This window comes from Pseudomonas sp. HS-18 (genome assembly GCF_020401845.1).
GTDB lineage: Bacteria > Pseudomonadota > Gammaproteobacteria > Pseudomonadales > Pseudomonadaceae > Pseudomonas > Pseudomonas nitroreducens.
In genome coordinates this window covers 4806754-5028654 of sequence record NZ_CP084413.1, presented here as the reverse complement: position 1 = coordinate 5028654, position 221901 = coordinate 4806754, and the positions used below count along the sequence as shown (strand labels likewise).

Genomic DNA, 221901 nt, shown 5'->3' with positions numbered 1-221901 from the left:
TGAGCAAAGAGATTCCGGCGTTCGCCCCCGGCGACACCGTAATCGTCCAGGTTAAAGTGAAGGAAGGCGACCGTCAGCGTCTGCAGGCCTTCGAAGGCGTCGTGATCGGCAAGCGTAACCGCGGCCTGAACAGCGCTTTCACCGTTCGCAAGATCTCCAACGGCGTAGGCGTCGAGCGTACCTTCCAGACCTACAGCCCGCTGGTTGACAGCATCTCCGTCAAGCGTCGCGGCGACGTGCGCAAGGCCAAGCTGTACTACCTCCGCGAACTGTCCGGCAAGGCAGCACGCATCAAGGAAAAACTGGCCTAATTCGCCGGTTGTTCCCGAAAAAAGCAGCCCACGGGCTGCTTTTTTCTTGCCTGTAGTTTTTCGCCGCTCAATCCGGCGTCCCATTTGCCCCCGGCAGCGTAGTAGAAGTACAAGACCCCGCAGCACCGGCAGCCACCCTCATTGCATCAGGTAGCAGTGGCATGAGCCCCAGAGAGCAAGAAATCCTCCGTCGTACCGAGTTGTCCGAAACCCGCGTGACCAAGGCGGTTTTCCCGCCCACCACCAGCCACCACAACACCCTGTTCGGCGGTACCGCGCTGGCCTGGATGGATGAGGTCTCGTTCATCGCCGCGACTCGCTTCTGCCGCTTGCCGCTGGTGACCGTGTCTACCGATCGCATCGACTTCAAGCACCCGATCGCCGCCGGCTCCATCGTCGAATTGATCGGCCGGGTGGTGAAGGTCGGCAACACCAGCCTCAAGGTCGAGGTGGAGGTCTTCGTCGAGAGCATGTCCGCCGATGGCCGCGAGAAGGCTATCCACGGGCTGTTCAGCTTCGTCGCCATCGACGATGAGAAGCGCCCGGTGCCGGTCCTGCCCGGCTTCGAGGCCTGAAATGAAAGAAGGCGCCCACGGGCGCCTTCTTTCATTTCAGGCCGCCTTCAGTGGCGCAGGCTGATCTTCAGCGAGGCCTGGGACAGGTCGATGTTCTGCAGGCTCAGGCTGCCCATGCTCTGGGTCTTCGGTGCACCGGCGACGCGGATGTTGTCGAAGCGCACCTCGCCGATGGAGCTGGGCAGGCGCACGTTGATCGAGCCATCGGGATTCAGGCTGGAGGAGGCATGCAGCGTGTCGTACTGGACGTCGTGCAGAGAGGTTTCGGCGTCGAGGCTGTCCACGACGGGCATTACCAGGCGCGACAGTTGCTTGATGGCGCCGACACCATCGCCGCTCTCGGCGCTGACCAGCAGGCTCTGCAGGGTGTCATCGAAACCTTGGGCGCTGACATCGCTCATCTCGCGGTCGCTCAGTGGCTTCAAGCCCTTGGGCGCCTCATGGCGGGTGATGCTCGTCGGTGCCTGGCGCTGCACATCGGCGCTGGCCAGCTGGAACGGGCTGAGCAGCGCGGCGACCAGCGTCGCCGCCAGGCGCAGGTTGTTCTGCTTCTTCAGCGCACGGCCGAGCTGGCGTTCGCTGATCCATCCCTGCTGGATCAGGGTTTCGCCCAGGCGCAGGCCGTTGGTGAGCTGGAGCTGGATGGCCTTGTCCAGCTGTTGGGAGGTAATCAGGCCCTTGCTGACAAGGATCTGGCCGAGACGAGAGTTCTGTTGACTGGGCATGGCGTGGGCTTCGTGGGGCGCAATGATGGCGTGGTGCAATCATTGTCTGTCAGACATATTCTGTCACCAACCGTAAGATAGGGTGACGTAGCCAGTCGTCAGGTTCTTGCGACTTGGGCCGTTTCATTCCTACTCGACGCCCCTTCAGCTACTTCCTCGATCAGCGAAATCACCGTCCATCCCGTGCCGGGCGTCAGCGGCCGCTCGGGGCTGGCAATGTGCAGGCGGCCATTCGGGTCCTTGGCGAACAGCAGAAGCGCACGGTCTTCGTGCAGCGCCTGATAGTCCTCCCAGCCAAAGTTCTCGCTCAGTAGCGTCGAGCGGATTTCCGCGCCGCGAGCGATAAGGCCTGCCATCTGTGGATAAGTGATCGTCGATTGCCCCAGCGGCCGGCCGCGATGGCGGTCGCTGACCCGATGCTTCTCGCTGCGCCTGCTGTCCTGGCTGCTGGGCAGGATGAAGCGCTGGCGCGGGTTGAACTCGTGGCGAAAGCTCATGCACATCAGCGCATTGAGTTCGGCATTGGGCGACAAGGCCAGCAGGTGCCCCAGGCCGATCAGGTCCAGGTGCGCCTCGGCGTGCTGCGAAGCCGGGTTGCCGAAGTAGGTGGGCAGGTTGTCCATGCGCGCGGCGCGGGTGTTCTCCCAGCTCGAGTCGGTGAGCAGTACCTCCACGCCGGCATTCTGCAGGCCGGTGCCGATGGCGCGGGCCACCGGGTTGGCGCCGATGATGAGGAAGCCGGTGGGCACCGGCTCGGCAACTTTCAGCAGGCGGGCCAGCGGTCGTGCGGTGGCGCTTTGCAGGATCACCGTGCCGATGATCACCAGGAAGGTCAGCGGCACCAGCACGCCGGCCTGGGCATGGCCGGCTTCCTGCAGGCGGATGGCGAAGATCGCCGAGACCGCCGCGGCGACGATTCCCCTGGGCGCGATCCAACTCAGCAGCGCCCGTTCCCGCCAGTTCAGCGTTGACCCGGCCGTGGCGATCAGCACGTTCAGCGGCCGTGCGACGAACTGGATCAGCACCAGCACCAACAGCGCGATCGGCCCCAGGCCGAGCAGGGCCGGCAAGTCCAGCCGCGCGGCAAGCAGCACGAACAGGCCGGAAATCAGCAGGACGCTGAGGTTCTCCTTGAAGTGCAGGATGTGCCGCACGTCGACGCCCTGCATGTTGGCCATGCGCAGGCCCATCACGGTGACGGCGAGCAATCCTGACTCGGACATCACGGTGTTGGACAGCACGAACACGCCAAGGACGACCGACAGCGATGCCAGGTTGTGCAGGTAGTCCGGCAGCCAGTGGCGACGCAGCGCGACGCCCAGCGCCTGGCCGCCGAGCAGGCCGAAGAGGATGCCGCAACCGATCACGCTGATGAAGGTCAGCAGGCTGTCGGTCCACCCGGAGCCTGCGTCGCTCGCGGCGATGAAGGTGTACACCACCACGGCGAGGATGGCGCCGATGGGGTCGATGACGATGCCCTCCCAGCGCAGGATGTTGGCGATGGTGGCGTTGGGGCGGACTACGCGCAGCATCGGCACGATCACGGTGGGGCCGGTCACCAGGGTGAGCGTGCCGAACAGCAGCGCCATCTCCCAGGTGAAGTCCAGCAGGTAGTGGGTGGCCAGGGCGATCACGCCCCAGGTGACCAGCGCTCCAATGGTCACCATGCGGCGTACCACTGTGCCGATTTCCTTCCACTCGTCCAGGTGCAGGGTCAGGCTGCCCTCGAACAGCACCAGGGCTACCGCGAGGGAGACGACGGGGAACAACAGCGGGCCGAACAACGCTTCGGGCGACAGCACGTGCAGGATCGGGCCAACCAGGATGCCGCTCAACAGCAGGAAGAGAATCGCCGGCAGACGCAGGCGCCAGGCCAGCCATTGGCTGAGGAGGGCAGCGATGCCGATACCGGCGAAGGCGTAATAGGTGCTGTGTTCGTCCATGGACCGTCCGAGGTTGTGCAGCAGTGGTGAGGGGGATGGTGTCTATGAAAGACTACCGGCGCCGCTTTTTCCTTTGTACTGGCGTGAAATGACTCCGATTGCTCATCCCCTGATCGACCGCTTCCTCGATGCCCTCTGGCTGGAGAAGGGGCTCTCCGACAACACCCGCAGTGCGTATGGGAGCGATCTCGCCCTGTTCAACGGCTGGCTGGACCAGCGCGGCGTGGTGCTGGAGGCGGCTGGTCGCGACGTGATCCTCGACCATCTGGCCTGGCGCCTGGGCGAGGGCTACAAGGCCCGCTCCACGGCGCGATTCCTTTCCGGGCTGCGAGGCTTTTACCGTTATTGCCTGCGCGAAGGCCTGATCGCCGAGGATCCGACGCTGCTGGTGGACCTGCCGCAACTGGGCAAGCCGCTGCCCAAATCGCTGTCGGAGGCGGATGTGGAGGCATTGCTGGCCGCGCCGGAGACCGATGATCCGCTCGGGCTGCGCGATCGCACCATGCTCGAAGTGCTGTATGCCTGCGGCCTGCGGGTCAGCGAGCTGGTCGGCCTGACCCTGGAGCAGGTGAACCTGCGCCAGGGGGTGGTGCGGGTGCTCGGCAAGGGCAGCAAGGAGCGCCTGGTGCCGCTGGGTGAGGAGGCGATCCGCTGGATCGAGCGCTATGTCCGCGAGGCCCGCGGTGATCTGCTGGCCGGACGGCCCAGCGACGTGCTGTTCCCCAGCCTGCGTGGCGAGCAGATGACCCGGCAGACCTTCTGGCACCGCATCAAGCTGCACGCGAGGGTGGCTGGCATCGGCAAGAGCCTGTCGCCGCACACCTTGCGCCACGCCTTTGCCACCCATCTGCTCAATCACGGCGCCGACCTGCGCGTGGTACAGATGCTGCTGGGGCATAGCGATCTGTCGACCACGCAGATCTACACGCACATTGCCCGAGCACGTCTGCAGGACCTGCACGCCCAGCATCACCCCCGTGGGTGAGCGGGGCTCTGGCAACGCATGCGTTGCCCCGCGAACGACCGGCCATGGATGGCCGGGCCGGGATCGAACTTGGGCAGGTTGCCGCGACAGGGATGTCTACACCTTTTTCGATCTTTGCGAATCAGGCGTGTGAGACACCGCTACGCCGAAGCTTCCCGCTACAGCCTTTGGCTCGGTCTTGCCGGCCCGGTGTGATAGTCTTCGCCGACTGACATCAGGAGTTTTCCATGCGTTTGTCTCGACTTCTGGCTGGTATGGCTATCGGCCTCGCCAGCACCCTCGCCCTGGCCGCCGAACCGGACCAGGCGATCCGCACCACCCTGCAATCGCTGCAGCCTGACCTGCCCATCGAGAATATCTCCAAGGGTCCCCTGGATGGCATCTACCAGGTGCAGCTCAAGGGCGGCCGTATTCTTTACGCCAGCGCCGACGGCCAGTTCGTCGTCCAGGGCAATATCTACCAGGTGAAGGACGGCAAGCCGACCAACCTGACCGAGAAGGCCGAGAGCGCCGGCGTGGCCAAGACCATCAACGCCATCGCCGCCAAGGACATGGTCGTGTTCCCGGCCAAGGGCGAGACCAAGGCGCACATCACCGTCTTCACCGACACCACCTGCCCGTACTGCCAGAAGCTGCACGCCGAAGTGCCGGAACTGCAGAAGCGCGGCATCGAGGTGCGCTACCTGGCCTTCCCGCGCCAGGGGCCGAACTCGCCAGGCGATGCGCAGCTGCAGGCCGTGTGGTGTTCGAAGGACCGCCAGTCGGCCATGAGCGACATGTTCCACGAGAAGGAAGTGAAGGCCGCCAAGTGCGAGAACCCGGTGGATGCGCAGTTCGCCCTGGGTCAGATGGTCGGTGTGCAGGGCACCCCGGCGATCATCCTTGCTGATGGCACCATGCTGCCGGGCTACCAGCCGGCCGGCCAGATCGCCAAGCTGGCGCTGGAAGCCAAGTAAGCCGCGGCTTGCGCTCTGATTGACTAATGCGGAACCGCTTCGTAATGTTCGGTTCCTTTTGACTAGGGAACAGGCGCCTCGCCTGTTCTGACTTGGTGCCTGCTGCCGTGCCCGCCTCGTTGCGGGCATCGGCGTCTCAGGCACCCCGATGCTGTAATCATGGGGAGTTTCAGCGTGAAACCGGTGAAAGTGGGAATCTGTGGGTTGGGGACCGTCGGTGGCGGTACCTTCAATGTACTCAAACGCAACGCCGAGGAGATTGCCCGCCGTGCCGGGCGTGGTATCGAGGTTGCGCAGATTGCCGCCCGTCGCCCCAATCCGAAGTGTGAAACCGGCAGTACCCCCATTACTGCCGATATCTTCGACGTGGCAAACAACCCGGAAATCGACGTCGTCATCGAGCTGATCGGTGGCTATACCCTGGCCCACGAGCTGGTGCTCAAGGCCATCGAGAACGGCAAGCACGTGGTCACCGCCAACAAGGCGCTGATCGCCGTGCACGGCAACGAGATCTTTGCCAAGGCCCGCGAGAAGGGCGTCATCGTCGCCTTCGAAGCCGCCGTGGCCGGTGGTATTCCGGTGATCAAGGCGATCCGCGAGGGCCTGGCCGCCAACCGCATCAACTGGCTGGCCGGCATCATCAACGGCACCGGCAACTTCATCCTCACCGAGATGCGCGAGAAAGGCCGTGCCTTCGCCGACGTGCTGAAGGAAGCCCAGGCGCTGGGTTATGCCGAAGCCGATCCGACCTTCGACGTCGAAGGCATCGACGCCGCGCACAAGCTGACCATCCTGGCGTCCATCGCCTTCGGCATCCCGCTGCAGTTCGACAAGGCCTACACCGAAGGCATCACCCAACTGACCACCGCCGATGTGAACTACGCCGAGGCGCTGGGCTACCGCATCAAGCACCTGGGCGTCGCCCGCCGTACCGACAAGGGTATCGAGCTGCGCGTGCACCCGACCCTGATCCCGGCCGACCGCCTGATCGCCAATGTGAATGGCGTGATGAACGCGGTCATGGTCAACGGCGATGCCGCCGGTTCCACGCTGTTCTACGGCGCCGGCGCCGGCATGGAGCCCACCGCTTCCTCGGTGGTCGCCGACCTGGTGGACGTGGTTCGCGCCATGACCGCCGACCCGGAGAACCGCGTGCCGCACCTGGCCTTCCAGCCGGACTCGCTCTCCGACCACCCGATCCTGCCGATCGACGCCTGCGAAAGCGCCTACTACCTGCGCATCCAGGCCAAGGACCATCCGGGCGTACTGGCCCAGGTGGCAACCATCCTCTCCGAGCGCGGCATCAACATCGAATCGATCATGCAGATGGAAGTCGAAGAGCATGACGGTCTGGTGCCGATGATCCTGGTTACCCACCGCGTGCTCGAGTCCCGCATCATCGAAGCCATCGCCGCGCTGGAAGCGCTGGATGACGTCGTCGGCAATGTCGTACGCATCCGCGTCGAACAACTGAACTGAATCGACTGCGGCGGCGCCTGCGCGCCGCCGCCAACCCGAAGGTTTCACACCATGCGTTACATCAGTACCCGCGGCCAGGCGCCTGCGCTGAACTTCGAAGACGTGCTGCTGGCTGGCCTGGCCAGCGACGGCGGCCTCTATGTGCCGGAAAACCTGCCGCGCTTCACCGTCGAGGAGATTGCCTCCTGGGCCGGCCTGCCTTACCACGAGCTGGCCTTCCGGGTGATGCGCCCGTTCGTTGCCGGCAGCATTTCCGATGCCGACTTCAAGAAGATCCTCGAGGAGACCTACGGCGTGTTCGCCCACAACGCCGTGGCGCCGCTGCGCCAGCTCAACGGCAACGAGTGGGTGCTGGAGCTGTTCCACGGCCCGACCCTGGCCTTCAAGGACTTCGCCCTGCAACTGCTCGGCCGCCTGCTCGACCACGTGCTGACCAAGCGCGGCGAGCGTGTGGTGATCATGGGCGCCACCTCCGGCGACACCGGCTCGGCCGCCATCGAGGGCTGCAAGGCCTGCGAGAACGTCGATATCTTCATCATGCACCCGCACAACCGTGTGTCCGAGGTGCAGCGCCGGCAGATGACCACCATCCTCGGCGAGAACATCCACAACATCGCCATCGAAGGCAACTTCGACGACTGCCAGGAAATGGTCAAGGCCAGCTTCGCCGACCAGGGTTTCCTGAAAGGCACCCGCCTGGTGGCAGTGAACTCGATCAACTGGGCGCGGATCATGGCCCAGATCGTCTACTACTTCCATGCCGCCCTGCAGCTCGGCGCACCGGCCCGCTCCGTGGCCTTCTCGGTGCCCACCGGCAACTTCGGCGACATCTTCGCCGGCTACCTGGCGCGCAACATGGGCCTGCCGGTCAGCCAGCTGATCGTCGCGACCAACCGCAACGACATCCTGCACCGCTTCATGTCCGGCAACCGCTACGACAAGGACACCCTGCACGCGTCGCTGTCGCCGTCCATGGACATCATGGTCTCGTCCAACTTCGAGCGCCTGCTGTTCGACCTGCACGGCCGCAATGGCAAGGCTGTTGCCGAGCTGATGGACAACTTCAAGGCCACCGGCAAGCTGGCCGTCGAGGATGACCGCTGGACCGAAGCCCGCCGCCTGTTCGATTCGCTGGCGGTGAGCGACGAGGAGACCTGCGAGACCATCGCCCAGGTCTACGCCGAGTCCGGCGAACTGCTGGACCCGCACACCGCCATCGGCGTGCGCGCCGCTCGCGAGTGCCGTCGTAGCCTGGCGGTGCCCATGGTCACCCTGGGCACCGCGCATCCGGTCAAGTTCCCGGAAGCGGTGGAGAAGGCCGGCATCGAGGCCGTCCCGGCGCTGCCGTCGCACCTGACCGACCTGTTCCAGCGCGAAGAGCGTTGCACCGTTCTGCCGAACGAGCTGGCCAAGGTTCAGGCCTTCGTCAGCGCCCACGGCAACCGCGGCAAGCCGCTCTAAAACGCGGCTCGCTGTTTGTTCGGAAAAGCCCGCCAATCGGCGGGTTTTTTCATGCCCGCAGGAACGGGCTGTGAAACATGCCGTCATGACCAACGGTACTGAAACTCGCGAACTTTATCGCCGAACGTGCGGTCTTCTTCCTGTGTTTTTTCATTTCGCAACAAGGAGATACGACATGGACCGGCTAAGCGCCCTGCTGACCGAGACCTTCGCTCCCTACGCTCCCTCCCTGGGCCCGGCACGCCCCGACGGCGGCCGAATTCTGACCCTCACCAACGACGAAGGAGACGTGGTACTACGGCGAGTCATCGAGGGCCAGCATCTGGCCGACCATGACCAGAGTGCGGATGCGGTGCAGACCATCCGCCGCGACCTGCTGATCTCCGAAGGTCGCATGGAGGATGATGTCGTTTCCCAGTTGCGCCGGCGCGCTCAGGTGTTGAGCTACGGCACCTGATCCACCCCGATGTGAGAGCGCCGCCCACCGGGCGGCGTTCTCGTTTGTGCGTCGGAAATGAGAAACGGCCCCGAAGGGCCGTTTCTCAACGCAACGGGAAAGGTCAGCCGCCGAGGTACGCGTCGCGCACCTTGGGGTTCACCAGCAGGTTGGCGCCGGTGTCCTGCATGACGATGCGACCGTTTTCCAGCACGTAGCCGCGGTCGGCGAGCTTGAGCGCCTGGTTGGCGTTCTGCTCGACGAGGAAGACGGTCACGCCTTCCTGGCGCAGCTGTTCGACGATGTCGAAGATCTGCTGGATGATGATCGGCGCCAGGCCCAGGGACGGCTCGTCGAGCAGCAGCAGCTTGGGCTTGCTCATCAGCGCACGGCCGATGGCGAGCATCTGCTGTTCGCCGCCGGACATGGTGCCGCCGCGCTGGTTGAAGCGTTCCTTCAGGCGTGGGAACAGGGCCAGGACCTTGTCCATCTGCTCCTGGTAGTCACCCTTGCTGGTGAAGAAACCGCCCATGGCGAGGTTCTCTTCCACGGTCAGGCGGGCGAACACGCGGCGGCCTTCGGGCACGACGGCGATGCTCTTGCGCATGATCACGGAGGATTCCTTGCCGACCAGCTCCTCGCCCATGTAGGTGATGCTGCCGGAGGAGGCGCGCGGCGAGCCGCACAGGGTCATCAGCAGGGTCGACTTGCCGGCGCCGTTGGCGCCGATCAGGGTGACGATCTCGCCCTGCTGGACTTCCATGCTGACGTCGTGCAGCGCCTGGATCTTGCCGTAGAAGGTGGAAACCTTGTCGAACTTCAGCATGACTCAGGACTCCCCCAGATAGGCTTTGATCACATCCGGGTTGCCGCGGATTTCCTCCGGGGTGCCGTCCGCCAGGGGAGTGCCCTGGTTGATCACGTAGATATGGTCGGAAATGCTCATCACCAGCTTCATGTCGTGCTCGATGAGCAGGACGGTGACGCCGTGCTCGGAGCGCAACATGGCGATCAGCGCCTTGAGGTCCTCGGTTTCCCGCGGGTTCAGGCCGGCCGCCGGCTCGTCCAGCATCAACAGCTGCGGGCGGGTCATCATGCAGCGGGCGATCTCCAGGCGGCGCTGTTGGCCGTAGGCGAGGGTGCCCGCCGGGCGGTTGGCGATGTCCTTGAGGTTGACGATGTCCAGCCAGTGCGAGGCGTAGTCCAGGGCCTCGGCTTCCGCGCGACGGAAGGCCGGGGTCTTGAGCAGGCCGGCGAGGAAGTTGGTGTTGATGTGCCGGTGTTGCGCCACCAGCAGGTTCTCCACCGCGGTCATTTCCTTGAACAGGCGTACGTTCTGGAAGGTCCGCACCACGCCCTTGTGGGCGATCTTGTGGCCCGGCAGGCCCTGGATGGGCTCGCCGCGCAGCAGGATCTCGCCACCGGTGGGGGCGTAGAAGCCGGTCAGGCAGTTGAATACGGTGGTCTTGCCGGCGCCGTTGGGGCCGATCATCGAGATCACCTGTTTTTCCTGGACCTTCAGGGCCACGTTGTTGACGGCCAGCAGCCCGCCGAAGCGCATGGTGAGGCCGGATACTTCAAGAATCGGTCGGCTCATTTGCGCAACTCCAGGTGCGGGCGCTGCATGGGCAGAAGCCCCTGCGGACGCCAGATCATCATCAGCACCATGAGGGCGCCGAACATCAGCATGCGGTACTCGCTGAACTCACGCATCAGTTCGGGCAGCAGGATCATCACCACGGCGGCCAGGATGACGCCGAGCTGGGAACCCATGCCACCCAGCACCACGATGGCGAGGATGATGGCCGATTCGATGAAGGTGAACGACTCCGGGGTGACCAGGCCCTGGCGCGCGGCGAAGAAGCTGCCGGCAAAACCGGCGAAGCAGGCGCCGAGGGTGAAGGCGGAGAGCTTGATCAGCGTCGGGTTGAGGCCCAGCGCACGGCAGGCGATCTCGTCTTCGCGCAGGGCTTCCCAGGCGCGGCCCAGGGGCATGCGCAGCAGGCGGTTGATCACGAACAGCACCAGCAGCACCAGCAGCAGCGCGACCAGGTAGAGGAACACGACCTTGTAGTTCGAGTTGTAGGCAATGCCGAAGAACTCGTGGAAGGTCTGCATGCCCTCGGGGGCGCGGCGCTCGAAGGTCAGGCCGAACAGGGTCGGCTTGTCGATGTTGCTGATGCCGTTGGGGCCGCCGGTCAGCTCGGTCATGTTGCGCAGCAGGATGCGGATGATCTCGCCGAAGCCCAGGGTCACGATCGCCAGGTAGTCACCGCGCAACCTCAACACCGGGAAGCCGAGGATGAAGCCGAAGAACGCCGCCATCAGCCCGGCGATCGGCAGGCATACCCAGAAGCCCAGGCCGTAGTAGTGCGACAGCAGCGCGTAGCTGTAGGCGCCCACTGCGTAGAAGCCGACGTAGCCGAGGTCGAGCAGGCCAGCCAGGCCCACCACGATGTTCAGGCCCAGGCCCAGCAGCACGTAGATCAGGATCAGGGTGGCGATGTCCACCGCGCCGCGCGAGCCGAAGAACGGCCAGGCGAGGGCGACGACGATCAGGCCCATGATGATCTTGCGTTGCACGGAGGCGTGGGTCAGGCGTTCGGCCAGACGGGTATGCGGATGCGACAGGGCTTGCTTGACGCTGCCGCCGAAGGCGAAGCGGTCACGCACCAGCTGCCAGACGAACATCAGCACGGCACAGGCGGCGATGGTCCACAGGCGGGTGGGGCTGACGTTTTCCAGCTGCAGGCCGATACCGATCACGCTGAGCTTCAGGCCCAGCACCGGGTAGGCCACGGCCATCACCAGCAGGGCGCTGAAGAAGGCGGTCTTGAGTTTCCGAGTCATACCTTTTCCACCTCCGGGCGACCGAGCAGGCCAGTGGGGCGGAAGAGCAGCACGAGCACCAGCAGGGTGAAGGCCACCACGTCCTTGTACTGGTCACCGAACACGTCGGCGCCAAAGGCTTCGGCCACGCCCAGCACCAGGCCGCCGAGCATGGCGCCCGGGATGCTGCCGATGCCGCCCAGCACCGCGGCGGTGAATGCCTTGATGCCGGCGAGGAAGCCGATGTGCGGGTTGATCACGCCGTATTGCAGGCCCAGCAGCACCGCGGCAACGGCGGCCAGGGTGGCGCCGATGACGAAGGTCAGGGCGATGATGTTGTTGGTGTTGATGCCCAGCAGGTTGGCCATCTTCAGGTCCTCGGCGCAGGCGCGGCAGGCGCGGCCCAGGCGGGAGCGGGAGATGAACATGGACAGGCCGTACATGGTCAGCAGGGTGACGATGAAGATCAGCACCTGCATGTACGAAATGGTCACGCCGGTCATTTCGTCGGCGCCGATCACGAAGTTGCCTGGCAGCAGGTTGGGGATTGCCTTGTCCTTGGAATCCTGGGCCAGCAGAACCTCGTTCTGCAGGAAGATCGACATGCCGATCGCGGAGATCAGCGGAATCAGCCGGTTGCTTCCGCGCAGGGGCCGATAGGCGATCCGCTCGATGCTGTAGCCGTAGGCGCTGGTGACGATGATCGCCGCGGCGAAGGTGCAGATGATGACGACAGGAAGACTCACGATTCCCATCATCGCCAGCCCCGTGATCACGATGAAGGCCACGTACGAGCCAATCATGTACACCTCGCCATGGGCGAAGTTGATCATGCCGATGATGCCGTAGACCATGGTGTAGCCGATGGCGATCAGGGCATAGGTGCTGCCGACGGTGAGACCGTTGATCAGCTGTTGCAGGTAGTGATAGAGCTCAGGCATTACCTAACTCCTCGGGCGTCGCGTGAAGCGGCGCTTGTGGCGCGACGGACCCCCGGAATACTCGGATAAACAAAGCCCACTGCGTGGGCAGTGGGCTTTGTGTGGCGGCGGGTGGCTTACTTGGCTTCGGTCTTGGTGCCGTCCTTGTGCCACTGGTAGACCACGAAGTTGAAGTTCTTCAGGTCGCCCTTCTCGTCGAAGGCCAGGTCACCGGTCGGGGTCGCGAAGGTGTTGGCGCGCAGAGCGGCGGCTACCTTGTCGGTGTCCTCGCTGCCGGCTTTCTTGATGCCTTCGGCGATGACCTGCACCGCGGCGTAGGCCGGGAACACGAACGGACCGCTCGGGTCTTCGTTCTTGGCCTTGAAGGCGTCAACCAGGGCCTGGTTCTTCGGATCCTGGTCGAAGGACTTCGGCAGGGTCACGTACAGGCCTTCGGAAGCCGGGCCGGCGATGGCGGAGATTTCCTTGTTACCCACGCCTTCCGGGCCCATGAAGCCGACTTTCAGGCCTTTCTCGGCAGCCTGGCGCAGGATCAGGCCCAGCTCCGGGTGGTAGCCGCCGTAGTAGACGAAGTCCACTTTGGCTTGCTTGAGCTTGGCGATCATCGCGGAGAAGTCCTTGTCGCCGGCGTTGATGCCTTCGAACAGGGCGACCTTGATGCCGGCGCCTTCCAGGGTCTTCTTCACGGCAGTGGCGATGCCTTCGCCGTACTGCTGCTTGTCGTGGATCACGGCCACGGTCTTGGGCTTGATGTGCTCGGCGATGAACTTGCCGGCGGTCGGGCCCTGCAGGCTGTCCAGACCGATGGTGCGGAAGATCAGCTTGTAGCCGCGGGAAGTGATGTCCGGGCTGGTGGAGGCGGCGGTGATCATCAGCACGCCTTCGTCTTCGTAGATGTCCGAAGCCGGTTGAGTGGAGCTGGAGCACAGGTGGCCAACGACGAACTTGACGCCATCGTTGACGATCTTGTTGGCAACGGCCACGGCTTGTTTCGGGTCGCAAGCGTCGTCGTAGACCACGCCTTCGAGTTGCTTGCCGTCGACGCCGCCGGCCTTGTTGATCTGCTCAATGGCCATTTTCGCGCCAATGAACTGCATCTCCCCATACTGGGCGACTGCGCCGGTCACCGGGCCGGCCAGAGCGATCTTGATGGTGTCGGCGGCCATGGAGAAGCTGGCAACGCCGGCCAGGGCCATGGCGGTGAACAGCTGGGAAAGACGCTGAGTACCCTTTTTCATAGTGCTCCACTCTTCTTGTGTTTTCGTTTTTGTAGTCCTGGTGGCCGAAGGGCTACCGGACCGGGATTGCCCCGGACAGGCCCACCGGCAACTGTACCGGTACAGTGTAGAGTGCCGCCGGACCGCTTGAAAAGCGGGGGGCGGACAGCCGATTGTGGGCATGTCGCAAGATTGAAACAAACGTACAGAAAAACGGCGCCTTCCGACTCATCCCCCTGGGTTTTTCGTCACCATGGAAAACGCCGTCCGAACCTTGCCTGGCGCGGTCCCGGCGCTATCATGGCGCCGTTCGTTTACCAGGTGAGATCCATGACAGAAGAAGCTAGCACCCTCTATGCCAAGTTGCTTGGCGAAACCGCGAAGATTTCCTGGCAGGAGCTCGCGCCCTTCTTTGCCCGCGGCAGCCTGCTCAAGGTCGTGGGTTCTGCCGATCTGGTGGAGGTCGCGATGGGCGTGGCCGAGGACGACAGGGCGAAGGTAGCGGCCTGGCTGGCCAGTGGTGAGCTGAGCAAGGTCGACGAAAAGCTCGCGCAGGATTTTCTCGACCGCGACCCGGAGCTCTGGGCGGTAGTGATCGCCCCCTGGGTGCTGGTACAGGAAAGAGTTCGAAAAGAGTCCGTGCACTGACACTGGGCGATTTCCAATTCGCCAAGGCCGGCTAGACTGTCGGGATTCCATCGAAGGAGATTCGCCATGTTCGAACCGGGCCATCTGCACCTACAGTCCCTGCCGGGGCTGGGGCAGCAGGAGATCGACGCTCACATCAACTATGAAGTCCGCAAGGATGTGGAAAAAGGCACCATCGTTCACTTCGTCATGAAGGGCGAAATCGACGGCAATGCCTTCACCGAAGAATGGGACATGCCCAAGGAACAGGCCTTCAATTTCGCCAGCGATGCCACCCGCATCGCGCAGAAGCATGGCCTGCACCCGCGATTCGGCTCGATGGTGCGCAATCACAAGGAATACGACGCGATGTTCGAGGACATCCGTCAGAAGCTCGGCACCCAGCCCGGCGACCCGATCGACCTGGACAAGGTGATCCACGGCGACTCGTAACCGACGTACGCAATAAAAAGCCTGGCCTGTGTGCCGGGCTTTTTATTGCGTGCGGTCCAGCCCCGCCAGGCGCCGGCGGTTCACCTGTAGGAGCGAGCTTGCTCGCGAACGGATTCACCGGTGACTCCGTCGTGAGGCGGTTCGCGAGCAAGAACTGGGGGGCCCACTCGCTTCCACCAGCGCTAGTGGCTCACCCAGCGCTGCCGCGCCCAGGCGCTGAGCGAATCCACACACAGCACCAGCAACAGCATGGCGAGGATCACGGTCGCCGCCTGGGCCTGCTGGAACAGGCTGAGGCTGAAATACAGCATCTGCCCCAGCCCACCCGCGCCGACGAAGCCGAGCACGCTGGCCATGCGGATGTTGTTCTCCCAGCGGTAGAGCACGTACGCCACCAGTTGCGGCCAGACGGCCGGCAGGGTGCCGTAGGCGAATGCGGCGATGCGTCCGCCACCGGCCAGGCGCACGGCTTCTGCCGGGGCGCTCGGGGTATTCTCCAGCGCCTCGGCGAACAGCCGGCCGAGCACGCCGCCGGTGTGCAGGGCCAGGGCGAGCGTGCCGGCGTTCGGGCCCAGGCCGGCGGCCAGCACCATCAGTGCACCCCAGACCAGCTCCGGCACTGCGCGCAGGGCGTTGAGCAGCAGCCGCGAGAGGCTCTGCGCAATACGCCCGAAGCGCCCGGCCGCTGGCAGCGCCAGCAGCATGCCCAGCAGCGCTGCGAGCAGGGTGCCGATGGCCGACATGGCCAGGGTCTCCAGGGCGCCGCGCCCGACTGCCGCGAGGTGCGTTGCGCTCAGGTCCGGCGAGAGGAAATCGCGCCCGTAATCGAGCATCTGGCCCAGGCCGCGCGCGTCGAACAGGCCGCCGCTGTCCATCTCCAGGTAGGCGAAGGACGCGCCGACGGCGAGCAGGATCAGCAGCAGCCAGCCCAGGCTGCGCAGCAGGCCGGTCATTCGAGCCTCCCGCGCAGGAAGCGGCTGAGTAGGTCGGCGGCCAGCACCAGCACCAGGAAGGTCAGCAGGATGCTGGCCACCTCGCCGCCGGCGAACATGCGCAGCGACAGGTCGATCTGCTGGCCGAGGCCGCCGGCGCCGACGAAGCCCATCACCACCGAGGCGCGGATCGCGCACTCCCAGCGATAGACGGTGTAGGAAATCAGTTCCGCCGCCGCCGAGGGCAGCACGCCGTAGGCGAAGGCCTGCAACCGCGAGCCGCCGCCCAGCAGCACAGCGCGCGTCGGTCGCGGGTCCACCGATTCGAAGATTTCCGCGTAGACCTTGCCGAGCATGCCGCCGTAGGTGATGGCGATGGCCAGCACGCCGGCGGTGGGACCCAGGCCCACGGCGCGGACGAACAGCAGCGCCCAGACAATTTCCGGCACGCTGCGCAGCACGATCAGCAGGCCGCGCACCGGCCAGCGCAGCGCTCGCGCCCACCAGGCCGGCAGCCCGCCGCGGGGCAGGGCGGAGATCGACAGCGCGCGGGTTGCCAGCAAGGCGGCGGGGAAGGCGATCAGCCAGGCCAGCGCCATGCCGGCGGTGGCGATGGCCAGGGTTTCCAGGGTGGCGCGGCCGAGCAGGGCGAGGAACTCGTCGTCATGGGCCGGCGGCCAGAAGCCGGCTAGGAAGTTCGCCATGGTCCGCGCGTTGTCGCCACTGAACAGGCCGGCGATATCCAGTTCGGACAGGCGTAATCCAGGCCACAGCAGGGCCAGGGCGAGCAGGGTGAGCAGCAGGCGCGGCAACGCCGCCGGATCGCGGAGCGAGTTCTTCGGCAGAGCAGGGTTCAGCATCGCGGGATCTGCACCACCACGGGCCTGCCTTCCGGCGAGGAAGCGCCCTGCTGGCCGAGCTGCTCGTTGGCGTACAGCGCGCGCAGGTCGTCGGGGCTGACGCTCTGTGCCGCCTTGTCGAAGGCGATACGGCCATCACGCACGCCGACGATACGCGGGAAGTGCTCCAGCGCCAGGTCCACGGCATGCAAGCTGGCGAGCAGCGTTACGCCGCGGTTCTGCGCTTCCCGAGTCAACACGCCGAGGGTGTGCCCGGCGAGCACCGGGTCCATGGCCGAGACGGGTTCGTCCGCCAGCAGCACTTCGGCCTGCTGGTACAGCGCGCGAGCGATGCCGACGCGTTGCAGTTGGCCACCGGAAAGCTGATCGCAGCGCTCGAAGAGTTTGTCGCCCAGGTCCAGGCGTTGCAGCTCGCTGTGGGCGCCGGTGCTGTCGAGGGGGTAGAGCAGGCTGGCCAGGCTTTTCCACAGCGGCCATTGGCCGAGGCGGCCGGCGAGAACGGCGGTGACCACCCGCTGGCGCGGTGGCAGCGGTGGAGCCTGATGCACCAGGGCGATACGCGAGCGCAGGCGCTGGCGCGCGGGGCCGCTCAGCGCCCAGGGCTGGGTGCCTAGCAGGTCGAAATTGCCGGAAGCGGGTTTCAGGGCGGTGGCCAGGATGCGCAGCAGGGTGGTCTTGCCGGCGCCCGAAGGGCCGATGATCGCCACCCGTTCGCCGGCATCGACGCTCAGGTCGATACCGGCGAGCGAGCGCTGGCCATTGGCGTGGGTGTGCTCCACGCCGGTCAGTTTCAGGGTCACTTCAGCAGGCCGGCGGCGCGCGCCGATTCCTCGATGCCCTTGTAGTTCTCAGGCTGGGTCTCGATGAAGCGGCTGGCCGCCTGCAGGTCGAGGATTTCCTTGTCGCGCGGCTTGCCCGGGTCGAGAGCGAGGAAGGCTTTCTTGATCTTCTCGGCCAGGGCCGGATCGAGGTTGCCGCGCACGGTCCAGTTGTAGTCGTAGTAGGTCGGCGTAGTGGCGAAGACCTTCACCTTGTTGGTGTCGACCTTGCCGCTGTCCACCAGCTTCTGCCAGACCGAAGCGTTGAGCACGCCAGCATCGACCTTGCCGGCCTGGACCCAGGCCACGGTGGCGTCGTGGGCGCCGGAATAGGCGACGCGGGAGAAGAACTGCTCGGGCACCACGCCGTCCTTCTGCATGAAGTAGCGCGGCATCAGGCTGCCGGAGGTGGACGAGACCGAGCCGAAGGCGAAGGTCTTGCCCTTGAGGTCCTGGATCGATTTCACGTTCGGGTCGGCAGTGATGAATTTGCTGGTGAACTGCTGGTCCTGCTCGCGCTGCACCAGCGGGATGGCGTTGCCGGTCTTCAAGCGCGCCTGGACGAAGGTGAAGCCGCCCAGCCAGGCCATGTCCAGGCGATCCGAGGCCAGGGCCTCGACCACGCCGGCGTAGTCGGACACCGGGATGAACTTCACCGGCATGCCCAGTTGCTCTTCAAGGTAGGCGCCCAGCGGCTTGAACTTGCGCAGCAGTTCGGTCGGGGCTTCGTCGGGGATGGCGGAGACCTTGAGTTCCTTCGGTGTATCGGCGTGGGCGAAGACGGCGGACAGGGACAGGGCGAAACCGGCGGCGAGCGCCAGGGTGCGTTTGAGCATGGGGAGAGTTCTCCGGGTCAATGGCGGAAAAAACTCCGGCAGTATAGTGGCGGCGCGTCTGTTTGGCTGCCCTGCGGTTTCGTCGCGGCGCCTTCGGCCGGCAGTAACCGGCGCCTGTTAGAATGCCGATCCCCGTACTTTCCCACCTCTGTACTGGAGATTGTCCATGTCGTCCGCCATTCCCTCCCTTGCCTTTGCCGGCCTCGGCCTGATGGGCGTGCCCATGTCCCGCCGCCTGCTTGCCGCCGGCTTCCCGCTGACGGTGTGGAATCGCTCCGCCGGCAAGCGCGAACTGCTCGCCGCCGAAGGTGCGCAGGCCGTGGCGATGCCTGCGCAGTTGTGTGCCGATGCCGAGGTGGTGATGCTCTGCCTGGCCGATACTGCCGCCGTGCGCGAAGTGGTGTTCGGTGCCGGCGGCATCATCGAGGGCGCTCGCGCAGGCCAGGTGCTGGTGGACTTCTCCAGCCTGGAACCGGCGGCCACCCGCGAGATGGCCGCCGAGCTGGAAGCGCGCACCGGCATGCGCTGGGTCGACGCGCCGGTCTCCGGCGGTACGCCGGGCGCCGAAGCGGGTACGTTGGCAATCATGGCGGGCGGGCGCGTCGAGGACATCGAGCGCGTGCGGCCGATCCTGGCCCATCTCGGCCAGCGCCTGACGCGCATGGGCGACGTCGGCGCGGGGCAGGTGACCAAGGTGTGCAACCAGATGATCGTCGCCTGCAATGCGCTGGTGATCGCCGAAGTGGTGGCGCTGGCGGAGAAATCCGGCGTCGATGCCAGCCTGATCGCGCCCGCCCTGGCCGGCGGTTTCGCCGATTCCAAACCCTTGCAGATCCTGGCTCCGCAGATGGCGCAGAGCCAGTTTGAGCCGGTGAAGTGGCACGTGCGCACGCTGCTCAAGGACCTGGACACTGCCGTGAAGCTTTCCCGCGAGGAAGGCTCGGCCACGCCGATGAGCGGCCTCGCCGCGCAACTGATGCGCCTGCACGGTAGCCAGGGCAATCTTGAACGCGACCCGGCTACCCTGGTCGAGCAATACCGTCTTTCGAAGGAATTCCCCGTATGAAACTCTGCGCCAACCTGTCCCTGCTGTTTACCGAAGTCCCGCTGCTGCAGCGTATCGACGCCGCCGCCAAGGCCGGTTTCGAGGGCGTGGAGATCCAGTTCCCGTACGACGTCCCCGCGCAGGACCTGAAAGCTGCACTGGATGAAGCCGGCCTGCCGCTGATCCTCATCAACCTGCCGGCCGGCGACCTGATGCAGGGCGGCCCGGGCATTGCGGCTGTGCCGGAGCGCGCGGCGGAGTTCGAGGCGGCGCTGGCCAAGGCGCTGGACTACGCGCGCATCGTCAAGCCGCAGCACGTCAACGTGCTGGCCGGCCGGCTGGTCGAGGGGCAGGAGCGCGAGGTTGCTCTGCAGACCCTGGCCGAGCGCCTGCGCAGCACCTGCGATGCCTTCGCCGGCACGGGCACCGACGTGCTAATGGAAGCCATCAACTGCCATGACATGAAGGATTTCCTGCTCAATACCCCGGAGCACCTGCAGGACATGCTCGAGCGCGTGGCGCGGGAAAACCTGCGTGCGCAGCTGGACCTCTACCACATGGCGCGCATGGGCCTGGAGCTGGTGGATTGCATCTACGCGCTGATGGGCCAGATCGGCCACGTGCAGTTCGCCGACTACCCCGAGCGCGGCGAGCCGGGCTCGGGCGAGATGGAATTCGAAGTGCCGCTGCAGGTGCTCGATGACGTCGGCTACGACGGCTGGCTGGGCGCGGAGTACCGCCCCACCGGCACCACCGCCGACTCCCTGCGCTGGCTGCCGCGCTGGCGTGCGGGGAAGTTCGATTTCTGAGGGAACCCCGCAGTCAGGCCTGATTGCGCAGCAAGGCCGTGTCGCTGTCTTCGCGGTAGGCCTCGAGGAATTCCACCAGTGCGGAGAGGGGCAACGGGCGGCTGAACAGGTAACCCTGGGCCAGCTCGCAATGGTTATCGCGCAGGAACGTCAGTTGCTGCGCGTGCTCTACGCCCTCGGCGATCACCTTCAGGTGCAGCTTCTGCGCCATGGCGATGATCGCCTGGGCGATCTCGCTGTCGCGGCGCGACTGCGGCACGTCGCGGATGAAGGAGCGGTCCACCTTCAGCGCATCCAGCGGCAGCTGGCGCAGATAGGACAGCGATGAGTAACCGGTGCCGAAATCGTCGATCGACAGGCTCACACCCAGCTCGCGCAGGCGGTTGAGCAAGGGAACGGCCTGGCTGATATTGGACATCACGGCGTTCTCGGTGACCTCCATCTCCAGGTAGCGCGCGGCAAGGCCGGTTTCTTCGAGCGTCTGCTGGACTTCATCGACCAGCCCTTCGCGGCCGAGGTTGCTGGCGCAGCAGTTCACCGCTACCCGCAGGTCCGTGTAGCCCAGGTCGTGCAGGCGTCGCAGGTCCTCGCAGGCGCGGCGCAGTACCCAGGCGTCGAGCGCACCGATCAGGCCATTGGCGGTCGCCAGGCCGATAAAGCGGTCCGGCGCCAGCAGGCCGTGGGTAGGATGCTTCCAGCGCACCAGCGCTTCGAGCTGTTCCACTTCGCCATGATCGATACGCAGGATCGGCTGGTAGTAGAGCACCAGCTCGTCGTCCCACAACGCCTTGCGCAGTTCCTCCTCCAGCTGCAGCTCCTGGGTTGCCTTGGTCTTCAGGTGCGGGCTGAAGAAATGCGTGGCGTTACGGCCGTTGCCCTTGGACTGATAGAGCGCCAGGTCCGCGTGCTTGAGCAGTTCTTCGGGTTGATCGCCGTCGTTGGGGAACAGGCTGATGCCCACGCTCATGGTCATCACCAGGTTGCGCCCGGCCGTGCTGATCGGCTCCTTCATGCGCTGCATCAGGCGTTGCGCGAGGATGCGCGCCTCGTGGTCCTCACCCAGGTCGGCGAGGATGCAGAACTCGTCGCCGCCAAAGCGCGCCAGCAGGTCGGTGCTGCGCAGCGCACTGCGCAGGCGCTCGGAAACGATGCACAGCAGCTCGTCCCCGGCGGCATGGCCAAGGGAATCGTTGACCCGCTTGAAGTGGTCGACGTCCAGCAGGATGACCGCCATGCCCTGGCCCTTCTGCCGATTGCGCTGCAGGCGGGCGGTGAATTCCTCGTTGAGCGCGTTGCGGTTATGCAGGCCGGTGAGGCCGTCGAAGCGGGCCAATTGCTGCAGCGAGGCATTGGCGTGGTCCAGTTGGCTGAGCAGGGCGTTGACCCGGCTCAACTCGCTTTCCTTGCTTTCCAGGCTGTCTTCGATCCAGGCCGCCCAGAGCCCGGCGAGCACCACGGCGAGGGCCAACAGGCCAACCATCAGGCCGAGCTGGATGGCGTTGTTGCGCCCAAGGTCCGCCACCGGCGCTACCCAGGAGGGCAGGGTCAGGGTCAGGGCGGCCATGCCGGTGAAGTGCATACTGGCGATGGCGCCACCCAGCAGCAGGCTGGCGAAAACCTGGTAGATCCACTGGCGGCCCGCCGGCTGACGATTGAGTACCGGCGCCAGTACCAGGGCGACGAAGGCCACCAGCACGGCCATCAGCACCGACAGGGTAACCAGCAGCGGGTCGTAATGCTGCATCGGCGGCGACTCGATGGCGGCCATGCCGGTGTAGTGCATCCCGGCGATGCTGGCGCCGATGCAACAGGCGGCCAGCAGGTACTGCAGGGGGCTAAGGCCCGCGTGGGCGAGCAGGCGCATGGCGACCACGCAGATGGCGATGGCGATGAGCAGGGAGATCAGTGTCAGGCCGCCGGAGAAGTGCAGCGGAACCGACGAGCGGAAGGCCAGCATGGCGACGAAGTGCATCGACCAGATGCCGCTGCCCAGGCAGATGCCGCCGACCCACTGCCAACGGTGCGCATGTTGCGGTGCGCGGACCATCCGTGCGGCGATGCTCAGCGCGACGAAGCTGGCGACGCAGGCGATGAGGATGGCCAGCAGAACCAGGCCGGAATTGTGAGAGCACTCCAACAGCACAGCATCGGGTAAGGCGTCCTTCTGCCAGTCCATGGGCGGGATGCTCCAGATGTCGGGGGAGGTGGTTGGCGAATTGATATCACTTTGATGTGAGTCTAGGAAGCTGTCCGCGGCCCGCAAGGTCTTGCGGCCATTTCCGACAAACTGGTTAATACGAAACGACGTACGGTAGTGCCAGATTCTGCTTTGATATTCTCCAGACTCTGAAGGAAGTGCGGTGTTTCGAAATTGACACTTTTTTGACTAATTGCCCGCTAGAGTTGCGCCGCCGGCCGGCAGCATCGGCCATCCCATTTCCTATCCGACTATCGATGTAAGGAGTGCGCTCGATGTCCGAGGGCAAGCGCCGCCTCTTCCCCCAGGTCAGCTCTGCAAGGCTGGTCCTGCTGTTCTCGCTGGCACTGGTGCTGTTCTACAACTTCGCCACCTGGCGGGCCCTGAACAGCCTGGTGCCCATGGAGGGCCTCTGGGGCGTGGCGTTCTTCGCCTCGTTCGCCTTGTTCCTCTGGGCCGCCTTCACGTTGTTGCTGACCCTGGTGTCCTTCCGTCCTTTGCTCAAGCCGGCGTTGACCCTGGTGGCGCTGGTTTCGGCGGCGGCGGCGTACTTCATGAACTCCTACGGTGTCGTGATCGATACCGTGATGGTGCAGAACGTCATCGAGACCAACCCCGGCGAGGCCGCCGCGCTGTTCAGCGCGCGCATGGTCGGCTACCTGCTTCTGCTGGGCGTGCTGCCGGCGGTGATCATCTGGTTGACGCCCGTCCGCTACAGCCCGTTCTTCCGCGGGCTGCTGAACAAGGTGCTGGTCATCCTCGGTTGCCTGGTGGTGGTCGCCGTCTGCGTCGGTTCGTTCTATTCCACCTACGCGCCGGTGTTCCGCCAGGAAGAGAAGCTGACCCACTTCATCAACCCGACCAACTACATCTATGCGGTGAGCAAGTTCACCAAGCAGCGCCTGGGCATCAAGGAACATCTGGTGGTGCAGCCCATCGGCGAGGACGCGGTAATGCCGCGCAAGGTGAATGCCGACGGCAAGAAGTCGCTGATGATCTTCGTGGTCGGCGAAACCGCCCGTGCGGACCATTTCTCCCTCAATGGCTACGCGCGCGAGACCAACCCGGAGCTTGCGAAGCTCGATATCCTCAACTTCACCAACGTCAGTTCCTGCGGCACGTCGACGGCGGTTTCCGTGCCCTGCATGTTCTCGAAGTTCCCCCGCGAGGACTACAGCGACAAGAAGGGCAAGACCAACCAGGGGCTGCTCGACATCCTCCAGCGGGTCGGCGTGTCGGTGCTCTGGTTGGACAACAACAGCGATTGCAAGGGCACCTGCCTGCGCGTGCCCAGCCGCGATATCTCGAAGGATCAGCCGGGCCCGTTCTGCGACGGCAATCGTTGCCTTGACGAAGCCATGCTGCAGGACCTGCAGGCTTACATCGATGGCCTGAAGGATAACGCGATCATCGTCCTGCACGCCGATGGCAGCCATGGTCCGGAGTATTACGATCGTTATCCGAAGACCATGGAGCGCTTCACCCCGGTTTGCCATACCAACCAATTGGGCAGCTGCAGCAAGGAAGAGCTGGTGAACGTCTACGACAACACCATCCTCTACACCGATTACTTCCTCTCCAAGGTCGTGGAGCTGCTCAAGCACAACGAGGGACGCTTCGATACGTCGATGCTTTACGTCTCCGACCACGGTGAGTCGCTGGGCGAGAACGGCGTATATCTGCACGCCGCGCCCTATGCCATCGCGCCGAAAGCACAGACCCACGTGCCGATGGTGATGTGGTTCGGCAACGGAGCGCTGGGTGGCATGGGTGTCGATCGCGGCTGCCTGGAGAAGAAAGCCGGCGGCGACGAGCTGAGCCATGACAACCTGTTCCATTCGGTGCTCGGGCTTTACGGTGTGCAGACCAGCCTGTACCAGCCGGACCTGGACATCTTCCACTCCTGCAAACGTGCCATGACCGCTTCGCAATGACTGAAGGGCCGACCTGAACGACGGCCATGAAAAAGGCCCTGCGGCTTCTGCCGCAGGGCCTTTTGTTTTCCGGGAGCTGTTACTTCTCGCGAACCAGCAAAACCGGACGGTTGCTGACGCGCAGCAGGCCTTCGGCCACGCTGCCCAGCATCAGGCGACGTACGCCACGGCGGCCGTGGGTGCCCATCACGATGACATCGGCCTTGGAGGCTTCGGCCTCGATCTCGATGCGCTCGGCAATTTCCTCGCTGGCGCGCTCCTGGCAGACCCGCTCGAAGCTGGTTTTCACCGGGAACTCGGCGATCTTCTCCTTCGCCTTGCCGAGGATGTCATCGGCAGCCTTCAGCGCGGCTTCGCGCAGCGGCTCCGGGTTGTAGTACACGGCGTAGTCGGGCAAATGGCGCAGCGGGCTGTCGACGATGGTGATGACGCGCAGCTCGCCGCCGCTCAGCTGAGCCAGCTTGGCCGCCTCGACCAGGGCTCGGTCGGAAACCGGGCTGCCGTCCACCGCTACCAGAATGCGCTCGTACATGATGTGTTCCCTCAATGAGTGGCTTGGTAGGGAAACTCTATCCCCCCATGGGCGAGAATCCCTTGCGCAGCGTCAATGGTAGTCGGTGTGCCTGAATATGCCGGGAATAGAGCGGGTTGTTTCGCTGATCGTGGGGCTCGCCATTGCGTAGGAACGGTGCCCATGAAAAAGCCGCCACCGGGTGCCCGGTGGCGGCTTCTTCATTTCGGCGTTGCCGAGATCAGCCGGCGACCAGCACGCGGATCGCCTCCAGGCGCAGCGAGGCCTTGTCCAGCATCGCCAGGCTGTCGTCACGCTGCTTGCGCAGGGCATCCAGCTCGCTGTCACGCACGCTGGGGTTGACGGCCTTGAGCGCGGTCAGGCGCGCCAGCTCTTCGTCCAGGGTCGCTTTCAACTGCTGGCGAGCCAGCTCCACGCGCTCGGCATGGCGCGGGGTGATCTTGGTCTCGGCCACGGAGAATTGCTTCGCCAGCACGTCGCGCTGGGCCTGCACGAACTTGTTGGCGCTGGCGCGCGGCACGCTTTCCAGCTGATCGTTCAGGGTGTCGAAGGACACGCGCGAGGACAGGTCGTTGCCGTTGGCGTCCATCAGGCAGCGCAGCGCCACTGGGGGCAGGAAGCGGCCGAGCTGCAGCTTGCGCGGTGCCACGGCCTCGCTGACGAACAGCAGTTCCAGCAGCACGGTGCCGGGCTTGAGTGCCTTGTTCTTGATCAGCGCCACCGAGGTATTGCCCAGCGAGCCGGACAGCACCAGGTCCATGCCACCCTGCACCATGGGGTGTTCCCAGGTGAGGAACTGCATGTCTTCGCGAGCCAGGGCCTGGCCGCGGTCGTAGGTGACGGTCACGCCTTCGTCGTCGCCCAGCGGGAAGCTGGCGTCGAGCATCTTCTCGCTGGGGCGCAGGATCAGGGCGTTCTCGGAATGGTCCTCGCTGTCGATGCCATAGGTGTCGAACAGGCGCTCCATGTAGATCGGCAGGGCGAACTGGTCATCCTGTTCCTCGATCTCCGCCACCAGCGCCTCGCCTTCGCCGGCGCCGCCGGAGTTGAGCTCCAGCAGGCGGTCGCGGCCGTTGTGCATCTCGGCTTCCAGCGCCTCGCGGGCAGCGGTGCCTTCGGCCAGCAGGGCCTCGAAGGCGTCGTCGTCGCCGCCGTCCAGCAGTTCCACCAGGCGCGGGCCGAAGCGGTGCTGCAGGGCGTTGCCGGTGGGGCAGGTGTTGAGGAAGGCGTTCAGCGCCTGGTGGTACCACTGGAACAGGCGTTCCTGCGGGCTGTTTTCCAGGTGCGGGACGTGGATCTGGATGGTGTGCTTCTGGCCGATCCGGTCCAGGCGGCCGATGCGCTGTTCCAGCTGGTCCGGGTGGGCCGGCAGGTCGAACAGCACGAGGTGATGGGCGAACTGGAAGTTGCGGCCTTCGCTGCCGATTTCCGAGCAGACCAGCACCTGGGCGCCGAACTCTTCATCGGCGAAGTAGGCGGCGGCGCGGTCGCGTTCGAGGATGCTCATGCCTTCGTGGAACACGGTGGCCGGGATGCCGGACTTCAGGCGCAGGGCGTCGCCCAGGTCCATGGCGGTCTCGGCATGGGCGCAGATCACCAGCACCTTGTACTGCTTGAGCATCTTCAGGGTGTCGATCAGCCACTCGACGCGCGGATCGAAGCGCCACCAGCGGTTGTTCTCGTCGCCGTCGTCGGCCTGGGCCTGGAAGCTGACTTCCGGGTAGAGGTCCGGGTGCTCGCCCAGCGGCAGCTCCATGTACTCGATCGGGTTGGCCAGTACGTAAGGATGCAGTTGGCGTTCCGGGAAGCCCTGCACGGCGGCGCGGGTATTACGGAACAGCACGCGGCCGGTGCCGTGGCGGTCGAGCAGCTCGCGTACCAGGCGGGCGCGGGCCTCTTCATTGCCGGCCTCGACGCTGGCCAGCAGCTCGTCGCCCTCGCTGCCGAGGAAGCCGTGGATGGCCTGGCGCGCGGTAGGGGAGAGGGTGCCCTGGTCGACAAGCTCCTGTACCGCTTCGGCAACCGGGCGGTACTGACTGCTTTCGGTGCGGAAGGCTTCCAGGTCGTGGAAGCGGTCCGGATCGAGCAGGCGCAGACGGGCGAAGTGGCTATCCAGGCCGAGCTGTTCCGGGGTCGCGGTGAGCAGCAGCACGCCAGGGATGACCTGGGAGAGTTGCTCGACCAACTGGTATTCCGGGCTGGCCTGTTCCGGGTGCCACACGAGGTGGTGGGCCTCGTCGACCACCAGCAGGTCCCATTCGGCAGCGAACAGCGCGTCCTGGGCCTTCTCGTCCTCGCGCAGCCATTCCAGCGCCACCAGGGCCAACTGGGTGTCCTCGAAGGGATTGCTGGCATCGCTCTCGACGAAGCGCTCGCGGTCGAACAGCGCGACTTCCAGGTTGAAGCGCCGGCGCATTTCCACCAGCCACTGGTGCTGCAGGTTTTCCGGTACCAGGATCAGTACGCGGCTGGCGCGGCCGGAGAGCAGCTGGCGGTGGATCACCAGGCCCGCTTCGATGGTCTTGCCCAGGCCCACTTCGTCGGCCAGCAGGACGCGCGGCGCCATGCGGTCGGCGACTTCGCGGGCGATGTGCAGCTGGTGCGCGATGGGTTGCGCGCGGGCGCCGCCCAGGCCCCACAGCGAGGACTGCAGCAGGCGGGTGCGGTGTTCCAGGGTGTGGTAGCGCAGGCCGAACCAGGACATCGGGTCGATCTGCCCGGCGAACAGGCGGTCGCTGGCCAGGCGGAACTGGATGAAGTTCGACAGCTGGGTTTCCGGGACGGTGTGCGGCTCGTTCTGCGCGGTGATGCCGTGGTAGATCAGCAGGCCGTCGATCTCGTCCACTTCGCGGACGGTCATCTTCCAGCCTTCGAAGTGGGTGATCTGATCGCCCGGGGCGAAGCGCACGCGGGTCAGCGGCGCATTGCGCTCGGCGTACTGGCGGGTATCACCGGTGGCCGGATAGAGCACCGTGAGCATGCGGCCATCCAGCGCCAGGATGGTCCCCAGGCCGAGTTCCGCTTCACTGTCACTGATCCAGCGTTGACCGGGTTGATACTGCGCCATGGACACCTCCCAAAAAAAGCCGGCTATGGTACCGGAACGCGCAGCGTTCAGCGATGGCCGTCGGCGCCTCCGGTCGTCCGAAATGTCGCTACGGCCGCCGGCAGGTGCCGGATTTCACGGCAGATTCATCGCGAATCGAACAAAGTGTAGCGAGGCGGGCTCAAGTCTCTAGCGCTGCCGCCGATAGCCTGACAAGAGGACTTCCCACCGAGCTTCGGCGCAGGAGCATCCCGATGCTGCCACTTGTACCGACCCATTTTGCCCCCGTCACTGCCCAGCAGGACCTGCCCAGGCCGCGACCGGATGTCGCCCCGGTGACGCCACCTGCGCCCAGCGCGGGCAACGCTGGTGTGGAGCTGGAGCGCCGTCCGGACGAACAGGCGCTCAAGGACGAGTACCAGCGCCGACGCAAGCGTCGCGAGCAGACCGACGGCACGCCCGAGGGCGAGGCGCTGGAGGAGCTGGAAGAAGTCGAGGAACTGGGTGAAGGCGTGCAGGCCGCGCCGCGCAAGGGACTGTGGATCGATGTCGAGGTCTGACTTCCCGGGGTAGTAGACTCTGTCCATCGCTGAATGCCCGAGCCTTGCATGCTGTTCGACGACGCCCCCATCCTGCTGCCCGATGCAGAACTGCGCCTGATTCCCGACTGGTGCCCGCCGCCGCGTGCCGCCCGTTGGCTGGCGCAGTTGCTGGCCGAGACGCCCTGGGAGCAACCGCTCGTCCGTCTGCACGGCCGCGACTACCCGGTGCCGCGCCTGGTCAATTGGTACGGCGATCCCGAGGCCTTCTATACCTATTCCGGCCTGACCCACGCGCCGCTGCCCTGGACGCCGCTACTGGCGGAGATTCGTGCCGCGGTGGAGGCGGCGGCCGGGCAGCGCTTCAATGGCGTGCTGCTCAACTACTACCGCGACGGCCAGGATTCCATGGGCTGGCACAGCGATGACGAGCCGGAGCTCGGACGCAATCCGGTGGTGGCCTCGCTGAACCTGGGCGGGACCCGGCGCTTCGATTTGCGGCGCAAGGGGCGAAACACAATCGAACATTCCATGGAGCTTTCCGGCGGTTCGCTGCTGGTCATGTCCGGCGCGACACAGCATTATTGGCAGCATCAGGTCGCCAAGACGCGCCGTCCGGTCGCGCCGCGCCTGAACCTGACTTTCCGCCTGGTGCATGCCCTGCCATGAGCAACGACGACAAGCTGATCGACTTCACCGCCGAGCGCGACAAGCGCATCCACGACGTGCACGAAAAGCGCCTGCAGGATGTGCGCAAGGCCTTCGAGCAGGCACTGCCGCTGGGCAAGTCGCGCAAGAAGGGCAAGAGCAAGCCGAAGAAGCGCTGAGCTTCTTCGCCTCCAATCCCCCGCTTCACCCGCAAACCCCCGCCCTGCGCGGCTTCCCGCCGCACCCCGTCCCCTCCGAAACTTGACCTGCGTCAGTGCTCCGGGCCTCCCCGGAAAGCGCCTTGTCGTCCATTGATCCAGGTCAATTTGCACCGCCAGGCCGCCGGTAATCTGCACACATCCCCAGACGATGTAGGCAACAGGAGGCCAGCATCATGTTCATCGACGAAGTGGTTCTCGCAGGCATCCTTACCGTCGGACTGATGGTTGTTTTCTTCGGCGGGGTTGGAATTTTCATCTGGAAGGACAGCCACAAGAAGAGCTGATCCTTACAGATTCACAGAGCACGCAAGGCACTTCGGGCGACTTAGGTCGCCCGTTTTTTTGCCCTGACGAAAGTGGGGATGACATATTGTTAGCTTGCTAATAATATGATCAGCAACGATTCCATCATCCTCTTTGCCGGCTATCTTTAAGCGATAGACCCGGACCCTTTCGAGAGACCGCGTGCGACCTACGCTGCAGGCATTCCTCGCGCCGGATACGCTGGCGCTGAAATTCGCAATCAAGACCCTCCTGGCCGGTGGTCTGGCGCTCTGGTGCGCCTTCCGCTTTGACCTTGAGCAGCCGCAGTGGGCGCTGATGACCGTGTTCATCGTTTCCCAGCCGCTGTCGGGCATGGTGGTGGCCAAAGGGCTTTTCCGCCTGATCGGTACCGTGGTCGGTACTGTCATGTCGGTGGTGATGATCGCGCTATTCGCCCAGACGCCCTGGCTGTTCCTGCTGGCCATCTCGCTCTGGCTAGGGCTCTGCACGGCTGCGTCGACGAGCCTGCGCAACCACGTTTCCTACGCCTTCGTGCTATCGGGCTACACCGTGGCGATCATCGGCCTGCCGGCGATCAACCATCCGCTGGACGTGTTCGACCAGGCCGTGGCGCGCAGCACGGAAATCTGCCTGGGGATCCTCTGCGCCTCGGCCATCAGCGCCATCCTCTGGCCCCGTCGCGTCGAGGCCAACCTGGACAAGCAGGCCCAGTCCACCTGGCTTACCGGCATGCAGGCCGCGCGCAGCGAGATCGATGCCGACGCTCGGCAGATCAAGGGACTGCTGCAGGCGCTGGGCAAGATTGTCGAAGTCGACGTGCAGCGCGACCATGCCTGGTTCGAGGGCTATCGCGGACGCATGCGCTCACGCGCGCTGCGGATTCTTTCCCGTGACTTGCTTAGCCTGCTGCGCACCGCGCGCGGTGTAGCGCGCCAGCGCAGCGTGCTGGATGCGGAAGACCGTGCCCGCCTGCAGCCCTGGTTCGAGGAGCTGCGTGCCGCGCTGGAAAATCCCCAGGTCGATGTGATGCATGGGTTGCAGGAGCGCCTGCAGAAGGCCGGCACCGACGACAGCTATTCCAACGACCTGCGCTACTGCCTGACCCGTTGTGCCTTGTTGCTGCGCAAGGCGGTGGATTCGGAACGGACCATGCGTGCGGTAGCCGACGGTCGGGTGGACGATGTTGCCACCGGTACCCTGTCCTGGCACCGCGATGGGCTGATGGCGCTGTTCTACGGCCTGCGCAGTGCGCTGGCGTTACTCGGCATGTCGGCCTTCTGGATGGCCACGGCCTGGCCGGCGGCCACCGGCGGCATGCTGCTGGCGGCGGTGATCTGCAGCCTGTTCGCAAACCGCGACAATGCCGTCACCATCGGCCTGGGTTTCCTGCGAGGCATTCTCTACGCGATCCCGGCGGCTGCCATCGTAAGTCAATGGCTGCTGCCGCAGTGGAACGGCTTCCCGCTGCTTTGCCTGGCACTGGGCGTGCCGCTGTTCTTCGCCTTGCTGGGCATGGCCACGCCAGCGCTGGCGGGCACGGCGACGTCCTTTTCGATCCACTTCATCACGCTCGTAGCGCCCAGCAACGTGATGAAGTACGACCTGGCCAACCTGCTTAATTCGGCCCAGGGCATCGTCATCGGCGTGGGCTTTGCGGTGCTGGTGTTCCGCTTGCTGACCTTGCCGGCGGACTGGCTCAACCGCCGGTTGATCCAGGCCACCTGCGAAGATCTCGGACGCCTGACTCGGCGGCCGCTGGCCGAAGCCGAGAACTGGTTTGGCGGGCGCATGGCCGACCGCCTGATCCGTCTGGCGCGGCACTACACTCTGTTGCCCAAGGAAGAGCAGCGGCGTTGGCAGGACGGCCTGTTCGCCCTTGACCTGGGCAATGAGCTGATCCACATGCGAGCCTGCCTCAACGGCGCCCAGGGGCAGTTGCGCAAGCGTCGTGATCAGTTCCTCGGTGCACTGGGCAGCGTGCTGGAAAAGGGCCCTGGCGCGGGCCGCGAGCCGCGCCTGGAAAGCCTGTGCCCGCCGCTGGAGGAAGCCCTCGCGCATGATCTGCAGGGTGACGACGAATCCAACCGCCTGGCCCGTGCTGCGCTGGCGCAATTACGCCATACCTGGCGCCAGTGGTGCCGCCTGGAGGACGCCAATGGGACTGCATGAGTTCGGCTGGGGTGGCGTGTTTCTGAGTCCGCTGTTCATCTACGCGGTGCTGGCCCTGGGCCTGACCGTGGTTTTGCGCCTGCTGCTGCAGGCCACCCCCTTCGGACGCTGGATCTGGCACGAGGCGCTGTTCGACTGCGCGTTGTTCGTGCTGATTCTCTGCGCCATTACCTGGGCGCTCAGCGCTGTGCCCTGAGAGGAGAAGTTTGTATGCGCGGAACCTTTCGCGTAGCGGTCACCGTCATCCTGGTCATTGCCGCTGTCATGGCCGGCACCTGGCTATGGCGCTACTACATGCTGTCGCCCTGGACCCGCGATGCGCGCGTGCGCGCCGATGTGGTGGTGATCGCCCCGGACGTATCCGGCTGGGTCACCGACCTCGCCGTGCAGGACAATCAGCAGGTCAAGGCCGGTGACCTGATCATGCGCATCGACCACGAGCGCTATGCCGCCAACCTGGAGCAGGCCAAGGCCGTCGCCGAGACGCGCCAGCAGCAATATCGACTGCGCCTGAGCGAAGCCTCGCGGCGCAACAAGCTGGGCATCGCCGCCATCAGTGCCGAGGACAAGGAGACCGCGCAGATCAACGCCGCCATTGCCAAGAGCGAGTTCGACGAGGCCCAGGCCCAGGTGCGGCTGGCGCAGCTCAACCTGACCCGCAGCGAAATGCGCGCCCCGCGCGACGGCCAGGTCACCAACCTGCGCCTGGCCCAGGGCAACTATGCCCAGGCTGGCCAACCGGTGATGGCGCTGGTGGACCAGAAGTCCTTCTACGTCACCGCCTACTTCGAAGAAACCAAGCTGCCCGGCATCCGTGTCGGCCAGCCGGCGCAGGTGGTGTTGATGAGTGGCGACATCGCCATCGACGGCACGGTGGAAAGCATCAGCAGCGGCATCACCGACCGCAACGCGATCCCCGACAGCCAGTTGCTGGCCAACGTCGAGCCGACTTTCAACTGGGTGCGCCTGGCCCAGCGCATCCCGGTGCGCATCCGCCTGGGCACGGTACCCGAAGGCGTACACCTGAGCGCCGGGATGACCGCCAGCGTCACCGTGAAGGAGCGCTGAGCCCCAGCGCATGCGGTTCGCGCCCGAGCCAGCAGGAAAGTGCCGCGCACAGCACCGACGCGCCTACCAGGCTGACGCCGACCCAGGGCGTCCAGACGATGCCGGCCAGGCTGATCACCGCGCCGCCCAGCGCCGCGCCGAGGGCAACGCCCAGGTGCATGGCCGAGGTGTTCAGCGCCACGCCGGCGCTGCCGCTGGCGGGGTCGCTGGCGAGCAGGTAGCTCTGCACCGCTGGCGAAATCATCCAGCTGATGGTGCTCCAGACCATCAGCGCGCCGAGCAGCAGCCACGGATGTCCGAGGCTCAGCGGGATCGTCGTCATCGCCAGGGCGAACAGCACCGGCACCACGATCAGCGCGCGGCGCTGGCCGAGCCGGTCGCTCAGCCAGCCACCCAGATAACCGCCGCCGATGGCCGCCAGGCCGATCAGTAACAGGGTCAGCGCAATGCTCTGGCTGTCAGTGATCCCGGCGACCTGCTGGAACCAGGGCGTGATGTAGGCGAACAGGGTGAAGTGACCGCCCAACAGAAGAATCGACACCAGTTGTGCGAGATTCAGCGCCGGACTGCGCAACTGGCGCCTGTACGCTGCGCCATTGGCCGGGCTCTCCAGCGTGCGGCGGGGCAGGGCGAGCAGCAGCAGGGCGGCCAGTGGCAGCGAGTAAAGGGCGATGGCGGCGAAGATCCAGCGCCAGCCGAACCAGTCGTTGACCAGTACGCCGGCTGGTACGCCGAACACCAGCGAGCCGCTGATGCCCATGAAGATCAGGCCAATGGCGCGCCCGCGCTGGCCCGGCGGCGCCAGCTCCACCGCCAGCAGGCTGGCCTGCATGATCAGCAACCCACAGCACGCGGCCATGCCGATGCGCATCAGCAGCAGCGAGGCGTAGTCGGGACTCAGCGCGGCGCCAGCATTGAACGCGGCAAACACCAGCAGGGTGATGAACAGCAGCCGCCGGCAATCGGCGCCACGGGTCAGCCAGCCGAGCAACGGCGCGGCGATGGCGAAACTCAGGGAAAACAGGCTGGTGAGCTGGCCGGCGAGGCTGAGCGAGACATTCAGGTCGTCGGCGAGAGAGGGCAGGATGCCGGTGAGGATGGCCTCGGCGAGGCCCGCGGCGAAGGTGCAAAGGGACAGCAATAGCAGTCGAAGGTCCATGGCGGCTCCGATTCCCGGTGAGGGGTTTCGGGCACGAAGCCTTCGGTTATCCCGGATGGATGTGAGGTGACGGGGGCAGGGTAGTCGAGGGGAAAACTGTATACAAGTTTCCGGGGCCGGATGGCCGGCCCCGGAATTTGCATCAGCCGATGGTGATCGGCGGCAGGGCGGGCAGTTCGATGTCGAGTTTCTCGGTCGGCGCCATCACTTCGGCCTCGCCTTTCACCACGGCCTTGCCGTCCTGGTTGAGCACCACGGTGCCGATGCGCACGCGGTTCTTCGGCAGCTTTTCCAGCACTTCCAGTTCCACCGTCAGTTCGTCACCGAGCTTCACCGGGCGGGTGAAAGTCAGGTTCTGGCCGAGGTAAATGGTGCCCGGGCCAGGCAGGGTGGTGGCGATTGCCGCGCTGATCAGCGCGCCGGTGAGCATGCCGTGGGCGATGCGCTCCTTGAACTGGGTGGTGGCGGCGTAGTCGGCGTCCAGGTGCACCGGGTTGCGGTCGCCGGAGACCTCGGCGAACAGCTGGATGTCGCGCTCGCCGACGCTGCGCTTGAAGTTGGCCTTCTGGCCGACTTCGAGTTCTTCATAGGGGACGTTCTGCACGGAAGTCATAGGGGCTCCTCGGATTTCTCGACCTGCGGGACCGGGCACTGCGCGCCCAGCCAGTCGATCAGGTTGTGGATGACCTCGTCGCGGTTGCTCTCGTTGAACAACTCGTGGCGAGCGTCGGGATAAATCTTCAGTTGGACGTCACGAACCCCGGCGCGGGTCATCGCCTGGGCGAGATCGCGCAGGCGCTTGCCCTGGCTGACCGGGTCGCGTTCGCCGCCGATCACCAGCACGGGCAGGTCGTGGCGGATGCGCGAGAGATGCTCCACCGGCGTTATATCCGCCAGGCCGCCGAGCAGGTCCACCCAGAGCTGGTTGCTGCAGCGGAAGCCGCAGAGCGGGTCGGCGACATACTTGTCGACTTCGACGGGGTCGCGGCTGAGCCAGTCGAAGGCTGTTCGGTTTGGCTTGAAGGCCTTGTTGAACGAGCCGAAGGACAGCAAGTCGATCAGCGCGCTTTGCCCCAGCGGGCCCTGGCGCCAGCGTTCGAAGCGGGCGATGGCGCGAGCGCTTTTGTACAGCGCGACCGGCTGGTAATTGGAGCCGGACAGCACCGCCGCATTCACGCTGGCGCTGTGTTGCAGCAGGTAGGCGCTGCCAATGTAGCTGCCCATGCTATGGCCGAGCAGGATGATCGGCAGGTCAGGGTGTTCCTCGCGCACATGCTGGTTGAGCGTGTGCAGGTCGCCGATCACCTTGCCCCAGCCGCCGCGGTCGGCGTAATGGCCCAGCTCGCCGTTCTCGGCGGTGCGGCCGTGGCCGCGCTGGTCGATGGCATAGAGGTGATAGCCGGCGGCGTTCAGCGCCAGGGCCAGGCGCTCGTAGCGGCCGGCATGCTCGGCCATGCCATGGGACAGCATCAGGGCCCCGCGGGACGGGCTTTCCGGCGCCCAGTGGCGGGTGTAGAGCGGTGTCTCGTCGCTGGCGGCGAGCCAGTAGGCGGCGTAGGGCATGGGGTCCATCCTGCTTCTTGTTCGTCGATTCTTATTGGAATGGGGCCATGGAGCGGGCCAGACGGGGCGATTCTGCCACGCCGGGACATCTTCTGTATGGATTGCCGATAGCTCCCGGCCATTGTCGTGCAAGTCCCGTCCCAGGCGGCCGCCGGCTCTATCCCGCGCCGTGCCGGGATGGTGGAGCAAGATTCACGCAGTCTATGACGCCGCCTGGAGTCTTTGCGATGACCAAAGGAACTGCTAGCTTCCGTCGAATGACCGCAATGACGGTTCTGTTTCGCTCAGGTACGAGGACAAGAATAAATGCAACCTGATTTCTGGAACGACAAACGCCCGGCCGGCGTGCCCAGCGACATTGACCTGACCGCCTACAAGTCGGTGGTGGAAGTCTTCGAACGCTCCTGCAAGAAGTTCGCCGACCGCCCGGCCTTCAGCAACATGGGCGTGACCCTGACCTACGCCGAGCTGGATCGCCTGTCCGCCGCCTTCGGCGCGTACCTGCAGAAGCACACCGACCTCAAGCCCGGCGACCGTATCGCCGTGCAGATGCCGAACATCCTGCAATACCCCATCGCCGTGTTCGGCGCCCTGCGCGCCGGCCTCATCGTGGTCAACACCAACCCGCTCTACACCGCCCGCGAGATGCGGCACCAGTTCAAGGATTCCGGCGCCCGTGCGCTGGTCTACGTGAACCTGTTCGGCAAGCTGGTGCAGGAAGTGCTGCCCGACACGGGCATCGAATACCTGATCGAAGCGCAGATGGGCGACCTGCAGCCGGCGCTCAAGGGCCTGCTGGTCAACACCGTGGTCAAGCACGTGAAGAAGATGGTGCCGGAGTACAACCTGCCCCAGGCCGTTTCCTTCAAGGCAGCGCTGCGTCAGGGCCGCGGCCATGGGCTGCAGCCGGTCAAGGTCGGTCTGGAAGACATCGCGGTGCTGCAGTACACCGGCGGCACCACCGGCGTGGCCAAGGGCGCCATGCTCACCCACGGCAACCTGGTGGCGAACATGCAGCAGGTGCATGCCTGTCTGCAGCAACACGGGCCGGACGGCAAGCCGCTGATGCAGGTCGGCAACGAGGTGATGATCGCGCCGCTGCCGCTGTATCACATCTATGCCTTCACCGCGAACTGCATGTGCATGATGGTCAATGGCAACCACAACGTGCTGATCACCAATCCGCGCGATATCCCCGGGTTCATCAAGGAACTGAAGAAGTGGCGCTTCTCCGCGCTGCTGGGTCTGAACACCCTGTTCGTCGCCCTGATGGACCGCCCCGAATTCAAGGAGCTGGACTTCTCCAACCTGAAGGTCACCAACTCCGGCGGCACCGCACTGGTCACCGCCACCGCCGAGCGCTGGAAAGCCATGACGGGCTGCACCGTGGTTGAAGGCTATGGCCTCACCGAGACCTCCCCGGTGGTCAGCACCAACCCCTACGGCGACCAGGCGCGCCTCGGCACAGTCGGCATCCCGGTGCCGGGCACCGCGCTGAAGGTGATCGACGACGACGGCAACGACGTCGGCCTGGGCGAGCGTGGTGAGCTGTGCGTGAAGGGCCCGCAGGTAATGAAGGGTTACTGGCAGCGCGAAGAAGCCACCGCCGAGGTGCTGGACGCCGAAGGCTGGCTGCGCACCGGCGACATCGCGGTGATCGACCCGGACGGCTTCACCCGCATCGTCGACCGCAAGAAGGACCTGATCATCGTCTCCGGCTTCAACGTCTATCCCAACGAGATCGAGGACGTGGTCATGGCCCACCCGAAAGTCGCCAACTGCGCGGCCGTGGGCGTGCCGGACGAGAAATCCGGCGAGGCGGTGAAGCTGTTCGTCGTGGCCCGTGAGGGGGGTGTGACCGTCGAAGAACTCAAGGCCTACTGCAAGGAAAACTTCACCGGCTACAAGGTGCCCAAGCACATCGTGCTCAAGGACGCTCTGCCGATGACGCCGGTGGGCAAGATCCTGCGCCGCGAGCTGCGCGAAACCGCCTGAGGCGAGCGTGAATGAAAAGGGGGGGCTGATCCTGAATCAGCCCCCCCTTTTTTATGGCGTATTGTCGACGCGAGTGGGTCAACCACCACAGCCGCCGCTGCCGCACTGGCAGCAGCCGTCTTTCTTGCGCAGGATCTCGTAGAGATCGTCCTTGAGCTGCAGCTTCTGCTTCTTCAGTGTCTCTATGGTGTCATGGCTGGCGGGAGTGATCCCCGCCTCCATGTTCTTGATCTGCTGGTCGAGGTCGTTGTGGCTGTGGAAGAGCTTGGCGAAATGCGGGTCTTCGGTTTTCAGACGGGTAATCTTTTCGCGGAATTCGGGAAACATGAGGGTTCTCCAGGAGAGTGCATAAGCACTGTGCGGGAACCTTAATGGTCCGGTGTTGAGGTAGATCATTGAAGGCAGCGTACCCGGGCGCGCCGCCTGAGACGCTGTTCACAGCCGCCGCCGGCGGCGAATCGCTTCAACCGCGTGAGCCATGCGAAACCGGCCTATCCGAAACTGCGATTTCCACCTTCCGAGCGGGACCTGCCCTGAACACCGGACCCCGTTCTTTTTTCCGGTTTCATTTCCCTGAAATCCACTTTGTCAGACAATCCAACAAGGCTGCGAGCCTTCTGGGACGGGCTTTTCCGACGAATGGGAGATTGGTGACCGGAAAGCCTGTCTTCGGTCATTTTTCTTACGGACAAGGCTGTGTTTGGTGCTGGTCGCTGTTTCCCAAAGCTGATAATCTCGGCCCGCTTTTCGCTCCCCGAGCCGGGGGAAAGCGACATAAACACAACAAAGAACCGCGAACGCGGTAAAGATGAGCTGTTGCTTAGGAGTGGGCTTCCATGACCGACAATTTCTGGAAGGACAAATACCCAGTGGGGATCGCTGCCGAGATCAACGCTGACCAGTACCCGAACATCCTCGCGGTACTCAAAGAATCCTGCCAACGTTTTGCAGACAAGCCTGCCTTCAGCAACCTGGGCAAGACCCTGACCTACGGCGAGATGTACAAGCTCTCCGGGGACTTCGCCGCCTACCTGCAGCAACACACCGACCTCAAGCCCGGCGACCGCATCGCCGTGCAACTGCCCAACGTGCTCCAGTATCCGATCGTGGTCTTCGGCGCCATGCGCGCGGGCCTTATCGTGGTCAACACCAACCCGCTGTATACCGCGCGGGAAATGGAGCACCAGTTCAACGACTCGGGCGCCAAGGCGCTGGTGTGCCTGGCGAACATGGCTCACCTGGCCGAGGAAGTGCTGCCCAAGACCGGCATCCGCAACGTCATCGTCACCGAAGTGGGTGACATGCTGCCGCCGCTCAAGCGCTTCATCGTCAACTTCGTGGTCCGCAACATCAAGAAGATGGTGCCGGCCTACAGCATCCCCAACGCGCAGAAGCTCATCGACGTCCTGGCCAAGGGCCGCGGCAAGGCGGTGGCGGAAGTCTCGCCCAAGGGCGACGATGTAGCGGTGCTGCAGTACACCGGCGGCACCACCGGCGTGGCCAAGGGCGCGATGCTGACCCATCGCAACCTGGTCGCCAACATGCTGCAGTGCAAGGCACTGATGGGCGCCAACCTCAATGAAGGTTGCGAGATCCTCATCACCCCGCTGCCGCTGTATCACATCTACGCCTTCACCTTCCATTGCATGGCGATGATGCTCACCGGCAACCACAACATTCTGGTGACCAACCCGCGCGACCTGGCCAGCATGGTCAAGGAGCTGTCGCAGTGGAAGTTCACCGGCTTCGTCGGCCTGAACACCCTGTTCGTCGGCCTGTGCAACAACGAAGGTTTCCGCAAGCTGGACTTCTCCGCACTGAAGCTGACCCTCTCCGGCGGCATGGCCCTGCAGCAGGCTGCTGCCGAGCGCTGGAAGGACGTCACCGGCTGCGCCATCTGCGAAGGCTACGGCATGACCGAGACCAGCCCGGTGGTGTCGGTGAACCCGTTCCAGAACATCCAGATCGGCACCATCGGCATCCCGGTTCCGTCGACCCTCTGCAAGGTCATCAGCGATGACGGCCAGGACCTGCCACTGGGCGAGCGTGGCGAGCTGTGCGTCAAGGGCCCGCAGGTGATGAAGGGCTACTGGCAGCGCCAGGAAGCCACCGACGAGATCCTCGACAAGGATGGCTGGCTGCGTACCGGCGACATCGCGATCATCCAGGAAGACGGCTACATGCGTATCGTCGACCGCAAGAAGGACATGATCCTGGTGTCGGGCTTCAACGTGTACCCCAACGAGCTGGAAGACGTGCTCGCCACCCTGCCGGGCGTGCTGCAGTGCGCCGCGATCGGTATCCCGGACGAGAAGTCCGGCGAGGCGATCAAGGTCTTCGTGGTGTCCAAGCCGGGCGTCACCCTGACCAAGGAGCAAGTCATGCAGCACATGCACGACAACCTCACCGGTTACAAGCGTCCCAAGTCCGTGGAATTCCGCGACAGCCTGCCGACCACCAACGTTGGCAAGATCCTGCGCCGCGAATTGCGCGACGAAGAGCTCAAGAAAATCAGAGCCTGAGCCGATAGATAAGAAACCCGCCGCAAGGCGGGTTTTTTGATGGGGCAAGGAAGCCATGTCCCCTATCTGCCTGAGGTGAACGCCTTGAACACTGCCCTTCGTTTGCGCGCCAAGGTCCTGCTCCTGGCCATCGTGCCGATCCTCCTCCTCACCCTGCTGCTGTGCGCGATTTCCACCGTTGCCTTGAAGCAACTGGCGACCCAGCAGGAAGCGCAGATCCGCGAGAACCTTACCCAGGACCGCGAAGCCCAGCTGAAGAACTTCGTCGACGTGGCACTGGCCGCCGTCGGGCCTGTCTACCAGGCCGCTGCTCAGGGCGATGCCGCGGCGCGCGAACAGGGCATCGCCATCCTCAAGCGCCTCGAATACGGCAAGGGGGGCTACTTCTGGGGCTACGACACCCGCTCCATCCGCGTCTTCCAGGGCACCAGCGACGAACGCCTGGGCGAAGACTTCAGCGGCTATCGCGATCCCAACGGCGTCTACGCCATCCGCGAACTGGTGGCGGCGGGGCAGAGCGGCCAGCACTACGTGCGCTACAGCTTCACCCTGCCGGGCGGCAATGCCATCGTGCCGAAGATCGGCTACGCGCATTACCTGCCCAAGTGGAACCTGGTGTTCGGTACCTCCCTCAACCTCGACGACGTCGAGCGCGAAGTGAAGGAGGCCGGTGCCGCTTTCGATGCCAAGATCGACAACCTGCTGCTGCTCATGGGTGGCGGGGCGCTGGCGCTGCTGGTGGTGATCGGCCTGCTCGCCGGGCTGTTCAGCCGCGCCATCGTGCAGCCTATCGTGCAGGTCCGCGATAACCTCGACGACATGGCTGCCGGTGACGGCAACCTGACCCATCGCCTGAACCTGGGCCGCCATGACGAGCTGGGTGAACTGGCCGGCTCGTTCAACCGTTTCGTCGAGAAGATTCACGTACTGGTGCAGCAGGTCGCCGGCACCACGAACCAGCTGTCGGGTCTGGTGGGCGATGTGGCCCAGCAGGCGCAGCGCTCCGAACGCGCGATGGACGGGCAGCGCCACGAGACTGACCAGGTCGCCACCGCCATCAACGAAATGACCGCTGCTGCGCAGGAAGTGGCGCGCAGCGCACAACAGGCCGCCGACGCAGCGCAACAGACCGACCGCGAAGGCCAGGCCGCCAAGCGCGAAGTGGACCTGTGCGTCTCGCAGATCAACGACCTGGTGGGCGAGGTGCGCAGCAGCAGCGACTCCCTCGACACCCTGCGGCAGGACGTGCAGGGCATCGTCGGTGTGCTGGAAGTGATCCGTTCCATCGCCGAGCAGACCAACCTGCTGGCGCTCAACGCTGCCATCGAAGCGGCCCGCGCCGGTGAGGCCGGGCGTGGTTTCGCCGTGGTCGCCGACGAAGTCCGTGCCCTGGCCAGCCGCACCCAGCAGAGCACCGGGGAAATCCAGCAGATGATCGACCGCCTGCGCGGCACCACGGAAGGCTCGGTCAGTGCCATGCAGCGCGCCAGCGACATGGCCGAGCGCACCCGTGGCCAGGCCAACCAGGCCGGCCAGTCGCTGGACGCCATCGCCCAGCTGATCGGCACCATCAACTCGATGAACGCGCAGATCGCCAGCGCCGCCGAGGAGCAGACCGCGGTGGCCGAGGAGATCAACCGCAGCGTGCACCAGATCGCCGGCGGCGTGGAGAGCGTGGCGGACGACGCAGCCAAGGGCGCGCGCACGGCAACCGAGCTGAACGGCCTGGGCGAGCGCCTGCGCCAGCTCGTGGGGCAGTTCCGCATCTGAGCGGAGCCGCGCGCTGGCGGCATTGCATTGCTAGGGAATCGCAAGCGCCCATGGATGGGAGCTTGCGCTCCGATTCGGGTACGCCAGGCCAGTGGCGCATTCAACGGCGGTCCGAACAACCGGCTCCTTAGCCGATGGCACGTCTGCCCCCCAGATCGTTCACCGGCTCCTCCGCGCTGGAGACAGTCAACATTCCCCGCGGTACTTTCGGAAATCACCGATACCTCCATGGCAGCGCTGCTCGTAGCCTCGGCCGACGTTCCCACTGTCACGGAGTTCTAGCGCCATGCACCTCATCTGGACAATCTGTATCGGCTTCGTTGCGGGGCTTGTTGCGCGGTGGCTGGCACCCGGGAACAACTCCCTGGGCTTCTTCATCACCGCTGCCCTGGGTATTGCTGGCGCGCTGCTGGCGACCTTCGCGGGCCAGGCCTTGCACTTCTACCAACCCGACGAGTCCACGGGCTTCATTGGCGCGGTGATCGGCGCCATAGCCCTGCTCGTCCTCTACCACCTGCTGTTTGCCAAAAAGAGCTGAGGAAATTCGCCATGAGTCTGATGGATTCGTTGTTGCAGCAAGTGGTCGGTGCCGTCGGTGGCAATCTGGACGAGCACCTTGAAAATGCGCCCGCCGGCGCACTGGGGCAGAGCCTCACCGCCATGTTCCATTCCGATCAGACGCCGCCTTTCGCCAACACGGTGAGCCAGTTGTTCGGCCAGTCCAGCGATGTGCAGCGTGCGGGCATGCTGAATCAATTGCTGGCTGCCGCTGGCCCGGCACTGCTCGCCCAGATGATGAGCGGTGGCCTGGGCAAGGTGCTGCAGCCGGGCGCGACGCAGCTGACGCCGGAACAGGCCGGGCAGTTGAGCGCGTCGGAGGTGGAGGTGATGGCTGCCCAGGCGGAAAAGGCCAACCCCGGCGTAGTCGAAAGCATCGGCCACTTCTATGCCCAGCATCCCACGCTGATCAAGACCCTCGGCGGCGCGGCACTGGCCATCGCCCTGGCCAAACTGCGCGAGCACCAGCAGGCCTGACTCCCGGCGGGGCGCGACGCCCCGCCAATACGGGCCGCAACGCATTCGGCGTGGCGGCCCTTGCCGGTCCTCTGCGACAATCCACGGATTGTCTCCATGACAGCCCATTTTCCGGGACCGGCCTCGCTCGTTTGCGCTGCGCCGCTTCCCGCGCATACGCCAGCGAAGCCGATGACCCCAGAAACCACTCCGACTCCCGAACAGCTCCTGCAGCGCATGGACCATGCGCTGATCCGCGACCGCCATCGCCTGCGCCGGCAGCTCCACGAACTGCGCAAGCACCCGGACGACGCCAAGCTCGCCCAGTGGGCCGAGCGTTTCCAGGCCTCCTGCGCCAGGGTCGAGGCGCGCCGTGCGAGCATTCCGAAGATTCGCTACGACGACAGCCTGCCCATCGCCGCCAAGCGCGACGAGATCAAGGCCGCGCTGGAAAAGAGCCAGGTGGTAGTGATCGCCGGCGAAACCGGTTCGGGCAAGACCACCCAGCTGCCGAAGATCTGCCTGGAGCTGGGCCGTGGCACCCATGGCCTGATCGGCCACACCCAGCCGCGCCGCCTGGCCGCGCGCAGTGTGGCGACCCGCGTCGCCGAGGAAATCGGCACGCCACTGGGCTCGCTGGTCGGCTACCAGGTGCGTTTCGAGGACCAGAGCGACGACAGCACGCTGATCAAGCTGATGACCGACGGCATTCTGCTGGCCGAGACCCAGCACGACCGCTACCTGGAACGCTACGACACGATCATCGTCGATGAAGCCCACGAACGCAGCCTGAACATCGACTTCCTGCTCGGCTTCCTGAAGACGCTGCTGCCGCGCCGTCCCGACCTGAAGCTGATCATCACCTCGGCGACCATCGACCTCGAACGCTTCTCCAAGCATTTCGGCGATGCACCCATCGTCGAGGTCTCGGGCCGCACTTACCCGGTGGACACTTGGTATCGACCGCTCGCCGCGGAAGTGGACGAGGACGGCGAGGCGCTGTTCGACGACCTGTCCGTGGACCAGGGCATCCTCCGCGCGCTGGACGAAATTGCCGCCCATGAGCGCGAAATCGGCAAGCGCCCCGGCGACGTGCTGGTGTTCCTCCCCGGCGAGCGCGAGATTCGCGACGCCGCCGACATGCTGCGCAAGGCCAACCTGCGCCACACCGAAGTGTTGCCGCTGTATGCGCGCCTGACGCCGGCCGAGCAGCAAAAGATTTTCGCGCCCATGCCGGGGCGCAAGATCGTGCTCGCCACCAACGTCGCCGAGACCTCGCTGACCGTGCCGGGCATCCGCTACGTGATCGACAGCGGCACGGCGCGCATCAGCCGCTACAGCTACCGCGCCAAGGTCCAGCGCCTGCCCATCGAAGCCGTCTCGCAAGCCAGCGCCAACCAGCGCAAGGGCCGTTGCGGCCGGGTCGAGCCGGGCATCTGCGTGCGCCTGTACAGCGAGGAAGACTTCAACGGTCGCCCGGCCTTCACCGATCCGGAAATCCTGCGCACCAACCTGGCGGCGGTGATCCTGCAGATGCTCCATCTGCGTCTGGGCGACATCGAGGCCTTCCCCTTCATCGAGCCGCCGGATGGCAAGGCGATCAACGACGGCTTCACCCTGCTGCAGGAGCTCTCGGCAGTGAACCGCGAGGGCCAGCTCACACCGCTGGGCCGCCAGCTCGCGCGCCTGCCCATCGACCCGCGCCTGGGCCGCATGCTGCTGGAGGCCGCACAACTGGGCAGCCTGCCGGAAGTCCTCACCGTGGCCAGCGCGCTGTCGGTGCAGGACCCGCGCGAGCGGCCGATGGATCGCCAGCAGGCCGCCGACCAGGCCCACGCACAGTGGAAGGACCCGGACTCGGACTTCGCCGCCCTGATCAACCTCTGGCGCGGCTTCGAGGAGCAGCGCCAGGCGCTGGGCTCCAACCCGCTGCGCAACTGGTGCCGGAAGAACTTCCTGAACTACCTGCGCCTGCGCGAGTGGCGCGATGCGCACCGCCAGCTGACGTTGATCTGCCGCGAATTGCAGCTGCCTTTCGGCTCGAAGTCGGACGGCGCCCAGCGCAAGAACGAACCCGTCCGCGAGCAGGCCAAGTCGCACGACAACCGTGGCCGCCAGCCGGTCGCCAAGGCGGATGAGCCGAAGGCCCGCGACATCGACTACGCCGCCGTGCACAAGGCGATCCTCTCCGGCCTGCTCAGCCAGATCGGCCAGAAGGCGGAGGAGGGCGACTACCTCGGCGCGCGCCAGCGGCGCTTCTGGATTCATCCCTCCAGCGTCATCGGCCGCAAGAAGCCGCAGTGGATCATGGCCGCCGAGCTGGTGGAGACCACCAAGCTGTTCGCCCGCATGGTCGCCAAGATCGAGCCGGACTGGCTGGAACCGCTGGCCGGGCACCTGGTGAAGAAGAACTACCTGGAACCGCACTGGGAGAAACGCCGCGGCCAGGTAGTGGCCTACGAGCAGGTCACCCTGTATGGCCTGATCATCATCGGCCGCCGCGCCGTGCACTACGGCCCGATCGATGCGCCGGTGTCCCGCGAGATGTTCATCCGCGAGGCGCTGGTGCGCGGCGAGATCAACAGCCGCGCCAAGTGCCTGTCGGCCAACCGCCAGTTGCTGGAGAAGCTCGACGAGCTGGAAGCCAAGGCGCGCCGGCGCGACATCCTCGCCGACGAGGAAACCCTGTTCGCCTACTACGACGAACGATTGCCGGCGGATATCTACCAGTCTGCCAGCTTCGAGAAATGGTACGAGCGCGAGCACAAGGCAAAACCGGACCTGCTGATCATGCGCGAGGAAGATGTCCTCGCCCGCGATGCCAGTGAAGTCACTGCCGGTCTTTACCCGGATCGCCTGCAACTGGGTGAGTTGCAGTTGCCGCTCACCTACCATTTCGAACCGGGCCACGTGCGGGACGGCGTGACCCTGCGCGTGCCGGCGCCACTGTTGCCGCAACTGCCTGCCGAACGCCTCGAATGGCTGGTTCCGGGCCTGCTGGAAGCCAAGTGCATCGAGCTGGTGCGCTGCCTGCCCAAGGCCATCCGCAAGAACTTCGTGCCGGTGCCGGACTTCGTCCGGGCGGCGCTGGGCAAGATGGTCTTCGCCGAGGGCGCGCTGTCCGAATCCCTCGGCCGCGAGCTGCAGCGCATGACCGGCAGCCGTGTGCCGGAAGAGGCCTGGGCGGAAGCCGAGACCCAGGTGGAAAGCCACCTGCGGATGAACATCGAAGTGGTCGACGCCCGTGGCAAGTTCCTTGGCGAAGGTCGTGATCTGGCGGAACTCACCGCGCGCTTCGCCGAGGCCAGCCAGGCCGCGTTGGCGATCCCGCAGGCCGACAAGCCGCAGAAACCGGTGGAAGCCAAGGGCTTCGCCGGGGTCGCGGAAAAGGTCCAGCAGAAGGTCGCCGGGCTGTCGATGACGGTCTATCCGGCGCTGGTGGAGGAGGCCGGCGTGGTCAAGGAAAACCGCTTCCCGACCCAGGCCGAGGCCGACTACCAGCACCGCCGCGCCCTGCAACGCCTGCTCCTGCAACAGCTCGCCGAGCCGGCCAAGTTCCTGCGCAGCAAGCTGCCGGGGCAGACCGACATGGGTCTGCTCTATCGCGAGCTGGGCCGGGTCGAGTCGCTGGTGGAAGACATCCTGCTGGCCAGCCTGGACAGCGCCATTCTCGACGGTGAAGCCAACCTGCCGCGCGATGGCGCCGGGCTCGCGTCACTGGCCGAGAAGAAGCGCGGCGCCTGGACCGAGCACGCCGAGCGTATCGCCCGCCTGACCCTGGAAATCCTCAAGCTCTGGCATGGCTTGCAGAAGCGCTTCAAGGGCAAGGTCGACCTGGCCATGACGGTGCCGCTCAACGATGTGAAGGGGCAACTGGCCAGGCTGGTCTACCCCGGCTTCGTGCGTGACACGCCGCTGGAATGGCTGAAGGAAATCCCGCGCTATCTGAAGGCTGTGGAACAGCGTCTGGACAAGGTCGCCGGTCAGGTCCAGCGCGACCGCGTGTGGAGCGGTGAGATGGCCGGCTACTGGGAACAGTACTCGGCGCGCCTGGCCAAGCACGCCCAGGAAGGCAAGCGCGACCCGGAGCTGGTGCTCTATCGCTGGATGCTGGAGGAATACCGCGTTTCGCTGTTCGCCCAGCAACTGGGGACGAAGATTCCGGTGTCGGACAAGCGCTTGTCGAAGCAGTGGAGCCAGATCGAGGCCTGAAGATCAGGCCTCATTGGTGAACTCGGCAGCCGTGCCAGATGAACCTAGGGGGCTCATTGTGCAGGGGGCGGGTTGAGGATTTGTTCCACGACGCCTTGAGTGACATCGAGCAGTTGGTTGGACTGGTTGTAAGCGATGTCCGACCGGCCATCGATGACCAGAGCCAACCCGTGGGCCCGGGCGTAGGCTTCAGTGGCGGCCTGGATAGTGCTCTGAATTGTCTTGCGGACCATGTTGTCGTGCCGGGAGCGCTGCTGCTCGATCTTGCTGAAACTCTCGATCTTCGCCTTGAGGTCGGCAATCAGCTGGTCGTCGTCGATTTTTTGTATGCAGGCACCGCCCCTTGCCAAGCCGTGTACGTTGATTTGCATAATGTTCGTTGACGACACACCCTGGGTAGTCTTCTGCTCGGCTTGTGGGGCATCGCTTTTATCCTGGGCCATGCATCGTTGTATGGCGGCGGTTCGCAGACTGGACGCCTGCTGGTTCAGACGACGGTTTTCCTGCTGTAGGGCCCGGTAATTCTCGTCATTGATTTCCTGTGGATAGGGGTGCTTTTCCTTGATCGAGTCGGAGACGGCAGACTGGATCGTCGCTGTCTCGATGACTGCCCAGGTGGGAGCCGGACGGGATGGAGGGGTGCGTTCGCATCCCGTGAGGAGAATCAGTAGCAGCACGCACGCTTGAGTCCGCATGGAGGAATCCTTTCCGGTGACGGCGTAAGGCAAGGTTGGCAGTAGCTTGAAGTCTTTGCATGCGAATCATGCGGGCTATTCGCCATTGGCTGAAGTGGCGATCCTGCCAAAGCCTGGTATTCAGTCGCGCCTGGGAATGCTCAGCCCGCGCTGCACCGCAGGCCGCGCCAGGAAGCGCTCCAGCACGCGCTTCACGTTCTGGAAGTTCTCGAAACCGACCAGCTCACCCGCCTCGTAGAAACCGACCAGGTTGCGGATCCACGGGAAGGTGGCGATGTCGGCGATGGTGTAGCGCTCCCCCATGATCCAGTCGCGGCCTTCCAGGCGCTGGTCGAGCACGGCCAGCAGGCGCCTGGCTTCGTCGACGTAGCGCTGCAGCGGGCGCTTGTCCTCATAGTCCTTGCCGGCGAATTTGTTGAAGAAGCCGATCTGGCCGATCATCGGGCCGATCCCGCCCATCTGGAACATCAGCCACTGCAGCGTCTCGTAGCGACCGCTGGCGCCGGGGGCGATCAGCGAGTCGGTCTTGTCGGCGAGGTAGACCAGGATCGCGCCGGACTCGAACAGCGCCAGCGGCTGGCCGTCCGGCCCGTTGGGGTCGAGGATCGCCGGAATCTTGTTGTTCGGGTTCAGCGAAAGGAATTCCGGGCTCATCTGGTCGTTGCGCTCGAAGCTGACCAGGTGCGGCTCGTAGGGCAGGCCGAGCTCTTCCAGCATGATCGACACCTTCACGCCATTGGGCGTGGGCAGCGAGTACAGCTGCAGGCGGTCAGGGTGTTCGGCGGGCCATTTGCGGGTGATGGGGAACGCGGAAAGGTCTGACATGCATACTCCGGTCAGGTCACTGGGAAAGCAGCGGAAGGCCTCAGGATAGACCTCCGGAAGCGGCCGGTCATGACCCGCACGCGACAAAAAGGTAAGGTGCGGCCCCATAGTCAACGGAGAAGGAACCCACCATGAGCCTGCACGGCACCTACGATCCGCAGAACATCTTCGCCCAGATCATTCGCGGCGAGGCCCCCTGCTACAAGCTGTACGAGGACGACGACGTGCTTGCCTTCCTCGATCTGTTCCCGCAGTCCTGCGGCCATGCGCTGGTGATTCCGAAGAATTCGCCGGCGCGCAACATCCTCGAAGTCGACCCCGACGCCTTGGCCAAGGTGATGCGGGTGGTGCAGCGCCTGACCGGCGTGATCGTCGAAGAGCTCAATCCCGATGGCGTGCAGGTCGCCCAGTTCAACGGCGCGCCCGCCGGGCAGACGGTGTTCCACATCCACGTGCACATCGTCCCGCGCTATGCCGGCGAGAGCCTGGGCATCCACGCGGCGAACAAGGCCGAGGCGGCTGAACTGGAGAAGCTGCAGGCGCGCCTCGTTGCCCGTCTGAACGGCTGAGGCGCGCCAGGCGGTTATTCGACGGCGGGCTTGATGTCGAAACCGGTGCGGTTGTCGCTGACGATGCGGAAGGCGTTGTTGCCGCCCGGCTCGAGCGGCACCAGCAGTTCGCGGCGCAGCATGGCCTTGCTGCACAGGCCTTCGCCGTCCTTGTCGCCGATGATGCCGACCACGTGCTTGCCCGCCGGCACGTGGAAGCTGGCCGACTCGCCCTTGCCGATGCGCGCGGCTATTTCGTGGTCGATGGTGATGGCGACGTAGCAGCCGCCACCGAGATAGCCGACGTCGCGGGTGACGTCGACCTTGACGCTGTCCTTGCCGGATTGCTGGTAGGCCAGCAGGCGGTCGGTGGGGACGGGATGGACCTCGTCGTTCTGGTACGAGGCACAACCGGAAAGCGCGAGCACGGACAGGACGGCAAGAATCGAACGCATAGATTTCCTCCATGGACAATGCAGCCTAGGCTAGCCCATCCGGCGGGTTTCCGTCGGCTTGGCAACGCGCTGTAGGAATTTGGAGTAGTCTTCAGCAAACGTGAGCCGGGCTGGAGCGCTCGGCCGCCGCCATCGAGGCCGACCCGCCGGGCGGTTGAGCCAAGGAGCAGGGCGATGCACCGCAACAGCGATCCCGACCATCTGTTCGAGTCCAGCGCCGGACCGACCGGCCTGGAGGAGGCAGACCATCGTCTGCTGATGCGGTTGATCTTTACCTGTACCGGCGCGACGCTGGGATTGTTCTCGATTCTCCAGTGCTTCGCCGGCAACTACTGGCTGGCCGGCGCCGAACTGGCCACCTGCGGCCTGCTGCTGTGGGCCACGCAGCGGCTCAAGCGGGTAACGCGCCTGGTGCCCTGGATCATCGCCTACCTGCTGCCGACCTTCTGCTTCATCCTCTACATCATCGTCATGCCCAACGCTTCGGCATCGGCCTTCGTCTGGGTCTACCTGATGCCCGTGATGGCTTACCTGCTGCTGGGCAAGTGGCGCGGCTTCCTGCTTGCCGTGCCGTTCATGCTGATCGCCACGGTCATGTACCTGCACGCCAATCACCTGCGCCTGGATGCCCCGGGATTGATCGACATCGGCAATGGCATCTTCTGTGGCGTCCTGGTGATCGCCTTCATGCACGTGTACGAGGAGCGGCGTGCGGCCGCTTACAAGCAGCTGCGGAACCTGGCGCTGACCGACGCGCTGACTGGCGTGGCCAGCCGCGAGAGTTTTCAGCGCACGTTGCGCCGTTGCATCCAGGAGGCGGCGCGCTACGAGACGCGGCTTGTGCTGGTGGTGCTGGACGTCGACCATTTCAAGAACATCAACGACCAGTGGGGCCACGATGCCGGCGACAAGGCGCTGCAGCACCTGTGCAATCGCCTGCGCCACCGCCTGCGCGCCACCGACCTGATCGGCCGGCTGGGCGGCGAGGAATTCGGCCTGTTGCTGCCCTTCACCGACCGCTTCGACGCCAAGCCGCTGGTGGAGTCCCTGCGCCGGGATATCGACGAGGCGCCGCTGATGTACCACGGCCAGCGTATCCCGATCTCCGCCACCTTCGGCCTCGCCGAATGGCCGGGCGATGGGCTGGATGCGGACGAACTGTACCGCTGCACCGACCGTCGCCTGTATCGCGGCAAGGCCGAGGGGCGCAACCGCCTGGTCTACAGCGATCCGGTCTGAGTGCGCCTGGCGGCCAGCGGCTTTGCCAGGCGCGCATAGGCCGTGCGCACCTGGCGCGCCATCTTCCGTTCAACCCATTCGTAGCTCAGCCAGGACAGCAACAGGATGGCTGGCACGCTGATGCCCAGCGTCTGGTAGGGCGTCAGGCCCAGCCGTTCATGCAGCCAGTACGCGGCCAGCCAGAGCACGATCACGTGCAGCAGGTAGACCGAATAGGACCAGTCACCCAGCGCATGCAGCACCCGGTTGCGCTCGAACAGTGGTTCCAGCGCCACGCAGGCGGCGAGCAGCGCGGCGGCGGGCAGGCCCCAGGTGAGCAGGCGCCAGGGATGGTCGGCAGGGAACAGGACGATGGTCGTCACTGCAATGGCGGCTGTCGCCAGCGCCAGCGGTCGCGGCCAGTTCAGCCAGCCGCGCCGGTAAAGCGCCGCGAGGCCCAGGCCGAGGAGGAACTCGAAGATGATCGGGTTGCGGTAGAAGTTGCTGACCCACGGTTCGCGCGCCAGTACCTGCGCCACCAGCAGCACCAGTGCGGTCACCAGCCAGGGCCGCCAGCGTTCGGCAACCAGGAAGGAGAGGGCGAACAGGCCGTAGAAGAGCATCTCGAAGTTCAGCGTCCAGCCCACCGGTAGCACCGGGTACTTGCCGAAGCCGCCGGGGTTCTCGCTGGGGATGAACAGCATGGACAGCAGCAGTGACTTGCCGCCGACGCCGTAGACCGGCATCACGTCGGCGAAGGCGTAGATGATCAACGCGGTGATCGCCGTGTATAGCCAGTAGGCCGGGGCGACGCGGGCCAGGCGCTGGACCAGGAAGGTCAGCGGCGACATCGGTCGGCCGGCGCTGGAAAGGTGGATCACGAAGCCGCTGAGGACGAAGAAGATGTCGACGCCGACCTGGCCACGGGTGGAGAGCAATCTGCCGCCGAGGCTGTCGGCGCGGAAATCGAAGAACACCTGCATGAAGTGATGGAATACCACCAGCCAGGCGGCCAGTGCCCGCAGAGCCTGAAGCGAAACCAGCATGGGTGGGCGAGCCCTCCGTCTGTGGGAAAAGAAAAGGGGCGCGACAGTGCGCGCCCCCTTTCCTCGACAGTGCGGATTCGCCGATCGTTCACCGTGCCTGCTGGACGGTGCCCGCCGGCAGCGCCGGGCCGCGATCCAGGCGCAGGCAGATCAGCGCTGTGGCGATGGCTGCCACTGGCAGCAGGGCGCCGACCCAGGGCAGTGCGGCGAGGCCGGGGCCGTGGTCGATGGTCATGCCGCCGAGCCAGGCACCCAGCGCGTTGCCGAGGTTGAACGCGGCGATGTTGAAACTGGCCGCCACGCTCTGGCCGGCGCCATGGGCTTTCTCCAGCACCCACATCTGCAGCGGTGGCACGGTGGCGAAGCCGGCGGCGCCGAGCAGAGCAATGAAGACGACCACGGCGATCTGGTTCTGCAGCGCAAAACTCATCAACCCCATGACCACTGCCAGTGCCACCAGGCTGCCAAGCAGGGCGGGCACCAGCCTGCGGTCGGCCAGCTTGCCGCCGAGCAGGTTGCCCAGCACCAAGCCGCCGCCGAACACCAGCAGCACCGGCGACACGGCGCTCTCGGAGAAACCGGCAAGGCGGGTCAGCAGCGGCGACACGTAGCTGAACACGGTGAACACGCCGCCGAAACCGAGCACGGTGGTCAGCAGACCAAGCAGCACGGCCGGGCGCTTCAGCACGCGGAAATCGTCGCGCAGGTTGCCGGCCGCCGGCGGGGCGCCGTTGCGCGGCAGGTAGATCGCCAGAATCGCCAGGGCCAGCACACCGATGCCGGTCACCACCCAGAAGGCCGCACGCCAGCCATAGAGTTGGCCGAGCCAGGTGCCCAGCGGGACGCCGAGGATGGTGGCGACGGTCAGGCCGGTGAACATCAGGGCGATGGCCGAGGCGCGGCGCTCGGCCGGCACCAGGCTGGTGGCGACCACCGAGCCGACGCCGAAGAAGGTGCCGTGGGCGAAGGAGGTCAGCACCCGCGCGGCCATCAGCGTGGCGTAGTCCGGTGCCAGGGCACAGGCCAGGTTGCCGAGGGTGAAGATCACCATCAGCCCCAGCAGCGTGCGGCGCTGCGGCCAGCGCGCGGTGAGGGCGGTGAGCAGCGGCGCGCCGAGCACCACGCCCAGGGCGTAGCCGGAGATCAGCAGGCCGGCAGCGGAGATCGACACGCCGAAGTCCTGGCCGACCTCCAGCAGCAATCCCATGATCACGAATTCGGTAACGCCGATGCCAAAGGCACCGGCGGTCAAGGCATACAAGGCAATGGGCACGATGGCTCTCCCTGGCTGATTTGCATAAACAGTGAAGAATGGGCGCCACCTTATCCCCGCGCGTATTGCTGATATAGACTGCCTTTGAGCAAATCACCTGTGAATTGAATTCAACATGGCGCGCCCTGACGTCAACCGCTTCGGCGAAATGGAAGTCTTCATCCGCGTGGTGGAAACCGGCGGTTTCACCGCCGCCGCGCAGCAGTGCGGGATGACACCCTCGGCGGTGAGCAAGCTGGTGGCGCGCCTGGAGGATCGCCTCGGCGCGCGGCTGTTCAACCGTTCCACCCGACGCCAGCAGCTCACGGCTGAGGGCGCGGCCTTCTACGAGCGCAGCCTGCGCATCCTCGCCGACCTGGACGAAGCTGAGCGCGAAGCCTCGGCCAGCGCCGAGCCCCAGGGCCGGGTACGCATCAGTTGCAACCTGCCGGTGGGGCGGCAGTTCCTCATTCCGGCGCTGCCGTTATTCTTCGAGCGCTACCCCGGCGTCAGCCTCGACCTGCAACTGACCGATGAAGTGGTGGACCTGCTGGAAGTGCGTGCAGACGTCGCCGTGCGCAGCGGCCCGCTGCGGGATTCGCGGCTGGTGGCGCGTTCATTGGGGGAGTCCGGGCACAAGATTGTCGCCGCACCCGAGTACCTGGCTCGGCACGGTACGCCACAGCATCCGCGTGAGCTGGACGAATACAACTGCCTGGGCTTCAGCTACCGGCGCGTCGAGCCGGACTGGCCATTTCTCGGCAAGCCGGCGGATGCCCCTGAGCCCTGCGGCAACCTGCTAGCCAGCGACGGTGACAGCGTGCGTCACCTGGCGCTGGCCGGGTTGGGGCTGGCGCGGCTGGCGGAGTTTCAGGTGCGCGGAGATATTGCTGCCGGCCGGCTGGTAGAGGTGCTGGCGGACTTCAATCCTGGTGATCGCAAGCCCATGCATGCGCTCTACCTGGGCAAGCCGGGGCACCTGCCCGCACGGGTACGCGCGGTGCTCGACTTCCTCGCCGAGCACGTGCGCATCGACTGACTCAGGCGGCTTCGAGCAGCGCCAGGGTGTCGGTTGCACCCATCATTCTTGCCGCGGCCAGCGGAGTCAGGCCGCTGGCGTCGCGAGCATCGCGGTTCGCGCCATGTTCCAGCAGGCAGCGGACAATCTCCGGACGGTTGAACATCGCGGCCATCATCAGCGCGGTCTTGCCGTCGGGCGAGGCGCCTTCCACCTGGGCGCCGTGGCCGAGCAGCAGGCGGACCATCTCCAGATCGCCCTTGAAAGCGGCGCCGGCCAGCGGTGTCTGGCCTGCATTGTTGCGCAGGTCCGGGTCGGCGCCGTGCTCCAGTAGCACGGCCGCGGTGTCGTGGTGGCCATAGTAGCTGGCCAGCATCAGCAGGCTGTCGCCCTTGTGGTTGCGCAGGTTGGCCGGCAGGCCCTGGCTCAGCAGGCTGGCCAGGCGCTCGGTGTCGCCCTGGCGGGCGAGGTCGATCACCTGGTTGGCGAATTCCAGGGTCTGTTCGTCCATTTCCGGGCGATTCGCAGCATTCATCCTGAAGTCTCCTTGGCAATGTCGGGAATGATTCGCAGGATAAGGATTCGCGCGCTCTGGCGCGCTAACGCCGTGCCTATGGTGCCGGTGGAAAAAATCAATCCCTTGCTTCAAGGCAGGCACGGCGTGATTTGCGTCTGTAATCTTGCGCAAATGCCGTCCTCGCACGGCGGCTTTTCGGCGAATTTTGCAGCATAATCAGCGACCAGCGGTTGCACCTTAGGTGAAACCGCAAACCGCCGGGCGGGCAAAGGTGCCGCCCCGGCAAGGGAGTGGCACACTGCCCGGTTGCAGGGATTGCCATCCCAGAGGCTTCGCGCAGGGCGCGCAAGCCCATGAATATTCGGTGCCGGCCAATGCGCGGGCACCTTGCTGCCTAACCCAGCTGCCCGGCCCGGCGGCTTTGAGAATTGAAGAGGATTGACCGTGCATAAAGTCGTGATCAGCGGAACCGGCCTGTATACCCCGCCGTTCAGCATCTCCAACGATGAACTGGTGGAATCCTTCAACAGCTACGTCCGCAGCTACAACGACCAGCACGCCGACGCCATTGCCAAGGGCGAAGTGGAGGCCCTCTCCGAGTCCAGCTCGGCGTTCATCGAGAAGGCTTCCGGCATCAAGAGCCGCTTCGTGGTGAACAAGGAAGGTATCCTCGACCCTCAGCGCATGGCGCCACGTATTCCGGAGCGTTCCAACGAAGACTGGGGCATCCTCTGCGAGATGGCGACCGCCGCCGCGAAGCAGGCCCTACAGCGCGCCGGCCGTACTCCCGAAGACATCGACGGGGTGATCGTCGCCTGCTCCAACCTGCAGCGCGCCTACCCGGCCGTGGCCATCGAAGTGCAGGCTGCCCTGGGCATCCAGGGCTTCGGCTACGACATGAACGTCGCCTGCTCCTCGGCCACCTTCGGTATCCAGGCCGCGGTGAACAGCGTGCAGTTGGGCCAGGCCCGGGCGATCCTGATGGTCAACCCGGAGATCTGTACCGGCCACCTGAATTTCCGCGACCGCGACAGCCACTTCATTTTCGGTGACGCCGCTACCGCCGTGATCATCGAGCGCGCCGACCAGGCGACTTCCAAGCACCAGTTCGACGTAGTCAGCACCAAGCTGCTGACCCAGTTCTCCAACAACATCCGCAACAACTTCGGCTTCCTCAACCGCGCGGCGGAAGAGGGCATCGGCACTCGCGACAAGCTGTTCGTGCAGGAAGGCCGCAAGGTGTTCAAGGACGTCTGTCCGATGGTGGCCGAGCTGATCGGCGAGCACCTGGCGCAGAACGATATCCCGGTCAGCGACGTGAAGCGCTTCTGGCTGCACCAGGCCAACCTGAACATGAACCTGCTGATCACCCGCAAGCTGATCGGCCGCGACGCCGAGCCGCACGAGGCGCCGGTGATCCTCGACACCTACGCCAACACCAGCTCGGCTGGCTCGGTGATCGCCCTGCACAAGTACCAGGACGACCTGCCCGCCGGCTCCATCGGCGTGCTGAGCTCCTTCGGCGCCGGTTACTCGATCGGCAGCGTGATCCTGCGCAAGCGCTGATCGTGCCCGCCGACGACAACGAGCTGTTGTCGCGCCTGCTGGCCGGTGACCAGCAGGCCTTTCGCACCCTGGTAGCCACCTACCAGGGTGCGATGCGCGCCGTCGCCATTGCGATCGTCGGCAGCGCCCATGCCGACGAGGTGGTGCAGGACGCCTGGCTGGCCGCCGTGCGCAACCTCGATGGATTCCAGGGCCGCTCCAGCCTCAAGACCTGGCTGCTGACCATCACTGCCAACACCGCCAAATCCCGCCTGCGCAAGGTTCGTCGCGACGTTTCGCTGGACGAGCTGCCTGCGCCCCACGGCAGCATCGACGATTCCCGCTTCGCCGCCGACGGCCACTGGAGCCCGGCGCCGCTGGCGTGGCACGAGGACTCGCCCGAGGCCCTGCTGGCCGAGGACGAGCTGCGCCAATGCCTGGAAAAGACCCTGCTCAGCCTCTCCGAATTGCAGCGCAGCGTGTTGCTGCTGCGTGAGCGCCAGGGCCTGGAATTGGAGGAAATCTGTAATCTGCTGGAGGTTTCGCTCTCCAATGCCAGGGTACTGCTGCACCGTGCGCGGCTGAAGGTGTTCGCCACCGTGGAGCACTTCGAGGAGACCGGGGAATGCTGACCTGCAAGGAACTGGTGGCGCGCTCCAGCGACCTGCTGGACGAACGGTTGGGCTGGCGCGAGAAGATCGCGTTGCGCCGGCACCTGCTGCTGTGCCGCCACTGCCGGCGCTACCTGCGGCAGATGCGCCTGACCCAGGCGACCCTGCGCCTGCTGCCAGAACCGCCTCGCCCGGACTCGGAGCGCCTGGCTGACCATCTCGCCGAGCTTCGCCGGGACAGCGCACGGCGCTAAGAGCTTTCTGTAGGAGCGAGCTTGCTCACGAACTGGCGTTCCCAGCAGCGCCGTAGGATGGCATTTGCCGGAGACGTCCGGGTGATGCCGATGCCTGCGGTCGCGCGCATGGCGCGCTCCGGCAGGCGACTCCTCAGTTCAGGCTTTGCGCCCGCCACGCATCCAATCCCCCCGACAGCGCCCAGGTACGCGGATGCCCAAAAGCCTGCAGTCGCTCCGCCAGCATCGCTGCGGAAAGCTCGTGGGGGCAGGCGCAGTAGATCACCACGTCCTTGTCCTCCAGGCTGTCGCGCAACTCGTCCAGCTTTCCGTCCAGGCTGAAGGCGATGGAGCCGGGAATCGCCTCGTCATCGAATTGCGCGCGCACATCGAGGATCAGCGGCGGCTCGCCGGCGTCCAGGCGTGCGCGCAGCTCATCGACGCTGATGCGCGGAATCCGCGCGGTGCGCTTGAGCAGGCTGAAGCGCTGCCAGAGCTTCCAGGCGATGAACAGCGCGAAGGCGCCCAGCAGCACCGCTACACCAAGGCTGGCGTACTCGGTGAGCCAACCCAGGACACGGTCCACGGCATCGCTGAAGATGCTCCCGAGCATCAGCGCCGAGCCCGACCAGAGCGCGGCGCCGGCACAGTCGTACGCAAGGAAGCGTGGCAGCGGCGTGCGGGTCATGCCGGCCATGGTGGTGGTCAGCGCGCTGGCACCGGGGAGGAATCGCGAGATCAGCAGCGCCCGCGGACCGATGCGCAGGTACAGGCTCTGGCTCTGGCGGATGCAACTGTCAGGTGACAGCGAAACCTTGCACACGCTGCGCAGCATGAAGCCGCCATAGCGTCGCCCGGCGCTGAACCAGATCAAATCGGCAATCAGGCAGGCGCACACGGCCACGGCCAGCGCCTGCCCCAATGGAACGCCGCTTCCCTGCAGGGCAAGCGCTCCGGCGACGATCAACGCCGGATAGGCGGGAATCGGCAGACCGAGTTGTTCCAGCAGGACGTTGAAGAACAGCAGCGTCAGGCCGTGCTGCTGGATCAAGGGTTGCAGTTCATGCATGGGTAAGCCTGAAGGCGCTGTCGTTCAGAAGTGAGGTCGGAGCATACCGCCAAAGAGGCCGAAAGAAACGGCTGAAAGCCTAGTCGGGCGCGGTCCTGAGCCTTTATGCAATAAGGAAATCAAAAGTTCCTTTGTAATAAAAGTTTTATCTACGAGCAACCGATCTGAAATAACCCCTCGCCAAGATTCCCAGCAACACAAACGGGGGCCGCCAGAACGGCCTGTGCGAGTCCTTGGGGGGCGCGCAGCAGCCAGGCACTCGGCGTGTTCAACGCAAATACCATTAAGGGGAATCTTCGATGATCCGTAAGCACTTCGCCGGTTACGCCGCCACTGCCCTGGCACTGGCCGTTTCCGCCCAGGCTTTCGCAGGCACAGTCACCACCGATGGCGCCGATATCGTTATCAAGACCAAGGGCGGTCTTGAAGTCGGTACCACCGACAAGGAGTTCAGCTTCAAGCTCGGTGGCCGTCTGCAAGCGGATTACAGCCGCTTCGATGGGTTCTACACCAAGAACGGCAACAACGGTGACGGCGCCTATTTCCGCCGCGCCTACCTGGAACTGGGCGGCACTGTCTACAAAGACTGGAAATACCAGATCAACTACGACATGTCCCACAACTCCGGTAACGCTGACAACGGCTACTTCGACGAGGCTTCCTTCAGCTACACCGGCTTCGCTCCGGTAACCCTGAAGTTCGGCCGTTTCGACCCGGACTTCGGTCTGGAGAAAGCCACCAGCTCCAAGTGGGTGACCGCCACCGAGCGTACCAGCGCCTACGAACTGGCTGACTGGATCAACACCCACCAAGATGGCATGGGGGCCCAGGTTGGCGGCGTCGTCGCCAACATGGCCTACCTGGACGCCGGCGTATATGCCAAGGACGCCGACGACACCGACGGCGACAGCGTCAAGCAGTTCAACTTCCGCGGCGTGTTCGCTCCGCTGAACACCGACGGCAACGTCCTGCATGTCGGCCTGGATTACGCCTACCGTGACCTGAACGACACCGCCTTCGATTCCCGCATCCGTCCGCGTCTGGGCATGCGTGGTATCGCCACCAACGGCGGTAACGACGCTGGCGACAATGGCAACCGCGCGACCTTCGGCGGCGCCACCCTGAGCCCGGCCGGTTCCTACAAGGACGACTCCACCTGGGGCGCAGAATTCGCCTACGCCTTCGGCCCGTTCTCCGCTCAGGCCGAATACCTGAAGCGCAAGCTGAAGGCTGATGCCGATGCCTTCCAGGACATCAAGGCTGACGGCTACTACGGCCAACTGGCCTACACCATCACCGGCGAATCCCGCGTTTACAAGCTCGATGGCGCCAAGTTCGACACCATCAAGCCGGCCAACAAGGAAATCGGTGCCTGGGAAGTCTTCTACCGCTACGACCACATCAAGGTCGATGACCCGAACGTGGTCGTGGCTACCGCCACCCGCGACGTGGGCGACACCAAGGCCAGCACCAACACCATCGGTGTGAACTGGTACGCCAACGAAGCCGTGAAGGTCTCCCTGGACTACGTTCACGTCAGTACCGATGGCATCCGCAACGCCAACGGTGACGACGACGGCAACGGTGTCGTGACCCGCCTGCAGTACGTGTTCTAAGAACTACAGCAATACCGTTTGACTCCTTTGTGTGAACCCCCGCCCCGGCGGGGGTTTTTTATGCGAGCCGGGAAATTGCTTCTTTATGAACGCCGAACATCCCGATTGCGCGGGAGCGATTTGCCCTCGATCGGCTCGCTTCACGTCGAGAATGAAATCATCCCGGGCGGAGTCCACTACAGCACCCTTGCCGGATCAGCGGAGCAAGGGGCCCGCCGGGCGCCGGCGGAATTCGAACTCGAGCAGCTCATCGAACGGATTGCCCATTTCCAGTCGTGTCCAGCCCAGCTTGATGAGGAAGGCCAGCGCCCCCAGGTTGTCCGGCCTCACGCTGGCGCGCCACAAGGGGCTGCTCTGCAGTTCCGCTCGGCTCATCACCAGCGCCATCACCGCGCGCCCAACACCTGAACCACGCAACTCCGGGCGCACGGCGAGATCGGTGACGAAATAGTACGGGTGGTCGGGGTTGGGCAGGCAAATCCCCACAACCGCCACCAGCAGATCGCCGCGCAGGATGCTGTACAGGACTCTGTCCGGAGCGTTCAGCAGCTGTTCCAGCCATTCACGGTCCATCGGGCCAAGCTGCGCAAAGAGCACGGGGTCGGCGAACCAGCTTTCGTACGGCGGGAAGTCTTCCGCCTGGAAAGGGCGAATCTGCATGCGGGCGCTCTCCGGTGCAGCTTTGGGATATTTCACACTCGCATCTGCTGGGCGATTGCGTCAATCGACCCTGAGCGCTCGCGTCATTGAGGCCGCGCGCGGCCAGCACCTACCCTGCGGGCACTCAACCCACCGGGAGTCGACCATGCTGCGCAATCACTTCGAGACCGAACACAACCTGTTCCGCGATGCGTTCCGATCCTTCCTCAACAAGGAAGTGGTGCCTCACCAGGAGGAATGGGAGGAAGCCGGCGTGGTGGACCGCAGTGTCTGGCGTAAGGCGGGGGAGATGGGCTTTCTGCTGCCCTGGGCGGAAGAGGAATACGGTGGATCCGCTCTGAAGGATTTTCGCTACGAACAGATCATGTGTGAGGAATTGGCTGCCATCAACGAGCCTGGTTTCATGATCCCGCTGCATTCGGCGCTGTGCGGCCCCTACATCGCCGAGTACGGCAATGCCGAGCAGAAGGCCCGCTGGTTACCGGGGATCATTCGTGGCGAAAGCATCCTGGCGGTGGCGATGACTGAGCCGTCGGCCGGCTCGGACCTGGCTGGCATGCGCACCACGGCGGTGGACAAGGGGGACCATTTCGTCCTCAACGGCTCCAAGGTGTTCATCTCCAACGGCCTGCTGGCGGACCTGGTGATAGTCGCGGCGAAGACTGATCCTTCGAACAAGCACGCCATGGGGCTGTTCGTGGTTGAACGTGGCATGGAAGGCTTCGAGCGCGGGCGCAATCTGAAGAAACTGGGCATGAAGAGCCAGGACACCGCCGAGCTGTTCTTCAACAACGTGAAAGTGCCGAAGGAAAATCTGCTGGGCGACGCCAAGGGCGGTTTCTTCTACTTGATGAACATGCTGGCCCAGGAACGCCTGACCAACGCCTGTGGCGCGGTGGCCGGCGCCGAGGCCGCGCTGAACGCGACCGTCGACTACGTGAAGGAGCGCAAGGCGTTCGATCGCCCGATCGCGCACTTCCAGAACACCCGCTTCAAGCTCGCCGAGATGCGTACGCAGATCGACGTGGCGCAGGTCTTCACCGATCGTTGCGTAATGGACCACAACCAGAAGAAGCTCACTCCCGAAGTGGCCGCCGAGGCCAAGCTGTTCACCACCGAACTGCTCTGCAAGGTGGTGGATGAGGGCGTGCAACTGCACGGTGGCTGGGGTTACATGTGGGAGTATCCGATCTGCAAGATGTACGCGAACGCGCGCATCCAGCGCATTTTCGCCGGTACTTCGGAGATCATGAAAGAGATCATCAGCCGCGGCATGAAGCTCTGAGGCGCGGCGCCCACGCATCGATTGAGCGAAACAGGAGTGCCCATGAACGGCCCGCTCGCCTCCCTGAAGATCCTCGATTTCTCCACCCTGCTGCCGGGGCCGTTCGCCTCGCTGCTGCTGGCCGACATGGGCGCCCAGGTGTTGCGCGTGGAGTCGCCCACGCGCATGGACCTGGTGCGCGTGCTGCCGCCGCACGTGGACGGCACCTCCGCCAGCCACGCCTACCTCAACCGCAACAAACGCTGCATTGCTCTGGATCTCAAGCAGGCCGAGGCGGTGGAGGTGGTGAAGCAACTGGTGCAGGAATACGACATCGTGCTGGAGCAGTTCCGCCCCGGCGTGATGGACAAGCTCGGCGTCGGTTACGAGGCGCTCAAGGCGATCAACCCGAAGCTGATCTACGTATCGATCACCGGTTACGGCCAGACCGGGCCGCTGCGCGACCGCGCCGGGCATGACATCAACTACCTGGCCCTGGCCGGTGTGGCCAGCTACACCGGCCGCCGCGAGAGCGGCCCGCTGCCGCTGGGCGTGCAACTGGCGGACATCGCCGGTGGTTCGCTGCATGGCGTGATGGGCCTGTTGGCGGCAGTCATCCATCGGCAACAGACGGGCGAGGGGCAGCAGGTTGACGTGAGCATGACCGACTGCGCCTTCAGCCTGCACGGCATGGCGGGTGCCGGCTATCTTGCGGCGGGAGTGGAGCCGGAGATGGAAGGCCTCGCGCTCAACGGTGGCAGCTTCTACGACTACTACCGCACCCGCGATGGCCGCTGGTTCTCGGTGGGCAGCCTGGAGCCGCAGTTCATGCAACAGTTCTGCACCGCCATCGGCCGCCCGGAACTGGCCGCGCGCGGGCTGTCGCCCAAACCGGAAGAGCAGCAGTCGCTCAAGCGCGAAATCGCCATCGAGTTCGAGAAGCAGGACTTCACTCACTGGCTGGAGCGCTTTGCCGCGCTGGACGCCTGTGTCGAGCCGATGTTGTCCCTGGCCGAGGCGGTGGAACATCCGCAGTTGCGTGAACGGGGTGTGGTCACGCAGGTGCCCAACGGCAAGGGCGGGGCGCAACGGCAGGCGGCCTGCCCGATCCGTTTCTCCGCCGGCCTGCCCGAGCCACGCCATATCGGCGCTGCGTTGGGAGCGCACACGGTGCAGGTGATGGCAGAACTGGGTTACACCGACGAACAGGTTGCTGCGCTGAAGGCGGCCAAGGTCATCGCCTGAGCAGCATCACTCGCGGCGGGTTTCGCCGGTGAATACCAGGGTGGCGCGGCACCGCCGGCAATAGTAGCGGCGGCCCTGGGCGACCAGGTTGTGACGCTGGGAGGAGAAGGGGAATTCGTTTCCCTCTCCACAGTGACAGCGATACAGGTAGCGGGTGGAGCGGCGACGCTTGATTTCATAGGTGTGGCAGCGGTCCGGCGGCAAGCCGTAGATGCCGCGCATGATCAGTTGCCACTCCTCGCCGTGGGGGCGAATGCGCGGACCGAACATCTGGTGGGCGATCAGGTGCGCCACTTCATGGGCCACGGTTTGCTGCAGGAAGTGTTCGTGGTTTTCACGGTACAACTGCGGGTTGAAACGTAGCAGGTTTTCATCCAGGTGGGCGACGCCGGCCTTCTGGCCGCGTAGCCGGAAGCTCACTTCCGGGCGGGGAAAGCGCCGCTGGAAGAAGGCTTCGGCCTGCTGGTAGCAGGCTTCGACGCGAGCGTTGAGCTGTTCAGGCATACAGTGGTTCTCCGACGGGGCAAGATTATGCCGCAGTCGGCGCGCCGGTGGAGGATTTCTCGTGGCCGCTCGTCCGGGGTGCAGCTTCAGGCAAGCCGGACGAGTTTCAGGCAAGTGCCGCTCTCTGCAGGAGCGAGTTTGCTCGCGAACCCGTTCAGCGACGGCTCGCTCCTGCGAGGAGCCCAAAAGAAACCGGGCCACAAGGGCCCGGTTTCTTCCGCAGAGCGTGAGATCAGGTGTATTCCGGGCCGACGCCGCTGCCCCAGAGGATGACCGACAGGGCCATCATCGCCACCAGCACCACCAGTCCTACCGCCAGCACGGAGCTGGAGAACAGGAAACCTTCATCCTTGGGAATGTTCATGAAGGTCGGGATGCCGACGTAGAGCAGGTAGACGGTGTAGCAGATCGCGGCCGTGCCGATGATCATGCCCAGCCACAGGTGTGGATAGAGAGCCGCCAGGCCGCCGATGAACAGCGGAGTCGCGGTGTACGCAGCAAAGACGATGCATTGGGTCAGCGATGGCGACGCGTCGTACGTACGAGCCATCCAGTGGATGAAGGCGCCCATCACGGCGACGCCGGCGAGCATGGCGATGTAAGTCATGATGGTCAGCTGGATCGCGCTGGCGGCCGTCAGCTTGACCGGTCCCGCATTACCCAATACCCAGCCAACCTGCGTGGTGCCGATGTAGGCGGAAATGACCGGGATGGCAGCGAGGATCAGGACGTGGGTCAGGTACATGTGGCTGATGGATTCTTCCTCGCCGCGGATGTCCTGCCATTCCTGATCGGGATGGGTGAAGAGCCCCCACACATGATGGATCATGTCAGCATTCTCCTCTTCTTATAGAAGGCCGCCCCCCAGCGAGGCGCCGAGTACGCGTAGCCAGCGTCATCCGGTGCCCAGCCGACCTATGCGACCTTAAGTCGCAGTATAGGAATGGCTGCAAGCCACGTCGTCCGTGGGTTTAGAGCAAATGGAAGTTTCACGGGCGGCTGTAATAGCGCTCCAGTATTTCCATCGCCTTGTTGATCGACTGCAATCGAGTGGTGCTGCCGCCTCTGTCGGGATGGTGCAGGCTCACCAGTTGGCGGTATCGCAGCTTGATCAGCGCGTAATCCACCGGGCCGTCCTCCAGCTCGAAGAGTGCCAATGCCGCGGCTTTTTCCTCGTTGCCCTGCATACGTGTCCAGAAGCTTTCCAGCAACTTCTCCACATCGTGCTCGGTGGTTTCCTTCAGGTGCTTCTCATCCAGGTAGTAGGCGCGTAGTGCGTCCCGCTCGGCGAGGGCCTGTGCGCCATTCATAAAAGGAGAGAGACGAATCTGCAGCGGCCCGATCTCCAGGTGCGCGGCGCCCTCCGCCCAGAGCTGGTCGCGCAGGCGATACAACGCGTTGGACACCAGAAAGTGGGTGCGGAACAGCACCAGCTTGTCGGTCAGCGGCAGGTTGGGCACGTGAGTGGAGTGCCGAGCCTTCAATTGCTGGATCAGCTGGAATTCGGAGATTCCTTCATGCGCTTCCCGTAGCAACTGCAGAAGCTGGTCAGTCAGTTCGAGGGAAGGATCGAGATCGCGCGTCATGCTGTCAGATTAGCAGCAGCCCGATAGAGGGGCTGGGGTACGCGTCGCTTTGCGCGTAAAATGACCGGCTTTTCGTCTTGCCTTCGGATTCCAGAGCACCATGGCCAGTACCCTTTCGGTCAACCAGAACAAACTGCAGAAACGCCTGCGCCGCCAGGTTGGCGAAGCGGTCACCGACTTCAACATGATCGAGGACGGCGACAAGGTGATGGTCTGCCTGTCCGGCGGCAAGGACAGCTACACCCTGCTGGACATCCTGCTGTACCTGCAAAAGGTCGCCCCGATTCAGTTCGAGATCGTTGCGGTGAACATGGACCAGAAGCAGCCCGGCTTCCCCGAACACGTGCTGCCGGCCTACCTGGAATCCATCGGCGTGCAGTACCACATCATCGAGAAGGACACCTACTCGGTGGTGAAGGAGAAAATCCCGGAGGGCAAGACCACCTGCTCGCTGTGCTCGCGCCTGCGCCGTGGCACTCTTTATACCTATGCTGACGAAATCGGCGCGACCAAGATGGCGCTGGGACACCACCGCGACGACATCCTGGAAACCTTCTTCCTTAATATGTTCTACGGCGGCACCCTCAAGGCGATGCCGCCCAAGCTGCTCTCCGACGACGGCCGCAACGTGGTGATCCGCCCGTTGGCGTACTGCAACGAGAAGGACATCGAAGCCTACTCGGTGCTCAAGGAGTTCCCGATCATTCCGTGCAACCTGTGTGGTTCGCAGGAGAACCTGCAGCGCCAGGTGGTCAAGGAGATGCTGCTGGATTGGGAGCGCAAGTCGCCGGGCCGCACCGAGATCATGTTCCGTGCCTTGCAGAACGTGGTGCCGTCGCAACTGGCGGACCGCAACCTGTTCGACTTCAACAGCCTGCGCATCGACGAGACTGCGACGCCGCGCTTCCTAGACGTGATGAACCTGTAAAACTCGCAAGGACGCCTGATGCGCGATTACCAGTGGCTGTATGAGTACTGTCTGAACCGCTTCGGCTCGGTCGAGGCGCTGGATGCCCGGCTTCCGCAGGCCAAGTCAGCGGACGAGCTGGCGGCGGTGACTGATGATCGCTACCTGTCGCTGATTAGCCTGCGTATCTTTCGCGCCGGCCTCAAGCACAGCCTGGTGGATGCCAAGTGGCCGGCCTTCGAGGAGGTCTTCTTCGGCTTCGACCCGGAGAAGGTCGTGCTGATGGGCGGCGAGCGCTTGGAAAACCTGATGCAGGACGCCCGGCTGATTCGTCACCTGGGCAAGCTCAAGAGCGTGCCGCGCAATGCCCAGTTCGTCCTGGACATTGCTCGCGAATACGGCAGCTTCGGCAAACTCCTGGCCAGTTGGCCGTCCAGCGACATCGTCGGTCTCTGGAAGCTGCTGGCCAAGCGTGGTAGTCAGTTGGGCGGCATGTCCGCGCCGCGTTTCCTGCGCATGGCCGGCAAGGACACGTTCGTCCTCAGCGACGATGTGGTTGCAGCGCTCAAGGCTCAGGAGATAGTCGACAAGGCGCCCACCAGCCAGAAGGATCTGGCGTTGGTGCAGGCTGCCTTTAATCAATGGCAGGAACAAAGCGGCCGTCCGCTGTGCCAGATTTCCATGATGCTGGCTTTCACGGTCAACCACTGATACGCGGTCCTGCCGCGTAGGAGGGCGCATGGACTCGGCGATCGAACGCACTGGCGCAGCGCTTGCTCGTGCAGAACGTATCCTGGTAGTTACCGGTGCCGGGCTCTCCGCCGACTCCGGGATGCCCACCTATCGCGGCCTGGGTGGTCTGTACAACGGCCGGACGGCGGAAGGCGTACCGATCGAAGCAGCGATCTCCGGGCCGACGCTGCAGAAGGATCCGGCGCTGTGCTGGAAGTATCTGGCGGAACTCGGCAAGGCCTGCCTGGGCGCGCAGCCCAACGTTGGCCATGAAGCCATCGCGGAGCTGCAGAGGCTCAAGCCGGAGTGCTGGGTGCTCACCCAGAACATCGATGGGTTCCACCGCCGCGCCGGCTCGCCGCCTGAACGGCTGATCGAGATCCATGGCGAACTGGCGCCGCTGTACTGCCAGTCGTGCGGCTTGGAAAGCGCCGAGCTGGCTGGACGCCTGGATGGACCGCTGCCACCGAAATGCGCGCGCTGTGCAGGCGTACTGCGCCCGCCGGTAGTGCTGTTCGAGGAGATGCTGCCAGAGGAGGCCATCGATACTCTCTACGCGCAACTGCGCAAGGGATTCGATGCCGTTCTGCTGGTCGGGACCACCGCGAGCTTCCCGTACATCATTGAGCCCGTGCTGCGAACTCGGGATGCTGGAGGCTTCACCGCCGAGGTGAACCCGGGGCTGACCGACCTGAGTTCGGTGGTCGAAGAAAGAATGGTGGGTCGAGCCTTAGACATTATGCCGCGCCTGCTGAGTCACATTCCGCGATAAAAAACTTGCATTGGTCCCATTGAGCGGGCAAATTAGCCCGCTAATAAATGGAGCTAATGAGACACGGTCGTGCCCATGCTTAAACGCTTAGCACCCCTCGTGCCCATGAGTTTCGTTCTGCTGCTGGCAGCTTGCGCCAGCCATTCGCCGGAATCGCAGCCGAACCAGGTCGCTTCAGCACCTGCCACTCGAGCAGCGCTCCAGGTAAATCAGCACAACATAGTGCTGATGAATGAGTCGCAGGACGAGGGGGCCAAAAACGATAACGGCAGTTCGACTGCCCATGTATCCGACATTCTGGACCGCGCTTTTTCGCTGATCGGTACGCCGTACCGCTTTGGTGGGAAGTCGGAGCGGACCGGCTTCGATTGCAGCGGCTTCGTGGGCTATCTGTTCCGCGAAGAGGCGGGCATCAGCCTGCCGCGTTCCACGCGTGAGATGATCAACATGGATGTCCCGCTGGTCTCGAAAGAAGACCTGCAGCCGGGCGACCTGATCTTCTTCAACAACCGTGGTCGCGGTCGGGTCAGCCATGCCGGCATCTATATCGGTGACGGACAATTCATCCACTCTGCCAGCCGCCGTGGCGGTGGTGTGCGCGTGGACAGCCTGGACGAGAGCTACTGGCGCCTGAGCTACATGGAAGCCAAGCGCGTGCTTGAACCGGGTTACGAGCCGAAGACGGTGACGCGCTAAACTTAAAGTTTTACTTTAAGTATTGCGCTCAAGTCACTGTTGGTACAAAGTGATGGCACTCCTTGACGGGATGCCATCACATGCTCGTTCCTCAGCGCACCATTCTCCTCGCTATTCTTGCCTCGCTGGCTGCCTGCGCCAGTCGCACTCCGCCTGCGCCGCCTCCCGTAGTGCGCGCTAACGCTGCTCCCGTCTACAACACCCAGGCTGCCGACGATGTTCTGATCCGTGCCATTGGCCTGGTCGGCACTCCGTATCGCTGGGGCGGTAATACGCCGGATAGCGGATTCGATTGCAGCGGCCTGATCGGCTACGTCTATCGCGATGCCACCGGCCTGATGCTGCCGCGTTCCACTCGCGAGATGATTTCCATGCGCGCGCCGACCGTTGGCCGCGAATCCTTGCAGAGTGGCGACCTGGTGTTCTTCGCTACCAGCGGTGGACGTGGCGTCAGTCATGCGGGTATCTATGTCGGGGAAGGGCGCTTCGTTCACGCGCCCAGAACGGGCGGGACCGTGCGCCTGGACAGCCTTGACAGTGCCTATTGGCAGAAAGCCTTCCTGGAAGCCAAGCGCGTCCTCGCCGTGCAGAGTCTCGCCCTCCATCCCTGATACTCAGGAGGGCCCATGACCACCCGCACGCTGAACCTCGACGACTCGCTTTATCAGTACCTGCTCGACGTTTCCCTGCGCGATTCGCCAGTGAAGGCGCGATTGCGCGCCGAGACGGCCAGGTTACCGATGTCGCGCTGGCAGGTCGCTCCGGAGCAGGGGCAGTTCCTCGCGCTGCTGGTCGGGCTGACCGGCGCGAAACGAATCCTCGAGATCGGCACCTTCACTGGCTATAGCGCCCTGTGCATGGCCGAGGCGCTGCCCGAAGGCGGCCATATCCTCTGCTGCGACCTGCCGGGTGAGTACAACGACATTGCGCGCAGCTACTGGCACGACGCTGGCGTCGACTCGCGCATCGAGCTGCGGCTCGGACCTGCACTGGCCACCCTGGAAGCCCTGGTTGCAGGCGATCAGCTCGGCGCTTTCGACCTGGTCTTCATCGACGCCGACAAGGCGAATTACCTCACCTACCTGGAGCACGCGCTGGTTCTGCTGCGTGTGGGCGGGCTGGTGGTCTTCGACAACGTACTGTGGAGTGGACGAGTGTTGGAGGCCAACCCGGAGAGTGCGGATACCCGCGCGATCCAGCAACTCAACCTGGCCTTGAAGTTGGATGAGCGAGTGGACTATTCGCTGGTGCCGATTGGCGATGGCATGAGCCTTTGTCGCAAGCGTTGAAAAACCTTGGGCCAAAAAAAGGCACGCCGTGAGGCGTGCCTTTTTTCGTTACTGCGGCCTGGGTCAGGCAACATCCACCAGAATCACTTCGCTGTCTTCGAGTGCGGTGACCTTCACCACGGCCTCATCGGCGATTGCGGCGCCGTCACGGGCCAGTAGCTCGATACCGTTGACCTCGACCTTGCCCACTGCCGGAACCAGGTAGCCCCGGCGATTGCCGCCAAGCTCGTACTCGGCAGTCTGGCCTGCCTTCAGGGTGGCGGCGACCAGGCGGCCTTCGGCGCGGATGCGCAGGGCGTCGGCGTCGTTTTCATAGCCGCTGGCCAGGGTTACGAAGCGCCCGGCGCGATCGCCCTTCGGGAAGGGCTTGGCGCCCCAGGACGGTGTGCCGCCGCGTACCGAAGGGATGATCCAGATCTGGAAGATCTTGGTGACATCCTTCTCCAGGTTGTACTCGGAGTGCACGATGCCCGAGCCCGCGCTCATCACCTGTACGTCACCCGCTTCGGTGCGGCCCTTGTTGCCCAGGCTGTCCTGGTGGGTGATCGCGCCCTGGCGGACGTAGGTGATGATTTCCATCTCGCGGTGCGGGTGCGGTGGGAAGCCGGTGCCCGCGGCGATTTCGTCATCGTTCCAGACGCGGAGGTTGCCCCAGTCCATCCGCTCGGCGTCGTAGTACTCGGCGAAGGAGAAGTGGTGCTTGGCGTTGAGCCAGCCGTGGTTGGCGCCGCCGAGTTGCTGGAAGGGTCTGCGTTCGATCATGACTTAGTCCTCGTGGGGCGCGGCTGGCCGGTGGGCCAGTCCGCGCGGTTCATGGGACTATCTTCTCTCGCAGATGATCGATAAAAAAGCGCAAATATCGGCAGATATAAATCGATTAATTCGATTCTATTCGGCGGCGCGCTTGTCGCCCTGATCGAGGAATTTGCTGAGGAACTGGCGGGTGCGCTCTTCCTTCGGGTGGGCGAACAGCGCTTTGGCATCGCCCTGTTCGACGATCACGCCTTTGTCGATGAAGATCGCCCGGTTGGCGACGTCGCGGGCGAAGCTCATCTCATGGGTGACGATGACCATGGTGCGCTTTTCCTGGGCCAGGCCGCGGATGGTCGCCAGGACCTCTCCGACCAGCTCCGGGTCCAGTGCCGAAGTCGGTTCGTCGAAGAGGATCACGTCCGGCTGCATGGCCAGGGCGCGGGCGATGGCGACGCGCTGCTGCTGCCCGCCGGAGAGGCGCTTGGGATAGGAATCTTCCTTGCCGGCCAGCCCGACTTTCGCCAGTAACTGGCGAGCGCGCTCAATGGCCTGGGCGCGCGGCTCCTTCTTCACGATGATCGGGCCTTCCACCACGTTTTCCAGCGCGGTGCGGTGGGGGAACAGATTGAAGTTCTGGAAGACGAAGCCCACGTGCTGTCGCAGCTTGCGGATCAGCCCCTGCTGGCCGCTGAGCGGCCGCGAGGCGTCAATGAGGATGTCGCCGACCTGGATGGTCCCGCCGTTGGGCACCTCCAGCAGGTTCAGGCAGCGCAGCAGGGTGGTCTTGCCCGAGCCGCTGGGGCCGATGATCGCGACCACTTCGCCGGGCTGGACGGTCAGGTCGATGCCCTTGAGCACCTCCTGGCCGCGGAACTGCTTGGTCAGCTGGCGGACTTCGATCATGCGTCTTGCTCCCGGTCGTGGCGGTTGACCCGGTCTTCCAGGCGGTTCTGCAGGTGTGACAGGATGCTGGCGAGGATCCAGTAGATCAGTGCGGCGGCGAGGTACATGGTGAAGACTTCGAAGGTGCGCGCGGTGATCAACTGGGCCTGGCGGAACAGTTCAGGGACCTGGATGGTGGCGGCCAGGGCGGTGTCCTTGACCAGCGAGATGAAGCTGTTGCCCAGCGGCGGCAGGGCGGTGCGCGCGGCCTGCGGCAGGATCACCCGGCGCAGGGTCTCGGCGCGGGTCATGCCGATGCTGGCGGCGGCCTCCCATTGGCCCTTGTCGATGGAGCCGATGGCGGCGCGGAGGATTTCGCAGACATAGGCGGCCATGTTCAGCGAGAAGCCGATCAGCGCCGCCGGCAGAGGGTCGAGTTCGATGCCGGCCTGGGGCAGGCCGTAATAGATCATGAACAGCTGGACCAGCAATGGCGTGCCGCGGAAGAACGACACGTAGATGCGTGCCAGCCAGCGCACGGCAGTGAATCCGTACAGGCGCATCAGCGCCAGTACGAATCCGAGCAGCAGTCCGAAGAACATGCCGCCTACGCTGAGGACTACTGTGAAGATCGCGCCCTTGAGCAGGAAGGGCGCGGAATCCAGCGCAAGCTGCAGGCTTTCCTCGATCATTGGGTGACGTCAGCCTGGAACCATTTCTCCGAGAGTTTCTTTAGCGTGCCGTCGGCGCGGAATTTCTCGATGGCCTTGTTCAGCGCCGCGAGCAATTCGGGGTTGCCCTTGCGCAGGGCGATGCCGGCTTCCTGACGAGCGAAGGGTGCGCCGGTCAGGGCCATGGCGCCCTTGGTCTTGTTGACCATGTCGAAGGCGGCCAGACGGTCCACCAGGATCACGTCGATGCGGCCGCTGCGCAGGTCCTGGAATTTGGTCGGGTCGTCTTCGTAAGTGCGGACGTCGGCTTGCGGCACGTGCTCGCGCAGCCATTGCTCGTAGTTGGTGCCCAGTCCCACGCCGACTTTCACGCCGGCGAGTTTCTCCGGCGAGTCGTATTTGCCTTCGTCACCCTTGCGCACCAGCGCCTGGATGCCGGAAACGGTATAGGCCTCGGAGAAGTCGTACTTCTTCTTGCGCTCTTCGGAGATGGTCACCTGGTTGATCACCAGGTCCAGGCGCTTGGACTCCAGCGCGGCGAGGATGCCATCCCATTTGGTCGGCTGCAGCTTGGCGGTGACGCCCAGCTCCTTGGCGATCAGTTCGGAGAAGTCCACTTCGAAGCCGGCGAGCTTGCCGTTTTCGTCCTGGAAGCTGAAGGGCGGGTAGGTGCCTTCCAGGCCCACGCGCACCTGGCCTTTTTCCTTGATCTGGGCGAGCAGGTCGTCGGCGGCCTGGGCCTGGCCAAAGAGGCCGGCGCCGAGGGTGAGGGTCAGGCTGGCAAGCAGGAAATGACGTCGCAGTGCGGAGAAGGTCATGGTGGTCCCCGTTTTTGGTGTTTTAAGCAGGTTAGTCAACGCGTGGCGACTATATGGGCAGAATCGTTATGCAATAAAATAATAAAAAATTACATGCCTAGTTCTGGATGGTATGTAGGTCAGGTCGACGAATGATAGGCGAACAAGGCCGGCGACCCGCCGGTGTGCAGGAACAGGATAGGTCCGGGTTTTACGAAGCGATCCTGGCGGATGCCGTCGAGCAATCCCGCCATGGCCTTACCGGTGTAGACAGGGTCCAGCAGCAGGCCTTCCTGGCTTGCCAGCAGGCGGATCGCATCGAGCGTCCCGGCATTGGCTTCGCCGTAGCGCGGGCCAAAGTACTGGTCCCACAAATGCACGGTCGGCACCGCCTGCGCTTCGTGGCCGAGCAGTTGCAGCGTGCGCTCAACCAGTCCTTCCACCTTTGGCCTTTGTGCCGCATCGGTGCGCGAAACGGTCACGCCGATCACGTCCAGCTGCGGCAGCACATCGGCCAGTGCGATCGCAAGGCCGGCATGGGTACCGGCGCTTCCCGAGGCGAGTACCACGGCGGAGAACTCCTGGCCGCTGGCCCGAACCTGCTCGGCCAGCTCCAGCCCGGCGCGTACGTAGCCCAGGGCCCCCAGCGCGTTGGAGCCGCCAATGGGTACGATGTAAGGCTTGCGACCCTCGCTGAGCAGGCGTTCACCGGTTTGTGCCAGCCGCTCGTCCGCGCTATCGAGGTTGGGCACGAGTTCGATGTCGGTGCCGAACAGGTCCAGCAGCAGGCGGTTGCCGTTGCTCAGGTAATTGCGATCCTCGGTGCCGATGGGGTTTTCCAGCAACGCCACGCAGCGCAGGCCGAGCTTCGCCGCGGCGGCGGCGGTCTGGCGCACATGGTTGGACTGGATCGCGCCAGCGGTGACCAGCGTATCGGCGCCGACCTTAAGCGCATCGGCGGCGAGGAATTCGAGCTTGCGCACCTTGTTGCCGCCCAGGGCGAAGGGTGTGGTGTCGTCGCGTTTCACATACAGATCGCGGCCCAGGGAAGTGGACAGCCGTTCCAGCTTGTCCAGCGGCGTCGGGCCGCCGGCCAGGTCGAGGCGGGGAAAGCGGGCGAGGGCTTCGCGAAGGGCGCTCATGAAGGATTCTCGGTATGGCAGCGGATTCGTCACGATAGAGCGCGGCAAGTCCTCTCGCAATGTGCCGAGCGGCCGCTTGACGCCGGGCTGCACGGGAATGTCGCGTGACGATCCGCCATCTCGCCATGGGAATCTCCGGAGGCTGTGAATCAATGTGCGGACAGCGGCTCGGCGAACCGCTACGCTCCACGCTCAGATCCGGAGTCTTCAACCGGGCGATAACGAAAACAGGAAAACCAGGGCGGGAAATCCGATGACTTCAGCAGTACCTTCATGCGCTTCGTTGCAACGCTGGACACTCCGGTTGCTCGGCGCACTGGCCCTGATGCTGGGGCTGAGCAGCCCGGCACTGGCCGACCGGGTGATTCCCTCGGGGATGATGGTGGGCTTCGTCGACAGTGCGGTGTATCCGGTGATCACCTTGAAGCGACCGAAACCGAGTCTGCTGCGCCGGGTCATGACGCTGGGGCTGTACAAGAGGACCGTCAGCTATCCATTGTCCGTTTCGGTGCGTATCCGTGATGAGAACAACCGATTCATGGTTTACGGCCTGTTACCCAACATCACCGGAAAATTCGTCGGCATCAAGGTCGGCCTGGACAGTCGCATCAGCCAGATATGGGTGCTCACCGAGCGGGAAGCGACAGAGTATGTAAACCGTCCGGGAACTCTCTTCCCGCCGAGCTGACGGACAATTCGCCAGACCACGCCTTGCCGCTCGCGAGATTCCTCCGAGCGGACTGCAGCCGGGAAGCCTGTGCTTCGGCTATCATGTGCGCCGGTCAAACTCTTTCTATCCGGTTACCCCATGACGTCCTCCCAGCAGCCGCCGCGCGACGAAAACGCGGACAACACCCAGGAACAACCTTCGCTCTCCCTGGCAGAATTGGCCAAGGCTGCGCTTGCTGCGCAGAAGCAGGCCGCTTCCGCCTACCAGCACCGCAAGGCGCACGACAAGGCTGAGTATCGCCCGCCGCACCCGCGCGGCTCGCGTCGCTCGATGGGCAAACGCTGAGGCAGCCTCTCGTCAGAAATACCTTCAGCCAGCACTCTTGCGGGGGCGCTGGCTGAACTGCGGCAACCGGCGTCGGTCGTATCCGCAGCGGCCCTGCCATGCTGGCTGGCCATTTCCCGCTTTCGCGAACCCGTCACGGATTGACACTCGCGCGGTCCTGCAACCTGGTTGAAGGAGCGCCTCGCGTCCAAGGAGAATCCATGAAAGTCCTCGTTCCTATCCTTTCCCTGCTGGCGCTCGCCGGCTGCATCACCATGACCGGCAACTACGAAGTCAGCGCCCATGACGAGTCCGGCAAGGCCTTGAGCAACGGCAAGTTCCTCGCCCATGGCAGCGGCATCTACACCGTGCGCAACTCACTGTGCTCGGTCTATCCGAAGGCCATCGTCACCATCAAGGACGTGGAGACGGACCAGGAGCTGGAGGGCGAAAGCCCTTACCACTGTCGCTGAGTCCTCTCATGGGGCTGGCGGTGTGAACTTCTGCTGCTGTCCCTGCTGCAACGTCCACTCCACGACCTGCGCGGAAAGCTGATCGGCGGCCTTGCCGAAGGCGCTGACCACTTCGGGCACCTGCTTGCCGTCCACCGGCTGGCTGACCTCGAAGCTGCGCGAGGCGACGATGCGCTGGCCGAGGGCACGTACCAGGCGGGCGTCGTAGCGGATGTGGATCACTGGCTTGCCGTTCTGGTACTCGCTCTGGAAGGCGCGCAGTTCGCCGGTCAGGTCGAGGTCGGCCTGCAGGCTGGCTTCGTCGCTGCTCAGGGCGCGGATGCTGCCGTTGGCGGTGAAGGCGTCGAGCAGGCGATCACGCAGCAGGCCCGGCGCGCGGTTGCTCCAGCGTGCGCCCTGGTAGCTGCTCAACTGGTTGCCCTGCGGGACCACGGCGATGCGGTTGCTGTCCAGCACCAGGCTGGCGGTAGGCGCGCTGACCCGCAGCGACCAGTTTACCGCCGTGTTGCCGCGCACGGGTTGCTGGGTGGCCGGCAGCAGGTAGAAGTCCTGGCTTTCCGCTTCCGGGAGGATCGAGCAGGCGCCCAACAGGCTGACCAGGGCGGCGGCGAGCAGGCGGGGAAGGGCGGTCATGGCTGGAACTCCTTGTTGCGTTCGCGGCCGAGCAGGTAGCCGGTGGGATTCTCCTGCAGGCGGCGGGTGACGCCGCGCAGGTCTTCCAGGGTGGAGCGCAGTTCGCGGATCGCCGGGCCGATTTCGCCCAGGCCGTTGAGGCCGCCGTTCACCGAGTCGTAGTTGCTGTTCAGCAGTTGCTCCACCCGTTCGCTGCTGGTGCGCAGGGAGGCGAGGGTTTTCTGGGTGTCGTCGAGAATCGTCTGGCCCTTGCCGCCCAGGGTCTGGTTCGCGCGGTCGAGCAGCTGGCTGGCATTGGCCAGGGTAATGCGCGCCTGCTCGCTGGCGGTGGCCAGTTCCTTGAAGGTCCGCCGGATGTCGTCGCGCTGTTCGGCGACCACGCCGGTCGCCTGGTCGATGTGGTCCAGGGTGCGGCTGATGCGGTCGACGTTCTCCTGGGAGAACATGCGGTTCACGTTGTTGATCAGGTTGTTGATGTTGGTGGCGATGTCCTCGCCGTTGGCGAGCAGCTTGGCGAAAGGCGACGGGATGGTCTTGATCACCGGGACTCCGCCATCCTTGGCTTCCAGCGGCGGGCTGTCCTGGCCGGCGCTGGAGAGCTGGATGATGGCCTGGCCGGTGACGCCGGTGAGGGCCAGCTTGGCGCGCGTATCCTCGCGGATCGGCGTGCTGTCGTAGACGCGGATGCGCGCGCGGACCTTGCGCGGGTCGTTCGGGTCCAGGCGCAGGGAGACCACGTCGCCGACGCGGATGCCGCTGTACTGCACGGTGCCGCCTTCGGACAGGCCGGTCACCGCCTCGCTGAAGATCACGTCGTAGATCTTGTAGCGCTGGTCGTTGCTCGATTGCGCCAGCCAGAGCGCGAAGAGCAGCGCGCCGATCGACACGACCAGGGTGAACAGGCCGATCAGTACGTGATGGGCACGGGTTTCCATTCAGCTTTCCTCCCGCAGGTGTTCGGTGGCCTGCAGCGCGGCACGGCCGCGTGGGCCGTGGAAATAATCCTGTACCCAGGCGTCGTCGGTCTGGGCGACCTGCTCCAGCGGCCCGACCACCAGCACCCGCTTCTGCGAGAGCACGGCGACGCGGTCGCAGATGGTGTAGAGGGTGTCCAGGTCGTGGGTGACCAGGAACACGGTGAGACCGAAGGCGTCGCGCAGGGTCAGGATGAGTTGGTCGAAGGCCGCCGCGCCGATAGGGTCGAGGCCGGCGGTGGGCTCGTCGAGGAACAGGATGTCCGGGTCCAGCGCCAGGGCGCGGGCCAGCGCGGCGCGCTTGACCATCCCGCCGGACAGTTCGGCGGGATACTTGGCCCCCGCGTCCGGCGGCAGGCCGGCGAGGGAAATCTTCACCTTGGCCATGAACTCGGCGTCGCTGCGCGACAGGCCGGCGTGCTCGATCAGTGGCAGGCAGATGTTCTCGCTCACGGTCAGCGAGGAGAACAGCGCGCCATTCTGGAACAGCACGCCAAAGCGCCGTTCGAGCTTCGAGCGCTCCAGCGGCGGCAGCGCCGGCAGGTTCTGCCCGAACACGTGGACGCTGCCTTCGCTGGGCTGGCGCAGGCCGATGATGCTGCGCAGCAGCACCGACTTGCCGGTGCCCGAGCCGCCGACTACGCCAAGGATTTCGCCCTTCATCACATCGAGGTCGAGATGCTCGTGCACGGCGTGGGTGCCGAAGCGGTTGGCCAGGTCGCGGACGACGATGATCGGTTCGCTCACCAGCCCATCTCCATGAAGAACAGCGCAAACATCGCATCCAGCAGGATCACCACGAAGATCGACTGGACCACGCTGGAAGTCGTGTGCTCGCCCACCGACTGTGCGCTGCCGCTGACGCGGAAGCCTTCCAGGCAGCCGATCACGGCGATGATGAAGGCGAACACCGGGGCTTTGACGATGCCGACCAGGAAGTGCTGCACGGCAATGTCGTTCTGCAGCATGTAGAGGAACATGCGCGGCGAGATGTCCAGGCTCAGGGCGCAGACCACGCCGCCGCCGAAGATGCCGGAGAGCATCGCCAGGAAGGTCAGCATCGGCAGGGTCAGCAGCAGCGCCAGCACGCGCGGCAGCACCAGCAGCTCCACGGGGTCGAGGCCCAGGGCCTGGATGGCGTCGATCTCCTGGTTGGCCTTCATCGAGCCGATCTGCGCGGTGAAGGCGCTGGCGGTACGGCCGGCCAGCAGGATTGCGGTGAGCAGCACGCCGAATTCACGCAGGAAGGAGAAGCCCACCAGGTCGACCGTGTAGATCGCCGCGCCGAATTTCTGCAGCACCGTGGCGCCGAGGAAGGCCACCACCGCGCCGACCATGAAGGTGAGCAGGGCGACGATGGGCACGGCGTCCAGGCCGGTTTCCTCCATGTGCGCGGCCAGCGAGGTCAACCGCCAGCGACGCGGCCGGAACAGGTTGCGCACCAGGGTTTGCAGGGTCAGGCCGATGAAGCCCAGCACGCCGATCAGGTGGTCCTTGAACGTCAGGGTGGCGACGCCGATGCGCTCCAGTACGTCGGCCAGTGCGTTGCCCGGTGCCGGGCCTTTCTCGTCCAGCCGGCACTGGGTGATCGCGCTGCCCACCGTGCGCAGCAGCGCCTGGCGTTCGGCGGGGAGGTTGCGGGCGATCTGGTCGAGCTGGCTCATGCGCGCGCCGCCGATGATCTCGGCGAGCAGCGCGGCGCCGGCGGTATCCAGCGCGCCAAGGCCGGCGAAATCCAGCTCCGCGGGGGACTCGGCGCTGCGCTGGGCGGCGACCTGGGCTTGCAGCGAGGCGAAGTGCGCGAGTGTCCAGTCGCCGCTGATGTGCATCAGGGACGGGGTCGCGGAGGTGTCGAGCTGAAGCTGGCCGGGTTGGGCAGTCGTCGTCATGATTCGCATTCTAGCGAAGTTGAGCGGCCTGACCACTTGACTTGTGTGACCCTTTATAGAGCCTCGGCGGTTCTGTGGGCGGCCCCCGGCGACAGTCTGTTCAATTGACGCCCCAGCCCGCCAGCCACTAAGCTGCGCGCCTGCTACAGGTGCCCGAGGCGCAAGTCGAGGGTGAAACAGGGAAGCCGGTGAATTCGATGCGCAATCGAGCATTCCGGCGCTGCCCCCGCAACGGTAAGCGAGCTTCGAACCGCATCCGCCACTGTGCCACTGGCATGGGAAGGCGCGGTTCTTTCGGAAACGCCAGGCGCTTCCACTCGCAAGCCCGGAGACCGGCCTGCTGCATCGCATGGCATCGCGGGAGGCGCTGTCGACGCAGGCCATGTGCGCCGCGCGTTGCCGTCCTCCGCCTGCCCCGACTGGTCAGTGCCGCGCGGGTGAGAGCGGCGGAGAATCCTTCAGGTGAATTCCCTGTTTCCCAAGCCGACGGCTTTCGCGCCGAGCGGCTTATGCCGCATGGCGCCTACGCACGCCGGCGGTTCGTTCCTGCCCATCCCATTCTCCGCTCGCTGCCGCCCGGCCGGCGAGCTGGCGCCTGCGCGCTCCCTTTCTAGAGGCAAACCCCATGACTGAATCCCCTGAAAAGGACGAACGCCACCGTTCGCGCATGCAGCGCAAGAAATCGGTGATCGACGAGAAGATCGCCCAGGCCCAGGGCGAACGCGGAGTGTTCCTGGTCAACAGCGGCAACGGCAAGGGCAAGAGCAGCTCGGCCTTTGGCATGGTCGCACGTGCGCTGGGCCACGGCATGAAGGTCGGGGTGGTGCAGTTCATCAAGGGGGCTGCGACCACCGGCGAGGAGGCGTTCTTCCGCCGCTTCCCCGAGGAAGTCAGCTTCCATGTCATGGGCGAAGGCTTTACCTGGGAAACCCAGGACCGCCAGCGCGATATCGCCAAGGCACAGGCGGCCTGGGATGTGGCACGGCAACTGCTGGCCGATCCGCAGATAGGCCTGGTGGTGCTGGACGAGGTGAACATCGCCCTCAAGCACGGCTATCTGGAGCTGGACACCGTGCTCGCCGACATTGCCGCCCGCCCGTCGATGCAGCATGTGGTCGCCACCGGCCGAGGCGTGCAACCGGCCATGGTCGAGGCCGCCGATACCGTGACCGAGATGGGCCTGGTGAAACATGCCTTCAAGGCTGGCATCAAGGCGCAGAAAGGGGTGGAGTTCTGATGCCCTTCGTTGTGGCGGAGTGCTCCTGATGCTCGATGCGCGCCAATGCCCCGCCCTGCTGATCGCTGCCCCCGCCTCCGGGCAGGGCAAGACCACCGTGACCGCCGCCCTGGCGCGCCTGCACACGCGCCTCGGGCGCAAGGTGCGGGTGTTCAAGTGCGGCCCGGACTTCCTCGATCCGATGATCCTCGCCCGCGCCAGCGGCGCACCGGTTTATCAGCTGGACCTGTGGATGGTCGGCGAGGGCGATAGCCGCCGGTTGCTCTGGGAGGCAGCCGGTGAGGCCGACCTGATCCTCATCGAAGGCGTGATGGGCCTGTTCGACGGCTCGCCCTCGGCCGCCGATCTGGCGCGGCGCTTCAACGTGCCGGTGATGGCGGTGATCAATGGCCAGTCCATGGCCCAGACCTTCGGCGCGATGGCCGTCGGCATGGCCACCTACCAGCGCGACCTGCCGTTCTCCGGCGTGCTCGCCAACCGCATCGGCAGCCAGCGCCACCGTGACCTGGTGCGTGACAGCCTGCCGGAATGGATTCGCTGGTATGGCGCGCTGCCGCGCGACACCGAGGTCGAGTTGCCCAGCCGCCACCTCGGCCTGGTGCAGGCCGGCGAACTGGCGGACCTCGACGCGCGCCTGGACGCCGCCGCCGATGCCCTGGCCGCCAGCGCCAGCACCGAGTTGCCGGCGCCGGTGAGCTTCGCCGCGCCCGAACTGCGCAGCGAGTCTTCCCGCCTCGACGGCGTGCGCATTGGTGTGGCGCGGGACAACGCCTTCGCCTTCCTCTATCAGGCCAACCTCGATCTGTTGCGCGAGCTGGGCGCCGAACTGGTGTTCTTCTCGCCGCTGCGTGACGCATCGCTGCCGGAGGTGGACAGCCTCTACCTGCCCGGCGGCTACCCGGAGCTGCACCTGCAAGCGCTGGCCGACAATCGCGCCATGGCCCAGGCGATTCACGCCCACCACGAGAGGGGCAAGCCGATCCTCGCCGAGTGCGGCGGCATGCTCTATCTGCTCGATGCCCTGACCGACGTGGCCGGCGAACGCGCGGAGCTGCTGGCCCTGCTGCCGGGTGAGGCGCGCATGCAGAAGCGTCTCGCCGCGCTGGCATTGCAGGCCGTGACGCTGCCAGAGGGCACTCTGCGCGGGCACACCTTCCACCATTCGTTGCTCGACAGTGCTGAAGTACCGCTGGCCCGTGGCGTCTGCCCGAACGACAAGCCGGTGGCCGAGGCCGTGTTCCGGCGTGGCCGGCTCACGGCGTCCTACATCCACTTCTACCTGCCATCCGATCCGGATGCCGCAGCCGCACTCTTCAGACCATGACCGATCACGCCTACAGCCCCGAGGAACGCGCCGCGCTCTACCGCGCCATCGCCGAGCGCCGCGACATGCGTCATTTCAACGGTGGCGAGGTGGCGCCCGAATTGCTCGCGCGCCTGCTGGAAGCCGCACACCAGGCGCCGAGCGTCGGCATGATGCAGCCTTGGCGCTTCATCCGCGTGACGTCCAGGGACGTGCGCCAGTCGATCCACCAATTGGTGGAAGAGGAGCGCATTCGTACCGCCGAAGCGCTGGGCGAGCGCTCCGACGAATTCATGAAGCTGAAGGTCGAGGGCGTGCTCGACTGCGCCGAGGTGCTGGTGGCTGCGCTGATGGAGGGCCGCGAGGCGCATGTCTTCGGCCGTCGCACGCTGCCGAACATGGATCTGGCCTCGCTGTCCTGTGCCATCCAGAATCTCTGGCTGGCTTCGCGCGCGGAAGGGCTGGGCATGGGCTGGGTGTCGCTGTTCGATCCTGCCGCGCTCGGCGACCTGCTTGGCCTTCCGGACGGTGCCGAGGCGGTTGCGGTGATCTGCCTGGGGCCGGTCAGCGCGTTCTATTCCGCACCGATGCTGGTCCTGGAAGGCTGGCGCCAGCCGCGCTCGCTGGACGAGCTGGTGTTCGAAAACCGCTGGGGGGAGAAGGCATGAGCCTGGCCTTGCTGAGCGTCCTCGGCGTGGCGCTGGACGCCCTGCTGGGCGAGCCGAAACGCTGGCATCCGCTGGTGGCGTTCGGGCGGTTGGCGGATCGGCTGGAGCGAAGGTTCAATCGCTCCCGCGCCGATGCCGGAAGCGACACCCCTGGCCTCGGCTGGCGCAGCCATGGCGTCACCGCATGGATCATCGCGGTCATTCCGCTGACCCTCATCGCGCTGTTGCTAAGCCTGCTGCCTTACGTCGGCTGGATCGTCCAGGTGCTGGCGCTGTACGCCGCCCTGGGGCTGCGCAGCCTGGGCGAGCACGCCGATCCGGTGGTGCTGGCGCTGCGTAGTGGCGACCTCAACGAGGCGCGCCTGCGCGTGGGTTACGTGGTCAGCCGCGAAACTGCCGAGCTGGACGAAACCGCGGTGGCCCGCGCGGCCACCGAGTCGGTGCTGGAGAATGGCAGCGACGCGGTCTTCGCGGCGCTGTTCTGGTTCGCCGTGGCGGGTGCTCCGGGCGTGGTGCTCTACCGCCTGAGCAACACCCTCGATGCCATGTGGGGCTACCGCAATGCGCGCTTCGAACGGTTCGGCTGGGCCGCGGCGAAGATCGACGATGGGCTCAACTACATTCCCGCCCGGCTGGTGGCGCTGACCTACGCGCTGCTGGGCCACACCCGGCTGGCCCTGCGCTGCTGGCGCACACAGGCGCCAAAATGGGACAGCCCCAACGCCGGCCCGGTGATGGCCGCCGGCGCGGGGGCTCTGGGCGTTTCGCTCGGCGGCTCCGCCCGCTACCACGGCGAGCTCCACGAACGCCCGCAGCTGGGCGAAGGCCCGGCGCCGACTGCCGTGGATATCTGGCGCGCGCTTGCCCTGGTGCGTCAGGGAGTGTTGTTGTGGTTGCTGATCATCCTGATTCTGGGAGTGCTCTGATGCTCGAACATGGCGGCCGGTTGCGCAAAGCGGCGCAGCAGTACGGAATTCCGCTCTCCGAGTGGCTGGACCTGTCCACTGGCATTTCGCCCTGGCCCTGGGCGTTGCCCAGCGTGCCAGCGGCGGCCTGGATGCGCCTGCCCGAGGACAGCGACGGCCTTGAAGCCGCCGCGCGGCGCTACTACGGTGCCGAGAAGCTGCTGCCGTTACCCGGCAGCCAGGCGGCGATCCAGCTGCTGCCGCGCTTGCGCCGACCGGGCAAGGTCGGCGTGGTTTCGCCCTGTTACGCCGAGCACGCCGAATCCTGGCGTGCCGCCGGGCACATCCTGCGAGAGGTCAGCGACCAGGAAGTCCCCCATCACCTGGAGCGTTTCGACGTGCTGGTGGTGGTCAACCCGAACAACCCCACGGGCAAGCGCATAGAGGCCGGTGTGCTGCTGGAATGGCACGCGCGCCTGCAGGAACGTGGCGGCTGGCTGGTGGTGGACGAAGCCTTCATGGACTGCACTCCCGAGCACAGCCTGGCGCCCAGTTGCGCCAGCCGTCCGGGGCTGATCGTGCTGCGCTCCTTCGGCAAGTTCTTCGGCCTGGCCGGTGCGCGGCTGGGCTTCGCCTTCGCCGAACCGCGCCTGCTGGAAAGCCTGGCGAAGCTGCTCGGCCCCTGGGCGGTCAACGGTCCCACGCGCTGGGTTGCCCAGGCGGTGCTGGGGGAGTTCCAGGAACAGATCCAGCGGCGCCGTGACCTCAACGAGGCGAGCCGGCGCCTGGCCGGCCTGCTGGGCGAACACGGCTTCGCGCCCCAGGGCGGCACGTCGCTGTTCCAGTGGGTGGTGTCCATGCGTGCTCACGCGCTGCGCGACCATCTGGCGCGCCAGGGGATTCTCGTGCGCCTGTTCGAGACGCCCGGCAGCCTGCGCTTCGGTCTGCCGCCGGACGAGAAGGGCTGGGAGCGCCTGGAGCATGGCCTGCGCACCTTCAACCAGATGGAGAGCCTGCGGTGACGTTGCCCAGCGCACACAGCGCGACCTTGATGGTGCAGGGCACCACTTCGGATGCCGGCAAAAGCACGTTGGTGACGGCGCTGTGCCGCTGGCTGCGCCGCCAGGGCGTGGCGGTGGTGCCGTTCAAGCCGCAGAACATGGCGCTCAACAGTGCGGTGACTGCCGATGGCGGCGAAATCGGACGCGCCCAGGCGGTGCAGGCGCAGGCCTGCCACCTGGCGCCGCACACCGACATGAACCCGGTGCTGCTCAAGCCCAACAGCGACACCGGTGCCCAGGTGATCATCCATGGCCGCGCGGTCACCAGCATGAACGCGGTGGCCTACCACGACTACAAGCGCGTGGCGATGCAGGCGGTGCTCGAGTCCCACCAGCGCCTGAGCGCGCAGTACCCGGTGGTGATGGTCGAAGGTGCGGGCTCGCCGGCGGAGATCAACCTGCGCGCCAACGACATCGCCAACATGGGCTTCGCCGAGGCAGTGGACTGCCCGGTGATCCTGATCGCCGATATCGATCGTGGCGGCGTGTTCGCCCACCTCGTGGGCACCCTGGAGCTGCTCTCCGAGAGCGAGCGGGCGCGGGTAAAGGGCTTCGTCATCAACCGTTTCCGCGGCGATATCGCGTTGTTGCAGAACGGCCTCGATTGGCTGGAGGAGCGCACCGGCGTGCCGGTGCTGGGCGTGTTGCCGTACCTGATGGACTTCCACCTGGAAGCCGAGGATGCCATCGACACCCGCCAGGCCGCCAAGACCGGCGAGCGACTGCGGGTCGTCGTGCCGGTTTTGCCGCGCATCAGCAACCACACCGATTTCGATCCGCTGCGCCTGCACCCGCAGGTGGAGCTGACCTTCGTCGGCCCTGGCCAGCCGATCCCACCGGCGGACCTGATCATCCTGCCCGGCTCCAAGAGCGTGCGTCCTGATCTCGCTTTCCTGCGCGCGCAGGGCTGGGAAGCGGCGATCCAGCGCCACCTGCGCTACGGCGGCAAGGTGCTGGGTATCTGCGGTGGCCTGCAGATGCTCGGCCGTACTCTGGCCGATCCGCATGGGCTGGAAGGTGCGGCGGGGGAGAGCGAGGGGCTCGGCCTGCTGGACCTGCTCACCGTGCTGGAGCCGCAGAAGCAGTTGCGCAACGTCAGTGGCCGGCTGGCGCTGGAAGATGCTGCGGTGAGTGGTTACGAGATTCACGCTGGCGTCACCCGAGGCCCGGCGCTGGCCAATCCCGCCGTGCGCCTGAGCGATGGCCGTGCCGATGGCGCGTTGAGCGACGATGGCCAGGTGATGGGCACTTATCTGCACGGGCTGTTCGAGTCCTCCGCGTCCAGCGCCGCACTGTTGCGCTGGGCGGGGCTGCACGAGGTGCAGCAGATCGATTACCACGCCCTGCGCGAGCGCGACATCGAGCGTCTGGCCGACCAGGTCGAGGCGCATCTGGATACCGAGAAACTGAGGCGGCTGTGTGGGCTCTGAAACTGTCTTTCGTAGGAGCGGGAACCCATGCTTGAACTGATTCTCGGCGGCGCCCGCTCGGGCAAGAGCCGCCTGGCCGAGCGCCTGGCGCAGGACAGCGGCCTGCCGGTCACCTACGTCGCCACGGCCCAGGCCGGCGACGGCGAGATGTCCACGCGCATTCTCCAGCACCGCGAGCGCCGCCCGGAACACTGGGGCCTGGTGGAAGAACCGCTGGCCCTGGCCGACGCACTGGAGCGCCTGGCCGCCCCCGGCCACTGCGTGCTGGTGGATTGCCTGACCCTGTGGGTCACCAACCTGCTGATCCATGAAGACGGCTGGCGCCTGCGTGGCGAGATCGACGCGCTGCTGGAAACGCTGCCGCACCTGCCGGGGCGCATCCTTCTGGTCAGCAACGAAACCGGGCTGGGCGTGGTGCCGATGGGCGAGCTCAGCCGCCGATATGTCGACGAGGCCGGCTGGTTGCACCAGTCCCTGGCCGAGGTCAGCGAGCGCGTGGTGTTCACCGTCGCCGGCCTGCCCATGGTGTTGAAGGGGGAAGCGTTATGAGTCTGCAATGGTGGCTGCAAGGCACCCAACCGATCGATCGCGTGGCGCAGGACAAAGCCGCCGCGCGTCAGGACCAACTGACCAAGCCGCGTGGCGCACTGGGCCGGCTGGAAGAGGAAACCATCCGCCTGGCCGGCCTGCAGGGCCGCGAGCGGCCGGGCCTGGAGCATGTCTGGATCGCCCTGTTCGCCGGTGACCACGGGGTGGTGGCCGAGGGCGTATCGGCCTATCCGCAGGCAGTGACGGTCGAGATGCTGCGCAACTTCGTGCGCGGCGGCGCGGCGATCAGCGTGCTGGCGCGCGACCTCGATGCGCGCCTGGAGGTCATCGACCTCGGCACGGCAACGCCGCTGGAGCCGCTGCCGGGTGTGCTGCACGTGATGGTCGGCGCCGGTACGGCGAACTTCACCAAGGAGCCGGCGATGACCGCCGCGCAATGCCTGATCGCCCTGGAAGCCGGCCGCGAGTCCGTGCGCCGCGCGCAACAGGCCGGCGCCGAGCTGTTCATCGGCGGCGAGATGGGTATCGGCAACACCAGTGCCGCCGCTGCGCTGGCCTGCGCGCTGCTCGACGAACCGGCCCGCGCGCTGGTCGGCCCCGGCACGGGGCTGGACTCGCAGGGTGTCGCCCGCAAGGTCGAGGTGATCGACCGCGCGCTGGCGCTGCACCGCGCCCACTGCGACGAACCGTTCGAAGCGCTGTGCCGCCTGGGCGGCTTCGAGATTGCTGCACTGGTCGGCGCCTACCTGGCATGTGCGCAGAAGGGTATTGCCGTGCTGGTGGACGGCTTCATCTGCAGCACTGCCGCGCTGTGCGCGATTCATCTGAATCCGGCCTGCCGCGACTGGCTGCTGTTCGCCCATGCCGGTGCCGAACCGGGGCACAATCGTGTGCTGGCCGCGCTCGACGCGCAGCCGCTGCTGGACCTTGGCCTGCGCCTGGGCGAGGGCAGTGGCGCGGCGCTGGCAGTGCCGCTGCTGCGCCAGGCCTGCCGGCTGCACAGCGAGATGGCGACCTTCGCCGAAGCGGCGGTATCGGATCGCCCGGCATGACGCTGCGGCTGGAATTGCTGCGCCACGGCGAGACCGAGCGCGGCGGTGGCTTTCGCGGACGGCTGGACGACGCGTTGACCGAGAGCGGTTGGGCGCAGATGCGCGCGGCGGTGGGCGACGAATGTCGCTGGGCGGCGCTGGTCAGCTCGCCGTTGCAGCGTTGCGCGGCCTTCGCTCGGGAGCTGGCGGCGCGCCACGGCCTGCCGCTGGGCTTTGAGCCAGGCTTGCAGGAGCTGGATTTCGGCCAGTGGGAAGGCATTTCGCCAGCTAAGCTGATGGAGACGGATGCGCAGGCGCTCGGACGCTTCTGGGACGATCCCTACGCTTTCCCTCCACCGGGCGGCGAGGCCATGGGCGACTTCGAATCCCGCGTCTTTGCGGCGCTGGAGCGGCTCTACCAGGCCCATGCCGGATCTTCCGTACTGGTCGTCACCCATGGCGGTGTGATGCGCCTGTTCGGCGCCCTGGCCAGCGGCCTGCCGGCGAAGCGTCTGCTGGAAGTGGTGGTGGCCCACGGCGAATGTATGGTGCTGGACGTGACCCGCGAGGGTGATGGCTGGCGTATCCAAAAGGCGCAACCATAAGTCGACCTCTGATGAACAACCTGCACCCGGAACGCGACCAGGAAGCCCCCGAGCCGCCTGCTGAAACGAGTGGCGAAGACGCGCGCGCCGCCCAGCTCAGTGACTGGTGCCTGCCGCTGGTGGCGTTGCAGTTCCTGACTCGCCTGCCGGTGCGCCTGGGGCACATGCCGACGCCGCAGCAGTTCGGCCGCGCCACGCTGTATTACCCGCTGGTGGGCCTGCTGATCGGTTCGGTGCTGTTCGCCATGGGAGAGTTGCTCAGCGGTGTGCACCTGCTGTTGCAGGCGGCACTCATCCTTCTGGTGTGGGTGGCCTTCACCGGCGCGCTGCACCTCGATGGCCTGGCCGACACGGCGGATGCCTGGATCGGCGGGCTGGGCGACCGCGAACGCACGCTCGCAATCATGAAGGACCCGCGCTGCGGCCCGGCCGCGGTGGTCGCCCTGGTGCTGTTGCTGCTGCTGAAGTTCGCGGCGATCACCGCCATTCTCGGCAACCACCAGCACTGGGGTTTGCTGCTGGCGCCCTGGCTGGGTCGCTGCGCGTTGCCGCTGCTGTTCTACACCACCGATTACGCGCGCAAGGGCGGCCTGGGCCAGGCGCTGGCCGATCACCTGCCGCGCGGTGCGATGCCGTGGATGCTGGCGGCCAACGCCGCACTGATGGTGCTGGTGGGCTTGACCGGCATGCTGGCGCTGGCGGTCGCGCTGGTGATGTTCGTTTGGCTGCGCAGCCGCTTCATCGCCCGCCTGGGCGGCACCACCGGGGATACCGCCGGGGCGATGCTGGAGATGATCGAGTGCGCGGTGCTGGTGGCGTTGGCGCTCTAGAGTCCAACGGATAGGCGCGTGGGCTGTTTGTGTAGGAGCGAGCTTGCTCGCGAACTGCAGGGCACCGCTGCTCCCGGGAAGCTTGTTCGCGAGCAAGCTCGCTCCTACAAAATGCCTTCACTCCCGCTCTCCCATGGGAGAGCGGGATAGCTGTGCCTAGCATCAATCGAACGCGAAATGCTCCGTCTTCAACCCCATGATCGACCGTACCGGCTTGGCCATCGCCGCCGCGTGCCCCTTGGCGCGGGGTAGCAGGCGGGCGAAGTAGAAGTCGCTGGTGGCGATCTTCGCCTTGTAGAAGTCGCTCGACTCGCTGCCGCCCTGGCGCAGGCGCTTGCGTGCGGCGGCTTCCTGCAGCGCCCAGGAATACGCCAGCGCGGCGTAGCCGGAGAACATCAGATAGTCGTGGCTGGCGGTGCTCACCAGGTCGCGCTGCTTGCGGGCGGTGAGGGCGATACGCAGCGTGAGGATGTTCCACTGCGCGCAGAGCTTGAGCAGCGTGAGCGCGCGGCCACGCATGGCCGGTTCCTGCTTGAGCAGGTCGACGGCGAATTTCGCCACTTGCCGGGTGAAGTCGCGTACGGCCTTGCCCTGGGTCATCAGCAGCACCTTGCGGCCGAGCAGGTCCAGCGCCTGGATGCCGGTGGTGCCCTCGTAGAGCGTGGCGATCCGCGCATCGCGGACGATCTGCTCCATGCCGTGTTCCCTGATGTAGCCGTGGCCGCCGAACACCTGCATGCCGAGGTTGGCGCTCTCCAGGCCCAGTTCAGTCAGGCAGCCCTTGAGGATCGGGGTGAGGAAGCCGAGCTTGTCGTCCCAGCGGTCGTACTCGGCGTTATCGTTGGTCAGCAGGCCCTGGATCATCTTGTCGGCGTACTGGGTGGCCAGGTAGATCAGCGCGCGGCCGCCCTCGGCCACGGCCTTCTGGGTCAGCAGCATGCGGCGCACATCGCCGTGGTGCATCAGCGTGTCGGCGATCTCCCCCGGCTCCTTGGTGCCGGAAAGGGCACGCATGGAGCGACGCTCGCGGGCATAGGCCAGCGCGCCCTGGTAGGCCAGCTCGGCGGTGGCCACGCCCTGGATCGCGGTGCCGATGCGCGCGCTGTTCATGAAGGTGAACATGCATTCCAGGCCCTTGTTCGGCTCGCCGATCAGGTAGCCGGTGGCGCCGTCGAAGTTCATCACGCAGGTGGCCGAGGCCTTGATACCCATCTTCTTCTCCAGCGCACCGCAGCTCACGCCGTTGCGCGGGCCGAGGGAGCCGCCTTCGCCTGGAAGGAACTTGGGCACGATGAACAGCGAGATGCCGCGCGTGCCTTTCGGTGCATCCGGCAGGCGGGCGAGGACGATGTGCACGATGTTCTCGGTGAGATCGTGCTCGCCCGAGGAGATGAAGATCTTGGTGCCGGTGATGGCGTAGCTGCCGTCGGCGTTGGATTCCGCGCGGGTCTTCACCTGGCCCAGGTCGGTGCCGCACTGCGGCTCGGTGAGGCACATGGTGCCGCCCCAGCGGCCTTCGGTGAGCGGGGTGAGGTAGGTGTGTTTCTGCTCCTCGGTGCCGTGCTGCATCACGGTGTTCATCGCGCCCAGCGACAGGCCCGGGTACATGGAGAACGGCCAGTTGGCGGTGCCCAGCATTTCCTGCTTGAGCGCGCCCAGGCTCATCGGCAGGCCCTGGCCGCCATATTCCACCGGGTGCGACAGGCCCTGCCAGCCGCCGGCCACGTAGGCGTCGTAGGCTTCCTTGAACCCCTTGGGCGTGCGTACTTCGCCGTTCTCCAGGTGGCAGCCTTCCTCGTCGCCGCTGTGGTAGAGCGGGGCGATCACCTCTTCGCAGAGCCTGGCGCATTCGCCGAGGATGGCATCGACCATGTCCGGCGTGGCTTCACCGCCATTCACCAGGTTCTGGTAGTGGCCGGGGAAGTCGAAGACTTCGTTGAGCAGGAAGCGGGTGTCGCGCAGCGGGGCTTTGTAGACGGGCATCGGGGACCTCGGACCGTGATGCGCCCCGCCGAAAGCGCGGGGCTGGATGGCCGCAGTTATACGGCTGGCGCGATGCGGTGCCCTTGGCTGCGCCAACGCCGGGCGCTGGCAGATGGGACAATCGGTCGCATCGGCCATTGCGCTTGAGCGATTGCGGGTATATACACGTATCCCATGCTGACCACCCAATGTCTCTGTACCAAACTGCGCCGCTCGGCCCGTGCCGTGACCCGCGTCTACGACGATGCCTTGAAAGGCGTCGGGCTGACGACTGCGCAGTTTTCCCTGTTGCGGCATCTGTCGCGGCTGGAGCAGCCGAGCATCTCCGACCTGGCCGAGGCCATGGGGCTGGACCGCAGCACCCTGGGGCGCAACCTCAAGCCGCTGGAAGCCGACGGCTTGGTGAGGCTGGAGGAAGGTGAGGACCTGCGCAACCGCATCGTCGCGCTGACTCCCGCAGGGTTGGAACGCATTGTCCGCGGCGGCGAAGCCTGGGACGCGGCGCAGCAGGATGTAGCGGTTCACCTGGGCGATGACAAGCGTCGGCAACTGGAAGCCCTGCTGGATGAACTGGCCGCGCTGGAGAGCTAGCGCAGGCCAGCGTGCACTGGATACGAACGATTAGAAGCGGGTATATACCCGTGTAGGAGCAAGTGATGTCGAAGCTGTCGCGTACGGGGTTCTGGATACTGCTATCCGGCGCCCTGATCCTCGCCCTGTCCCTGGGCACCCGCCACGGCTTCGGCCTGTTCCTGGCGCCGATGAGCGCCGAATTCGGCTGGGGGCGCGAGACCTTCGCCTTCGCCATCGCCCTGCAGAACCTGATCTGGGGCATCGCCCAGCCGTTCACCGGGGCCATTGCCGACCGCTTCGGCGCGATGCGCACGGTGGTGGTGGGCGGCATCCTCTATGCCATCGGCCTAGTGCTGATGGGCTATTCCGATTCGGCCTTCAGCCTGTCGATGAGCGCCGGCCTGTTGATCGGCATCGGCCTGTCGGGTACCTCGTTCTCGGTGATTCTCGGTGCGGTCGGCCGCGCGGTGCCGCTGGAGCAGCGCAGCATGGCGATGGGCATCTCGGCGGCGGCGGGCTCGTTCGGCCAGTTCGCCATGCTGCCCGGCACGCTCGGGCTGATCAGCTGGCTCGGCTGGTCTGCCGCGCTGCTCGCCCTCGGCCTGATGGTGGCGCTGATCGTGCCGCTGGCCGCGCTGATGAAGGACAAGCCGCTGCTGATGCAGGGTCACGAGCAAACCCTGGCCGAGGCGCTGCGCGAGGCGGCGGGGCATTCCGGCTTCTGGCTGCTGTCTCTGGGCTTCTTCGTTTGCGGCTTCCAGGTAGTGTTCATCGGCGTACATCTGCCGGCATACCTGGTGGACCGTCACCTGCCGGCCACCGTCGGTACCACGGTGCTGGCGCTGGTGGGGTTGTTCAACGTGTTCGGCACCTATATCGCCGGCTGGCTCGGCGGGCGAATGAGCAAGCCCAAGCTGCTCACCGGCCTGTACCTGCTGCGCGGCGTGGTGATCATCGCCTTCCTCTGGGCGCCGTTGACGGTCTGGACTGCCTACCTGTTCGGCATTGCCATGGGCCTGCTGTGGCTGTCCACGGTGCCGCTCACCAACGGCACGGTGGCCACGCTGTTCGGCGTACGCAATCTGTCGATGCTCGGCGGCATCACCTTCCTGTTCCACCAGATCGGCGCCTTCCTCGGCGGTTGGCTGGGCGGCTACGTGTATGACCACACCGGCAACTACGACCTGGTCTGGCAGATTTCCATCCTCCTCAGCCTGCTGGCCGGCCTGCTCAACTGGCCGGTGCGCGAGCGTCCTGTCGAACGCGCCGCGCTGGGGACGGCGTGAAGCGCCCAGTGGTGATCGCGCTGGTGCTGGGCCTCGGCCTGGCGCTGGCGGGCCTGGCGTGGTGGGGCTGGCAACGTGGTGGCCTCGCGCTGATGCAGTTGGGCATGGGCAGTTGCTGATGCCCGTCGTGCGGGGTAGCGTGACGGGATAATTCGAGGATCACTGCCATGCGTCTTTCCCTGCTCGCTCTCTCTCTTCTCTTGCCGCTGGCGGCCCAGGCCGCCGATTGCCCGGCGCTGCTCAAGACCCAGGGCGAACTGCCCAAACTGCGTTCCAAGGATGTGCTCGACCTGTGCAAGCTGTACGCCGGCAAGCCGCTGGTGATTGTAAATACCGCCAGCCACTGCGGCTTCACCCCGCAATTCAAGGGGCTCGAAGCCGTCTACCAGAAGTACAAGGGCCAGGGCCTGGAAGTACTCGGCGTGCCCTCCGACGATTTCAAGCAGGAAGACGCGGACGCCGCCGAGACCGCGAAGATCTGCTACGGCAACTACGGTGTGACCTTCAACATGACCTCGGTGCAGCACGTCAGCGGCGACGAGGCGATCCCGCTGTTCAAGGACCTCGCCCAGCAGGCCGACCAGGTGCCGCGCTGGAATTTCTTCAAGTACGTAGTGGACCGCCAGGGCAAGGTGGTGGCGGAGTTTTCCAGCCTGACCAAGCCGGATGACCCCGAGCTGCAGGCCGCCATCGAGAAGGCCATCGCCAGCCAGCTGTGAGGACAGCCCTCATGTAGGAGCGAGCTCGCTCGCGAACCGCTTGGCACAGGCGCTGCCGGCTGACTTGTTCGCGAGCAGGCTCGCTCCTGCAGGTGAATGTTGGCTCCGTGCCCGAATGCAGAAATTTCCTGTTACAGACCGGCTGGGTCAGTGAGACAATCCGTGCCCGGCGCCACCACCGGTGGCCGCCGATGTCATGGATTCGATTCAGGAGATTCACCCCTATGGATGGCAAAGCCCTCTTCCTCGTTGCCTTGCTCGCCCAGGCCGTCGCTGCCCCGGCGTTCGCTGCACCCGCTACGTCCAACCAGAGCGAAGCCCCCGCGGCTGCCGCTGCGCCTGCCGCCGAGTCGGACGAGGAGATGTCGCCCGAGACCTTCGTCGCCAGCCTGCATTTCCAGAAGGGCAAGGTGGTGGTGGGCGACAACCTCGCCACCTTCGACCTGCCGGATAATTTCGTCTTCCTCGACAGCAAGGATGCCGAGCGCGTGCTGGAAGCCTGGGGTAACCCGCCCAGCTCCGAGCCGCCGCTGGGCATGCTGATGCCGGCCGGCGTCTCGCCTTTCGAAGCCGCCTCCTGGGCAGTGACTGTGCAATACGAGGAGAGCGGCTACGTGTCCGACGAGGACGCGGCGAAGATCGATTACGCCGAGATGCTCAAGGACATGCAGGACGACCTCAAGCAGGCCAATCCGCAGCGCGAGCAGCAGGGTTTCGAGGCCATCCAGCTGATTGGCTGGGCCGCGCCGCCGCGTTACGACGCCGCCGAGAAGAAGCTCTACTGGGCCAAGGAGCTGCAGTTCGGCGACGCCAAGGAGCACACGCTGAACTACAACATCCGCGCGCTGGGCCGCAAAGGCGTGCTGGTTTTGAACTTCGTCGCGGGCATGGAGCAACTGCCGGAAATCGAGAAGAACGTCGGCAAGGTATTGGCGATGACCGAGTTCAACCCGGGCAACCGCTACGTCGACTTCAATCCCAGTGTCGACAAGGTTGCCGCCTACGGCCTGGGCGCGCTGATCGCCGGCAAGGTTGCTGCCAAGGTCGGGCTGTTCGCCACCCTGCTGGTACTGCTGAAGAAGCTTTGGATCGTCCCGGCCCTGGCCATCGGCTGGATCGCACGGCGATTCAAGCGCAAGCCGTCGAACGAAGGCTGATTCTCCAAGCAAGGAAAAGCCGGGCGTTGCCCGGCTTTTTCGTTTCTGCGCCACTCGTGGCGTAGGCCCTGTGGGTGCGAGGGGGCGCCATCGTTATTGCCCGCGGACCGCCCAACACCGATGTCGCCGGGTGGCTCTGTTCGGCGAGCAAGGACTGGGCGTCCCCCTCGTTCCTACGAAGCGCTGTACGCCGCAGTGAGCGGCCAATAAAAAAGCCGGGCAACGCCCGGCTTTTCTTGTGCGCTGAAGGATCAGCCTTTCTCGCCCTGAACCGCCTTGCCGTTCACGGTGCCTTCCTTGAGCATGATCTGGTACTCCTTGCCGTCGGACTCCTGTTGGTACAGGCGCACGAGGAGGAAGTCCCAATCCTTGGCAAACCAGAGGATGGTCTTGCGGTTGCTCTTGGTGGGGTCACGCACCCGCTCCACCTTGATCGCGGTGATCAGGCCGGCCTGGGTACGCACCTTCTCCTCGCCGAGAACACGGAAGTCGTAGGTATCGACGTCGGTTCCCTCGATGACCTGGTAGCTCATGGCCTTCTTGCCAACGGCCACGTCATGCTGCAGCGCGAGTTGGTAGGTGGACTTGTCCAGTTGGCCCTTGTTCAGCGGCTGGCGTACCTGGTCGCCACGGTCGCTGCCCAGCACCTGCTTCTCGGCCCAGTCGAAATCGAGCTCGGTCTGCTTGTTCTTGCCCAGGCCTTCGCGGGCCCAGCGGTAGGTCAGCGGCAGGTAGGTGTCGTTCTCGACCTTGAACGTGCTGTTCTCGGTCAGGCTGGCGAGCAGCATGGAGGCCTTGAAATTCAGCTCCCAGCGGCCGCCGTCGCCTTGCTTGAGGCTGCGGGAGGCGGTGCCGCTGATGGGCATCTGCTTCCAGTCGGCGGTGTAGCTGGCGTCGAACGGTTCCAGCTCATAAGCCTGGGCCGGCAGGGTCAGCACGGCCATCAGGAATAACAGAGCTCTACGCATCGCGAATCTCCTAGGTTCGGTACGAATGGCCGGATGCGGGCAGAAGCTCCCCATCCAGCATGGCGCCATGTTCGCCGAGCCTGACTCGGCCTTCGGCGAACCAGCGCATGGCCAGCGGATAGATCACATGTTCCTGCACGTGCACGCGCTGGGCCAGCGTTTCCGGCGTGTCGTCAGACTCTACCGGGATTGCCGCCTGTACGACCAGAGGACCACCATCAAGTTCCTCCGTGACGAAGTGTACGCTGCAGCCGTGCTCGGCATCGCCAGCCTCCAGCGCCCGCTGGTGCGTGTGCAGGCCCTTGTACTTGGGCAACAGGGACGGATGGATGTTCAGCAGGCGGCCCTGATAGTGACGCACGAAGTCGGCGCTGAGGATGCGCATGAAGCCGGCGAGCAGCACCAGGTCGGCGTCGAAGCCATCGATGGCCTGGATCAGCGCGGCATCGAAGCTTTCGCGGTCGGCGTAGGCCTTGTGGTCGAGGAAACGGGTCTCGATGCCGGCCTTACGCGCGCGCTCCAGGCCGTAAGCGTCCGCGCGGTTGGAGATCACCGCGCGGATCACTGCCGGCGTGTCGGCGCCGGCGAGACTGTCGATCAGGGCTTGCAGGTTGCTGCCGGAGCCGGAAATCAGCACCACGACATTGCAAGGTGTGGACATCAGTGGCCTTTCAGGTTGTGCAGGACCACGCGCTCGGCGTCGGCGGCACAAGCCTCGATGCGGCCGATGACCCACGGCTGCTCGCCGGCGTCACGCAGGGCCTTCAGGGAAGCATCGACCTGATCCTGGGCGACGCAGATGACCATGCCGACGCCGCAGTTCAGCACGCGGTGCATCTCGGTCTCGTCGACGTTGCCTTTTTCCTGCAGCCAGTCGAAGACCGCCGGGCGCTGCCAGCTGGCTACATCGACCACCGCCTGGGCGTTGTCCGGCAGCACGCGCGGGATGTTGTCCAGCAGGCCGCCGCCGGTAATGTGGGCCATGGCCTTGACCGCGCCGGTCTGCTTGATCAGTTGCAGCAGCGGCTTGACGTAGATGCGGGTCGGGGCCATCAGCAGGTCGGCGAGGGGCTTGCCGTTCAGCTGGGTGGATTCGATGTCGGCGCCGGAGACTTCGATGATCTTGCGGATCAGCGAGTAACCGTTGGAGTGCGGGCCGGAGGAGGGCAGGGCGATCAGGGCGTCGCCGGCAACCACTTTCGAGCCGTCGATGATTTCCGATTTTTCCACCACGCCGACGCAGAAGCCAGCCAGGTCGTAGTCTTCGCCTTCGTACATGCCCGGCATTTCGGCGGTTTCACCACCGACCAGGGAGCAGCCGGCCAGCTCGCAGCCGGCACCGATGCCGGTGACCACGGTGGCGGCCACGTCGACATTGAGTTTGCCGGTGGCGTAGTAGTCGAGGAAGAACAGTGGCTCGGCGCCGCAGACGACCAGGTCGTTCACGCACATGGCGACCAGGTCCTGGCCGATGCTGTCGTGCTTGTTCAGGTTCAGCGCCAGGCGCAGCTTGGTGCCGACGCCATCGGTGCCGGACACCAGCACGGGTTGCTTGTAGCCAGCCGGGATTTCGCACAGAGCGCCAAAGCCACCCAGGCCTCCCATCACTTCAGGACGTGCGGTGCGCTTGGCGACGCCTTTGATGCGTTCGACCAGGGCTTCGCCGGCGTCGATGTCCACACCGGCGTCCTTGTAGCTCAACGAGGGTTGCTTGCTGCTCATAAATCCAGGCCTATAGAAGGGATGATTCGTCTTGCCGCCGGGTGCGCCGTTTGCGCTTCCCGGCCTGCGCGGGAGGCGCGGGATTTTATCAGGCTTGCCCGGCAGCGGCCATCTCGCGCTGTTGCCGCTGGCCGGACGGCTGTTTAAGGTATAGGCCTTCCTTGCCGTCGCGTTTGTCGACGGTGCCTTCGTTTTCCTGCGCGAGAACCCGCCATGCGCCTGACCGCCCGCCTGTTGATCCTCTGCCTGACGCTGTTCAGCCTGCCGTCCTTCGCTGAAACGCTGGGCAACCTGTACCAGGTGCACGAACCGGTCGCCTCCCAGCAGCCGGACGAGCGCAACGCCGGCCTGACCCGCGCCCTGCAGACCCTGGTACTGCGCCTGACCGGCAATGCCAGCGCTGCGCAGAGCCCGGCCCTGGCCGGCTACTTCAAGGACCCGCAGCAACTGATCAGCCAGTACGGTTTCGAGAATGGCCCGCCCATGGCGCTGGTGGTGGACTTCGACCCGACTGCCACCGACAACGCCCTGCGCCAGGCCGGCCTGCCGGTCTGGGGCGCCAGCCGCCCGAGCGTGCTCGCCTGGTGGCTGAACGAAAGCGCCAACGGCAGCAGCCTGGTCGGCGACAGCCAGGAAGCCTCCGCCCCGCTGAACCGCGCCGCCCAGCGCCGCGGCCTGCCGCTGCGCCTGCCGATCGCCGACCTCAGCGAACAGCAGGTCGGTACTCCCGAAAATCTCAACGCCGCCCAGCCGGATGTTTTGAAGTCCGCCTCCGAACGCTACGGCGCCGATGCCCTGCTGGCGGTGGACGCCAAGGAAGCCGACGGCAAGTGGACCGCCAACTGGCGCGTGTGGATGGGCGACAGCCGCGAACAGGGCCAGGCCCAGGGCGATACCCCGGACGCGCTGGCCGATGCGGTAATGCTCGGCGTGTCCCAGCGCCTGTCGCAGCGTTTCGTCGGTTCGGCAGGTTCGGCTTCGGCCCAGGTCCTGCAGATCGAGGGCGCCGACCTGGCGCGCTACGCCGAAGTCTCGCGCCTGCTGGAGCCCATGGGCGCCAAGCTGGTGGAGGTACAGGGCAACCGTCTCGTCTACCGCGTCACCGCCAGCCCCGAGCAACTGCGTGCGCAACTGGCTCTGGCCCGCCTGCAGGAAGCCCCGGCGGAGCCGGCGCAACCGGCGGTCGACGCCAATGGCCAACCGGTGCCGAACGCGGCCGTGCCGGCGCAGAACACCCTGCGCTTCCACTGGTAATGAGCCCTGCGGAGGCGGGCAAAGTCCCGCTTCCCGGCGCCGGTGGCTCTGAGTCGCACGTGGTAGCTGCGTTATCCTTCTGATTTGGATAAACTTTCAGTCACCAAGGCCCACCCCAAGCGATTGAAGAAACGCCCGGCCCGGCATGACTCCTATGCAGCTCCCACTCAGCGTACGTCTGCGCGATGACGCAACGTTCGCCAACTACTACCCCGGTGCCAACGCCGCGGCGCTCGGCTATGTCGAGCGTCTGTGCGAGCCCGAGGCGGGGTGGACGGAAAGTCTGATCTATCTCTGGGGCGCCGAAGGCGTGGGCCGCAGTCACCTGCTGCAGGCTGCCTGCATTCGTTCCGAGCAACTGGGTGAGCCGTCCGTCTACCTGCCGATGGCGGACCTGGTGGCCTACGGTCCGGAAATCTTCGACAACCTCGAACAGCGCGAGCTGGTGTGCCTGGACGATCTCGACGCCCTGGCCGGCAAGCGCGAATGGGAAGAGGCGCTGTTCCACCTGTTCAACCGCCTGCGCGATTCCGGCCGCAAGCTGCTGCTGTCGGCCTCGGTGTCGCCGCGCGAGCTGGGGGTGAAGCTGCCGGACCTGAAATCCCGCCTGACGCTCTCGCTGATCTTCCAGTTGCACCCGCTGACCGATGACGAGAAGCTGCGCGCCCTTCAGCTGCGCGCCTCGCGCCGTGGGCTGCACCTGACCGATGAAGTGGGGCGCTTTATCCTTACCCGTGGCGCGCGCAGCATGCAGTTCCTCTTCGACCTGCTGGACGAGCTGGACAAGGCCTCGTTGCAGGCGCAGCGCAAGCTGACCATTCCCTTCCTCAAGGAAACCATGGGCTGGTAAGCCCTGGTTTCCCCGACTCCCTTATCAGGCGCTCGTCGCTTCCTGCTGCGGTTCCTGGCCTTCGCCGGCCAGCTTGCGGTCGTACTGGAAGCGCCAGCGCGTGTACATCAGCGCCGAGCAGAACAGCGACACGCTGAGGATGATCTCCGCCCAGCCGAAGATGGCGTGGTTGGGATCGAAGGCGTTGAGCACGCCGAGGATGAAGTACAGGTTGATCACGTAGCACGCCCAGGCATGGCCACGCGCATTACCGATCAGGATGCCCGGCGCTACCACCAGTAGCGGCAGCAGCTTGAAGCCCAGGAACACCCAGGGTACCCAGCGCGCGCCGCCGTGGGCGTCGGCGAACAGCAGGTCCCAGATGACGATGAGCAGGATCAGCCCGATGAAGCTGCCGAGGGCGACCGCGCGGCTGGCGGCCAGCCGGGGTTTGAGCCAGTCCATGGGCGGCAGCGGTTTGTTCTTGCGGGCCATTCAACTCTCCAGTTTGCGGGCAACTTCGGCCAGACGCTTTCCGAGCGCGCGGCACAGGGTGATCTCGTGTTCGTCCAGGCTGCGCTTGCCATCGGCGCCGGCGAAATGGCTGGCGCCGTAAGGCGTGCCGCCGCCGCGGGTTTCCAGCAGGGCGGGCTCGCTGTAGGGAATGCCGGTGACGATCATGCCGTGGTGCAGCAGTGGCAGCAGCATCGACAGCTGAGTGGTTTCCTGGCCGCCATGCAGGCTGGCGGTCGAGGTGAAGACTGCCGCCGGCTTGCCTACCAGGCCACCGGTCAGCCACAGGCTGCTGGTGCCATCGAGGAAGTACTTGAGCGGCGCGGCCATGTTGCCGAAGCGGGTCGGGCTGCCGAGGACCAGGCCGGAGCAGTCCTTCAGGTCATCCAGGGTGGCGTAGAGCGCGCCTTCTGCCGGAATGTCCGGGGCGACGGCTTCGCACTCGGTGGACACCGCCGGCACCGTGCGCACGCGCGCTTCCAGGCCGCCGGCCTCGACGCCGCGGGCAATCTGCCGGGCCATTTCGGCGGTGGCGCCGTGGCGGCTGTAGTAGAGGACGAGGACGTAAGGCGCGCTCAAGGCAGGATCTCCAGAACCTTCTCCGGCGGGCGGCCGATGACCGCCTTGTCGCCGACGATGAAGATCGGCCGCTCGATCAGCTTGGGATGGCTGGCCATCGCCTCGATCAGTCGGTCGTCGCCCAGTGCCGGGTTGGCCAGGTTCAGCTCCTTGTATTCGTCCTCGCCGGTGCGCAGCAGTTGGCGTGCGCCGATACCCAGCTTGCCGAGCAGCGCCTTGAGTTCGGCCGCGCTGGGCGGAGTTTCCAGGTAGCGGATGATCTCGGGCTGGATGGCGCGTTCCTCGAGCAGTTCGAGGGCGCCGCGGGATTTGGAGCAGCGCGGATTATGAAAAAGTGAAATCTGGCTCATGTGCCGGGACTCGCAAGGCCGATGAAGTGGCGGCTATTCTAACCGCCTCCTCGGACTGGACTGAACCGCTGTCGTTCGCCGCGATCTACGAGGACGGTTTTTTCAGTGCAGCCAAAGGACACTTCATGCACGAACGCTTGCAGGGCCTGGTCGAATTCGGCCGCTATCTGGTCCAGCGCTTCCTGGCCGACAAGGCGCCCAACAGCGCCGCGGCCCTGACCTACACCACGCTGTTCGCGGTCGTCCCGATGATGACCGTGACCTTCGCCATGCTCTCCGCCGTACCGGCCTTCGAGGGCATGGGCGAGCGCATCCAGCTGTTCGTGTTCCGCAACTTCGTGCCCTCTACCGGCGAGGCGGTGGAGGCCTACCTGCGCAACTTCACCGTGCAGGCGCGCCACCTGACCTGGCTGGGCGTGGCCTTCCTGGCGGTGACTGCGTTCACCATGCTGGTGACCATCGAGAAGGCCTTCAACGCCATCTGGCGTGTGCGTCAACCACGGCGGGGCGTAACGCGCTTCCTGCTGTACTGGGCGATCCTCAGCCTGGGCCCGTTGCTGCTGGGGACCGGTTTCGCCGTGTCCACCTACATCACTTCGCTGTCGCTGCTCTCCGGCCCCCATGCGCTGCCGGGTGCGGCGATGCTGCTGAAGTTCATGCCATTGCTGGCCAGCGTGGCGGCCTTCACCCTGATCTATGCGGCGGTGCCCAACGCGCGGGTGCCGTTCCTGCACGCCCTGGCCGGCGGGGTGTTCACCTCGATCCTGTTCGAAGCGGCGAAGTCGCTGTTCGGCTTCTATGTCAGCTTCTTCCCCGGCTACAAGCTGATCTACGGTGCCTTCGCCACGGTGCCGCTGTTCCTGCTGTGGATCTACCTGTCGTGGCTGATCGTGCTGTTTGGTGCGGAGCTGGTCTGCAACCTGTCGTCGACCCGGCTCTGGCGTCGACGCGCCATGCCACGCCTGCTGGTCATCCTCGGCGTACTGCGGGTGTTCTTCGACCGCCAGCGCCATGGCTTGCCGACGCGCCTGGCGCACCTGCATCGGGCGGGCTGGTTGCTGCCGGAAGACGAGTGGGAAGAGGTGCTGGATTTCCTGGAGGGCGAGCAACTGGTCTGCCGCGCCGGCTCGACCACCGCGGCCTGGGTGCTGTGCCGCGACCTGGGCAGCTACAGCCTGCACCACCTGCTCAACCGCAGCCCCTGGCCATTGCCGTGTCTGGAGGCCTTGCCGACGACTCTGGATGAGCCGTGGTACCCGCAGTTGCGAGAAACGCTGGCGCGCTATCAGGCTGACCGACAGGAGCTGTTCGGCGATAGCCTGGCGAAATGGTTGAAGCCGTCACATTCCGAGTGACGCAAAACGTCAGTTTGCGGCGAATCTGATTCTGTCGCGGCTTTGTACCACTTCAGGAAATGCGCCAATTCTCGCTATTTCAGAATTGGCACAGTTCTGGCTATGGAGGTAACAGGACACAGAAGTCCTTCAGAAGTTCCTCCAAGGCCAGCGAATCCATGAAAAAAGACCAGAACAACGTAGTGCACCTGCATCAGCGCGATCTGACGAGCGCTCTGGAGCGGTTGAATCGAATCACTGGTCTGCAATTCAGCCGCTGGCCTGAATCGCTCCTGCCGTCCGTCCCGCACGACAACGCCGAAAGCGTTGCGACCGAGTCGTCGGATGAAACTCCGGTGCGACAGCTGGGCTGACCCTTAGAGGCTGGTGGCTACCGGACGCGCGGCGCCCGCCTGTTGCTCTACCGCCTGCATGAAGACCTCCTCGGCAATCACCCGCGACAGAGGAACGGCCGCGCGAAGCTTGATCTGCGCATCCTCGATCCGCAGGGAGAACGGCAGTCGGGCCACACCTGAGAGCAGGATGCGACTCTGTTTATTGACCGTGCCATGGTCGATCACCACTTCCCGGCTGCGCTCCCCATCGCGGTAGTTGAGCAACAGTGTCACCGGCAGGTCCGCTACGCCGGGCAGATGTAGCCAGACCGCGACATTGAAGTCGGCCAGCCGTCCTCCATTCGCCGCATTGGCCGGCCGGGCGCTGGCGACAATATGGCTGGGAACCTTGCTGACAAGCTGGTCTGTAGGCTGCATCTGGCTGTCCTGTCGCTGGAGGCTGGCGTGCATGGCGCCAGTCGCATTCTGAAGGCCGCTGAGTTATCGGCGAGCGAGAATCGTCCCGAGAGTCAGAACGAACGTTCGAATTATAGGGAGGCAGATGCCTGGCATATCGGGCCTACTGCCGATCTTGCCTGTGACATCTCTCCCAAAATCGACAATCAGGCCAGGCGCAGCGGGTGGCGAGCTACCAGTGGCGTGCTGAGGTTGGCTGCCGGCAGGGGCAGGATGGTCTGGTTGTCGAAGCTGGCCAGCTGCAGCCAGAGGTTCTCGCCTTCGACGAATTGCCCCTGGGCGACCCAGAGCCCGTGATACCAGCCGTTGCCCGGTTCCGGTGTGCTCTGCAGCACGCCGGGGTGACGCTGCGCGTCAGGTGCGCGGCGCAGCCAGACCGGGCGGGGAAGCCCTTTGAGGTAACGCAGGCCCAGGTGCAGCCCGTCACTGTTGAGGTGTCGCCAGCGCACCACGGCCAGGGTGGGAGTGCCGCCGTTGCTGGGGATCAGCAGGAGTTGGCCGACCGGGAGCTGCCCGGCCTGCTGGCCGGAACAGAGAATGCGCGCGCCGCCCGCGCTGGCATCCATCAGCGTGGCTTCCCGGCAGGGGCTGGCTGAGCTGTCCAGCAGGTGCTGCTGGATGGCTGGGAGGCCGACTACCACGCGGCAGTTGCCGGTTTGTTCTGCACGCTCATGGCGGCGCGTCTGGTGGCCCAGCCAGTGGTGGCGGACGCGATCCAGCAGTGCGCCTTGCTCCAGTCGACGCAGCGGCGCGGGATCGTGCAGGGCGATCAGCAGGGCACCCAGTTCCAGCCGGCGCAGTTGCTCCTTCGGGGCATCGCGTGCCTGCTCTGCGGCCAGGCACGGTTGGTCAGAGCCCAGGTCGACCACGAAGCCTTCCTGTTCCTCATCGTCCCAGGGCAGCAGTCGACCCAGTGCGGCCAGCGGTGCCAGCGCGCTGAACAGTTGCGGGGCTTCCCCTTCGGTCAGGTGGAACGGATTGCTCAGGGCCAGCAGCAGGATCTGCTGGTACAGCCCGCGCAAGGTGCCTGCGGGCACCGGGTCGAAAGCGGCGGCAACCGGCTCGTCCAGGCACTCCTGATGCTCGCCGATCCAGTAGAGCAGGTGGCTGTCACGCCAGAGGCTGCCGGGCGGCTGCTGGTATTGCTGGTAATGGCGCAACAGGGCCTGGGCGAGGAAATGCTGGGCCATGTACAAGCACCAGGCCATGTGCGGCCGCGAAGGCTTGTGGCCGTGCAGGATCTGCAGCAACAGGCGCTTGAAGCCGGCGGCCAGCTCGCTGCAGAAGTGCACGAACAACGCCGGCGGCGTCTTTTCCTGGCGGATCAGCCGTTCGTAATGCCGGTATTCTTCGCTGAGGCTTTGCAGGGCGCGCTGCCTTTCCAGTAAGGTCAGCGCGCATCGGTTGAGGCGGAACAGCGTGCCCAGGGCCTTCTGCAAACCTTCCTGCAGGGGCTGCTGCCGCGATTCCTGGAGCCCGGCCGCCAGGTTGCTCATTGCCTCGGCGTCTTCTTCGAGGATGTCCGGCACCTCCAGGCGCAGGGCATCGAGCATCATGACCACCCCGCATACACGAGGATTGAAGGCATGGGAGTGCGGCTCCGTATTGTGATGGGCTTGATGGCCGGCCTGATCCTGGCCGGCTGCTCGGCGGACTATGGCACCGATCAGCATGGACAGAAAGTACCCGCTGCCGGCGTAGATGGCCAGTGGCTAGTTATCAATTACTGGGCCGAGTGGTGCGCGCCCTGTCGCAAGGAGATTCCCGAGCTGAATCACCTGGCGGAGGAGGGCAAGGCCAAGGGCTTCCGGGTGCTGGGGGTGAACTTCGATGGGCTGCGCGATGCGGACCTGGCAAAGGCTTCACAGGCACTGGGCGTGCAGTACACCGTGCTGGCCGATGACCCCGCGCCGCGGTTCAGCCTGCCGCGCAGTGAAGCCTTGCCTGTAACCTACATCGTCGACCCTGAGGGCAAGCTGCGCGAGCAGTTGCTCGGCGAGCAGACCGCCGCCGGCGTGCTGGCGCACCTTGGCGCGTTGCGCGAGGAGAAACAGTAATGGCCAGGATCTGTCTGCACGGCTACATCAGCGGCAAGGTACAGGGTGTTTATTACCGCCAGAGCACCCAGGAGCAGGCCGAGCGCCTGGAAATCGACGGCTGGGTACGCAACCTCGAAGATGGGCGCGTCGAGCTGTTGGTCGAAGGCGAGGAAGATGCGGTACGCGAGCTAGAGAAATGGTTGGCGCGCGGACCGGTGAAGGCGAAGGTGGCGGCGGTGGAGCTGCAGCCGATGACACCCCAGGGCATCACCGGCTTCATCGTTCGCCGCTAGGTGTCAGTTGCTGACGCCGGGGTCCGCTGCCAGGCGACCGGCGTCGGTCATCAGGCTGTGGAGGAACTCCTTCTGCAGCTCCGGATCGTTGCGGGTCAGCTCGATCAGGCTCTGTTCCAGTTCGCTCGCTTCCTCTTCCAGGCCCAGGTCGGAGAGGCGTTTCACCCGGTGTACCCAGTGGTGCACATCGTCACCTTCCAGGTCATCGTAAATCAGCGCGTGGGCTTCCTGCAGCTTGCCGCGCAGAGAGCGGCTGACCAGCAGGCTGGCGTCGGCGCGGGTGTCGTCGGAAGGGTCCTGGACGCTGAACTGCAGGCGGCCGATGCGGCTGACCTCGTCGTCGCTGAACGGGCCTTCCAGCAGATTCAGGCGCAGCACGCCGTGACGGTCGGTCAGCAGCTCCTGGGAGTTCTTGCCGGCGGTGACGGTCACCGGGCGCTCCGACCAGGGCAGGCTGGAGTACTCGGTGCGCTTGTCGCGCTGTTTTTCGTCGATCGAGGCCAGGTTCTGCTCGGCACGGCCGTTGGACTCGACGTTCATGAACGGATTCATGCCATCGATGCCGTAGCGGATCCAGCCGCGGGTGACGCTCTCGGGCAGGTTGCCCAGGGCGAACACGTTGACCACGTTGGCGCCGATACCGCCAACGAAGGCGACGACGCCCAGCGGCATTTCGTAGACCTTGCGCCAGCCCTGGTACGGCGTGTAGCGGTCGTAGCGGCGGGTGACCTCGAACTCGGTGACTTCGAAGGTCTTCTGTTCCTGCACGCGAATACGCCGCTGCGGCAGTTCCAGCGTGCCAGGGGTGCCCACGTCGATCTGCAGGCTGTGGTCGAGCAATTTGCGCTCGACACGCTCTTCATGCTCGCTGCGTTGCGGCAGCTGGTTGGCGCAGCCGCTCAGCAGAAGGCTGCCGCACAGGGCGGCAGCCACGAGGCTTGAGGTACTTCGGGTGGACATCGCTCTGCTCAGTTGCCGATCTTGGCCGTGATGAAAGCTTGCAGGTCGGACAGGGCGACAGGCTGCGACTCGGCGTCACGGCGACCCTTGTACTCCAGGGTGCCTTCGTCCAGGCCGCGCTCGCTGACCACGATGCGGTGCGGGATGCCGATCAGCTCCATGTCGGCGAACTTCACGCCGGGGCTGGTCTTCTTGTCGCGGTCGTCCAGCAGCACTTCGAAGCCAGCGGCGGTGAGGTCCGCGTAGAGCTTGTCAGTGGCGGCGCGCACGGCCTCGTTCTCGTACTTCATCGGCACGATGGCGATCTGGAAGGGCGCCAGGGCGGCCGGCCAGAGGATGCCGCGGTCGTCGTAGTTCTGCTCGATGGCGGCGGCGACTACGCGGGATACACCGATGCCGTAGCAGCCCATGATCAGGGTGACCGGCTTGCCGTTCTCGCCCAGTACGGCAAGCTTCATGGCTTCGCTGTACTTGGTGCCGAGCTGGAAGATGTGGCCCACTTCGATGCCGCGACGAATCACCAGCGTGCCCTTGCCGTCCGGGCTCGGGTCGCCTTCCACGACGTTACGCAGGTCGGCGACTTCCGGTACCGGCAGGTCGCGTTCCCAGTTCACGCCGAAGTAGTGCTTGTCGTCGACGTTGGCGCCGGCGGCAAAGTCGCTCATCAGGGCGACGGAGCGGTCGATGATGCAGGGCAGCGGCAGGTTCAGCGGGCCGAGGGAGCCGGGCGCGGCGCCGATGGCGGCCTTGATGTCCGCTTCGCTGGCCATCTGCAGGGGGCTGGCCACCAGCGGGTGGTTGCCGGCCTTGATCTCGTTGAGTTCGTGGTCGCCACGGACGACCAGGGCGATCAGCTTGCCTTCCTCGGCGGCGTGCACCACCAGGGTCTTGATGGTCTTCTCGATCGGCAGGCCGAACTTTTCCACCAGGGCGGCGATGGTCTTGGTCTCGGGAGTATCGACCAGGCGCAGTTCTTCGCTGGCAGCGCCACGAGCGGTCTCGCGGGGCAGGGCCTCGGCCTTCTCGATGTTGGCGGCGTAGTCGGTGGACTCGCCGAAGACGATATCGTCTTCACCGGATCCGGCCAGCACGTGGAATTCGTGGGAACCACTACCGCCGATGGAGCCGTTGTCCGCCTGCACGGCACGGAAATCCAGGCCGAGGCGGGTGAAGATCTTGCTGTACGCGCCGTACATGACGTCGTAGGTCGCCTGCAGCGAGTCCTGGCTGGCGTGGAAGGAGTAGGCATCCTTCATGATGAACTCGCGGCCACGCATCAGGCCGAAGCGCGGACGGATCTCGTCACGGAACTTGGTCTGGATCTGGTACATGTTGATCGGCAGCTGCTTGTAGCTGTTCAGCTCATTGCGTGCCAGATCGGTAATCACTTCCTCGTGCGTCGGGCCGACGCAGAAGTCGCGGTCATGACGATCCTTCAGGCGCAGCAGCTCGGGGCCGTACTGCTGCCAGCGACCGGATTCCTGCCACAGTTCGGCGGGCTGGATGGCCGGCATCAGCACCTCCAGGGCGCCGGCGGCGTTCATTTCTTCGCGAACGATGGTCTCCACCTTGCGCAGCACCCGCAGACCCATTGGCAGCCAGGTGTACAGACCGGACGCCAGCTTGCGGATCATGCCGGCGCGCAGCATCAGCTGATGGCTGATCACGACCGCATCGGAAGGGGTTTCTTTCAGGGTGGACAGCAGGTACTGACTGGTACGCATCTTTGGCCGTTTTGTCGGTTGCGAAGGGGAATATAGGCTGGGCATTGTACGGTGCAGGTCTGGCTGCGTACAGGGCGCGGCGGACGGAGAGGGAGGAGTGGCGTGAGTCGTTTAACTGCGGCGCAGGTACAGGCGTTCATTCGCGCGGGATTGCCCATGGCGGACGACATGGATCTGCGCATCGATGCACTGGAAGGACGCAGCGCCTTCGTGCGGGTTCCGTTCCACGGGCGGATGGTGCGTCCGGGGGGTACGGTCTCCGGGCCGACCATCATGTCGCTGGCGGACGCGGCGATGTACGCGGTGATTCTGGCGCAACTGGATAACGTCGAGATGGCTGTTACTTCCAACCTCAATATCAACTTTCTCAGCAAGCCGAAGCCGGAAGATCTGTTGGCGGAAGCCAAGATATTGAAACTCGGTCGGCGGCAGGTGGTTTGCGAAGTAGCTGTCTACTCGGTCAGCAATCCCGAGGAGTTGGTTGCCCATGTAACCGGGACCTATGTTTTACCGATGTAACAGATACGTTCGAAGTTGTAGGTAAGTTGCAATAAAAAAGCCCGGCGCAAGCCGGGCTTTTTAGTTACCTACAGTGCGCTCTGGATTACAGAACGGACAGCGGGTAGTCGACGATCAGGCGGAACTCGTCGGCGTCGCCATCCAGTTGAGTGGAGTTGGCGCGGTGCCAGGCTTGGCGGATGCGGAAGGACAGATCCTTCGCCGGGCCTTCCTGGATCACATATTTGGCTTCGACGTTGGTTTCGTGGTGCTTGTCGTCGTCACCGTAGAGGCCTGCGTAGCTGTACTGGCCGTTGGTCGGTGCGTGGCTACCGTCGATGTCGGTACCCTTGATGTAGCGAGCCATGAAGGTCAGGCCCGGCACACCGTACTCGGCCATGTTCAGGTCGTAGCGAGCCTGCCAGGATTTCTCGCCCGGGCCGTTGAAGTCGGAGTATTGCACGGAGTTGGCGAGGAAGATGGAGTCGCCGCCCTTGTTGCCGTTGCGATCGCCTTCCTGGCCACCTACACCGAGGTAGTCGAACGGAGTGTCACCGTTCACTTTCTGGAAGGCCAGGGTGAAGGTGTGGGCGCTCAGGGTGTAAGCGGCAGCCAGGGAGAAGGTGTTGTTGTTGATGTCGCCGGCGAGCGACTTACCTTCGTCCTGGGTGTTGTAGTAGTTGAAGTCCAGGCCCAGGGATTGATTCTCGGCAACCGCCAGGGTGTAGTTCAGGTTGACGTAGTACTGGTTCCAGATGTCTTCCAGCTTGGAGCCGTACAGCGAAGCGCTGAAGCTATCGTTGAATGCGTACTTGCCGCCGATGAAGTCTGCGGACTTGGCCGGAGCTCCAGCGTAGGTGGCGTAGAGCTCGCCATCACGGGCGGTGGTGGTCTGGCTGGTGGACGAGTAGAAGTGACCGGCTTCAACGTCGAGGCCTTCGATCTCGCTGCTCATCAGGCTGAGGCCGCTGGCGGTCTGCGGAACCAGGCGGGTGCCGCCTACGGCGAACACCGGGTTGGCAGGCTGCATGTCGCCGGCCTTCAGCTCGGTCTTGGAGACGCGAACCTTGATGGCTGCGCCAGCTTTGCCGTAATCGTCGGCAGGACGGCCGTCATTTTCGACGGGCAGGTTACCGGTGCCCGTAGTGCCGCGACCGCCATCCAGCTTGATGCCGAGGTAGCCGAAGGCATCAACGCCGAAACCAACGGTGCCTTGGGTAAAGCCGGAGTTGTAGGTTGCCCAGAAGCCTTGAGTCCAGTCTTTGGAGTCGTGGGAACCATTGAAGTTGTTGCGATTGAAGTAGTAGTTGCGAACCAGGAAGTTCAGGCTGCTGTCTTCGACAAAGCCTTTAGCGTCAGCCTGATTACCTACGAAGGGTTCGGCCATTGCCAGTTGTGTGCTGCCTGCAGAAACCGCCAGGGCGATGGCGCTCCACTTCATCACTTTCATTGTGATTGCTCCTTTGGTTTTGAAATTATCTGCCATCACAGTGCCGCGGTGACGGCTCATTCTTTTTGTCGGCGCTAACTTATAGCACGCGTGTTCAGTTGGCGATAGTTGCCCAAATAAACACACGGAAACGTTACGGGACTGTCGCAAAGCTGCATGACACATGTCGCATTCAAGCAGTTTCGATGTTGCAAAAAGAGGTTGTCCCCCTCATTGCTCCAATGTTGCTTCAGTCTTGTGGTTTTACTCTCCCTCAACCACTTCATGCTTTCTCACGCTTCCGCGCCCACTTTCTGAAAGGGGTGGCCGTCGGAGCGATGTCCTTGCCTCTAGCAACAACCGTGCACAAATGCCCGGAGCCGCTTTCACAGTGCGCGTCTTGCGACGTGTTGGCGCCATTTCACGGCTTCTGTTGGGGATTTGCAACATGGAAGCGCGCCGATGTCGTTTTCCGACATCCCGCAGATCCCGCTGTTTAAACGATTTTTCAGCGCTGATGGCCGGGATTGCCGTGTGGTTTCCTGCACGCGCCTGTTGTCGGGATATGCCAATTCGCGTCATGCCCGATACTGGGGCAAGGCCTTGGGCGGCTTGCTCCGGGATGGGGCTGCGCCTGAGCATGTTCGCCGCAACGGCTCTCTAGTATTCTTCGCGCCCTTCGGCTCCTTCGCGGAGCTAGGCTAAAACAAGGCTCGTCGAGCAGGAGAAGTCTTATGTTCGCCCTGGATTCCCGTCTCCAGCAGGACACCGTTGCACTGGGGGATTTCCCACTGAGCAGCCTGCTGCTGATGAATGACTCACAGTACCCCTGGTTCATCCTGGTGCCGCGCCGCGAGGATGTGAGCGAAATCTTCCAGCTGGACGTCGCTGACCAGCAACAGCTGTGGCGCGAGGCGACCCAACTGGCTGAAGTGCTCAAGGACACTTTCGATGCCGACAAGATGAACGTCGCCAACCTGGGCAACGTCGTCAGTCAGCTGCACGTGCACGTCATCGTGCGCAAGGCGAGCGATGCCGCCTGGCCGGGCCCGGTTTGGGGCAAGCACGCGGCTGTGCCTTATAAAGAAGAAGAGCTGGCTCGCCTACGCGAGAAATTGCGCATGGTGCTGGGCGACGGTTTTCGCTTCAGCCAGGAGTAAGTGATGGATCTGGAAAAACGGATGGCCGATCTGGAGAGCCGACTGGCCTTCCAGGATGACGCGCTACAGACAATGAGCGATGTGGTCTATGAGCAGGAGCGGGTGATCGAGCGCCTGCGCCTGCAGATGCAGGCATTGCTCAAGCGCCTGGAAGACCTGCAGGGGCAGGTGGGTGTCTCGGACGACGAGGCGCCTCCTCCCCATTATTGAGCAGCAAGCGCCCGGTTTCCCAACACCACCTTGCTGAGCGCAAAGTCATCTCCCGGCAACTGTTGCGCATTCCTGAGCTGTGACAATCGGGCGCACAGGCAACTGCTGCTTGTGCGCAATGTCTCCCAGAAAATGGGAAACAGCCTACATTTCATCGGGATAATGGCCTAAGGGCATCATGTATCAAATATGATCCAATCCGTCTTTTGGGATGGACTGGCCGCTCGGCCGGAAGACGGGGATCGTAAGGATGCGTGTTCTCTACCGTGGCTGGATGCCGGTCCTGGCATTCTGCTGTGCTTCGGCAAGCTTTGCTGCACCACTGCCCACACCGGGTGACAACGACCTCCAGCGTCAGCGCCAGGAACAACTCCTGCGTGAGCAGCAGAAGCGCCTGGAGGAGCTCCAGCAGCTCCCTGGCAAGGCGCCCAGCGAGGCGCCGCCGACTACGGCGCCGGATACCCGCTGCTTCACCATTCGCAGCATCACCCTGGAAGGCGCCGAGCACCTCGATGCGCGTTCGCGTGAAGCGCTGCTGGCGCCTTATCGCGACCAATGCCTGGGGGTCAACCAGCTCAACGAGTTGCTCAAGGGCATCACCGACCATTACCTCTCCCGAGGTTTCGTTACGACCCGCGCCTACCTGCCGCAGCAGGACCTTTCCAGTGGCGAGCTGAAGGTCATCGTGGTCGAAGGGCGCTTCGAAGGTTTCGACCAGTCGGAGCTGGCCAGTGATCGCGAACTGGCCATGACCTTTCCCGGTGCCACCGGTGACGTCTTGAATCTGCGCGAGCTGGAGCAACTGGTCGACCAGATCAACCGCCTGCCCTCACGCCAGGCACAGATGGAACTGGTGCCAGGCCAGGAAGTGGGCGGCAGCCGGGTGCAGCTCAAGGGTGAGCGCAGCAAGCCCTGGCGCGTCTCCGCCAGCCGCGATAACAACGGCGATGCGACCTCCGGCGAGCAGCAGGCCGGTGTCGGCCTGGACTGGGATAGCCCGCTGGGCCTGGCCGACCAGTTCGGCCTGCGTTATGGCGAGGACGTGGTCAGCGACCACTGGAAGCACTCCGACAACCAGAGCCTGTGGTACAGCGTTCCCTATGGATGGTGGACCTTCAACTACAGCTACAGCCGCAACTACTACCGCACCCGCAACGAAGACGCCGGCTTCGCCTTCAAGTACGACGGCGACAACGAGACCCACCAGCTCGGCGCCGAGCGCGTGTTGTATCGCGACGATGTGAGCAAGACCGGGGTGAACTTCGGACTCAGCCACCAGCGCACCCGCAACTACATCGACGACACTCTGCTGGATGTCTCCAGCACCCACCTCAGTGAGTTTCGCTTTGGCCTCAACCATGGCCGGCGCATCGGCAGCGCCTTCGTCAACGCCGATATCGGCTGGCAGCGCGGCATCGGCGCCTTCGGCGCACAGGACGACGATCATGCTGCGCCTCATGGCAGCCCCACCGCCCGCTACAACAAATACAGCCTGACCCTGAGCTACCTGCAGCCGTTCACGCTGTGGGACCAAGCCTTCAGTTTCGAAAGCCTCGCCACCGGCCAACACAGCGAGGATGTGCTCTATAGCCCACAGCGCATCAGCCTGGGCGGCCTCAGCTCGATCCGTGGCTTCAAGGACCAGACCCTCTCCGGCGACTCCGGCTACTACTGGCGCAACCAGTTGCGCTGGCGCCGCGCCGTGACCTGGGAGCCGTTGCTGCCTTGGGTGCAGGAGTACGGCGTCGCCTACGCCTATGACGTCGGCGCCATCGAGCACGGCCGCTATAACCAGGGCCTCTCCGGTCGCATGAGTGGCCACGGCGTGGAATTCAGCGCGCGCGGGCAGTACGTCGCCGCCTCCGTCACCCTGGCACGCTCGCTGGAGCGCCCCGATCTCATCGAGCGACGCGAACACCCGGTTTATTTCCGCGTCGATCTCTTCTTCTGAACCGCTTCGCTCTTTAGCTAGTACTTGGGAGATTCCCACATGGACATCCGCCACCCGTTGTACCAGGCCATTGCCAGCGTCCTTGCCGGCATCCTGATCCTCAACCCCATCGTCGCGGCTGCGGCCGAGCTGGCAGTGGATGCGGCGGCGGGGGGCAATACCCACCTGGGTGCAGCGGGCAACGGCGTGCCGGTGGTGAACATCGCTACGCCCAACGGCGCGGGGCTCTCGCACAATAAATTCACCGACTACAACGTCGGGCAGAACGGCCTGATCCTCAACAACGCCACCGGCAAGACCCAGGCCACCCAACTGGGTGGAATCATTGTTGGGAATCCGAACCTCAAGGGCGGCGCGGCGCAGAAGATCCTCAACGAAGTCACCGGGGCCAATCCCTCGCAATTGCGCGGCTACACCGAAGTGGCCGGTCAGTCCGCCCACGTCATCGTCGCAAATCCCCACGGCATCACTTGCAACGGCTGCGGCTTCATCAACACCCCGCGCGCCACGCTGACCACCGGCAAGCCGTTGATGGACGGCGAGCGCCTGCGCGGCTATGACGTCGACGGCGGCGAGATCGCCATCGAAGGCGCCGGCCTGAATGCCAGCAATATCGACCGGTTCGAACTGATCACCCGCAGCGCCAAGCTCAACGCCGACCTTTATGCCAAGCAGCTCGCGGTGGTGGCCGGACGTAACCAGGTGGACGCTGAAAGCCTGGCCGCTACCGCCAAGGCCGACGACGGCAGCGCCAAGCCACAGCTGGCCATCGATAGCTCCGCATTGGGCGGCATGTACGCCGGCGCCATTCGCCTGGTAGGCACCGAGCAGGGCGTGGGCGTGAAGCTGGCCGGCAACATGGCCGCCAGCGGTGGCGATATCCAGATCGATGCCAATGGTCAGTTGTCCCTCGCGCAAACCAGTGCTGCCGGCAGCCTGCGCGCCAAGGCCAGTGACATCGCTCTCAACGGCCAGACCTATGCGGCCGGCGTCGCCGAGTTGAGCGCGACCGGTCAACTGAGCAACAGCCAGAGTCTGGCCGCCGGCCAGCGCGTGGCACTCAGTGCCGCGCAGGTCAGCAACAGCGGCATCGTCGAAGCCGGGGTCAACCCGGATAACAGCCGCAACGCCCAGGGCGACGTGGCGATCACTGCGCAGAACCTGCGCAACAGCGGCAGCGTGGTGGCCAGCCGCAACCTCGAAGCTAACGCCAGCGGCACGCTGGACAACCAGGGCGGCGCATTCAAGGGTGCCGACACCCGGCTCATCGCAGCGACCCTGGACAACCGTCAGGGGCGCCTGCTCGCCGGCAATCAACTGACGCTCAGCGCTGCGCGCCTGGACAACCGCAACGGCCAGGCCGTCGCCAATCGCCTGCAAGTCAGCGGTGGCGCGCTGGACAACCGCCTCGGCCGGATCGAAGCCGAACAAGCGCTGGACTTCACCCTCGACAGCCTCGACAACAGCGGCAAGGGCAACCTCGTCAGCAATGGCACCCTGCAAGCCCGCGTCCAGCAGAAGCTCGACAACCAGGCCGACGGCCTGCTTTCAGCCAAGGGCGCACTCGGCGTGCAGGCCGGTACCCTCGACAACCGGGGAGGACTGGTGGTCGGCGATGCCGGGGTGACCCTTTCCGGCGCCAGCCTGAACAACAGCGCGCTGGGCGTGATCAGCAGCCTGGGCGAGCTGAAACTCGACGTCGGCCAGCTGGACAACAGCCAGGGCGGCGCCCTCGACAGCGGCGCGGCCCTGCACCTGACCGCCGGCCAGGTGGACAACGATAAAGGCAGCGTCAGCGCCAAGGGCAATCTGCAGGCCAAGGCCGACCGCTTCAGCCAGCAGGGGGGTGAACTGCTCGCCCAGGGTGCGCTGAACCTCGAAGCCGGGCAGCTCGACAACCGTAACGGCGGCCTCATTGCCGCCAACAACGGTGTGACCCTCAAGGGCACCGACCTGCTCAACCAGGGCGGCGAAATCTCCAGCCGCGCCAAGGTCGACGTGCAGACCGCTAGCCTGGAAAACGGAGCCGGCAAGGTCATCGGCGACGCCGGCCTCAACCTGCAGGTGCAACGCATTGCCAACAGCGCCGGCATCCTGTCCGGCCGCGACGGCCTGACTGTCACCGGGCAGAGCCTGGACAACAGCCAGGGCGGCCTGCTCAACAGCCAGAAGAATCTCTGGCTGCAACTGGCCGGCGCCCTCGATAACAGCGGCAACGGCGCGCTGCTCAGCCAAGGCACCTTGACCCTCAACGCCGGCAGCCTCGACAACCGCGCCGGCACTGTATCCAGCGCTGGCCAACTGTTCTCGCGCCTGGCCGGCGCCCTGAACAACCAGGGCGGCAAGCTGCTCAGCGACGCGGCTATCGACCTCGCCGGAGCCGACCTGAACAACGCCGGCGGCATCCTCAGCGCGGCGGGTGACATCAGCCTTCAAGGCGCCCGGTTCGACAACAGCCAGAAGGGCCGCATCGTCACCGACGCCGCCATCCACCTCGCCACCGCCCAATTGGACAACAGCCAGGGCGGCAGCCTGTCCGCGCGCGGCGTCATCGATGGTCGTGTCACTGGCCTCGACCAGCACGGTGGCGGCCAACTGATTGGCCAGGGTGGCATCGACCTCGACCTGCAGGGCGGCGCCCTGAACAACGCCGGCGGCCTGCTCGGCAGCCCCGGCCAACTGGTCCTGCGCAACGTCGCCAGCCTCGACAACCGCGGCGGCGAAATCTCCAGCGACCGCGCCTTCACCCTGACCACCGGCGCCTTGCTCAACCAGGGTGGCAAGCTGATCTCCAGCGATCGCCTGACCCTCACCACGGGCGCGCTCAACAATAGCGGCGCCGGCGTGCTGTCTGGCAACAACGGCCTCACCGTCAACGCCGCCAGCCTCGACAACAGCCAGGGCGGCACCCTCGCCAGCCGTGCTGACCTGCTCGTGCGCAGCCAAGGGGCGCTGGACAACCACGGCGACGGCGCACTGGTCGCCGGTGGCAAACTCGATGTCGGCAGCGCCAGCCTGAACAACCAGGGCGGCCTGCTTTCCGCCGGTGGCAACCTGCTGCTGGCCACCGGCACCACCGACAATCGCGACGGTCGCCTGCTCGCTCAAGGGCGCCTCGACGGCACCACGGCCGACCTCGATAACCGCGACGGCGTCATCAGCGGCGCCCAGGGCCTCGACCTTGGCGCTGGCAACGTCCTCAACGGCGCCAGCGCTACTGGCAAACCCGGTGGCCTGATCACCAGCCAGGCCGCGCTGACCTTGCGCGGCGGCAAGCTCGAGTCCACCGGCGGCGGGGAAATCTCCGCCAAGGGCGATCTGCACCTGATCGTCGCCCAGCTCATCCAGCAGCAGGCGGCACTGATCGGCGAAGGCAAGGTCACGCTCGACCTGGGCAACGGTGCCCAGCGCGGCGACTTCGACAACCGTAGCGGCCTGCTCAGCGCCGGTGGCCTCCTGACGATCAACGGCCTGGGCAGCCTCGACAACCGCGGCGGGGAAATCTCCGCCAGCCAGGGCTTCACCCTGACCGCCAGTGGCACCCTCGACAACCGCGACCAGGGTCGCCTCATCAGCGCCGGCCAGCTCGACCTGAACGCCAACACCCTGCGCAACGCCAACCAGGGCCTGCTCTCCGGCTGGCAGGGCCTGGTGGTCAACGCCGCCAGCCTCGACAACAGCAGCGGCGGCACGCTGTCGAGCCGCGACGGCGCGCTGACCCTGACGCTCAGCGGCGCCCTCGACAACCACAACGAAGGCGCGCTGGTCAGCAAAGGCAAACTCACGCTCGGCGCCGGCAGTCTGAACAACGCCGGCGGCATCGTTTCCACCCAGGGCGACCTCGGCCTGACCCTCTCCGGCAACCTGGACAACAGCGCCGCCGGTCTGCTCAGCACCCAGGGCAGCCTGACCGGCAGCGCCCAGGCCATCGACAACCGTGGCGGGCAGATCAGCGCCGCCAGCATCGACTATGACGCCAGCAGCCTCGACAACAGCGGTGGCAGCCTGGTCAGCCAGGGCGCCCTGCGCCTGGGCCTGCTCGGCGCACTGCTCAACAATGGCGCCGGCTCGAAGATCGCCAGCGGCGGCCGGCTCAACCTGAATGTCGGCAGCCTGCAGAACCGTGGCGGCCAGCTCGCCAGCCAGGGCCTGCTCAAGGTCCTCGCCGGCAGCTTCGACAACAGCGCCGGCGGCACTGTGGCCGCGCAAACCGACCTGACCCTGACCCTTACCGGCGAACTGCTCAACGGCCAGGACGGCCTCATCTTCGCCAAGACCGGCCAGCTCAACGCCAGCGCCAGCCGCATCGACAACAGCGCCGGCACCCTGCAGGGCCAGGGCGACACCACCCTCACGACCACCGGCGCGATTGCTAACCAAAGCGGCCACATTATCAGCCAGAGCGGCCTGCTCGACCTGGGCAGCGCCAGCCTCGACAACAGCAGCGGCGGCGTCCTCAACGCCGCCAACGGCGACCTCAAGCTGGTCACCGGCACCTTCAGCAACAACGCCGGCACCACCCAGGCGAAGGGCCTCGACATCACCGCCACCGGCGGCATCGACAACCGCACCGGCCACCTCTCGGCCGTCAGCGGCGACAACCGCATCAGCACCAGCGACCTGAACAACCAGGGCGGCGGCCTGTATGCCGGCGGCCTGCTCTACCTGCGCGGCAACCAGCTGCTTAACGACGGCGCCGCCCTCGGCCAGGGCGGCAAGATCGGCGCCGGCAGCGTCGACGCCAGCCTCACTGGCGCGCTGAACAACCAGTTCGGCCTGATCGAAAGCAGCGGCAACCTGACCCTCGGTGCGGCCAGCATCAACAACGTGGTGGGTGCTATTCGTGCGCTGGGGCAGAGCGGCACCACCCAGGTCAGCGCCTCGGGCTTGCTCAACAACAACCTCGGCCGTATCGAGACCGCTGCACAGAGCCTCGACCTGCAAGCCGGCACATTGCAGAACGGCGCCGGCACCGTGCTGCATGTGGGCAGTGGCAACTTTGGCATCGACCTGGCCAAGGCCGGCCTGGCTGGCGGCAACTTCACCACCAACGGCAGCCTCACCTACCAGGCCGCCAACTGGACCAACAACGCTGTCATCCAGGCGCGTGTGCTCGACCTCGACATCGGGCAGCTCAATCAGGGGAGCTACGGCCAATTGCTGGCCGCGCAGAGCCTCATCGGCCGCGGCGGCAACTGGTCGAACGATGGCCTGATCGCCAGCGACGGCACCCTGGACCTCAACCTGAACGGCAACTACACCGCCAACGGCCGCTTGAGCAGCCTGGGCAGGCTCGACTTGAGTGCCGGCTACATCGGCGTCGGCCAGACCGGCAGCATCGCCGGCGGTGGCGCCATCACCACCGTCAGCACGGGCGGCACCCTCGATAACAGCGGCCGCCTGACGGCCACCCAAGACCTGCGTGTCAACACCGCCAGCCTCAACAACCGTGGCACCCTCGGCGGCGCCGGCAACCTGTACCTGGGCGCCAGCAACCTGCTCAATGAAAACAGCGCGCTGATCTTCAGCGGCGGCAACCTGCAGTTGCGCACGCAGAACTTCACCAACCGCAACGCCGATCTCTACAGCCTGGGCACCCTGCATATCGCCGCCAACGACCAGGACGGTTGGGCGAGCAGCGTGCAGAACATCTCCGGCAGCTTCGAAAGCGCCGGCGCCATGACCCTGCTGGTGCAGGATTTCGACAACCGCCGCGCCGACGATTTCCAGATCGGCGAGCGCATCGTCTCCGGCAGCATCCAGTTCAAGTACGACGACGTCTGCGACGGCAAGGGCTGCGAAGTCCACTTCCTTTCCCAGGAGCGCTCCGAGGACGTCATCCTCAAGGACGCGCCCCAGGCGTCGATCACTGCTGGCGGCGACTTCCGCTTCCGTGGCGGCTCCTTCGACAACCTGTACAGCAGCATCGGCTCGGGTGGAAACATCGATATCCAGACGGCCACCTTCCGCAACCAGGGTGCCGCCGGCGGCGTCGAGCGCCACTACAACGCCGAGTTCTACACCCGTAACGACAGCGAATACTGGGCCTTCCGCGCCAACAAGGACCTGTACAACCGCTACAACGATCCGAATTCGCCGGACTACGACCCTGGTCGCCTGACTCGCCAGCAGGTCTTCGAATCCGCCGGCTATCCGGGTGGCTTCTTCAAAATCACCACCTCCGACGTGGCAGTCTCCGGCACGCCCGCCGCCTCCGCGGTGATCCAGGCCACCGGCGACGTGGCGATCAACGCCAGCCAGCGTTTCGACAACAGCGTGGTGAAGCGCGATGCCGGCGCGCAGACCATCAGCCCGCGCGATGTCGGGGTCACCAATGGCGCCACCACCGTGCAACTGGCGATCACCTCGCAACTGCCACCGGACCTCGCCCAGAAGCAGGTCAACCCCGTCACCCTGCCGGGCTTCAGCCTGCCGCAGGGGGAGAACGGCCTGTTCCGCCTCAGCGGCCAGGGTGGCAGCGGTGGCAGCACCGGCGCCGTACAGGGCGCCGGCGATCTCAGCTTCAACGGCCAGACCATCAGTGCGGCGCAACGCGAGCAGAGCCTGGGCGGCGGCACCGCCGGCGCTGGCAACGTCGCCCTGGGCAATAACGCCGCCAGCACGGACGCACAGTCAGGCGCCGCCCTCAACGTCCCGCGCGTGCAGGGCTTGCCCAGCAGCGCCACGCCAAGCAACAGCCACAAGTACCTGGTCGAGACCAACCCCGAGCTGACCAGCCTGAAGAGCTTCCTCGGCTCCGACTACCTGCTCGGCCTGCTTGGCTACGACCCGGACAAGGCACAGAAGCGCCTGGGCGACGGCCTCTACGAACAGCGCCTGATCCAGCAAGCGGTGGTCGCCCGTACCGGCCAGCGCTACATCGACGGCATGGCCAGCGACGAAGCCCTGTTCAAGTACCTGATGGACAACGCCATCGCCTACAAGGACAGCCTCCAGCTGCAACTGGGCGTCGGCCTCAGCGCCGAACAGGTCGCGGCCCTGACCCACGACATCGTCTGGCTCGAAGAAGCCACCATCAACGGTGAAAAAGTCCTGGTGCCGGTGCTCTACCTCGCCCAGGCCGATGGTCGCCTGGCGGCCAACGGCGCCCTCATCATGGGCAACGACCTGTCCCTGATCAGCGGCGGCAACCTGACCAACCAGGGCACCCTGCGCGCCAGCGGCGATCTCGCCGCCAGCGCCACCAACCTCAACAACAGCGGCCTGATCGAAGCCGGCAACCGCCTCGACCTGCTCGCCGTCGACAGCATCCGCAACGCGGCTGGCGGCATCATCAGCGGTCGCGACGTCAGCCTCACCGCGCTGACCGGCGACGTCATCAACGAGCGCAGCATTACCTCGGTCGACGCCAGCAACGACGCCCACCGCATCCACAAGGACATCGCCAACAACGCCGCCCGCATCGAAGCCCGCGGCGACCTGGAGATCACCGCCGGGCGCGACTTGATCAGCGCCGGCAGCGTCATCCAGGCCGGCGGCAATGCCAGCCTCACCGCCGGGCGCGACCTGCGCCTGGAAGCCGCGCAGGAGGTCGACAGCTTCGATTTCCAGAGCCGCCGCGTCACCGGCAACGTCACCAGCGTCACCCAGCACGGCAGCGACGTGCAGGTCGGCGGCAACCTCGAACTGAACGCCGGCCGCGACCTCAGTGCGGTCGCCAGCCGCATTGACGCCGCCCGCGACATCGCCATGAGCGCCGGGCGCGACGTCGTCCTCGCCTCCGCCGCCAACGAAGAACACAGCGACGCCAAGTACAAGGGCGGCGGCAAGAAAGTCACCACCCAGGAGGACCACGTTGGCCAGCAGGCCACCGAAGTTACCGCTGGTGGCGACGTCCTGATCAGCGCGGGTGAAAACCTCACCCTCGTCAGCAGCAAGATCGGCGCCGGCAACGAGGCCTACCTGGTCGCCGGCGACAAGATCGAACTGCTCGCCGCCAACGACAGCGACTACTCGCTGTACGACAGGGAGGAAAAGGGCAGCTGGGGCAAGAAGAAGACCCAGCGCGACGAAGTCACCGACGTCCGCGCCGTGGGCAGCGAAATCAGCGCCGGCGCCGACATCACCCTGCTCAGCGGCGGCGATCAGAAGTACCAGGGCGCCAAGCTGGAAGCGGGCAACGACATCGCCATCCTCAGCGGCGGCGAAGTCACCTTCGAAGCGGTCAAGGACCTGCACCAGGAAAGCCACGCCAAGAGCGACAGCGACCTCGCCTGGACCAGCTCCAAGGGCGAAGGCAAGACCGACGAGACACTGCGCCAGACCCAGATGATCGCCCAGGGCAACATCGCCATCAAAGCGGTGGACGGCCTGAAGATCGACTACAAGCACATCGACCAGAAGTCGGTCAGCCAGGCCATCGATGCGATGGTGCAGGCCGACCCCAACCTCGCCTGGATCAAGGAAGCCGAGGCGCGCGGGGATGTGGATTGGCGGGCGGTGAAGGAACTGCACGACAGCTATTCCTACAGCCATTCGGGGATGGGCCAGGGTGCCATGCTGGCGGTAGTCATCGTGGTCACGGTGCTCACGGCGGGCGCTGCCAGTGCCGCCATTGGGGCTGCGGCAAGTGGCACTGCCGCCGGCGCCGCCGGGGGATCGCTTGCAGCCGCCACAGCGGGAACCGCTGCTACGGCTACATCGGCGGCTGTTGCCGGTACTGCTGCTGGCTGGGCCAACGTGGCTCTGTCCATGGGGGCGGCCTCGTTGGCTTCCACTGGTGCCGTCAGCACCATCAACAACAAGGGCAATATCGGCGCAGCGCTGAGTGACACTTTCAGCAGTGACAGCATCAAGCAAGCCATGATCGCTGCGGGCGTGGCTGGCGTTATGACGGCGTATGGCCCGGAATGGTTTGGTGGCAGAACCGACCCGGTGAACAACACCACCACCTCGACCAGTGGGGCTGCGAATGTGGTGGGTGCTGTACCGGACTTCACCAACCCCGCAGCCTGGGGCAAGTTCGCGGGCATGCAACTGACCCAGGGAGCGCTCACCGGCGCGGCCAACGAAGCATTGGGCCAGGGCAAGTTCGGTGATGCGATGCAGGGTGCGCTGTACAGCATCCTGCAGGCCAGTGCATTCAACGCCGTGGGCAACATGGGCTTCCCCAGCGGCGGTGCGCAGAATACTGCGGCACATGCTCTGGCTGGTGGCCTATTGGCTGAAGCCATGGGCGGTGACTTCAAGACTGGCGCTATGGCGGCCGGTGCCAGTGAGGCGCTGGCTAACGTGCTCACCAGCGGATTCCTGGAGGGCAATAGCGAACAAGCCAAGCGCCTGCAGCAAGCGGCTGCACAGCTAGTCGGCATCGTCGCGGCGGCTGGCGTGAATGGCGATCTGCAAATGGGCGGGGACATTGCCAAGAGTGGAATGGCCTACAACCGGCAGTTGCACCCTGAGGAAGAGCAAGCCATAAAACAAGAAGCGGAGAAAGGTGATTTCAAGGAAGAAAATCTGGAAAGAGCGGCCTGTTACTTGGTTAAGTGCTGGGCGGTCTATGAGCGGAACAGTACGGAATACAATGCGAAATATGTTTCCGATGAGGCGATGGCTGGTCTAGGTAATGAACTGGCTTGGGTAGAGGCGCAGCAGGATAAGGGCTTGTTTAATTATTCGGGCTGGGAAAAAACTAAAGATGCATGGAGTACAGATGTCGGACCAATTGGTAAATATACGGCGCAGGCAGCAGGCGGGGCCATAAGTGTTATGGGAGGCGCAACATTATGCTCTGCTGGGCTCGGGCTCGGATGCGCTGTCGGCGGTGGCGCAATGGCCATATTTGGTGCGGGTAATATAACGGAAGGAGGGACGGGATTCTATACCCATTTCGCCGGTGAGAATTTAGCTTCTTACAATCCGGTTAAAGAAACATTTAATTTGATTCCTGGTGGTTATGGCCCGCTAGTGTATAGTGGTGCCGATCTAGCAACCTCAATAGGGACTGGATTTGTTAAAGTTCCTTTGAAGATGGGCTTGGCGGATGGATTGAATCGACCAAATTCTATGTTTGGGGTGTTGGTTAATAAGGCTGATAATAATTATTTCATACCGGTTCTGAATGCGGGGACTCCATATGGTACTGCAGGGGCTATATATCTATTTGGAGTTGGCGCTAAAGGATATGATTTTGGTGGGAAGGTTGCAGAGTAAGTAGTGATCTGAGGGATTTAAATTGAATCGGGCTATTTTGTTTTTAATGCTATTTATTGTTGTTTTTGCAACATTCTCTTTTCTCATGTTCTCTTCTGTTGCGCTTGTGATGGCATTGTTGGATGTGAGTGATGATGTTCAGGGTTTTGTGTTTAAGAGATGCTTGCCAGTCATTTCATTCTTCTTGGTAGTGGCTTTTTTGATTCTAAAACGAGAGAGAGTAATGAGGGTGATTAGGGAGCTTTCATCGTAGGGGAAATGGACAGATTTATTTTTCTACTCTAATTCGCAAGTACCCGGTTCTTTAAGAGTTCGAATATAGCGAGGCTCCGCCCTGGATACACCTGTGCGACGGCCTCTACGAACAGCGCCTGATCCAGCAGGCGGTGGTCGCCCGTACCGGCCAGCGCTACATCGACGGCATGGCCAGCGACGAAGCCCTGTTCAAGTACCTGATGGACAACGCCATCGCCTACAAGGACAGCCTCCAGCTGCAACTGGGCGTCGGCCTCAGCGCCGAACAGGTCGCCGCGCTGACCCACGACATCGTCTGGCTCGAAGAAGCCACCATCAACGGTGAAAAGGTCCTGGTGCCGGTGCTCTACCTCGCCCAGGCCGAGGGGCGCCTGGCGGCCAACGGCGCCCTGATCATGGGCAACGACCTGTCCCTGATCAGCGGTGGCAATCTGACCAACCAGGGCACCCTGCGCGCCAGCGGCGACCTCGCCGCCAGCGCCACCAACCTCAACAACAGCGGCCTGATCGAAGCCGGCAACCGCCTCGACCTGCTGGCCATCGACAGCATCCGCAATGCCGCCGGCGGCATCATCAGCGGCCGCGACGTCAGCCTCACCGCGCTGACCGGCGACGTCATCAACGAGCGCAGCATCACCTCGGTCGACGCCAGCAACGACGCCCACCGCATCCACCAGGAAATCGCCAACAACGCCGCCCGTATCGAAGCCCGCGGCGACCTGGAGATCACCGCCGGGCGCGACCTGCGCCTGGAAGCCGCGCAGGAGGTCGACAGCTTCGACTTCCAGAGCCGCCGCGTCACCGGCAACGTCACCAGTGTCACCCAGCACGGCAGCGACGTGCAGGTCGGCGGCAACCTGGAGCTGAACGCTGGCCGCGACCTCAGCGCCGTCGCCAGCCGCATCGACGCCGCCCGCGACATCGCCATGAGCGCCGGGCGCGACGTCGTCCTTGCCTCCGCCGCCAACGAAGAACACAGCGACGCCAAGTACAAGGGTGGCGGCAAGAAAGTTACCACCCAGGAAGACCACGTTGGCCAGCAGGCCACCGAAGTCACCGCTGGTGGCGACGTCCTGATCAGCGCGGGCGAAAACCTCACCCTCGTCAGCAGCAAGATCGGCGCCGGCAACGAGGCCTACCTGGTCGCCGGCGACAAGATCGAACTGCTCGCCGCCAACGACAGCGACTACTCGCTGTACGACATGGAAGAGAAGGGCGGCTGGGGCAAGAAGAAGACCCAGCGCGACGAAGTCACCGATGTCCGCGCCGTGGGCAGCGAAATCAGCGCCGGCTCCGACATCACCCTGCTCAGCGGCGGCGACCAGAAGTACCAGGGCGCCAAGCTCGACGCGGGCAACGACATCGCCATCCTCAGCGGCGGCGAAGTCACCTTCGAAGCAGTCAAGGACCTGCACCAGGAAAGCCACGCCAAGAGCGACAGCGACCTCGCCTGGACCAGCTCCAAGGGCGAAGGCAAGACCGACGAGACACTGCGCCAGACCCAGATGATCGCCCAGGGCAACATCGCCATCAAAGCGGTGGATGGGCTGAAGATCGACTACAAGCACATCGACCAGAAGTCGGTAAGCCAGGCCATCGATGCGATGGTGCAGGCCGACCCCAACCTCGCCTGGATCAAGGAAGCCGAGGCGCGCGGGGATGTGGATTGGCGGGCGGTGAAGGAGATTCACGACTCGTACAAGTACAGCAACTCGGGGCTGGGTGCCGCGCCGCAGCTCATCATTGCCATCGTCGCCTCTTACTTCCTTGGGCCGCTGTATGGCGCCATGGCCAGCAACCTCGCGGTTGGAACCATCAACAATGGTGGCGATATCGGGCAAGGCCTTGAATACGCCACCACATCCGATGCTCTCAAGAGCTATGCGATGGCGGGTGTTGGTGAATACGTCATCTCGCCGAAGCTGGATAGTTACTTCAAGGTCTCCACAGACACCGCCAACCAAGTCACCAAGGGATTCGACCTTAGTACTTGGGCTGGCGAGAAAGGCATTGGTGCCTTTGCGGCCTATAACAGTGCTCAAGCGTTGTCCCAGGCAGTCATGCAGCAAGCAGCGTTCGGCGGCAGCTTCGCCGATAACCTGATGGATGCCTTTAGTACTCAGGCCGGCAACCTGGGTATGGCAGTCGGGTTCAATGGTGTGGGGGATTGGGCGGCGGGGCAGTATGGCGGCACTGTTTATCGGGACGGCAGCCTGCAGAAAATCGTTGCCCATGCCTTGATGGGAGGCCTGCTCGCCGAAGCAACCGGCAGCGATTTCAAGACCGGCGCCATGGCCGCCGGGGTCAATGAGGCCCTGGCCAACGTGCTACATGGCTGGGCTAAGGGCGATCCGAAGTTCGAGCTGATGGAGTCGCAAATCGTTGGCGTACTGGCTGCGGCAGCGGTGAATGGCGACGTAGGCAAAGGCGCGGAAATTGCGAAGAATGCTACCGCTTACAACCAGCAAGTGCATAGAGAGGCCTACCAGCGCCTGGAGCAAGGGTTAGATGCCTTACATGCGCAAGGTAAATATGAGGGTGTAGAGCCCGAAGCTGTATTGTACGAGCTCAATCGTATTGCTAGTGGGGAAGCAAGAACGGTTGCTGACCTTGATCCCAAGATCGCGGCCTTCCTTGGCGCTGAGTTTTCGCCAGCAACCTTGAGAGATACTCTGTTCGAGCCCTCGGATTGGGAAAATGGAGCGGCACTACTGGTCGACTTGCTTTCCCCGACGCCCGGAGGGAAAGCTGCAGCAGTTGAGAAGGTTACCGGGAAAATCTCCAAGGACGCTTTGGAGGCGCTGGAGAAGAAGTTTGCGGCAGATGCTGCGGAAAAGGCGGCTAAAGGCGTTGTAGGCTTTTCTGATGAAGCTGCGAAGGTTGCGCTGTCCAATGTTGGTCGCGTCGATCATTCTGCGAGACACTTAATAGATGCAGGAATAATTACTGCAAACTCTGGGTCTAAAGCTGCTCGCGAAGCATTCCAAGAAATAGGTGAAGTGATCCTAACAAATCCGATGAAAACATTTGATCACGTCATGGTGCAAGGTGGTCAACGGGTGAAAGGATTCTATCGGAGTATTAATGGAAATGATGTTGTGATTTTTGTGGCAAAAGAGGCTCGCGGAAAAATAGCGGCCGGAGATATCGTGACTGCTATTACGCCGTCTCCTCAACAGATGAAGAATTTTGGATTATGAATACAAAGAATAGCCTCGGAATTTATTGGTGTAACATAGATCAGCCTAGCGGGAAGGTTTATCAAGAGGAGGTCAGCGGGCTTATCTTTTATGGCTACTGGCAGCGAGGGTACACAAGTTCAATTGCAGATAACCTTTCAGGTTTCAATGCCATCTGGAATGGTGGAGTTGATATAAATCCCAGGGAGTGGAGTGGGGAAAATATGAGCAATCTGTCTGTTGAAGTTAAGCTGAATGTGTGGCCGGATAAAATTGATTGGATTTCATGTATTGAAAAATCTCTTAGATGGTTTGTAGATGGTGGTGCAATTGTATCTTGGTGTGGAACGGAGATGTCCAGTCCTGAGTTAGATATATTTATTCCTGAGGAGAGCTCTGGATCCATATACGCGGCATACAGTAAAGAGGCTGGTCTATTTATCGGATCTGGCTTGGATGAGGAGTTTAGAGAGTTGGATGAAAGACAGATTAAAGAATTTAAATTGGATATTTTGTTGCGAGGTCTAGATAGTTTTTAGTCTCTGAACCTGAGGTTGAAGTTTTTATTGATAAAGGGGCGGGTTTACTAGTCTACTGTCATTGGGCAAGTGGCGGAATGGGGACAGATTTATTTTTTTACTCTAAAGCTGGGCGCGGAGTCAGGATTAGAGTGCGGAAAATAAATCTGTCCCCTTTTTGGTCCTGGAAACTGTGGCTCAGCGTCTAGGGCCGGATTCGCAGGCATCAGGCCGCATAAATTTGATTTCAGAAAAAATGGTCTGCCCAAGTTGTAGTGATATTGTTAGTCAGTTTCGCGAGAGATACCCTAATATTCAATTAAATATCTTTACCATGGAGAAATGAAGATGTCATTCGACTTGACCGTGGAGGAGATATGCTCGGTAGTTTCTCGGCTTTATGAAAAGGCGATATCTCAGATTAACCTTAGGCCAGAGCAAGCCTTTGCATATGTTCAAGATGAAGCGGGCTCTCTTTGCACGACTGATGATGTAGGGTTTTTTGCGGTATTGCAGACAGCAATATTTAAGGAGGGAATGTGCTATGGATTGGAACTTTCTAGAGAAAGTCCTTATGCAGAAGACATGCTGGAGGTATTGGCTAGTGCGTATGATAATTGTTGCGCAGACGATTTGGCAGCGATTGGTCTTGAGGGGCAGCGGTTGGAGAATATGATTGACTGCATGAGGCAGGTTCGAGAGAAATATCTATTCTCTGAATAGTTGTGTCATCAAGAAAGCGAAAAGGAAAAGGGGACAGATTTATTTTTCTACTCTAATTCGCAAGTGCCCGGTTCTTTAAGAATTTGAATATAGCGCGGCCCCGCCCTGGATACACCTCGGCGACGGCCTCTACGAACAGCGCCTGATCCAGCAGGCCGTGGTCGCCCGTACCGGCCAGCGCTACATCGACGGCATGGCCAGCGACGAAGCCCTGTTCAAGTACCTGATGGACAACGCCATCGCCTACAAGGACAGCCTCCAGCTGCAACTGGGCGTCGGCCTCAGCGCCGAACAGGTCGCGGCCCTGACCCACGACATCGTCTGGCTCGAAGAAGCCACCATCAACGGTGAAAAAGTCCTGGTGCCGGTGCTCTACCTCGCCCAGGCCGAGGGGCGCCTGGCGGCCAACGGTGCGCTCATCATGGGCAACGACCTGTCCCTGATCAGCGGCGGCAACCTGACCAACCAGGGCACCCTGCGCGCCAGCGGCGACCTCGCCGCCAGCGCCACCAACCTCAACAACAGCGGCCTGATCGAAGCCGGCAACCGCCTCGACCTGCTCGCCATCGACAGTATCCGCAACGCGGCTGGCGGCATCATCAGCGGCCGCGACGTCAGCCTCACCGCGCTGACCGGCGACGTCATCAACGAGCGCAGCATCACCTCGGTCGACGCCAGCAACGACGCCCACCGCATCCACAAGGAAATCGCCAACAACGCCGCCCGTATCGAAGCCCGCGGCGACCTGGAGATCACCGCCGGGCGCGACCTGGTCAGTGCCGGCAGAGCGAAAAGGGGACAGATTTATTTTTCTACTCTAAAGCTAGGCGCGGAGTTAGGTTTAGAGTACGGAAAATAAATCTGTCCCCTTTTTTGTGCGAGCATAAGTGATGCCAATCCAAATTATGCCGTCGAAACAATTAGCATGAATCCTGATGGAACCAGAGTGGTAAGATTTACGACTCAGTTCGAGGATGGAAACTTATCGAAAATAAAAACCAGCACTTTGTTCCCTGAAAGCTGGACAGATCAAAGAATTATTGAGTCTATAAACAAAATAGGCAATACTCAGCCTATTGGTCAAAGAGTTTCTACCGGTGAAACGCTTTATCGGGGAACCGTTAATGGTGTGGAAATTGATGTAATAAGAAAGGGGAATGAGATCACGGCAGGGTATCCTGTTGGAGGGAAGCCTACACCTGGCTTCGTCCCTATAAATTAAGGTGGATTTAAAGTATGTATAATAATTTTGACAGTTGCATATTTGACTTTGCTCTGGAACGAGATCCCGGTGATTATTGGTATGATTGTGCTATTTTAGAAGCTTCTGATATTTTGAGAAGGTTTGATAAGGGCGACTGGGCGCGGCTCTTAAAGGAGTTAAAAAATAAGGATGTTTTCTGGAAAAAAAGGCTTGTGGAATGCCTGGGTGATTTGCATGTTGCATATGAGTTTGAAGTAATCTTACACATTATAAATACAAGTGATGAAGATTTGCTTGTTTCTTGCATTGATGCACTAAGGCTGTTGGATCTATCAAAATTGGGGAGGCGTGACCAAGAAGAGTTGTTGCTCAGGGTTTCTTTCTTGCTGAATGAAGCCTCTCCTCCAGTGAGAGAGATATTGGAAAGTTTTTCTGGAAAACTAAAGAGTTGATGAGTTAAAAATACCGCAAAGTGAACAGATTTATTTTTCTACTCTAATTCGAAAAGAATTCGAAAAGGGGACAGATTTATTTTTCCTACTCTAATCTCGGCTGATGTGAAGGAGACTTCGTACCTCTAGAGGTGGCAGCCTTTCTCCAAAACCAAATACACATGGAGAGAGCGATGCCTAGGGTTGGTCGTGTCATATTGCCTAACTACCCACACCATGTCGTTCAACGGGGCCATAACCGACAGGTGGTGTTCGTTGAGAGCGAGGACTACGAGCGCTATCTCGCTGACCTACGTGAGTTGAAGGATGCGTTTGGCGTTAAGGTTTATGCGTACTGCCTGATGACCAACCATGTGCATCTGCTTCTTGCACCGGATGAGTCAGTTACCGGTTTGAGTCAGTTGATGAAAACGCTCTCAGCACGGATGACGCGTTACAGAAATCGCTTAGAGCACCGTAGCGGAACGTTATGGGAAAGTCGCTTCAAGTCCAGCCTGGTCCAGTCGGACGCGTATTTGTTGGCATGCAGTCGCTATATAGAGCTGAACCCTGTGCGCGCCAGGTTGGTTCGGCGTGCTGCTGAGTATCCATGGTCCAGCTATACCCAGCACGTTGGGGACTCCTGCATGTGGATCGATAGCGATCCATGCTATGACGCGCTTGCCGAGTCTGAAGATGAGCGCCATGACCGCTATCGTGCTTTTCTTGGTCAGCTAGGTAGTGATGAAGAAAATCAACTCATCCGCGATGCGCTGCAGAGGGGCCAGTTGACTGGTAATTCTCGCTTTGTTGATGAGGTAGAGAGAATTTCCGGCGTCCGGATCGAGCGGCGTGGTCAAGGGAGACCATCTAAATTAGAGTAGGTAAAATAAATCTGTCCCCTTTCGGTCCGATAGTTCAGGCTACGGACGGGTGAGAGGGGGGTAATATATCCGTTTCGTCCAAGTTTCAAGAAGGTAGGCGAATGGGGCGAAAAGGGGACAGACTTATTTTTCTACTCTAAAACTAGGCGCGGAGTTAGGTTTAGAGTACGGAAAATAAGTCTGTCCCCTTTTTGGTCGGTCCCCTTTTTGGTCGAATTTGAATTTGACACATATCCCTGTGGATTTTTGAGAGATGAAATCTTCTAGTTATTATAAGGCTCTTCCGGAGTCCATGCCCGTGGAGGACATAAAGGTTGAGTTTTTAGATGTGCTGAAATGTTTAAAGTCTGAAAGTTTATCCAAAGAGAGCGCACTTGAGGCTTTTCAGAGTTGAGTGATAGGCAATGGAGTTCTTATTGCGTTCTGAGTGATGATGTGAGGTCTTCAGTAGCAGATGCCTTAATTTCAATGTGGGATGGCCGATGTATCGAGTCAGCAGAAACGATAGTTTCTATAGTTTCGAGGCTGGGGCTTGGGCGGGTTCTTAGATTTCTAAGTGAAATTGACCCCAGTCAGACATCTCCTGACGTGTATATGGAAATTCATGAGGCAGTAGAAGAGTTGAGAGATAGTGTGGAAGATCCTTATAGTGGGATGCAAAACTAGGCGAAACGGGACAGTGTCCCGTCCGAGCGTCCAAGCCATTTTCGCCGCTTGTTGGCGGGGTGGTTTTCTGGTCGCCATTTTCTGGTCGTCCCCTTTTCTGGTACTTTTCTGAATAAAAAATGAATAGTGCAAAGATTCTTCAGTTGGCCTTTATGCTTGTTAAGTGGGTGCTTGTATGTAGTGGGGCACTTTTTCTAGCGTCGACAGTTTCAATAGTATTTTTCATGCATTTAAGGGGGCAGGATTTCGACCTGTGGAATGTGATGGAGTCTGCTGCCGAGAGTGCTTTGAGAGGGGGAGGGATAATGGCCTTGTTTCTAGGAGCTGTTTTTGCAGTAAATTACTTTAAGTCTGGAAGGGGTTGAGAAAAAAGAAAAGTAACAAAAGGGGACGGAGTGGAGCGAAAAGGGGACAGATTTATTTTTCTACTCTAAAGCTGGACGCGGAGTCAGGATTGGAGTGTCGAAAATAAATCTGTCCCCGTTTTCTGCCAGGTTTTTTATTTCACACCATCACCGCCCTCGCTTCTGTTCATGATCAGCCTGATACAACGATTGTGCATCGGAGGCCAGCAACAACAGCGCCCTGCTGACCTGGCAAAACGGATTCTCTTCCGGGTCACCCAGGTGCAGTGAGAGGAAAGGGGACAGATTTATTTTTCTACTCTAAAGCTAGTCGCTGAGTCAGAGTTAGAGTGCGGAAAATACATCTGTCCCCTTTCTCTTATTGAGGGGCAGTCTCTCCAAATGAAAAAGCCCGCCAATCGGCGGGCTTTTTCATGGGCACAGCATTCAGCGCCGATTAGGCAGCGCAGCAATCACATCCTCTGCCTGCAACCCCTTGTCACGCTGGACGACGGAGAACTCCACGCGCTGCCCTTCGATCAGGATGCGGTGGCCCTCGCCGCGGATGGCGCGGAAGTGGACGAAGATGTCTTCGCCCGAGTCGCGGGAAATGAAGCCGAAGCCCTTGGAGGTGTTGAACCACTTCACGGTGCCAGTTTCGCGGTCGACGCCGGCGAAGGTTTCGATGGCAACGCTGGTGCTAGGTTTGTTGAGGCTGGCGATCCATTGCAGGACAACGGCGCCGGCCAGGCTGAGCAGCGGCAGCACGATGGCCGGTTGTTCGCCGATGAAGGGCAGGGGGGCGAGCAGGATCAGGATCTGCAGGACCACGGCCAGCACGACCAGGGCGGTGGCGAGGCTCTGCAGGGCGGAGGGGTGTTTCAGTTGGCTGCTCGGGGCGAGCAGTAGGCTGGTCAGACCGAGCAGGGCCAGGTAGATGGCATCGCTCTGTTGCAGGTAGGGCAGGGCATCACTACGCAGACTCGGGATAAGGGACAGCACGAGTGCGGCGACGCCCGTCACGAGATGGACGATCTTCAACATGGCTACGGATTCACCTTGAGCGGGTAACGAAATAAAGAAGCAGCCAGCCCCAGGTGCGACGCCAGAAAGGAAAAATGAAAGCGTGCCGGGCGGCCTATGCGAGAAACGCACGGCGGGTATTTAACCGCAATCCAGTTGCCTTCTCAAATCAACCGCTTAGGCCATTCGTAGGGGGAGGCAGCCGGCTTTCTGGCCGGCTGCTTATAAAGGGAAGGGGTTATTCGGCGAGCAGGCTACGCAGCATCCAGGCGGTCTTTTCGTGGACCTGCATGCGCTGGGTCAGCAGGTCGGCGGTGGGCTCGTCCGCCACCTTGTCGGCCAGTGGGAAGATGCTGCGGGCGGTACGCACCACTGCTTCCTGGCCCTGCACCAGCAGGCGGATCATTTCCTGGGCGTCCGGTACGCCTTCTTCTTCCTTGATCGAGGACAGGCGGGCGTAGGCGGCGTAGGTGCCGGGCGCCGGGAAGCCCAGGGCGCGGATGCGCTCGGCAATGCTGTCCACGGCCAGCGCCAGTTCGTTGTACTGCCCTTCGAACATCAGGTGCAGGGTGTTGAACATCGGCCCGGTGACGTTCCAGTGGAAGTTGTGGGTCTTCAGGTACAGCGTGTAGGTGTCGGCCAGCAGGCGGGACAGGCCGTCGGCGATGGCGGCGCGATCTTCTTTGGCGATTCCGATATCGATGTCCATGGCGATCTCCTCATCGTGCATGAATGATTTAAAACGCTGGATTCGAGGCTATCACTGGGGAAGGTGCGAAGCTCTTGGTCTATATCAAGGCAATCGATTGAGCATTTCTATTAAAAGGCTGTGCGCCCGGCAGGCTTTTCCGCCACCGGAGCCCGGCTGCAACCTGCGGATTTTTCAGGCTATAATCGGCCTCTTTGCCGCGGGACGCGGACCCGTGGCGTTACACAGCCAAGGTGTTCCATGCCGATTTACGAGTACCAGTGCCAGTCCTGCGCGCATCAGCTGGAATCGCTGCAGAAGATCAGCGATGCGCCGTTGGTCGATTGTCCGGCCTGCAAGGCTCCCGAATTGAAGAAGATGTTGTCGGCTCCGGGCTTCCGCCTGGGCGGCAGCGGTTGGTACGAGACCGACTTCAAGACCGGAGCGAAGAAGAACCTGGCCTCCGGCGATGCCCCAGCGGCCTGTCCGGCCACCGGTTGCGGTGCCGGCGCCTGCTCCGCCAGCGAATGAGCGGTTCCCTAGAATTCAAGACTTTCGAGAAGCGAAACACACCATGATGCGCAGCCACTATTGCGGCCAGTTGAACGAGAGCCTGGACGGCCAGGTAGTCACTCTTTGCGGTTGGGTACACCGTCGCCGCGACCACGGCGGGGTGATCTTCCTCGACGTGCGTGATCGTGAAGGTCTGGCCCAGGTGGTGTTCGACCCGGATCGCGTCGAGACCTTCGCCAAGGCCGACCGCGTGCGCAGCGAGTACGTGGTGAAGATCACCGGCAAGGTGCGTTTGCGCCCCGAAGGCGCGCGCAACTCGAACATGGCTTCGGGCGCCATCGAAGTGCTGGGTCACGAACTGGAAGTGTTGAACCAGGCGGAAACCCCGCCGTTCCCGCTGGACGAATACTCCGACGTGGGCGAGGAAACCCGCCTGCGCTACCGCTTCATCGACCTGCGTCGTCCGGAGATGGCCGCCAAGCTGAAGCTGCGCGCTCGCATCACCAGTAGCATCCGCCGCTACCTGGACGAGAACGGCTTCCTCGACGTGGAAACCCCGATCCTCGGTCGTCCGACGCCGGAAGGCGCGCGTGACTACCTGGTGCCGAGCCGCACCTATCCGGGCCACTTCTTCGCCCTGCCGCAGTCGCCCCAGCTGTTCAAGCAGCTGCTGATGGTGGCCGGCTTCGACCGTTACTACCAGATCGCCAAGTGCTTCCGCGACGAAGACCTGCGTGCCGACCGCCAGCCGGAATTCACCCAGATCGACATCGAGACCAGCTTCCTGGAAGAAAGCGACATCATCGAGATCACCGAGAAGATGGTTCGCCAGCTGTTCAAGGAAGTGCTGAACGTCGAGTTCGACGAGTTCCCGCACATGCCGTTCGAAGAGGCCATGCGCCGCTACGGTTCGGACAAGCCTGACCTGCGTATCCCGCTGGAACTGGTCGACGTGGCCGATCAACTGAAGGACGTCGAGTTCAAGGTCTTCTCCGGCCCGGCCAACGATCCGAAGGGCCGTGTTGCCGCCCTGCGCGTTCCCGGCGGTGCGAGCATGCCGCGCAAGCAGATCGACGACTACACCAAGTTCGTCGGCATCTACGGCGCCAAGGGCCTGGCCTACATCAAGGTCAACGAGCGCGCCAAGGGCGTGGAAGGCCTGCAGTCGCCGATCGTGAAGAACATCGCCGAGCCGAACCTGAACGAGATCCTCGATCGCGTCGGTGCGGTCGATGGCGACATCGTGTTCTTCGGCGCGGACAAGGCCAAGATCGTCTGCGACGCCCTGGGCGCGCTGCGCATCAAGGTCGGCCATGACCTCAACCTGCTCACCAAGGAGTGGGCGCCGATGTGGGTCGTGGACTTCCCGATGTTCGAAGAGAACGACGACGGCAGCCTGACCTCGCTGCACCACCCGTTCACCGCGCCCAAGTGCACCCCGGAAGAGCTGGAGGCCAACCCGGCCGGCAAGCTGTCCCGTGCCTACGACATGGTGCTCAACGGCACCGAGCTGGGCGGCGGTTCCATCCGTATCCACGACAAGGCCATGCAGCAGGCGGTGTTCCGCGTGCTGGGCATCGACGATGCGGAGCAGGAAGAGAAGTTCGGCTTCCTGCTGGACGCTCTGAAGTACGGCGCGCCGCCGCACGGTGGCCTGGCCTTCGGCCTGGACCGTCTGGTGATGCTGATGACCGGCGCGGCCTCGATCCGCGAAGTCATTGCCTTCCCGAAAACCCAGAGCGCTGGCGACGTCATGACCCAGGCTCCGGGCACCGTGGATGCCAAGGCTCTGCGCGAGCTGAACATCCGCCTGCGCGAGCAGCAGAAGGCCGCCGAGTAAGTCGATTCGAATAGCTGGCGGCGCCCGCACTGCGGGCGCCACCTGCGAAGCAAACAAGCGATACGGAGTGAGTTATGGCTGGTCATTCCAAATGGGCCAACATCAAGCACCGCAAGGAACGTCAGGACGCCAAGAAGGGCAAGATCTTCACCAAGCTCATTCGTGAGCTGACCGTCGCTGCCAAGCAGGGCGGCGGGGTGCCGGCGGACAACCCGCGCCTGCGCCTGGCCGTGGACAAGGCGCTGACTGCCAACATGACCCGCGACACCATCGACCGCGCCATCCAGCGCGGCGTGGGCTCCAGCGAAGCGGACAACATGGCCGAGCTGACCTACGAAGGTTACGCGCCCAGCGGCGTGGCGATCATCGTCGAGGCCATGACCGACAACCGCAACCGCACCGCGGCCGAAGTGCGCCATGCCTTCAGCAAGTGCGGCGGCAACCTGGGTACCGATGGTTCGGTGGCCTACATGTTCGAGCGCAAGGGGCAGATCAGCTATGCGCCGGGCGTGAACGAAGAGGCCCTGATGGATGCCGCGCTGGAAGCCGGCGCCGACGATGTAGTGGTCAACGACGACGGTTCCATCGACGTCTTCACCACCTTCGCCGATTTCATCTCGGTCAACGAAGCACTGACAGAAGCGGGCTTCAAGGGCGAGGACGCGGAGATCACCATGATCCCGTCGACCGTGGCGACCCTGGACCTGGACACCGCGCAGAAGGTCCTCAAGCTGATCGACATGCTCGAAGACCTGGACGACGTGCAGAACGTCTACTCGAATGCGGACATCCCGGACGAGGTGATGGCCCAGCTGGGCTGATCCCACCACCGGCGATGTGCTGAAGCCGGAAGCGGGAGTGGTCGTCAGCGGCGCCTCCCGCTTCCGGTTTTTGTTATCTGAAATGCGCGTTGCAGACTAGGTGTGATCGAACGGACATGACCCTGATTCTCGGCATCGACCCAGGTTCACGGATTACCGGCTTCGGCGTGGTGCGCGACACCGGCCGTGGTTGTGAATACGTGGCCTCGGGCTGCATCCGCACCGGCAATGGCGAGCTGTTCGAGCGCCTGCAGATCGTCTTCCGTGGTGTGCGCGAGGTCATCCAGACCTACCAGCCGACCATGATGGGCATCGAGCAGGTGTTCATGGCGCGCAACGCCGATTCGGCGCTTAAGCTGGGGCAGGCGCGCGGCGCGGCCATAGTCGCGGCGGCGGAAGAGGGATTGCAGATCGCCGAGTACACCGCCAGCCAGGTCAAGCAGGCGATTGCCGGCACCGGTGGTGCGGACAAGCAGCAGGTGCAGATGATGGTGATGCACCTGCTCAAGCTGGTGCAGAAGCCGCAGATCGACGCCTCCGACGCCCTGGCCATCGCCCTGTGCCATGCGCATACCCGGCAAAGCCTGGTACCGCATGGTCTGATGGGCGCCCGCCGTCGCGGCGGACGCCTGCGCCTGTGATATCCGGAAAAACTTTGAGCAAGGACAAACACCCGTGATTGGACGCCTGCGTGGCACCCTGGCGGAGAAGCAGCCGCCGCACCTGATCGTCGATGTAAACGGCGTGGGCTACGAGCTGGAAGTGCCGATGACCACCCTGTACCGCCTGCCGAGCCTGGGCGAGCCGGTGACCCTGCACACCCATCTGGTGGTGCGCGAGGATGCCCACCTGCTCTACGGCTTCGCCGAGAAGCGCGAGCGCGAGCTGTTCCGCGAGCTGATCCGCCTCAACGGCGTGGGGCCGAAGCTGGCACTGGCGCTGATGTCGGGGCTGGAGGTCGATGAACTGGTGCGTTGCGTGCAGGCGCAGGATACTTCGACCCTGGTGAAGATTCCGGGCGTCGGCAAGAAAACTGCCGAGCGCCTGCTGGTGGAGCTGAAGGATCGCTTCAAGGCGTGGGAGAATATTCCGTCCATCGCGCCGCTGGTGGTGGAACCCATGCGGGTTGCCGCAGTCTCAAGCGCCGAGTCCGATGCGGTCAGCGCGCTGATCGCCCTGGGTTTCAAACCTCAGGAGGCGAGCCGCGCCGTGGCCGCCGTGCAGGAGGATGGCTTGTCCAGCGAAGAACTCATCCGCCGTTCCCTCAAGGGCATGGTCTAGGTAGATATTGATGATCGAAGCCGATCGCCTGATTTCCTCAGCCTCCAGTCGCGACCGCGAAGAGCAGTTCGACCGCGCCATCCGCCCGCTCAAGCTGGCGGACTACGTCGGTCAGCCGGTGGTGCGCGAGCAGATGGAGCTGTTCATCCAGGCGGCCCGCGGGCGTCAGGAAGCGCTGGATCACACGCTGATCTTCGGCCCGCCCGGCCTGGGCAAGACCACCCTGGCGAACATCATCGCCCAGGAGATGGGGGTTTCGATCAAGAGCACCTCCGGCCCGGTGCTGGAACGCCCTGGCGACCTGGCGGCGATCCTGACCAACCTCGAGCCCAACGACGTGCTGTTCGTGGACGAGATCCATCGCCTGTCGCCCATCGTCGAGGAAGTGCTGTACCCGGCCATGGAAGACTTCCAACTGGACATCATGATCGGCGAAGGCCCGGCCGCGCGCTCGATCAAGCTCGACCTGCCGCCCTTCACCCTGGTCGGCGCGACGACTCGCGCCGGCATGCTGACCAATCCGCTGCGTGACCGCTTCGGTATCGTGCAGCGTCTTGAGTTCTACGGTGTGGACGACCTGTCCAGCATCGTCGCCCGCTCGGCGGGGATTCTCGGCCTGGAGATCGAGCCGGCGGGTGCCTTCGAGATCGCCCGGCGCGCCCGTGGTACGCCGCGGATCGCCAACCGGCTGCTGCGCCGTGTACGGGATTTCGCCGAGGTGCGTGGCACCGGACACATCAGTCGCGACATCGCCGACAAGGCGCTGAACCTGCTGGACGTGGACGAAAGGGGCTTCGATCACCAGGATCGCCGCCTGTTGCTGACCATGATCGACAAGTTCGACGGTGGGCCGGTGGGTGTCGACAACCTGGCGGCCGCCATCAGCGAAGAAAGACACACGATTGAAGATGTGCTGGAGCCCTATCTGATCCAGCAAGGCTATATCATGCGCACACCGCGCGGCCGTGTAGTGACCCGGCATGCGTACCTGCATTTCGGCCTGAATGTGCCGAAGCGGATGGGGGAGGGGGCAACGCCGGATCTGTTCGCCCCTGAAGATGGTAATTAATTGCATTTGTAGGCGATTGCCGATTGGCAAAGCCAGGACTTGGTTTTAGAGTATGCGCGCGCAACACGGGGGTCAGCCGTTCCAGCAGCGGTATCGGGTCTATTACGAGGACACCGATGCCGGCGGCATCGTCTACTACGTCAACTACCTCAAGTTCATGGAGCGGGCTCGTACCGAGCGGCTGCGTGATCTGGGCTTTGCCCAGTCGCAGCTGGCGGGGGAGAACCTGCTTTTCGTCGTTCATTCGGCCGAGGCGCGCTATCACGCGCCGGCTCGCCTGGACGACGAACTGCTCGTCAGCGCCGAAGTGGAGGAGTTGAACCGTGCGAGCCTGAAGTTTCGTCAACAGGTTCGACGGGCGTCGGATTCGACCTTGCTCTGCGAGGGGCGATTCCTGGTGGCGTGCGTGCGGGCGGACACCCTGAAACCCCGCGCTATCCCAGATGTGTTGCGTGCGGCATTTGCCGGCAGTCCGGACACCCTTTCAGCAGGAGATTAACGTGGAACCGAACGTCGTCGACCATACTTCCATGTGGAGCTTGATCAGTAACGCCAGCGTCGTGGTACAGCTGGTGATGCTGACCCTGGTGGCCGCATCGGTCACTTCCTGGATCATGATTTTCCAGCGCAGCAACATGATGCGCTCGGCGAAGAAGGCCCTGGATACTTTCGAAGAGCGCTTCTGGTCGGGCATCGACCTGTCCAAGCTCTATCGTCAGGCGGGCAGCAACCCCGATCCGGATTCGGGGGTCGAGCAGATCTTCCGTGCCGGCTTCAAGGAATTCTCCCGTCTGCGCCAGCAGGCCGGCGTTGACCCGGATGCAGTGATGGAAGGCGTTTCCCGCGCCATGCGCGTCGCCATTTCCCGCGAGGAAGAGAAGCTGGAAACCAGCCTGCCGTTCCTTGCTACCGTCGGTTCCACCAGCCCGTACATCGGTCTGTTCGGCACCGTGTGGGGCATCATGAACTCCTTCCGTGGCCTGGCCACCGTGCAGCAGGCCACCCTCGCCACCGTGGCGCCGGGTATCGCCGAAGCGCTGATCGCTACCGCCATCGGCCTGTTCGCGGCCATCCCCGCGGTCATCGCCTACAACCGTTTCGCCGCTCGCTCGGAAATGCTCATCGGCCGCTACTACACCTTCGCCGACGAGTTCCAGGCCATCCTGCACCGCAAAGTGCACACCAGCGACGATTGAAGACGACCAAGAGGTAAGCCGTCATGGCAAGAGTTCGTCACAAGCGCAAGCCGGTCGCGGAAATGAACGTGGTGCCCTACATCGACGTGATGTTGGTACTGCTGGTCATTTTCATGGTGACCGCGCCCATGCTCAACCAGGGGGTCAAGGTCGACCTGCCCAAGGTTTCCAGCGAAGCGCTGCCGCAGGATAACGATTCCCGCGTGCTCACCATCTCCATCAAGGCCGACAAGACCTACTACTGGAACATGGGCTCGGAAGTGGACCCGGATCAGGGCAAGGGCAGCCAGACTGCCGTGGACCTCGATCAGCTGGTCAACGCTGCCACCGGCATCATGGCCGAGAACAGCCGCCAGGGTAAGAAAGTCCAGGTCTTCGTCCGTGGGGACAAGGCAGTCGACTATGGCTCGGTCATGGCCGTCATGGGCGGTCTGCAGAAAGCCGGGGTCGGCAACGTCGGTCTGATTACCGAGGCACCAGGTAGTTGATGCACCAGCTCGAGCGCTCTCAATCGGAAGGCTACTTCTGGCCAACGGTCCTGGCCGTGGCCCTGCATGTGCTGATTTTTGCCATGTTGTTCGTCAGCTGGGCCAGCACGCCTGAACTGCCGCCTTCGCGGCCGATCGTCCAGGCTACCCTGTACCAGTTGAAGTCCAAGAGCCAGGCGACCCAGCAGACCAACCAGAAGATAGCCGGCGAGGCGAAGAAAACCTCGGCCAAGCAATACGAGCAGGAGCAGCTCGAGCAGAAGAAGGCTGAGCAGCAGGCATTGGCTGCTGCGAAAGCCGAGGAACAAAAGAAGGCCGACGCGGCTCAAAAGGCTGCAGATGCCGCTGAGAAAGCTGCAGAAGCGAAGAAGGCAGACGACGCCAAGAAGGCGGCCGATGCTGCCGCAGCCGCCAAGAAAGCAGCTGAGGCCAAGGCCGCCGAGCAGAAGCAGCAGGCTGACATAGCCAAGAAGAAAGCCGAGGAAGAGGCCAAGAAAGAGGCCGCTGAAGAGGCGAAAAAGAAAGCTGCCGAGGAGGCCAAGAAGAAGGCCGCCGAGGACGCGAAGAAAAAAGCCGCCGCGGATGAAGCCAAGAAGAAGGCTGCCGCGGTCGAGGCTGCGAAGAAAAAGGCTGCTGCCGCAGCCGCTGCCGCAGCTCGCAAGGCGACGGAAGACAAGAAGGCCCAGGCCCTGGCTGAACTGCTGTCGGATGACACGCAGCGGCAGCAGGCCCTGGCCGACGAGCAAGGTAATGAGGTGGCGGGCAACTTTGACGATCTGATCGTCAGCCTGGTGAGCCAGCAGTGGAGCCGTCCTCCTTCAGCTCGTAATGGAATGAGCGTAGAAGTGCTGATTCAGATGTTGCCGAGCGGCGCCATCACTAATGTGAGCGTGACTCGCTCCAGTGGTGACAAGCCTTTCGACGATTCGGCAGTGGCAGCGGTCCGAAATGTGGGCCGTATTCCCGAACTGCAAAAACTGGATCGCGCCACGTTCGATAGCCTGTATCGTCAGCGCCGAATGGTCTTCAAACCGGAGGATTTAGATCTGTGAGTACCCTGATTCGCTTCGCGCTCTTCGCCCTGGCCCTGGTGGCCGGCGCAGCGCAGGCCGCCGACCCGCTGGTGATCTCCAGCGGTCGTGACTCGGCCGTCCCGATCGCCGTGGTTCCGTTCGGCTGGCAGGGCGGTAATGTGCTGCCCGAAGACATGTCGAACATCATCGGCAACGACCTGCGCAATTCCGGTTACTTCGAGCCGATCCCGCGCCAGAACATGATCAGCCAGCCGGTCCAGGCCAGTGAAGTGATCTACCGTGACTGGCAGGCCCTCGGCGCGCAGTACGTGCTGGTCGGCAGCATCGTGCCCAACGGTGGCCGCCTGCAGATCCAGTATGCCCTGCTCAACGTGGCGACCCAGCAGCAGGTCCTGACCGGCAGCGTGGGCGGCACTACCGACCAACTGCGCGACATGTCGCACTACATCGCCGACCAGTCGTTCGAGAAGCTCACCGGCATCAAGGGTGCTTTCTCCACCCGGCTGCTCTACGTGACTGCCGAGCGCTTCTCGGTGGACAACACCCGCTACACCCTGCAGCGCTCCGACTATGACGGCGCTCGCCCGGTGACCCTGCTGCAATCGCGCGAGCCGATCCTTTCGCCGCGCTTCTCGCCCGATGGTCGCCGTATCGCCTATGTGTCCTTCGAGCAGAAGCGTCCGCGCATCTTCATGCAGTACGTCGACACTGGCCGCCGCGAGCAGATCTCCAACTTCGAAGGCCTCAACGGCGCCCCGGCCTTCTCGCCGGACGGCAACCGCCTGGCCTTCGTGCTGTCGCGCGACGGCAACCCGGAGATCTACGTGATGGACCTGGGCAGCCGCCAGCTGCGTCGCCTGACCAACAACTCGGCGATCGACACCGAACCTTTCTGGGGCGCGGACGGCTCGACCCTGTACTTCACCTCGGACCGTGGCGGCAAACCGCAGATCTACAAGATGAACGTGAACTCGGGCGCTACCGACCGCGTGACCTTCATCGGCAACTACAACGCCAACCCGAAACTCTCGGCGGATGAGAAGACCCTGGTGATGGTTCACCGCCAGGACGGATTCACCAACTTCCAGATCGCAGCGCAGGACCTTCAGCGCGGTAATCTCCGGGTACTTTCCAACACCAATCTGGACGATTCGCCCACTGTTGCGCCAAATGGCACGATGCTAATATACGCCACCCGCCAGCAGGACCGGGGCGTGTTGATGCTCGTGAGCATCAACGGACGTGTTCGGTTACCGCTACCCACCGCTCAAGGCGACGTGCGCGAGCCTTCCTGGTCCCCTTACCTGAACTGACGGTTGCCAACTGTTTCAAACTTATACACTGGGGTTCATTAGGAGTTACATGATGGAAATGCTGAAATTCGGCAAATTTGCCGTTATCGCCCTCGCCATGGCCGTAGCCGTTGGTTGCTCGTCCAAGAAAGGCGATGCAACTGGTGAAGGCGCCAATGGCGGCGTTGACCCGAACGCTGGCTACGGCGCCAACAGCGGTGCCGTTGACGGCTCCCTGAGCGACGAAGCCGCTCTGCGCGCTATCACCACCTTCTACTTCGAGTACGACAGCTCCGACCTGAAGCCGGAAGCCATGCGTGCCCTGGACGTACACGCCAAGGACCTGAAAGGTTCCGGCCAGCGCGTAGTCCTGGAAGGTCACACTGACGAGCGCGGCACCCGCGAGTACAACATGGCTCTGGGCGAGCGTCGTGCCAAGGCCGTTCAGCGCTACCTGGTACTGCAGGGCGTTTCCCCGGCTCAGCTGGAACTGGTTTCCTACGGCAAAGAGCGTCCGGTTGCCACTGGCCACGACGAGCAGTCCTGGGCCCAGAACCGTCGCGTTGAGCTGAAGAAGTAAGACGTGATGCCGATGCGCCTGCGTTTTCTGACCTTGATCGCATGCGGACTGCCCCTCATGGCGGCAGCCGCGGTTCCGGTACAGGACGGCAATGGTGGCTATGCCAGCACGCCGCCCTCGGGTTATGGCACCGCAGGCGCTGATGGCGCCTACGCCGGAGGCGGGATGACAACTCCCGTCTCCGGTCAGGCTCAGCTGTTCATGCAGCTGCAGCAGATGCAGGACGAAATGTCCCGTCTGCGCGGCATGCTCGAAGAGCAGCAGAACCAGATCCAGCAAATGAAGCAGGAGAACCAGGAGCGCTTCCAGGACATTGACAGCCGCCTTTCCAGCGGTGCAGGTGCAGGAGCGGCCGGTGCTGCTGTTCAACAGAATTCCCCCGCTGCCGGCGCCAGCGCAGGAGCTGCTACCGGAGCAGGCGTTGCCGCCGCCCAGCAACAGCAGCCCGCCGCCAGCAGCGAGCCGGGTGACCCGGCAAAAGAGAAGCTCTACTACGACGCCGCCTTCGACCTGATCAAGGCCAAGGACTTCGACAAGGCCAGCCAGGCCTTTGGCGCCTTCCTGCGCAAGTACCCGAACAGCCAGTACGCGGGTAACGCGCAGTATTGGCTGGGTGAAGTGAATCTCGCGAAAGGCGACCTGCAGGGCGCCGGCCAGGCTTTCGCCCGCGTCAGCCAGGCCTACCCGAGCAGCGCCAAGGTGCCGGACTCGCTGTACAAGCTCGCCGATGTCGAGCGCCGCCTGGGTAACAATGACAAGGCTCGCGGCATCCTGCAGCAGGTGGTCGCGCAGTATCCGGGCACCTCCGCTGCCCAACTGTCCCAGCGTGATCTGAAGAACCTGAAGTAGGCTTCCTATCTCGCAGTCTGAAAACCCGCGCCCTCCGCGGGTTTTTTCGTTAAAATTGCCGCCCCCGGAAAAGCCAGTGGTTTCAGCTGCGCTGATGTCTGCTGTGTTACGGGATTGCCGGGCGCCTCTCCAGTGCGCCCACGACTCCAACGCAACGGAGGCGGATGGCCTGTATAGCCGTCACGCCCGTGGCTGATATGCAACAGACCCTGCGCATTACCGAGATTTTCTACTCGTTGCAGGGGGAAACGCGCACCGCCGGCTTGCCGACCGTGTTCGTACGCCTGACTGGCTGTCCCCTGCGCTGCAACTACTGCGATACCGCCTATGCCTTCAGTGGCGGCGAAGTCCAGAGCCTTGACGCCATCCTCGACCAGGTTGCGCGGTATCGCCCGCGCTACGTCTGTGTGACCGGCGGCGAGCCGCTGGCGCAGCCCAACTGTATCCCGCTGCTCGAACGGCTGTGCCATGCCGGCTACGAAGTATCGCTGGAAACCAGCGGCGCGCTGGACATCTCGGCCACCGACCGCCGCGTCAGCCGTATCCTCGACCTGAAGACCCCCGGCTCCGGCGAAGTGGCGCGCAATCGTTACGAGAACATCGGCGAGTTGACGCTCAACGATCAGGTCAAGTTCGTCATCTGTTCCCGCGAGGACTATGACTGGGCGGTGTCCAAGCTGATCGAGTACCGCCTGGACGAGCGAGCCGGCGAGGTTCTGTTCTCGCCCAGCCACCGCCAGGTGGATGCGCGCGCGCTGGCCGACTGGATCGTCAGCGACAACCTGCCGGTCCGCCTGCAGCTGCAATTGCACAAGATTCTCTGGAACGATGAGCCGGGCCACTGAGCGCGGAGGAGCCCCTGTTTATGTCCGACAAGAATGCTGCGAACGACAAGAAAGCCGTGATCCTGCTCTCCGGTGGCCTGGATTCCGCGACAGTGGTCGCCATGGCCAAGGCCGAGGGCTACGCCTGCTACACCATGAGCTTCGACTACGGCCAGCGTCACCGTGCCGAGTTGCAGGCCGCCGAGCGCGTCGCCCGCCAATTGGGCGTGGTCGAGCACAAGGTGATCGGCCTCGACCTGAATGGTATCGGCGGCTCCGCGCTGACCGACAGCAGCATCGATGTTCCCCAAGCCCCCAGTGAAGGCATTCCGGTGACCTATGTGCCGGCGCGCAATACCGTGTTCCTTTCTCTGGCGCTGGGCTGGGCGGAAGTGCTGGGCGCACGGGACATTTTCATCGGCGTGAACGCCGTGGATTATTCCGGCTACCCGGATTGCCGCCCGGAGTTCGTCGAGGCCTTCGAGCATATGGCGAACCTGGCGACCAAGGCAGGAGTGGAGGGCGACGGCTTCCGTATCCAGGCGCCGCTGCAGTTCCTTTCCAAGGCGCAGATCATCGAGGCAGGCGTCGCTCGGGGCGTCGATTACGGCCTCACCGTTTCCTGCTATCAGGCTGATGATGAGGGGCGTGCTTGCCGCAAATGTGACAGCTGCCGACTGCGCTCCGAGGGCTTTTCCGCCGCTGGAATTTCCGACCCTACGCGATATTTCTGAAAAAAGTTTTCTCGGGGTGTTGTTTTTACGTTAGAAATCAGTATTATACGCACCACGTCGGGTCGTTAGCTCAGTCGGTAGAGCAGTTGGCTTTTAACCAATTGGTCGTAGGTTCGAATCCTACACGACCCACCATCAAATCCTGTGAAAGCCCCGTGATCGAAAGGTCACGGGGCTTTTGCCATGTGCCGGAAAAAGTCCGCCGCGCGGCACTCCTCGGCCCGCCGCGACGAGGGATGGTGGTGATAAAATCGCCGGCATAATCAGACCGTGCCTGTTGAGGTTTCCACACGATGTCCCAGATTTCCGAACGCCTTCTGGTTCAGGCCCATCTGGCGGCGAAACAGCCGCGGGTGCTGAGCGCAGAGGAAGAGGCCGACTACCGTGCGGCCATCGCTGCCGAATTGAAGGCGCAGAACGCCGTGCTTGTCGCGCACTATTACTGCGATCCGGTGATCCAGGCGCTGGCTGAAGAGACTGGCGGTTGCGTTTCCGATTCGCTGGAAATGGCCCGCTTCGGCAACCAGCACTCGGCGCAGACCGTGGTGGTGGCTGGTGTCCGCTTCATGGGCGAGACCGCGAAGATCCTCAATCCGGAAAAGCGTGTGTTGATGCCCACGCTGGAGGCGACCTGCTCGCTGGACCTGGGGTGCCCGGTGGAAGAGTTCTCGGCGTTCTGCGACAAGCATCCGGAGCGCACCGTGGTCGTCTACGCGAACACCTCGGCGGCGGTGAAGGCTCGTGCGGACTGGGTGGTGACCTCCAGCTGCGCCGTGGAGATCGTCGAGCACCTGATGGACAACGGCGAGCCGATCCTCTGGGCGCCGGACCAGCACCTGGGGCGCTACATCCAGCGCGAAACCGGTGCGGACATGCTGCTCTGGGACGGTGCCTGCATCGTTCACGAGGAGTTCAAGGCCAAGCAGCTGGAAGACCTTAAGGCGGTCTATCCGGACGCCGCGATCCTGGTGCACCCGGAGTCACCGGAAGCGGTGGTTGAGCTGGCCGATGCGGTGGGCTCCACCAGCCAATTGATCAAGGCCGCGCAGACGATGCCGAACAAGCGCTTCATCGTCGCCACCGACCGCGGCATCTTCTACAAGATGCAGCAGCTGTGCCCGGATAAGGAGTTCATCGAGGCGCCCACCGCCGGCAACGGCGCGGCTTGCCGCAGCTGTGCACACTGCCCGTGGATGGCCATGAACACCCTGGAGCGCACCCTGGCATGCCTGAAGGAAGGCTCGGGCGAAATTTTCGTCGACCCGGCGCTGATTCCCAAGGCGATCAAGCCGCTCAAGCGCATGCTCGACTTCACCCAGGCGGCGAAGCTGAAACTGGCGGGCAACGCCTGACTCTCGCGGCACCATGAAAAAGCCCGGCAGATGCCGGGCTTTTTCTTTGAGGCTTTTGTGGGAGCGAGCTTGCTCGCGAACCCACCACGGGAATCAGTGGCATCAAGCTGTTCGCGAGCACAGGCAAGGGCTGCGTTGTTGCTCAGCGCCCCATCATCTCCTTCAGGATGCGTTCCTGGTCGCGGAACTCCTGCTGGCGTGCATCCAGGCGCGCAGCCAGGGTGAAGTTGCCGCCGGCGCGACGCTTGGCGAAGTCCAGTTGCTCGATCGCCTGCTTGTAGTCGCCGGTGAGTGCGTAGTACTCCGCGCGGGCCTGGTATACGCCGATGGCGTTGCCGCTCAGGGTGCAGGCATCGGCCAGGCGGTTCCACACGTCCGGGTCCAGCGGGCGGCGCTGGGACAGCTTGAACAGCGTCTTCTCGGCGTCGGCGGCGCGGTTGGTCTTCATCATCAGGTCGGCGTTGGCCTGGATCAGCGGATAGCTGTCCGGGTACTGGGTGAGCATTTTCTGCACGCGCGCCTGGGCATCGGGCAACTTGTTGGCGGTGATGTCCAGGTCGGACATCGCCAGGTTGTAGCTGATGTCGTTGGGTGCCTTGGCCAGCAGTTGCTGGAGGTTGCTGCGGGCGTCGTTGAGCTGGCCGATCTTGGTCTGCGACAGCGCCAGGCCATAGCGGGCGGCATCGTTCTTCGGGTCTTCATCGAGCTGCGCGCGGAACTGTTTGCTGGCCATGCCCGGGGTGTCCTCGAACATCTGCTGGACGCGGGCGCGCATCAGCTCGTAGCGCAGCGAGTCTTCCTTGCCGCCCTTGGGGTATTGCTCGGCGCGGTTGCGGGTGTCGGCGATACGCGATTCGGTCACCGGGTGAGTCAGCAGGAATTCCGGCGGCTTGCCCTCGTAGCGGTACTGGCGCGCCAGGCGCTCGAACATGTTGGGCATGGAGCGCGGGTCGTAGCCGGCGCGGACCATGGTGGCGACGCCGACGCGGTCAGCTTCCTGCTCGTTCTGCCGGGAGAAGCGCAACTGGTTCTGGATCGCTGCGGCCTGGGTGCCGGCGATGGCAGCGATACCGGCGTCGCCGGCACCCGCTGCGGCGGCAATAATGCCGGCCAGCATGGCGGCCATCACCGGTACCTGCATGCGCTGTTGCGCCTCGATGCCACGGGCGAAGTGGCGTTGGCTCAAGTGGCCGAGTTCGTGTGCCAGTACTGCGATGTATTCGCCTTCGGTCTGGGCATAGATGAACAGGCCGCCATTGACGCCGACCACGCCGCCAGGGGCGGCAAAGGCGTTGATCTGTTTGTCGCGGATCAGGATGAAGGCCAGGCGGTGGTCCTGCAGTTCACTGGACTCCGCCAGGCGGTAAACGCTGGACTCGACGTAATCCTTGAGTTGCGGGTCGTTGAGCGTATCGACCTGGTTGCGCAGCATGCTCAGCCAGGCGCGGCCGAGCTGGAATTCCTGCTCCGGAGAGACGATGGACGAGCTGGCATCGCCCAGAGACGGCAAGTCGTCCGCCAGGGCCGGCGTGGCGAGGGCGACAGCGAGCGACAGCAGGGCAGGGCGGAGTACTTTCATGTACACGAGGCTCGTTCCGAGAAAGGCTCTACTTTAGCCGCACGCTAACGCCTATGCCTAGTTTGCAGGGCGGAAGTGCGGCGCAATTCGAAATGGGTATTTTCGCTTGGTCTTCCTTTTAGGCCTTGATGCTGACGACTTGATTAATGAACACCGTCTTGCCTGGGCCTGGTTACTTTTCCAAGGCTTTCGGTATTCTTGGGCGCCCTGACCGGAGTTCGTTTCGATGTCCGATTCCACGCCGTCCGTCCCCGCCTGTGACGCGGAGCTGGACGCCAGCGGTCTCAATTGTCCGTTGCCGCTGCTCAAGGCCAAGCTCGAGCTGAACAAGCTGCCCAGCGGGGCGGTGCTCAAGGTGATAGCCACCGACGCTGGCTCCCAGCGCGACTTCCGCGTTTTTGCCGATCTTGCCGGGCACTCGCTGCTGCATGAAGAGGTCGAAGGCGGCGTCTATCGCTACTGGCTTCGCAAGAAGTAGCTCTGAAGTTTCCGGGTAACCGGGACGTTACCCTTTGTCGTTTCGTAGGCCCTTACATGCTCAAGGTTTTGCAGGACTGGATGCAGCGCTATTTCTCCGACGAGGAGGCGATAGTGCTGGCGGTCATTCTCGGGCTCGGGTTCACCGTCATCCTGGCTTTCGGCGGGATGCTCGCTCCGGTGCTGGCGGCGATGGTCATCGCCTTCCTGATCCAGGGCATGGTCGGTGTACTGGAGCGCCTGCGCGTGCCGCACCTGTTCGCGGTGTGGCTGGTGTATTCGCTGTTCCTCGGCCTGCTCGCGGTGTTCCTGCTGGTGCTGGTGCCGCTGCTGTGGAAGCAGCTCTTCACCCTGTTCAACGAGCTGCCTGGCATGCTCGGCGAGTGGCAGGCGACGCTGCTGATGCTGCCTGAGCGCTACCCGGACATGGTGACCGAGGAACAGGTGCTGCGTACCGTCGAGGCGGCGCGCAACGAGCTGGGGCAGCTTGGCCAGTGGGCGCTGACCTTCTCCCTGTCGGGCCTGCCGGTGGTGGTCAACATCATGATCTACCTGGTGCTGGTACCGATCCTGGTGTTCTTCTTCCTCAAGGATCGTCGGCGCTTCTACCACTGGTTCCGCCGCTACCTGCCACGCGAGCGCGGGCTGATGAAGCAGGTGTGGAACGAGATGAACCAGCAGATTGCGAACTACATCCGCGGCAAGGTCATCGAGATCTTCATCACCGGCGTGGTGACCTACATCGCCTTCGCCGTGCTCGGCCTGAACTACGCGGCGCTCCTCGCCCTGCTGGTTGGTCTGTCGGTGGTAGTGCCCTACATCGGCGCAGTCGTGGTCACGGTCCCGGTCGCGATGATCGCGCTGTTCCAGTGGGGCTGGAGCGACCAGTTCATCTACCTGATGGCAGCCCACGCGATCATCCAGGCGCTGGATGGCAACGTGCTGGTGCCGCTGCTGTTCTCCGAGGCAGTGAACCTGCATCCGGTGGCGATCATCTGTGCGGTGCTGTTGTTCGGCGGGCTGTGGGGCTTCTGGGGAGTGTTCTTCGCCATTCCGCTGGCGACCCTGGTGAAGGCTGTCCTGGATGCCTGGCCGCGCCAATCGGCGGTGCAGCCGCAGGTCAGCCCGATGATGTGACGCCGGGAAAGGAAAAAGGCCGCTGATCAGCGGCCTTTTTCATGGAGCTGGCTCAGTGGCTACTGGTTCAGCGCCTGGGCGGCGGCGAGCACGGCATCCACGTGGCCGGGTACTTTCACACCGCGCCACTCCTGGCGCAGCACGCCCTTGGCGTCGATCAGGAAGGTGCTGCGGTCAACACCCATGTATTCCTTGCCGTAGAGCTTCTTCAGCTTGATCACGTCGAACAGCTGGCAGACGGCTTCGTCCTTGTCGCTGATCAGTTCGAAGGGGAAGCACTGCTTGGCCTTGAAGTTCTCGTGGGACTTGATGCCATCGCGGGAAACGCCGAACACGAGTGTGTTGGCCTTGGCGAAGTCCTCGATCTTGTCGCGGAAGCCCTGGCCTTCGGTGGTGCAGCCAGGCGTGCTGTCCTTGGGGTAGAAGTACAGGACGATCTGCTTGCCCTTGAGTTCGGACAGGCGGAATTCGACGCCGCTGGTGGCGGGGGCCTGGAAATCGGCGACGGGTTTGTTCAGTTCGACTGCCATTGGGCTCTCTCCTTACGGATGCTGCGGACGCCAGGGCTCGATCAGCGCGTCCAGGTTCAGCGCATCGGCGAAGTCGAGGAACTGATCGCGCAGCCAGCTGATCTGGGTGCCGGCTGGCAGCGTCACGGTGAGGGTGGCGTTGAGCATGCTGGTGTTGGTATGCGGCGCCTGGTAGGTGTCGCAGGTGAGGTTCTCCAGTTCGATGTTGTGATCGATGAAGAACTGGCACAGCTCGTTGAGGATGTCCGGGCGATAGACGGCGCTGACATAGGCCACGTAGGGCAGGGCCTGGGCGCGGGTAACGTGGACATTGCTGCGGGTGACGCTGAGGGTGAAACCATGGCGCTTGGCCAGGGGCGGCAGGCCGCCTTCCAGGCGGGCCAGGGCATCCCAGCTGCCGGAGATCTGCAGGATCAGCGCGCTGAACTCGCCATGGCGGGTCAGGCGGCTGCTGACCACCGAGCAACGGTTGTCGACGCAGGTGCGGCACAGCACGCTGGTCAACTCCATCGGGTTCGGGCCCAGAGCGCTGATCAGGAGGAATTGTTCACGAGGGTGAGAGGCGGACATGCAGCTTTCCTGGAGTGGCGGCCAAGCGGGCCGCATCGACAAAGAAGGAAGGGTAGCGAAAAGCGCCGATGAGGGGAATGTCTGGTCGTTCGCGGGTCGCTGCGTCACCTTGTGCGTGGCCGGTGGCGACAGTACCATTACGGCTTTCTTTTTCCGGCAGGAGCGGTTGCATGATTGCGGGCAGTATGGTGGCGCTGGTCACCCCCTTCGATGCTCAGGGTCGACTGGATTGGGACAGCCTCGCTAAGCTGGTGGACTTCCACCTGCAGGAAGGCACCAACGCCATCGTAGCGGTCGGCACCACTGGTGAATCGGCCACCCTGGACGTGAACGAACACCTGGAAGTCATCCGTCGCGTAGTCGACCAGGTCAACGGCCGCATCCCGGTCATCGCCGGCACCGGCGCCAACTCCACCCGCGAAGCCGTCGAGCTGACCGAGGCCGCCAAGTCCGGTGGCGCCGACGCTTGCCTGCTGGTGACTCCGTATTACAACAAGCCGACCCAGGAAGGCCTGTACCAGCACTTCCGCCACATCGCCGAAGCCGTGGCCATCCCGCAGATCCTCTACAACGTGCCGGGCCGCACCGCCTGCGACATGCTGCCCGAGACCGTGGAGCGCCTGTCCAAGGTGCCGAACATCATCGGCATCAAGGAAGCCACCGGCGACCTGCAGCGCGGCAAGGAAGTACTGGATCGCGTTGGCAAGGACTTCCTCGTCTACTCCGGTGACGACGCTACCGCCGTCGAGCTGATGCTGATGGGCGGCAAGGGCAACATCTCGGTGACCGCCAACGTCGCCCCGCGCGCCATGAGCGACCTCTGCGCCGCCGCCATGCGTGGCGATGCCGCCGCTGCCCGCGCCATCAACGATCGTCTGATGCCGCTGCACAAGACCCTGTTCATCGAATCCAACCCCATCCCGGTCAAGTTTGCCCTGCACGAAATGGGGCTGATTCCAGAGGGCATCCGCCTGCCTCTGACCTGGCTCAGCCCGCGTTGCCACGAACCGCTGCGTCAGGCCATGCGCCAGACCGGCGTCCTGGCTTAAGGAGCTCCCTCGCATGAAGCGACTGGCAGGACTGACTGCGCTCGCCCTGGTTATCGGCAACACCTCCGGCTGCGGCTGGTTGTGGGGCCCGGAAGGCTACTTCCGTGACCGTGGCGACGATTACTTGAACGCCCGCGAAACGGCACCGATGAAGGTGCCCGACGGCATGCAGAGCAAGCCGCTCGACCCGCTGTTGCCGATCCCGATGAACGTCGCCACCAGCACCGAGAAGGAAGGCGAGTTCGAAGTGCCACGTCCGCAACCGCTGTCCGGCGCTGGTGAAGTCAGCGATTTCAGCTTGCAGAAGAGCGGTGATTCGCGCTGGCTGGTCGCCCAGCGCCCGCCGGCGGAAGTCTGGCCGGTCGCCCACCAGTTCTTCCAGGACAATGGCTTCTCCATCGCCAACGAGCGTCCGCAGACTGGCGAGTTCAGCACCAACTGGCAACCGCTGTCGCAGCTTTCCGCGCCCCTGGCGCGTCGACTGAGCAGCCGCGTGTCGGGCGTTGAACCCGACAGCGAAGCGCGCGTTCGCGTACGCATCGAGCCGGGCGTGCAGACCAACACCAGTGAAGTCTACGTGCTGAGCGAAACCCACCCGGCCGGCAGCACCGCCAGTGGTGACTGGCCGACCAAGCCGGCGGTGCCGAGCCTGGATGCTGCGCTGCTCGACGAGATGATCGCCAGCATGGCCACCAGTGCCGAGAAGGGCGGCTCCGTCTCCCTGCTCGCCGCCCACTCGGATTACGACACCCCCGGCGCCGTCCAGCTGAACAAGGACGGTAGCGGCAACCCGGTACTGACCGTCGACTCCGACTTCGACCGTGCCTGGGTCAGCGTAGGCCGCGCTCTGGATCGTGCCGACATCCGTGTCGACGACCTCAACCGCAGCCTGGGCGTGTACTACGTCAACATCGCCGAAGGCGCGAAGAAGAAGGACGAAGACAAGCCTGGCTTCTTCAGCCGTCTGTTCGGCGGTGGCGAGAAGACCAAGGAAGAGGAAGACGCCAAGGCCCAGCGCTACCAGGTTCGCCTGACCAGCGTGAGCAATACCGTCCAGATCACCGTCGACAAAGACATCAACACTTCCGCACCGGCTGACGTGGCGCAGGGCGTGTTGGAGAAACTCCAGGAGAGTATGCGGAATGCACTTCGCGGTCCTGGGGAGCGGAAGCCGGGGCAATTCGGCCTTGGTGAGCAGTTCTGACACCCGGATACTGATCGATTGCGGTTTCCCGCTGCGTGAAACCATCCGCCGTCTGGCGCGCCTGGGCGTAGAGCCCGGGCAGCTGGACGCGGTGCTGGTCACGCACGAGCATTCCGATCACATCAACGGCGTCGAACTGCTGGCCCGGCACCATCGAATACCCGTGTACCTCAGCGCCGGCACCTTGCAGGGAATGCGCAAGCCGGTGACGCCGGCGGGGCTGCTCAGATGCGGCGACCGCCTGCTACTGAAAGACCTGGAAGTCACTGCAGTCAGCGTCTCCCACGATGCGCGGGAGCCCCTGCAGTACGTGTTTTCCGATGGCCGGAAGCGCTTTGGCCAGCTCACCGATCTGGGGGCCGCCACGGCGCAGGTGCTGGAATGCTATCGTGGCCTCGATGCGTTGATCATCGAGGCAAATCACGATACCGACATGCTGGCCCGCGGTCCGTATCCCTACCCACTCAAAGCCCGTGTTGGCGGCCAGTGGGGACATTTGAACAACCGGCAGGCCGCCGAACTGGTGGCCCAGCTGGGCTGGGAAAGCTTGCAGCACCTCGTGCTGGCGCATCTCAGCGAAAAGAACAACTCGCCGCAGCTGGCCCGGCAATGTTTCGTCGACACCCTAGGGTGCGACCCGGACTGGCTGCAGGTAGCCGATCAGCATTCTGGACTCGACTGGCGCACCATCGCCTGAGCCCAACCCTTAAGCAAGCGGAGCCCATCATGGAAAAACGCGAAGAACTCTATCGCGGCAAGGCCAAGTCGGTTTACACCACCGATGACGCCGACCGCCTCGTCCTGCTGTTCCGCAACGACACCTCGGCGTTCGACGGCAAGCGCATCGAGCAGCTCGATCGCAAAGGCATGGTGAACAACAAGTTCAACGCCTTCATCATGCAGAAGCTTGAAGCCGCCGGCATCCCGACCCAGTTCGACGCCCTGCTGTCGGACAACGAAGTACTGGTCAAGAAGCTCGCCATGATCCCGGTCGAGTGCGTGGTGCGCAACTACGCCGCCGGCAGCCTGGTGCGCCGCCTGGGCGTGGAAGAGGGCCTGCAGCTCACCCCGCCGACCTTTGAACTGTTCCTGAAGAACGACGCCCTGGGCGACCCGTTCATCAACGAATCCCACGTCCAGGCCTTCGGCTGGGCGACCCTGGAGCAACTGGCCGAAATGAAGGCCTACTCCTTCAAGGTCAACGAAGTACTGAGCAAGCTGTTCGACGACGCCGGCCTGCTGCTGGTGGACTTCAAGCTCGAGTTCGGCCTGTTCCACGGCAAGATCGTCCTGGGCGACGAATTCAGCCCGGATGGCTGCCGCCTGTGGGACAAGGAAACCCGCAAGAAGATGGACAAGGACCGCTTCCGCCAGGGGCTGGGCGACGTCATCGAAGCCTACGAAGAAGTGGCCCACCGCCTGGGCGTGCCGCTGTAAACCGGCGAAATCACGCAAGCGCCTGATACCACGCAAAAAAATCCGAAAACAAAGCTTCGCGTTCGGACTTCAAGCTGGTATCATGCGCGCCGCACGGAGAGATGCCGGAGTGGTCGAACGGGACGGATTCGAAATCCGTTGAACCAGCAATGGTTCCTAGGGTTCAAATCCCTATCTCTCCGCCATTACATATGGCCGAAGCCCCTGAAATTCCTAGAGTTTCAGGGGCTTTGTCTTTTCTGCGACAGGGCCAGTGTCGAAAAAGTGTCGAAGCCCTCGACGCAAGCCGGCTTCCGTTCCCTCAGCGCCTGCAGCAAAATGCCACGAGCATGGATAGCCTGAGCAGCAACGGATGCGCACTCACTACGTTTTGATTGATTACGAAAGCATTCCCGTCAGATCGCTTGATCTGCTGCAGGAAGCGCACTTTCGTTTGCGGGTCTTCCTGGGGCCAAATAACTCCAAGCTATCGACTGACCTGGTCATCGGAATTCAGCGAATGGGGGAGCGCGCCGACTACATCCGGATCGACGCCGCAGGCCCCAACGCACTCGACTTCCACATTGCCTACTACCTGGGGCGCTTCGCCCTGGAAGATCCCACGGCTTCCTTCCACGTCATATCGGCTGACAAGGGCTTTGATCCGCTCCTGAAGCACCTGGAGAGCAAAGGCATCCTGGCGACCAGGTCCGAATGCATCGAAGCCATGCCGTGCTTCAAGGAGCTTCCCGCTTTGCAGGCCACCCTGGCTGCCAGTGCCGCGAGCGCCCAGACCGCCAAGCCGGTCAAGAAATCATCGGCAAAGGCCGCCCCCGCGAACGATGCGCACCTGAAGACAGTCATGGTCGACCTGGTGCGCCGCAAGGCTTCCAAACCGGCCTCCACCAAAACGCTGATCAGCACCATCCGAGCAACCCTCGGCAAGGACGTCCCCGCAGTAGAGGCTGATCGCGTTTACCAGGCGCTGTGCAAGCAAGGCTTCGTGAAGGTCAAAGGGCAGAAGATCACCTATTCACTGCCAGAGCGTGTTTAGCGTTCTCAGCGGATTGAACCGTACCGCATCCTGCAGGTGATCCGGCGATAGGTGTGCATAGCGCATCGTCATCGCCAAGGACGTATGCCCCAGGATCTTCTGCAGCGTCAGGATATTCCCGCCATTCATCATGAAGTGCGATGCGAAGGTGTGGCGCAGCACGTGGGACGCTTGGCCGGCGGGGAGGGTGATACAGGTCTTGATGGTCTGATCGAAGCTGTTGCGGCAGTTCGAAAAAGTCCCGTACCTGGCGAAGTGATCCTGCAGGGCGTCCTCGAGGACGCTATCGATAGGCACCGACCGAGCCCGCTTCGACTTCGTGTTCACGAAGGTCACGCAACCACCGCGTACACGTCCAGGAACAAGCCCCTCAGCCTCTCCCCAGCGCGCTCCCGTTGCAAGGCAAACTCTCGCCACCATTTCCACGTGCGGCGTCTTACAGCGCTTCCTGATGGCTTCAAACAGCGTGCGGATCTGTTCCTCAGCCAACCAGGTCAACTCCCGCTCCTGGAGCTTGAGCAACTTCACCCGCTGCAGCGGATTCACGTAGTCGATCTCGCCCAGCTGGTGCAGCTCGTTGTACACCGCCCGCAGATACCCCAGGCGGTTGTTCAACGTCTTGCCGTGCGCCCCTGCAGCCAGCTGCTGCGCCCGATACTCCGTGTACTGGTTGCCCGTCAGCTGCAGCGCTACCGGGTCCCCCAGATCCGCGGCCAGCTGCAGCAGCAGCCGAGTGCGGTTCTCGCCATCGCTCAGTGCATGACCATGCAGAACACTCCAGCGCTCGACCAGCTCGGACAGCCGCCGGCGATCCTTGGGCTGGGGGTTCCACTCTGGATTCTGCGCCAAGCGCTGACGCATCAGCGCTTCGAAGCGTTGTGCTTCGGCTTTGGTTTTAAAGCGTCGCCGAAACCGCTTTCCTTTCACGGGCTCAATGTCAACCAGCCAGCGCCTATCACTGAGGATCTCTATGCTCATTATGCTTCTCCATACATTATTTTAATGTGGAAAAGATATGAGATTGATAAGGTGGTTCAGTCTCCAGGTGTCATTATGCTCTGTTGCTTCAAGGTATTGTGATCAGTTACCAGTTTGACGCTATTTTTCTCAGCAGAAACGCCAGGATTCCAGGTGCTATCAGTAGTAAAATTAAAGGGGATAGCCACCATAGAATTCTTGCTGAGTCGCTGGCGATTAATAGTGTAAGTGACATCAGTACTACGCATAATAGTTGTGCGAAGTGACTTGTTATTGATTTCCCGCCTCTGAGTAGGTGTCTAATTATATTGAGTGCTGTTCCGAGCGTGGCCAGCCATAAGGTAAAGCTCATTTTCTTATTTTGATAGTAGTTATCTTGAGTAAAGTTGATGAGTGATGTTACGAATAGGAAGGAAAAGCAAACCAGGAAGTAAAGCCCGAATGGACCACTTATTTTATTTATCCAGCTTTTTATCAGGGCTACATCCTCCTCTTCGCTCTTGGCTGTGGCTTGAATTGTAAGGGCACCTGCGATCAGACCGCCCCCCACGCCTCCAAATATCATTGATACCAGACTCAGATAGAGATTCTTTATTTCGTCAATTTTTTTCTCTTCATTTTTTTGACACTCTGCCTGTATCTCCCCGCATTTTGATGATTTGAATGCGGCTTCTCTATAGTCGTTTTTCAACGCTTCCTGGATCATTTCCGGGCTGACGCTGGCGAATCCGACTAACAGGATTCCGGAGAGGAGTAGGACTCTTCTGTGTGCGTGGTTGCTGCATATGCTGATGGTTAAGCATAGTAGTGCGCACGCAATGAATGTGAAGTATGCAAGGGGGCTGGTTGCCAGATCTATTAGTTTTTTGATTATTTCTAGTAGTACTTCTGTCAGCACGTCTTTTTCTCTACCTGAGCTTCTAAGGGGATGTTTCTTGGCTTCTAGACCTCACGGGACATCATTTTTCGCTGGTATGCGTGGGATTCCGGGGCTCGTTGGTAGCTCGGTATTTGTATCCGAACATTCAAACTCTCCTTTTTTGAAAACTCTCAAAAGTCCGGCGTGCAGTTTGGCCAGATCTTTGGTCTCACACTCCCAAACCACCTCAACCCGCCACCCCAACGCCCTCAGTGCCTCTTCTTTCTCCCGGTCCCGCTCCACATTCCGCTGCAGCTTCGGCAGCCAGAAATCCTGCCGGGTCTTCGGCGTATAGGCGTACTTGCATCCTGGGTGGCGGTGCCAGAAGCAGCCGTGCACGAAAAGGCACAGCCGATACTTCGAGAAGACCAGATCCGGTGAGCCGGGCAGATCCTTACGGTGCAGGCGAAAGCGCAGGCCCATCGCATGGCAGAGCGAGCGCACCGCCATTTCCGGTTTCGTGTTTCGCCCCTTGATCCTCCCCATCATCCGGGAGCGTTCTTCGGGCGTAAGGATATCGGCACACATTCAAAGTACCTTACTGATCGGGTAGGTCGCCTCCAGCCACTTGGCGAGTGAATCCAGCGTATTCAGGCCTGACCCTTTCAGCAGTTCGATCACATCCCGGCCCGACAGGATCATCACCGGGTGGCCATCCTCCACGACCTCTGAATAGGCCTGATCATTCACCCACGACGTTGTCACCAGCACCCCGAACTGCCTATGGCGAAGGCGGGAAATCAGCCGCGACACCTCACGCACGCCCACTGAATTACTCAGCCCGTAACACTTCGCCTCAATCGCGAAGTCCACCAGCACCGAAGTTTCCGGTCGGCCGATACGTAATTTACCGATACCGTCCCGGCCGCCGTCACGATAGGGGCGGGTCAGATCCAGCTCCACCGTATCCGGCAGGCATAAGCGGACCACGTGAGCAGCGCAGTGCTCAAACGCATAAGGGTCGCCCTGGAAGTGCTGGTGCAGCCGAGCCAGCATCGCCTTATCGGTAGCTGTTGCCGGCAGCTGTTCCAGCTTTGAGCGCACGGGCTGCGAACGCTTGGCAATCAGAGGCGTGTACTGCCCGGACTTGATCCACTTCAACCAGGCTGCAGGAGCATGTTGGCTGTCGATTCCTGCCACCCCTTCATGGATAATGTCGTGCAGCCAGGCGCGGGGAATGCTTGGCAGATCCAGCACCGTAAACGTCGCTCGATAATTCTGGAAACGATGCCCATCCGTGGTGTGCCACACCGCCACCAGGTCATCGTTGTGCGTGCTCCCGATTGCGCCCGGCACAGCCAGCCCGCGGAACACCACATCGCGATAATGGCCGGCCTTGGTGAAGATCAGTACCGGTGGAATCCGGTGGCGTTCGCCGGCATGCAGCTGGCTGAACATCTGCTCCAGCAGGAAATTGCCGCGGCGGGGAGTGTCGTTCAGCTTGCGTCCTGGCTGCTTGTTGTCGCCGTAGTAGGTCAGGACACCTGTTGTCAGATCCAGGTCATCCGGCCAGTCCGGATCCTCCATGCTGGAGCTCAGAGCAATCAGCCTGGGGTCCTCATACTTGCCCCGTGTCCGAAAACCACCCCCGTTGCTCAGGCTCAGCAGCCTGGTCAAAGGGTCATCACTGGCGTTACCGTTGCGCCCGCCTGCATACCTTGCGTCGATCAACAGGTCGGCGGTTTCCAACTGCTCCAGGGAGTACACCAGGTTGCCGCTCATAGACTGTCCTTGGTCACGAAAATAGTTGAATGGTGCCGGGAACCTGGTAGCCTGGCCAGACCGATAAAAAGGAAGATTTTCCGATGGAACAGATTCGCGCTTTTGACATGTTCTGCGGGGCTGGTGGTGCCAGCCTGGGCGCACGGGAGGCAGGGGCCACCATCGTTGGCGGCGTCGACCTGTGGGGTCCGGCCGTAGAGTCCTTCAAGCTCAACTTCAAGGATGCCCATGTCTTCGAGCAGGATCTGCGTGAGCTCACGCCCGAGCAGGTCCTGGCCAAAACCGGTCCAATCGATCTGCTTATCTCCTCACCCGAATGTACCCACCACACCTGTGCCCGTGGTGCCAAGCCGCGCTCGGAAGAGAGCAAGGACACCGCCTTCCAGGTCATCCGCTACGCCGAAGCCATGAAGCCGCGCTGGATCACCCTGGAAAACGTTGTGCACATGAAGCCCTGGGCCCGCTACGACGAACTCAAGGCCGAACTCGCTCGTCTCAAATACAAAGTGCACGAGCAGATCATTGATGCGTCGCTATTTGGTGTCGCCCAACGTCGCCGCCGGCTCTTCATGATTGCCGACCTGCAGGAGCAGCCGCAGGAGATCCTCCCGCTTCGCCCGAGCTACCGGACGGTCTGGGACATCCTGGCGCCTGAAGGCACTTACAAGATGAACCCGCTGCGAACCGAGCGCCGCGCCAAGGACACACTGGCACGCGCAGATCGTGCCATCGCCGAACTTGGCCCGGACAAGGCCTTCCTCATCGTCTATTACGGCACCGACGGTGCCGGTGGCTGGCAGCGGATGAGCGAACCGTTGCGAACCATCACCACCGTCGACCGATTCGCCTACGTGAGGCCGACTCCGGAGGGCCACATGATGCGCATGCTCCAGCCCGATGAGCTTCGCCGGGCAATGGGTTTCCCTGATAAGTATGAGTTCCCTCCGGTCAGCCGTCGGGATAGAGTCAAGCTTATGGGAAATGCCGTTTGCTCCCCTGTGATGGAGGCAATCGTATCGGCACTCATGAGAAAGGGAAATATAGTTGGTCTGCAGCGTGACGAGGCAGCTTAGTCAGCGACTATTACTTTGTAGAGGGATTTATGGAGAGTACTGAAGAAGAGCAAGGCGCGGTCTTCAGGCCACGCGCTCGTATTATGAAGACTCTCGGTGAAGAGTTAATAAGTAGTGATACGGTAGCTATCATTGAGCTAGTGAAGAATGCTTATGACGCAGATGCTAAGAAGGTATTGATCAAGTTCTCAGAAGAGCTTGTGGCGGGCGCGGGGGGAATAGAAGTAATCGATAACGGTGTGGGCATGAACTTGGCTACTATCAGGTCAGCCTGGATGCAGCCAGCGACACCAAGTAAAAAAAATAACAAGAATAGCCCTGATGGTTCTCGCCGCGTGCTCGGTGAAAAAGGGGTTGGACGATTCGCGGCCGCAAGACTCGCTACAAGCTTGCGGCTTGAAAGTCGGAAGGCCGGTGACGCTAAAGAGTCTTACGCATACTTCGATTGGACTCAGTTCGATGATGAAAACTTATTTCTTGATGAGGTAAGAATCGAAACTCGGGAAAGAGAGCCTGAAGTTATCGTCGAGAACTCATCGGTCGGGCCGAAGGGTTTCTTCAGTATTGAGGGTGGGGCCCAGGGAACAGTTCTTTCCATGGGAGGGCTTAGAAACTCCTGGGATGAAATGGGTTTTCTTGCTTTGCAGCGGGGGCTATCTAGATTAGTTTCGCCATTCTCAGAGATTGGTGGATTTGATATAGAAATCTCAGCGCCAAAACCGTTCGAGAAGTTCTCGAGAACAATTGAGCCTCCTCAGGCCGTTAAGTATCCTCACTATACCGTTTCTGGTTTTGTTGATAAAGCCGGTATGTATGATCTGACATTTAACGTGGTTGCATCTGGAAATCCCGTAAATCTGAAGGGAAGGATAGTGCCCGTAGAGGAAGGTCGATGGGACCTTATCGACGTATCTCATTTGTCGGAAAGTGATCAGTTTAGATCTCCTGAGTGTGGGCCGCTTAATATCGAACTTCGTATCTGGGATCGAGACGATCTCGGGAACATTGTTCAGATGGTTAAGAGTTCAATCTCTAATGTCAGAAAGGATTTAGATGCTTTTGCTGGTGTCAATATCTATCGCGACGGATTCAGGGTCTTGCCGTATGGGGAACCGAATAATGATTGGCTTCGATTAGACCTTCGTCGTGTCCAGAATCCATCTTTACGCATTTCAAATAACCAAATCTTTGGCTATGTGCAAATAACTGCAGATGGTAATTCAGACTTGCAGGATCAGTCTAACCGGGAAGGCTTGAGAGAGAATCAGGCCTATTTTGATCTGAGAGAGATTATGATTTCTATACTGTCGCGTATGGAAACTTATAGGCGGCACTATAAGAAAAACATCTCGTCAGAAAAAACGGAAAAGGATGAGTCTAAGCAGCCTGGTTTGTTTGAGCCTTTGGATTTTGATGGGATTAAAGGGCATCTTGCGGAAAAACAAGATTCTGTTGCACTTGGTTTGGTCGAAAAGGTTGAGCGGGATTTTCAGAAGAAAATCTCGGAAATAAAATCAGTAATTGCGCGCTATCACGGCTTGGCCACATTAGGGCAGTTGATTGATCGGTTGCTTCACCAAGGAAGGCATCCGCTCGCTAAGATTGTAGGTTATTCTACTCTTGGCTTGGAAAGTGCTGAAAAACTTAATAAAAAGGGTGATGAAAGTCCCTTCTTAATTAAGTCTCTTGAGAGGTTTAAAAAGATACTAGAGCAAAGTGCTGTGCTCGATGGTGTTTTTAAGAGAATTGAGCCATTTGGAGGGCGGAGGCGTGGAAAGCCTGCTCAGCTCTATCTCGAGAAACTGATCAGAAACTCATATGATGTGCTGGAGGAAGATTTTCAGCGATTGCAGGTTAAGTTCGACGCGCCCAGCTCGGAAACTTTGGTTAGCATCGACTCTTCTGAATTTCAAGAAGTTATGGTCAATCTTCTTCAGAATAGTTTGTATTGGCTAAGAGTGGTTCCGCCAGAGTCTAGAGTCATTGCTATATCCGTGCGTCGAAATGAGTCGGGTGCTATAGAGATAATCGTCGCAGATAGCGGGCCGGGAATTCCTTGGGAAAATAGAGAGCTTATATTTGAGCCATATTTTACTACCAAGAGTGATGGTGTCGGCTTGGGGCTTTCTATAGTAGGAGATATTGTTACAGACTACTACGGTGGTAGTTTGGAGCTAATGGACTCTAATCCGTTGGGCGGCGCGGCATTCCGGATTACATTAAAAAGGAGAGTATGATGGGTAATAAATGGAATTTTTTAATATTCGATGATGATGCTGAAATGCTGGATCTTCTGGTGGAGACCTTTGAGGAAGAGGACTTCATTGAGGGTGATTCGGTAGTTTGCACAACTGTCAATAACTTTCAAGAAGCTGCGGCTTTAGTTGCTACAGGTAACTTTGACCTTATTATTCTGGATTTGCAGGATGCCGCTTCGGATGGTGCCAGCCCGCCTGGGGCTGTCCTGAGTGGTGAGAAGATTCTTTCGGTATTGAAGGAGTCTCAGTTCACTCCTGTTATTTTTAATACAGGATTTCCGGAGAAGGTCGCCCACCTGGAGAGCCCATTTGTTAGGGTCTCCAGGAAAGGGCAGGATGGACTTTCCAATTTGGTCAGGGAGGCTTTTAATACAAAGCTTCCTAGTCTGATTAGATATATTCAGGAACAGCAGAGAAAGTACCTCTGGGAGCATGTTGAGGGGCATTGGAAGGATGTAGTGGAGCTGGAGGAGAATAACGACGTGGCTTATCTCTTGGCTCGTCGTTTGGCAAGTGCTCTAAGTGTGGACTCAGTTAGAAAGTTCTTTAATTCTGAGCCTGGCTATGTGAATACTATTCATCCGGTGGAATACTATATTTGGCCATCTTTTGATGGTGATGTTCGCTTGGGTGATATCTATAAAGGGAAGGCTGATGAAGGGTTTTATTTGGTTATAAACCCTGCGTGTGATTTGGAGAAATGTAAGGCTGAAAGTGCTCTTCTGGTTAAGTGTAAGAGAGTTGAGGAATTTCCCGAGTATTTCGAGTTGGCCGAGATGCTAAAGCGGGGAGATACGGTCTCCAAGACGAAAAGAAAAGAGCTAATTGGTTTGATTGGTGATAATAGAAAAATATCTGATGGTCAGCCGGAAAGATATAAGTTTTTGCCAGGAACTTCGTTCGTTCCAAATTTAGTGGTGGATTTTCAATGTCTATCTCAAGTTTCACTTTCAGTGTTGGCCGCAGCAGAGGAGTATCAGCGTCTTACTACTTTAGATAGTCCGTTTGCTGAGGCGGTTCAATCTAAGTTTGCGCGTTACTATGGTAGATTTGGGGTTCCAGACTTGAATTTTGATAATATAGCAGATTCCCTTATTTCCGGGCTTTCCCCTAAGAAAGAGGTTGTAGCGGGGTAGTTTGATTATTTTATCGAGTGTACTTGGATAGCTCAGATTGTCGGGCGGGGGGCTTTCGATTGCCCCCTGGCTAACAAATCTGTTGCTCGATTGAGAACGCTGCTCTTGGCATTAAAATCTCCCGATTTAAGTGTGGGGGGCTTAATTTTTTCTCATCGTACGAGCTGTCACCCCGTTTGACCAACGCAGGGTAGCCTTTCTTGTCAACTCCATTCCATGTTGGTTTTGGGCAAGCTTTCAAGCGTTTCATCGTATTCGGGGCTGGTCTGTCCTACTGCAGGCTCAATCCTGCCGGAGACCAGCCACAGCGCGTACTCGGGCGCGATCTCTACGATGACCTTGATGTCGTCCTCGTTGACTCGACGTGCACCCTTTCGAAGGGCGTACCACTTTTCCCGGTCGATTCCGCTCAGCTGCTCTAGCCGTTTGGCTGTCAGCTTTTTTCGCTCAAGGATGGTGATTATTCGGTCTCTCATTTTTCAGAGGGCACCAGGTAACTCGATCTTCATCGCTATCCCTTCCTGAACCAACGCAGCGCTGCTTTCCGTGTCAGCGTTATCCCGCGCTTGGTGCGGGCAATTTTTCATTTGCCTCATCGTAATCGGGGCTGGTCTGCCCCTTGTCTGGCATTACATCACCGCTTATGAGCCACCAGCGATACTGGGGATACACCTTCGCCAGTATTTCGATTTCGTCCGCACCTAGCCGAGCGCGCCCGCGCTTGATGTTCTGCCATCGCATGTACTCAGTGTCACCAGCATCTGCCAACGCTTTAATGCTTGCGATTGCCAGCAGCTGTAGGCCGCGAGTCGTCACATCGCCCTCATTCATACAACAGCACCAGCTTTTTCCTGCATCTCTACTCAATCTGAAAGTGCAATATGTACATATGCCCTATGTGCATATTGGCGTTCGTAAATCCATTCAGATAGTGCAGGAATGTGCATGGAACTGGAAGAACTCAAGCCCGAGCAATTCGTCAACTGCCCGCCTTTGATGCCTTGGCGGGAATTCGCAATCTGGATTCGCATGGGGGAAGACCAGGACCGCGTTCGCGGTTGGATCGACAAGGGCTATCTGCCCACCCTCCGCATGGGCCGGCATCGCATGGTGAACGTCGCCCTGGTGGTGAAGCAGCTCCTGGAACAGGAGGACTTCTGATGGACTTCGTCGACGCCCTCAACCGAGTGGCCAAGCGCATGGAACGGATCCTCTACGTATCGGCGGAGCAGGTCGCCAACGAGCGCGAGCAGCTCCTGGGCTACCTCACTGCACTCCATGACTTCGGCGTGATCGACTGGTGCGAGCGTGCCGAGCTTTCTCACATGGCTTATCAGGCCTCCAAGCGCTGCGGTTTGATCCCGCGCGACCGCGATGGCGACGACACTAGTCCCCAAGCCGGCCGCTACGTCGTGCAATGCAGCGTGCCTCACGCCGGCTCCCAAGCCGGTGCCCGCTGGGTCGAGACCTACACCGCCGACACACGCGGCAACTGCGAGCTCTGGCTCCATTGCATCCTCACCAACCGCGTCGGCCCCCAGCGCTCCCGCGAGAACTACCGCGTGATCGAACAGCAGGTGAAGGCATGAGCCATGCAACTCATCTCCCACTACCTGCATCGCCCACACGCAGCGGGCTGCGACTGCTCTGTGTGCTATGTCACAAGGCTGGGGCCCGTATTGCCCAACCAGTGGTTGTGCGCCGACTGCCAGCCCCCTGGGCGCCCCTATCTGCTCGATGGCCGCTGGTTCTGCGCTCGCCGTTCCTACTGCGTGAAGCACGACCCAAGCCGCCGACCGCCGAAGTACTGGCACGTTGTCTAGGACAGCGGCAAGCCGACACCCTTCGTCCCCATTCGCGAGCCTTTCGAGTTGGAGGGCTGAACCATGGTCACTGACCCCGTGCCGCACCTGATCTTCTGGCTGCTGCTGGTGGCCTACGCGCTGGTGGTGGGCCGCTACCACGCTCGCCACACCGTCCGCACCTGGGCCAACCCGGTCCAGGGCCGCCGCACCGGCTTGTCCGAACACGCCCTACCGTTCGGACAAACGGAGCGCCGGGCGAAGCGAACCCTTGACCGCGCCCCGCCCTGAACAGCCTGACGGCGGCTGTCCCGGGCAGCTCTACCGACCGGGGCGGCCTGCCACCCGGCGAGGGCGGGGATGACAAGGGGCGGAGCCCCTTGGTGTAAACCCAGCCAATCGCCCACCCCACGATCACCAACGAGCACCAACACCCCCGCTGAATGAACGGCAAAACCAGCCGCATTGCAGCAGCGGGCCAACTCACGCCCGAAAAAGGGCGAACCAGGAGATCCACCATGCAATTCGAACTCACAGCCCTCTGCCTCAACGTCAAGAAAGTCACCGTCGAAGGCCGCACCTACTGCTCCGCCATCATCGCCCGCGAACCCATGACCGAACAGGAACGCCAACAGAACCGCGGCTACCTGGTGCAGAAGGTCAGCGCGGAAACCACCGTCTTCGACCAGATCACCGACCTCGATAAACCCGGCCCGCGCAAGTTCATCGCCACCCTGGTGAACGCCGCCGGCGGCAAGAGCCAGCCCCACCTGATGGCCGTCGTGCCGGGCTCGCACAGCACCAGCACACCCACCCCCAGCCCAGCGCCCAAAGCCGCTGCGTAAGAGAGGAGAGGGCACATGAACGTGGACGGCTACCTCTTCTGTGATCGCTGCGGCAGCGCCATCGGCCACCTGTGGAACGAACCGGTAGTCGCCCCCGCTCTGCTGCCCGAACCCACCCGCCACATCTGCCCGGACTGCATCGAGCTGACCGAGCTGAACGACGTGGAGGACGAGTGAATGGGCGTTGTTGCCATACAGGTCTGCACCAGCTGGGCGTCCACCGCGGACGGCCTGATGCGCTGCCAGCAGCTCGAATGGCAACAGGCCTACCTGATACCGCCCGAAGCCGCTGGAGCCGTGGAGCTCCTGGCCAACGGCGGGTTCTCCCTGGAGGCCTTCAGCGTGGGTGCTGCAGGCGTCCTGGGAGCCTTCGTGACGGGCCTGCTGACGGGCTGGGTCGCGTCACTTCTCCGTAAAGCCCGATAGAGAGGTAACAACCATGAACGCACTGCAAAACATCAACCCGGTAACCGCCTTCCGCAACCTGTGCATCGCCGGCGCCGTGACCGCCGCCAGCACCGTCCCCGCCTGGGCCGGCAGCGTCATCGACACCTCGGCGGTGGAAAGCGCTATCAGCGACGGCAAGCAGGACATGTCCAACATCGGCGGCTACATCGTCGGCGCCCTGGTCATCCTCGCCTGCGCAGGCCTGATCTACAGCATGTTGCGCAAGGCGTAACCGGTGCTGTGGTCGGTGTGGTTGGGGGCGTTCTTCGCCGGCGCCTTCATCACCGGGTACCGCTGCGGCGAATTCTTCTGATCGCACCGAATGTGCCGAACTTGAGCCCCGCTTCGGCGGGGTTCTTTTTGCTTGGGGGGAACACCATGAAGCGGCTTTCTTTAGGGCTGTTGTTGCTGGTGATGCTTGGGCAAGCCGGGGCCAGCGACTTCTATCGCTGGTACGTGAACTCAGGTTATTACGCGACATCCGTCACGGAAGGCTGTGAGTGGTATGTAGCCAACAAACTGCAGAGCCCGACTCTTGATTTCAAGTACGACCCCCGATCGTCCTATTTTGAACGGCCGACTTATTACCAGTGCATCTTTAGAGGCACACCGAAAGTTGACAATGTTTTACCTAGGACCTCCTACATGGGGCTCAATCGCTACGGGAGTTCATGCCCCCCTGCGCAGACTTACAACGTTGCTACCGGTGGCTGCGATTGCTCTGCGGATCAAATCAAGGACGGTGAGGCCTGCAAAGCGCTGCCATCCTGTGAGGCGGGGCAGCAGTTACTGACGCGAGGGTCTGATTCCCCGGCGACCACCGTCTCTGGTCGCGTGTACATCCTCAGTACACCTCCATCCACGGTGTGCAGCGCCGGCTGCCAGTACGGCTCGGCGAGCAGCAAGGCCGCATCCTGCTACCTGCTCAGCGGCTCAACCGACACCGGCTTCTGCAACTACTCCATGACCAGCGATGGCGAGCGTTGCAGCAGTGAAGACGCACCCGGCCCCGACGTGGGCGATCCACCCAATCCCGATTCGCCTCCGGACTCCCCAACCCAACCGACAGACCCGGATGACCCCGGCTGCCCGGCAGGTCAGGCTTGGTCCGGCACTGCCTGTGTAGCTGAGCCCACGGGAGACGGTGACGAAGGCGGTGGCGCCGATGACGGCGAAGACGACGACTCCGGTGAGCCCTGTGATGTTGACGGCGATTGCTGGGACGACGATGACGGCGGCGGATCGGGTAACGGCTCTGGCAATGGCTCAGGCAATGGCTCTGGAAGTGGCAACGGCGATCACGACGGCAGTGACGATGGCGATGGCGATGGCGATGGCGACGGCGAGGGCGAGGGCGAATGCGACCCGAGTAAGGGCTACGTCTGCGGCGGTGGCAAAGGCCCCGAAACCGGCCTGAACACCCCCGACGCCGGCAGCTGGGACAAAGCCAACGAAGAGTGGGACCAACGCCTCGACGAAGCCAAGAAGGAACTCAAGGACAAGGTAAAGGCCAACGTCGACCAGATGAAACGCGCCTTCAACCTCCAGCTCTCCGCCGGCGGCGGCCAACTGCCGTGCGACTCCTTCACCGTCTGGAAAAAGTCCTACCGCTTCTGTGTCGCCGACTACGCCGACCAGCTTTCCAACCTGCGACTCGCACTGCTGCTGATGGCGGCCGTGATCGCCGCACTCATCATCCTCAAGGAGTGACTCATGGAATGGCTCTCCGGCTTTCTCGACCAGATCCTCGGCTTCTTCCAGTGGCTCTGGAACTTCTTCGCCCAGGGCGTCTACGACTTCGTGAAGGACGGCCTCGTCGTCGCCACCAAGGCCGCCATGGTCGGTGCGCTACAGACCTTCCTCCTGCTGATCGACGTCAGCTTCACCGTTGCCAACGACCTGATCGAAGGCCTTGGCGTCGGCCAGCTGGTGCGCTCCATATACGCCGCGCTACCGGCCCCCATCGCCTCCGCACTGTCGTTCTTCGGCGTCCCGCAGGCCCTCAACATCATCTTCGTCGCGGCCGTCACGCGCTTCTGCATGCGCTTCGTGCCCTTCATCGGGAGGTGACCCATGTCCATCAAGATTCACCACGGCCCTAATGGCTCGTACAAGACCTCCGGCGCGATCCAGGACGATGCCGTCCCGGCGCTGAAGGAAGGCCGCGTCATCATCACCAACGTCCGCGGCTTCACCCTGGAGCGCGCCTACGAGGTCTTCCCCGACCTGCCCAACACCACCGAAATCATCAACCTCGATCTCGAGTCCCTGGCCGACCTCGACCGCATGCGCAGCTGGTTCCAGTGGGCACCCCGCGGCGCGTTCCTGATCTTCGACGAAACCCAGCTGCTCTTCCCCAAGTCCTGGCGTGAAAAGGACCTGGAGAAATTCGACTACCCCGGCGGCCCCGAAGCGGCGCACGAAGCCGACCGCCCCATGGGCTGGCTCGATGCCTGGACCCGGCACCGGCACTTCAACTGGGACATCGTTCTGACCACCCCGAACATCAGCTACATCCGCGACGACATCCGCATGACCAGCGAGATGGCCTACAAGCATTCCAACCTCGCAGTGATCGGCATCCCCGGCCGCTACAAGGAGGCCCAGCATGACGCTCAGCTCAACCGACCACCCGCCGACGGCACTATCGTCGAATACAAGCGAATCAAGCAGCAGACCTTCGCCCTCTACCAGTCCACCGCCACCGGCAAGACCCAGGACACCAAAGCCGGCAAGAGTCTGCTCCGGTCCCCTAAGCTGGTTTTTCTACTGGCACTGCTGGCCTGCACTATTGGCTTTGTCAGCTATATGGGACCTCTCAAGGTCGTCGGCGGCAACGCTGCTCCAGCCCCTGCCACGCCTGCTGTGGCAGCTCCTGCGGGCACTGCTTCGCCCCCTGCGAAAACCGCTGCTGTGGATCCTGCGGCGCGTCCTCCTGCGCCTGGGACTGTTCCTGCTCAGCCTCTACCTGATCGGCCAGTTGATCCGCTTGCTGAGCTGAACCCGCATCCCTTCGCCGGCCGCAGCATCACCATCACCGCCCACCTCTACAGCAAGAAGAAAGGCGACCAATACATGTTCGCCTTCCTCGACGCCGAAGGCCGCCGGCTCGACCTGACCAGCTGGGACCTGGTCGGCTCCGGCTATGCCATCCGCAGCAAAGGCGCCTGCATTGCCGAGCTGATGTACGAGAGGTGGAAGCAGACAGTCACCTGCGTCGGCGCCATCCCCCGGCCGGCATCCAACCAGGTGCAACTCTCCGTGAACACCCCATCGGCGCCGACGACCTCGAATGCGTCACCACCGCACCTGGTCGTCGTGCCCGACAGCGAATACGCCTCACGCCCCTGGAGGAAACAATGAACCTGCCTGGACTGATCAACGCCCTCGGGCTGCTCGTACTCGCCTTTGCACTCGGATTTTTCACCGCGCTGCAGCTGATCCAGCCTGCATTGCCATTCCCGTTCTGAACGGCGAGTTCCGCCGCCGGCCGAGAGCGTAAGGCACGAGCGGTAGGCCGGCGGCGGGTCTCGCCAGACGAGCCTGTAGCACGTCTTTAAACAGTTTCTGTATCGACACACACCAACACAGGAAGGCATGAACGATGAAGGCACCCAAAGACCTGATCCGCATTCACTTCGACGACGCGGGCAACTTTGAAGAGTCGGCTTCCGGTCGCTTCTTCCTGGACCCAGGCAACGGATCCTCAGTCGACCTTTCCGCGGTGCGGATCCTCGGCTGTCACGTCGACACGGTCCGTCAGCTTTACACCGGCGTGCTTCGTCCCGAAGTCCTGGCGCTGTTCGAAGCCACGGAGCTGGTCGACTTCGCGGGACGACAATGGCATCCCGGACGGGTGGGGCGGGACTCCGGCTACCAGTTCAAGCTGCAGAACGCAGACCTCGGACTGGTCCTGCTGATCAAGAACTACAACGTCAAGGCCGAGTCCCCCGGCCCACACTTGAAGATCGAAGTCAGCCCCCACCTGATCGAGCAGCATTCCCCGGCCAACCTGCAGGTGATGCTCGGCGATCTGGCCAGCGAGATCCTCCTCGCAGTAGAGCCCAGGCAATGCGCTGTCCACCTCGCAGTGGACTTCCAGGGCTGGACGCCACCCTCCAGCCTGGTCAGCCGCATGCGCTGCAAATCCCGCAACGTGCGCCAGTTCGATGGCATCGGCGACGTGGTCTTCGACGAGCTGGCAGCCACCTATAGCCGTGGCCAGTCCTTCCTGTTCGGCTCGGCCGCTGCAATGCAGTGCGCGCTCTACAACAAGACCCGCCAGGCCAAGGCCGTGGACAAGCTGGACTACTGGGAAAACCGCTGGCAGGACCAGGACAACCCCTTCGACGCGGACCCGGCCAACTACGACCCCGACCAGGAGGTCTACCGCTTGGAGTTCCGCTTCCATCACTCGGTCGTTGAGCAGTTCGCGCAAGGATCCTGCGACGCATCCGGCGCGGTACTGGGATCCACCACCTTTGCCGAACTGGCCACCCACCTGCAGGGACTATTCGAGTACGGCCTGGACAACTTCCGGCTTCTGCACCGACCAGGCTACGTGGACCCGCTGTGGACGCTACTGCACAGCGACGCGAGATTTCTCGCACCAGTCGACCGTTTCTTCTATCGCCGCTACTACAAGACCGCCCGGGGCTTCTCGGGAAAGAACATAGAGCTGATGCTGGGCAACGCCATCACGCTCTTCGCGCGTAACCGCATGGACTTCCTGTCCTGCTGGGCCGCACTCAAGTCGTTGCCGATATTCCCGCTGATCGAGGAGTACTACCGGGAAAAGGGCCGGTCCACTACCTGGCTGAAGAAGCACCTGGCCAAGAAGCTGGAGGAGCGGTACGTCCGCTATGGAATGGCCGCTTGATCCGGGTGTGGTTGCTATTCGGTCTAAATTTGGCCTAACCTGCCGATACAGTTCCAAGCGCCTCCGACATCCATGGCGCTCCCAGTAAGGAGGTTCAACCATGCGCGTTGAAACGATCAGCTACCTCAAGCGGCATGCCGCAGATCTCGACCTTGACGAGCCGATGGTCGTCACGCAGAACGGCGTGCCCACCCTGGTAGTCGAGTCCTACGCCGAGCGTAAGCGCCGTGACCAGGCTATCGCCCTGGTGAAGCTGCTCGCCATGGGTTCGCGTGAGTACGCTGAAGGCAAGCATTGCTCTGCTGACGAACTCAAAGCCCGACTGGCCAAGCGACGCACACAGCAGTAAGCGAAATGACAGTACGCGAGATCCGCTTCACTGAAACGGCAGTCTTCAGCATCCAGGACCAGGAAGAACACCTGGCCGATTACCACCCTCCCGAACTTGCTGCAGCAAAGATCGACGGCTTGATCGATGAGATCCTGACCAGGCTGCAGGATGCCCCCGTGGGTTACCCGGTCAGCCGCCAGGCCAGCGACCTGGGTGTGACCCGCTATCGCGAACTCAACCACGACGGCTACCGCGTGTTCTACGAGGTGTACGAGCACGAAAACGTGATCGCCGTAGAGCTGGTCCTGCGCCAGAAGCAGGACGTCGAAGCAGCCCTTATCCGCTACTGCCTGGTTGGTATCTGAGCCCTGGAACAGTGTCGAAAAAGTGTCGAAAACGCAGTGCGTTACAGTGGGTTAGAGTGCGCTGTGCTGGTCGTAACTAATTGATAGTGAAGGAAATGTGCAGGCGTGTGCGGATTTTTGAAGGGTTCAAATCCCTATCTCTCCGCCATTACATATGGCCGAAGCCCCTGAAATGCTTAGCGTTTCAGGGGTTTTGTCTTTTCTACGTCATGAAAATCTCCACCCTGATCCCCATCACCCGCAATACCCATCCATCTTCTCTCGATTCTTCTGCGTCGGATCCGCTTGATACTGCTGCAGCCAGAATTGGCATGGCGCGCTGTTGAAGCGTTTTTCCTGCTCCGATTTCTCTACCTGACGATTCTGCTGCTCCTGCAGGGCCTGCTGGCGTTGCAGGTATTGCTGGAACATTTCTTCGTTGCTGCGGGTTGGTGGGGGCGCCGTGGACGTTGCCGTTGATGGTGGGGCGAGATGAGGTGCGAGAGCGAGCGGAGCGTCGCGCCAGAACAGCCACGCGGTGGCGGCGACGGCCAGGCAGCCGAGCCAGATGCCGACGGCGATGGCTAGGGTGAGTTTCCAGAAACTGAGGGTAGGCTGGGGCATGGGCAGCGGCTTTGGTTGGCTGAGCAGCACAGATAACCCATCGCACCTCTCAAGGGAAAGAGGCAGGCCCGCGGCGCCGAAGCGCCGCGGGTGCAGGGCTCATTTCGGAGCGGCGGCGGACTCGTAGGCTTCGAGGGCGCGCAGGGAGTAGATGTAGGCGGCGCCGGCATTGAGCGAGATCGCGGTGGCCAGGGTCTGGGCGATCTCGGCTTCGGTGGCGCCAGCCTTGCGGGCAGCCTCGGCGTGGACGCCGATGCAGCCGTCGCAGCGGGTTGTGATGGCCACGGCGATGGCAATCAGTTCGCGGGTCTTGGCATCCAGGGCGTCGCCGTCAGCGGCGGCGGCTTCCAGGGCCTGGTAGGCGGCGATCATTTTCGGGTGTTTCTTGCCCAGGGCGCCGAAGGCTTTTTTCACGGCGGGGACGTACTCGGACCAGTTGAACAGCATGATGCTTCTCCTTGAGGCCGGGAGTGGGTGTGGCCTTGAAGCTTAGTCTGCGTCAGTCCACGTGCCGGGTATTGTCTGTTCCGCTCAGATTTTTCATCGATGCGCTCGACTGCTGCCTTGCAGGGCGCAAGCGTCAACAGACGTCGAGGATTTCATAGCGCTGGCGTGCGCTGCCGGTTCCCACTTCGACTTCATCGCCGGGCTGACGCTGAAGCAGGGCGCTGCCCAGTGGGGCGCGGGTGGTGATGACCAGGATTTCGGTGCCTTCGTGCTGCACCTTGAGGCCGGCTCCGTCTGGGCCGAGGAATACCCAGCGCTGCTGGTCGCGCTCGTTGATCAGTTGCACCAGGGCACTGGTCTGGATGCCTTGTTCCTCGTCGAAATCGCGCAATTGAAGGTTCTCGAACAGCGACAGGGTCTGGCGGATCTCTTCCACGCGCCGTGATTGGCCGGCAGCGAGGTAGGCCGCTTCCAGACCGAGTGTGTCGTACTTGTTCTCGGCGATGTTTTCCTCGTGGGTCGCGGTCTCGTGGGCCGTCTGGGCGGCGCGCACGGCGACCTCCAAGTCTTCAGCGAGGCGGGCGAGGATCAGTTGGTAGGCGCGTTTCTTGTCCATGGCGGCGGGCTGGAAATAAAGCCGCCTATCCTAGGGCCTTTGCCCAGCCCTGCGAAGGCGCTTTCAAGATTTTCCGGCCGCAGCCGATAGAGCGGCTGAATTCCCGGTACAAAGGACATCCGGCATGAGCCTTTCGATTACCTCGGCGAACCAGGCTTTCGCCAGTCAGCTACGCGTTGCCACCACCACCACCACCACCACCACGGGTACGCAGGCCGACAGCGCCAATGAAAGCTCCGGCAGCCTGCGTCTGCAGGCCGGCGGAGCGGCGCAAAGCGAGAAGAGCAGCAGCTCCGCCAGTTCCGGCAAGGCCAGCACCACCGTTGAGCAATTGCAGAAGCGCCTGAAGGAATTGCAGAAGCAGTTGCAGCAGGAGCAGCGGGAGCTGGCCGACGCACAGAAGCGTCACTATTCCTCGGATGCCGAGCGCACCGCGGCGCTGATGGCCGTGCAGAGCCGCATCGCCAGTACCAGTGCGGCCATGCAGCAGACCGCCGCGGCGTTGGCCGAGGCGATCCGCAGGGCTGGTGGCAGTGGCGCCGGCTCGATGCTCAGCGCCAGCGCCTGACGTGGATCAATAGCCGGCCAGGATGTTGACGATCAACCCGCTGGCGATGGCCACCAGGATGTAGTCGCCGTTGACGTACAGCCAGCGATGGTCGCGCGGCGGTGCGTACAGGTGGCGCGCTTGCCAGTCGGTGACCCAATAACGGTCGCCGCGATAGTTCGGTTCCACGATCACGCCGCGGCGCCAGTCGCGGTGGGGCACGGGCATGCCGGCCTGAGGGCGGTAGTCCGGGTTCCTGTAGTAACGCGGATCCGCGTGGCCATTGCGCCCTTGGTTGTAGTTGCCGTGAGGCTGCTGTTGCTGTTGGGACCGCTGTTGATAGTGCTGTTGCTGGTCAGGTCGTTGCTGTTGCTGCTGGGGCGGCCGCTGCTGTTGTTGCGGCGGTCGATTATCCGGATGGTTCGGACCATAGTCCGGGCCGCCCCCCCGGCTGGGCGAAACTCGCCAGCGGGCTGCCGAGCATCAGGGCGGCACAGAACAGGGCGACAGACTTCTTCATGGTGTTTCTCCTGGCGCAGCCGGCGTTGCCGGTGCGTGGCTCCTGCTTTCATCTCCCGGACGATCCGGGTACTTCATGAGAGCGCGTCGTCGGGTCAATAAATGCCAAGCCTAAGTAAATGTTCGGTAAAGAAATTCTCTGCTTTGTCAGCGCTTTGATACGGGGCTGCTGGGGGAAGGCGGCAGGTGACTTTTCCAGCACTGCAGTCTTTGTGTGGTTACAGCATTTGGTGATATGTTTGCAGCAAATGCACTTGTTGGAGCTTTGCCATGAGCGCACTGCTGAAGGAAAACCCGGCTGCCGATACCGTCCTCGCGAAGGCGGTGTTGACTGCCCGCGAGCACCTGGCGATGACACAGCAGGAGCTGGCTGCCATTGTCGGCGTGGACCGCAGCGCGGTGAGCCGCTGGAAGCAGAATGGCCTGCGCGTGGACAGCAAGACCGGCGAGCTGGCGTTGCTGCTGGTGCGCATCTACCGCGCGCTGTTCGCTCTGTTCGGCGGCAATCATGAGGACATGCGCCACTTCCTGCGCACCGAGAACCGCCACTTGGGTGGTGTGCCGCTGCAGTTGATGGAGAGGGTGCAGGGGCTGGTCGCAGTGGTCGAGTACCTGGACGCCATCCGGGGCAAGGTCTGAATGTCCTTCGAAGCCGGCGCTCGTCTATGGGCGAAGTATGAGGACTCGGTTGTCGCGCCCATCCGTGGGCGCCTGGTGCGACTGGTGGAGAGCCAGGGCCAGGTGGCGACGTTGCAACTGGTGGACACGCTGGAAGAGCAGGCACTGCTGGAGGAGTTGCTGGAAACCAGCAAACCGCGCATGCCGTCCAGCGCCGAGCCACTGCATTACCTGCTGAAGACACCGTTCCGCTACCCGCCGCTGCGCTGGGGCTCGCGCTTTGGTCGGCGCCATGAGCCGAGCCTGTTCTACGGCGCGCTCAAGCTGGAAACGGCGATGGCGGAATCGGCGTTCTACCGCTTCGTGCTGTGGGAGGGGATGGCCACGCCGCCGCCCAGTGGACGGATCCTTTCCGAGCACGCTTCCTTCGAGGCGCGCTTCCAGGTGCAGAAGGGCGTGCGGCTGCACCTGCCGCCGTTCCGCGAGCACGCGGCCCTGCTTGATCCACAGGATTACAGCGTGACTCAGGGGATGGGCAGCGCGATGCGCGATGCAGGGGTGGAGGCTTTCGAATATCGTTCGGCGCGTTGTCCGCAGGGGGGCATAAATGTGGCGTTGTTCGTGCCCTCGGCCTTTACCGAGAAGCGCCCGCGCAACCTGATGCCCTGGCTTTGCGAGACGACTTCGGAGTACGTCGCCTTCAAGCATGCCCAGGTGCCCGACAGCCCCCGCATTTACCGGCGTGAACAGTACCTGGTGGATGGCAGGCTACCCCATCCTGCCTGACCGTTCATCGTTTCGCCGCTTACGCGTCATGTTGTGCGGTGTATGTTGCGGGATGGCCAAGCAGGGAGTGCCAGACCATGGATATACGGATAGCTGTCCATCCCAGCGATGATCGTCGCTGGCGTGTGTACCTCAACCAATTCTTTTATGACTGCAAGAGCCGCAGTTCGGCCGAGCGTATTTATGCGCGGGTCTGCGCCGCGGAGCAGTTGGCAATTCAGCTTCCCGAACCACCTCGCATTGTCCGGCCGCAGCGTGTGTCACGGCGCGAGGTTCAGATCGCCTGAAGTTTGCCGGGCATCGGCGTCGGAAAACGGATCTTCCGCCCCGTGCATTGCACGGTAGCAAGCACGGCTTGCCTGAGAACACTTCTTATCCACTGCCCTGAAACGGGGCGGTCGGCTGCTGCGTGGCGCGCACTTGTGCACAATGCTGACGCACTCTGTCAAGCCCCCGAAACATTGCACTTGGCCACCCTGTGAATTTCCTTGCGTTTTTTAACTTATTGAAAAATAAAGAGAATTTTGATTGGTGAAAAAATCACCAATCTGTCACACGGCCCCAGTTCACTGGGGGTATGGGTGGTTTTCAGCAAGTTCTCCACCGAGTTATCCACAGCTTCTGTGGATTGTCCCGAGCGCTTGCTCAGGAGCCTTGTGCCAGGGCCGTTACGGCGGACGAGGCCGCTCCCGGCGGGCGGCTGGTAGACTGGCGCGATCCTTTGCCACACCTCGGAGTCCTGCATGCCCCTCGATCTGTCCGCCCTGTTGATCGGTGCGCTCGCCGGATTGCTGCCCATGGCTGCACTTGCCTGGCGTCTGCAAGCGCGAAGGGTGGAGGTGGAGCAGGAGGCGACCCTGCTGCGCGAGCGGCTGGCGACGGCGCAACTGGCGCAGGACGGGCTGTCCGCGCGGGCTGAGGCGGATCGCGATGCTTTCCAGCGCTTGAGTGGCCGGCACGGCGAACTCTCCGCCGAGGCGGCGGCGCTACGCCGCGAAGTTGAACTGGGCAAGGAAGAGCGGGCCCGCCTGGCTAACGCCGAGCAAGACTGGCAGGCCGAGCGCGCCGACAAGGAAACCGAGCTGCGCCGTCTTTCCGCTGAGCACGCGGCGCTCTCCGCCGAGCTGCGCGAGCAGCAGGACAATCACCAGCAGCGACTGGGCGACCTGCAATCGGCGCGAGACGATCTGCGGGCGCAATTCGCCGAGCTGGCCGGGAAAATCTTCGACGAACGCGAGCAGCGTTTTGCCGAGTCGAGCCAGCAGCGCCTGGGGCAGTTGCTCGACCCGCTCAAGGAGCGCATCCAGTCCTTCGAGAAGCGCGTGGAAGAGAGCTATCAGGCCGAGGCTCGTGAGCGTTTCTCGCTGACCAAGGAGCTGGAGCGCCTGCAGCAGTTGAACCTGCGCCTGGGCGAGGAAGCCACCAACCTGACCCGTGCCCTGAAGGGCCAGAAAACCCAAGGCAACTGGGGGGAACTGGTGCTCGAGCGCGTGCTGGAACACGCCGGCCTGGAGAAGGGCCGCGAGTATGAAACCCAGGTCAGCCTGCGCGCGCCGGATGGCGAGCGCTTCCAGCCGGACGTGCTGATCCGCCTGCCCGGCGACAAGCAGGTGGTGGTGGACGCCAAGGTCAGCCTGACCGCTTACCAGCAGTTCATTGCCGCCGAGGACGAGGTGATCCGCCAGCAGGCGCTCAAGGCCCATGTGCTGTCATTGCGCAACCATGTGAAGGGGCTGTCCGACAAGGATTACCGACGCCTGGAAGGGCTGCACAGCCTCGACTTCGTGCTGCTGTTCATGCCGATCGAAGCGGCTTTCTCGGCGGCACTGCAGGCCGAGCCGAACCTGTTCCAGGAGGCTTTCGAACGCAACATCGTGATCGTCAGCCCGACCACCCTGCTGGCCACACTGCGGGTGATCGACAGCCTGTGGCGCCAGGAGCGGCAGAACCAGAACGCCCGCGAGATCGCCGAGCGCGCCGGGGCGCTGTACGACAAGTTCGTGCTCTTCGTGCAGGATCTGGATGAGATGGGGACCCGCCTGCAGCAGTTGGACAAGACCTATGCTGCTGCGCGCAACAAGCTCTGCGAAGGGCGCGGCAACCTGATCAGCCGCGCCGAGCAGGTAAAGCTGCTGGGCGCGCGGGCGAGCAAGAACCTGCCGACGGAGTGGCTGGAGCGGGCATTGAGTGACGATGCGCCGCTGGTGGAAGAGGGCGAGTAGGGGCGCCTGGGGACGCGCCTACAAAAAAACACTGGCCGCTCCGTCAGAACAGGGAGTAGGGCTTGCCCGCCGTGCCATCGGCGAAGCGCCGCAGCCGGAAGGCATGCAGATCCATTCCAGGATCACCTTTGTAAATCCACTGGCTCATCAGTTGGCCGACGATCGGCCCCATGGCGAAGCCGTGGCCGCAGAAGCCCGTGGCGATCAGCAGTCCGGGTACTTGCGCGGGCGCATCGAGCACCGGAATGCCATCGGGCAGCACGTCGATCAGTCCCGCCCAGCTTTCCACGACTTTCACATCGCGTAGTGCCGGGAAGGCTTTTGCCAGATTCTGCTGTGCTGTGAAGACACGCGCGGTGTTGGCCTTTACCTGCGGATCGCGCTCGCCGAGTACCGGGCCGTTCACGCTCCTTTCCGAACCGGGCAGGCGCTGGCGCAAGTCGTGGAACAACGCGCCGTTGAGCTTGAAGGAGAAGCCCGCGCGATGCTCTGGCAGGTGCGGCAGGTAGTGTCTGGCGCCGCGCAGGTAGTCGAGGTTCAGGTCGATGTCGGCCTGGGTTTCGTCAGCGAGGTTGATGCTGCCATCGGCGCGCTGGCGGAAGCCGATGCCGTGGCCGATGAAGCTCTGCGCGCCCACGTCCGGGCCGGGGCAGGTACGCGAAACGGTGCAACGCACGGCTTGTTGCGGCAGCTCCAGGCCGAGGCTCTGCACCAGGCGCCAACTGCTGGCGCCCGCGCAGATCAGCAGGTGACGGGTTTTCACATAGCCGCGTTCGGTCTGTACGCCGCAGACGGCGCCGGCGGCGCGGTCGATGCCGGTGACGCCGCAGCCTTCGACGAACACGGCGCCACGCTCAATGGCACGCAGCGCATAGCCGGGCGCCACGCGGCGCGGCTCGGCCTGGCCATCATTGGCGGTGTAGAGGGCGCCCAGTACCGGGTCGCTCAGGGCCGGCATCAACTGCGCGACTTCCGCGCGGCTCAGCAGCCGGGTACCGAGGTCGAAGTTGGCGGCGACCTTCAGCCAGTCTTCGTACTTGCGCTGCTGCTCCGGCGTTTCGGCCAGGTACAGGCAGCCGCCCTGGCGCCATTCCAGCGGCAGTTGCAGCTCTTCTTCCAGGCGTTCCCACAGCGGAATCGCCGCCATCATCAGCGGCACTTCCGCCGGATCGCGTGCCTGCTGGCGGACGAAGCCCCAGGCACGGGTGGATTGCTGGCTGGCGATCCCGGCCTTGTCCAGCACCAGTACGCTCAGGCCCTGGCCGGCGAGCTGCCAGGCGGTGGCGCAGCCCATGATGCCGCTGCCGGCGATGACCACGTCCACCTGCTCCGGCAGGCGCTCCACGCGGGAGGACAGGGCGGGGTGAAGCGGATAGGTTCCCATCGGCATACGGCGGCATCCCTGAGTCGAATAACGGATGCCGCAGTATGCGATTGACGTGCGCCGCGCATCCACTGTGCGGGCGCGCCGACAGGCGCTACGAAGCGCGCGCGGCCCGGCTGGCGGCCGGCGAACGGGCCAGGTAGTCCAGCGCTTCCTGGGTGTTGGCCTCGTGGTCCGGGTGGTACCAGGGCTTGAAGTAGCGCAGGAAGCTGGTGGCCAGGGAGCTGATCTTCGGCAGCACGCCGGACTTCGAGCCATCGCGCCAGATCGCGGCGAAGGAGCGTGGTTTGGCGATGGTCGGGTCCTGCCGCGACAGGGTGCGGGTGCCGAAGGCGAACAGGTAGATGATCAGCGGCCACACCACGAACATCCACAGCTGCCGACTGACGAAGGTGCCGCCCAGGTGCACGTGCAGGTCATGGGCAACGTTGCGGTGCTCCACTTCCTCGGCGCCGTGCCAGCGGAACAGGTCGAGCAGCACCGGGTCGGCCTTGGCGCGGTCCAGCGCATCGGCTTCGAGAATCCACTTGCCGAGGATGCAGGTGAAGTGCTCCACCGCGGCGACGATGGCGCAGCGCTGGCCGATCCACCAGCGCTTGAGCCAGGGTGTGCGGTTGAACAGTTCAGTGCCCAGCGGCGTGTCGCTGAGCAGTTGTTCGAACAGGTAGTCCATGACCTTCAGATAGCGTGTGGAGTCGATGCCGTGGTGACTCAGGTAGCGCTCCAAGGCACCCGAGTGGGCGCGGGCGTGCATGGCTTCCTGGCGGATGAAACCCTGCACGTCCTCGCGCAGCCGGCCTTCCTTCACGAAGGGCAGTGCCTTGTTGTAGAGGCGGCAGAACCACAGCTCGCCCGCCGGCAGCATCATGTGGATGACGTTGATCGCGTGGGACGCTTCGGGTTCGCCGGGAATCCAGTGCAGCGGCGAATCGGTGTAGTCGAACTGCACCTTGCGTTGCACGAGCTTGTGATGATGGTCGTTCATGGCAGTTCTCAGGCAGTGAGATTGAGGCGGGCGAACAGGCGCGACAGCCAGGGCATGAAGCGCCATTGCAGGGCGCCCAGGTGCACTTCGCTGCCGACTTTCACCACCGGCTGGTTGCGTTCCACCGCGAGGGCGATGCGTTCGCCGACGGTGTCCGGGCTGAGTCGGCGCCGACGATAGAAGCGCTGCACCTTGGCGCGGTGTTTCGCCTGTTGTTCCTCATCCAGGCCGGCGAAGCGCGTGGCCTGGACGATGCCGGTATCGACGAAGCCCGGGCAGGCGGCGCTGACGCCGATGCCATTGCCCGCCAGTTCGGCGCGCAGGCATTCGCTGAGCATCAGTACCGCGGCCTTGCTGGTGGCGTAGGCCGGGTAGTTGCGTGACGGCGCGAAAGCCACGCCGGAGGCGACGTTGACCAGGTGCCCCGGCTTCCCGGCCTCGACCATCTGCTTGCCGAACAATCGGCAACCGTCGATCACGCTCCACAGGTTGATGCGCAGCAGGCGCTCCCATTCCTGCGGGGTGGTCTTGAGCATCGGCCCGGCCATGCCGATGCCGGCGTTGCTGACCACCACGTCGGGCACGCCGAGGCTGCTTTTCACCCACTGGGCGAAGCGCTCCATGGCGGCGCTGTCGCCCACGTCCACGCAATAGCTGTGAGCCGTGGCGCCGACTGCGCGGGCCAGTTCGGCACTACGTTCGGCAGCGGCCGGGTCGATATCCGCGGCCAGCACGCTGGCGCCGCGTTCGGCGAAGCTCAGCAGGGTCGAGCGGCCGATACCGCCGCCCGCGCCAGTGACCACCACCAGCTTGCCGGCAAAGGGGCCGGCGCCGGGCTTCAGTGCCGCGCGCTGCAGCTCCGGCGGGGCTTCACCGCCCTCGATATGGCTGACGAATTCGTCGATCCACTTGCCCAGTCGGACCGGTTCGGCGAGCAGTTGCCAGTGTCCAGCAGTGACATCGCGGCGCCACAGGCGCGGCGCCCACAGCGAGAGCTGCTGGAAGAGTTGCTGGCCGACGTAGCGGTCGCGGGTCGGCACGATGAGTTGCACCGGCACCTCGGTGTGGCGCTTGCGCGGCTTGAAGATCGAGGTGATGAAGTTGGCCCGGTAGAGCTTCACACCGTGCTCGCCATCGCTGGCCTGGTGCGGGTTGCGCACCGGGTTGCGGATGCCTTCGACCTTGCGCAGGTACAGCGGCCACGCCTTCGCCGCGCCGAACCGCCAGGACAGCGACGGCAGCAGCGGCAGGTGGAAGTAGTAGATGTACCAGGAATGCAGCAGCTGGCTGGCCATCTGCAGCAGCGCGCGTGGCGTCTTGCGGCGCAGACGGTCGCGCATCCAGAAACCGACGTGGTCCAGGCAGGGGCCGGAGACACTGGTATAGGAGGCGATGCGGGCGCGCAATTGTGGATCGGTGACGCTTTCCCAGGTCTGGATCGAGCCCCAGTCATGCGCCACCAGATGCACCGCGCGCTGCGGGCTGACGGCATCGAGCACGGCCTTGAGGTCCTGGCTGAGCAGTTCCAGGCGGTAGTCGCGGGTCTTGCGCGGCTTGTCCGATTCGCCGGCGCCGCGCACGTCGTACGCTACCAGTTGGAAGCGCCCCGAGAGATGGCGGATCAGCGGCAGCCAGGTTTCGTGGTTGTCCGGATAGCCGTGGACGAACAGCACCATCGGCAGGTGCGCCTCGCCCCAGCGCCAGACGGCCAGGCGTACGTTGCCGGACTGCACGTCCAGCCGTTCCGGCGCCGGCAGGGTCTTCTCCAGCATGGCGTTCATGCCACCTCCCGCCGCGCCGGGGCGCTGATCAGGCCGCGCTCGGTCCAGCGGCGCACGTGGGGCAGGTCGTCGTCCAGCCAGTAGGCATCGTCCTCGGTGACCACCAGCAACTCCTCGAACTTGGCGCCCACTCCGCGCAGGCCCAGGTGCGGTTCGACGGCCCAGAGGCCGGGCGTGGGCGCATGTTGCGAACGATCATTGCTCGACCACAGCGGCGACCAGCCCTCGCGGCGGCCGGTGATCAGGGCGTTCTTCATCAGCGTGGCGATGTTGCGCACGCCAAAGCGCGCGACCGACGGGCCGGTGGTGCGTGCGCCGAGTTTTTCCACGCGGTGCGCCAGCACTTCGAAGGGATAGGCCTTGTGCCGCGGTAGGGTGCCTTGGCGGTGGCAGAGACGGTCCACCGATTGGCTGACATGGGCCAGCGGCAGGCGTTGGCGCACTTGTTCGACGATCAGGTTGCGGTGCGCCAGCAGATCGTCCATCAGGCGCTCCACCAGCAGGTTGTGGCCCAGTGCGCCGGAGTAGCCGACGTCGGCGGTGTAGGCGCCCAGGGTCGGTGCGCAGTCGAGGATGAAGGGCATGCCTTCCTCCAGGCGCTGCTTGCCGGGGTAGAAGGCCAGGTTGAAGCCGCCCAGGTGGCGCAGGCCGTCGAAGCCCTTGAAGGAGGTGCGGCTGCCGAACCAGGCGAAGGGCTGGTGGAACCAGTCGCGCACGCCGTGATCGAGCAGCCAGGTCTTCATCAGCGCGGCGGTCTCGCGCTCGCTGATGCCCGGGCGCAGTTCGCCGGCAATGGTTTCGCAGCAGCGGTAGGCCAGTTGCTGAATCTCGCGGAAGTGCCGCAGGTCTTCGGGGGTGGGCACCCAGGCGCCTTGGGACATGACTTTCTCCAGGCTGGTTGTTGTTATCGTTACATCGGGCGATGTCACGATCGATGCTGACCCATCGGTTGCCATTGCGCCATGCGTGCGTCGCGGGCCTGGAGTGTTACCGGAGCGGAGAGCCGCTGATGGCGCGGGTTGTGGGCGGGAGCGGGGAATCCGGTGGGTGCAGTTCCCGTCTTTGGTTGGGCCTCGGGGATGCGAAGGGGATCACCGAAGGATTAATCCTTCCGATTGTTCCGTGGGCATGTCGATGGCTATCATCCGGCCATGAGCACACCCCTGAACCTCCTGCAGCGCCTGCTGCAGCGCCCGGACGACGCGCCTTCCGCACTGGAAGACGAGCGCGAGTATTCCGTGGATGAACTGGCCCGCGAGGGCGGCACCACGGTACGCAACCTGCGCGCCTACCAGGACCGCGGCCTGCTGCCGCCGCCCGAGCGCCGGGGCCGCGCCGGGGTGTATTTCGCCAGCCACCTGCGCCGCCTGCGGCTGATCAATCGACTGCTGGAGCGCGGCTACAACATCGCTAATATCAAGGAGCTGCTGCAGAGCTGGGAAAGCGGCCATGATCTGGACCATGTGCTCGGCCTCGACGAAGCCATCGTCGGGCCATGGAACCTGGAGTCGCCCGGCAGCATCGAGTTCAGCGACCTGCAGGCGTTGTTTGGCGATGAGCTGAACGACGCCGTGATCGACCAGGCGCTGGCGCAAGGGCTGCTCGCTTTCGATGGCGAACGCATCAATATCCCCAGCCCGCGTCTGTTCAATGCCGGTGTCGAACTCTATCGTGCGGGTATTCCGCTGGCGTCGTTGCTGGATCATCTGGCCGTGCTGCGAACCGACACCGAACACCTGGCTGCCGGTATCGTGCGCCTGGTGGTGACCCACCTGGTGGACAAGCCCGGTGCCGACCTGCTGCCCGGCGCAGCTGATCTGGAGCGCCTTGCCGAAGTCTTCCAGCGCCTGCGTCCCGTGGCCGAACAGGTGGTGCTGGTGGAGCTGGCGCGAGGCCTGAAGCGCTCGGCCAACGAGATGCTCGGCGAGCGCGTCGGGGAAATCCTCCGTCGCCTGGAAACCCCGGAATAGGCGGTCAGCTGGCTGCCTTGGCCAGCTTGCCACGCAGCCAGCGCCGCGCGGGGTCGTCCTCGCTGGCCTCCGACCAGATCTGCACGAAATCGAACGGTGCCAGTTTCAGGGGCGGCTCGAAGCTGGCCAGGCCGTGGCTTTCGAGATCGTCCGGAAGCATCCGCGCGGCGATCGTCAGCACCAGGTCGGTGCCTGCCAACAGGCTGGGCGCCACGCTGAAATGCGGCACGGTGGAGGCCACCTGACGGCGCCGGCCGAGTTTTTCCAGATGGCTGTCGATCTCTTCCGCTGGGCTCTGCTGCAGGGCGACCCGCAGGTGCGGGGCGGCGAGGTAGTCTTCCAGGTCCAGGCGCTTGCGGCCGCCCAGGGTTTCGCGCGAGCACAGGCAGACAAAGCGTTCCTCGAACAGGCGTTGCACGCGCAGCCCTTCCGGCAGCATCGGGAAGACCCCGAGGGCGCCATCCAGCTCGCCACTCGCCACCTGCTCGGCCATGCCCCCGCGCGAGGCCTGGCGGACGTCCAGGTGAATGCCCGGCGCCTCGCGGCGCAGGACCCGCAGCAGCCTCGGCAACACCACCCAGGCGCCGTAGTCGGACATGCCCAGGCGTAGCTCCAGCTCGGCGTTGGCCGGATCGAAGTCATCGCCCAGTACCAGCCGACGCACACCACCGAGGATTTCCCGCAGCGGGCCAGCCAGCTCGAAGGCGCGGCGGGTCAGCTGCATCTGGTTGCCAGAGCGCACCAACAGCGGGTCATCCAGCAGGTCGCGCAGGCGATTCAGCGCGTGGCTCACCGCCGGCTGGGTCATGGCCAGCCGCTCGGCGGCGCGGGAGACGTGGCGCTCTTCCAGCAGGGCGTCGAGGATCACCAGCAGGTTGAGATCGATGCGGCGCAAGTCATGAATCGAGTGCATTCGGGTTGTATCAATCATTCATTTCCATGCGCTGCATGGATAGCAGAAGCTGAGCCCCATCGACAAGCCATGGAGAATCTTCGATGTCGAAACTGCTTCTGTTATTGCCTGCCATCGCTGTGGGCGCGCTGGTCGCCTTGCAGGCGGGCAGCAACTCGCTGCTGGCGCGCCAGTTGGGTCATCCGCTGAGTGCCAGCCTGACCTCGCTGGGTGTCAGCATGGCGGCGGTGATCATTGCGCTGCTGGCGTTCCGCGTACCGCTCCCCGCTGCCGCAGGAATTGCCGCCACGCCCTGGTGGGGCTGGCTGGGTGGGTTGTTCGGTGCAGCGTACCTGACGGTGGCCGTGATGCTGGCGCCGCAGTTGGGCGCGGCAACGTTCCTCGCCTGCGTAGTGGCGGGGCAGATGCTGATGTCGGCGTTGTGCGATCAGTTCGGCTGGGCGGGTTTTTCAGTGCGGCGGTTGTCGCCCGAAGGTTATCTGGCCATCGGGCTGATCATTGCCGGGGTGGTGGTTTTGCAGTGGCGTGGGAGGGTGGCGTGAAGTATCGCTGGCTGCTGGTTTTGGGTGGGTTCGCGACGCCGCTGCCAAGGCGCGGCTAGACGAATTATCTCAGGCTCAGATGCCGACTCAACAATGCCCGTAGCGCTGCCGGCTTCACCGGCTTGGGCAGGAAGTCCAGCCCGGCCGCATGGATCTGCGCCACCAGTTCGGGGCGGGCGTCCGCGCTGATCACCACGCCTGGCACCGGCTCGCCCAGGCGGGTGCGCAGCCAGGCCATGAGGTCGGTGCCGAGTTCGCCGTCGTCCAGGTGGTAGTCGATCAGGGCCAGTTGCGGGCGCGCGTCGCCGTCCAGCAGCGCCTGGCATTCCTCGCGGCTGCGTGCGGTGAGCACGCGGCAGCCCCAGCGGGTCAGCAGGCTGTTCATGCCGGTGAGGATGCTGTCTTCGTTATCCACGCAGAGCACCTGCGCGCCGTTGAGCTGTTCCGGGGTTTCCACCTTGTGCCCGTTGAGCGGCGCCGGGGCTGGTTGGCGGGCGAGCGGCACGCTGACGCTGAACACGCTGCCCTTGCCCGGCCAGGAACGTACTTCCAGGCGGTGGCCGAGGACCTTGCACAGACGGTCGGCGATGGCCAGGCCCAGACCCAGGCCCTTTTCGGCGCGGGTCTGGTGGCTGTCCAGGCGTTTGAATTCCTCAAAGATCACCTGCAGCTTGTCCGGCGGGATGCCTGGACCGTGGTCCCAGACTTCGAGCCGCAGGTGCCCGGCCTCGCGGCGCACGCCCAGCAGCACGTGGCCCTTGGCATAGCGGAAGGCATTGGTGAGGAAGTTCTGCAGCACGCGGCGCAGCAGTTTGATGTCGCTTTCCACGCGCAGCTTGCTGCCGCGCACGTGGAAGTCGATGCCGTGCTCCTGGGCCAGGACGCGGAATTCCACGCCGAGGGTGTCGTACAGGTTGCTCAGCGGGAAGGCTGCGACGTCGGCGCTGACGCGGCCACCCTCAAGACGCGAGATGTCCAGCAGGTCGGTGATCAGGTCTTCCGCCGAGCGCAATGAGGAGTCCAGGTGGCGCACCAGTTCGGTAGCCTCTTCGGGCAGTTTGTCCTGGTGGGCGAGGGCGGCGGAGAACAGCCGCGCGGCGTTCAGCGGCTGCATCAGGTCGTGGCTGACCGCAGCGAGGAAGCGCGACTTCGACTGGTTCGCCGCCTCGGCCGTGCCCTTGGCCTCGGTGAGTGCCTGGTTGAGCTGCGACAGCTCGAAGGTGCGCTCCTGCACACGCTGTTCCAGGCTCTCGTTGGCGTCCTTCAGGCCTTGCTCGGCATCGCGGTAGTTGGTGATGTCGGTGAAGCTCATGACGAAGCCGCCGCCGGGCATCGGGTTGCCGATCAGCTCGATGACGCGGCCGTTAGGGAACAGCCGCTCGGAGGTGTGCGGCGTGCCCTGGCGCATCCAGTACAGTCGCTTGGCGACGTGCAGGTCCGGGTCGCCCGGTCCGCACAGGCCACGTTCGGCGTTGTAGCGGATGATGTCGGCGATGGGCCGGCCGACGTAGATCAGCCCCTCCGGATACTCGAACAGCTCGATGTAGCGGTGGTTCCAGGCCACCAGGCGCAGCGACTGGTCGACCACGCTGATGCCCTGGGTGATGTTCTCGATGGCGCCCTGCAGCAGTGCGCGGTTGAACTGCAGGACCTCGGAGGCTTCGTCGGCGATCTTCACCACGTCCTCCACCTGCATCTCGCGGCCTTCGATGGCGGCCTTCACCACGGCGCGCGCGGAGGAGGCGCCGAGCACGCCGGCGAGCAGGCGTTCGGTGTGGGCGATCCATTCGTCGTTGGCGTTCTGGCTGGGCGTGAAGCCCTTGCCCTGGCGGTAGGCGAAGCGGATGAAGCTCTGCCGCGCGCGCTCCTCGCCGACGAAGCGCGCGGCGAGCATCAGCAGGTCCTCCAACTGCACCGCGAGCATCGAACGCGAGCTGAGCTTCTGCGAGATTTCCTGGCCGATGAAGCGGCTGGCCTGCCAGTGTTCCGACACGCGGGTGCGCGAGAACACCGAGACCAGCCCGAACAGCGCGAAGTTGCCGATCAGCGAGAGCAGCACGCCCAGGGTCAGCGGTTCGATGGACAGGCCGAACGGGCGGCCGGCGAGCCAGGCCAGGCCGGGGAAGGTTTCCAGCGGCCAGCCCAGGCCCTTGGCGACCACCGGCAGCACCAGGGTGTACGCCCAGAGGAACGAGCCGGCGGCCAGCCCGGCAAACACACCACGACGGTTGGCCTGCTTCCAGTACAACGCGCCGATCATCGCTGGGCCGAGCTGGGCGATGGCGGCGAAGGCGATCTGGCCGATGGTGGCCAGGCTCGCGGTGGAGCCCAGCAGCCGGTAGCTGACGTAGGCCAGCAGGAGGATCAGCGCGATGCTCACCCGGCGCACGGTCAGCAGCCAGTGGCGGAACACCTCGAAGGGCTGCTCGGCCTCGCCCTTGCGGCGCAGCAGCCAGGGCAGCAGCATGTCGTTGGAGACCATGGTGGACAGCGCCACGCTGGCGACGATGACCATGCCGGTGGCCGCCGAGGCGCCACCGATGAAGGCCAGCAGTGCCAGTGCGGGATGGGCCTCGGCCAGCGGCAGGCTGATCACGAAGGAGTCCGGCATCACGCCCGCCGGCAGGTGCATCTGCCCGGCCAGGGCGATCGGCACCACGAACAGTGCGGCCAGCACCAGGTAGATCGGGAACACCCAGCGCGCCAGGTTCAGGTCGCGCGGCTCGATGTTCTCCACCACCAGCACGTGGAACTGGCGCGGCAGGCACATGATGGCGGTCATCGCCACGCCGGTCTGCAGCAGCATGGCTGGCCAGTGCACGGTCTCCTTCCAGTATTCGTTGAGCTGCGGGGCGACGCGGGCCTTGTCCACTAGGTCGCCGAAGCCGTCATAGAGGCCATAAGTGACGAAGATGCCGACGGCGAGGAAGGCGGTCAGCTTGACCAGGGATTCGAAGGCGATGGCCAGCACCATGCCGCGGTGGTGCTCGGTGACATCCAGGTTGCGGGTACCGAAGACGATGGTGAACAAGGCGAGAATCAGCGACACGATCAGCGCCGTGTCCTGGGCGCGGATGCCGCCCGAATCGGGGCCGGCGCCGATCAGCAGGTTCACCCCGAGGACTATGCCCTTGAGCTGCAGGGCGATGTAGGGCAACACGCAGACCACACAGATCAGCGCCACCACCACTGCCAGCGCCTGGGACTTGCCGTAGCGCGCGGCGATGAAGTCGGCGATGGAGGTGATGTTCTCCTGCTTGCTGATCATGATCATCTTCTGCAGCACCCAGGGCGCGAAGAGCATCAGCAGCACGGGGCCGACATAGATCGGCAGGAATGACCACAACTGGTCGGCAGCCTGGCCGACGGCGCCGAAGAAGGTCCAGCTGGTGCAATACACAGCCAGCGAGAGGCTGTAGACCCAGGCGCGGACGCGCGGCGAAAGAGGGGCGCGACGGCGGTCGCCATAGAACGCGATGGCGAACAGGACCGCCATGTAGAGCAGGGCGACCGTTGCGATCAACCCACTGGACAACGACATGCTGACTCCGGAAATGAACTGGCTCCCCCGCAGGAGCGCTGGCAGCAGTTTCGCACCAAAGTCCGGAACTGTCAGACGCCTGCTACCAATGTCTCAGTGGCGCCGTGTCGCGCCTCACACTTGAGGGCGGCGCGCCGGACTGATAGCTTGCCGGCCTTTTCGCGGTCCGTCTGTCGTGCGCCTGCTGGCGCGCGGCACTTCATCGGGCCGCTACGCTCTGATGTGAGCGATGATTCTGCGTCGTGTGTCGAGGAGGGCGCCATGTTCAGACCGTTACCCATCACCTTGCAGCGCGGGGCCCTGCGCCTGGAGCCCATGGTGGAGGCCGACGTGCCGGACCTGGTGACGCTGGCGGAGCAGAACCGCGAGGTCCTGCAGTTCATGAGCGCGCCTGGACGCCCGGACTGGTACCGCCAGGGGCTGGCCGACCAGCGCGAGGGCCGCGCCCTGCCGCTGGTGGTGCGCCTGGGCAACCAGATCGTCGGCACCACGCGCTTCATGGACTTCCTCCCGGCGCTGCCGGCCTGCGAGATCGGCGCCACCTGGCTGGACCAGGCCCAGCACGGCAGCGGCCTCAACGCCACCATGAAGTACCTGATGCTGCGCCATGCCTTCGACAGCTGGAAGATGGTCCGCGTGCAGTTCAAGACCGCCGCCAGCAATGAGCGCTCCCAGCGCGCCATCGAGAAGCTCGGCGCGGTGCGCGAGGGTGTGTTGCGCAACCATCGGCGCCTGGCTGGCGGGCGGCTCGACGACACCATTCTGTACAGCATCACCGACCAGGAATGGCCACAGGTGAAGGCCGCGCTGGAAGCCGGTTTCGTCGGCTGAGTGATACTCTGCACCGCTTGCCCCCTCACCCTAACCCTCTCCCCAAGGGAGAGGGGACTGTTCGGCGCAGGAGGAAACTATTGTGTCAGCCGGCGCAGACGGCTCCCTCTCCCTCTGAGCGGGGCGCGTAGCCAGGGCTGGGGTGAGGGACAGCCCGGACGCCATTTTCCAGTAATGGCTGATATGCCGGCAGGGCACGGCATACAAAGAGTCCCTTGACGGGAGTGGTACATGGCAGAAGACCACGCAAGCGGCGAACGCACCCGCTTCTGGCGCGCCCAGGAACTGGGCGGCGTCGAGCTGCTGCACGCACGCTACATCGAGCAGGTGTTCTCGCCCCACGTCCATGAAGGCTTCGCCTTCGTCATGATCGAGCAGGGGGCGCAGCGCTTTCACCATCGCGGTGCCGAGCACTTCGCTCCGGCCGGCAGCGTAGTGCTGATCAACCCCGACGAGGTCCACACCGGCTCCAAGGCTGACGAGGCCGGCTGGCGCTACCGTGGTTTCTATCCGGAGCTGGCGCAGGTTTCCGGCGTGCTGGAGGAGCTGGAGCTGGGCAAGGGCGGCACGCCGTCCTTCGCTGCCAGCGTGGTGAATGATCCGGAACTGGTGCAGGCGCTGTTCGCCGCGCACCGGCTGGCGGATTCCGACGCTACTGTGCTGCAGCGCCAGACCTGCTGGCGCGAGGCGCTGCTGTTGCTGTTCCAGCGCCACGGGCGGATTCCCGAGGCGCAGCCCGCGGGCAATGAACCGGTGGCGGTGGCGCGGGCCCGCGAGCTGCTTGGCTCGCGCTTGCTGGAGCCGCCGTCGCTGGAGGAACTGGCCGCCGCCGTCGGGCTTTCTCCGTTCCACTTTGCCCGCGTGTTCCGCAAGGCCACTGGCCTGCCGCCCCATGCCTGGCTCAAGCAGCGTCGGCTGGAACAGGCGAGGGCGCTGCTCAAGCAGGGCTGCATGCCGGTGAACGTGGCCATGCAACTGGGCTTCGCCGATCAAAGCCACCTCAGCCGGCAGTTCAAGCAGGCCTATGGGGTCGGCCCTGGCGAGTATCGCCAGGCCTGCGCGCGGTCGCTCCGCCAGGCCTGACGTTTCTGCCGTATTCCCCTGAAGAACCTTGCCCTTGATGGGGTGCCGGCTTTTTTATCGACACGCCATTGAGCGATCGTTCGATACGACGGAAAGAGAATCTGAGTCAATCGGAATATTTTTTCATTTGCGATACATTTGCATTTACAAAATTTACATTCGGCTTTAATTTGCCACCCCTTCACGAAGTACCCGGGGAGGGGGAAGCATGTCGCACGTTCGTTCGTGGTCGCGCCTGGCGATCGCCGTTGCCCTGGCCACGCCGCTGCTGCCGGTGCAGGCCGAAGAAGACACCAGGGAACTGGAGACCGTCACCGTCGTCGGTGACTGGCTCGGCGAGGCCGACCAGCAGGTTGTGCAGAACCACCCCGGCGCGCGCACCGTGGTACGCCGCGAGCAGATGATCGAAGAGGGCGCGCAGAACGTACGCGACGTGCTGCGCGGTATTCCCGGCGTGCAGGTGCAGGACAACAACGGCACCGGCGGCAGCGATGTTTCCCTCAACGTCGGCGTGCGCGGCCTGACCTCGCGCCTGTCGCCACGCTCCACCGTACTCATCGATGGCGTCCCGGCCGCCGTAGCGCCCTATGGCCAGCCGCAGCTGTCGATGTTCCCGCTGTCGGTGGGCAACCTCGACAGCGTTGACGTCGTACGTGGCGCCGGTTCCGTGCGCTATGGACCGCAGAACGTCGGCGGGGTGATCAACTTCGTCACCCGGGCGATTCCCAAGGAGTTCTCCGGCGACGTCGGCAGCACCGTAGAAACCGCTTCCCACGGCGGCTGGAAGAAGCTCTACAACGCCTTCCTCGGCGGCACCGCCGACAACGGCATGGGCGCTGCACTGCTGTATTCGGGCGTGAAAGGCGCGGGCTACCGCGACGGCAACGACGCCACCGACATCGACGATGTGATGTTCAAGACCCACTGGGCGCCCACCGATGTCGACGAGTTCTCCGCCAACTTCCACTACTACGACGGCAGCGCCGACATGCCCGGTGGCCTGACCCAGGCGCAGTTCGACAAGGACCCGTACCAGTCGGTGCGCGACTACGACAACTTCACCGGTCGTCGCAAGGACGTCTCGCTAAAGTACAAGCGGCAGATCGACGACCTCACCCAGGTCGAAGTGCTGACCTACTACAGCGACAGCTTCCGTGGCAGCAACATCGCCAACCGCGATCTCAAGACCCTGGCGTCCTACCCGCGCGACTACCACACCTTCGGTATCGAGCCACGCGTGTCGAAGATCTTCATGGTCGGCCCGACCACCCAGGAAGCCAGCATCGGCTATCGCTACCTGAAGGAGGCGATGCACGAGCGCGCCAGCCAGGTCGGCCTGGTGAACAACATCCCGACGCCGATACCCGGCGCCGACGGCCACACCTACCAGGACCGCACAGGCGGTACCGAGGCGAACTCCCTCTACCTCGACGACAAGATCGACGTGGGCAACTGGACCGTTACCCCGGGCATCCGCTTCGAGCGCATCTCCACTGACTGGCACGAGCGCCCGGTCCTCGACAACAAGGGCAAGCCGGTCCAGGAGAAGAACCGCAGCAAGGACTACAACGAGCCGCTGCCGGCGCTCGCGGTGATGTATCACCTGTCGGACGAGTGGAAGCTGTTCGCCAACTACGAGACCTCCTTCGGCAGCCTGCAATACTTCCAGCTCGGCCAGGGCGGCAGCGGCAACGACACCGCCAGCGGCCTGCAGCCCGAGAAGGCGAAGACCTACGAAGTGGGCACGCGCTACGACAACGGCACCTGGGGTGGCGAAGTCACGCTGTTCTACATCGACTTCGACGATGAGCTGCAGTACATCAGCAACGACGTGGGCTGGACCAACCTGGGCGCCACCAAGCACCAGGGCATCGAGACCTCCGCGCACTACGACATGGCTGCGCTGGACCCGGTACTCGCCGGCCTGACTGCCTACGGCACCTTCACCTATACCCGCGCTACCTACGAAGGTGAGATCCCGTCGTTCAAGGGCCGCGACCTGCCGCTGTACTCGCGCCAGGTGGCGACCATCGGCCTGCGCTACGAGCATGACCGCTGGACCTACAACGTCGACGGCTTCGCCCAGTCGGGGCAGCGCGCGCCCGGCCCGACCACCAACTCCAACGGCAGCTTCACCGGCAACTACATCACCGAGCCGAGCGCCGATGGCCAGTACGGCGACATCCCCGGCTACGTGCTGTGGAACGCCCGCGTGGGCTACGACTTCGGCCCGCAGGCGTCGAACCTGAAAGTCGCCGCCGGGGTGAAGAACATCTTCGACCAGATGAACTACACCCGTTCCAGCGACAACAACGCCGGGATTTACCTGGGCGAGCCGCGCACTTTCTACGTGCAGGGCAGCGTCGGCTTCTGACGTCTTCCCGGCTCATTGAAAAGCCCGTCCTTCGCGACGGGCTTTTTCTTGCACGGATTACGGCGTTCGAATGGATTTGTGCGGAAAATGTGGCTTTTCTTCACGCTGTTGCCGTCATATCCGTGCTGTCATTCCGGCTCAAGGCCGCTACGCAGGTAAACAAGGACGATGTCTCAACACTCGCAATTCGCCCTGCTGGGCACCAAGCGATTCCTGCCCTTCTTCATTACCCAGCTGCTGGGTGCGTTCAACGACAACATCTTCAAACAGTCGCTGATCCTGGCGATCCTCTACCATCTCACCGTCGGCGGTGACCGCAACCTGCTGGTCAACCTCTGCGCGCTGTTGTTCATCCTGCCGTTCTTCCTGTTCTCCGCCCTGGGCGGCCAGTTCGGCGAGAAGTTCAACAAGGACGCGCTGATGCGCGCGCTGAAGCTGGCCGAGATCGTGATCATGGCGGTGGGCGCCGCGGGCTTCGTGTTCGGCAGCCTGCCGCTGCTGTTCCTCGCGCTGTTCGCCATGGGCACGCACTCGGCGCTGTTCGGCCCGGTGAAGTACTCGATCCTGCCGCAACACCTGCGCGAGGACGAACTGGTTGGCGGCAACGCCCTGGTGGAAATGGGCACCTTCCTCGCCATCCTCTGCGGCACCATCGGCGCCGGCGTGCTGATGTCGCGGCAGGACTATGCGGCCGGCGTCGGCATCGCCGTGGTGCTGGTGGCTGTCTGCGGTTTCCTCGCCAGTCGCAACATTCCCCGTGCGGCAGCTGCGCTGCCGGACCTGAAGGTCGACTGGAACATCTTCCGCCAGTCCTGGAGCATCCTCCTGCTCGGCCTGCGCCAGCGCCCGGCGGTGTCGCGCTCGCTGGTGGGCAACTCCTGGTTCTGGTTCCTCGGCGCGGTCTACCTGACGCAGATCCCGACCTACGCCAAGGAACTGCTGCATGGCGACGAGAGCGTGGTGACGCTGATCCTCACCGTGTTCTCGGTGGGCATCGCGCTGGGCTCGATGCTTTGCGAAAAGCTTTCCGGCAAGAAGGTGGAAATCGGCCTGGTGCCCTTCGGCTCCATCGGCCTGAGCCTGTTCGGCATCCTCCTGTGGTGGCATTCGGGCGGCTTCCCGCAGGGCGCGCAGCCCTACAACTGGCTGGACGTGCTGGAGCACTCGCAGTCCTGGGCTGTGCTGGCGGATATCCTCGGCATCGGTATCTTCGGCGGCTTCTACATCGTGCCGCTGTACGCGCTGATCCAGGCGCGCACCGAGGAAGACAAGCGCGCGCGGGTGATCGCGGCGAACAACATCCTCAATGCCCTATTCATGGTGGTGGCGGCGATCGTCTCGATCCTGCTGCTGTCGGTGGCGAAGCTGACGATCCCCGAGCTGTTCCTTGTGCTCTCGCTGATGAACGTCGCGGTGAACGTCTACATCTTCAAGATCGTGCCCGAGTTCACCATGCGCTTCCTGGTCTGGCTGCTGACCCATTCGATGTACCGAGTCGACCATCGCAACCTTGAAGCCATCCCCGACGAAGGCCCCGCGGTGCTGGTGTGCAACCACGTGTCCTTCGTCGATGCGCTGCTGATTGCGGGTTCGGTGCGGCGCCCGGTGCGCTTTGTCATGTACTACAAGATCTTCCGCATCCCGGTGCTCAATTTCATCTTCCGTACGGCCGGCGCGGTGCCGATCGCCGGGCGTAACGAGGATCCGGAGACCTACGAAAAGGCTTTCGCCAAAGTCGCCGAGTACCTGCGCGAAGGAGAGCTGGTGTGCATCTTCCCCGAGGGCATGCTGACCCTGGATGGCGAGATGAACGAGTTCCGCGGCGGCGTGGAGCGCATCATCGAGGAGACGCCGGTGCCAGTGATCCCGATGGCGTTGCAGGGCCTGTGGGGCAGCTTCTTCAGCCGTGACCCGCAGAAGGGCTTCTTCCGCCGGCTGTGGTCGCGGGTGTGCCTGGTGGCTGGTCAACCGGTGGCACCGGAAGAGGCCAGGCGCCTGGCGCTGCAGGAGCAGGTCGCGATGCTGCGCGGCGCGGCGCGCTGACTTTATTGGCGGCAAAGAAAAAGCCCCGGCAATGCCGGGGCTTTTTCATGGGCGTGTCGCGGTTCAGATGACCTGAACTTCGTCAGCCTGCAGGCCCTTCTGGCCTTCAACCACGATGAAGGAGACCTTCTGGCCTTCCTGCAGCGACTTGAAGCCGGTGCCCTGGATGGAGCGGAAGTGCACGAAGACATCGTTGCCGCTTTCCGGAGTGATGAAGCCGAAGCCCTTGGCGTCATTGAACCACTTGACGGTGCCGGTCTGACGATTCGACATGGAGATACACCTTGAACAATTGAATATTGTTTTGCGGAAAGGTCCGCGCTCGTCCTGAGTTGCAAGGTGCAGTCGAAGCCGGGTGGTGGGGAATGGCCCCACCAGGTCACGAGCCACAGTGACCCAAGCAAACACAGTGGCCCGCAGCATACCGACAAATTTTCGGGAAAGCGACAACCCGCCGGTATCGAGAACCGATACAGCGTCAGTGGCTCATTTTCAGTCCGACCAGTCCGCACAGGATCAGCGCAACGCTGAGCAGGCGTACCGGCGCCATGGACTCGCCGAACAGCACGATCCCGACGATGACAGTGCCGACAGCGCCGACACCGGTCCAGATGGCGTAGGCGGTGCCCAGGGGCAGATTCCTCATGGCCAGGCCAAGCAGGCCCATGCTGGTGATGATCGCCAGCACGGTGAGGATGGTCGGTATCGGTCGGGTGAAGCCTTCGGTGTATTTCAGGCCGACAGCCCAGCCCACTTCGAACAGGCCGGCGACGAACAGAATGATCCAGGACATGGAACTCTCCAGACGGTGGATGGAATGGAGGGCCGTCCCCGCTGGAGCACCGGAAGGTGGTGAGGTCGTCCTCACAATGTGCATTATTTTGCACAAAAGCGGTGCGCCGGGCAACCCGGCGCGGGAGGGTTGCCCTATTACGGGGCTTCTTTCTGGACGGGTGGCTCATCGGACATGCGTCGGAACCAGGTGGAAAGCGTAGCGCCGGAAATGTTGTGCCAGACGCTGAACAGCGCGCTGGGTACGGCCGCCAGCGGCGAGAAGTGCGCACTGGCCAGCGCGGCGCCAAGCCCGGAGTTCTGCATGCCGACTTCCAGCGCCAGCGATTTGCGCTGCGCCAGCGGCAGCCCGAAGACCTTGGCGGTGAAGTAGCCGAGCAGGAAGCCGAAACCGTTGTGCAGGATCACCACGGCCATGATCAGCAGGCCGGATTCGGCGATCTTCGCCTGGCTGGCCGCGACCACGGCGGCGACGATGATCACGATGGAAATCACCGAGATCAGCGGCAGCACATCGACCACGTGACGAACTCGCGCCCCGAGCATGCGCTGAGCGACGATGCCGAGGACGATGGGTACCACGACGACCTGCAGGATCGACCAGAACAGCGCGCCGAAGGACACCGGCAGCCAGGCCGAGGCCAGCAGCCAGATCAGCGCCGGTGTCAGCAGCGGGGCGAGGAGGGTGGTCACACCGGCGATGGCCACGGAAAGCGCCAGATCGCCGCGCGAGAGCCAGGTCATCACGTTGGAAGCGGTACCGCTGGGGCAGCAGCCGACCAGGATCACGCCCACGGCGATTTCCGGCGGCAGGTGCATCAGTTGGCAGAGCAGCCAGGCCATGCCGGGCATGATCACGAAGTGGGCGATCACACCGAGGGCGACGCGCCACGGGTGCCGGGCGACTTCGGCGAAGTCCTCGACCTTGAGCGTCAGGCCCATGCCGAACATCACCACGCCGAGCATTGGGACGATGGCGATGGTGAGCGGAGTGAAGAGTGAGGGGATGAAGAACGCCAGAATGGCGAAGAGCAGCACCCAGAGGGCGAAGGTGTTGCCCATGAAGCGGCTGAGCAGGATGAGAGCACGCATGGGCCGTCCTTCTTTTTATGTGGGCCTTATTGTCAGGACAGGCGCCGCGAGGACGCGGCGCCTGTCACGGCATCAGATGCCTTCGGGCATCGCTTCGCCACCGAGCGCTTCGATCAGCGCTGGAAGGAATTCGGCGAAGGTCAGCATCATCAGGGTGAAGCTGGCGTCGAGCTGGCCGAGGGCGTCTTCGCCGCCGTCCTGCTCCGCCTTCTCCTGCAGCATGTCTTCGAAGCGCAGGCGCTTGATCGCGACCTTGTCGTCGAGGACGAAGGACAGCTTGTCGGACCAGGCCAGGGACAGCTGGGTAACCAGCTTGCCGGCGGTCAGGTGCAGCTGGATTTCCTCGCTGGTCAGATCCTGGCGCTTGCAGCGCACCACGCCGCCGTCTTCGTGGGTGTCACGCAGCTCGCACTCGTCGAGGACGAAGAAGTCGCCGGCGGCTTCCTGGGTTTTCACCCATTCGGTCAGGGTGGCGGTCGGTGCGGTCTTCACGGTCAGCGGGCGCACCGGCAGCGAGCCCAGCGCTTCGCGCAGGGTGGACAGCAGGTCTTCGGCCTTCTTCGCGCTGGAGGTATCGACCAGAATCAGCCCCAGGCTCGGAGCGATGGCGGCGAAGGTCACGGAACGACGGATGAAGGCGCGTGGCAGCAGAGTCTGGACGATCTCGTCCTTGAGCTGGTCGCGTTCCTTCTTGTAGACCTTGCGCATCTGTGCGGCTTCGATCTCGTCGACCTTCTCCTTGAGCGCGTCACGTACCACGCTGCCGGGGAGGATGCGCTCTTCCTTGCGGGCACTGATCAGGAAGAATCCCTCGCTGGCGTGCACCAGCGGCGCGTCCGGGCCCTTGCCGAAGGGGGCGGAGAAACCATAGGTAGTCAGCTCCTGGCTGGCGCAGGAGCGCGCCGGTTTACTTGCCAGGGCCTTTTCCAGGGCATCGGCGTCGATCTGCAGATCCTGGGTGAGGCGATATACGAGCAGATTGCGGAACCACATGAGGGGCTAACTCCTGGACACAAAGGAGCCATTATTCCGTTCGGCGCGGTTCAGGCCAACCCCGTTTCGTCATTCCCCCTCTTCATCTAAGCCTTTGGAACATCTGAAAATTTTTTTCATCGAGGGGCTTGCCAGGTGCAAATGTCCTCCGTAGAATGCGCCCCACTTCGAGACGAAGGGTGATTAGCTCAGCCGGGAGAGCATCTGCCTTACAAGCAGAGGGTCGGCGGTTCGATCCCGTCATCACCCACCACTCGAGGTCCGACGCAGCGGTAGTTCAGTCGGTTAGAATACCGGCCTGTCACGCCGGGGGTCGCGGGTTCGAGTCCCGTCCGCTGCGCCACATTCTGAAAAGCCCTCAGGTAGCGATACCTGGGGGCTTTTTCTTTTCCTTCCTTTCCTTGTCTGCAAAAGCCTTTCCTGCGAAAGCGTCCCGTCAAAGTTGCCCGCTTCGATCACCGTGATTGCGTGCTGGCGGTCTGTCTTATCCTGTTAATTTTCTTATAAGTTTGCTGTGGGAACTTCTCTCTCGGCAGTGGTTCCTATTGCCCATAGCCACTGGCCACGAGCGCCTGATAAGCTCGCGGCTTCATTACTTAAGCCATGACGGCGCAAAGACAAGGATTCAGCATGAAACAACATCGGTTGGCGGCAGCGATCGCGCTGGTCGGCCTGGTTCTCGCGGGCTGCGACAAACAGGCCGCCGAAGTGGAACTCAAGACTCCTGCGCAGAAAGCTTCCTATGGCATCGGCCTGAACATGGGCAAGAGCCTCGCCCAGGAAGGCATGAATGACCTGGATTCGAAAGCCGTCGCCCTGGGTATCGAAGATGCCGTCGGCAAGCAGAAGCAGAAGTTGACCGACGAAGAGCTGACCGAAGCCTTCACTGCCCTGCAGAAGCGCACTGAAGAGCAGGTTGCCAAGAAGAACGCCGAGGCCCTGGAAGCCGGCAAGAAATTCCTCGAGGAAAACGGCAAGCGTGAGGGCGTGGTCACCACCAAGTCCGGCCTGCAGTACGAAGTCGTGAAGAAAGCCGACGGCGCACAGCCCAAGGCTACCGATGTCGTCACCGTTCACTACGAAGGCAAGCTGGTCGACGGTACTGTCTTCGACAGCTCCATCCAGCGTGGCAGCCCGATCGACCTGCCGGTCGGCGGCGTGATCCCGGGTTGGGTCGAGGCCCTGCAACTGATGCACGTCGGCGAGAAGATCAAGCTCTTCATCCCGAGCGAACTGGCCTACGGTGCCCAGAGCCCGAGCCCGACCATCCCGGCCAACTCGGTTCTGGTGTTCGACCTCGAACTGCTGGCCATCAAGGACCCGAATCAGCCTGACGCGGCTGAGGCTCCGGAAGCTTCGGCAGAGCAGCCCAAGAAGTAACTGAGTACCTTCGTACCAGTGGAAACGCCCCGTAACCTGCGGGGCGTTTTCGTTTGTGCGGGGAATGCTCTGGAACGGTGCGCTGACCGTCGGGTCTGAAGGGGAGTAACCTTCATTCCGGTGTTACCCTTATGCACATATTTGACGCAGTTGAAACAATCTCCTCCCCTTGACATTGCCGGGCCCTTCGCTTAGCCGCAACTGCATGATTTTTAACGCATTTGTAGGGGTGAACAAAAAATCGCCGATCTGTCTCCAGCCCTCGTGGCGCGGGCGTTTGGGCGACATCGAGGGTGTCTTTCAACAGAGTTATCCACAGGAAAGGTGGATAACCTGAACCTGCTCTGTACGAATCTTCCTATCGAGGTAAGTCGATGAAAAAGCCTCCGGGATTTGACCGTTTCCTCAAGCTCGCCAGCCGTTTCATCGCGGGTGGGCGAGTGCCTGCGTTGCTGTTCGCCGTCGCTCGCAAGAGTGGCCGGGTGAAGCTGGCCAGGACCGATCTGAAGCTGCTGCAGGAATTGCTGGTGGCCTGGGTGCGCGGCGATTACCGCGGCATCAGTTCCCAGGCCCTGGTTTCCGTGGTGGCGGCGCTGCTGTATTTCCTTTCACCCGTGGACCTGGTGCCCGACTGGCTGCTGGGCGTCGGCTTCCTTGACGACCTGGCGGTGCTGGCCTGGGTGGTACGTCGCTGGCAATCGGAGATCGATGCCTTCAAGGTCTGGCGCGACGCGCAGGGCGTGGAAACCCGCGAAGCCCTGAAGCAACTGCCGCCGCCGGAAGCGATTCAGCGTCTCTGACGCAGCCGCGCGCTCTGCTCGCCGAGCAGGCGCTGGATGGAACCGTCGCTCACCATCGCCTGCAGCACGGCATCCAGTCGCTCGGCGGGCAGCGGCAGGGCAGGGCCGTACGAGCAATGGATCGAGTAGTGCTGCACGTTGTTACTGTGGATCGCCACGGGCAATTCGTGGTGCTGGGCAAGGAGAAATTCCAACGGCCGGCGCATTTCGATCAATGCATCCAGGCGGCCGGCCTCGAGCATGTGCAGACGTGTATCCAGGTCGCGTACATCGGCGCGCTTCACCCGTCCTTCGGCGAAGGCCTGCATCAGCGGGGCGGGGTAGACGTAGCCCAGGCTGGTGCCGATGCGGATGTCGTGCAGCTGCGCGAGGTTCTCCACAGGCGGCGCATCCGCCCGCTGGGCCAGGGCATCTTCTTCCTCGAACAGGCTGGGAGACCAGTGCAGTTTCTCCGGCGCTTTCATCCACTGCGGATTGTTGATGCACAGCAGGTGGATCGCGCCCTGGGCGAGGGCGGGCTCGGCGCGCTTGTCCGGCGTTTCCACGAAGCGAATCTCGAGCCCCAGGCGCTGTCCGACGGCTTCCCCCAGATCGCGGATGAAGCCAGGTGCCAATTCATGGTCGATACTTTCCGCATAGGGCATGCCGTTGCTTGGCGAATAGCCCCAGCGCAGCTCTTCGGCGCCACACAGGGCGCTGGCCAGGCACAGGCAGAGTGGAATCAGGCGCTGCAAATCGTTCCCCCGATTTGTGGGCGTGACGGCGACCGCAGTATAGCCGGCACAGCCCGGCGCCAGGCTGTTAAGATGGCCGCCTGCAAGGAGTGTTGTCATGAACGTTCAAGTCATCATGCGTGACGGCGAAGCGGAGTACGCCGTGGTTCCCTGGGCTGAGTACCAGGCGCTGCTGGCGGCTGCCGGCCGCGGAGCTGCTCAGCTCGTCAAACCGGATGCGTCCCCGGTGTTCGACGAGAAGCCGGACTGGAAAGCCCTGCGGGAAGCCCGTGGCATCGCCATTGAAACGCTGGCGCGCTCGGTGGGCATCAGCCCGTCCTACCTGGCACTGATAGAGAACGGCGAGCGCGAGGCCAGCGACGCCATCCAGCATGGCCTGCGTCGTGCCCTGGGCACTGGGGAGTCTGCTTCTTGAGCGTGCAGATCAGTCGCAAGCATTGGGAAGGCCTGCTCGGCGAGCTGGAAGACGCCCGCCGCCAGCGCCACCTGCTCACCTACCGGGCGCTGATCGAGCGCCTGCAATTGCCGACCCCGGCCATGACCGTGCTGACCGCCGCGCTGGAACACCTGGCTGCGCTGGATGCCCGTGCGGGGCGGCCGATACGCAGCTCGCTGGTGATCAGCCAGGGCGCCAGCCGCCTGCCCAGAACCGGCTTCTTCGAGCATGTCGAACGCCTGGGCCGATTCTCCGGTGCGCCGGATGGTCCTGCTGCCGCCGGCTGGCATGCGGCGGAAGTGGTGCGCGTGTTCGAGTTCGAGTACCCCGAGGAGCTCTGACGTGGCGACGCCTCGCGAGCTGTTCTGGCGTCTGCGTGCACGGCTGAGCTATGCGGTGGCGCGGCGCCTGATGGGGTGGCCGTGGATGGTCCGCCAGCCGCGTTCCTGGGCCTGGATGCAGGGCCAGTTCGCACGCATGGCCGCGCTGGGGGATGTTGGCGCACAGAGCTTCTACGGCCACCTGCTGCTGTTCCGCGGACAGGGGTTTGGCGCCCGCGAGGAAGGCCTGCGCCTGTTGCGCCTGGCCGCCACTGCAGGCGACCACAAGGCGGCGTACCAGTTGGGCGTGCAATCCCTCAAGGGCGATACCCGCCATGCCGGCGATGCGCAGGAAGCGGCGCGCTACTGGGGGCAGGCCGCCGAAGCGGGGCATCCGCTGGCGGCCCGCAAGCTTGGCGAGTTGTACCGCAGTGGTGGCCCCGGTCTTGAACCCGATGTAGCCCAGGCCGAACGCTACGAGACGCGCGCCCGCCAGTTGGGGCTCTGAATCATTCTGCCGTGAGAATGTGCAGGCTGTAGCCGGGCATGTTCTTCGCTTGGCGCTTGGCCTCCGAGGCCAGCCCGGCCAGTTGGCTGGCGTCCAGACGCTGACCGGCGCCACTTTTCACGTGCACCACGCCGATCGACAGGGATAGCAGCGGATACTCCTCGCGCCGCCCCTGGCGGTTGTGTGCGACGAAGCAGCCCGCGTCCAGGTGCTCGCGGCTGTAGAAGCGCCGGCACTGGCCCTGGAAATCCTCCAGCAGGTGGTTGAGCCGCTCGCGCCAGTCCTGCGTCCCCAGCACCAGCATGAAATCGTCGCCGCCGATATGGCCGACGAAGTCCCGCGTCGGGTCCACGCGCTCGCCCAGGCACTGCGCCAGGCACAGCAGAACTTCATCGCCGCGGGCATAGCCGTAGAGGTCGTTGAAGGGCTTGAAGCTGTCGATGTCGACATAGCACACCACCGCTTCGCGCCCCTGTTGCAGCAGGCGTGAGAGGCACTGCTGGATGGGAACATTGCCCGGTAGCAGCGTCAGTGGGTTGGCGTGCCGGGCCTGGCGGATCTTCAGTTCGGTGATCAGCTTGAGCACGTCGATCACCCGGCCCAACCCCAGGTAGCGACCGTTCAGGGTGATGATGAAGTCTTCCTCGATGCGTTGCCGCGCGCGGCTGGTGAGCAGCCGGCTGACCTGCTGCAGCGACTGGCTGCGTTCCACCGCGAGGAAGTCGTCGCTCATCAGCCGGCTGATCGGCTTGCGCGCATACAGCTCCGGCGCGAACGGCTTGAGCAGGGTGTCCGAGAGTGCATGGCGATGGACGATGCCGACCGGTTGATCGTGGCCGTCGAGCACCGCCAGGGAGTTGAGGTTGGCCTGGGCGCGAAAGGCCTCCAGCACGTCAGCGATGGGCGTGCTGTCGCGCACCGCCGGTTGTTCCAGCTGCAGGGGCTCGAGGTCCGCTTGATCTTCGGCCAGCAACGCGCCAGCACTGTCCACTTCCGGTAGCAGGGCACGAGCGTCGCGGGGCGGAGTTTCGTTGGGGCGGCCAAGCAGGTAGCCCTGTACCAGGTCCACGCCCATCTCGGAAAGCACGGCCAGCTCTTCGGGAATCTCGATGCCTTCGGCGATCACCTGGGCGCGGGAGGCGTGGGCCATCTTCAGGATCGAGCCGACGAACTCGCGCTTCACCGCATCCAGGTGGATGCCTTCGATGAAGTGACGGTCGATCTTCACGTAGTCGGGTCGAAGCTCGGACCACAGGCGCAGGCTGGAGTAGCCCGCACCCAGGTCATCCAGGGCGATGGAAAAACCCATGGCGCGATAGTGGTGAAGTGCGGTGTCGAGGAGGGTGAAATCCTCGATGGGTGTCTGCTCGGTGAGCTCGATCACCACGTCACTGGGCGAGATGCCGAAAGTCTGCAGCAACTGCAGTGTGCGGCCGGGCTGGTGGGTTGGTTCCAGCAGGGATTCGGGCGACACGTTGAGGAACAGCTTGCCCTCGAGCTTGAGGTCGCGAAAGCGCGCGCAGACCTTGCGCCGGCAGAGCAGCTCCAGTTGGCTCAGGCGGCCGCTGCTGCGGGCGATGCTGAACAGCGGCAGGGGCGAGTGCAGAGGGCCGTTGGAAGGGCCGCGCGTAAGGGCTTCGTAGCCCACCAGGCGCCTTTCCGAAAGCGACAGGATGGGCTGGAACAGGCAGTGCAGGTCGCCGTGAGCGAGGATCTGGTCCAGCGCGCTCAACTGCTCGGTGACGGTCATGACGGTTCTCGGTGGCTGGAAATGCAAAGGGCCGGTTTCCCGGCCCTTTGCATTTCACGACAGCGTCATGACTGTTTGATGTCATCCGATCAGTGTTTGGCCACCTGGGAGTTCAGGTTCAGATAGTCGATCAGGATGTGCCCGGACTCGGTGAGGTAGGCGTCGTCCTGCGGTTTGGTCTTGTCCTCTTCCGGCAGGGCGTTCTCGTCTTCCTTCTTCAGTTCCTTGAGCGGTTCCTGGCCCTTGGATTTGCGCAGGGCGTTCTCCATGGCCAGCTGACGGTTCTCGATGCTGGTCTGCTGGGCGCGACGCTTGGCTTCATTGAGGCTGACGGTCTTCTCCTTCATCAACTCCTGGGCCAGGGCGAGGCGCTCGCGGGCGTAGACGAAGTCCGCGTTGTGCTCGGTGCGCGCGTCGTGGCGCGTGCGCAGCTGGTCGAGAAACGGCTTGAACGGATCGGCCTGGGCCTTCAGCACGGGCTTGATGGTGTCCCACGGCATCGAGTCGGGCAGGGCGCTTTCGCCGATTTCCTTGTCGTCGACGATGGACGGGTAGCCGATGTCGGGGATCACGCCCTGGTGCTGGGTGCTCTGGCCGGAGACGCGGTAGAACTTGGCCAGGGTCAACTTCAGCTCGCCATGGTTGAGCGGCTGAATGGTCTGCACGGTGCCCTTGCCGAAGGTCTGGCCGCCGACGATGAGCGCGCGGTGGTAGTCCTGCATGGCACCGGCGAAGATCTCCGAGGCCGAGGCGGACAGGCGGTTGACCAGCACGGTCATCGGGCCGGTGTAGAACGCCTTGCCCTCGTCATCGTTGAGCACGTCGACGCGGCCGTCGCTGTTGCGCACCAGCACGGTCGGGCCCTGATCGATGAACAGGCCGGTCAGTTCTGTGGCTTCCTGCAGGGAGCCGCCGCCGTTGTTGCGCAGGTCGATGACGATGCCGTCGACATTGTCCTTCTGCAGCTCGGCGATGAGCTTCTTCACGTCGCGGGTGGTGGACTTGTAGTCCGGGTCGCCGGCGCGATAGGCCTTGAAGTCGAGGTAGAACGCGGGCACGTCGATGATGCCCAGCTTGTAGTTCTTGCCTTCGTGGTCGATGGTGATTTCCGACTTCTTCGCCGCCTGGTCTTCCAGCTTCACCGCCTCGCGGGTGATGGTGACGATCTTGCTGGTCTGATCGTTCGGCGCGTTGGTGGACGGAATCACTTCCAGGCGGACCTGAGAGCCTTTCGGGCCACGGATCAGTTTGACCACTTCATCCAGACGCCAGCCGACCACATCGACCATCTCGCCCTTGCCCTGGGCGACGCCGATGATCTTGTCGGAAGTGGCGATCTGCTTGCTCTTCTCGGCGGGGCCGGCCGGTACCAGGCGCACGACCTTGACGTAGTCGTTGTCGCTCTGCAGTACGGCGCCGATGCCTTCGAGCGAGAGGCTCATGTTGATGTCGAAGTTTTCCGCGCTGTCCGGCGACAGGTACTGCGTGTGCGGGTCATAAGTCTGCGCGAAGGCGTTGATGTAGGCCTGGAAGATGTCTTCGCTGCGGGTCTGCTCCAGGCGCATCAGCTGGTTCTTGTAGCGCTTGGTCAGCTGTTCCTGGATGGCCTTGTTGTCCTTGCCGGCGATCTTCAGGCGCAGGACTTCGTCCTTCACCTTCTTGCGCCACAGGTCGTCGAGCGCGGCGCTGTCTTTCGCCCAGGGCGATTTCTCGCGGTCGATCTCCAGCGATTCGTCGGTCTTGAAGTCCATCTTGTCGACGCCCTTGTTCAGGGTGGCCAGGGCGAAGTCCAGGCGCTCCTTCAGGCGGTCGAGGTGACGCTTGTAGATGGTGAAGCCGGGCTCCAGTTCGCCGCTCTTGAGGAAGTCGTCGAACTGGGTGCGCCAGGGCGCGAACTGGTCGATGTCGGCCTGGGTGAAGTACATTCGCGCCGGATCGAGCGTCTTCAGGTAGCTGTCATAGATCTTTGCCGAGCGCTCGTCGTTCAGCGGCGGCTTGTTGTAGTGATGGCGCTTTAGCAACTCAACGATGTTGAGGCTGGCGATCACTTGATCCCGGTCAGGCTGCAGGCCGTCCCATACATTCGGGCTGGTGGTTGCCGCGAACGAGGAAAAGGCGGTTGCGCCGAGGATGAACAACAGGGCGGTACGGGGCAAAAATCGCTTCATGCTGATTCGACTGATCGCGGAGTTATGACGCATATTAGGCCTTAATTGGCGGCGCCGGGTTCAATCGCAGGTGAATTCGGCGCGAAGAAAGGGCCCGACCTTTCGGATCGGGCCCTGCAGGATCACTATGGAGGCAGCGTGAACGCATTGCAAGGCATCGAAGGGCGAGTGGAGTGGGCCGAGCGCCCGAACCCGACTTGCGCGCAGGGACAGATCCGCATCCAGGTCGCCGCCGCGGGACTCAACCGCGCCGACCTGTTGCAGGTGGCCGGTCTCTACCCGCCGCCACCGGGGGCGAGCGACGTTATCGGCCTGGAATGCGCCGGCGTGGTGACCGAAGTCGGTGCCGGCAGTACCTGGCAGGTGGGCGACCGCGTCTGCGCCCTGCTGGCTGGCGGCGGTATGGCCGAGGAAGTCGTGGTGGACCAGCGCCATGCGCTGCCGGTGCCTGCCGGCTTGAGCATGGCCGAGGCTGCTGCGCTGCCCGAGGTCTACGCTACCGCCTGGCTTAACCTGTTCATGCTTGGCGCTCTGCAACCCGGTGAAAAAGTCCTGCTGCACGCCGGTGCCAGCGGCGTCGGCTCGGCCGGCATCCAGCTGTGCAAGGCGTTCAACAGCCCATGCTGGGTCAGCGTTGGCTCCGCCGATCGACTGGCCTACTGCGAAAGCCTGGGCGCCGAAGGCGGCGCGCTGCGCGGCGAGAGCCTCGAATCGCTTCGGGATTTCGCGCCCTTCGATGTAATCCTCGATCCGGTGGGCGCCAACTACGCCAAGCTCGACCTGGAAATCCTCGGCCGTGACGGTCGCTGGGTGGTCATTGGCCTGATGGGCGGTCGCAAGGCCGAGCTGGACCTGGCGTTACTGCTGGGCAAGCGTATCCAGCTCATCGGCTCGACCCTGCGTTCGCGGGATGCGGACTTCAAGGCGCAGCTGATCGCTGAACTCGGACAGAAGGTCTGGCCGCTGTTCGAGTCCGGCCAAATCAGCGCTCAACTGGAGCGCACCTTCCCGGTCCGCGATGCGCAGAGCGCGTTCGATGCGCTGGCGAGCAACCAGGTGCAGGGCAAGGTGGTGGTAGTGATCGACGAGAGTCTGGGTTGAGTCGATTGCACTCATGAAAAGGGCCGCTGAAGCGGCCCTTTTTCTGCGCGAGAGGTCATTTCCAGTTCAGAACGTCCCAACCCATCTTCTGTGCGTGCTCCAGCAACACCGGGTCGGCGTTCACCACGTGCGGCTTGCCCACCAGCTTGAGCAGTGGCAGGTCGTTGCGCGAGTCTGAGTAGAAGTGCGCCTGGGCCAGGGGGCTGTCGTCGCCCTCCAGCAGGTCGAGCAGGCGCAGCACCTTGCCTTCGCGGTAGGTGAGCACGCCAACGGTACGGCCGGTGTAGTGGCCGTTCACTACTTCCAGGTCGATGGCCAGCACTTCGTCGATGCCGATGCGTTCGGCAATGGGCTGGACCAGGTGCACGCCGGAGGCTGAGATCACCAGCGGGCGGTCGCCAGCTTCGCGGTGGCGGGCGAGGGTGGCACACGCGTCGCTATGGATCAGCGGCTCGATCACGTCCTCGACGAAGGCTTCCACATCGCGCTCGATTTCTTCCACGCTGCGTCCGGCCATCGGTTCCAGGGCGAAGGCCATGTAGTCCTCCATGGGCAGCTTGCCCTGCGCATACAGCGCCATCAGTTCGGCGTCGCGCTTGAGGAACGACTCCGCGTCGACCCAGCCGAGATCGGCCATGCGCTTGCTCCACAGGCTCGCGCAGTCGCCGTCGATCAGGGTGTCGTCGAGGTCGAATATCACCAGGGCCATCAGGCCACCTCCCGAATGCTTTCAATGTCTACGTGCAGGCCGAGCGTGGTGCCGGCCGGGTACAGGCGCTCGGCGCTGCGGTTGAGGACGTCCACGGTCAGCTCGACGCCATTGGCGTCCACCCGGTAGCGGATCACGTTGCCCAGCAGGCTGTGGGAGAGTACCCGAACCGGAATGCCCTCGCTCGCTTCGGCGCTCAGGCGCAGGGATTCGGGGCGGATCGCCACCTGCTGGCGGAAGGGGCGGTCCAGGAGCCTGGTCGCCTGGGCCGCGTCGAGCAGGTTGTAGTTGCCGATGAAGCCGGCGGCGAAGGCGTTTTCCGGCGCCGTGTAGAGCGTCTCGGCGTCGCCGCTCTGGACGATGCGCCCGGCGTTCATCAGTACGATACGGTCGGACAGCGTCAGTGCTTCTTCCTGATCGTGGGTGACGAACACCGTGGTCAGTTTCAGCTCCTGCTGGATGCGCCGGATCTGCTCGCGCAGGTGCTTGCGGATGCGTGCGTCCAGCGCCGACAGCGGCTCGTCGAGCAGCAGAAGGCGTGGGCGGGTGACCAGCGAGCGGGCCAGGGCGACGCGCTGGCACTGGCCGCCGGAGAGCTGGTGCGGATAGCGTGTGGCGAGCGGGCCGAGTTCGACCATGTCCAGCACCTCGGCCACGCGTTGGGCGGATTCCGCTCCCGGCACCTTGTGCATGCGCAAACCGAAGCCGACGTTCTGCTCCACGGTCATGTTGGGGAACAGCGCGTAGCTCTGGAATACCATGGCGATGCCGCGCTTCTGCGGGCTCTTGGGCACGATGTCCTCGCCGTCCAGCAGGATGCGTCCGCTGTCCACCGCGGTGAGGCCGGCGATGCAGCGCAGCAGGGTGGATTTGCCGCAGCCGCTGGGGCCGAGCAGGGTGACGAACTCGCCGCGCTCGGCGGCGAAGTCGATGTCCTGGAATACCGTGGTGCTGCCGTAGCTCTTGTTCAGTGTTTCGACGCTGAGGAAGCTCATGTCAGGTCTTGTCCTTGTTCAAACGATTTGCCGCCCAGGTGAGCAGCAGGACGAAGAGGAAGTAGGAGACCACCACCGCGCTGGTGTAGTGGCCGCTGCTGTTGCGCATGTTGTTGAGGAACACCTGCAGCGTCTCGTAGCGGGTGCCCACCAGCAGGTTGGCGAAGACGAACTCGCCGATGAGGAAGCTGAAGGACAGGAACAGCGCCACCATCAGGCCCTTGCGCAGGTTCGGCAGCACCACCAGCAGCGCGGCCTGCCAGGTGCTGGCGCCGAGCAGGTGGGCGGCGTCCATCAGGTCGTGCAGGTTGATCGCCTGCAGGTTGTTGCTGATCGCCCGGTACATGAAGGGCAGGGCGATGGTGAAGTAGCAGCCGATCAGGATCCACGGCGTACCGACGATGGGCACCGGGCCCGAGGCATAGAGCTGCAGCAGGCCGACCGACGAGACTACTGGTGGCACCGCGAAGGGCAGCAGGATCAGCACGTTCATCAGTGCGTCCAGGCGTGGGAAGTAGTAGTGGATGACGAACATCAGCGGCAGCACCAGCACCACGCTGAGGAGCAGCGCGCCGAAGCACACCAGCAGCGACTGGCCGAAGGCGACGAGGAAGCGCGGGTCGCTCCACAGGGTCAGGAACCACTTCAGGGTCAGCCCGTCGGGCAGCACGCTGGCGCTCCACGAGGTGGCCAGCGAATAGAGCAGGGTGGCGGCCAGCGGCACCAGCAGGATCAGGAACAGCGCGTAGACCACCACGCGGTGGTAGAGCGCGTTAGCGTTTCTCGACATGGTAGCTCCGGCGCAGCAGCCACTGGTGGGCCAGGGTAATGATGCTCATCAGGCCGACCAGCACCATCGCCAGGGCGCTGGCCATGTTCGGGTCGAGGAACACGTCGCCCGAGACCAGCCCGGCGATGCGGATCGGCACCACGTTGAAGTTGCCGGTGGTCAGCGAGTAGACCGTGGCGTAGGCGCCCAGCGCGTTGGCCAGCAGGATGACGAAGGTGCCCAGCAGCGCAGGGGTCAGCACCGGGATGCCGATGTGCCGCCAGAACGCCCACTGGCTGGCGCCCAGCAGCGCGGCGGATTCGCGCCAGTCTTCGCGCAGGGCGTCGAAGGCCGGGTAGAGCAGCATCACGCCCAGGGGAATCTGGAAGTAGGTGTAGAGGATGATCAGGCCGGTCTTCGAATAGAGGTTGAAGTCCTCGATGATCCCCGCCTGTTTCAGCAGCAGGGTGATGGCGCCGTTGAAGCCGAGGATGATGATGAAGGCGAAGGCCAGCGGCACCCCGGCGAAGTTGCTGGTCATGTTGGCGAAGGCCATCACGAAGTCGCGCAGCTTGCTGTCCACCTGGCGCAGCGAGTAGCTGCCGAGGATGGCGATGAACAGTCCGATCAGGCTCGACCACAGCGAGATTTCCAGGCTGTAGCGGATCGCCTGGAGGTAGAAGGGCGAGCCGAAGATCTCGCTGAAATTGCCCAGGCCCCAGCCGTCGCCGGTGCGCACGCTGTTGATCATCACCCACAGCAGCGGCGCGAGCTGGAAGGCGAAAAAGAACAGTGCGAAAGGCAGCAGGCAGAGCAGGGCGAAGCGTTTTCCGGTGTTCGATCTCATGCCTTGAGCAGCTCCCGGCAGACCGGTTTGTCGTGGGGCGCGCCGAGGATCTCGCACAGCGTGCCGCAGAGTTCGACCTGGCGCGGGCGGGCCTGGTCATCGAGGCTGAATGCCTCGCCGAAGACGAACAGCGGCACTTCGCGCTCCTCGGGGAGGATGCCGCCGTGGCTGCGGTCGTCGTTCATGCCGTGGTCGGCGGTGACCATCACCTGGTAGCCGGCGGCCAGCCACTGGTGCAGGTATTCGGAGAGGATGATGTCGGCGTGCCGCGCGCTGTTGCGGTACTGCGGCGTGCCGAGGCCGTGCTTGTGGCCGGTGTCGTCGATGTTCATCGGGTGCACCAGCAGGCAGTTCGGCGCGTGCCGGCGGCGCAGCGACTCGGCGTCGGTGAACAGGTGCGAGTCGGGGTAGTGGTCGGTCCAGTAGAAGTGCCCGTGCTGGATCGGCAGGGATTCATCGTCGGTATGCCGGTCGCGCGCCGGGTCGAAGGGCGTGCGGTTGTACAGCTCGCTGACCCAGTGATAGGCCGCTGCGGCGGTCGTCAGGCCGGCGTCGCGGGCGTAGTGGAACAGGCTGCGCTGGTTGGACCGGCGCGACACATCGTTGTGCAGGATGCCGCTGTCGATGGGGCGCACACCGGTAAGGATGCATTCATAGAGCGGGCGCGACAGCGACGGCAGCTCGCATTCGAGCCGGTACAGCTGGCCGCGGCCGGCATTGCACAGCGCTTGCAGGTGGCCCATGCAGTCGTGGGCGACGCTGTAGTTGAGGCCGTCGAGGACGACCAGGATGACGTCGTGGCGCATGGGCGGGGCCTTCGGCGAAACGCGGCCGCCCCGGCGTGAACCGAGGCGGCTGGGCGTCATTGCATGTTGATGATGACGTTCTCTTGCCACATCCGCGGCAGACGCTTGGAGGTCTCTTCCCAGGCCTTGGGATCCTTGATCGGCTGGGCCTTGGCGTACTGCTCGTTGGGCAGCAGCTTGGCTTGTACGTCGGCCGGCAGGGTCAGGTGCTCGGCACGGATCGGCCGGGCGTTGCCCTTGGCCAGGTTGATCTGCCCGGCGTCGCTGAAGATGTACTCGCGGGCCAGCTTGGCGGCGTTCGGGTTCTTCGCGTACTTGTTGATGATGGTGGTGTAGCCGGAGATCACCGAGCCGTCGGAGGGGATCAGCACCTCGAAGCGCGACGGGTCGATCTGGTCGCGGTAGCTCAAGCCGTTGAAGTCCCAGACGATGCCGACTTCCACTTCACCCTTCTCCAGGGTGTTGATCACCGGGTTGGTCAGCGACAGGCGGCCCTGTTTGGCGAGCTGGGCGAAGAACTCCAGGCCAGGCTTGATGTTCTTCTCGTCGCCGCCATTGGCGATGCTGGCGGCCAGTACGCCGTTGACGGCCTGGGCAGCGGCGCTGACGTCACCGATGGTGACCTTGTACTTGCCCTTGAGCAGGTCGGCCCAACTGTGCGGGACCTCCTTGACCAACTGCTTGTTGACGATGAAGGCGATGGTGCCGGTGTAGGCGAGTGCCCAATGGCCGTCCTTGTCCTTGGCCCATTCCGGGACCTGGTCCCAGGTGCTGGGCTTGTAGGGCTGGCTGACGTCCATCTGCATGGCGATAGGGCCGAAGGCGGCGCCGACGTCACCGATGTCGGCGCTGGCGTTTTCCTTCTCGGCCTTGAACTTCGCCAGCTCCTGGGCCGAGCTCATGTCGGTGTCCATGTGCTTCAAGCCGTACTTGCTTTCCAGGTCCTTCCAGGTGTCCTTCCAGTTCGCCCAGCTGTCGGGCATGCCCACGCTGTTGACCTGGCCTTCCTTGCGGGCGGCGGCTTCCAGCGATTGCAGATCGGCGTTGGCCGCCATGGCGAGGCCGCTGCCCAAGGCAATGGCCGATCCCAGCAGTGAAGCAAGCAAGCGTTTCATTCGGTGCTCCTTCGGTTTGAGTGATTTCAAGCGTGGTCTAGATCAGCAAGACGCAGGCCAATCTAAGCGGCGCGGATGACAGTTTGATGTAGGCACCCGGCGCGCCAGCCCGGCCCTGAGCGGCCAGTGGGTCGTCGGGGAAAAGCGTAGACCATGGCCAACGCCTTGATCCGCCTGGTCTACGCTGGTGTCGTTAACTGGCATGGGCGCTGCTTGCAAAGGCACTGTCACGGGACGGTCATCGGGCTTTCCTAGGATGACGGCACCCCGGCGGGGGTAAGAAATGCCCTGTTCTGGGGCTGGACTAGTCCAAAAGAGGGAATCGAATGCGCGATTCGGCGCTACCCACAGTCACGGCGATCTGCCGCGCGCTCATCGAACAGATCGACAGCGGCCTGCTCAACGCTGGCGGCAAGCTGCCGGCCGAGCGCAAGCTGAGCGAGTTGTTCGACACCACGCGGATCACCCTGCGCGAGGCGCTGGGGCAACTGGAGGCTCAGGGGCTGATCTACCGCGAGGAGCGTCGCGGCTGGTTCGTCTCGCCGCCGCGCCTGCTCTACAACCCGCTGGTGCGCAGCCACTACCACGCCATGGTGGAAGGCCAGGGCCGGGTGCCGGCGACCGAGGTGCTGTCGGCCCGGCAGGTGCCCGCCAGTGCGGCGATCTGCGAGCTGTTGGAGCTGCCGGCGCTATCGAGCGTCTACCAGATTCGCCGGCTGCGCCGGGTAGATGGCCGCCTGGTGCTGTACGTCGAGCATTACCTCAATCCAGCGTATTTCCCCGGCATCCTCGACAGCGACCTGACCTGTTCACTCACCGAGCTGTACGCCAGCCGCTATGACATCCGCTACGGCCGCGTGCGCTTCGACATGGTGCCCACCGCCCTGCACGGTGAGGCGGCCAGCGTGCTGCGTGTCGCCGAGGGCAGCCCGGCGCTGCGCATCACCCGTATCAATGGCGACCAGCATGGGCGCATCATCGATTGCGACCTGGAATTCTGGCGGCACGATGCCATCCACGTGAGTGTGGAAGTGCCGGATTGATCTTTGAGTTGCGGTCGAGCCTGCAGCGGCGAGTTTGCTCGCGAACAACTGGTTTCCGCCGCGGGGCGTGCAGACGACTCCGAAACTGCGTGGTTCGCGAGCAAGCTCGCTCCTACAGGATCAAAGGTCGATTCAGCGGTCCGGATTCCACTCCGGATAGGCCGGAATCCCATCCTGCGCCAGCCAGGGTCGGTCGTGGGACACCCAGATATGCCGCGCCGGCCGGGTGCCTGGATCCTCGTCCAGGCTGGCTACCCGCACGATGACGTGAGGCTGGCCGGCGCGCTCGGCGATCAGTTGCGTGCCGCAGCGCGGGCAGAACTTGCGCAGCTTGCCGGGCGAGGATTCATAGGCTGCCAGCTTGTCCGCACCACGGGTCCAGCGGAAGTGTTCGCGCATGACCCCTGCCGTGCTGGCGAAGGCCGCAGCGTGCGCCTTCTGGCAGGTCCGGCAGTGGCAATGGCCGATAGGCATGTCCAGGCCGTCGATCTCGTAGGCGATATCGCCGCACAGGCAGCTTCCGTTGAAGGACATGGCTGGCTCTCCTCTAAGACTCTCCATACAAAAACGCCCGGCAGGCGCCGGGCGTTCGGGTCAGGGCAGGTCGGCGCTGTCGTAGAAGGCGCTGAGGACCTTGGCCAGGTAGTGCAGGTCCTGGCTGCCGGCCAGTTCGCGGATGGAGTGCATGGCGAACGTCGGCAGGCCGATGTCCACGGTACGCACGCCGATCTGGCTGGCGGTGATCGGGCCGATGGTGGAGCCGCAACCCATGTCGCTGCGGGTCACGAAGCTCTGCACCGGCACTTCGTTTTCCAGGCACAGGTGGCGGAAGAAGCCGGCGGTCTCGCTGTTGGTGGCGTAACGCTGGTTGCTGTTGATCTTGATCACCGGACCGCCGTTAAGCTTCGGGCCGTGGTTGCCGTCGTGCTTATCGGCGTAGTTCGGGTGTACGCCGTGGGCGTTGTCGGCGGAGACCAGCAGCGAGCGCTGCACGGTGCGGGTGAAGGCATCGCCCTCGGGCAGCAGGCGGCGCAGCACCTGCTCGAGGAACGGACCATCGGCGCCGCAGGCAGAGCAGGAGCCGACTTCCTCGTGGTCGGTGCAGACCAGCACGCCGCTCTGCTCGTCGCTGCTGCCCAGCAGCGCCTGCAGGCCGGCGTAGCAGGACAGCAGGTTGTCCAGGCGGGCACCGGCGATGAACGCCTGGTCGAGGCCGATCACGGCGGCGCGCTGGGTATCGTAGAAGCTCAGCTCGTAGTCAAGGATGGCGTCGGCGGTGATGCCGTGCTCCAGCTGCAACTGCTCGCCGAGCAGGTCGCGGAAGTCGCGGGTCTCGCCGGCGGCGACCTGGGCGAGGATCGGCGGCAGCTCGGTCTGCGCATTGATCGCCCAGCCCAGGTTGGCTTCGCGGTTGAGGTGGATCGCCAGGTTGGGGATCACCGCAATGGGCGCCCTGAAGTCGATCAGCTTGCTTTCCACCTTGCCGGCCAGGCGGAAGGTGACGCGGCCGGCCAGGGACAGGTCGCGGTCGAACCAGGGCGCAAACAGCGCGCCGCCGTAGACCTCGACGCCCAGCTGCCAGTAGCCGTTGCGCACCAGCTCGGGGTTCGGCTTGACGCGCAGGCACGGGCTGTCGGTATGGGCGCCGACCAGGCGCAGGCCGTTTTCCAGCAGCGGCACTGTGCCGAGCTTGAAGGCGATCAGCGAGGAGTCGTTGCGGGTGACGTAATAGCGGCCACCGGCTTCGGTGCGCCAGGCCTCGCGCTCGTCCAGGCGCTGATAGCCGGCCTCTTCAAGGCGGAGGGCGAGGGCCTGGGTGGCGTGGAAGGGGGTGGGTGAGGCCGCGAGGAAATCGATCAGGCCCTGGTTGAGTTCTGCACGCATGGGTAACTCCGGACAGCGAATGGCCGGAAGTTTAACGTAAATGCGCAAATCTGCGGCCAGGCGAGAACCTTGTAAAACAATCAGAACGGCGCGGGCGATTCGAAGCGCAGGCGTTCGCCGGTCTGCGGATGGGTCAGGGCCAGCATGCTGGCGTGCAGGCAGAGGCGGTCGCGCAGGGCCAGGGCTTCGCCCTCGGCATACAGGCGGTCACCGAGCAGCGGGTGGCCGATGCTGAGCATGTGCACACGCAACTGGTGCGAGCGCCCGGTGATTGGCGTCAGCTCCACGCGGCTCCAGTTGCCGTGGCGCTCCATGACCCGCCAGAAGGTCAGCGCATGACGGCCCTGTTCGAAGTCCACCACGTGGCGCGGCTTGGTTGGCGGGTCGTAGCGCAGCGGTGCCTCGATGCGGCCACTGTCCGGTTCCGGCTCACCCCAGCAGAGGGCGGTGTAGGCCTTTTCGGTTTCGCGGTCGTGGAACTGGCGGGACAGCTCGCGGTGGCTGTCGGCATCGCGGGCCAGCACGATCAGCCCGGAGGTCTCCCAGTCCAACCGGTGGACGATGCGCGCTTCCGGGTAGCCGTTCTCCTGCAGACGGGTGATCAGGCAGTCCTTGTTGTCGTCCGCGCGGCCGGGCACGGAGAGCAGCAGGGTGGGCTTGTTCACCACCAGCAGGGCGGCGTCCTCATGGACGAATTCGATCTGGGAAAGCGGCATGGAAGCTCTTGCGCGAATAAGAATGACGAAAACGACTGCGGCGGCCGAAGCCGCCGCAGGTCCACCACAACCGGATCAACGCTCCGGCAGGGTGATGTTGAGTTCCAGGATCGAACAGCTGCCCTGGTTGGCCAGCTCGACCTGGACTTGTTCCTGATCGATGGGCACGTATTTGCGGATCACTTCCAGCAGGTCTTTCTGCAGCTGCGGGAGGTAGTCCGGTTGCGAACGGTTGCCGCGCTCATGGGCGACGATGATCTGGAGTCTTTCTTTCGCGATGGATGCGCTGGATTGCGACTTCCGGCTGCGGAAGAAATCTAAAAGGCTCATTCACGTCCTCCGAACAGTCGTTGCAGGAATCCTTTCTTCTGCACGTCGAGGAAACGGTGGGGCATTTCTTTGCCCAGCAGTCGCTCGACGGCGTCGCTGTACGCCTGGCCGGCATCGCTTTCTTCGTCGAGGATGACCGGTACGCCCTGGTTGGATGCCTTGAGCACCGCCTGGGATTCCGGGATCACGCCGAGCAGACGGATGGCCAGGATTTCCTCGACGTCTTCGACGCCGAGCATTTCGCCCTTGGTGACGCGCTCGGGGTTGTAGCGGGTCAGCAGCAGGTGTTCCTTGATCGGGTCCTCGCCTTTCTCGGCGCGGGCGGACTTGCTGGCCAGCAGGCCCAGCATGCGGTCGGAGTCGCGGACCGAGGAGACTTCCGGGTTGGTCACGACGATCGCCTCGTCGGCGTAGTACATGGCCAGGTGGGCACCTTTCTCGATGCCAGCCGGGGAGTCGCAGATGACGTAGTCGAAGGATTGCTTGAGCTCTTCGATGACCTTGCCGACGCCTTCCTGGGTGAGGGCGTCCTTGTCGCGGGTCTGGCTGGCGGCCAGCACGTACAGGTTTTCGAGGCGCTTGTCCTTGATCAGGGCCTGGGTGAGGGTCGCTTCGCCGTTGATGACGTTGACGAAGTCGTACACCACGCGGCGTTCGCAGCCCATGATCAGGTCGAGGTTACGCAGGCCCACGTCGAAGTCGACGATGACGGTCTTGTGGCCGCGCAGGGCCAGGCCGGTGCCGATGGCTGCGCTGGTGGTGGTTTTACCGACGCCACCTTTACCGGAAGTGACTACGAGGATCTTGGCCAAGGTGATTCACCCCAAAGAAAAAACGAAGAATTCTGGTCCCTGAAAGTCGCGGCAGTATCCGTTAAAGGCGGGTGATGTTCAACACGTCACCCGACAGGCTGACGTGCACTGCCTGCCCCCATTGCGGACTGCGTCGAAGGTCTTCGGCGACCTTGTAATTACCAGCGATGGAAACGAGTTCCGCGGCCAGCTGCTGGCAGAAAATGCGGGCACTGGTATCGCCCTTGACGCCGGCCAGGGCGCGTCCGCGCATCGGACCGTACACATGGATGTTTCCGTCGGCGAGAAGTTCCGCGCCCGGGCTGACGGGGGCGAGCACGATCAGGTCGCCGCCGGCGGCGTAGATCTGCACGCCGCCGCGGACCGGAGTGGTGACCAGCTTGGTCGGACGGACGACCGGTGCCGGCGGCTCGGCAGGTTTTTCCGCAGCAGCTTCCTGGGTCGGCGCCTGGGCCTCGGCTGCGGGCTGCGCGGCTGCAATGGGCTCGCCGGGTGCGGCGGGTTTCTCGGCCTGGGTGCCAGCGCCGGCGGCCTGCTCGACCACCTTCTCCGAGAGTTTTTCGCCGCGCGGGCGACGTACCGGCGCGGCGCCGGTCACCTGCGGGACGGCGTCCTTGGGTTCGACCGGGCGCTCGCGGGACGAGCCCGACGGCGGCAGCACGGGGATGTCGAACATGGTGGCCAGGCGGATGTCTTCCTCGCGGCTGGCGCGAATGGCCAGGGTGCGCAGGCCGTGGCGGCGGCAGATGTCCAGCACGCCCTGCAGGTCGAGCTGGCCTTCGCCGTCGGGGAGCTTGTCCAGCGCCAGCACCAGCGGGGTGTCGCGGAAGAAGTTGGGGGCCTGGGCGACCTTGTCGGCGAGCTGGCGGTCCAGGCGCGGCAGGTCATTGTGGGCCAGTTCCAGAACGGTGACGGCCAGCATGCTGCCCTTGAGCTGGAATACGGGATCGTGGTCGAGAAGGTCGGCTTGGCTCATGGTCAGGCTGCATCACTAAATGGTGTGGACTTATAACGGAGCGCCCCGGCAGCCGCAAGCGTGGCGGAGGGCCAGGGCGTGAAGGCGGGCGCGGTGTGCATCGGCAAGGTAGAATGTCGGGCTTTGACCTAGCCGGAAAGTTCCATGGACCGCCCCACCTTTCGCCGTGAGTTTCTCCATCCCCGCCACTGGCCGCTCTGGCTCGGCCTCGGCGTGCTGTGGCTGGTGGTGCAGTTGCCGTACCCGGCGTTGCTGGCCCTGGGGCGTGCGCTGGGGGCGCTGATGTACCGCGTGGTGGGCAGCCGCCGGGCAATCGCTGCACGGAACCTGGAATTGTGCTTCCCGGAACTCTCCGCCGCCGAGCGCAAGCGCTTGCTCAAGGAAAACTTCGCCTCCACCGGCATCGCCTTCTTCGAAATGGCCATGAGTTGGTGGTGGCCCAAAGCCCGACTGGCCAAGCTCGCCCACATCGAAGGCATCGAGCACCTGAAGAAGGCCGAGGCCGAAGGCAAGGGCGTGATCCTCATGGCCATGCATTTCACCACCCTGGAGATCGGCGCGGCGCTGCTGGGCCAGGTGCAGACCATCGACGGCATGTACCGCGAGCACGACAACCCGGTGTTCGACTTCGTCCAGCGTACCGGCCGCGAACGGCATAACGCCGACGCTACCGCCATCGAGCGCGAGGACGTGCGCGCCATGCTCAAGGTGCTGCGCGCCGGCCGCGCCATCTGGTACGCGCCGGACCAGGATTACGGCGCCAAGCAGAGCCTGTTCGTGCCGTTGTTCGGCATCCAGGCCGCCACCGTCACTGCCACCACCAAGTTCGCCCGCCTGGGCCGCGCGCTGGTGCTGCCCTTCACCCAGTCGCGCCTGGCCGACGGCTCGGGCTACCGCCTGACCATCCATCCGCCGCTGGAAGACTTCCCCGGCGAGAGCGAAGAGGCCGACTGCCTGCGCATCAACCAGTGGGTGGAACGCGAGATTCGCCGCCAGCCCGAGCAGTACCTCTGGGCGCATCGGCGCTTCAAGAGCCGCCCTGAGGGCGAGCCGAAGCTCTACGACAAGAAGTAGGCCGGGGGCTACGCTGGTAACGACGCGACAAGGACTTCAGCTGTGACCGACTCCGCCACTGCACCGACTTCCCCGGCCGTCACCGGCCTCATTCTTTCCGGCGGCGGTGCGCGGGCGGCTTACCAGGTCGGCGTGCTGTCCGCCATCGCCGAGCTGCTGCCCGAGGGGGCGGAGAATCCTTTCCCGGTGATCGTCGGCACTTCAGCCGGCGCCATCAATGCCGTCGGTCTCGCCTGCGGTGCGCTGTCCTTCACCGGCGCGGTGCAGCGCCTGACCAAGGTCTGGAAGGGCTTTCGCACCGGGCAGGTCTACCGTTCCGACTGGCCGGGCGTGTTCAGCCAGGCCTTCAAGTTCCTCGGCCACAGTCTGCTCGGGCTGGGCAAGCGCGAGCCGGTGGCGCTGCTGGACAGCACGCCGTTGCGCTATCTCCTGGAACGTGAACTGGACCTGTCCGGCATCGCCGCGGCCGTGCGCCGCCGCAACCTGCGCGCGGTGGCAGTCACCGCGTTCGGCTACGAATCGGGGCAGGCGGTGACTTTCTACCAGGGCCGCGCCACCATCGATCCCTGGCTGCGCCACCGGCGTATCGGCGTGCCGACGCGCCTGCAGATCGAGCATTTGCTGGCCAGCTCGGCGATTCCGTTGCTGTTCCGCCCGGTGAAGATTCTCCGCGAGTTCTTCGGCGATGGTGCGGTGCGGCAGCAGGCACCGATCAGCCCGGCGCTGCACCTGGGCGCCAACCGCGTTCTGGTGATTGGTGTGAGCGGCAATCCCACCGTCGGCAGTGCCAACGAGTCCGTGGCGAACTACCGTACCGGCCAGCCGCCGAGCCTGGCGCAGGTGGGTATCCATCTCCTCAACAGCACCTTCATCGACAACCTGGAAGGCGATATCGAGTTGCTGCACCGCATCAACTTCCTCAGTTCACTGGTGCCCGAAGAGGCGCGCCGCTCGACGCTGGGGTTGGCTCCCGTGGATGTGCTGCTGATTTCGCCAAGCCGGCCGCTGGACGAGATCGCCGCGCAATACCGCCACGAACTGCCGCGCGCGCTGCGCCTGTTCCTGCGCGGGCCGGGGGCGACCAGGGCGAGCGGCGCGGGTGTGCTCAGCTACCTGCTGTTCGAGCCGGGCTACTGCAATGCGCTGATCGAGTTGGGGTACCGCGATGCCATGGAAAAGCGCGCGGAGATCGCGCGCTTTCTGGGGATGGAGGAATGGTCGCTTTAGGCACCCATCCTACGAAAGCTCATCGGGCTTCAGTCAGACCGCGAACACGCCATCGCGATAGTCGCGCAGGGCCTGCTCGATTTCCTCGCGGCTGTTCATCACGAACGGGCCGTACTGCACGATGGGTTCATTGAGCGGCTTGCCGGCCAGGAGCAGGACGCGCGCGCCCTGGTCGCTGGACAGCTGGATCTCGTCGCCCTGGCCCAGGCGCACCAGGCGGTTGGTGGCGACGGTCTCGTTGCCGCGCTCGCCCGGCACCTGCAGCGAACCCTCATAGACGTACAGCATCACCCGATGGCCCGCCGGAATCTGCGGAGCCACCGAAGTGCCCGCCGGCAGGACCAGATCGTAATAGTGCGGTTCGGTGCCCGGACGCTGCACCGCGCCATCGACGGCGGTCTC

At 63.6% G+C, this 221901-nt stretch carries 224 protein-coding genes, 4 tRNA genes, 6 pseudogenes and 1 riboswitch (2 of these 235 cut by a window edge); of the genes and pseudogenes, 142 read left to right on the top strand and 92 right to left on the bottom strand.

Annotation, left to right across the window (positions count from 1 at the left end; genetic code table 11):
- Together rplS and LDJ84_RS23490 are read left to right on the top strand one after the other, a co-directional pair.
- Positions 1–311 carry the 3' portion of a 50S ribosomal protein L19 gene (gene rplS, locus LDJ84_RS23495; protein ID WP_017522234.1) on the top strand. Its footprint begins 40 nt before the window's first position, so only the last 311 of its 351 coding nucleotides appear in the window; the start codon falls outside the window, past its left edge; its stop codon occupies positions 309–311.
- Between the two features lie 161 nt (positions 312–472).
- Complete coding sequence (locus LDJ84_RS23490) at positions 473–886, top strand: acyl-CoA thioesterase (protein WP_226045497.1); 414 nt, start codon at positions 473–475, stop codon at positions 884–886.
- A gap of 47 nt (positions 887–933) precedes the next feature.
- Here LDJ84_RS23490 and LDJ84_RS23485 read toward each other — a convergent pair whose 3' ends face one another.
- Entirely contained in the window at positions 934–1611 is a 678-nt protein-coding gene (locus tag LDJ84_RS23485; protein ID WP_024766886.1) for a hypothetical protein, read from the bottom strand.
- 98 nt (positions 1612–1709) lie between these two features.
- Positions 1710–3554 carry a cation:proton antiporter gene (locus tag LDJ84_RS23480; protein WP_226045496.1) on the bottom strand — a complete coding sequence of 615 codons (1845 nt, stop codon included), beginning with the start codon at positions 3552–3554 and terminating at the stop codon, positions 1710–1712.
- An 88-nt stretch (positions 3555–3642) separates the two neighbouring features.
- Between LDJ84_RS23480 and xerD the strand changes: the two genes are divergently transcribed.
- The 5 genes from xerD to LDJ84_RS23455 all read left to right on the top strand — a co-directional run bounded on the left by xerD (position 3643) and on the right by LDJ84_RS23455 (position 8892).
- Positions 3643–4539, top strand: a complete 897-nt coding sequence (xerD, locus tag LDJ84_RS23475; RefSeq protein WP_024766888.1) for a site-specific tyrosine recombinase XerD — start codon at positions 3643–3645, stop codon at positions 4537–4539.
- A gap of 227 nt (positions 4540–4766) precedes the next feature.
- Positions 4767–5495, top strand: coding sequence for a thioredoxin fold domain-containing protein (locus LDJ84_RS23470; protein WP_226045495.1), 729 nt, complete (start codon positions 4767–4769; stop codon positions 5493–5495).
- 174 nt (positions 5496–5669) lie between these two features.
- A complete protein-coding gene (locus LDJ84_RS23465; RefSeq protein ID WP_024766890.1) occupies positions 5670–6974 on the top strand; it encodes a homoserine dehydrogenase in 1305 nt (434 codons plus the stop codon).
- Between the two features lie 51 nt (positions 6975–7025).
- Complete coding sequence (thrC, locus tag LDJ84_RS23460; protein ID WP_226045494.1) at positions 7026–8435, top strand: threonine synthase; 1410 nt, start codon at positions 7026–7028, stop codon at positions 8433–8435.
- A 175-nt stretch (positions 8436–8610) separates the two neighbouring features.
- The gene (locus tag LDJ84_RS23455) at positions 8611–8892 is read left to right on the top strand and encodes a DUF3509 domain-containing protein (RefSeq protein WP_024766891.1); all 282 of its coding nucleotides are present in this window, start codon (positions 8611–8613) and stop codon (positions 8890–8892) included.
- Positions 8893–8995: 103 nt separating this feature from the next.
- On the opposite strand, the gene LDJ84_RS23450 is transcribed toward LDJ84_RS23455, so the two are convergent.
- The 5 genes from LDJ84_RS23450 to LDJ84_RS23430 form a co-directional block, all read right to left on the bottom strand.
- Positions 8996–9697 (bottom strand): ABC transporter ATP-binding protein, encoded by a 702-nt coding sequence (locus LDJ84_RS23450; RefSeq protein ID WP_024766892.1) that lies wholly within the window; start codon positions 9695–9697, stop codon positions 8996–8998.
- A gap of 3 nt (positions 9698–9700) precedes the next feature.
- Positions 9701–10468: a high-affinity branched-chain amino acid ABC transporter ATP-binding protein LivG gene (gene livG / locus LDJ84_RS23445; RefSeq protein WP_024766893.1), complete on the bottom strand. Its 768-nt coding sequence runs from the start codon at positions 10466–10468 to the stop codon at positions 9701–9703.
- On the bottom strand, positions 10465–11721 hold the full coding sequence (locus LDJ84_RS23440; RefSeq protein ID WP_054907400.1) for a high-affinity branched-chain amino acid ABC transporter permease LivM: 1257 nt from the start codon (positions 11719–11721) through the stop codon (positions 10465–10467). The genes livG and LDJ84_RS23440 overlap by 4 nt, the downstream gene beginning before the upstream one ends.
- A complete protein-coding gene (gene livH / locus LDJ84_RS23435; RefSeq protein WP_024766895.1) occupies positions 11718–12641 on the bottom strand; it encodes a high-affinity branched-chain amino acid ABC transporter permease LivH in 924 nt (307 codons plus the stop codon). Before livH ends, LDJ84_RS23440 begins: the two co-directional genes overlap by 4 nt.
- Before the next feature lie 116 nt (positions 12642–12757).
- Complete coding sequence (locus LDJ84_RS23430) at positions 12758–13879, bottom strand: branched-chain amino acid ABC transporter substrate-binding protein (protein WP_024766896.1); 1122 nt, start codon at positions 13877–13879, stop codon at positions 12758–12760.
- 309 nt (positions 13880–14188) lie between these two features.
- On the opposite strand from LDJ84_RS23430, the gene LDJ84_RS23425 reads away from it, so the two are divergent.
- Both LDJ84_RS23425 and LDJ84_RS23420 read left to right on the top strand, forming a co-directional pair.
- Positions 14189–14506 (top strand): DUF2288 domain-containing protein, encoded by a 318-nt coding sequence (locus LDJ84_RS23425; RefSeq protein WP_226045493.1) that lies wholly within the window; start codon positions 14189–14191, stop codon positions 14504–14506.
- A gap of 66 nt (positions 14507–14572) precedes the next feature.
- Positions 14573–14938 carry a DUF5064 family protein gene (locus tag LDJ84_RS23420; protein WP_024766898.1) on the top strand — a complete coding sequence of 122 codons (366 nt, stop codon included), beginning with the start codon at positions 14573–14575 and terminating at the stop codon, positions 14936–14938.
- A 182-nt stretch (positions 14939–15120) separates the two neighbouring features.
- Here LDJ84_RS23420 and phnE read toward each other — a convergent pair whose 3' ends face one another.
- Genes phnE through LDJ84_RS23400 form a run of 4 tightly spaced genes read right to left on the bottom strand, consistent with a single transcriptional unit; the run spans position 15121 to position 18384 of the window.
- Positions 15121–15891: a phosphonate ABC transporter, permease protein PhnE gene (phnE, locus tag LDJ84_RS23415; protein WP_226045492.1), complete on the bottom strand. Its 771-nt coding sequence runs from the start codon at positions 15889–15891 to the stop codon at positions 15121–15123.
- Positions 15888–16730 carry a PhnE/PtxC family ABC transporter permease gene (locus tag LDJ84_RS23410; RefSeq protein ID WP_226045491.1) on the bottom strand — a complete coding sequence of 281 codons (843 nt, stop codon included), beginning with the start codon at positions 16728–16730 and terminating at the stop codon, positions 15888–15890. Before LDJ84_RS23410 ends, phnE begins: the two co-directional genes overlap by 4 nt.
- Positions 16724–17530 carry a phosphonate ABC transporter ATP-binding protein gene (locus LDJ84_RS23405; protein ID WP_226045490.1) on the bottom strand — a complete coding sequence of 269 codons (807 nt, stop codon included), beginning with the start codon at positions 17528–17530 and terminating at the stop codon, positions 16724–16726. The genes LDJ84_RS23410 and LDJ84_RS23405 overlap by 7 nt, the downstream gene beginning before the upstream one ends.
- Complete coding sequence (locus LDJ84_RS23400; protein ID WP_024764632.1) at positions 17527–18384, bottom strand: putative selenate ABC transporter substrate-binding protein; 858 nt, start codon at positions 18382–18384, stop codon at positions 17527–17529. Before LDJ84_RS23400 ends, LDJ84_RS23405 begins: the two co-directional genes overlap by 4 nt.
- A 166-nt stretch (positions 18385–18550) precedes the next feature.
- Here LDJ84_RS23400 and LDJ84_RS23395 point away from each other — a divergent pair, with 166 nt between their 5' ends.
- Both LDJ84_RS23395 and LDJ84_RS23390 read left to right on the top strand, forming a co-directional pair.
- Positions 18551–19450 (top strand): NAD(P)-dependent oxidoreductase, encoded by a 900-nt coding sequence (locus LDJ84_RS23395; RefSeq protein WP_084357575.1) that lies wholly within the window; start codon positions 18551–18553, stop codon positions 19448–19450.
- Positions 19447–20238 (top strand): hydroxypyruvate isomerase family protein, encoded by a 792-nt coding sequence (locus LDJ84_RS23390; protein WP_037010207.1) that lies wholly within the window; start codon positions 19447–19449, stop codon positions 20236–20238. Before LDJ84_RS23395 ends, LDJ84_RS23390 begins: the two co-directional genes overlap by 4 nt.
- A gap of 13 nt (positions 20239–20251) precedes the next feature.
- Here LDJ84_RS23390 and LDJ84_RS23385 read toward each other — a convergent pair whose 3' ends face one another.
- Complete coding sequence (locus LDJ84_RS23385) at positions 20252–22414, bottom strand: putative bifunctional diguanylate cyclase/phosphodiesterase (protein ID WP_037010209.1); 2163 nt, start codon at positions 22412–22414, stop codon at positions 20252–20254.
- Positions 22415–22710: 296 nt separating this feature from the next.
- On the opposite strand from LDJ84_RS23385, the gene LDJ84_RS23380 reads away from it, so the two are divergent.
- Positions 22711–24369 (top strand): phosphoethanolamine transferase, encoded by a 1659-nt coding sequence (locus tag LDJ84_RS23380; RefSeq protein ID WP_226045489.1) that lies wholly within the window; start codon positions 22711–22713, stop codon positions 24367–24369.
- A gap of 79 nt (positions 24370–24448) precedes the next feature.
- Here LDJ84_RS23380 and LDJ84_RS23375 read toward each other — a convergent pair whose 3' ends face one another.
- Positions 24449–24901: a universal stress protein gene (locus tag LDJ84_RS23375; protein ID WP_024764627.1), complete on the bottom strand. Its 453-nt coding sequence runs from the start codon at positions 24899–24901 to the stop codon at positions 24449–24451.
- Between the two features lie 220 nt (positions 24902–25121).
- Positions 25122–27974, bottom strand: a complete 2853-nt coding sequence (gene rapA, locus LDJ84_RS23370) for an RNA polymerase-associated protein RapA (protein WP_169888908.1) — start codon at positions 27972–27974, stop codon at positions 25122–25124.
- Positions 27975–28201: 227 nt separating this feature from the next.
- Between rapA and LDJ84_RS23365 the strand changes: the two genes are divergently transcribed.
- The 7 genes from LDJ84_RS23365 (at position 28202) to LDJ84_RS23340 (ending at position 32877) form a co-directional block, all read left to right on the top strand.
- On the top strand, positions 28202–28507 hold the full coding sequence (locus LDJ84_RS23365) for an aspartate-semialdehyde dehydrogenase (protein ID WP_065085762.1): 306 nt from the start codon (positions 28202–28204) through the stop codon (positions 28505–28507).
- A 48-nt stretch (positions 28508–28555) separates the two neighbouring features.
- Positions 28556–29155 (top strand): alpha-ketoglutarate-dependent dioxygenase AlkB family protein, encoded by a 600-nt coding sequence (locus tag LDJ84_RS23360; protein ID WP_038803291.1) that lies wholly within the window; start codon positions 28556–28558, stop codon positions 29153–29155.
- Complete coding sequence (locus LDJ84_RS23355) at positions 29152–29313, top strand: hypothetical protein (protein WP_089285726.1); 162 nt, start codon at positions 29152–29154, stop codon at positions 29311–29313. The genes LDJ84_RS23360 and LDJ84_RS23355 overlap by 4 nt, the downstream gene beginning before the upstream one ends.
- Before the next feature lie 215 nt (positions 29314–29528).
- Positions 29529–29639, top strand: a complete 111-nt coding sequence (gene ccoM, locus LDJ84_RS30820; RefSeq protein ID WP_024764625.1) for a cytochrome c oxidase subunit CcoM — start codon at positions 29529–29531, stop codon at positions 29637–29639.
- Between the two features lie 181 nt (positions 29640–29820).
- The gene (locus LDJ84_RS23350) at positions 29821–31809 is read left to right on the top strand and encodes an FUSC family protein (RefSeq protein ID WP_226045488.1); all 1989 of its coding nucleotides are present in this window, start codon (positions 29821–29823) and stop codon (positions 31807–31809) included.
- The gene (locus tag LDJ84_RS23345; RefSeq protein WP_024764623.1) at positions 31796–32005 is read left to right on the top strand and encodes a DUF1656 domain-containing protein; all 210 of its coding nucleotides are present in this window, start codon (positions 31796–31798) and stop codon (positions 32003–32005) included. Before LDJ84_RS23350 ends, LDJ84_RS23345 begins: the two co-directional genes overlap by 14 nt.
- A 14-nt stretch (positions 32006–32019) precedes the next feature.
- Positions 32020–32877: an HlyD family secretion protein gene (locus LDJ84_RS23340; protein WP_024764622.1), complete on the top strand. Its 858-nt coding sequence runs from the start codon at positions 32020–32022 to the stop codon at positions 32875–32877.
- Here the strand turns inward: LDJ84_RS23340 and LDJ84_RS23335 are convergent.
- The 3 genes from LDJ84_RS23335 to LDJ84_RS23325 form a co-directional block, all read right to left on the bottom strand.
- Positions 32858–34036, bottom strand: a complete 1179-nt coding sequence (locus tag LDJ84_RS23335; protein ID WP_226045487.1) for an MFS transporter — start codon at positions 34034–34036, stop codon at positions 32858–32860. The genes LDJ84_RS23340 and LDJ84_RS23335 overlap by 20 nt on opposite strands.
- A gap of 142 nt (positions 34037–34178) precedes the next feature.
- Positions 34179–34649 (bottom strand): MaoC family dehydratase, encoded by a 471-nt coding sequence (locus tag LDJ84_RS23330; RefSeq protein WP_024764620.1) that lies wholly within the window; start codon positions 34647–34649, stop codon positions 34179–34181.
- Entirely contained in the window at positions 34646–35599 is a 954-nt protein-coding gene (locus tag LDJ84_RS23325; RefSeq protein WP_226045486.1) for an alpha/beta hydrolase, read from the bottom strand. The genes LDJ84_RS23330 and LDJ84_RS23325 overlap by 4 nt, the downstream gene beginning before the upstream one ends.
- A 306-nt stretch (positions 35600–35905) precedes the next feature.
- On the opposite strand from LDJ84_RS23325, the gene fadD2 reads away from it, so the two are divergent.
- Positions 35906–37594, top strand: coding sequence for a long-chain-fatty-acid--CoA ligase FadD2 (gene fadD2, locus LDJ84_RS23320; protein ID WP_024764618.1), 1689 nt, complete (start codon positions 35906–35908; stop codon positions 37592–37594).
- A 78-nt stretch (positions 37595–37672) separates the two neighbouring features.
- Here fadD2 and LDJ84_RS23315 read toward each other — a convergent pair whose 3' ends face one another.
- Positions 37673–37921, bottom strand: a complete 249-nt coding sequence (locus LDJ84_RS23315) for a YdcH family protein (RefSeq protein WP_024764617.1) — start codon at positions 37919–37921, stop codon at positions 37673–37675.
- Positions 37922–38430: 509 nt separating this feature from the next.
- Here LDJ84_RS23315 and fadD1 point away from each other — a divergent pair.
- The 6 genes and pseudogenes from fadD1 (at position 38431) to hrpA (ending at position 47112) form a co-directional block, all read left to right on the top strand.
- Positions 38431–40116, top strand: a complete 1686-nt coding sequence (gene fadD1, locus LDJ84_RS23310; RefSeq protein ID WP_024764616.1) for a long-chain-fatty-acid--CoA ligase FadD1 — start codon at positions 38431–38433, stop codon at positions 40114–40116.
- Positions 40117–40155: 39 nt separating this feature from the next.
- Positions 40156–40980: pseudogene (locus LDJ84_RS30985) on the top strand (cache domain-containing protein); the annotation flags it as partial.
- A 150-nt stretch (positions 40981–41130) separates the two neighbouring features.
- Entirely contained in the window at positions 41131–41886 is a 756-nt protein-coding gene (locus LDJ84_RS30980; RefSeq protein ID WP_371318953.1) for a methyl-accepting chemotaxis protein, read from the top strand.
- 286 nt (positions 41887–42172) lie between these two features.
- Entirely contained in the window at positions 42173–42424 is a 252-nt protein-coding gene (locus LDJ84_RS23300; RefSeq protein WP_226045485.1) for a GlsB/YeaQ/YmgE family stress response membrane protein, read from the top strand.
- Between the two features lie 11 nt (positions 42425–42435).
- Positions 42436–42921 (top strand): hypothetical protein, encoded by a 486-nt coding sequence (locus tag LDJ84_RS23295; protein WP_065085768.1) that lies wholly within the window; start codon positions 42436–42438, stop codon positions 42919–42921.
- Positions 42922–43092: 171 nt separating this feature from the next.
- Positions 43093–47112 (top strand): ATP-dependent RNA helicase HrpA, encoded by a 4020-nt coding sequence (hrpA, locus tag LDJ84_RS23290; protein WP_226045484.1) that lies wholly within the window; start codon positions 43093–43095, stop codon positions 47110–47112.
- Between the two features lie 53 nt (positions 47113–47165).
- Here hrpA and LDJ84_RS23285 read toward each other — a convergent pair whose 3' ends face one another.
- Entirely contained in the window at positions 47166–47789 is a 624-nt protein-coding gene (locus LDJ84_RS23285; protein WP_128082526.1) for a hypothetical protein, read from the bottom strand.
- Positions 47790–47927: 138 nt separating this feature from the next.
- Positions 47928–48632, bottom strand: coding sequence for a glutathione binding-like protein (locus LDJ84_RS23280; RefSeq protein ID WP_024764610.1), 705 nt, complete (start codon positions 48630–48632; stop codon positions 47928–47930).
- Positions 48633–48763: 131 nt separating this feature from the next.
- On the opposite strand from LDJ84_RS23280, the gene LDJ84_RS23275 reads away from it, so the two are divergent.
- The gene (locus LDJ84_RS23275) at positions 48764–49201 is read left to right on the top strand and encodes an HIT family protein (protein ID WP_024764609.1); all 438 of its coding nucleotides are present in this window, start codon (positions 48764–48766) and stop codon (positions 49199–49201) included.
- Between the two features lie 14 nt (positions 49202–49215).
- On the opposite strand, the gene LDJ84_RS23270 is transcribed toward LDJ84_RS23275, so the two are convergent.
- A complete protein-coding gene (locus tag LDJ84_RS23270) occupies positions 49216–49635 on the bottom strand; it encodes a hypothetical protein (protein WP_024764608.1) in 420 nt (139 codons plus the stop codon).
- 174 nt (positions 49636–49809) lie between these two features.
- Between LDJ84_RS23270 and LDJ84_RS23265 the strand changes: the two genes are divergently transcribed.
- Positions 49810–50874, top strand: coding sequence for a GGDEF domain-containing protein (locus LDJ84_RS23265; RefSeq protein ID WP_024764607.1), 1065 nt, complete (start codon positions 49810–49812; stop codon positions 50872–50874).
- On the opposite strand, the gene LDJ84_RS23260 is transcribed toward LDJ84_RS23265, so the two are convergent.
- Positions 50856–51899, bottom strand: coding sequence for an acyltransferase family protein (locus LDJ84_RS23260; protein WP_024764606.1), 1044 nt, complete (start codon positions 51897–51899; stop codon positions 50856–50858). The two genes, LDJ84_RS23265 and LDJ84_RS23260, sit on opposite strands and share 19 nt — an antisense overlap.
- A gap of 88 nt (positions 51900–51987) precedes the next feature.
- Positions 51988–53172, bottom strand: a complete 1185-nt coding sequence (locus tag LDJ84_RS23255; RefSeq protein ID WP_024764605.1) for an MFS transporter — start codon at positions 53170–53172, stop codon at positions 51988–51990.
- Between the two features lie 115 nt (positions 53173–53287).
- On the opposite strand from LDJ84_RS23255, the gene LDJ84_RS23250 reads away from it, so the two are divergent.
- Positions 53288–54190, top strand: coding sequence for a LysR family transcriptional regulator (locus tag LDJ84_RS23250; RefSeq protein WP_024764604.1), 903 nt, complete (start codon positions 53288–53290; stop codon positions 54188–54190).
- Position 54191: 1 nt separating this feature from the next.
- Here the strand turns inward: LDJ84_RS23250 and LDJ84_RS23245 are convergent, their stop codons facing one another.
- On the bottom strand, positions 54192–54704 hold the full coding sequence (locus LDJ84_RS23245) for an ankyrin repeat domain-containing protein (RefSeq protein ID WP_024764603.1): 513 nt from the start codon (positions 54702–54704) through the stop codon (positions 54192–54194).
- A 426-nt stretch (positions 54705–55130) separates the two neighbouring features.
- On the opposite strand from LDJ84_RS23245, the gene LDJ84_RS23240 reads away from it, so the two are divergent.
- From LDJ84_RS23240 to LDJ84_RS23230, 3 genes are read left to right on the top strand one after another with little or no spacing between them, the layout of a single operon-like run.
- Entirely contained in the window at positions 55131–56252 is a 1122-nt protein-coding gene (locus LDJ84_RS23240; RefSeq protein WP_037010238.1) for a beta-ketoacyl-ACP synthase III, read from the top strand.
- A gap of 2 nt (positions 56253–56254) precedes the next feature.
- Positions 56255–56863: an RNA polymerase sigma factor gene (locus LDJ84_RS23235; RefSeq protein ID WP_024764601.1), complete on the top strand. Its 609-nt coding sequence runs from the start codon at positions 56255–56257 to the stop codon at positions 56861–56863.
- Complete coding sequence (locus tag LDJ84_RS23230; RefSeq protein WP_024764600.1) at positions 56857–57096, top strand: anti-sigma factor family protein; 240 nt, start codon at positions 56857–56859, stop codon at positions 57094–57096. The genes LDJ84_RS23235 and LDJ84_RS23230 overlap by 7 nt, the downstream gene beginning before the upstream one ends.
- Before the next feature lie 133 nt (positions 57097–57229).
- Here LDJ84_RS23230 and LDJ84_RS23225 read toward each other — a convergent pair whose 3' ends face one another.
- On the bottom strand, positions 57230–58144 hold the full coding sequence (locus LDJ84_RS23225; RefSeq protein ID WP_226045483.1) for a DedA family protein/thiosulfate sulfurtransferase GlpE: 915 nt from the start codon (positions 58142–58144) through the stop codon (positions 57230–57232).
- 299 nt (positions 58145–58443) lie between these two features.
- On the opposite strand from LDJ84_RS23225, the gene LDJ84_RS23220 reads away from it, so the two are divergent.
- The gene (locus tag LDJ84_RS23220; RefSeq protein ID WP_169888875.1) at positions 58444–59760 is read left to right on the top strand and encodes an OprO/OprP family phosphate-selective porin; all 1317 of its coding nucleotides are present in this window, start codon (positions 58444–58446) and stop codon (positions 59758–59760) included.
- 195 nt (positions 59761–59955) lie between these two features.
- Here the strand turns inward: LDJ84_RS23220 and LDJ84_RS23215 are convergent, their stop codons facing one another.
- Positions 59956–60420, bottom strand: a complete 465-nt coding sequence (locus tag LDJ84_RS23215; RefSeq protein ID WP_084357562.1) for a GNAT family N-acetyltransferase — start codon at positions 60418–60420, stop codon at positions 59956–59958.
- Between the two features lie 145 nt (positions 60421–60565).
- Here LDJ84_RS23215 and LDJ84_RS23210 point away from each other — a divergent pair, with 145 nt between their 5' ends.
- Both LDJ84_RS23210 and LDJ84_RS23205 read left to right on the top strand, forming a co-directional pair.
- Positions 60566–61705, top strand: coding sequence for an acyl-CoA dehydrogenase family protein (locus LDJ84_RS23210; RefSeq protein WP_024764596.1), 1140 nt, complete (start codon positions 60566–60568; stop codon positions 61703–61705).
- Between the two features lie 42 nt (positions 61706–61747).
- A complete protein-coding gene (locus LDJ84_RS23205; RefSeq protein ID WP_084357561.1) occupies positions 61748–62929 on the top strand; it encodes a CaiB/BaiF CoA transferase family protein in 1182 nt (393 codons plus the stop codon).
- A gap of 6 nt (positions 62930–62935) precedes the next feature.
- On the opposite strand, the gene LDJ84_RS23200 is transcribed toward LDJ84_RS23205, so the two are convergent.
- The 3 genes from LDJ84_RS23200 to LDJ84_RS23190 all read right to left on the bottom strand — a co-directional run bounded on the left by LDJ84_RS23200 (position 62936) and on the right by LDJ84_RS23190 (position 65019).
- Positions 62936–63433, bottom strand: a complete 498-nt coding sequence (locus LDJ84_RS23200; RefSeq protein ID WP_024764595.1) for a SprT family zinc-dependent metalloprotease — start codon at positions 63431–63433, stop codon at positions 62936–62938.
- 232 nt (positions 63434–63665) lie between these two features.
- Complete coding sequence (locus LDJ84_RS23195; protein ID WP_024764594.1) at positions 63666–64262, bottom strand: Yip1 family protein; 597 nt, start codon at positions 64260–64262, stop codon at positions 63666–63668.
- A 160-nt stretch (positions 64263–64422) separates the two neighbouring features.
- Positions 64423–65019 carry a DNA-J related domain-containing protein gene (locus LDJ84_RS23190; protein ID WP_226045482.1) on the bottom strand — a complete coding sequence of 199 codons (597 nt, stop codon included), beginning with the start codon at positions 65017–65019 and terminating at the stop codon, positions 64423–64425.
- Between the two features lie 100 nt (positions 65020–65119).
- Here LDJ84_RS23190 and ttcA point away from each other — a divergent pair, with 100 nt between their 5' ends.
- From ttcA to LDJ84_RS23160, 6 genes are all read left to right on the top strand, one after another.
- Positions 65120–65947 carry a tRNA 2-thiocytidine(32) synthetase TtcA gene (gene ttcA / locus LDJ84_RS23185; RefSeq protein WP_017522174.1) on the top strand — a complete coding sequence of 276 codons (828 nt, stop codon included), beginning with the start codon at positions 65120–65122 and terminating at the stop codon, positions 65945–65947.
- An 18-nt stretch (positions 65948–65965) separates the two neighbouring features.
- Complete coding sequence (locus LDJ84_RS23180) at positions 65966–66637, top strand: DNA-3-methyladenine glycosylase I (RefSeq protein ID WP_226045481.1); 672 nt, start codon at positions 65966–65968, stop codon at positions 66635–66637.
- Positions 66638–66665: 28 nt separating this feature from the next.
- Positions 66666–67430, top strand: coding sequence for an NAD-dependent deacylase (locus LDJ84_RS23175; protein ID WP_226045480.1), 765 nt, complete (start codon positions 66666–66668; stop codon positions 67428–67430).
- A gap of 69 nt (positions 67431–67499) precedes the next feature.
- Positions 67500–68126 (top strand): C40 family peptidase, encoded by a 627-nt coding sequence (locus LDJ84_RS23170; protein ID WP_226045479.1) that lies wholly within the window; start codon positions 67500–67502, stop codon positions 68124–68126.
- 80 nt (positions 68127–68206) lie between these two features.
- The gene (locus tag LDJ84_RS23165) at positions 68207–68737 is read left to right on the top strand and encodes a C40 family peptidase (protein ID WP_226045478.1); all 531 of its coding nucleotides are present in this window, start codon (positions 68207–68209) and stop codon (positions 68735–68737) included.
- Between the two features lie 15 nt (positions 68738–68752).
- Positions 68753–69415, top strand: coding sequence for a class I SAM-dependent methyltransferase (locus LDJ84_RS23160; RefSeq protein ID WP_226045477.1), 663 nt, complete (start codon positions 68753–68755; stop codon positions 69413–69415).
- A 63-nt stretch (positions 69416–69478) separates the two neighbouring features.
- Here LDJ84_RS23160 and LDJ84_RS23155 read toward each other — a convergent pair whose 3' ends face one another.
- The 5 genes from LDJ84_RS23155 to LDJ84_RS23135 all read right to left on the bottom strand — a co-directional run bounded on the left by LDJ84_RS23155 (position 69479) and on the right by LDJ84_RS23135 (position 73660).
- The gene (locus tag LDJ84_RS23155) at positions 69479–70177 is read right to left on the bottom strand and encodes a pirin family protein (protein ID WP_054907447.1); all 699 of its coding nucleotides are present in this window, start codon (positions 70175–70177) and stop codon (positions 69479–69481) included.
- A 126-nt stretch (positions 70178–70303) separates the two neighbouring features.
- Complete coding sequence (tcyN, locus tag LDJ84_RS23150) at positions 70304–71071, bottom strand: L-cystine ABC transporter ATP-binding protein TcyN (RefSeq protein WP_226045476.1); 768 nt, start codon at positions 71069–71071, stop codon at positions 70304–70306.
- On the bottom strand, positions 71068–71739 hold the full coding sequence (gene tcyL, locus LDJ84_RS23145) for a cystine ABC transporter permease (RefSeq protein WP_024764585.1): 672 nt from the start codon (positions 71737–71739) through the stop codon (positions 71068–71070). Before tcyL ends, tcyN begins: the two co-directional genes overlap by 4 nt.
- Complete coding sequence (gene tcyJ / locus LDJ84_RS23140) at positions 71739–72539, bottom strand: cystine ABC transporter substrate-binding protein (protein WP_065085781.1); 801 nt, start codon at positions 72537–72539, stop codon at positions 71739–71741. Before tcyJ ends, tcyL begins: the two co-directional genes overlap by 1 nt.
- A 119-nt stretch (positions 72540–72658) precedes the next feature.
- On the bottom strand, positions 72659–73660 hold the full coding sequence (locus LDJ84_RS23135; RefSeq protein WP_226045475.1) for a D-cysteine desulfhydrase: 1002 nt from the start codon (positions 73658–73660) through the stop codon (positions 72659–72661).
- 325 nt (positions 73661–73985) lie between these two features.
- On the opposite strand from LDJ84_RS23135, the gene LDJ84_RS23130 reads away from it, so the two are divergent.
- The 3 genes from LDJ84_RS23130 (at position 73986) to LDJ84_RS23120 (ending at position 75127) form a co-directional block, all read left to right on the top strand.
- Positions 73986–74348, top strand: coding sequence for a hypothetical protein (locus LDJ84_RS23130; RefSeq protein WP_037007137.1), 363 nt, complete (start codon positions 73986–73988; stop codon positions 74346–74348).
- A gap of 120 nt (positions 74349–74468) precedes the next feature.
- Positions 74469–74675, top strand: coding sequence for a hypothetical protein (locus tag LDJ84_RS23125; RefSeq protein WP_024764581.1), 207 nt, complete (start codon positions 74469–74471; stop codon positions 74673–74675).
- A 200-nt stretch (positions 74676–74875) separates the two neighbouring features.
- Positions 74876–75127, top strand: a complete 252-nt coding sequence (locus LDJ84_RS23120) for a hypothetical protein (protein WP_024764580.1) — start codon at positions 74876–74878, stop codon at positions 75125–75127.
- A gap of 6 nt (positions 75128–75133) precedes the next feature.
- On the opposite strand, the gene LDJ84_RS23115 is transcribed toward LDJ84_RS23120, so the two are convergent.
- From LDJ84_RS23115 to LDJ84_RS23100, 4 genes are read right to left on the bottom strand one after another with little or no spacing between them, the layout of a single operon-like run.
- Positions 75134–75760 (bottom strand): ABC-type transport auxiliary lipoprotein family protein, encoded by a 627-nt coding sequence (locus LDJ84_RS23115; protein WP_226045474.1) that lies wholly within the window; start codon positions 75758–75760, stop codon positions 75134–75136.
- Positions 75757–76695, bottom strand: a complete 939-nt coding sequence (locus LDJ84_RS23110) for an MlaD family protein (RefSeq protein ID WP_226045473.1) — start codon at positions 76693–76695, stop codon at positions 75757–75759. Before LDJ84_RS23110 ends, LDJ84_RS23115 begins: the two co-directional genes overlap by 4 nt.
- Entirely contained in the window at positions 76696–77481 is a 786-nt protein-coding gene (locus LDJ84_RS23105) for an ABC transporter ATP-binding protein (RefSeq protein ID WP_226045472.1), read from the bottom strand. It lies immediately after the preceding gene.
- Entirely contained in the window at positions 77478–78623 is a 1146-nt protein-coding gene (locus tag LDJ84_RS23100) for an ABC transporter permease (RefSeq protein WP_226045471.1), read from the bottom strand. Before LDJ84_RS23100 ends, LDJ84_RS23105 begins: the two co-directional genes overlap by 4 nt.
- Before the next feature lie 130 nt (positions 78624–78753).
- Positions 78754–78979: riboswitch (cobalamin riboswitch) on the top strand.
- 269 nt (positions 78980–79248) lie between these two features.
- Here LDJ84_RS23100 and cobO point away from each other — a divergent pair.
- The 10 genes from cobO (at position 79249) to LDJ84_RS23050 (ending at position 88242) form a co-directional block, all read left to right on the top strand.
- The gene (gene cobO, locus LDJ84_RS23095; RefSeq protein WP_024764575.1) at positions 79249–79860 is read left to right on the top strand and encodes a cob(I)yrinic acid a,c-diamide adenosyltransferase; all 612 of its coding nucleotides are present in this window, start codon (positions 79249–79251) and stop codon (positions 79858–79860) included.
- A 28-nt stretch (positions 79861–79888) separates the two neighbouring features.
- Positions 79889–81184, top strand: a complete 1296-nt coding sequence (locus tag LDJ84_RS23090; protein ID WP_226045470.1) for a cobyrinate a,c-diamide synthase — start codon at positions 79889–79891, stop codon at positions 81182–81184.
- Complete coding sequence (bluB, locus tag LDJ84_RS23085; protein WP_226045469.1) at positions 81181–81831, top strand: 5,6-dimethylbenzimidazole synthase; 651 nt, start codon at positions 81181–81183, stop codon at positions 81829–81831. The genes LDJ84_RS23090 and bluB overlap by 4 nt, the downstream gene beginning before the upstream one ends.
- Positions 81828–82757 carry an adenosylcobinamide-phosphate synthase CbiB gene (gene cbiB / locus LDJ84_RS23080; RefSeq protein ID WP_170859319.1) on the top strand — a complete coding sequence of 310 codons (930 nt, stop codon included), beginning with the start codon at positions 81828–81830 and terminating at the stop codon, positions 82755–82757. The genes bluB and cbiB overlap by 4 nt, the downstream gene beginning before the upstream one ends.
- A complete protein-coding gene (cobD, locus tag LDJ84_RS23075) occupies positions 82757–83758 on the top strand; it encodes a threonine-phosphate decarboxylase CobD (RefSeq protein WP_065085787.1) in 1002 nt (333 codons plus the stop codon). Before cbiB ends, cobD begins: the two co-directional genes overlap by 1 nt.
- 29 nt (positions 83759–83787) lie before the next feature.
- On the top strand, positions 83788–85227 hold the full coding sequence (locus LDJ84_RS23070) for a cobyric acid synthase (RefSeq protein WP_037007135.1): 1440 nt from the start codon (positions 83788–83790) through the stop codon (positions 85225–85227).
- A gap of 27 nt (positions 85228–85254) precedes the next feature.
- Positions 85255–85776: a bifunctional adenosylcobinamide kinase/adenosylcobinamide-phosphate guanylyltransferase gene (gene cobU / locus LDJ84_RS23065; RefSeq protein ID WP_024764569.1), complete on the top strand. Its 522-nt coding sequence runs from the start codon at positions 85255–85257 to the stop codon at positions 85774–85776.
- Entirely contained in the window at positions 85773–86828 is a 1056-nt protein-coding gene (gene cobT, locus LDJ84_RS23060; RefSeq protein WP_170859318.1) for a nicotinate-nucleotide--dimethylbenzimidazole phosphoribosyltransferase, read from the top strand. Before cobU ends, cobT begins: the two co-directional genes overlap by 4 nt.
- Entirely contained in the window at positions 86825–87412 is a 588-nt protein-coding gene (gene cobC / locus LDJ84_RS23055; protein WP_024764568.1) for an alpha-ribazole phosphatase family protein, read from the top strand. Before cobT ends, cobC begins: the two co-directional genes overlap by 4 nt.
- Before the next feature lie 164 nt (positions 87413–87576).
- On the top strand, positions 87577–88242 hold the full coding sequence (locus tag LDJ84_RS23050; protein ID WP_051445637.1) for an adenosylcobinamide-GDP ribazoletransferase: 666 nt from the start codon (positions 87577–87579) through the stop codon (positions 88240–88242).
- A gap of 162 nt (positions 88243–88404) precedes the next feature.
- Here LDJ84_RS23050 and LDJ84_RS23045 read toward each other — a convergent pair whose 3' ends face one another.
- Positions 88405–90225 (bottom strand): acyl-CoA dehydrogenase C-terminal domain-containing protein, encoded by a 1821-nt coding sequence (locus LDJ84_RS23045; protein ID WP_024764566.1) that lies wholly within the window; start codon positions 90223–90225, stop codon positions 88405–88407.
- 174 nt (positions 90226–90399) lie between these two features.
- Between LDJ84_RS23045 and LDJ84_RS23040 the strand changes: the two genes are divergently transcribed.
- From LDJ84_RS23040 to LDJ84_RS23025, 5 genes are all read left to right on the top strand, one after another.
- A complete protein-coding gene (locus tag LDJ84_RS23040; protein ID WP_226045468.1) occupies positions 90400–90816 on the top strand; it encodes a MarR family winged helix-turn-helix transcriptional regulator in 417 nt (138 codons plus the stop codon).
- A 74-nt stretch (positions 90817–90890) separates the two neighbouring features.
- A complete protein-coding gene (locus LDJ84_RS23035; RefSeq protein WP_226046614.1) occupies positions 90891–92084 on the top strand; it encodes an MFS transporter in 1194 nt (397 codons plus the stop codon).
- Complete coding sequence (locus tag LDJ84_RS30745) at positions 92081–92203, top strand: hypothetical protein (RefSeq protein WP_255302887.1); 123 nt, start codon at positions 92081–92083, stop codon at positions 92201–92203. The genes LDJ84_RS23035 and LDJ84_RS30745 overlap by 4 nt, the downstream gene beginning before the upstream one ends.
- Positions 92204–92251: 48 nt before the next feature.
- Positions 92252–92803: a glutathione peroxidase gene (locus LDJ84_RS23030; protein WP_065085790.1), complete on the top strand. Its 552-nt coding sequence runs from the start codon at positions 92252–92254 to the stop codon at positions 92801–92803.
- A 224-nt stretch (positions 92804–93027) separates the two neighbouring features.
- Entirely contained in the window at positions 93028–93960 is a 933-nt protein-coding gene (locus LDJ84_RS23025) for a DUF2167 domain-containing protein (protein ID WP_038803295.1), read from the top strand.
- 251 nt (positions 93961–94211) lie between these two features.
- Here the strand turns inward: LDJ84_RS23025 and LDJ84_RS23020 are convergent, their stop codons facing one another.
- The 3 genes from LDJ84_RS23020 to purM are packed head-to-tail and all read right to left on the bottom strand — an operon-like array spanning position 94212 to position 96650.
- Positions 94212–94928: a DUF3108 domain-containing protein gene (locus LDJ84_RS23020; RefSeq protein ID WP_024764562.1), complete on the bottom strand. Its 717-nt coding sequence runs from the start codon at positions 94926–94928 to the stop codon at positions 94212–94214.
- Between the two features lie 10 nt (positions 94929–94938).
- Positions 94939–95589: a phosphoribosylglycinamide formyltransferase gene (gene purN / locus LDJ84_RS23015; protein WP_024764561.1), complete on the bottom strand. Its 651-nt coding sequence runs from the start codon at positions 95587–95589 to the stop codon at positions 94939–94941.
- Positions 95589–96650, bottom strand: a complete 1062-nt coding sequence (gene purM / locus LDJ84_RS23010) for a phosphoribosylformylglycinamidine cyclo-ligase (RefSeq protein WP_084357534.1) — start codon at positions 96648–96650, stop codon at positions 95589–95591. The genes purN and purM overlap by 1 nt, the downstream gene beginning before the upstream one ends.
- A gap of 213 nt (positions 96651–96863) precedes the next feature.
- Here purM and LDJ84_RS23005 point away from each other — a divergent pair, with 213 nt between their 5' ends.
- Both LDJ84_RS23005 and hda read left to right on the top strand, forming a co-directional pair.
- Entirely contained in the window at positions 96864–97904 is a 1041-nt protein-coding gene (locus LDJ84_RS23005) for a DUF2066 domain-containing protein (protein ID WP_226045467.1), read from the top strand.
- Positions 97905–98049: 145 nt separating this feature from the next.
- Entirely contained in the window at positions 98050–98754 is a 705-nt protein-coding gene (gene hda, locus LDJ84_RS23000) for a DnaA regulatory inactivator Hda (protein ID WP_024764559.1), read from the top strand.
- Between the two features lie 24 nt (positions 98755–98778).
- On the opposite strand, the gene LDJ84_RS22995 is transcribed toward hda, so the two are convergent.
- From LDJ84_RS22995 to arsC, 3 genes are read right to left on the bottom strand one after another with little or no spacing between them, the layout of a single operon-like run.
- A complete protein-coding gene (locus LDJ84_RS22995) occupies positions 98779–99228 on the bottom strand; it encodes a DUF2069 domain-containing protein (RefSeq protein ID WP_226045466.1) in 450 nt (149 codons plus the stop codon).
- Complete coding sequence (wrbA, locus tag LDJ84_RS22990; RefSeq protein ID WP_024764557.1) at positions 99229–99825, bottom strand: NAD(P)H:quinone oxidoreductase; 597 nt, start codon at positions 99823–99825, stop codon at positions 99229–99231.
- Positions 99822–100175: an arsenate reductase (glutaredoxin) gene (arsC, locus tag LDJ84_RS22985; protein ID WP_226045465.1), complete on the bottom strand. Its 354-nt coding sequence runs from the start codon at positions 100173–100175 to the stop codon at positions 99822–99824. Before arsC ends, wrbA begins: the two co-directional genes overlap by 4 nt.
- Positions 100176–100300: 125 nt before the next feature.
- On the opposite strand from arsC, the gene LDJ84_RS22980 reads away from it, so the two are divergent.
- Positions 100301–101530, top strand: a complete 1230-nt coding sequence (locus tag LDJ84_RS22980; protein ID WP_024764555.1) for a YihY family inner membrane protein — start codon at positions 100301–100303, stop codon at positions 101528–101530.
- A gap of 158 nt (positions 101531–101688) precedes the next feature.
- Positions 101689–101883, top strand: a complete 195-nt coding sequence (locus tag LDJ84_RS22975; protein WP_084357532.1) for a hypothetical protein — start codon at positions 101689–101691, stop codon at positions 101881–101883.
- 3 nt (positions 101884–101886) lie between these two features.
- On the opposite strand, the gene LDJ84_RS22970 is transcribed toward LDJ84_RS22975, so the two are convergent.
- Together LDJ84_RS22970 and LDJ84_RS22965 are read right to left on the bottom strand one after the other, a co-directional pair.
- A complete protein-coding gene (locus tag LDJ84_RS22970; RefSeq protein ID WP_037013718.1) occupies positions 101887–102282 on the bottom strand; it encodes a hypothetical protein in 396 nt (131 codons plus the stop codon).
- Positions 102283–102467: 185 nt separating this feature from the next.
- Complete coding sequence (locus tag LDJ84_RS22965; protein WP_024764553.1) at positions 102468–103877, bottom strand: PilZ domain-containing protein; 1410 nt, start codon at positions 103875–103877, stop codon at positions 102468–102470.
- A 30-nt stretch (positions 103878–103907) separates the two neighbouring features.
- On the opposite strand from LDJ84_RS22965, the gene LDJ84_RS22960 reads away from it, so the two are divergent.
- On the top strand, positions 103908–104378 hold the full coding sequence (locus tag LDJ84_RS22960) for a TlpA disulfide reductase family protein (RefSeq protein ID WP_226045464.1): 471 nt from the start codon (positions 103908–103910) through the stop codon (positions 104376–104378).
- Positions 104378–104653 (top strand): acylphosphatase, encoded by a 276-nt coding sequence (locus LDJ84_RS22955; protein WP_024764551.1) that lies wholly within the window; start codon positions 104378–104380, stop codon positions 104651–104653. The genes LDJ84_RS22960 and LDJ84_RS22955 overlap by 1 nt, the downstream gene beginning before the upstream one ends.
- Before the next feature lie 3 nt (positions 104654–104656).
- Here the strand turns inward: LDJ84_RS22955 and LDJ84_RS22950 are convergent, their stop codons facing one another.
- Complete coding sequence (locus tag LDJ84_RS22950) at positions 104657–105613, bottom strand: hypothetical protein (RefSeq protein ID WP_024764550.1); 957 nt, start codon at positions 105611–105613, stop codon at positions 104657–104659.
- Positions 105614–105621: 8 nt separating this feature from the next.
- Positions 105622–107337, bottom strand: a complete 1716-nt coding sequence (locus LDJ84_RS22945) for a proline--tRNA ligase (RefSeq protein WP_024764549.1) — start codon at positions 107335–107337, stop codon at positions 105622–105624.
- Positions 107338–107493: 156 nt separating this feature from the next.
- On the opposite strand from LDJ84_RS22945, the gene LDJ84_RS22940 reads away from it, so the two are divergent.
- Complete coding sequence (locus tag LDJ84_RS22940; protein WP_089285724.1) at positions 107494–107856, top strand: PaaI family thioesterase; 363 nt, start codon at positions 107494–107496, stop codon at positions 107854–107856.
- 85 nt (positions 107857–107941) lie between these two features.
- Here the strand turns inward: LDJ84_RS22940 and LDJ84_RS22935 are convergent, their stop codons facing one another.
- The gene (locus LDJ84_RS22935) at positions 107942–109285 is read right to left on the bottom strand and encodes an OprD family porin (RefSeq protein WP_196912296.1); all 1344 of its coding nucleotides are present in this window, start codon (positions 109283–109285) and stop codon (positions 107942–107944) included.
- Positions 109286–109726: 441 nt separating this feature from the next.
- Between LDJ84_RS22935 and LDJ84_RS22930 the strand changes: the two genes are divergently transcribed.
- From LDJ84_RS22930 to LDJ84_RS22870, 13 genes and pseudogenes are all read left to right on the top strand, one after another.
- Positions 109727–109969, top strand: coding sequence for a hypothetical protein (locus LDJ84_RS22930; RefSeq protein WP_024763351.1), 243 nt, complete (start codon positions 109727–109729; stop codon positions 109967–109969).
- 29 nt (positions 109970–109998) lie between these two features.
- Positions 109999–110424 (top strand): HIT family protein, encoded by a 426-nt coding sequence (locus LDJ84_RS22925; protein WP_024763352.1) that lies wholly within the window; start codon positions 109999–110001, stop codon positions 110422–110424.
- Positions 110425–110427: 3 nt separating this feature from the next.
- The gene (locus LDJ84_RS22920; protein WP_024763353.1) at positions 110428–110634 is read left to right on the top strand and encodes a SlyX family protein; all 207 of its coding nucleotides are present in this window, start codon (positions 110428–110430) and stop codon (positions 110632–110634) included.
- Between the two features lie 250 nt (positions 110635–110884).
- Positions 110885–112585: a ShlB/FhaC/HecB family hemolysin secretion/activation protein gene (locus LDJ84_RS22915; protein ID WP_226045463.1), complete on the top strand. Its 1701-nt coding sequence runs from the start codon at positions 110885–110887 to the stop codon at positions 112583–112585.
- A gap of 39 nt (positions 112586–112624) precedes the next feature.
- Positions 112625–122758, top strand: coding sequence for a filamentous hemagglutinin N-terminal domain-containing protein (locus LDJ84_RS22910; RefSeq protein ID WP_226045462.1), 10134 nt, complete (start codon positions 112625–112627; stop codon positions 122756–122758).
- Between the two features lie 344 nt (positions 122759–123102).
- A pseudogene (locus LDJ84_RS22905) lies at positions 123103–125343 on the top strand (DUF637 domain-containing protein); the annotation flags it as partial.
- 866 nt (positions 125344–126209) lie between these two features.
- A complete protein-coding gene (locus LDJ84_RS22900) occupies positions 126210–126731 on the top strand; it encodes a hypothetical protein (RefSeq protein ID WP_226045461.1) in 522 nt (173 codons plus the stop codon).
- Positions 126732–126903: 172 nt separating this feature from the next.
- The gene (locus tag LDJ84_RS30975) at positions 126904–127056 is read left to right on the top strand and encodes a deaminase domain-containing protein (protein ID WP_226045460.1); all 153 of its coding nucleotides are present in this window, start codon (positions 126904–126906) and stop codon (positions 127054–127056) included.
- Positions 127057–127058: 2 nt separating this feature from the next.
- Positions 127059–127433, top strand: a complete 375-nt coding sequence (locus LDJ84_RS22890; RefSeq protein ID WP_226045459.1) for a hypothetical protein — start codon at positions 127059–127061, stop codon at positions 127431–127433.
- Positions 127434–127548: 115 nt separating this feature from the next.
- Positions 127549–128217 (top strand): annotated as a pseudogene (locus LDJ84_RS22885) (hypothetical protein); the annotation flags it as partial.
- Positions 128218–128358: 141 nt separating this feature from the next.
- Positions 128359–128655 (top strand): EndoU domain-containing protein, encoded by a 297-nt coding sequence (locus LDJ84_RS22880; RefSeq protein WP_226045457.1) that lies wholly within the window; start codon positions 128359–128361, stop codon positions 128653–128655.
- Between the two features lie 14 nt (positions 128656–128669).
- Complete coding sequence (locus tag LDJ84_RS22875; RefSeq protein WP_226045456.1) at positions 128670–129089, top strand: hypothetical protein; 420 nt, start codon at positions 128670–128672, stop codon at positions 129087–129089.
- Between the two features lie 173 nt (positions 129090–129262).
- Positions 129263–129952 (top strand): transposase, encoded by a 690-nt coding sequence (locus LDJ84_RS22870; RefSeq protein ID WP_226045455.1) that lies wholly within the window; start codon positions 129263–129265, stop codon positions 129950–129952.
- Positions 129953–131409: 1457 nt separating this feature from the next.
- Here the strand turns inward: LDJ84_RS22870 and LDJ84_RS22865 are convergent.
- From LDJ84_RS22865 to LDJ84_RS22860, 3 genes and pseudogenes are all read right to left on the bottom strand, one after another.
- Positions 131410–131649: a cold-shock protein gene (locus LDJ84_RS22865; RefSeq protein WP_192430913.1), complete on the bottom strand. Its 240-nt coding sequence runs from the start codon at positions 131647–131649 to the stop codon at positions 131410–131412.
- A gap of 45 nt (positions 131650–131694) precedes the next feature.
- A pseudogene (locus tag LDJ84_RS30815) lies at positions 131695–132006 on the bottom strand (cold shock domain-containing protein membrane protein); the annotation flags it as partial.
- Positions 132007–132223: 217 nt separating this feature from the next.
- Entirely contained in the window at positions 132224–132694 is a 471-nt protein-coding gene (locus LDJ84_RS22860) for a Dps family protein (protein ID WP_024763362.1), read from the bottom strand.
- A 240-nt stretch (positions 132695–132934) separates the two neighbouring features.
- Between LDJ84_RS22860 and LDJ84_RS22855 the strand changes: the two genes are divergently transcribed.
- The 17 genes from LDJ84_RS22855 (at position 132935) to nadA (ending at position 146546) form a co-directional block, all read left to right on the top strand.
- Positions 132935–133204, top strand: a complete 270-nt coding sequence (locus tag LDJ84_RS22855) for an FmdB family zinc ribbon protein (protein WP_017522110.1) — start codon at positions 132935–132937, stop codon at positions 133202–133204.
- A gap of 43 nt (positions 133205–133247) precedes the next feature.
- On the top strand, positions 133248–135026 hold the full coding sequence (aspS, locus tag LDJ84_RS22850) for an aspartate--tRNA ligase (RefSeq protein ID WP_024763363.1): 1779 nt from the start codon (positions 133248–133250) through the stop codon (positions 135024–135026).
- 74 nt (positions 135027–135100) lie between these two features.
- Entirely contained in the window at positions 135101–135847 is a 747-nt protein-coding gene (locus LDJ84_RS22845) for a YebC/PmpR family DNA-binding transcriptional regulator (protein ID WP_024763364.1), read from the top strand.
- Positions 135848–135963: 116 nt separating this feature from the next.
- Positions 135964–136488, top strand: coding sequence for a crossover junction endodeoxyribonuclease RuvC (gene ruvC / locus LDJ84_RS22840; protein ID WP_024763365.1), 525 nt, complete (start codon positions 135964–135966; stop codon positions 136486–136488).
- A gap of 34 nt (positions 136489–136522) precedes the next feature.
- On the top strand, positions 136523–137128 hold the full coding sequence (gene ruvA / locus LDJ84_RS22835) for a Holliday junction branch migration protein RuvA (protein WP_170859307.1): 606 nt from the start codon (positions 136523–136525) through the stop codon (positions 137126–137128).
- Between the two features lie 10 nt (positions 137129–137138).
- Positions 137139–138197, top strand: a complete 1059-nt coding sequence (gene ruvB, locus LDJ84_RS22830) for a Holliday junction branch migration DNA helicase RuvB (protein ID WP_017522105.1) — start codon at positions 137139–137141, stop codon at positions 138195–138197.
- Between the two features lie 52 nt (positions 138198–138249).
- Positions 138250–138696, top strand: coding sequence for a tol-pal system-associated acyl-CoA thioesterase (gene ybgC / locus LDJ84_RS22825; RefSeq protein WP_015478279.1), 447 nt, complete (start codon positions 138250–138252; stop codon positions 138694–138696).
- Position 138697: 1 nt separating this feature from the next.
- Entirely contained in the window at positions 138698–139393 is a 696-nt protein-coding gene (gene tolQ, locus LDJ84_RS22820) for a protein TolQ (RefSeq protein WP_024763367.1), read from the top strand.
- A gap of 23 nt (positions 139394–139416) precedes the next feature.
- Positions 139417–139881 (top strand): protein TolR, encoded by a 465-nt coding sequence (gene tolR / locus LDJ84_RS22815; protein WP_024763368.1) that lies wholly within the window; start codon positions 139417–139419, stop codon positions 139879–139881.
- Positions 139878–140933: a cell envelope integrity protein TolA gene (gene tolA / locus LDJ84_RS22810; protein ID WP_089285722.1), complete on the top strand. Its 1056-nt coding sequence runs from the start codon at positions 139878–139880 to the stop codon at positions 140931–140933. The genes tolR and tolA overlap by 4 nt, the downstream gene beginning before the upstream one ends.
- Positions 140930–142228 (top strand): Tol-Pal system beta propeller repeat protein TolB, encoded by a 1299-nt coding sequence (tolB, locus tag LDJ84_RS22805; RefSeq protein WP_065084496.1) that lies wholly within the window; start codon positions 140930–140932, stop codon positions 142226–142228. The genes tolA and tolB overlap by 4 nt, the downstream gene beginning before the upstream one ends.
- Before the next feature lie 52 nt (positions 142229–142280).
- On the top strand, positions 142281–142787 hold the full coding sequence (pal, locus tag LDJ84_RS22800; protein ID WP_017522099.1) for a peptidoglycan-associated lipoprotein Pal: 507 nt from the start codon (positions 142281–142283) through the stop codon (positions 142785–142787).
- A gap of 6 nt (positions 142788–142793) precedes the next feature.
- Complete coding sequence (gene ybgF, locus LDJ84_RS22795) at positions 142794–143636, top strand: tol-pal system protein YbgF (protein WP_065084497.1); 843 nt, start codon at positions 142794–142796, stop codon at positions 143634–143636.
- Between the two features lie 197 nt (positions 143637–143833).
- Complete coding sequence (gene queE / locus LDJ84_RS22790) at positions 143834–144481, top strand: 7-carboxy-7-deazaguanine synthase QueE (RefSeq protein WP_226045454.1); 648 nt, start codon at positions 143834–143836, stop codon at positions 144479–144481.
- Between the two features lie 20 nt (positions 144482–144501).
- Entirely contained in the window at positions 144502–145194 is a 693-nt protein-coding gene (gene queC / locus LDJ84_RS22785; protein ID WP_226045453.1) for a 7-cyano-7-deazaguanine synthase QueC, read from the top strand.
- A gap of 59 nt (positions 145195–145253) precedes the next feature.
- Positions 145254–145329: transfer RNA gene (locus LDJ84_RS22780), tRNA-Lys, on the top strand.
- 158 nt (positions 145330–145487) lie between these two features.
- On the top strand, positions 145488–146546 hold the full coding sequence (gene nadA / locus LDJ84_RS22775) for a quinolinate synthase NadA (protein WP_024763373.1): 1059 nt from the start codon (positions 145488–145490) through the stop codon (positions 146544–146546).
- 142 nt (positions 146547–146688) lie between these two features.
- Here the strand turns inward: nadA and LDJ84_RS22770 are convergent, their stop codons facing one another.
- Positions 146689–148125: a M48 family metalloprotease gene (locus LDJ84_RS22770; RefSeq protein ID WP_024763374.1), complete on the bottom strand. Its 1437-nt coding sequence runs from the start codon at positions 148123–148125 to the stop codon at positions 146689–146691.
- A gap of 226 nt (positions 148126–148351) precedes the next feature.
- Between LDJ84_RS22770 and LDJ84_RS22765 the strand changes: the two genes are divergently transcribed.
- Together LDJ84_RS22765 and LDJ84_RS22760 are read left to right on the top strand one after the other, a co-directional pair.
- Positions 148352–148603, top strand: a complete 252-nt coding sequence (locus LDJ84_RS22765) for a sulfurtransferase TusA family protein (protein ID WP_037016457.1) — start codon at positions 148352–148354, stop codon at positions 148601–148603.
- A gap of 56 nt (positions 148604–148659) precedes the next feature.
- Positions 148660–149739 (top strand): AI-2E family transporter, encoded by a 1080-nt coding sequence (locus tag LDJ84_RS22760; RefSeq protein WP_065086041.1) that lies wholly within the window; start codon positions 148660–148662, stop codon positions 149737–149739.
- A 59-nt stretch (positions 149740–149798) separates the two neighbouring features.
- On the opposite strand, the gene LDJ84_RS22755 is transcribed toward LDJ84_RS22760, so the two are convergent.
- Together LDJ84_RS22755 and LDJ84_RS22750 are read right to left on the bottom strand one after the other, a co-directional pair.
- Positions 149799–150269: a peroxiredoxin gene (locus LDJ84_RS22755; protein WP_024763377.1), complete on the bottom strand. Its 471-nt coding sequence runs from the start codon at positions 150267–150269 to the stop codon at positions 149799–149801.
- Between the two features lie 12 nt (positions 150270–150281).
- Entirely contained in the window at positions 150282–150839 is a 558-nt protein-coding gene (locus LDJ84_RS22750) for a glycine cleavage system protein R (RefSeq protein WP_024763378.1), read from the bottom strand.
- A gap of 170 nt (positions 150840–151009) precedes the next feature.
- Here LDJ84_RS22750 and dapA point away from each other — a divergent pair, with 170 nt between their 5' ends.
- The 6 genes from dapA (at position 151010) to LDJ84_RS22720 (ending at position 155562) form a co-directional block, all read left to right on the top strand.
- A complete protein-coding gene (dapA, locus tag LDJ84_RS22745) occupies positions 151010–151888 on the top strand; it encodes a 4-hydroxy-tetrahydrodipicolinate synthase (protein WP_024763379.1) in 879 nt (292 codons plus the stop codon).
- A gap of 13 nt (positions 151889–151901) precedes the next feature.
- Entirely contained in the window at positions 151902–153092 is a 1191-nt protein-coding gene (gene bamC, locus LDJ84_RS22740) for an outer membrane protein assembly factor BamC (protein WP_226045452.1), read from the top strand.
- Positions 153031–153789, top strand: a complete 759-nt coding sequence (locus tag LDJ84_RS22735) for an MBL fold metallo-hydrolase (RefSeq protein WP_038803298.1) — start codon at positions 153031–153033, stop codon at positions 153787–153789. The genes bamC and LDJ84_RS22735 overlap by 62 nt, the downstream gene beginning before the upstream one ends.
- Positions 153790–153818: 29 nt before the next feature.
- Positions 153819–154529, top strand: a complete 711-nt coding sequence (gene purC, locus LDJ84_RS22730; RefSeq protein ID WP_038803299.1) for a phosphoribosylaminoimidazolesuccinocarboxamide synthase — start codon at positions 153819–153821, stop codon at positions 154527–154529.
- A 95-nt stretch (positions 154530–154624) separates the two neighbouring features.
- Positions 154625–154714 (top strand) — tRNA-Ser (locus LDJ84_RS22725).
- A gap of 167 nt (positions 154715–154881) precedes the next feature.
- Positions 154882–155562, top strand: a complete 681-nt coding sequence (locus tag LDJ84_RS22720; protein WP_226045451.1) for a PIN domain-containing protein — start codon at positions 154882–154884, stop codon at positions 155560–155562.
- On the opposite strand, the gene LDJ84_RS22715 is transcribed toward LDJ84_RS22720, so the two are convergent.
- From LDJ84_RS22715 to LDJ84_RS22700, 4 genes are all read right to left on the bottom strand, one after another.
- Positions 155542–156540, bottom strand: coding sequence for a tyrosine-type recombinase/integrase (locus LDJ84_RS22715; RefSeq protein ID WP_226045450.1), 999 nt, complete (start codon positions 156538–156540; stop codon positions 155542–155544). The genes LDJ84_RS22720 and LDJ84_RS22715 overlap by 21 nt on opposite strands.
- A gap of 106 nt (positions 156541–156646) precedes the next feature.
- On the bottom strand, positions 156647–157438 hold the full coding sequence (locus LDJ84_RS22710; protein WP_226045449.1) for a hypothetical protein: 792 nt from the start codon (positions 157436–157438) through the stop codon (positions 156647–156649).
- Positions 157439–157489: 51 nt separating this feature from the next.
- Positions 157490–157987, bottom strand: a complete 498-nt coding sequence (locus LDJ84_RS22705) for a very short patch repair endonuclease (protein WP_226045448.1) — start codon at positions 157985–157987, stop codon at positions 157490–157492.
- The gene (locus LDJ84_RS22700; RefSeq protein ID WP_226045447.1) at positions 157988–159181 is read right to left on the bottom strand and encodes a restriction endonuclease; all 1194 of its coding nucleotides are present in this window, start codon (positions 159179–159181) and stop codon (positions 157988–157990) included.
- An 83-nt stretch (positions 159182–159264) separates the two neighbouring features.
- On the opposite strand from LDJ84_RS22700, the gene LDJ84_RS22695 reads away from it, so the two are divergent.
- The 3 genes from LDJ84_RS22695 to LDJ84_RS22685 are packed head-to-tail and all read left to right on the top strand — an operon-like array spanning position 159265 to position 163648.
- Positions 159265–160254, top strand: coding sequence for a DNA cytosine methyltransferase (locus tag LDJ84_RS22695; RefSeq protein WP_226045446.1), 990 nt, complete (start codon positions 159265–159267; stop codon positions 160252–160254).
- Positions 160255–160283: 29 nt separating this feature from the next.
- A complete protein-coding gene (locus LDJ84_RS22690) occupies positions 160284–162491 on the top strand; it encodes an ATP-binding protein (protein ID WP_226045445.1) in 2208 nt (735 codons plus the stop codon).
- Positions 162491–163648: a hypothetical protein gene (locus LDJ84_RS22685; RefSeq protein ID WP_226045444.1), complete on the top strand. Its 1158-nt coding sequence runs from the start codon at positions 162491–162493 to the stop codon at positions 163646–163648. Before LDJ84_RS22690 ends, LDJ84_RS22685 begins: the two co-directional genes overlap by 1 nt.
- A gap of 203 nt (positions 163649–163851) precedes the next feature.
- On the opposite strand, the gene LDJ84_RS22680 is transcribed toward LDJ84_RS22685, so the two are convergent.
- Both LDJ84_RS22680 and LDJ84_RS22675 read right to left on the bottom strand, forming a co-directional pair.
- Positions 163852–164124: a DNA-binding protein gene (locus LDJ84_RS22680; RefSeq protein WP_226045443.1), complete on the bottom strand. Its 273-nt coding sequence runs from the start codon at positions 164122–164124 to the stop codon at positions 163852–163854.
- A 79-nt stretch (positions 164125–164203) separates the two neighbouring features.
- On the bottom strand, positions 164204–164479 hold the full coding sequence (locus LDJ84_RS22675) for a hypothetical protein (RefSeq protein WP_024763388.1): 276 nt from the start codon (positions 164477–164479) through the stop codon (positions 164204–164206).
- Between the two features lie 114 nt (positions 164480–164593).
- Between LDJ84_RS22675 and LDJ84_RS22670 the strand changes: the two genes are divergently transcribed.
- From LDJ84_RS22670 to LDJ84_RS22605, 14 genes are all read left to right on the top strand, one after another.
- The gene (locus tag LDJ84_RS22670) at positions 164594–164809 is read left to right on the top strand and encodes a hypothetical protein (RefSeq protein ID WP_024763389.1); all 216 of its coding nucleotides are present in this window, start codon (positions 164594–164596) and stop codon (positions 164807–164809) included.
- A complete protein-coding gene (locus LDJ84_RS22665) occupies positions 164809–165237 on the top strand; it encodes a hypothetical protein (protein ID WP_226045442.1) in 429 nt (142 codons plus the stop codon). Before LDJ84_RS22670 ends, LDJ84_RS22665 begins: the two co-directional genes overlap by 1 nt.
- Before the next feature lie 3 nt (positions 165238–165240).
- Entirely contained in the window at positions 165241–165471 is a 231-nt protein-coding gene (pflM, locus tag LDJ84_RS22660; RefSeq protein ID WP_263987023.1) for a DUF5447 family protein, read from the top strand.
- Between the two features lie 63 nt (positions 165472–165534).
- On the top strand, positions 165535–165741 hold the full coding sequence (locus LDJ84_RS22655; protein ID WP_226045441.1) for a hypothetical protein: 207 nt from the start codon (positions 165535–165537) through the stop codon (positions 165739–165741).
- A gap of 227 nt (positions 165742–165968) precedes the next feature.
- The gene (locus LDJ84_RS22650; RefSeq protein ID WP_226045440.1) at positions 165969–166295 is read left to right on the top strand and encodes a hypothetical protein; all 327 of its coding nucleotides are present in this window, start codon (positions 165969–165971) and stop codon (positions 166293–166295) included.
- Between the two features lie 15 nt (positions 166296–166310).
- A complete protein-coding gene (locus LDJ84_RS22645) occupies positions 166311–166472 on the top strand; it encodes a hypothetical protein (protein ID WP_156356619.1) in 162 nt (53 codons plus the stop codon).
- On the top strand, positions 166473–166721 hold the full coding sequence (locus LDJ84_RS22640) for a hypothetical protein (RefSeq protein WP_226045439.1): 249 nt from the start codon (positions 166473–166475) through the stop codon (positions 166719–166721). It begins immediately after the preceding gene.
- Between the two features lie 13 nt (positions 166722–166734).
- On the top strand, positions 166735–166974 hold the full coding sequence (locus LDJ84_RS22635) for a major capsid protein (RefSeq protein WP_226045438.1): 240 nt from the start codon (positions 166735–166737) through the stop codon (positions 166972–166974).
- Between the two features lie 602 nt (positions 166975–167576).
- Positions 167577–168452: a permease gene (locus LDJ84_RS22630; protein WP_226045437.1), complete on the top strand. Its 876-nt coding sequence runs from the start codon at positions 167577–167579 to the stop codon at positions 168450–168452.
- Positions 168453–168455: 3 nt separating this feature from the next.
- Positions 168456–168812: a DUF2523 family protein gene (locus LDJ84_RS22625; protein WP_226045436.1), complete on the top strand. Its 357-nt coding sequence runs from the start codon at positions 168456–168458 to the stop codon at positions 168810–168812.
- 3 nt (positions 168813–168815) lie between these two features.
- The gene (locus tag LDJ84_RS22620; RefSeq protein ID WP_226045435.1) at positions 168816–170105 is read left to right on the top strand and encodes a zonular occludens toxin domain-containing protein; all 1290 of its coding nucleotides are present in this window, start codon (positions 168816–168818) and stop codon (positions 170103–170105) included.
- A 241-nt stretch (positions 170106–170346) separates the two neighbouring features.
- Positions 170347–171621, top strand: a complete 1275-nt coding sequence (locus tag LDJ84_RS22615; RefSeq protein WP_226045434.1) for a hypothetical protein — start codon at positions 170347–170349, stop codon at positions 171619–171621.
- 100 nt (positions 171622–171721) lie between these two features.
- Positions 171722–171970 (top strand): type II toxin-antitoxin system Phd/YefM family antitoxin, encoded by a 249-nt coding sequence (locus LDJ84_RS22610; RefSeq protein ID WP_226045433.1) that lies wholly within the window; start codon positions 171722–171724, stop codon positions 171968–171970.
- A gap of 5 nt (positions 171971–171975) precedes the next feature.
- Positions 171976–172317, top strand: a complete 342-nt coding sequence (locus LDJ84_RS22605; RefSeq protein WP_226045432.1) for a type II toxin-antitoxin system RelE/ParE family toxin — start codon at positions 171976–171978, stop codon at positions 172315–172317.
- Between the two features lie 234 nt (positions 172318–172551).
- Here the strand turns inward: LDJ84_RS22605 and LDJ84_RS22600 are convergent, their stop codons facing one another.
- The 3 genes from LDJ84_RS22600 to LDJ84_RS22590 all read right to left on the bottom strand — a co-directional run bounded on the left by LDJ84_RS22600 (position 172552) and on the right by LDJ84_RS22590 (position 173983).
- The gene (locus LDJ84_RS22600) at positions 172552–172920 is read right to left on the bottom strand and encodes a hypothetical protein (protein WP_037015850.1); all 369 of its coding nucleotides are present in this window, start codon (positions 172918–172920) and stop codon (positions 172552–172554) included.
- A gap of 99 nt (positions 172921–173019) precedes the next feature.
- On the bottom strand, positions 173020–173367 hold the full coding sequence (locus tag LDJ84_RS22595) for a carboxymuconolactone decarboxylase family protein (protein ID WP_017522075.1): 348 nt from the start codon (positions 173365–173367) through the stop codon (positions 173020–173022).
- A gap of 133 nt (positions 173368–173500) precedes the next feature.
- Positions 173501–173983 (bottom strand): GreA/GreB family elongation factor, encoded by a 483-nt coding sequence (locus LDJ84_RS22590; RefSeq protein ID WP_226045431.1) that lies wholly within the window; start codon positions 173981–173983, stop codon positions 173501–173503.
- Positions 173984–174107: 124 nt separating this feature from the next.
- On the opposite strand from LDJ84_RS22590, the gene LDJ84_RS22585 reads away from it, so the two are divergent.
- Complete coding sequence (locus LDJ84_RS22585; protein WP_226045430.1) at positions 174108–174551, top strand: hypothetical protein; 444 nt, start codon at positions 174108–174110, stop codon at positions 174549–174551.
- Between the two features lie 6 nt (positions 174552–174557).
- Here the strand turns inward: LDJ84_RS22585 and LDJ84_RS30970 are convergent.
- Positions 174558–175050 (bottom strand): annotated as a pseudogene (locus LDJ84_RS30970) (RcnB family protein).
- Positions 175051–175319: 269 nt separating this feature from the next.
- Between LDJ84_RS30970 and LDJ84_RS22575 the strand changes: the two are divergent.
- The 3 genes from LDJ84_RS22575 (at position 175320) to rmuC (ending at position 178675) form a co-directional block, all read left to right on the top strand.
- Complete coding sequence (locus LDJ84_RS22575; RefSeq protein WP_024763405.1) at positions 175320–175688, top strand: antitoxin Xre/MbcA/ParS toxin-binding domain-containing protein; 369 nt, start codon at positions 175320–175322, stop codon at positions 175686–175688.
- Positions 175689–176453, top strand: a complete 765-nt coding sequence (locus tag LDJ84_RS22570; RefSeq protein WP_065085981.1) for an RES family NAD+ phosphorylase — start codon at positions 175689–175691, stop codon at positions 176451–176453.
- An 857-nt stretch (positions 176454–177310) separates the two neighbouring features.
- Positions 177311–178675, top strand: a complete 1365-nt coding sequence (gene rmuC, locus LDJ84_RS22565; protein WP_167632553.1) for a DNA recombination protein RmuC — start codon at positions 177311–177313, stop codon at positions 178673–178675.
- Between the two features lie 43 nt (positions 178676–178718).
- On the opposite strand, the gene LDJ84_RS22560 is transcribed toward rmuC, so the two are convergent.
- From LDJ84_RS22560 to LDJ84_RS22545, 4 genes are all read right to left on the bottom strand, one after another.
- Positions 178719–180065 (bottom strand): NAD(P)/FAD-dependent oxidoreductase, encoded by a 1347-nt coding sequence (locus tag LDJ84_RS22560; protein ID WP_084357525.1) that lies wholly within the window; start codon positions 180063–180065, stop codon positions 178719–178721.
- Between the two features lie 88 nt (positions 180066–180153).
- Positions 180154–181044 carry a metal-dependent hydrolase gene (locus LDJ84_RS22555; protein ID WP_065085978.1) on the bottom strand — a complete coding sequence of 297 codons (891 nt, stop codon included), beginning with the start codon at positions 181042–181044 and terminating at the stop codon, positions 180154–180156.
- A gap of 8 nt (positions 181045–181052) precedes the next feature.
- Entirely contained in the window at positions 181053–182825 is a 1773-nt protein-coding gene (locus LDJ84_RS22550; RefSeq protein ID WP_226045428.1) for an SDR family oxidoreductase, read from the bottom strand.
- Positions 182822–183706 carry a M24 family metallopeptidase gene (locus LDJ84_RS22545; RefSeq protein ID WP_065085976.1) on the bottom strand — a complete coding sequence of 295 codons (885 nt, stop codon included), beginning with the start codon at positions 183704–183706 and terminating at the stop codon, positions 182822–182824. The genes LDJ84_RS22550 and LDJ84_RS22545 overlap by 4 nt, the downstream gene beginning before the upstream one ends.
- Before the next feature lie 270 nt (positions 183707–183976).
- Here LDJ84_RS22545 and LDJ84_RS22540 point away from each other — a divergent pair, with 270 nt between their 5' ends.
- A complete protein-coding gene (locus tag LDJ84_RS22540; RefSeq protein ID WP_226045427.1) occupies positions 183977–184795 on the top strand; it encodes a MerR family transcriptional regulator in 819 nt (272 codons plus the stop codon).
- 4 nt (positions 184796–184799) lie between these two features.
- On the opposite strand, the gene LDJ84_RS22535 is transcribed toward LDJ84_RS22540, so the two are convergent.
- Complete coding sequence (locus LDJ84_RS22535; protein WP_196912299.1) at positions 184800–185708, bottom strand: LysR family transcriptional regulator; 909 nt, start codon at positions 185706–185708, stop codon at positions 184800–184802.
- An 83-nt stretch (positions 185709–185791) separates the two neighbouring features.
- Here LDJ84_RS22535 and LDJ84_RS22530 point away from each other — a divergent pair, with 83 nt between their 5' ends.
- Complete coding sequence (locus LDJ84_RS22530; protein WP_226045426.1) at positions 185792–186250, top strand: DMT family transporter; 459 nt, start codon at positions 185792–185794, stop codon at positions 186248–186250.
- A 64-nt stretch (positions 186251–186314) separates the two neighbouring features.
- Here LDJ84_RS22530 and LDJ84_RS22525 read toward each other — a convergent pair whose 3' ends face one another.
- Positions 186315–189791: a PAS domain-containing hybrid sensor histidine kinase/response regulator gene (locus tag LDJ84_RS22525; RefSeq protein ID WP_226045425.1), complete on the bottom strand. Its 3477-nt coding sequence runs from the start codon at positions 189789–189791 to the stop codon at positions 186315–186317.
- A 244-nt stretch (positions 189792–190035) separates the two neighbouring features.
- On the opposite strand from LDJ84_RS22525, the pseudogene LDJ84_RS22520 reads away from it, so the two are divergent.
- The 4 genes and pseudogenes from LDJ84_RS22520 (at position 190036) to LDJ84_RS22505 (ending at position 196122) form a co-directional block, all read left to right on the top strand.
- Positions 190036–190622 (top strand): annotated as a pseudogene (locus LDJ84_RS22520) (GNAT family N-acetyltransferase).
- Between the two features lie 231 nt (positions 190623–190853).
- The gene (locus LDJ84_RS22515; RefSeq protein ID WP_065085974.1) at positions 190854–191705 is read left to right on the top strand and encodes a helix-turn-helix transcriptional regulator; all 852 of its coding nucleotides are present in this window, start codon (positions 190854–190856) and stop codon (positions 191703–191705) included.
- Between the two features lie 208 nt (positions 191706–191913).
- Positions 191914–194079: a TonB-dependent receptor family protein gene (locus LDJ84_RS22510; RefSeq protein ID WP_065085973.1), complete on the top strand. Its 2166-nt coding sequence runs from the start codon at positions 191914–191916 to the stop codon at positions 194077–194079.
- A gap of 168 nt (positions 194080–194247) precedes the next feature.
- Positions 194248–196122, top strand: coding sequence for an MFS transporter (locus tag LDJ84_RS22505; protein WP_169889922.1), 1875 nt, complete (start codon positions 194248–194250; stop codon positions 196120–196122).
- Positions 196123–196185: 63 nt separating this feature from the next.
- Here the strand turns inward: LDJ84_RS22505 and LDJ84_RS22500 are convergent, their stop codons facing one another.
- From LDJ84_RS22500 to rdgC, 4 genes are all read right to left on the bottom strand, one after another.
- Positions 196186–196395: a cold-shock protein gene (locus LDJ84_RS22500; RefSeq protein WP_024763416.1), complete on the bottom strand. Its 210-nt coding sequence runs from the start codon at positions 196393–196395 to the stop codon at positions 196186–196188.
- 205 nt (positions 196396–196600) lie between these two features.
- A complete protein-coding gene (sugE, locus tag LDJ84_RS22495; RefSeq protein ID WP_024763417.1) occupies positions 196601–196915 on the bottom strand; it encodes a quaternary ammonium compound efflux SMR transporter SugE in 315 nt (104 codons plus the stop codon).
- Positions 196916–197052: 137 nt separating this feature from the next.
- Positions 197053–198006, bottom strand: coding sequence for a bile acid:sodium symporter family protein (locus tag LDJ84_RS22490; protein ID WP_226045424.1), 954 nt, complete (start codon positions 198004–198006; stop codon positions 197053–197055).
- Positions 198007–198078: 72 nt separating this feature from the next.
- A complete protein-coding gene (gene rdgC / locus LDJ84_RS22485; protein ID WP_024763419.1) occupies positions 198079–198999 on the bottom strand; it encodes a recombination-associated protein RdgC in 921 nt (306 codons plus the stop codon).
- A gap of 177 nt (positions 199000–199176) precedes the next feature.
- Here rdgC and LDJ84_RS22480 point away from each other — a divergent pair.
- From LDJ84_RS22480 to LDJ84_RS22465, 4 genes are all read left to right on the top strand, one after another.
- Positions 199177–199252: transfer RNA gene (locus LDJ84_RS22480), tRNA-Val, on the top strand.
- 13 nt (positions 199253–199265) lie between these two features.
- A tRNA-Asp gene (locus LDJ84_RS22475) sits at positions 199266–199342 on the top strand.
- Between the two features lie 287 nt (positions 199343–199629).
- A complete protein-coding gene (locus LDJ84_RS22470) occupies positions 199630–200379 on the top strand; it encodes an FKBP-type peptidyl-prolyl cis-trans isomerase (protein WP_024763420.1) in 750 nt (249 codons plus the stop codon).
- A 374-nt stretch (positions 200380–200753) separates the two neighbouring features.
- Positions 200754–201179 carry a YkvA family protein gene (locus tag LDJ84_RS22465; RefSeq protein ID WP_024763421.1) on the top strand — a complete coding sequence of 142 codons (426 nt, stop codon included), beginning with the start codon at positions 200754–200756 and terminating at the stop codon, positions 201177–201179.
- Here LDJ84_RS22465 and LDJ84_RS22460 read toward each other — a convergent pair.
- Positions 201167–201913, bottom strand: coding sequence for a substrate-binding periplasmic protein (locus tag LDJ84_RS22460; protein WP_037009232.1), 747 nt, complete (start codon positions 201911–201913; stop codon positions 201167–201169). The genes LDJ84_RS22465 and LDJ84_RS22460 overlap by 13 nt on opposite strands.
- Before the next feature lie 97 nt (positions 201914–202010).
- On the opposite strand from LDJ84_RS22460, the gene LDJ84_RS22455 reads away from it, so the two are divergent.
- The 3 genes from LDJ84_RS22455 to LDJ84_RS22445 all read left to right on the top strand — a co-directional run bounded on the left by LDJ84_RS22455 (position 202011) and on the right by LDJ84_RS22445 (position 203177).
- Positions 202011–202328 (top strand): helix-turn-helix domain-containing protein, encoded by a 318-nt coding sequence (locus LDJ84_RS22455; protein WP_024763423.1) that lies wholly within the window; start codon positions 202011–202013, stop codon positions 202326–202328.
- Positions 202325–202690, top strand: a complete 366-nt coding sequence (locus LDJ84_RS22450; protein ID WP_024763424.1) for a hypothetical protein — start codon at positions 202325–202327, stop codon at positions 202688–202690. Before LDJ84_RS22455 ends, LDJ84_RS22450 begins: the two co-directional genes overlap by 4 nt.
- Before the next feature lie 70 nt (positions 202691–202760).
- On the top strand, positions 202761–203177 hold the full coding sequence (locus LDJ84_RS22445; RefSeq protein ID WP_226046613.1) for a tetratricopeptide repeat protein: 417 nt from the start codon (positions 202761–202763) through the stop codon (positions 203175–203177).
- Position 203178: 1 nt separating this feature from the next.
- Here LDJ84_RS22445 and LDJ84_RS22440 read toward each other — a convergent pair whose 3' ends face one another.
- Entirely contained in the window at positions 203179–204927 is a 1749-nt protein-coding gene (locus LDJ84_RS22440) for a bifunctional diguanylate cyclase/phosphodiesterase (RefSeq protein WP_226045423.1), read from the bottom strand.
- Positions 204928–205016: 89 nt separating this feature from the next.
- Positions 205017–207095: a carboxy terminal-processing peptidase gene (locus tag LDJ84_RS22435; RefSeq protein WP_024763425.1), complete on the bottom strand. Its 2079-nt coding sequence runs from the start codon at positions 207093–207095 to the stop codon at positions 205017–205019.
- A gap of 138 nt (positions 207096–207233) precedes the next feature.
- On the opposite strand from LDJ84_RS22435, the gene LDJ84_RS22430 reads away from it, so the two are divergent.
- Positions 207234–208196: an NAD(P)H-quinone oxidoreductase gene (locus LDJ84_RS22430; protein WP_024763426.1), complete on the top strand. Its 963-nt coding sequence runs from the start codon at positions 207234–207236 to the stop codon at positions 208194–208196.
- 55 nt (positions 208197–208251) lie between these two features.
- Here LDJ84_RS22430 and LDJ84_RS22425 read toward each other — a convergent pair whose 3' ends face one another.
- The 6 genes from LDJ84_RS22425 to LDJ84_RS22400 are packed head-to-tail and all read right to left on the bottom strand — an operon-like array spanning position 208252 to position 213437.
- Complete coding sequence (locus LDJ84_RS22425) at positions 208252–208905, bottom strand: HAD family hydrolase (RefSeq protein ID WP_169889917.1); 654 nt, start codon at positions 208903–208905, stop codon at positions 208252–208254.
- Positions 208905–209900, bottom strand: coding sequence for an ABC transporter ATP-binding protein (locus LDJ84_RS22420; RefSeq protein WP_065085969.1), 996 nt, complete (start codon positions 209898–209900; stop codon positions 208905–208907). Before LDJ84_RS22420 ends, LDJ84_RS22425 begins: the two co-directional genes overlap by 1 nt.
- A gap of 1 nt (position 209901) precedes the next feature.
- Entirely contained in the window at positions 209902–210690 is a 789-nt protein-coding gene (locus LDJ84_RS22415) for an ABC transporter permease (RefSeq protein WP_024763428.1), read from the bottom strand.
- Positions 210674–211516: an ABC transporter permease gene (locus LDJ84_RS22410; RefSeq protein WP_024763429.1), complete on the bottom strand. Its 843-nt coding sequence runs from the start codon at positions 211514–211516 to the stop codon at positions 210674–210676. Before LDJ84_RS22410 ends, LDJ84_RS22415 begins: the two co-directional genes overlap by 17 nt.
- Positions 211513–212322 (bottom strand): alkaline phosphatase family protein, encoded by an 810-nt coding sequence (locus LDJ84_RS22405; RefSeq protein WP_226045422.1) that lies wholly within the window; start codon positions 212320–212322, stop codon positions 211513–211515. Before LDJ84_RS22405 ends, LDJ84_RS22410 begins: the two co-directional genes overlap by 4 nt.
- Before the next feature lie 56 nt (positions 212323–212378).
- Positions 212379–213437 carry an ABC transporter substrate-binding protein gene (locus tag LDJ84_RS22400; protein WP_024763431.1) on the bottom strand — a complete coding sequence of 353 codons (1059 nt, stop codon included), beginning with the start codon at positions 213435–213437 and terminating at the stop codon, positions 212379–212381.
- A gap of 326 nt (positions 213438–213763) precedes the next feature.
- On the opposite strand from LDJ84_RS22400, the gene LDJ84_RS22395 reads away from it, so the two are divergent.
- Positions 213764–214480 (top strand): UTRA domain-containing protein, encoded by a 717-nt coding sequence (locus LDJ84_RS22395; RefSeq protein ID WP_024763432.1) that lies wholly within the window; start codon positions 213764–213766, stop codon positions 214478–214480.
- A 132-nt stretch (positions 214481–214612) separates the two neighbouring features.
- Here the strand turns inward: LDJ84_RS22395 and LDJ84_RS22390 are convergent, their stop codons facing one another.
- From LDJ84_RS22390 to minC, 6 genes are all read right to left on the bottom strand, one after another.
- Positions 214613–215014, bottom strand: coding sequence for a GFA family protein (locus LDJ84_RS22390; RefSeq protein ID WP_024763433.1), 402 nt, complete (start codon positions 215012–215014; stop codon positions 214613–214615).
- A gap of 60 nt (positions 215015–215074) precedes the next feature.
- The gene (locus tag LDJ84_RS22385; RefSeq protein ID WP_037009241.1) at positions 215075–216364 is read right to left on the bottom strand and encodes a M18 family aminopeptidase; all 1290 of its coding nucleotides are present in this window, start codon (positions 216362–216364) and stop codon (positions 215075–215077) included.
- Between the two features lie 80 nt (positions 216365–216444).
- The gene (locus LDJ84_RS22380) at positions 216445–217080 is read right to left on the bottom strand and encodes an RluA family pseudouridine synthase (protein WP_065085964.1); all 636 of its coding nucleotides are present in this window, start codon (positions 217078–217080) and stop codon (positions 216445–216447) included.
- 75 nt (positions 217081–217155) lie between these two features.
- Positions 217156–217410 carry a cell division topological specificity factor MinE gene (minE, locus tag LDJ84_RS22375; protein ID WP_017522035.1) on the bottom strand — a complete coding sequence of 85 codons (255 nt, stop codon included), beginning with the start codon at positions 217408–217410 and terminating at the stop codon, positions 217156–217158.
- Entirely contained in the window at positions 217407–218222 is an 816-nt protein-coding gene (minD, locus tag LDJ84_RS22370; protein ID WP_024763436.1) for a septum site-determining protein MinD, read from the bottom strand. The genes minE and minD overlap by 4 nt, the downstream gene beginning before the upstream one ends.
- Positions 218223–218283: 61 nt before the next feature.
- The gene (gene minC, locus LDJ84_RS22365) at positions 218284–219198 is read right to left on the bottom strand and encodes a septum site-determining protein MinC (RefSeq protein ID WP_024763437.1); all 915 of its coding nucleotides are present in this window, start codon (positions 219196–219198) and stop codon (positions 218284–218286) included.
- Between the two features lie 144 nt (positions 219199–219342).
- Here minC and LDJ84_RS22360 point away from each other — a divergent pair, with 144 nt between their 5' ends.
- Positions 219343–220272, top strand: a complete 930-nt coding sequence (locus tag LDJ84_RS22360; RefSeq protein WP_084357513.1) for a lipid A biosynthesis lauroyl acyltransferase — start codon at positions 219343–219345, stop codon at positions 220270–220272.
- Between the two features lie 42 nt (positions 220273–220314).
- Positions 220315–221499 carry a patatin-like phospholipase family protein gene (locus tag LDJ84_RS22355; RefSeq protein WP_170858252.1) on the top strand — a complete coding sequence of 395 codons (1185 nt, stop codon included), beginning with the start codon at positions 220315–220317 and terminating at the stop codon, positions 221497–221499.
- Between the two features lie 33 nt (positions 221500–221532).
- On the opposite strand, the gene LDJ84_RS22350 is transcribed toward LDJ84_RS22355, so the two are convergent.
- A protein-coding gene (locus LDJ84_RS22350) for a pirin family protein (protein ID WP_024763439.1) crosses the window boundary here: on the bottom strand, positions 221533–221901 show its final stretch. It continues 492 nt past the right edge of the window; the window shows 369 of its 861 coding nt (coding positions 493–861); its start codon lies beyond the right edge, outside the window; it ends in the stop codon at positions 221533–221535.

Coding starts and splice junctions, on each gene's coding strand:
- LDJ84_RS22770 (WP_024763374.1), bottom strand. CDS start 148,125: ATGAAAGTACTCCGCCCTGCCCTGCTGTCGCTCGCTGTCGCCCTCGCC.
- LDJ84_RS23430 (WP_024766896.1), bottom strand. CDS start 13,879: ATGAAAAAGGGTACTCAGCGTCTTTCCCAGCTGTTCACCGCCATGGCC.
- LDJ84_RS22620 (WP_226045435.1), top strand. CDS start 168,816: ATGTCCATCAAGATTCACCACGGCCCTAATGGCTCGTACAAGACCTCC.
- LDJ84_RS23420 (WP_024766898.1), top strand. CDS start 14,573: ATGTTCGAACCGGGCCATCTGCACCTACAGTCCCTGCCGGGGCTGGGG.
- LDJ84_RS23385 (WP_037010209.1), bottom strand. CDS start 22,414: ATGGACTGGCAGAAGGACGCCTTACCCGATGCTGTGCTGTTGGAGTGC.
- bluB (WP_226045469.1), top strand. CDS start 81,181: ATGACCGATCACGCCTACAGCCCCGAGGAACGCGCCGCGCTCTACCGC.
- LDJ84_RS22940 (WP_089285724.1), top strand. CDS start 107,494: ATGGCGGACGACATGGATCTGCGCATCGATGCACTGGAAGGACGCAGC.
- LDJ84_RS23250 (WP_024764604.1), top strand. CDS start 53,288: ATGGCGCGCCCTGACGTCAACCGCTTCGGCGAAATGGAAGTCTTCATC.
- LDJ84_RS23380 (WP_226045489.1), top strand. CDS start 22,711: ATGTCCGAGGGCAAGCGCCGCCTCTTCCCCCAGGTCAGCTCTGCAAGG.
- LDJ84_RS23070 (WP_037007135.1), top strand. CDS start 83,788: ATGGTGCAGGGCACCACTTCGGATGCCGGCAAAAGCACGTTGGTGACG.
- LDJ84_RS22685 (WP_226045444.1), top strand. CDS start 162,491: ATGGGTAATAAATGGAATTTTTTAATATTCGATGATGATGCTGAAATG.
- LDJ84_RS22980 (WP_024764555.1), top strand. CDS start 100,301: ATGCACGAACGCTTGCAGGGCCTGGTCGAATTCGGCCGCTATCTGGTC.
- LDJ84_RS22530 (WP_226045426.1), top strand. CDS start 185,792: ATGTCGAAACTGCTTCTGTTATTGCCTGCCATCGCTGTGGGCGCGCTG.
- LDJ84_RS23345 (WP_024764623.1), top strand. CDS start 31,796: ATGGGACTGCATGAGTTCGGCTGGGGTGGCGTGTTTCTGAGTCCGCTG.
- hda (WP_024764559.1), top strand. CDS start 98,050: ATGACTCCTATGCAGCTCCCACTCAGCGTACGTCTGCGCGATGACGCA.
- LDJ84_RS22500 (WP_024763416.1), bottom strand. CDS start 196,395: ATGTCGAATCGTCAGACCGGCACCGTCAAGTGGTTCAATGACGCCAAG.
- LDJ84_RS22935 (WP_196912296.1), bottom strand. CDS start 109,285: ATGAAAGTGATGAAGTGGAGCGCCATCGCCCTGGCGGTTTCTGCAGGC.
- LDJ84_RS22605 (WP_226045432.1), top strand. CDS start 171,976: ATGACAGTACGCGAGATCCGCTTCACTGAAACGGCAGTCTTCAGCATC.
- cobO (WP_024764575.1), top strand. CDS start 79,249: ATGACTGAATCCCCTGAAAAGGACGAACGCCACCGTTCGCGCATGCAG.
- LDJ84_RS22995 (WP_226045466.1), bottom strand. CDS start 99,228: ATGGCCCGCAAGAACAAACCGCTGCCGCCCATGGACTGGCTCAAACCC.
- cobU (WP_024764569.1), top strand. CDS start 85,255: ATGCTTGAACTGATTCTCGGCGGCGCCCGCTCGGGCAAGAGCCGCCTG.
- purM (WP_084357534.1), bottom strand. CDS start 96,650: ATGAGCAGCAAGCAACCCTCGTTGAGCTACAAGGACGCCGGTGTGGAC.
- LDJ84_RS22505 (WP_169889922.1), top strand. CDS start 194,248: ATGTCTCAACACTCGCAATTCGCCCTGCTGGGCACCAAGCGATTCCTG.
- LDJ84_RS22555 (WP_065085978.1), bottom strand. CDS start 181,044: ATGAACGACCATCATCACAAGCTCGTGCAACGCAAGGTGCAGTTCGAC.
- LDJ84_RS22955 (WP_024764551.1), top strand. CDS start 104,378: ATGGCCAGGATCTGTCTGCACGGCTACATCAGCGGCAAGGTACAGGGT.
- LDJ84_RS23205 (WP_084357561.1), top strand. CDS start 61,748: ATGAACGGCCCGCTCGCCTCCCTGAAGATCCTCGATTTCTCCACCCTG.
- LDJ84_RS22395 (WP_024763432.1), top strand. CDS start 213,764: ATGCGCGATTCGGCGCTACCCACAGTCACGGCGATCTGCCGCGCGCTC.
- LDJ84_RS22490 (WP_226045424.1), bottom strand. CDS start 198,006: ATGCGTGCTCTCATCCTGCTCAGCCGCTTCATGGGCAACACCTTCGCC.
- LDJ84_RS23330 (WP_024764620.1), bottom strand. CDS start 34,649: ATGACTTCCGTGCAGAACGTCCCCTATGAAGAACTCGAAGTCGGCCAG.
- LDJ84_RS23485 (WP_024766886.1), bottom strand. CDS start 1,611: ATGCCCAGTCAACAGAACTCTCGTCTCGGCCAGATCCTTGTCAGCAAG.
- LDJ84_RS22380 (WP_065085964.1), bottom strand. CDS start 217,080: ATGCCGCTTTCCCAGATCGAATTCGTCCATGAGGACGCCGCCCTGCTG.
- LDJ84_RS23390 (WP_037010207.1), top strand. CDS start 19,447: ATGAAACTCTGCGCCAACCTGTCCCTGCTGTTTACCGAAGTCCCGCTG.
- LDJ84_RS22890 (WP_226045459.1), top strand. CDS start 127,059: ATGTCATTCGACTTGACCGTGGAGGAGATATGCTCGGTAGTTTCTCGG.
- LDJ84_RS22360 (WP_084357513.1), top strand. CDS start 219,343: ATGGACCGCCCCACCTTTCGCCGTGAGTTTCTCCATCCCCGCCACTGG.
- LDJ84_RS22550 (WP_226045428.1), bottom strand. CDS start 182,825: ATGAACGCCATGCTGGAGAAGACCCTGCCGGCGCCGGAACGGCTGGAC.
- LDJ84_RS23490 (WP_226045497.1), top strand. CDS start 473: ATGAGCCCCAGAGAGCAAGAAATCCTCCGTCGTACCGAGTTGTCCGAA.
- LDJ84_RS23130 (WP_037007137.1), top strand. CDS start 73,986: ATGCTGGGGCTGAGCAGCCCGGCACTGGCCGACCGGGTGATTCCCTCG.
- LDJ84_RS23115 (WP_226045474.1), bottom strand. CDS start 75,760: ATGACCGCCCTTCCCCGCCTGCTCGCCGCCGCCCTGGTCAGCCTGTTG.
- LDJ84_RS22560 (WP_084357525.1), bottom strand. CDS start 180,065: ATGCCGATGGGAACCTATCCGCTTCACCCCGCCCTGTCCTCCCGCGTG.
- LDJ84_RS22750 (WP_024763378.1), bottom strand. CDS start 150,839: ATGTCCGCCTCTCACCCTCGTGAACAATTCCTCCTGATCAGCGCTCTG.
- livH (WP_024766895.1), bottom strand. CDS start 12,641: ATGCCTGAGCTCTATCACTACCTGCAACAGCTGATCAACGGTCTCACC.
- LDJ84_RS23050 (WP_051445637.1), top strand. CDS start 87,577: ATGCCGACGCCGCAGCAGTTCGGCCGCGCCACGCTGTATTACCCGCTG.
- pflM (WP_263987023.1), top strand. CDS start 165,241: ATGCAACTCATCTCCCACTACCTGCATCGCCCACACGCAGCGGGCTGC.
- LDJ84_RS23155 (WP_054907447.1), bottom strand. CDS start 70,177: ATGATCGAACGCAGACCCTTCCAGCAACTCGGCGGCGCCAACCACGGC.
- LDJ84_RS22410 (WP_024763429.1), bottom strand. CDS start 211,516: ATGAGATCGAACACCGGAAAACGCTTCGCCCTGCTCTGCCTGCTGCCT.
- LDJ84_RS23020 (WP_024764562.1), bottom strand. CDS start 94,928: ATGCGTAGAGCTCTGTTATTCCTGATGGCCGTGCTGACCCTGCCGGCC.
- queC (WP_226045453.1), top strand. CDS start 144,502: ATGTCCGACAAGAATGCTGCGAACGACAAGAAAGCCGTGATCCTGCTC.
- LDJ84_RS22390 (WP_024763433.1), bottom strand. CDS start 215,014: ATGTCCTTCAACGGAAGCTGCCTGTGCGGCGATATCGCCTACGAGATC.
- LDJ84_RS22515 (WP_065085974.1), top strand. CDS start 190,854: ATGGCAGAAGACCACGCAAGCGGCGAACGCACCCGCTTCTGGCGCGCC.
- LDJ84_RS22695 (WP_226045446.1), top strand. CDS start 159,265: ATGGAACAGATTCGCGCTTTTGACATGTTCTGCGGGGCTGGTGGTGCC.
- LDJ84_RS22765 (WP_037016457.1), top strand. CDS start 148,352: ATGTCCGATTCCACGCCGTCCGTCCCCGCCTGTGACGCGGAGCTGGAC.
- LDJ84_RS23360 (WP_038803291.1), top strand. CDS start 28,556: ATGCTGTTCGACGACGCCCCCATCCTGCTGCCCGATGCAGAACTGCGC.
- LDJ84_RS22400 (WP_024763431.1), bottom strand. CDS start 213,437: ATGAAACGCTTGCTTGCTTCACTGCTGGGATCGGCCATTGCCTTGGGC.
- LDJ84_RS23230 (WP_024764600.1), top strand. CDS start 56,857: ATGCTGACCTGCAAGGAACTGGTGGCGCGCTCCAGCGACCTGCTGGAC.
- phnE (WP_226045492.1), bottom strand. CDS start 15,891: ATGACCGGCCTGCTGCGCAGCCTGGGCTGGCTGCTGCTGATCCTGCTC.
- LDJ84_RS23030 (WP_065085790.1), top strand. CDS start 92,252: ATGCGTCTTTCCCTGCTCGCTCTCTCTCTTCTCTTGCCGCTGGCGGCC.
- LDJ84_RS22650 (WP_226045440.1), top strand. CDS start 165,969: ATGCAATTCGAACTCACAGCCCTCTGCCTCAACGTCAAGAAAGTCACC.
- LDJ84_RS22575 (WP_024763405.1), top strand. CDS start 175,320: ATGAGCGCACTGCTGAAGGAAAACCCGGCTGCCGATACCGTCCTCGCG.
- LDJ84_RS23365 (WP_065085762.1), top strand. CDS start 28,202: ATGCTGCCACTTGTACCGACCCATTTTGCCCCCGTCACTGCCCAGCAG.
- LDJ84_RS23160 (WP_226045477.1), top strand. CDS start 68,753: ATGACCACCCGCACGCTGAACCTCGACGACTCGCTTTATCAGTACCTG.
- LDJ84_RS23410 (WP_226045491.1), bottom strand. CDS start 16,730: ATGCTGAACCCTGCTCTGCCGAAGAACTCGCTCCGCGATCCGGCGGCG.
- LDJ84_RS22965 (WP_024764553.1), bottom strand. CDS start 103,877: ATGATGCTCGATGCCCTGCGCCTGGAGGTGCCGGACATCCTCGAAGAA.
- cobC (WP_024764568.1), top strand. CDS start 86,825: ATGACGCTGCGGCTGGAATTGCTGCGCCACGGCGAGACCGAGCGCGGC.
- LDJ84_RS22845 (WP_024763364.1), top strand. CDS start 135,101: ATGGCTGGTCATTCCAAATGGGCCAACATCAAGCACCGCAAGGAACGT.
- LDJ84_RS23125 (WP_024764581.1), top strand. CDS start 74,469: ATGACGTCCTCCCAGCAGCCGCCGCGCGACGAAAACGCGGACAACACC.
- LDJ84_RS22385 (WP_037009241.1), bottom strand. CDS start 216,364: ATGCGTGCAGAACTCAACCAGGGCCTGATCGATTTCCTCGCGGCCTCA.
- LDJ84_RS22975 (WP_084357532.1), top strand. CDS start 101,689: ATGAAAAAAGACCAGAACAACGTAGTGCACCTGCATCAGCGCGATCTG.
- cobT (WP_170859318.1), top strand. CDS start 85,773: ATGAGTCTGCAATGGTGGCTGCAAGGCACCCAACCGATCGATCGCGTG.
- LDJ84_RS22415 (WP_024763428.1), bottom strand. CDS start 210,690: ATGTCGAGAAACGCTAACGCGCTCTACCACCGCGTGGTGGTCTACGCG.
- LDJ84_RS22755 (WP_024763377.1), bottom strand. CDS start 150,269: ATGGCAGTCGAACTGAACAAACCCGTCGCCGATTTCCAGGCCCCCGCC.
- LDJ84_RS22600 (WP_037015850.1), bottom strand. CDS start 172,920: ATGCCCCAGCCTACCCTCAGTTTCTGGAAACTCACCCTAGCCATCGCC.
- LDJ84_RS22465 (WP_024763421.1), top strand. CDS start 200,754: ATGAAAAAGCCTCCGGGATTTGACCGTTTCCTCAAGCTCGCCAGCCGT.
- LDJ84_RS22880 (WP_226045457.1), top strand. CDS start 128,359: ATGAATCCTGATGGAACCAGAGTGGTAAGATTTACGACTCAGTTCGAG.
- LDJ84_RS22900 (WP_226045461.1), top strand. CDS start 126,210: ATGAATACAAAGAATAGCCTCGGAATTTATTGGTGTAACATAGATCAG.
- LDJ84_RS22720 (WP_226045451.1), top strand. CDS start 154,882: ATGCGCACTCACTACGTTTTGATTGATTACGAAAGCATTCCCGTCAGA.
- tcyJ (WP_065085781.1), bottom strand. CDS start 72,539: ATGACCTTCTCCGCACTGCGACGTCATTTCCTGCTTGCCAGCCTGACC.
- LDJ84_RS23225 (WP_226045483.1), bottom strand. CDS start 58,144: ATGCATGAACTGCAACCCTTGATCCAGCAGCACGGCCTGACGCTGCTG.
- LDJ84_RS23340 (WP_024764622.1), top strand. CDS start 32,020: ATGCGCGGAACCTTTCGCGTAGCGGTCACCGTCATCCTGGTCATTGCC.
- LDJ84_RS22585 (WP_226045430.1), top strand. CDS start 174,108: ATGAGCCTTTCGATTACCTCGGCGAACCAGGCTTTCGCCAGTCAGCTA.
- pal (WP_017522099.1), top strand. CDS start 142,281: ATGGAAATGCTGAAATTCGGCAAATTTGCCGTTATCGCCCTCGCCATG.
- LDJ84_RS23135 (WP_226045475.1), bottom strand. CDS start 73,660: ATGAGCGCCCTTCGCGAAGCCCTCGCCCGCTTTCCCCGCCTCGACCTG.
- LDJ84_RS22610 (WP_226045433.1), top strand. CDS start 171,722: ATGCGCGTTGAAACGATCAGCTACCTCAAGCGGCATGCCGCAGATCTC.
- ttcA (WP_017522174.1), top strand. CDS start 65,120: ATGGCCAGTACCCTTTCGGTCAACCAGAACAAACTGCAGAAACGCCTG.
- LDJ84_RS22910 (WP_226045462.1), top strand. CDS start 112,625: ATGGACATCCGCCACCCGTTGTACCAGGCCATTGCCAGCGTCCTTGCC.
- LDJ84_RS30980 (WP_371318953.1), top strand. CDS start 41,131: ATGGACGGGCAGCGCCACGAGACTGACCAGGTCGCCACCGCCATCAAC.
- fadD1 (WP_024764616.1), top strand. CDS start 38,431: ATGACCGACAATTTCTGGAAGGACAAATACCCAGTGGGGATCGCTGCC.
- LDJ84_RS23120 (WP_024764580.1), top strand. CDS start 74,876: ATGAAAGTCCTCGTTCCTATCCTTTCCCTGCTGGCGCTCGCCGGCTGC.
- LDJ84_RS23375 (WP_024764627.1), bottom strand. CDS start 24,901: ATGTACGAGCGCATTCTGGTAGCGGTGGACGGCAGCCCGGTTTCCGAC.
- LDJ84_RS23175 (WP_226045480.1), top strand. CDS start 66,666: ATGGACTCGGCGATCGAACGCACTGGCGCAGCGCTTGCTCGTGCAGAA.
- LDJ84_RS23315 (WP_024764617.1), bottom strand. CDS start 37,921: ATGTTTCCCGAATTCCGCGAAAAGATTACCCGTCTGAAAACCGAAGAC.
- LDJ84_RS22645 (WP_156356619.1), top strand. CDS start 166,311: ATGAACGTGGACGGCTACCTCTTCTGTGATCGCTGCGGCAGCGCCATC.
- LDJ84_RS22870 (WP_226045455.1), top strand. CDS start 129,263: ATGCCTAGGGTTGGTCGTGTCATATTGCCTAACTACCCACACCATGTC.
- minC (WP_024763437.1), bottom strand. CDS start 219,198: ATGAGCCAAGCCGACCTTCTCGACCACGATCCCGTATTCCAGCTCAAG.
- LDJ84_RS22535 (WP_196912299.1), bottom strand. CDS start 185,708: ATGCACTCGATTCATGACTTGCGCCGCATCGATCTCAACCTGCTGGTG.
- LDJ84_RS22700 (WP_226045447.1), bottom strand. CDS start 159,181: ATGAGCGGCAACCTGGTGTACTCCCTGGAGCAGTTGGAAACCGCCGAC.
- LDJ84_RS23110 (WP_226045473.1), bottom strand. CDS start 76,695: ATGGAAACCCGTGCCCATCACGTACTGATCGGCCTGTTCACCCTGGTC.
- tcyN (WP_226045476.1), bottom strand. CDS start 71,071: ATGATCGAAGTCCGCCAGCTGACCAAGCAGTTCCGCGGCCAGGAGGTG.
- LDJ84_RS22440 (WP_226045423.1), bottom strand. CDS start 204,927: ATGACCGTCACCGAGCAGTTGAGCGCGCTGGACCAGATCCTCGCTCAC.
- LDJ84_RS23335 (WP_226045487.1), bottom strand. CDS start 34,036: ATGGACCTTCGACTGCTATTGCTGTCCCTTTGCACCTTCGCCGCGGGC.
- rdgC (WP_024763419.1), bottom strand. CDS start 198,999: ATGTGGTTCCGCAATCTGCTCGTATATCGCCTCACCCAGGATCTGCAG.
- LDJ84_RS22545 (WP_065085976.1), bottom strand. CDS start 183,706: ATGTCCCAAGGCGCCTGGGTGCCCACCCCCGAAGACCTGCGGCACTTC.
- livG (WP_024766893.1), bottom strand. CDS start 10,468: ATGAGCCGACCGATTCTTGAAGTATCCGGCCTCACCATGCGCTTCGGC.
- ybgF (WP_065084497.1), top strand. CDS start 142,794: ATGCCGATGCGCCTGCGTTTTCTGACCTTGATCGCATGCGGACTGCCC.
- LDJ84_RS22735 (WP_038803298.1), top strand. CDS start 153,031: ATGCACTTCGCGGTCCTGGGGAGCGGAAGCCGGGGCAATTCGGCCTTG.
- aspS (WP_024763363.1), top strand. CDS start 133,248: ATGATGCGCAGCCACTATTGCGGCCAGTTGAACGAGAGCCTGGACGGC.
- LDJ84_RS22855 (WP_017522110.1), top strand. CDS start 132,935: ATGCCGATTTACGAGTACCAGTGCCAGTCCTGCGCGCATCAGCTGGAA.
- LDJ84_RS22920 (WP_024763353.1), top strand. CDS start 110,428: ATGGATCTGGAAAAACGGATGGCCGATCTGGAGAGCCGACTGGCCTTC.
- LDJ84_RS22675 (WP_024763388.1), bottom strand. CDS start 164,479: ATGAATGAGGGCGATGTGACGACTCGCGGCCTACAGCTGCTGGCAATC.
- LDJ84_RS23260 (WP_024764606.1), bottom strand. CDS start 51,899: ATGCTGGTTTCGCTTCAGGCTCTGCGGGCACTGGCCGCCTGGCTGGTG.
- purN (WP_024764561.1), bottom strand. CDS start 95,589: ATGTCCACACCTTGCAATGTCGTGGTGCTGATTTCCGGCTCCGGCAGC.
- ruvC (WP_024763365.1), top strand. CDS start 135,964: ATGACCCTGATTCTCGGCATCGACCCAGGTTCACGGATTACCGGCTTC.
- queE (WP_226045454.1), top strand. CDS start 143,834: ATGCAACAGACCCTGCGCATTACCGAGATTTTCTACTCGTTGCAGGGG.
- cobD (WP_065085787.1), top strand. CDS start 82,757: ATGCTCGAACATGGCGGCCGGTTGCGCAAAGCGGCGCAGCAGTACGGA.
- LDJ84_RS22860 (WP_024763362.1), bottom strand. CDS start 132,694: ATGGACATCGATATCGGAATCGCCAAAGAAGATCGCGCCGCCATCGCC.
- thrC (WP_226045494.1), top strand. CDS start 7,026: ATGCGTTACATCAGTACCCGCGGCCAGGCGCCTGCGCTGAACTTCGAA.
- LDJ84_RS22970 (WP_037013718.1), bottom strand. CDS start 102,282: ATGCAGCCTACAGACCAGCTTGTCAGCAAGGTTCCCAGCCATATTGTC.
- LDJ84_RS22945 (WP_024764549.1), bottom strand. CDS start 107,337: ATGCGTACCAGTCAGTACCTGCTGTCCACCCTGAAAGAAACCCCTTCC.
- LDJ84_RS22915 (WP_226045463.1), top strand. CDS start 110,885: ATGCGTGTTCTCTACCGTGGCTGGATGCCGGTCCTGGCATTCTGCTGT.
- LDJ84_RS23195 (WP_024764594.1), bottom strand. CDS start 64,262: ATGATCCATCATGTGTGGGGGCTCTTCACCCATCCCGATCAGGAATGG.
- LDJ84_RS22435 (WP_024763425.1), bottom strand. CDS start 207,095: ATGAAGCGATTTTTGCCCCGTACCGCCCTGTTGTTCATCCTCGGCGCA.
- LDJ84_RS23450 (WP_024766892.1), bottom strand. CDS start 9,697: ATGCTGAAGTTCGACAAGGTTTCCACCTTCTACGGCAAGATCCAGGCG.
- cbiB (WP_170859319.1), top strand. CDS start 81,828: ATGAGCCTGGCCTTGCTGAGCGTCCTCGGCGTGGCGCTGGACGCCCTG.
- LDJ84_RS23180 (WP_226045481.1), top strand. CDS start 65,966: ATGCGCGATTACCAGTGGCTGTATGAGTACTGTCTGAACCGCTTCGGC.
- LDJ84_RS23325 (WP_226045486.1), bottom strand. CDS start 35,599: ATGCCCTACGCCGCCTACTGGCTCGCCGCCAGCGACGAGACACCGCTC.
- LDJ84_RS23400 (WP_024764632.1), bottom strand. CDS start 18,384: ATGCTCAAACGCACCCTGGCGCTCGCCGCCGGTTTCGCCCTGTCCCTG.
- LDJ84_RS23275 (WP_024764609.1), top strand. CDS start 48,764: ATGAGCCTGCACGGCACCTACGATCCGCAGAACATCTTCGCCCAGATC.
- LDJ84_RS23165 (WP_226045478.1), top strand. CDS start 68,207: ATGCTCGTTCCTCAGCGCACCATTCTCCTCGCTATTCTTGCCTCGCTG.
- LDJ84_RS23480 (WP_226045496.1), bottom strand. CDS start 3,554: ATGGACGAACACAGCACCTATTACGCCTTCGCCGGTATCGGCATCGCT.
- purC (WP_038803299.1), top strand. CDS start 153,819: ATGGAAAAACGCGAAGAACTCTATCGCGGCAAGGCCAAGTCGGTTTAC.
- LDJ84_RS23455 (WP_024766891.1), top strand. CDS start 8,611: ATGGACCGGCTAAGCGCCCTGCTGACCGAGACCTTCGCTCCCTACGCT.
- LDJ84_RS22635 (WP_226045438.1), top strand. CDS start 166,735: ATGAACGCACTGCAAAACATCAACCCGGTAACCGCCTTCCGCAACCTG.
- LDJ84_RS22705 (WP_226045448.1), bottom strand. CDS start 157,987: ATGTGTGCCGATATCCTTACGCCCGAAGAACGCTCCCGGATGATGGGG.
- bamC (WP_226045452.1), top strand. CDS start 151,902: ATGAAGCGACTGGCAGGACTGACTGCGCTCGCCCTGGTTATCGGCAAC.
- LDJ84_RS22715 (WP_226045450.1), bottom strand. CDS start 156,540: ATGAGCATAGAGATCCTCAGTGATAGGCGCTGGCTGGTTGACATTGAG.
- LDJ84_RS23300 (WP_226045485.1), top strand. CDS start 42,173: ATGCACCTCATCTGGACAATCTGTATCGGCTTCGTTGCGGGGCTTGTT.
- LDJ84_RS22615 (WP_226045434.1), top strand. CDS start 170,347: ATGAAGGCACCCAAAGACCTGATCCGCATTCACTTCGACGACGCGGGC.
- LDJ84_RS22960 (WP_226045464.1), top strand. CDS start 103,908: ATGGGAGTGCGGCTCCGTATTGTGATGGGCTTGATGGCCGGCCTGATC.
- LDJ84_RS23270 (WP_024764608.1), bottom strand. CDS start 49,635: ATGCGTTCGATTCTTGCCGTCCTGTCCGTGCTCGCGCTTTCCGGTTGT.
- LDJ84_RS22950 (WP_024764550.1), bottom strand. CDS start 105,613: ATGTCCACCCGAAGTACCTCAAGCCTCGTGGCTGCCGCCCTGTGCGGC.
- LDJ84_RS23200 (WP_024764595.1), bottom strand. CDS start 63,433: ATGCCTGAACAGCTCAACGCTCGCGTCGAAGCCTGCTACCAGCAGGCC.
- LDJ84_RS22640 (WP_226045439.1), top strand. CDS start 166,473: ATGGGCGTTGTTGCCATACAGGTCTGCACCAGCTGGGCGTCCACCGCG.
- LDJ84_RS22625 (WP_226045436.1), top strand. CDS start 168,456: ATGGAATGGCTCTCCGGCTTTCTCGACCAGATCCTCGGCTTCTTCCAG.
- LDJ84_RS22425 (WP_169889917.1), bottom strand. CDS start 208,905: ATGGCCCTGGTGATATTCGACCTCGACGACACCCTGATCGACGGCGAC.
- LDJ84_RS22875 (WP_226045456.1), top strand. CDS start 128,670: ATGTATAATAATTTTGACAGTTGCATATTTGACTTTGCTCTGGAACGA.
- LDJ84_RS23190 (WP_226045482.1), bottom strand. CDS start 65,019: ATGACGCGCGATCTCGATCCTTCCCTCGAACTGACTGACCAGCTTCTG.
- ybgC (WP_015478279.1), top strand. CDS start 138,250: ATGCGCGCGCAACACGGGGGTCAGCCGTTCCAGCAGCGGTATCGGGTC.
- hrpA (WP_226045484.1), top strand. CDS start 43,093: ATGACCCCAGAAACCACTCCGACTCCCGAACAGCTCCTGCAGCGCATG.
- LDJ84_RS23395 (WP_084357575.1), top strand. CDS start 18,551: ATGTCGTCCGCCATTCCCTCCCTTGCCTTTGCCGGCCTCGGCCTGATG.
- LDJ84_RS22670 (WP_024763389.1), top strand. CDS start 164,594: ATGGAACTGGAAGAACTCAAGCCCGAGCAATTCGTCAACTGCCCGCCT.
- ruvB (WP_017522105.1), top strand. CDS start 137,139: ATGATCGAAGCCGATCGCCTGATTTCCTCAGCCTCCAGTCGCGACCGC.
- fadD2 (WP_024764618.1), top strand. CDS start 35,906: ATGCAACCTGATTTCTGGAACGACAAACGCCCGGCCGGCGTGCCCAGC.
- LDJ84_RS22405 (WP_226045422.1), bottom strand. CDS start 212,322: ATGCGCCACGACGTCATCCTGGTCGTCCTCGACGGCCTCAACTACAGC.
- LDJ84_RS22930 (WP_024763351.1), top strand. CDS start 109,727: ATGTCGTTTTCCGACATCCCGCAGATCCCGCTGTTTAAACGATTTTTC.
- LDJ84_RS22925 (WP_024763352.1), top strand. CDS start 109,999: ATGTTCGCCCTGGATTCCCGTCTCCAGCAGGACACCGTTGCACTGGGG.
- minE (WP_017522035.1), bottom strand. CDS start 217,410: ATGAGCCTTTTAGATTTCTTCCGCAGCCGGAAGTCGCAATCCAGCGCA.
- LDJ84_RS23470 (WP_226045495.1), top strand. CDS start 4,767: ATGCGTTTGTCTCGACTTCTGGCTGGTATGGCTATCGGCCTCGCCAGC.
- LDJ84_RS23440 (WP_054907400.1), bottom strand. CDS start 11,721: ATGACTCGGAAACTCAAGACCGCCTTCTTCAGCGCCCTGCTGGTGATG.
- LDJ84_RS23295 (WP_065085768.1), top strand. CDS start 42,436: ATGAGTCTGATGGATTCGTTGTTGCAGCAAGTGGTCGGTGCCGTCGGT.
- dapA (WP_024763379.1), top strand. CDS start 151,010: ATGATTGCGGGCAGTATGGTGGCGCTGGTCACCCCCTTCGATGCTCAG.
- LDJ84_RS22470 (WP_024763420.1), top strand. CDS start 199,630: ATGAAACAACATCGGTTGGCGGCAGCGATCGCGCTGGTCGGCCTGGTT.
- LDJ84_RS22655 (WP_226045441.1), top strand. CDS start 165,535: ATGGTCACTGACCCCGTGCCGCACCTGATCTTCTGGCTGCTGCTGGTG.
- LDJ84_RS23210 (WP_024764596.1), top strand. CDS start 60,566: ATGCTGCGCAATCACTTCGAGACCGAACACAACCTGTTCCGCGATGCG.
- LDJ84_RS22595 (WP_017522075.1), bottom strand. CDS start 173,367: ATGCTGTTCAACTGGTCCGAGTACGTCCCCGCCGTGAAAAAAGCCTTC.
- LDJ84_RS22455 (WP_024763423.1), top strand. CDS start 202,011: ATGAACGTTCAAGTCATCATGCGTGACGGCGAAGCGGAGTACGCCGTG.
- LDJ84_RS23005 (WP_226045467.1), top strand. CDS start 96,864: ATGCGCCTGACCGCCCGCCTGTTGATCCTCTGCCTGACGCTGTTCAGC.
- LDJ84_RS23220 (WP_169888875.1), top strand. CDS start 58,444: ATGATCCGTAAGCACTTCGCCGGTTACGCCGCCACTGCCCTGGCACTG.
- LDJ84_RS22540 (WP_226045427.1), top strand. CDS start 183,977: ATGAGCACACCCCTGAACCTCCTGCAGCGCCTGCTGCAGCGCCCGGAC.
- LDJ84_RS22760 (WP_065086041.1), top strand. CDS start 148,660: ATGCTCAAGGTTTTGCAGGACTGGATGCAGCGCTATTTCTCCGACGAG.
- LDJ84_RS22665 (WP_226045442.1), top strand. CDS start 164,809: ATGGACTTCGTCGACGCCCTCAACCGAGTGGCCAAGCGCATGGAACGG.
- LDJ84_RS22680 (WP_226045443.1), bottom strand. CDS start 164,124: ATGAGAGACCGAATAATCACCATCCTTGAGCGAAAAAAGCTGACAGCC.
- LDJ84_RS23045 (WP_024764566.1), bottom strand. CDS start 90,225: ATGCCCGTCTACAAAGCCCCGCTGCGCGACACCCGCTTCCTGCTCAAC.
- LDJ84_RS22690 (WP_226045445.1), top strand. CDS start 160,284: ATGGAGAGTACTGAAGAAGAGCAAGGCGCGGTCTTCAGGCCACGCGCT.
- LDJ84_RS22570 (WP_065085981.1), top strand. CDS start 175,689: ATGTCCTTCGAAGCCGGCGCTCGTCTATGGGCGAAGTATGAGGACTCG.
- LDJ84_RS23040 (WP_226045468.1), top strand. CDS start 90,400: ATGCTGACCACCCAATGTCTCTGTACCAAACTGCGCCGCTCGGCCCGT.
- nadA (WP_024763373.1), top strand. CDS start 145,488: ATGTCCCAGATTTCCGAACGCCTTCTGGTTCAGGCCCATCTGGCGGCG.
- LDJ84_RS23280 (WP_024764610.1), bottom strand. CDS start 48,632: ATGTCAGACCTTTCCGCGTTCCCCATCACCCGCAAATGGCCCGCCGAA.
- LDJ84_RS23265 (WP_024764607.1), top strand. CDS start 49,810: ATGCACCGCAACAGCGATCCCGACCATCTGTTCGAGTCCAGCGCCGGA.
- LDJ84_RS23025 (WP_038803295.1), top strand. CDS start 93,028: ATGGATGGCAAAGCCCTCTTCCTCGTTGCCTTGCTCGCCCAGGCCGTC.
- LDJ84_RS23245 (WP_024764603.1), bottom strand. CDS start 54,704: ATGAATGCTGCGAATCGCCCGGAAATGGACGAACAGACCCTGGAATTC.
- LDJ84_RS23355 (WP_089285726.1), top strand. CDS start 29,152: ATGAGCAACGACGACAAGCTGATCGACTTCACCGCCGAGCGCGACAAG.
- LDJ84_RS22420 (WP_065085969.1), bottom strand. CDS start 209,900: ATGAGCTTCCTCAGCGTCGAAACACTGAACAAGAGCTACGGCAGCACC.
- ccoM (WP_024764625.1), top strand. CDS start 29,529: ATGTTCATCGACGAAGTGGTTCTCGCAGGCATCCTTACCGTCGGACTG.
- LDJ84_RS22445 (WP_226046613.1), top strand. CDS start 202,761: ATGGGGTGGCCGTGGATGGTCCGCCAGCCGCGTTCCTGGGCCTGGATG.
- LDJ84_RS23100 (WP_226045471.1), bottom strand. CDS start 78,623: ATGACGACGACTGCCCAACCCGGCCAGCTTCAGCTCGACACCTCCGCG.
- tolR (WP_024763368.1), top strand. CDS start 139,417: ATGGCAAGAGTTCGTCACAAGCGCAAGCCGGTCGCGGAAATGAACGTG.
- xerD (WP_024766888.1), top strand. CDS start 3,643: ATGACTCCGATTGCTCATCCCCTGATCGACCGCTTCCTCGATGCCCTC.
- LDJ84_RS22590 (WP_226045431.1), bottom strand. CDS start 173,983: ATGGACAAGAAACGCGCCTACCAACTGATCCTCGCCCGCCTCGCTGAA.
- sugE (WP_024763417.1), bottom strand. CDS start 196,915: ATGTCCTGGATCATTCTGTTCGTCGCCGGCCTGTTCGAAGTGGGCTGG.
- LDJ84_RS23215 (WP_084357562.1), bottom strand. CDS start 60,420: ATGCAGATTCGCCCTTTCCAGGCGGAAGACTTCCCGCCGTACGAAAGC.
- LDJ84_RS22510 (WP_065085973.1), top strand. CDS start 191,914: ATGTCGCACGTTCGTTCGTGGTCGCGCCTGGCGATCGCCGTTGCCCTG.
- LDJ84_RS23425 (WP_226045493.1), top strand. CDS start 14,189: ATGACAGAAGAAGCTAGCACCCTCTATGCCAAGTTGCTTGGCGAAACC.
- arsC (WP_226045465.1), bottom strand. CDS start 100,175: ATGAGCCAGATTTCACTTTTTCATAATCCGCGCTGCTCCAAATCCCGC.
- LDJ84_RS22525 (WP_226045425.1), bottom strand. CDS start 189,791: ATGTCGTTGTCCAGTGGGTTGATCGCAACGGTCGCCCTGCTCTACATG.
- LDJ84_RS23090 (WP_226045470.1), top strand. CDS start 79,889: ATGCTCGATGCGCGCCAATGCCCCGCCCTGCTGATCGCTGCCCCCGCC.